Origin of the sequence: Pseudoduganella sp. R-31 (assembly GCF_049913235.1) — a bacterium.
Classification (GTDB): domain Bacteria; phylum Pseudomonadota; class Gammaproteobacteria; order Burkholderiales; family Burkholderiaceae_D; genus Rugamonas.
Genome location: NZ_CP183986.1, coordinates 6,282,300 through 6,512,985 on the forward strand (window position 1 = coordinate 6,282,300; position 230,686 = coordinate 6,512,985).

Annotated in this window: 194 protein-coding genes, 1 tRNA gene, 1 pseudogene and 1 riboswitch (2 of these 197 only partly in view); of the genes and pseudogenes, 70 read left to right on the plus strand and 126 right to left on the minus strand. The window is 63.7% G+C overall.

The window, feature by feature from the left end:
- Both ACN9MY_RS28715 and ACN9MY_RS28720 read right to left on the minus strand, forming a co-directional pair.
- On the minus strand, positions 1-484 hold the 5' portion of the coding sequence (locus ACN9MY_RS28715; RefSeq protein ID WP_426319406.1) for a hypothetical protein. 65 nt of this gene lie to the left of the window's left edge; the window shows 484 of its 549 coding nt (coding positions 1-484); its start codon is at positions 482-484; the stop codon falls past the left edge of the window.
- Complete coding sequence (locus tag ACN9MY_RS28720; RefSeq protein ID WP_426319407.1) at positions 484-1,986, minus strand: hypothetical protein; 1,503 nt, start codon at positions 1,984-1,986, stop codon at positions 484-486. The genes ACN9MY_RS28715 and ACN9MY_RS28720 overlap by 1 nt, the downstream gene beginning before the upstream one ends.
- Before the next feature lie 30 nt (positions 1,987-2,016).
- Between ACN9MY_RS28720 and ACN9MY_RS28725 the strand changes: the two genes are divergently transcribed.
- Positions 2,017-2,487, plus strand: a complete 471-nt coding sequence (locus ACN9MY_RS28725) for a group II truncated hemoglobin (protein ID WP_426319408.1) — start codon at positions 2,017-2,019, stop codon at positions 2,485-2,487.
- On the opposite strand, the gene ACN9MY_RS28730 is transcribed toward ACN9MY_RS28725, so the two are convergent.
- The 4 genes from ACN9MY_RS28730 to ACN9MY_RS28745 all read right to left on the minus strand — a co-directional run bounded on the left by ACN9MY_RS28730 (position 2,465) and on the right by ACN9MY_RS28745 (position 6,881).
- Complete coding sequence (locus ACN9MY_RS28730) at positions 2,465-3,592, minus strand: alpha/beta fold hydrolase (protein ID WP_426319409.1); 1,128 nt, start codon at positions 3,590-3,592, stop codon at positions 2,465-2,467. The genes ACN9MY_RS28725 and ACN9MY_RS28730 overlap by 23 nt on opposite strands.
- Positions 3,593-3,716: 124 nt before the next feature.
- Positions 3,717-4,397: an OmpW/AlkL family protein gene (locus tag ACN9MY_RS28735; protein ID WP_426319410.1), complete on the minus strand. Its 681-nt coding sequence runs from the start codon at positions 4,395-4,397 to the stop codon at positions 3,717-3,719.
- Positions 4,398-4,418: 21 nt separating this feature from the next.
- Complete coding sequence (locus ACN9MY_RS28740; protein WP_426319411.1) at positions 4,419-5,792, minus strand: SGNH/GDSL hydrolase family protein; 1,374 nt, start codon at positions 5,790-5,792, stop codon at positions 4,419-4,421.
- A 171-nt stretch (positions 5,793-5,963) separates the two neighbouring features.
- A complete protein-coding gene (locus tag ACN9MY_RS28745) occupies positions 5,964-6,881 on the minus strand; it encodes a LysR substrate-binding domain-containing protein (RefSeq protein ID WP_426319412.1) in 918 nt (305 codons plus the stop codon).
- A gap of 72 nt (positions 6,882-6,953) precedes the next feature.
- Here ACN9MY_RS28745 and ACN9MY_RS28750 point away from each other — a divergent pair, with 72 nt between their 5' ends.
- Positions 6,954-8,297, plus strand: a complete 1,344-nt coding sequence (locus ACN9MY_RS28750) for a S41 family peptidase (RefSeq protein ID WP_426319413.1) — start codon at positions 6,954-6,956, stop codon at positions 8,295-8,297.
- On the opposite strand, the gene ACN9MY_RS28755 is transcribed toward ACN9MY_RS28750, so the two are convergent.
- Positions 8,257-9,780 (minus strand): alpha/beta hydrolase family protein, encoded by a 1,524-nt coding sequence (locus ACN9MY_RS28755; protein WP_426319414.1) that lies wholly within the window; start codon positions 9,778-9,780, stop codon positions 8,257-8,259. The genes ACN9MY_RS28750 and ACN9MY_RS28755 overlap by 41 nt on opposite strands.
- A gap of 295 nt (positions 9,781-10,075) precedes the next feature.
- Between ACN9MY_RS28755 and ACN9MY_RS28760 the strand changes: the two genes are divergently transcribed.
- From ACN9MY_RS28760 to ACN9MY_RS28770, 3 genes are all read left to right on the plus strand, one after another.
- Complete coding sequence (locus ACN9MY_RS28760) at positions 10,076-10,918, plus strand: hypothetical protein (protein ID WP_426165344.1); 843 nt, start codon at positions 10,076-10,078, stop codon at positions 10,916-10,918.
- Complete coding sequence (locus ACN9MY_RS28765; RefSeq protein WP_426165346.1) at positions 10,891-11,766, plus strand: hypothetical protein; 876 nt, start codon at positions 10,891-10,893, stop codon at positions 11,764-11,766. The genes ACN9MY_RS28760 and ACN9MY_RS28765 overlap by 28 nt, the downstream gene beginning before the upstream one ends.
- Before the next feature lie 97 nt (positions 11,767-11,863).
- On the plus strand, positions 11,864-12,850 hold the full coding sequence (locus ACN9MY_RS28770; RefSeq protein ID WP_426319415.1) for a T6SS immunity protein Tli4 family protein: 987 nt from the start codon (positions 11,864-11,866) through the stop codon (positions 12,848-12,850).
- Between the two features lie 5 nt (positions 12,851-12,855).
- On the opposite strand, the gene ACN9MY_RS28775 is transcribed toward ACN9MY_RS28770, so the two are convergent.
- The 8 genes from ACN9MY_RS28775 to ACN9MY_RS28810 all read right to left on the minus strand — a co-directional run bounded on the left by ACN9MY_RS28775 (position 12,856) and on the right by ACN9MY_RS28810 (position 21,445).
- The gene (locus ACN9MY_RS28775) at positions 12,856-13,869 is read right to left on the minus strand and encodes an L-threonylcarbamoyladenylate synthase (RefSeq protein ID WP_426165350.1); all 1,014 of its coding nucleotides are present in this window, start codon (positions 13,867-13,869) and stop codon (positions 12,856-12,858) included.
- Positions 13,866-15,107 carry a 5-(carboxyamino)imidazole ribonucleotide synthase gene (locus ACN9MY_RS28780; protein WP_426165352.1) on the minus strand — a complete coding sequence of 414 codons (1,242 nt, stop codon included), beginning with the start codon at positions 15,105-15,107 and terminating at the stop codon, positions 13,866-13,868. The genes ACN9MY_RS28775 and ACN9MY_RS28780 overlap by 4 nt, the downstream gene beginning before the upstream one ends.
- 4 nt (positions 15,108-15,111) lie before the next feature.
- Complete coding sequence (gene purE, locus ACN9MY_RS28785) at positions 15,112-15,600, minus strand: 5-(carboxyamino)imidazole ribonucleotide mutase (RefSeq protein ID WP_426165354.1); 489 nt, start codon at positions 15,598-15,600, stop codon at positions 15,112-15,114.
- Between the two features lie 21 nt (positions 15,601-15,621).
- Positions 15,622-16,518 (minus strand): phosphoribosylaminoimidazolesuccinocarboxamide synthase, encoded by an 897-nt coding sequence (locus tag ACN9MY_RS28790; RefSeq protein WP_426165356.1) that lies wholly within the window; start codon positions 16,516-16,518, stop codon positions 15,622-15,624.
- 139 nt (positions 16,519-16,657) lie between these two features.
- Positions 16,658-17,722: a class II fructose-bisphosphate aldolase gene (gene fba / locus ACN9MY_RS28795; protein WP_426319416.1), complete on the minus strand. Its 1,065-nt coding sequence runs from the start codon at positions 17,720-17,722 to the stop codon at positions 16,658-16,660.
- Between the two features lie 52 nt (positions 17,723-17,774).
- Positions 17,775-19,244, minus strand: a complete 1,470-nt coding sequence (gene pyk / locus ACN9MY_RS28800; RefSeq protein WP_426165360.1) for a pyruvate kinase — start codon at positions 19,242-19,244, stop codon at positions 17,775-17,777.
- A 64-nt stretch (positions 19,245-19,308) separates the two neighbouring features.
- Positions 19,309-20,502: a phosphoglycerate kinase gene (locus ACN9MY_RS28805; RefSeq protein WP_426165362.1), complete on the minus strand. Its 1,194-nt coding sequence runs from the start codon at positions 20,500-20,502 to the stop codon at positions 19,309-19,311.
- A 130-nt stretch (positions 20,503-20,632) separates the two neighbouring features.
- A complete protein-coding gene (locus ACN9MY_RS28810; protein ID WP_426319417.1) occupies positions 20,633-21,445 on the minus strand; it encodes a helix-turn-helix domain-containing protein in 813 nt (270 codons plus the stop codon).
- A 217-nt stretch (positions 21,446-21,662) separates the two neighbouring features.
- Here ACN9MY_RS28810 and ACN9MY_RS28815 point away from each other — a divergent pair, with 217 nt between their 5' ends.
- Positions 21,663-22,607 carry an alpha/beta fold hydrolase gene (locus ACN9MY_RS28815; protein ID WP_426319418.1) on the plus strand — a complete coding sequence of 315 codons (945 nt, stop codon included), beginning with the start codon at positions 21,663-21,665 and terminating at the stop codon, positions 22,605-22,607.
- On the opposite strand, the gene ACN9MY_RS28820 is transcribed toward ACN9MY_RS28815, so the two are convergent.
- From ACN9MY_RS28820 to ACN9MY_RS28830, 3 genes are all read right to left on the minus strand, one after another.
- Complete coding sequence (locus ACN9MY_RS28820; protein ID WP_426319419.1) at positions 22,604-22,972, minus strand: VOC family protein; 369 nt, start codon at positions 22,970-22,972, stop codon at positions 22,604-22,606. The genes ACN9MY_RS28815 and ACN9MY_RS28820 overlap by 4 nt on opposite strands.
- 85 nt (positions 22,973-23,057) lie before the next feature.
- Entirely contained in the window at positions 23,058-23,387 is a 330-nt protein-coding gene (locus tag ACN9MY_RS28825; protein WP_426319420.1) for an AzlD domain-containing protein, read from the minus strand.
- Positions 23,380-24,117 carry an AzlC family ABC transporter permease gene (locus ACN9MY_RS28830; RefSeq protein WP_426336495.1) on the minus strand — a complete coding sequence of 246 codons (738 nt, stop codon included), beginning with the start codon at positions 24,115-24,117 and terminating at the stop codon, positions 23,380-23,382. Before ACN9MY_RS28830 ends, ACN9MY_RS28825 begins: the two co-directional genes overlap by 8 nt.
- A 98-nt stretch (positions 24,118-24,215) precedes the next feature.
- Here ACN9MY_RS28830 and ACN9MY_RS28835 point away from each other — a divergent pair, with 98 nt between their 5' ends.
- The 5 genes from ACN9MY_RS28835 to ACN9MY_RS28855 are packed head-to-tail and all read left to right on the plus strand — an operon-like array spanning position 24,216 to position 27,723.
- Positions 24,216-24,404: a zinc-finger domain-containing protein gene (locus ACN9MY_RS28835; protein ID WP_057263119.1), complete on the plus strand. Its 189-nt coding sequence runs from the start codon at positions 24,216-24,218 to the stop codon at positions 24,402-24,404.
- 23 nt (positions 24,405-24,427) lie between these two features.
- Complete coding sequence (locus tag ACN9MY_RS28840) at positions 24,428-24,850, plus strand: YybH family protein (RefSeq protein WP_426165375.1); 423 nt, start codon at positions 24,428-24,430, stop codon at positions 24,848-24,850.
- A 42-nt stretch (positions 24,851-24,892) separates the two neighbouring features.
- A complete protein-coding gene (locus ACN9MY_RS28845; RefSeq protein ID WP_426319422.1) occupies positions 24,893-25,855 on the plus strand; it encodes a YheT family hydrolase in 963 nt (320 codons plus the stop codon).
- A gap of 3 nt (positions 25,856-25,858) precedes the next feature.
- Positions 25,859-26,464, plus strand: a complete 606-nt coding sequence (locus ACN9MY_RS28850; RefSeq protein ID WP_426319423.1) for a DUF2946 family protein — start codon at positions 25,859-25,861, stop codon at positions 26,462-26,464.
- Positions 26,465-26,466: 2 nt separating this feature from the next.
- On the plus strand, positions 26,467-27,723 hold the full coding sequence (locus tag ACN9MY_RS28855; protein WP_426336496.1) for a hypothetical protein: 1,257 nt from the start codon (positions 26,467-26,469) through the stop codon (positions 27,721-27,723).
- Positions 27,724-27,727: 4 nt separating this feature from the next.
- Here ACN9MY_RS28855 and ACN9MY_RS28860 read toward each other — a convergent pair whose 3' ends face one another.
- A complete protein-coding gene (locus ACN9MY_RS28860; RefSeq protein ID WP_426336497.1) occupies positions 27,728-29,284 on the minus strand; it encodes a M48 family metalloprotease in 1,557 nt (518 codons plus the stop codon).
- A gap of 36 nt (positions 29,285-29,320) precedes the next feature.
- Between ACN9MY_RS28860 and moaC the strand changes: the two genes are divergently transcribed.
- The 3 genes from moaC to ACN9MY_RS28875 are packed head-to-tail and all read left to right on the plus strand — an operon-like array spanning position 29,321 to position 31,779.
- Positions 29,321-29,797 carry a cyclic pyranopterin monophosphate synthase MoaC gene (gene moaC, locus ACN9MY_RS28865; protein WP_090435596.1) on the plus strand — a complete coding sequence of 159 codons (477 nt, stop codon included), beginning with the start codon at positions 29,321-29,323 and terminating at the stop codon, positions 29,795-29,797.
- A complete protein-coding gene (locus ACN9MY_RS28870; protein ID WP_426336498.1) occupies positions 29,797-31,023 on the plus strand; it encodes an AGE family epimerase/isomerase in 1,227 nt (408 codons plus the stop codon). The genes moaC and ACN9MY_RS28870 overlap by 1 nt, the downstream gene beginning before the upstream one ends.
- Before the next feature lie 57 nt (positions 31,024-31,080).
- Positions 31,081-31,779 carry a flagellar brake protein gene (locus ACN9MY_RS28875; protein WP_426336499.1) on the plus strand — a complete coding sequence of 233 codons (699 nt, stop codon included), beginning with the start codon at positions 31,081-31,083 and terminating at the stop codon, positions 31,777-31,779.
- A gap of 31 nt (positions 31,780-31,810) precedes the next feature.
- Here the strand turns inward: ACN9MY_RS28875 and ACN9MY_RS28880 are convergent, their stop codons facing one another.
- The 6 genes from ACN9MY_RS28880 to recA all read right to left on the minus strand — a co-directional run bounded on the left by ACN9MY_RS28880 (position 31,811) and on the right by recA (position 36,999).
- The gene (locus ACN9MY_RS28880; protein ID WP_426165391.1) at positions 31,811-32,455 is read right to left on the minus strand and encodes an FHA domain-containing protein; all 645 of its coding nucleotides are present in this window, start codon (positions 32,453-32,455) and stop codon (positions 31,811-31,813) included.
- Positions 32,456-32,518: 63 nt separating this feature from the next.
- On the minus strand, positions 32,519-33,400 hold the full coding sequence (gene sucD, locus ACN9MY_RS28885) for a succinate--CoA ligase subunit alpha (RefSeq protein WP_155454657.1): 882 nt from the start codon (positions 33,398-33,400) through the stop codon (positions 32,519-32,521).
- 13 nt (positions 33,401-33,413) lie between these two features.
- Positions 33,414-34,580 carry an ADP-forming succinate--CoA ligase subunit beta gene (gene sucC / locus ACN9MY_RS28890; protein ID WP_426165393.1) on the minus strand — a complete coding sequence of 389 codons (1,167 nt, stop codon included), beginning with the start codon at positions 34,578-34,580 and terminating at the stop codon, positions 33,414-33,416.
- A 58-nt stretch (positions 34,581-34,638) separates the two neighbouring features.
- Positions 34,639-35,205: a DUF2889 domain-containing protein gene (locus ACN9MY_RS28895; RefSeq protein WP_426336500.1), complete on the minus strand. Its 567-nt coding sequence runs from the start codon at positions 35,203-35,205 to the stop codon at positions 34,639-34,641.
- Positions 35,206-35,336: 131 nt separating this feature from the next.
- Complete coding sequence (gene recX, locus ACN9MY_RS28900; RefSeq protein WP_426319427.1) at positions 35,337-35,795, minus strand: recombination regulator RecX; 459 nt, start codon at positions 35,793-35,795, stop codon at positions 35,337-35,339.
- Positions 35,796-35,925: 130 nt separating this feature from the next.
- Positions 35,926-36,999: a recombinase RecA gene (recA, locus tag ACN9MY_RS28905; RefSeq protein WP_426165399.1), complete on the minus strand. Its 1,074-nt coding sequence runs from the start codon at positions 36,997-36,999 to the stop codon at positions 35,926-35,928.
- A 133-nt stretch (positions 37,000-37,132) separates the two neighbouring features.
- Between recA and ACN9MY_RS28910 the strand changes: the two genes are divergently transcribed.
- From ACN9MY_RS28910 to ACN9MY_RS28940, 7 genes are all read left to right on the plus strand, one after another.
- Complete coding sequence (locus tag ACN9MY_RS28910) at positions 37,133-37,825, plus strand: response regulator (protein ID WP_426165401.1); 693 nt, start codon at positions 37,133-37,135, stop codon at positions 37,823-37,825.
- Positions 37,822-39,339, plus strand: a complete 1,518-nt coding sequence (locus ACN9MY_RS28915; protein ID WP_426165403.1) for a sensor histidine kinase N-terminal domain-containing protein — start codon at positions 37,822-37,824, stop codon at positions 39,337-39,339. Before ACN9MY_RS28910 ends, ACN9MY_RS28915 begins: the two co-directional genes overlap by 4 nt.
- A complete protein-coding gene (locus ACN9MY_RS28920; RefSeq protein WP_426165405.1) occupies positions 39,332-39,601 on the plus strand; it encodes a DUF4212 domain-containing protein in 270 nt (89 codons plus the stop codon). The genes ACN9MY_RS28915 and ACN9MY_RS28920 overlap by 8 nt, the downstream gene beginning before the upstream one ends.
- Positions 39,598-41,634 carry a sodium:solute symporter family protein gene (locus ACN9MY_RS28925; RefSeq protein WP_426336501.1) on the plus strand — a complete coding sequence of 679 codons (2,037 nt, stop codon included), beginning with the start codon at positions 39,598-39,600 and terminating at the stop codon, positions 41,632-41,634. Before ACN9MY_RS28920 ends, ACN9MY_RS28925 begins: the two co-directional genes overlap by 4 nt.
- A gap of 148 nt (positions 41,635-41,782) precedes the next feature.
- Positions 41,783-43,753, plus strand: a complete 1,971-nt coding sequence (locus tag ACN9MY_RS28930; protein WP_426336502.1) for a S9 family peptidase — start codon at positions 41,783-41,785, stop codon at positions 43,751-43,753.
- Positions 43,754-43,876: 123 nt separating this feature from the next.
- On the plus strand, positions 43,877-45,844 hold the full coding sequence (locus tag ACN9MY_RS28935) for an alpha/beta hydrolase family protein (protein ID WP_426165411.1): 1,968 nt from the start codon (positions 43,877-43,879) through the stop codon (positions 45,842-45,844).
- 42 nt (positions 45,845-45,886) lie between these two features.
- Entirely contained in the window at positions 45,887-47,101 is a 1,215-nt protein-coding gene (locus ACN9MY_RS28940) for a 6-phosphofructokinase (protein ID WP_426165413.1), read from the plus strand.
- Here the strand turns inward: ACN9MY_RS28940 and ACN9MY_RS28945 are convergent.
- The gene (locus ACN9MY_RS28945; protein ID WP_426319433.1) at positions 47,098-47,991 is read right to left on the minus strand and encodes a LysR family transcriptional regulator; all 894 of its coding nucleotides are present in this window, start codon (positions 47,989-47,991) and stop codon (positions 47,098-47,100) included. The genes ACN9MY_RS28940 and ACN9MY_RS28945 overlap by 4 nt on opposite strands.
- Positions 47,992-48,092: 101 nt before the next feature.
- On the opposite strand from ACN9MY_RS28945, the gene ACN9MY_RS28950 reads away from it, so the two are divergent.
- Positions 48,093-49,055 carry a cyclase family protein gene (locus tag ACN9MY_RS28950; RefSeq protein ID WP_426165417.1) on the plus strand — a complete coding sequence of 321 codons (963 nt, stop codon included), beginning with the start codon at positions 48,093-48,095 and terminating at the stop codon, positions 49,053-49,055.
- Here ACN9MY_RS28950 and ACN9MY_RS28955 read toward each other — a convergent pair whose 3' ends face one another.
- On the minus strand, positions 49,056-49,775 hold the full coding sequence (locus ACN9MY_RS28955) for a sterol desaturase family protein (RefSeq protein WP_426319435.1): 720 nt from the start codon (positions 49,773-49,775) through the stop codon (positions 49,056-49,058).
- 161 nt (positions 49,776-49,936) lie between these two features.
- Between ACN9MY_RS28955 and ACN9MY_RS28960 the strand changes: the two genes are divergently transcribed.
- Entirely contained in the window at positions 49,937-50,527 is a 591-nt protein-coding gene (locus ACN9MY_RS28960; RefSeq protein ID WP_426165421.1) for a hypothetical protein, read from the plus strand.
- Between the two features lies 1 nt (position 50,528).
- Here ACN9MY_RS28960 and ACN9MY_RS28965 read toward each other — a convergent pair whose 3' ends face one another.
- The 7 genes from ACN9MY_RS28965 to ACN9MY_RS28995 form a co-directional block, all read right to left on the minus strand.
- Positions 50,529-52,595 carry a TonB-dependent receptor gene (locus ACN9MY_RS28965; protein WP_426165423.1) on the minus strand — a complete coding sequence of 689 codons (2,067 nt, stop codon included), beginning with the start codon at positions 52,593-52,595 and terminating at the stop codon, positions 50,529-50,531.
- Between the two features lie 40 nt (positions 52,596-52,635).
- Positions 52,636-53,856, minus strand: coding sequence for a type III PLP-dependent enzyme (locus ACN9MY_RS28970; protein WP_426336503.1), 1,221 nt, complete (start codon positions 53,854-53,856; stop codon positions 52,636-52,638).
- Positions 53,853-55,682 carry an IucA/IucC family protein gene (locus tag ACN9MY_RS28975; protein ID WP_426165427.1) on the minus strand — a complete coding sequence of 610 codons (1,830 nt, stop codon included), beginning with the start codon at positions 55,680-55,682 and terminating at the stop codon, positions 53,853-53,855. The genes ACN9MY_RS28970 and ACN9MY_RS28975 overlap by 4 nt, the downstream gene beginning before the upstream one ends.
- 36 nt (positions 55,683-55,718) lie before the next feature.
- Positions 55,719-56,921: an MFS transporter gene (locus tag ACN9MY_RS28980; protein ID WP_426165429.1), complete on the minus strand. Its 1,203-nt coding sequence runs from the start codon at positions 56,919-56,921 to the stop codon at positions 55,719-55,721.
- Positions 56,918-58,735, minus strand: a complete 1,818-nt coding sequence (locus tag ACN9MY_RS28985) for an IucA/IucC family protein (protein WP_426336504.1) — start codon at positions 58,733-58,735, stop codon at positions 56,918-56,920. The genes ACN9MY_RS28980 and ACN9MY_RS28985 overlap by 4 nt, the downstream gene beginning before the upstream one ends.
- 282 nt (positions 58,736-59,017) lie before the next feature.
- Positions 59,018-60,061 carry a phosphoribosylformylglycinamidine cyclo-ligase gene (purM, locus tag ACN9MY_RS28990; RefSeq protein WP_426165433.1) on the minus strand — a complete coding sequence of 348 codons (1,044 nt, stop codon included), beginning with the start codon at positions 60,059-60,061 and terminating at the stop codon, positions 59,018-59,020.
- 107 nt (positions 60,062-60,168) lie between these two features.
- Positions 60,169-61,197: an ankyrin repeat domain-containing protein gene (locus ACN9MY_RS28995; protein WP_426165435.1), complete on the minus strand. Its 1,029-nt coding sequence runs from the start codon at positions 61,195-61,197 to the stop codon at positions 60,169-60,171.
- 120 nt (positions 61,198-61,317) lie between these two features.
- Between ACN9MY_RS28995 and ACN9MY_RS29000 the strand changes: the two genes are divergently transcribed.
- The 7 genes from ACN9MY_RS29000 (at position 61,318) to ACN9MY_RS29030 (ending at position 67,322) form a co-directional block, all read left to right on the plus strand.
- Entirely contained in the window at positions 61,318-62,403 is a 1,086-nt protein-coding gene (locus ACN9MY_RS29000; RefSeq protein WP_426336505.1) for an AI-2E family transporter, read from the plus strand.
- Between the two features lie 51 nt (positions 62,404-62,454).
- A complete protein-coding gene (gene hda, locus ACN9MY_RS29005) occupies positions 62,455-63,123 on the plus strand; it encodes a DnaA regulatory inactivator Hda (RefSeq protein WP_426165439.1) in 669 nt (222 codons plus the stop codon).
- Positions 63,123-63,794 carry an HAD family hydrolase gene (locus ACN9MY_RS29010; RefSeq protein WP_426172328.1) on the plus strand — a complete coding sequence of 224 codons (672 nt, stop codon included), beginning with the start codon at positions 63,123-63,125 and terminating at the stop codon, positions 63,792-63,794. Before hda ends, ACN9MY_RS29010 begins: the two co-directional genes overlap by 1 nt.
- On the plus strand, positions 63,787-65,283 hold the full coding sequence (gene pcnB / locus ACN9MY_RS29015) for a polynucleotide adenylyltransferase PcnB (protein WP_426319440.1): 1,497 nt from the start codon (positions 63,787-63,789) through the stop codon (positions 65,281-65,283). The genes ACN9MY_RS29010 and pcnB overlap by 8 nt, the downstream gene beginning before the upstream one ends.
- Positions 65,283-65,759: a 2-amino-4-hydroxy-6-hydroxymethyldihydropteridine diphosphokinase gene (gene folK, locus ACN9MY_RS29020; protein ID WP_426336506.1), complete on the plus strand. Its 477-nt coding sequence runs from the start codon at positions 65,283-65,285 to the stop codon at positions 65,757-65,759. Before pcnB ends, folK begins: the two co-directional genes overlap by 1 nt.
- A gap of 187 nt (positions 65,760-65,946) precedes the next feature.
- Positions 65,947-66,789, plus strand: coding sequence for a 3-methyl-2-oxobutanoate hydroxymethyltransferase (panB, locus tag ACN9MY_RS29025; RefSeq protein ID WP_426165445.1), 843 nt, complete (start codon positions 65,947-65,949; stop codon positions 66,787-66,789).
- A complete protein-coding gene (locus ACN9MY_RS29030; RefSeq protein WP_426165447.1) occupies positions 66,780-67,322 on the plus strand; it encodes a UPF0149 family protein in 543 nt (180 codons plus the stop codon). Before panB ends, ACN9MY_RS29030 begins: the two co-directional genes overlap by 10 nt.
- Here ACN9MY_RS29030 and ACN9MY_RS29035 read toward each other — a convergent pair.
- From ACN9MY_RS29035 to ACN9MY_RS29050, 4 genes are read right to left on the minus strand one after another with little or no spacing between them, the layout of a single operon-like run.
- Entirely contained in the window at positions 67,319-68,809 is a 1,491-nt protein-coding gene (locus ACN9MY_RS29035; protein ID WP_426336507.1) for an aldehyde dehydrogenase, read from the minus strand. The genes ACN9MY_RS29030 and ACN9MY_RS29035 overlap by 4 nt on opposite strands.
- A 2-nt stretch (positions 68,810-68,811) precedes the next feature.
- Positions 68,812-70,194 (minus strand): aspartate aminotransferase family protein, encoded by a 1,383-nt coding sequence (locus ACN9MY_RS29040; protein WP_426165451.1) that lies wholly within the window; start codon positions 70,192-70,194, stop codon positions 68,812-68,814.
- A 10-nt stretch (positions 70,195-70,204) separates the two neighbouring features.
- Entirely contained in the window at positions 70,205-71,575 is a 1,371-nt protein-coding gene (locus tag ACN9MY_RS29045) for a glutamine synthetase family protein (RefSeq protein WP_426165453.1), read from the minus strand.
- Positions 71,576-71,624: 49 nt separating this feature from the next.
- The gene (locus ACN9MY_RS29050; protein ID WP_426336508.1) at positions 71,625-72,380 is read right to left on the minus strand and encodes a gamma-glutamyl-gamma-aminobutyrate hydrolase family protein; all 756 of its coding nucleotides are present in this window, start codon (positions 72,378-72,380) and stop codon (positions 71,625-71,627) included.
- A gap of 115 nt (positions 72,381-72,495) precedes the next feature.
- Between ACN9MY_RS29050 and gabD the strand changes: the two genes are divergently transcribed.
- On the plus strand, positions 72,496-73,950 hold the full coding sequence (gene gabD / locus ACN9MY_RS29055; RefSeq protein ID WP_426336509.1) for an NADP-dependent succinate-semialdehyde dehydrogenase: 1,455 nt from the start codon (positions 72,496-72,498) through the stop codon (positions 73,948-73,950).
- Positions 73,951-73,955: 5 nt separating this feature from the next.
- On the opposite strand, the gene ACN9MY_RS29060 is transcribed toward gabD, so the two are convergent.
- The 12 genes from ACN9MY_RS29060 to ACN9MY_RS29115 form a co-directional block, all read right to left on the minus strand.
- Positions 73,956-74,729 carry a hypothetical protein gene (locus ACN9MY_RS29060; RefSeq protein WP_426165459.1) on the minus strand — a complete coding sequence of 258 codons (774 nt, stop codon included), beginning with the start codon at positions 74,727-74,729 and terminating at the stop codon, positions 73,956-73,958.
- A gap of 14 nt (positions 74,730-74,743) precedes the next feature.
- Entirely contained in the window at positions 74,744-75,520 is a 777-nt protein-coding gene (locus ACN9MY_RS29065) for a PEP-CTERM sorting domain-containing protein (protein WP_426165461.1), read from the minus strand.
- Between the two features lie 559 nt (positions 75,521-76,079).
- Positions 76,080-77,603, minus strand: coding sequence for an FAD-dependent monooxygenase (locus tag ACN9MY_RS29070; RefSeq protein WP_426336510.1), 1,524 nt, complete (start codon positions 77,601-77,603; stop codon positions 76,080-76,082).
- A 310-nt stretch (positions 77,604-77,913) separates the two neighbouring features.
- Positions 77,914-79,284 carry a glutamine synthetase family protein gene (locus ACN9MY_RS29075; protein ID WP_426336511.1) on the minus strand — a complete coding sequence of 457 codons (1,371 nt, stop codon included), beginning with the start codon at positions 79,282-79,284 and terminating at the stop codon, positions 77,914-77,916.
- 36 nt (positions 79,285-79,320) lie between these two features.
- Positions 79,321-82,005 (minus strand): molybdopterin-dependent oxidoreductase, encoded by a 2,685-nt coding sequence (locus ACN9MY_RS29080; RefSeq protein ID WP_426336512.1) that lies wholly within the window; start codon positions 82,003-82,005, stop codon positions 79,321-79,323.
- A gap of 4 nt (positions 82,006-82,009) precedes the next feature.
- The gene (locus tag ACN9MY_RS29085; protein WP_426336513.1) at positions 82,010-83,224 is read right to left on the minus strand and encodes an NAD(P)/FAD-dependent oxidoreductase; all 1,215 of its coding nucleotides are present in this window, start codon (positions 83,222-83,224) and stop codon (positions 82,010-82,012) included.
- Positions 83,221-83,571: a nitrite reductase small subunit NirD gene (gene nirD / locus ACN9MY_RS29090; RefSeq protein WP_426336514.1), complete on the minus strand. Its 351-nt coding sequence runs from the start codon at positions 83,569-83,571 to the stop codon at positions 83,221-83,223. Before nirD ends, ACN9MY_RS29085 begins: the two co-directional genes overlap by 4 nt.
- 11 nt (positions 83,572-83,582) lie before the next feature.
- Entirely contained in the window at positions 83,583-86,105 is a 2,523-nt protein-coding gene (nirB, locus tag ACN9MY_RS29095; RefSeq protein WP_426336515.1) for a nitrite reductase large subunit NirB, read from the minus strand.
- On the minus strand, positions 86,102-87,400 hold the full coding sequence (locus tag ACN9MY_RS29100) for an MFS transporter (RefSeq protein WP_426336516.1): 1,299 nt from the start codon (positions 87,398-87,400) through the stop codon (positions 86,102-86,104). The genes nirB and ACN9MY_RS29100 overlap by 4 nt, the downstream gene beginning before the upstream one ends.
- 255 nt (positions 87,401-87,655) lie before the next feature.
- Positions 87,656-88,285 (minus strand): methyl-accepting chemotaxis protein, encoded by a 630-nt coding sequence (locus ACN9MY_RS29105; RefSeq protein ID WP_426319447.1) that lies wholly within the window; start codon positions 88,283-88,285, stop codon positions 87,656-87,658.
- A gap of 13 nt (positions 88,286-88,298) precedes the next feature.
- Complete coding sequence (locus tag ACN9MY_RS29110; RefSeq protein ID WP_426319448.1) at positions 88,299-89,423, minus strand: CmpA/NrtA family ABC transporter substrate-binding protein; 1,125 nt, start codon at positions 89,421-89,423, stop codon at positions 88,299-88,301.
- A 36-nt stretch (positions 89,424-89,459) separates the two neighbouring features.
- A complete protein-coding gene (locus ACN9MY_RS29115; RefSeq protein ID WP_426336517.1) occupies positions 89,460-90,053 on the minus strand; it encodes an ANTAR domain-containing response regulator in 594 nt (197 codons plus the stop codon).
- 49 nt (positions 90,054-90,102) lie between these two features.
- Here ACN9MY_RS29115 and ACN9MY_RS29120 point away from each other — a divergent pair, with 49 nt between their 5' ends.
- Together ACN9MY_RS29120 and ACN9MY_RS29125 are read left to right on the plus strand one after the other, a co-directional pair.
- Positions 90,103-90,714: a DUF2238 domain-containing protein gene (locus ACN9MY_RS29120; RefSeq protein WP_426165483.1), complete on the plus strand. Its 612-nt coding sequence runs from the start codon at positions 90,103-90,105 to the stop codon at positions 90,712-90,714.
- Between the two features lies 1 nt (position 90,715).
- A complete protein-coding gene (locus ACN9MY_RS29125; protein ID WP_426165485.1) occupies positions 90,716-91,621 on the plus strand; it encodes an AEC family transporter in 906 nt (301 codons plus the stop codon).
- 1 nt (position 91,622) lies between these two features.
- Here the strand turns inward: ACN9MY_RS29125 and ACN9MY_RS29130 are convergent, their stop codons facing one another.
- The 4 genes from ACN9MY_RS29130 to ACN9MY_RS29145 form a co-directional block, all read right to left on the minus strand.
- Positions 91,623-92,213: a UdgX family uracil-DNA binding protein gene (locus ACN9MY_RS29130; protein WP_426165487.1), complete on the minus strand. Its 591-nt coding sequence runs from the start codon at positions 92,211-92,213 to the stop codon at positions 91,623-91,625.
- Positions 92,214-92,330: 117 nt separating this feature from the next.
- Positions 92,331-96,980: a glycoside hydrolase family 2 TIM barrel-domain containing protein gene (locus ACN9MY_RS29135; RefSeq protein ID WP_426336518.1), complete on the minus strand. Its 4,650-nt coding sequence runs from the start codon at positions 96,978-96,980 to the stop codon at positions 92,331-92,333.
- An 89-nt stretch (positions 96,981-97,069) separates the two neighbouring features.
- Positions 97,070-100,015, minus strand: coding sequence for a TonB-dependent receptor (locus ACN9MY_RS29140; RefSeq protein WP_426336519.1), 2,946 nt, complete (start codon positions 100,013-100,015; stop codon positions 97,070-97,072).
- 50 nt (positions 100,016-100,065) lie between these two features.
- Positions 100,066-101,523, minus strand: coding sequence for a hypothetical protein (locus ACN9MY_RS29145; RefSeq protein WP_426336520.1), 1,458 nt, complete (start codon positions 101,521-101,523; stop codon positions 100,066-100,068).
- A gap of 218 nt (positions 101,524-101,741) precedes the next feature.
- Between ACN9MY_RS29145 and kduI the strand changes: the two genes are divergently transcribed.
- From kduI to ACN9MY_RS29185, 8 genes are read left to right on the plus strand one after another with little or no spacing between them, the layout of a single operon-like run.
- Positions 101,742-102,590, plus strand: coding sequence for a 5-dehydro-4-deoxy-D-glucuronate isomerase (kduI, locus tag ACN9MY_RS29150; RefSeq protein ID WP_426336521.1), 849 nt, complete (start codon positions 101,742-101,744; stop codon positions 102,588-102,590).
- Between the two features lie 10 nt (positions 102,591-102,600).
- Entirely contained in the window at positions 102,601-103,359 is a 759-nt protein-coding gene (gene kduD, locus ACN9MY_RS29155) for a 2-dehydro-3-deoxy-D-gluconate 5-dehydrogenase KduD (RefSeq protein ID WP_426319455.1), read from the plus strand.
- Positions 103,344-104,363 (plus strand): sugar kinase, encoded by a 1,020-nt coding sequence (locus ACN9MY_RS29160; protein WP_426336522.1) that lies wholly within the window; start codon positions 103,344-103,346, stop codon positions 104,361-104,363. The genes kduD and ACN9MY_RS29160 overlap by 16 nt, the downstream gene beginning before the upstream one ends.
- The gene (locus ACN9MY_RS29165; RefSeq protein WP_426336523.1) at positions 104,350-105,420 is read left to right on the plus strand and encodes a hypothetical protein; all 1,071 of its coding nucleotides are present in this window, start codon (positions 104,350-104,352) and stop codon (positions 105,418-105,420) included. Before ACN9MY_RS29160 ends, ACN9MY_RS29165 begins: the two co-directional genes overlap by 14 nt.
- Positions 105,410-106,633: an AGE family epimerase/isomerase gene (locus tag ACN9MY_RS29170; RefSeq protein WP_426165504.1), complete on the plus strand. Its 1,224-nt coding sequence runs from the start codon at positions 105,410-105,412 to the stop codon at positions 106,631-106,633. Before ACN9MY_RS29165 ends, ACN9MY_RS29170 begins: the two co-directional genes overlap by 11 nt.
- On the plus strand, positions 106,630-107,595 hold the full coding sequence (locus tag ACN9MY_RS29175; RefSeq protein ID WP_426165506.1) for a carbohydrate kinase family protein: 966 nt from the start codon (positions 106,630-106,632) through the stop codon (positions 107,593-107,595). The genes ACN9MY_RS29170 and ACN9MY_RS29175 overlap by 4 nt, the downstream gene beginning before the upstream one ends.
- Before the next feature lie 4 nt (positions 107,596-107,599).
- Complete coding sequence (locus ACN9MY_RS29180; protein WP_426165508.1) at positions 107,600-108,844, plus strand: oligosaccharide MFS transporter; 1,245 nt, start codon at positions 107,600-107,602, stop codon at positions 108,842-108,844.
- Positions 108,841-110,043 (plus strand): glycoside hydrolase family 88 protein, encoded by a 1,203-nt coding sequence (locus ACN9MY_RS29185; RefSeq protein WP_426165510.1) that lies wholly within the window; start codon positions 108,841-108,843, stop codon positions 110,041-110,043. The genes ACN9MY_RS29180 and ACN9MY_RS29185 overlap by 4 nt, the downstream gene beginning before the upstream one ends.
- Here ACN9MY_RS29185 and ACN9MY_RS29190 read toward each other — a convergent pair.
- Entirely contained in the window at positions 110,034-111,101 is a 1,068-nt protein-coding gene (locus ACN9MY_RS29190; protein WP_426165512.1) for a LacI family DNA-binding transcriptional regulator, read from the minus strand. The genes ACN9MY_RS29185 and ACN9MY_RS29190 overlap by 10 nt on opposite strands.
- 20 nt (positions 111,102-111,121) lie before the next feature.
- Positions 111,122-112,579 (minus strand): flavin-containing monooxygenase, encoded by a 1,458-nt coding sequence (locus ACN9MY_RS29195; RefSeq protein ID WP_426336524.1) that lies wholly within the window; start codon positions 112,577-112,579, stop codon positions 111,122-111,124.
- Between the two features lie 68 nt (positions 112,580-112,647).
- On the opposite strand from ACN9MY_RS29195, the gene ACN9MY_RS29200 reads away from it, so the two are divergent.
- Positions 112,648-113,586 carry an alpha/beta fold hydrolase gene (locus tag ACN9MY_RS29200; protein WP_426165516.1) on the plus strand — a complete coding sequence of 313 codons (939 nt, stop codon included), beginning with the start codon at positions 112,648-112,650 and terminating at the stop codon, positions 113,584-113,586.
- Here the strand turns inward: ACN9MY_RS29200 and ACN9MY_RS29205 are convergent.
- From ACN9MY_RS29205 to ACN9MY_RS29250, 10 genes are all read right to left on the minus strand, one after another.
- Entirely contained in the window at positions 113,543-114,322 is a 780-nt protein-coding gene (locus tag ACN9MY_RS29205; protein WP_426336525.1) for a tetratricopeptide repeat protein, read from the minus strand. The genes ACN9MY_RS29200 and ACN9MY_RS29205 overlap by 44 nt on opposite strands.
- Before the next feature lie 31 nt (positions 114,323-114,353).
- Positions 114,354-115,010, minus strand: coding sequence for a carbonic anhydrase (locus ACN9MY_RS29210; RefSeq protein ID WP_426165520.1), 657 nt, complete (start codon positions 115,008-115,010; stop codon positions 114,354-114,356).
- A gap of 5 nt (positions 115,011-115,015) precedes the next feature.
- A complete protein-coding gene (dnaJ, locus tag ACN9MY_RS29215; RefSeq protein WP_426319458.1) occupies positions 115,016-116,137 on the minus strand; it encodes a molecular chaperone DnaJ in 1,122 nt (373 codons plus the stop codon).
- Positions 116,138-116,222: 85 nt separating this feature from the next.
- The gene (dnaK, locus tag ACN9MY_RS29220; protein ID WP_426336526.1) at positions 116,223-118,163 is read right to left on the minus strand and encodes a molecular chaperone DnaK; all 1,941 of its coding nucleotides are present in this window, start codon (positions 118,161-118,163) and stop codon (positions 116,223-116,225) included.
- A gap of 70 nt (positions 118,164-118,233) precedes the next feature.
- The gene (gene grpE / locus ACN9MY_RS29225; RefSeq protein ID WP_426165526.1) at positions 118,234-118,779 is read right to left on the minus strand and encodes a nucleotide exchange factor GrpE; all 546 of its coding nucleotides are present in this window, start codon (positions 118,777-118,779) and stop codon (positions 118,234-118,236) included.
- Positions 118,780-119,167: 388 nt separating this feature from the next.
- On the minus strand, positions 119,168-120,220 hold the full coding sequence (hemH, locus tag ACN9MY_RS29230) for a ferrochelatase (protein WP_426319460.1): 1,053 nt from the start codon (positions 120,218-120,220) through the stop codon (positions 119,168-119,170).
- 131 nt (positions 120,221-120,351) lie between these two features.
- Positions 120,352-120,750, minus strand: a complete 399-nt coding sequence (locus ACN9MY_RS29235) for a VOC family protein (protein WP_426319461.1) — start codon at positions 120,748-120,750, stop codon at positions 120,352-120,354.
- An 83-nt stretch (positions 120,751-120,833) separates the two neighbouring features.
- Positions 120,834-121,586 carry a hypothetical protein gene (locus ACN9MY_RS29240; RefSeq protein WP_426319462.1) on the minus strand — a complete coding sequence of 251 codons (753 nt, stop codon included), beginning with the start codon at positions 121,584-121,586 and terminating at the stop codon, positions 120,834-120,836.
- Between the two features lie 34 nt (positions 121,587-121,620).
- Positions 121,621-123,267: a DNA repair protein RecN gene (recN, locus tag ACN9MY_RS29245; protein ID WP_426319463.1), complete on the minus strand. Its 1,647-nt coding sequence runs from the start codon at positions 123,265-123,267 to the stop codon at positions 121,621-121,623.
- Positions 123,267-124,166: an NAD kinase gene (locus ACN9MY_RS29250; RefSeq protein ID WP_426319464.1), complete on the minus strand. Its 900-nt coding sequence runs from the start codon at positions 124,164-124,166 to the stop codon at positions 123,267-123,269. The genes recN and ACN9MY_RS29250 overlap by 1 nt, the downstream gene beginning before the upstream one ends.
- Before the next feature lie 139 nt (positions 124,167-124,305).
- On the opposite strand from ACN9MY_RS29250, the gene ACN9MY_RS29255 reads away from it, so the two are divergent.
- The 4 genes from ACN9MY_RS29255 (at position 124,306) to ACN9MY_RS29270 (ending at position 126,380) form a co-directional block, all read left to right on the plus strand.
- The gene (locus ACN9MY_RS29255; RefSeq protein WP_426165538.1) at positions 124,306-124,683 is read left to right on the plus strand and encodes a VOC family protein; all 378 of its coding nucleotides are present in this window, start codon (positions 124,306-124,308) and stop codon (positions 124,681-124,683) included.
- Positions 124,684-124,879: 196 nt separating this feature from the next.
- Entirely contained in the window at positions 124,880-125,284 is a 405-nt protein-coding gene (locus tag ACN9MY_RS29260) for a hypothetical protein (RefSeq protein WP_426165540.1), read from the plus strand.
- Positions 125,285-125,290: 6 nt separating this feature from the next.
- Complete coding sequence (locus ACN9MY_RS29265) at positions 125,291-125,701, plus strand: hypothetical protein (protein WP_426319465.1); 411 nt, start codon at positions 125,291-125,293, stop codon at positions 125,699-125,701.
- A 22-nt stretch (positions 125,702-125,723) separates the two neighbouring features.
- On the plus strand, positions 125,724-126,380 hold the full coding sequence (locus ACN9MY_RS29270; protein WP_426323875.1) for an alpha/beta fold hydrolase: 657 nt from the start codon (positions 125,724-125,726) through the stop codon (positions 126,378-126,380).
- On the opposite strand, the gene ACN9MY_RS29275 is transcribed toward ACN9MY_RS29270, so the two are convergent.
- Positions 126,364-127,245 carry a DUF3667 domain-containing protein gene (locus tag ACN9MY_RS29275; RefSeq protein WP_426336527.1) on the minus strand — a complete coding sequence of 294 codons (882 nt, stop codon included), beginning with the start codon at positions 127,243-127,245 and terminating at the stop codon, positions 126,364-126,366. The genes ACN9MY_RS29270 and ACN9MY_RS29275 overlap by 17 nt on opposite strands.
- A gap of 89 nt (positions 127,246-127,334) precedes the next feature.
- Here ACN9MY_RS29275 and ACN9MY_RS29280 point away from each other — a divergent pair, with 89 nt between their 5' ends.
- Genes ACN9MY_RS29280 through gloA form a run of 3 tightly spaced genes read left to right on the plus strand, consistent with a single transcriptional unit; the run spans position 127,335 to position 129,328 of the window.
- Positions 127,335-127,595, plus strand: a complete 261-nt coding sequence (locus ACN9MY_RS29280; protein WP_426319467.1) for a hypothetical protein — start codon at positions 127,335-127,337, stop codon at positions 127,593-127,595.
- Positions 127,596-127,603: 8 nt separating this feature from the next.
- Positions 127,604-128,905, plus strand: coding sequence for a PQQ-dependent sugar dehydrogenase (locus ACN9MY_RS29285; RefSeq protein WP_426319468.1), 1,302 nt, complete (start codon positions 127,604-127,606; stop codon positions 128,903-128,905).
- A gap of 12 nt (positions 128,906-128,917) precedes the next feature.
- Positions 128,918-129,328 carry a lactoylglutathione lyase gene (gloA, locus tag ACN9MY_RS29290; RefSeq protein WP_082565302.1) on the plus strand — a complete coding sequence of 137 codons (411 nt, stop codon included), beginning with the start codon at positions 128,918-128,920 and terminating at the stop codon, positions 129,326-129,328.
- 48 nt (positions 129,329-129,376) lie between these two features.
- On the opposite strand, the gene ACN9MY_RS29295 is transcribed toward gloA, so the two are convergent.
- The 6 genes from ACN9MY_RS29295 to ACN9MY_RS29320 form a co-directional block, all read right to left on the minus strand.
- Positions 129,377-130,684, minus strand: a complete 1,308-nt coding sequence (locus ACN9MY_RS29295; RefSeq protein WP_426319469.1) for a TolC family outer membrane protein — start codon at positions 130,682-130,684, stop codon at positions 129,377-129,379.
- Positions 130,685-130,727: 43 nt separating this feature from the next.
- Entirely contained in the window at positions 130,728-131,051 is a 324-nt protein-coding gene (locus tag ACN9MY_RS29300; RefSeq protein WP_426319470.1) for a rhodanese-like domain-containing protein, read from the minus strand.
- 9 nt (positions 131,052-131,060) lie between these two features.
- A complete protein-coding gene (locus tag ACN9MY_RS29305; protein WP_426319471.1) occupies positions 131,061-131,714 on the minus strand; it encodes a protein-L-isoaspartate O-methyltransferase family protein in 654 nt (217 codons plus the stop codon).
- 143 nt (positions 131,715-131,857) lie between these two features.
- Positions 131,858-132,508, minus strand: a complete 651-nt coding sequence (locus ACN9MY_RS29310; RefSeq protein WP_426319472.1) for a TetR/AcrR family transcriptional regulator — start codon at positions 132,506-132,508, stop codon at positions 131,858-131,860.
- Positions 132,509-132,723: 215 nt separating this feature from the next.
- Positions 132,724-133,647, minus strand: a complete 924-nt coding sequence (locus ACN9MY_RS29315) for an STM4504/CBY_0614 family protein (RefSeq protein ID WP_426319473.1) — start codon at positions 133,645-133,647, stop codon at positions 132,724-132,726.
- Positions 133,648-133,743: 96 nt separating this feature from the next.
- Positions 133,744-134,199, minus strand: coding sequence for a hypothetical protein (locus ACN9MY_RS29320; protein ID WP_426319474.1), 456 nt, complete (start codon positions 134,197-134,199; stop codon positions 133,744-133,746).
- On the opposite strand from ACN9MY_RS29320, the gene ACN9MY_RS29325 reads away from it, so the two are divergent.
- Positions 134,198-134,929: a substrate-binding periplasmic protein gene (locus ACN9MY_RS29325; RefSeq protein ID WP_426336528.1), complete on the plus strand. Its 732-nt coding sequence runs from the start codon at positions 134,198-134,200 to the stop codon at positions 134,927-134,929. The genes ACN9MY_RS29320 and ACN9MY_RS29325 overlap by 2 nt on opposite strands.
- Here ACN9MY_RS29325 and ACN9MY_RS29330 read toward each other — a convergent pair.
- The 3 genes from ACN9MY_RS29330 to lhpH all read right to left on the minus strand — a co-directional run bounded on the left by ACN9MY_RS29330 (position 134,926) and on the right by lhpH (position 137,857).
- Positions 134,926-135,834 (minus strand): M28 family peptidase, encoded by a 909-nt coding sequence (locus tag ACN9MY_RS29330; RefSeq protein WP_426319476.1) that lies wholly within the window; start codon positions 135,832-135,834, stop codon positions 134,926-134,928. The two genes, ACN9MY_RS29325 and ACN9MY_RS29330, sit on opposite strands and share 4 nt — an antisense overlap.
- A gap of 93 nt (positions 135,835-135,927) precedes the next feature.
- The gene (locus ACN9MY_RS29335; RefSeq protein WP_426319477.1) at positions 135,928-136,842 is read right to left on the minus strand and encodes a delta(1)-pyrroline-2-carboxylate reductase family protein; all 915 of its coding nucleotides are present in this window, start codon (positions 136,840-136,842) and stop codon (positions 135,928-135,930) included.
- A gap of 4 nt (positions 136,843-136,846) precedes the next feature.
- Positions 136,847-137,857 carry a trans-3-hydroxy-L-proline dehydratase gene (lhpH, locus tag ACN9MY_RS29340; RefSeq protein ID WP_426319478.1) on the minus strand — a complete coding sequence of 337 codons (1,011 nt, stop codon included), beginning with the start codon at positions 137,855-137,857 and terminating at the stop codon, positions 136,847-136,849.
- A gap of 66 nt (positions 137,858-137,923) precedes the next feature.
- Here lhpH and ACN9MY_RS29345 point away from each other — a divergent pair, with 66 nt between their 5' ends.
- Positions 137,924-138,640 (plus strand): FadR/GntR family transcriptional regulator, encoded by a 717-nt coding sequence (locus ACN9MY_RS29345; protein WP_426319479.1) that lies wholly within the window; start codon positions 137,924-137,926, stop codon positions 138,638-138,640.
- Here ACN9MY_RS29345 and ACN9MY_RS29350 read toward each other — a convergent pair.
- The 3 genes from ACN9MY_RS29350 to ACN9MY_RS29360 are packed head-to-tail and all read right to left on the minus strand — an operon-like array spanning position 138,637 to position 143,947.
- Positions 138,637-138,996, minus strand: a complete 360-nt coding sequence (locus tag ACN9MY_RS29350; RefSeq protein WP_426319480.1) for a hypothetical protein — start codon at positions 138,994-138,996, stop codon at positions 138,637-138,639. The two genes, ACN9MY_RS29345 and ACN9MY_RS29350, sit on opposite strands and share 4 nt — an antisense overlap.
- Positions 138,993-139,436 carry a MotA/TolQ/ExbB proton channel family protein gene (locus ACN9MY_RS29355; RefSeq protein WP_426319481.1) on the minus strand — a complete coding sequence of 148 codons (444 nt, stop codon included), beginning with the start codon at positions 139,434-139,436 and terminating at the stop codon, positions 138,993-138,995. Before ACN9MY_RS29355 ends, ACN9MY_RS29350 begins: the two co-directional genes overlap by 4 nt.
- On the minus strand, positions 139,433-143,947 hold the full coding sequence (locus ACN9MY_RS29360) for a cobaltochelatase subunit CobN (protein ID WP_426319482.1): 4,515 nt from the start codon (positions 143,945-143,947) through the stop codon (positions 139,433-139,435). Before ACN9MY_RS29360 ends, ACN9MY_RS29355 begins: the two co-directional genes overlap by 4 nt.
- A 40-nt stretch (positions 143,948-143,987) precedes the next feature.
- A riboswitch (cobalamin riboswitch) is annotated at positions 143,988-144,204 on the minus strand.
- 150 nt (positions 144,205-144,354) lie between these two features.
- On the opposite strand from ACN9MY_RS29360, the gene ACN9MY_RS29365 reads away from it, so the two are divergent.
- From ACN9MY_RS29365 to ACN9MY_RS29375, 3 genes are read left to right on the plus strand one after another with little or no spacing between them, the layout of a single operon-like run.
- Complete coding sequence (locus ACN9MY_RS29365) at positions 144,355-144,660, plus strand: hypothetical protein (protein ID WP_426165576.1); 306 nt, start codon at positions 144,355-144,357, stop codon at positions 144,658-144,660.
- A 39-nt stretch (positions 144,661-144,699) separates the two neighbouring features.
- Positions 144,700-144,942: a YkgJ family cysteine cluster protein gene (locus tag ACN9MY_RS29370; protein ID WP_426172329.1), complete on the plus strand. Its 243-nt coding sequence runs from the start codon at positions 144,700-144,702 to the stop codon at positions 144,940-144,942.
- Between the two features lie 14 nt (positions 144,943-144,956).
- Positions 144,957-145,217, plus strand: a complete 261-nt coding sequence (locus ACN9MY_RS29375) for a YkgJ family cysteine cluster protein (protein WP_426165578.1) — start codon at positions 144,957-144,959, stop codon at positions 145,215-145,217.
- A 4-nt stretch (positions 145,218-145,221) separates the two neighbouring features.
- Here ACN9MY_RS29375 and ACN9MY_RS29380 read toward each other — a convergent pair whose 3' ends face one another.
- Positions 145,222-146,175 (minus strand): hypothetical protein, encoded by a 954-nt coding sequence (locus ACN9MY_RS29380; protein WP_426319483.1) that lies wholly within the window; start codon positions 146,173-146,175, stop codon positions 145,222-145,224.
- 95 nt (positions 146,176-146,270) lie between these two features.
- On the opposite strand from ACN9MY_RS29380, the gene ACN9MY_RS29385 reads away from it, so the two are divergent.
- From ACN9MY_RS29385 to recQ, 3 genes are all read left to right on the plus strand, one after another.
- Positions 146,271-147,413 (plus strand): MFS transporter, encoded by a 1,143-nt coding sequence (locus ACN9MY_RS29385; RefSeq protein WP_426319484.1) that lies wholly within the window; start codon positions 146,271-146,273, stop codon positions 147,411-147,413.
- 135 nt (positions 147,414-147,548) lie between these two features.
- On the plus strand, positions 147,549-148,382 hold the full coding sequence (locus ACN9MY_RS29390; protein ID WP_426165584.1) for an undecaprenyl-diphosphate phosphatase: 834 nt from the start codon (positions 147,549-147,551) through the stop codon (positions 148,380-148,382).
- Positions 148,383-148,386: 4 nt separating this feature from the next.
- Positions 148,387-150,207: a DNA helicase RecQ gene (gene recQ / locus ACN9MY_RS29395; protein ID WP_426165586.1), complete on the plus strand. Its 1,821-nt coding sequence runs from the start codon at positions 148,387-148,389 to the stop codon at positions 150,205-150,207.
- Here the strand turns inward: recQ and ACN9MY_RS29400 are convergent.
- The 3 genes from ACN9MY_RS29400 to ACN9MY_RS29410 form a co-directional block, all read right to left on the minus strand.
- Complete coding sequence (locus ACN9MY_RS29400) at positions 150,182-152,215, minus strand: PEP-CTERM sorting domain-containing protein (protein WP_426336529.1); 2,034 nt, start codon at positions 152,213-152,215, stop codon at positions 150,182-150,184. The genes recQ and ACN9MY_RS29400 overlap by 26 nt on opposite strands.
- 66 nt (positions 152,216-152,281) lie before the next feature.
- The gene (locus ACN9MY_RS29405; protein WP_426336530.1) at positions 152,282-153,091 is read right to left on the minus strand and encodes a hypothetical protein; all 810 of its coding nucleotides are present in this window, start codon (positions 153,089-153,091) and stop codon (positions 152,282-152,284) included.
- Positions 153,092-153,219: 128 nt separating this feature from the next.
- Positions 153,220-154,095 carry a helix-turn-helix domain-containing protein gene (locus tag ACN9MY_RS29410; RefSeq protein ID WP_426337663.1) on the minus strand — a complete coding sequence of 292 codons (876 nt, stop codon included), beginning with the start codon at positions 154,093-154,095 and terminating at the stop codon, positions 153,220-153,222.
- Positions 154,096-154,428: 333 nt separating this feature from the next.
- Between ACN9MY_RS29410 and ACN9MY_RS29415 the strand changes: the two genes are divergently transcribed.
- From ACN9MY_RS29415 to ACN9MY_RS29425, 3 genes are all read left to right on the plus strand, one after another.
- Positions 154,429-154,998, plus strand: coding sequence for a PEP-CTERM sorting domain-containing protein (locus ACN9MY_RS29415; protein WP_426165592.1), 570 nt, complete (start codon positions 154,429-154,431; stop codon positions 154,996-154,998).
- 91 nt (positions 154,999-155,089) lie between these two features.
- Positions 155,090-155,278 (plus strand): DUF1737 domain-containing protein, encoded by a 189-nt coding sequence (locus ACN9MY_RS29420; protein ID WP_426165594.1) that lies wholly within the window; start codon positions 155,090-155,092, stop codon positions 155,276-155,278.
- Positions 155,279-155,340: 62 nt separating this feature from the next.
- Positions 155,341-156,237, plus strand: a complete 897-nt coding sequence (locus ACN9MY_RS29425; protein ID WP_426165596.1) for a DMT family transporter — start codon at positions 155,341-155,343, stop codon at positions 156,235-156,237.
- A 1-nt stretch (position 156,238) separates the two neighbouring features.
- Here the strand turns inward: ACN9MY_RS29425 and trmB are convergent, their stop codons facing one another.
- Positions 156,239-156,919 carry a tRNA (guanosine(46)-N7)-methyltransferase TrmB gene (gene trmB / locus ACN9MY_RS29430; RefSeq protein WP_426337664.1) on the minus strand — a complete coding sequence of 227 codons (681 nt, stop codon included), beginning with the start codon at positions 156,917-156,919 and terminating at the stop codon, positions 156,239-156,241.
- Between the two features lie 126 nt (positions 156,920-157,045).
- Between trmB and ACN9MY_RS29435 the strand changes: the two genes are divergently transcribed.
- The 3 genes from ACN9MY_RS29435 (at position 157,046) to ACN9MY_RS29445 (ending at position 158,673) form a co-directional block, all read left to right on the plus strand.
- Positions 157,046-157,549, plus strand: a complete 504-nt coding sequence (locus ACN9MY_RS29435; protein ID WP_426336531.1) for a hypothetical protein — start codon at positions 157,046-157,048, stop codon at positions 157,547-157,549.
- Positions 157,550-157,652: 103 nt separating this feature from the next.
- Positions 157,653-158,378 (plus strand): hypothetical protein, encoded by a 726-nt coding sequence (locus ACN9MY_RS29440; RefSeq protein WP_426336532.1) that lies wholly within the window; start codon positions 157,653-157,655, stop codon positions 158,376-158,378.
- A 61-nt stretch (positions 158,379-158,439) separates the two neighbouring features.
- Complete coding sequence (locus ACN9MY_RS29445; RefSeq protein ID WP_426165602.1) at positions 158,440-158,673, plus strand: hypothetical protein; 234 nt, start codon at positions 158,440-158,442, stop codon at positions 158,671-158,673.
- Here the strand turns inward: ACN9MY_RS29445 and ACN9MY_RS29450 are convergent.
- From ACN9MY_RS29450 to ACN9MY_RS29585, 28 genes are all read right to left on the minus strand, one after another.
- Positions 158,666-159,355, minus strand: a complete 690-nt coding sequence (locus ACN9MY_RS29450) for a DUF4197 domain-containing protein (RefSeq protein WP_426319487.1) — start codon at positions 159,353-159,355, stop codon at positions 158,666-158,668. The two genes, ACN9MY_RS29445 and ACN9MY_RS29450, sit on opposite strands and share 8 nt — an antisense overlap.
- Positions 159,356-159,372: 17 nt before the next feature.
- Positions 159,373-161,400, minus strand: a complete 2,028-nt coding sequence (gene flhA / locus ACN9MY_RS29455) for a flagellar biosynthesis protein FlhA (RefSeq protein WP_426319488.1) — start codon at positions 161,398-161,400, stop codon at positions 159,373-159,375.
- Positions 161,400-162,485, minus strand: a complete 1,086-nt coding sequence (locus tag ACN9MY_RS29460; protein ID WP_426165608.1) for an EscU/YscU/HrcU family type III secretion system export apparatus switch protein — start codon at positions 162,483-162,485, stop codon at positions 161,400-161,402. Before ACN9MY_RS29460 ends, flhA begins: the two co-directional genes overlap by 1 nt.
- Positions 162,485-163,246 carry a flagellar biosynthetic protein FliR gene (locus ACN9MY_RS29465; protein ID WP_426165610.1) on the minus strand — a complete coding sequence of 254 codons (762 nt, stop codon included), beginning with the start codon at positions 163,244-163,246 and terminating at the stop codon, positions 162,485-162,487. Before ACN9MY_RS29465 ends, ACN9MY_RS29460 begins: the two co-directional genes overlap by 1 nt.
- A gap of 8 nt (positions 163,247-163,254) precedes the next feature.
- Positions 163,255-163,521 carry a flagellar biosynthesis protein FliQ gene (fliQ, locus tag ACN9MY_RS29470; protein ID WP_426336533.1) on the minus strand — a complete coding sequence of 89 codons (267 nt, stop codon included), beginning with the start codon at positions 163,519-163,521 and terminating at the stop codon, positions 163,255-163,257.
- Positions 163,511-163,894, minus strand: a complete 384-nt coding sequence (locus tag ACN9MY_RS29475) for a hypothetical protein (RefSeq protein ID WP_426165614.1) — start codon at positions 163,892-163,894, stop codon at positions 163,511-163,513. Before ACN9MY_RS29475 ends, fliQ begins: the two co-directional genes overlap by 11 nt.
- Positions 163,895-163,906: 12 nt before the next feature.
- Positions 163,907-164,611, minus strand: coding sequence for a sigma-70 family RNA polymerase sigma factor (locus tag ACN9MY_RS29480; RefSeq protein ID WP_426336534.1), 705 nt, complete (start codon positions 164,609-164,611; stop codon positions 163,907-163,909).
- Positions 164,612-164,622: 11 nt separating this feature from the next.
- A complete protein-coding gene (fliP, locus tag ACN9MY_RS29485; protein ID WP_426165618.1) occupies positions 164,623-165,372 on the minus strand; it encodes a flagellar type III secretion system pore protein FliP in 750 nt (249 codons plus the stop codon).
- A complete protein-coding gene (locus tag ACN9MY_RS29490; RefSeq protein ID WP_426165620.1) occupies positions 165,369-165,725 on the minus strand; it encodes a flagellar biosynthetic protein FliO in 357 nt (118 codons plus the stop codon). Before ACN9MY_RS29490 ends, fliP begins: the two co-directional genes overlap by 4 nt.
- A complete protein-coding gene (locus ACN9MY_RS29495; RefSeq protein ID WP_426165622.1) occupies positions 165,718-166,062 on the minus strand; it encodes a FliM/FliN family flagellar motor switch protein in 345 nt (114 codons plus the stop codon). Before ACN9MY_RS29495 ends, ACN9MY_RS29490 begins: the two co-directional genes overlap by 8 nt.
- Positions 166,063-166,081: 19 nt before the next feature.
- On the minus strand, positions 166,082-166,831 hold the full coding sequence (locus ACN9MY_RS29500) for a FliM/FliN family flagellar motor switch protein (protein WP_426165624.1): 750 nt from the start codon (positions 166,829-166,831) through the stop codon (positions 166,082-166,084).
- Entirely contained in the window at positions 166,831-168,018 is a 1,188-nt protein-coding gene (locus ACN9MY_RS29505; RefSeq protein WP_426165626.1) for a flagellar hook protein FlgE, read from the minus strand. Before ACN9MY_RS29505 ends, ACN9MY_RS29500 begins: the two co-directional genes overlap by 1 nt.
- A gap of 9 nt (positions 168,019-168,027) precedes the next feature.
- Positions 168,028-168,435: a flagellar hook assembly protein FlgD gene (locus ACN9MY_RS29510; RefSeq protein ID WP_426165628.1), complete on the minus strand. Its 408-nt coding sequence runs from the start codon at positions 168,433-168,435 to the stop codon at positions 168,028-168,030.
- 3 nt (positions 168,436-168,438) lie between these two features.
- Positions 168,439-169,290 carry a hypothetical protein gene (locus ACN9MY_RS29515; RefSeq protein ID WP_426319495.1) on the minus strand — a complete coding sequence of 284 codons (852 nt, stop codon included), beginning with the start codon at positions 169,288-169,290 and terminating at the stop codon, positions 168,439-168,441.
- Entirely contained in the window at positions 169,280-169,750 is a 471-nt protein-coding gene (locus ACN9MY_RS29520; RefSeq protein WP_426165632.1) for a hypothetical protein, read from the minus strand. Before ACN9MY_RS29520 ends, ACN9MY_RS29515 begins: the two co-directional genes overlap by 11 nt.
- A complete protein-coding gene (locus ACN9MY_RS29525) occupies positions 169,747-171,054 on the minus strand; it encodes a FliI/YscN family ATPase (RefSeq protein ID WP_426336535.1) in 1,308 nt (435 codons plus the stop codon). The genes ACN9MY_RS29520 and ACN9MY_RS29525 overlap by 4 nt, the downstream gene beginning before the upstream one ends.
- Positions 171,054-171,968, minus strand: a complete 915-nt coding sequence (locus ACN9MY_RS29530) for a FliH/SctL family protein (RefSeq protein ID WP_426336536.1) — start codon at positions 171,966-171,968, stop codon at positions 171,054-171,056. The genes ACN9MY_RS29525 and ACN9MY_RS29530 overlap by 1 nt, the downstream gene beginning before the upstream one ends.
- The gene (locus ACN9MY_RS29535) at positions 171,956-172,429 is read right to left on the minus strand and encodes a hypothetical protein (RefSeq protein WP_426336537.1); all 474 of its coding nucleotides are present in this window, start codon (positions 172,427-172,429) and stop codon (positions 171,956-171,958) included. The genes ACN9MY_RS29530 and ACN9MY_RS29535 overlap by 13 nt, the downstream gene beginning before the upstream one ends.
- Entirely contained in the window at positions 172,426-173,844 is a 1,419-nt protein-coding gene (fliF, locus tag ACN9MY_RS29540; protein ID WP_426337665.1) for a flagellar basal-body MS-ring/collar protein FliF, read from the minus strand. Before fliF ends, ACN9MY_RS29535 begins: the two co-directional genes overlap by 4 nt.
- 18 nt (positions 173,845-173,862) lie before the next feature.
- Positions 173,863-174,168 carry a flagellar hook-basal body complex protein FliE gene (fliE, locus tag ACN9MY_RS29545; protein ID WP_426165640.1) on the minus strand — a complete coding sequence of 102 codons (306 nt, stop codon included), beginning with the start codon at positions 174,166-174,168 and terminating at the stop codon, positions 173,863-173,865.
- Positions 174,165-174,590, minus strand: a complete 426-nt coding sequence (gene flgC / locus ACN9MY_RS29550) for a flagellar basal body rod protein FlgC (protein ID WP_426165642.1) — start codon at positions 174,588-174,590, stop codon at positions 174,165-174,167. The genes fliE and flgC overlap by 4 nt, the downstream gene beginning before the upstream one ends.
- Positions 174,590-174,970 (minus strand): flagellar basal body rod protein FlgB, encoded by a 381-nt coding sequence (locus ACN9MY_RS29555; RefSeq protein WP_426165644.1) that lies wholly within the window; start codon positions 174,968-174,970, stop codon positions 174,590-174,592. The genes flgC and ACN9MY_RS29555 overlap by 1 nt, the downstream gene beginning before the upstream one ends.
- A 14-nt stretch (positions 174,971-174,984) precedes the next feature.
- Complete coding sequence (locus ACN9MY_RS29560) at positions 174,985-176,103, minus strand: flagellar basal body P-ring protein FlgI (RefSeq protein ID WP_426165646.1); 1,119 nt, start codon at positions 176,101-176,103, stop codon at positions 174,985-174,987.
- Position 176,104: 1 nt separating this feature from the next.
- The gene (locus tag ACN9MY_RS29565) at positions 176,105-176,683 is read right to left on the minus strand and encodes a flagellar basal body L-ring protein FlgH (protein ID WP_426165648.1); all 579 of its coding nucleotides are present in this window, start codon (positions 176,681-176,683) and stop codon (positions 176,105-176,107) included.
- A gap of 8 nt (positions 176,684-176,691) precedes the next feature.
- Positions 176,692-177,612, minus strand: a complete 921-nt coding sequence (gene flgA / locus ACN9MY_RS29570; RefSeq protein WP_426336538.1) for a flagellar basal body P-ring formation chaperone FlgA — start codon at positions 177,610-177,612, stop codon at positions 176,692-176,694.
- A 3-nt stretch (positions 177,613-177,615) separates the two neighbouring features.
- The gene (gene flgG, locus ACN9MY_RS29575; RefSeq protein WP_426165652.1) at positions 177,616-178,407 is read right to left on the minus strand and encodes a flagellar basal-body rod protein FlgG; all 792 of its coding nucleotides are present in this window, start codon (positions 178,405-178,407) and stop codon (positions 177,616-177,618) included.
- A 3-nt stretch (positions 178,408-178,410) separates the two neighbouring features.
- Positions 178,411-179,136, minus strand: a complete 726-nt coding sequence (locus ACN9MY_RS29580; protein WP_426165654.1) for a flagellar hook-basal body protein — start codon at positions 179,134-179,136, stop codon at positions 178,411-178,413.
- Between the two features lie 114 nt (positions 179,137-179,250).
- Entirely contained in the window at positions 179,251-180,432 is a 1,182-nt protein-coding gene (locus ACN9MY_RS29585; protein WP_426336539.1) for a glycosyltransferase, read from the minus strand.
- 81 nt (positions 180,433-180,513) lie between these two features.
- On the opposite strand from ACN9MY_RS29585, the gene ACN9MY_RS29590 reads away from it, so the two are divergent.
- On the plus strand, positions 180,514-181,665 hold the full coding sequence (locus ACN9MY_RS29590) for a tetratricopeptide repeat protein (protein WP_426165658.1): 1,152 nt from the start codon (positions 180,514-180,516) through the stop codon (positions 181,663-181,665).
- A 15-nt stretch (positions 181,666-181,680) separates the two neighbouring features.
- Positions 181,681-182,256 carry a tetratricopeptide repeat protein gene (locus ACN9MY_RS29595; protein ID WP_426165660.1) on the plus strand — a complete coding sequence of 192 codons (576 nt, stop codon included), beginning with the start codon at positions 181,681-181,683 and terminating at the stop codon, positions 182,254-182,256.
- On the opposite strand, the gene ACN9MY_RS29600 is transcribed toward ACN9MY_RS29595, so the two are convergent.
- Positions 182,257-182,877, minus strand: a complete 621-nt coding sequence (locus tag ACN9MY_RS29600; protein ID WP_426336540.1) for a PEP-CTERM sorting domain-containing protein — start codon at positions 182,875-182,877, stop codon at positions 182,257-182,259. It lies immediately after the preceding gene.
- 111 nt (positions 182,878-182,988) lie between these two features.
- Here ACN9MY_RS29600 and ACN9MY_RS29605 point away from each other — a divergent pair, with 111 nt between their 5' ends.
- On the plus strand, positions 182,989-183,474 hold the full coding sequence (locus ACN9MY_RS29605) for a tetratricopeptide repeat protein (RefSeq protein ID WP_426319504.1): 486 nt from the start codon (positions 182,989-182,991) through the stop codon (positions 183,472-183,474).
- The gene (locus tag ACN9MY_RS29610) at positions 183,471-184,211 is read left to right on the plus strand and encodes a radical SAM protein (RefSeq protein WP_426336541.1); all 741 of its coding nucleotides are present in this window, start codon (positions 183,471-183,473) and stop codon (positions 184,209-184,211) included. Before ACN9MY_RS29605 ends, ACN9MY_RS29610 begins: the two co-directional genes overlap by 4 nt.
- A gap of 3 nt (positions 184,212-184,214) precedes the next feature.
- Here ACN9MY_RS29610 and ACN9MY_RS29615 read toward each other — a convergent pair whose 3' ends face one another.
- The 5 genes from ACN9MY_RS29615 to ACN9MY_RS29635 all read right to left on the minus strand — a co-directional run bounded on the left by ACN9MY_RS29615 (position 184,215) and on the right by ACN9MY_RS29635 (position 189,176).
- Complete coding sequence (locus tag ACN9MY_RS29615; RefSeq protein ID WP_426319506.1) at positions 184,215-185,126, minus strand: hypothetical protein; 912 nt, start codon at positions 185,124-185,126, stop codon at positions 184,215-184,217.
- A 58-nt stretch (positions 185,127-185,184) separates the two neighbouring features.
- Positions 185,185-186,003, minus strand: coding sequence for a hypothetical protein (locus ACN9MY_RS29620; protein WP_426319507.1), 819 nt, complete (start codon positions 186,001-186,003; stop codon positions 185,185-185,187).
- Between the two features lie 607 nt (positions 186,004-186,610).
- A complete protein-coding gene (locus ACN9MY_RS29625; RefSeq protein ID WP_426319508.1) occupies positions 186,611-187,234 on the minus strand; it encodes a GAD-like domain-containing protein in 624 nt (207 codons plus the stop codon).
- A 9-nt stretch (positions 187,235-187,243) separates the two neighbouring features.
- Complete coding sequence (locus tag ACN9MY_RS29630; protein WP_426319509.1) at positions 187,244-188,335, minus strand: polymorphic toxin type 15 domain-containing protein; 1,092 nt, start codon at positions 188,333-188,335, stop codon at positions 187,244-187,246.
- Positions 188,328-189,176, minus strand: coding sequence for a hypothetical protein (locus ACN9MY_RS29635; RefSeq protein WP_426319510.1), 849 nt, complete (start codon positions 189,174-189,176; stop codon positions 188,328-188,330). The genes ACN9MY_RS29630 and ACN9MY_RS29635 overlap by 8 nt, the downstream gene beginning before the upstream one ends.
- A 40-nt stretch (positions 189,177-189,216) precedes the next feature.
- Between ACN9MY_RS29635 and ACN9MY_RS29640 the strand changes: the two genes are divergently transcribed.
- The gene (locus tag ACN9MY_RS29640; protein WP_426336542.1) at positions 189,217-190,131 is read left to right on the plus strand and encodes a DDE-type integrase/transposase/recombinase; all 915 of its coding nucleotides are present in this window, start codon (positions 189,217-189,219) and stop codon (positions 190,129-190,131) included.
- Positions 190,128-190,952 carry an ExeA family protein gene (locus ACN9MY_RS29645; RefSeq protein ID WP_426165678.1) on the plus strand — a complete coding sequence of 275 codons (825 nt, stop codon included), beginning with the start codon at positions 190,128-190,130 and terminating at the stop codon, positions 190,950-190,952. The genes ACN9MY_RS29640 and ACN9MY_RS29645 overlap by 4 nt, the downstream gene beginning before the upstream one ends.
- A 164-nt stretch (positions 190,953-191,116) precedes the next feature.
- On the opposite strand, the gene tnpB is transcribed toward ACN9MY_RS29645, so the two are convergent.
- The 7 genes and pseudogenes from tnpB to ACN9MY_RS29680 all read right to left on the minus strand — a co-directional run bounded on the left by tnpB (position 191,117) and on the right by ACN9MY_RS29680 (position 228,536).
- Positions 191,117-191,428 (minus strand): IS66 family insertion sequence element accessory protein TnpB, encoded by a 312-nt coding sequence (gene tnpB, locus ACN9MY_RS29650; RefSeq protein WP_426165680.1) that lies wholly within the window; start codon positions 191,426-191,428, stop codon positions 191,117-191,119.
- Between the two features lie 64 nt (positions 191,429-191,492).
- Positions 191,493-191,720: pseudogene (gene tnpA, locus ACN9MY_RS29655) on the minus strand (IS66 family insertion sequence element accessory protein TnpA); the annotation flags it as partial.
- A gap of 562 nt (positions 191,721-192,282) precedes the next feature.
- Positions 192,283-192,744 (minus strand): hypothetical protein, encoded by a 462-nt coding sequence (locus ACN9MY_RS29660; protein WP_426165682.1) that lies wholly within the window; start codon positions 192,742-192,744, stop codon positions 192,283-192,285.
- Positions 192,745-192,756: 12 nt separating this feature from the next.
- Positions 192,757-193,680 (minus strand): immunity protein Imm33 domain-containing protein, encoded by a 924-nt coding sequence (locus ACN9MY_RS29665; protein WP_426319513.1) that lies wholly within the window; start codon positions 193,678-193,680, stop codon positions 192,757-192,759.
- Positions 193,681-193,682: 2 nt separating this feature from the next.
- On the minus strand, positions 193,683-226,691 hold the full coding sequence (locus ACN9MY_RS29670; protein WP_426336543.1) for a LysM peptidoglycan-binding domain-containing protein: 33,009 nt from the start codon (positions 226,689-226,691) through the stop codon (positions 193,683-193,685).
- A 201-nt stretch (positions 226,692-226,892) separates the two neighbouring features.
- Positions 226,893-226,966: transfer RNA gene (locus tag ACN9MY_RS29675), tRNA-Gly, on the minus strand.
- 55 nt (positions 226,967-227,021) lie between these two features.
- Positions 227,022-228,536: a family 43 glycosylhydrolase gene (locus tag ACN9MY_RS29680; RefSeq protein ID WP_426336544.1), complete on the minus strand. Its 1,515-nt coding sequence runs from the start codon at positions 228,534-228,536 to the stop codon at positions 227,022-227,024.
- A 248-nt stretch (positions 228,537-228,784) separates the two neighbouring features.
- On the opposite strand from ACN9MY_RS29680, the gene ACN9MY_RS29685 reads away from it, so the two are divergent.
- Positions 228,785-230,032 (plus strand): M28 family metallopeptidase, encoded by a 1,248-nt coding sequence (locus tag ACN9MY_RS29685; protein WP_426319516.1) that lies wholly within the window; start codon positions 228,785-228,787, stop codon positions 230,030-230,032.
- On the opposite strand, the gene ACN9MY_RS29690 is transcribed toward ACN9MY_RS29685, so the two are convergent.
- Positions 230,029-230,686: the 3' portion of a LysR substrate-binding domain-containing protein gene (locus ACN9MY_RS29690; RefSeq protein ID WP_426319517.1), read on the minus strand. It continues 242 nt past the right edge of the window; the window shows 658 of its 900 coding nt (coding positions 243-900); the start codon falls outside the window, past its right edge — the gene reads right to left on this strand; the stop codon is at positions 230,029-230,031. The two genes, ACN9MY_RS29685 and ACN9MY_RS29690, sit on opposite strands and share 4 nt — an antisense overlap.

The window sequence follows — 230,686 nt, forward strand, 5'->3', positions numbered from 1 at the left end:
CAGCCTTGATGAAAGCCTGCAGTTCGCTGCGCCGGATATCCCAGCCGAGTTCCTCTCCCATTTCCGCCAGCCTTGCCTGGGCAGTGCCGGTGGCGCTGCGGCTGTTTGGAATTGGCGTCAACAGGGCCGCCACTTCTGCTTCGTTCCTGGCGTTGGTATCCGAGTATTCGGCCTGGATCAAGGCCAGTCCTTCAGTATTTGCAACCAGGTTGTCGATCAGCGTTGCCGACAGCTTGTCGCCCGCTGCAACACGCGCCTGCAAGTCGCGCTGCTTTTCGCGATCGATGAAGGCGATTGCCTTGCGCTGGGCGAGCAGGGACTCGGCGCGGGCATCCAGGGAATTTTTTTCCACACGCCGGAATTCGCTCAACGAGGATTCAAGTTGGGCAATCAGGCCGACGCCGTGGTTTGCCTGCTCCATCGCCGGCTTTGGCGTTGAACATCCGCACAGCGCCAGCGCTACAGTCATCAAGAGGAAACGCATTACTGAACTCCTTTCGCGATGAACAGCAATGCAATCGAGTTCACCAGGCTTGTAATGTCTTCCTTGCGCACACCCGCATCCCCATATTCCGCGAGCTGGTTGACGGTCGACGAGATCAGCACGTTCCACTGAGCGATATTCCCCTCCGCGTAAGCGATGGCGCGCTCATGGTCGAGCGCATTGCGCTGGATATCGGTCTTGTTCACTTCCGCCGCCAGGCGCCCGTTGGCATCGAGGTAGGAGGCCGCACTCTTCCAGACCTTGGTCTTGTCTTCAAAGGCCTTGCCGGAAGTGGCTTTCGCCGTTTCGACCGGCGCCAACGCAGCCCGAACCTGCATCTCGGCCATCTCTGCGCTCACAGCCTGCAAGGCTTGATGACCATAGCTCAGCGAGCGAAGCTGCTCGAGCTGCCAGTTCATTTTCGACTCGAGCAACTGCAATTCCATTGCCTGTAGTTGGGCGTCCTTGGCGGCGGCATCGGCTTTGGCCTGCTCGAGATTGCGCAGCAAAAGCACGGCAGCCAGGCGCGGCTTCTTCGCATCAGCAAGCGCCACGCGCGACTGGTCGAACCATTCAGCAAGGCTGGCCAAGGCAGCACCGGTCGCACCGCTCTCGCCCTTGCCGTCGACGTTTCCCGCCAACGAAGCCAGAGCCGTATCAAGCGCCTTCACCCTTTGCTCCGACACGAACTGGCGCGAGACCGGGTCCGGCAGCTTCTCGATCTTTGCCAGCGCTTCACCAAGCTCTCTGGCGATGGATTTCAGCTTGTCTTGCGCAAGCGATGGATCGGCGGAGAGCTTTTCCAGTTCCCCGCTGTATTCCTTCGACAGTTTCGTCACCTGGTTGCGGGCCGCGAGGCTGGCCGATTTTGCGCCACCGATTGCTGCGCGGGCATCAGCCGCCGCTTTCTGGGTAATCGCCAAGGCACCGGCCTTGAACGCGAAACTGGAGCCGGCAGTCAGGGCGTCGCCGGTGCATTCATCGGCGGCACTCATCCAGGCTGCGCGCAAGTATGCCGGCGCGCCAGCATGGGACTGCGCCCAGTCGTCAAACGACTGCTTCGTCAAAACACCGCAAGCAGGCATCTCGACACCTGCACGCGTGAATTCGATTTCAGCGTCATGCAGGTTGCTCTTCGCCCTCGCCTCCTTCTTCAGGGCGGCGGTCCAGGCGACAGCAACTTGCGGCGAACCGGCCAGCGCCACCAACTGCTTCTCGATCGGGTCCTTCAATTGCGCTGCCACAGTGCCTTCAAAAACCATGGAGCGAATCAGGGCATCACGCCTCGCTTTCTGCAGCGCCTCTTCTGTCCTGAGCTGTTCGGCCAACAGCGCTGCCTCCCCCTTGCGCGCGGCGCCAAGCTGGGCGCCGATGTCGACCGACTTCCAGGCTTCCTTGACGGCCTCGCCCTGCTTGTGCCGCGTTTCGCTATACACTGCACAACCGGTGAGGCTGAAAAATGCCGGCAGCAAGGCGGCAAAACATATCGTTCGAAATTGCAAGCTACTCTCCTCCTCTAAAGGACCGACACCATGCCCCAGGATCACGTTCCAACTTTGTACGAATGGGTTGGCGGCACCGAAGCGCTGAACCGCTTGACCACTCGTTTCTACCAGCACGTCAAGGCCGATGTACTACTCGGCCCAGTCTTTGCCCATATGGGCGACCATCATCCCGCACACGTCGCGGCCTTCCTCGGCGAAGTGATGGGCGGCCCCACAGCATATTCCGAAGCACATGGCGGCCACGCACACATGATCCGGCAGCACCTCAACCGCCACTTATCGCAGGAACAGCGCCGCCGCTGGGTGGCGCTGCTGCTGGAGACCGCCGATGAACTGTCGATGCCGGATGATCCTGAATTCCGCTCGGCCCTGGTGGGCTACCTGGAATGGGGATCGCGGCTGGCCGTCATCAACTCCCAGCCCGGTGCGACGGTCGATGCCGACCAGCCGATGCCGAAGTGGGGCTGGGGCGAAGTCAAGGGGCCGTATAACCCTTAGTACTGCGCTTGCCCTCCTTCAGCGCCAGCGGGCGCACGTAAGTGAGCAGGCTGGCCAGCGTCTTGCCCGGTTCTTCCCACGGCATCATGTGGGCTGAATGTTCGAACCAGACGCTTTGCTTGTACGGCGCCTTGAGCTGCGCCATCCATTTCACCACTGGCTCGGTCGGCGTGGTGTAGTCATGCCGGCCGAGGAACATCACCACCGGAATCGGGAACTTCCTGATGGTGGAAAAATCCACCTCCGTCCACTCTTTCAGCACGGTGCCGAGTGTCATCTGGCTGCCTTCGCCGATCGCCTCCCAATCGGCCTGGTCGTACTCGGGCGACAGCATCGGCGCACGGAAGTAATACACCGAATCGCTCTTGTATGCGCTCAGGCCACCGTAATACTGCGGCCACTTGCGGGCAATGATGATGCGCTCGCGCGTAATCGGCTCGTTTCCGGGATACGGCGCGATGGATTCCATTTCCTTCAGCGCTTCGGCGTTGTTGTGCTTTCTGGCCTGCTCGATGCCGAAGTCATAGCTGATCCGTTCGTTCTCGCGCATGTTGGCGATCTGGCCGATGCCGACGTAGGCATGGAACAGGTCCGGCCGCTTCAGCACGGCGCGTGTGGAAACCACGGTGCCCCAGCTATGGCCGACGATGATCAGCTTGTCCTTCTTGTACTTGGCGCGCAGGTGCTCCGCCACTTCGATCGCATCGTCGACGAAGCGGTCGATGCGCAAGGTGCCAGCCACCGCATCCTTGTCGTTGGCACGCAGGGTCTTGCCGACGGCACGCTGGTCGTAGTGCGCGACGGTGAAATACTCCTCGATGGGACGCTGCCATTGCCAGGTCGTCGGCATGGCCGGCGAGGCCGGCCCCCCGTGCACGAACAGGATCATCGGGTTGGCTTTGTCCTGGCCGCGCACATTGATCCACTGGTCGATGCCGCCGATTTGGGCCTTGTAGGTTTCCTGCACGCCTTCCGGTGCGACAATGCGGGTCAGGTCCTCCACGGCGGCGCGGGCGCGCATGCAGGGCGGCGATTCGGCGCAACTCTGCGCCACGGCGGCTGTACTGAGACACAGGGCAGCAAAGCCCAGCCAGACTGTTTTCATGCGGGTTCCTTTCGACAAATGGATTTGCGAAATGCGCGATGATAATAGTGCAATTTTTGCATCCCTGCTTGCCGCAGGGACGAAAAAAAAAGCCGCCTTGCGGCGGCTTTGGGAGATGCTGGGCTTAGAAGTGATAGCCGACCGACAGGCTGACTGCCAGCGGATCCAGCTTGATGTCCAGCGTCTGGCCGGTGGAGAAGTGGGCAGTGGTCTTGAGCTTGGTCTTGACCACGTTCACGTCGGCGTAATAACGCTCGCCCAGCTTGGCGGTGGCGCCGAGCACCAGGCTGCCGGCGTGTTTTGCATCCAGCGAGTAGGTGGCAGGCTCGCCACCGGTGTTCAGCACGGCGGTCAGCTGGGCGGAGCCAGTCTCCTTGCGGAAGTAGGCGTAGGTGTAGCCAAGGCCAACGTAAGGACGCACCGTCGCATTCGGCTCGAACATGCGGTACTGCAGGAAGATGGTCGGCGGCAGCGCTTCGGCGGTACCAAGCTTGCCGGTGCCTTCGATCGAGCCGGCGCCGTACAGGGTGTGCTTGTACGGCACGCCCAGCATCAGCTCAGTGCTCACGTTATCGGTGATCATGTAGCCGACGCTGAAGATCGGCTTGGTGTCGGAACCCACCTCGGCCTTGATGCCTGGCTTGGAAGGTGCGGTGACGTCGCCGGAAGTGACGTCCGGCGAAATGCGGTTGACGCCGACCTTTGCCAGCCATTCACCCTTGGATTGCGCCGATGCGCCCGATGCTGCGCCCAGCGCGGCCATCACGGCCAGCAGCTTTACAGCGGTGTTGATGCGTTGTGTCATTGTGTCTCCATTATCCTTTGATTACAGCCAGCCCCTGGCTACCATTTTTTCCGAAACATAGCGTGCCAGCAGCAGGTGCAGGAACGGGGTCGGGTGCACGGTGTCGGCGTAGGAATAGTGGCTGACGTCGCCGGCCTTCAGGTTGCTGGCGTTGCAGCCCAGCGAATTGCCCAGCGGGTTCTTGGCAGGCGTCAGGTCGCAGGCGGTGTCGGTGACGTTGGTCAGGCCATACGGCGCCGGATTGGTTGCCTGGTCGTGGCTGACGCTGAACGTATCCACCAGCAGGATCTTGGCGTCGCCCGACAGGCCGGCCGACAAGGTGTCGTTGAAGGCCTTGACCATGCTGTCGATCAGGGCACGGGTGCTGGCCGATTGCGCCAGGCCGGACGGGGTGTTGGCGATGTCCGGCATATTGTTCACCACCACGAAGTTGGCGCCGTTGGCCACGATCTGGGTCTTGACCAGTGCCACCAGTTCAGCGCCCGCCTTGGCGATGTTCTGCACCAGGATCGGCGCTTGCGCGGTGGCGTAGTCGGCACCGGCCTTGGCGCCTGCGGCAGTCGCATCAGCCTGTGCCTTGACGACCATTGGGCCGTAAACGCTTGCCGAGACGGCGGCAGTATTGCCAGCCGAGTAGGCGGCAGTTACAGCGGCCTGCACGATGCTGGCGCTGGTGCTGCCGGCGCGTGCGGCTTCGGTGGCGATGGCCAGCGAGATGGATTGCACTGCAGTGGCTGGATCGGTGGCGCCGGCTGCCAGCTGGGTGGCCAGGCTTGTCGCGAAGACGGTGCTGCCTGCTGCCGTGCCGGCGGCGGTAGCGCCAGCCGACAGTTGCTCAAGGCCGATCAGCACGTCGTTGTTGCCGCCCATGACGTAGACGATTTCATCGCCCTTGAATTTGCCGCCCACGGCAGCCAGGTGGTTCTTGACCTGGGTGACGATCGGCACGGTCAGCGCACCGAGCGGGCTGCCGGTCAGTTTGTTGCCGGGGCCGACAGGATTGGTCACACGAGCGCCGCCCTGCGCATAGCCATAGCAGCCTGCCTTGGCTTGCACTGGTACGCTGAAGCCCTTGGCCGCATCGCCATCGAGGCCGGTCACGGCCGGGCACGGTGCAGGCAGGCCGACTTGCGCGGCCATCAGCTCGGTCCAGTTCTTGCCGGTCAGCGCCGGATTGGATTTGGTATTGTCACCGTTGATGGTGAAAGTGCCGCCGCCGATGGCTTGCACGGTGCCGACCTTGTAGGTACCGACGTCCGACAGGCTGTCGCCGAAAGAAACCTGGGCAGAATATTTGAGTTTAGGGCTTTGGTCGCCTGGGCGTGGGTCGCTGCCGCCGCAACCGGCAATAACTGCCGCTGCCATGACCGTCATGGCAAGTTTGAAATGACGCATTGTGTCTCCAGAGGGGATGATTTTATTGTGTGCTTTGCGAACGTACGTGCTATTCGCTGCCGAACTAATATGCCAGCTTGGACTTGCTTGTTACAAGTAGAAATTTGTAAAAACAACAGCCTTGCACAACCAAGGGGCGCGACTGTAGCAGCCACGCATCAGCATTGCAAGTCACTGTTCTTCCAGCCAGGCAGGACGGGCGAATTGCTGCTTCAGGAAATCAACGAAAAGGCGCGTGCGCTGGGGGCGCTGGCGGACGCTGGCCGGCAGCAGGGCGACAATGTCGGCCTCCGGCAATGCATGGTCGGGCAATACGCGGCACAGGGCGCCGCTGCGCAGCTCACCCGCAACGTCCCATTCCGAGCGCAGCATGATGCCGTGGCCGTCGAGCGCCCATTGCTTGACGACGCGGCCGTCGTTGCAAGCCAGCGTGGGTTCGATGCGCAAGGTACGGAACTGGCTGGCGCCGGGCGGCATCAGCTTCCAGCGCGTGGCGTCTTCCTCATTCTCGCGCAAGGCCAGGCAGGCATGGCCGGCCAGTTGTTCCAGGCTGCGCGGGCTGCCGTGCCGGGCGAGGTAGGACGGCGCCGCGCACAGGTAGCGCCGGTTACGCGCCAGCACTTGCTGGCGCAGGCTGGAGTCGCGCATCGCGCCGATGTGGATCACCACGTCCCAGCCTTCGTGCAGGCGCAGGTTCGGCCGGTCGGACAATTCCAGTTCGAAGGCCAGCGCCGGATGCTGCGCCCGGAAGCGTGCCGCCAGCGGGGCGATGTGCGCACTGCCGAAGCCCATCGGCGCCAGCACGCGCAGGCGCCCCGCCAGCTCATTGCGCTGTTCGTGCAGCGCGCGCTGCAAGGAGTCCATCTCGGCCAGGATCGCTTGCGCCCGTTCGGCCAGCAGCTGCCCCTGCTCGGTCAGCGCAATCCCCCGCCCCTGCCGGTCGGCCAGCTTGAGGCGCAGTTTGTCTTCGATAGCTTGCAGGCGCTGGGTGACGGAAGACGGCGTCACATCCAGCAGGCGCGCCGTGGCCGACAGCGAAGGCTGGCTGGCCACGGCGCAGAAAAAACTCAGGTCGTCAGTGGAGAGCATTAAGGCTGGCCTTAATCATGTAATCAAGAAATCTTAAGCACAGACTTTATTCCATTCATTAGAATTTCGGCAATGAAAATTCCTGCCCTCCTCCTTGCCCTCGGCGCGCTGTGCTGCGCCCCACTGCACGCCGACCCGGCGCGCTTCACGCCTGCGCAGTTGCAGCAGGACCTGCAATTCGTGCGCGAAGCCATCGAGAGCACGCACCCCGAGCCCGCACTGCGCTCCGGGCAGCAAGCCTATGAGCAAGCCTTCGAGGTGGCGCGCAGCAGGCTGGGCCAGCCCCTGTCGCGCGACGAGGCGTGGCGCGTGCTGGCAGCCATGAACCCGGTCTTCAACGATGCACATCTCGGCGTGGTGTTCCCCGACTGGCGCTCGGAAACGCGGGCCCACCTGCAGGCAGGCGGCAGGCTGTTCCCGTTCGAGGTCATGATCGATGGCCAGCAGCGCTTGCGCATCGTCGCTGCACTGGGCGGCGGCAGCTCCGCGCTGGCAGGCCGCGAGATCGGCAATATCAACGGCATGCCGGCGGCGCGCATCCTGCGCGAGCTGGGGTCGCTGGTGCACGGCGATACGCCGGCCTTTCGCAATAAACTGCTGGAGCGGCGCTTCTGGCTGTACTACTGGAAGAACTATGGCGCAGCGGAGCGCTTTACCCTGCAGGCCGGCGGGCAGGTACTGGAAGTGCCTGCAGCCCCGGTACTGCCGGCTGCGGTGGCAGGCGAAAAATCGTTCGAGCAGACTTTCCAGTTCCGCATCCTGCCAAGCGGAGTCGGACTGCTGACCGTCAACCAGTTCGCCTGGCCGGACAAGCAGCGCTTCTACGATTTCACGGAACGCGCCTTTACCAGCTTGCGCGATGCCGGCGCGCAGACGCTGTTGATCGACGTGCGTGAAAACGGCGGCGGCGACGACGATATGTGGAAGACCGGCATCCTGCGCTATATCGCGAACAAGCCCTACCGCAACGGCTCCAGCTACGTGAAGAAAGTGCTGGAAGGCCGCGCCGGCCCCGGCGAAAAAGTGGGCGACATCGTCAGCGGCAACGTCGATAGCTGGGTGCAGCCGGAGCCTGCGCATCCGCTGCATTTCAGCGGCAAGGTATTCGTGCTGGTGGGCGACCTGACTTATTCGTCCGCCATCCTGTTCAGCAATACGGTGCAGGACCACGGCTTCGCCAGGCTGGTCGGCGCCGCAGGCTATGCCTATGTGCGCCAGACCGGCGGCACGCAGAAACAGCACGTGCTGCCCAACACCGGGCTGGAAGTCGTGGTGCCGCGCTTCGTGCTCGACCGCCCGTCAGGCAAGCGCGAACCGGCGCTGCTGCAGCCTGACATCGTGCTGGCCGACGATCCTTTCGATCGCAACGCGCTGGTCAAGGCGCTGCTGGCGCATCCTGCCGCATCAACGAATTGAAGTAGCTGCGGGCGGCCAGCAGGCAGGGCGCGCCAGCCAGACGGGCGTGATACGCGTCCATCAGCAGTTCGTTGGCGCTGCGACCGCTTTTCGGCGCGTCTTCCTGCGCCCTCTTCATGGCCTCCTCGCTAATCAGCACGAAGCTGCGGCGGGCATCCCTGAATTCGTCCTGTGCGCCCAGCTCTTCCAGATCGACCACGGTCGGCGGCGCGCCATGTTCGCTGAAATATTCCGCCGCAGCGGTGGCATTGAAAAATGGTACTGAAGGGTCCCTGCTGCCGCCGCACAGCAACAGCGGGCTTTGCGGCGTGTAGTTGCGCAAGTCGTTTTTCAGCATCCATTTGCGCAGGTTGTTGGCGGGCGTGCAGTCGCCATCGTCGCAGGGATGCTGGGCCAGGTCTTGCAGGTAGGCGTCGCGGTAGCTGGTGCGTACCAGGTGGGGATTGCTGAAGTAGACGGATGCCCCCCTGCCCTGCGGCAGCGAGTCGCGCGCGAAGAGGGCGGCCTTGGGCAGCTTGCCCTGCTTGAGCAGTTCCTTGCGCGTCATCGTGGTAGGGAACAGCGTTTCGATGCCGCTGGCGTATTGCAGCTCATACAGCTCCTCCGGCTTGCTGTAGATGGCCGCGCCGGCGCGCTGGGCGGAAGTGGCAATCAGCGGCAAATAGATGGTGATGCCGGCATTCGGCTGGCCGCTGAATACCGTGTCGGAAAAGCGCGCCATGGCATACGGTCCGGACAATCCTGCGGCGGCAGTGACCTTGAATTCACTGCCTTGCTGCATGGCGCGCTGCGTGGCGAGCGTGACGTGGCCGCCCTGCGAGTAACCGGCCAGGAACAGCTGCGGCGCTGCCTGGACCTTGAGCTGCGCCATCGCACTGCGGGCAGCGCGCATGGCGTCAATCATGTCGGCCGATTGCTGCTCGGCGTTCAGGTAGGGGTGGTAAGGCAGTGAAGACCCGTCATAGCCGGCGTAATTGGGCGCTACGACGATATAGCCTTGTGCGGTGAACAAGGCCGCCACCAGCTTGGCCTCGCCGCGCAGGCGCGCCATATTGTGGTCCTTGGCGGTCGAGGTGCCGTGGGCGTACAACAGCACCGGCCGCGGCCCCTGGCAGGCGGGATCTTCGCCGGACGGCAGGATCAGCGCGGTGCTGGCGTCCGTCGGCTCGCCGCTGCCGCCGATGGTGCTGTAACGCAGGCTGTAGGTGGTGATAGTGCAGCGCGGCGTACCGGCAAATTGGGCCACGGTACTGCCGGCCTTCTCCAGCACTTCGGCCAGCATGGCCGGCTCGATGCGCTTGGAAGTGCTGAACACGCCGGTTTCGATGCGGGACAGGGTGGGGCCGGAAATCAGGGTGCCGCGTTCAGGGACGGCCAGCAGGGTACGCGAGACGGTGGAGGATTCTGCTGCGGCGCAAAAAGGTGGAGGAAAGGCTGCAACCAGAGTGGAAAGGTATGTCGCAATTTTCCGAATAGGGCGCATATTGGCCTCCGTGCATGTGCAGGAGAATGCCGCCCAACCTGAAAGCGCGGCACGTATGTATGTATGATGTAAGCATACTCCTCCAGCTACCCGGACAGCGTGCCGATTGGATGTGCTCCCCTCTCAAGCATCCACCGACAAGCATCACGCCTATGCAGGCGAATATCCGCAAGTGGTATTTCTGTCGTTGGCTCACAACATAGCTGACCAAGCACGTTCGCCTTATTGCGCATCAAGATCCGTGCAAGCCAACGTGCCACCATGGCTTTTCTGATCGCTTGACAAGGACTCAAGCATGGCCACCCAGCTATCCGTTGACATGAGTTCAGGAGGCAGAAAAGCCCAGGGATTCTGCACACCGAAGGTGGACAAGACGCCGCAGGTTATGCACGTGCTGCCGAAGCGCGTTATTCCAATTCTCTTCTTACCCGGAATTATGGGTTCGAACTTGCGCATGAACGCGGAGCGTCAACAGCGCTTAAAGAAATCCAATAACATCGCTTGGCGCCCGGACAAGCTGAATGAGGTAACAGAGTTCCTCGAAGCATCGCCAGTTCGGCGCCAACTGCAATTGGATCCCCAAGCAACGGAAGTGGATAGCTACGATGGCGGAATGGCGCCAACCGGGAATGGCCATGAAAATGCAGGTCAACGCCAGGACCACAGCAAGGTCAGAGTTGCACTACGATTCGAAATTGATTCTCCGTTACTGTCAGACGATCCGCCTTGCATCACGCCACGCAGGACGAAAGAGGAAAAGGCAAGGGAACGAGGATGGGGAGAAATACTCTTCAACAGTTATCGACACATCCTTGAGCGATGCGAACAGCATTTGAATCGCCCTGACCTCGATAGCTATTGGAAAAAAATCATTGGCCAAAATCCTGCTGGGTGGGGCGCTGCAGTAAATCCTGCGATCCCGCCGTTGACCGAAGAAGAATTCAGGGTCGCCACAAAGGATTGCTTGTTCCCCGTCCACGCCATGGGATACAACTGGCTGCAATCCAACGAAGACTCAGCACGCATCGTTTCGAGAAGAATCAGAACCTCATACTCGACTATCGAAGAAGGGGCTTTGCTTGTGAGAAGGTCATCGTCATCAGCCACTCCATGGGCGGTTTACTCGCCCGCGCATTGATTCATCCTGAAATGGGCAATATCAATGACAAGATACTCGGTATTGTGCACGGCGTAATGCCTGCACTAGGTGCACCGGCAGCATACAGGCGCATGCGCTGTGGCTTTGAAGAAGGCAAGATGGGGATGAACCCAGCGCCAAAGTTTCTGGGAAATTTCGGCAATGAAGTCACTGCAGTTCTCGGTAATGCCCCCGGCGGCCTTCAACTGCTGCCCAACTGCGCCTATGGGAATGGCTGGCTCGAAATTCGGCGCAATGGCCTTCTTGTCGATCAATTTCCAAAAAACGGCGATCCCTATGAGGAGATCTATTGCCTGCGTGATCGATGGTTCGGCTTACTGCGAGAAGAATGGCTGAATCCAGCGGGAAGTCAAAGTGCCGGGATCGCGAGAACTATGAAATTACTCCGTGAAGCCAGGCAATTCCATCTCGACTTAGCTGACACCTTCCACGAGCAAAGCTATGCGCATTATGGTGCTGACGCAGCACGCCCCTCCTGGGACAGGATCGTCTGGAACCTGAATGATACGAACGTTGATGCTGCATGGACAGACTATCGCATCACCAACGACAGCAGGCAGGGAAAGTTGGTGTTGGCCGGGAAAACATCCAAGGGTGTACCAGTTGATGGCATCAGCGCAGAACTGGGGCCTTCACAAGGAGCCGGCGATCAAACAGTCCCGCTCCGTTCATCGGATCGTCAACTCTTAAGCAATCGGTTCAAGGCGATCTTCCGCCAGACCGGTTATGAGCATCAGGCCAGCTTTAGCAATGACGATGCCTTGCATTCGACGATGTTCAGCATCATAAAAATTGCCGCCACAATGAAGTGGGGAAGCCTTGCGTAGCTTCATCACGTCCATGGCAATGCTACTAGCAATAGTTCTGTTTCTCCTGCCAGTCCACTCCACGTGGGCCGAATATCCACATACGGGGAACAAAAAAATGAACTCAACCTCGAACAGACTTGTCGAGACTAACGCAGAGACAAACACCATCTGCGCCGGACGATTCCTGATAGATGTGCCCAAAGGTGCTGCAGTTGTTTACGGTCCGGCGCGCGTCCCGTTTCATTTATCGAGGCTTGAAGGTGAAGGGGCAGGCCTGGACAGCGAAGTCAAGCGGGCGCTTGCAAAAATTGAGGAGAACCGAGAGTTCGCGCGAGGCCCATTGAAGAAAAAAGAGTCAATGCTGGGCAAGGTACTGCCTGGCATAGGAGGGCAACACAAGATGGTTATTGGCATAGGGCGCGGCAGCTTCGCCGATTACAACGTCCAGTCATTCCTCCGGCTTGGAGATGACCTGTTCTTGCAGGAGTACGAAGTTGACGGTGAGGGTGATGCGTACCTTGAAGCGGTAGCTTTACTGATGGAGGTCGCACGCTCTTTGCGCTTTCGTCCTTCCGACGAAATTCCAAACGAACCAGGACTTTGCCTGGACAGAGCTTTCCTCCGCGAGCCTGCTCGCTATATGCTGGAAGAAGTCACGCTAGGCATTCGACTGAAGCAATTCGAAGACGTCCACATGTCAATCGAAATGACGAAGAAGGAAATCTTTATTGAGTCGGATGCGTTGGAACCCAGGATGAACCGTGCCAAACAAGCGGCCTTCGCGTCCGGCATGGGAAAGTGGTACTCACGAATCAAATTCCTTCGACGCGGTTACCGTCACATAGGGGGATGGGAAGGGTTCGAAGTGCTTGCCCATAAACCCGCGCAAGAATTTGAAGGCGAAAGCCATGAATTCGCCTTCCAAAGCCACGGTGAGCCCAAGAACCCTTTGCTGCCAGTGCTTCAGATTGAATTGCACACCGGCGTCAAGGGAAACACCACAGGAGGTACCAAACCCTCCATCAGTGACGAAGAAGCAGTCTTCCTGTGGGACTCGATCATTGGCTCGATCAGGCCGAGGCCAGTTAGTGGGCAGCGCTAAGCGTTTTACGACTTCAGGAAACGCTCAATAATGCCGGTCGAACCGAAAGCGGCGCGGCGCAGGCGATCGTTGACGCCCAGCCAGGCATCGCCTGTCGGCGGTGCTTCCACGAGGATCAGCTCAACCTGTTGCTGGTCCATCGCGCGCAACGCGGCATACACGCCATAAGCATACCCCTTTGGCTCGGCAGGGAGCGTCACATTTGGTTGAGACAACACAAACGGCGAGTAGTGGATCAGCGCGGCACACCGCCCTCGCAGCTTGAGTTCCGCAAGGGTTTTTTCGATGTCGCCAGTGGGCAACAGTGCCACCGGCGCTTTCGGCGCGTAATGCGACTCCAGGGTGCCGGAAGCACGCGGCGCGGCCTGGTCGGGCTGGCGCGGCATGGTGCCGATCACGTCGGCAATCTGCTGCGCGGTGATGTGGCCGGGTCGCAGCAGCACCGGGCCATGGCTGGCCAGGCGCGACATGTCGAGGATAGTGGACTCGATGCCAACCTGGCTCGATCCGCCATCAAGGATGGCCGCCAGGCGCGGGTCGTCGCCGAATTCGTCATGCACGTGCTGGGCGGTAGTCGGGCTGACATTGCCGAACTTGTTGGCCGATGGTGCGGCCACTCCGCCCTTGCCTTCCTTGAATGCTTGCAGCAGCTGCATCGCCACCGGGTGCGACGGGCAGCGGATGCCGACCGTATCCTGGCCGCCGGAAACGGCGTCGGGAATATGCGCGTTGCGCTTGAGGATCAGGGTCAGCGGGCCGGGCCAGAAGGCACGCACCAGGGCGCGTGCTTCGTCGGGTACTTCGGTGGTCCAGTAATCGATGTCGGCGCCGGGGGCGACGTGCACGATCACGGGATGGTCCTGCGGGCGGCCTTTGGCAGCATAGATCTTTGCGACGGCGGCCGGGTTTTCCGCATCCGCACCGAGGCCGTACACGGTCTCGGTAGGGAATGCGACCAGGTCGCCATTCGCCAGCGCAGCTGCTGCGCCGGCGATGTCGCGGGATGCGGCGTCGGTCATGCTTCGATCCCGAGGATGGCGCAGGCGGCGTTGAGGTGCTGCTGCGCTTCGGCCAGGGTCGGCGCGACGAAGGTCAGGTGGCCCATCTTGCGGGCACGGCGCGGTTCTTCCTTGCCGTACAGGTGCAGGTTGGCGCCTGGCAGCGCCAGCACCTTGTCCCACGCCGGCTCGCGCACCGTGCCAAGCGGGTTGAAGCGCGCTTCGGCGCCGGGCAATGGCAGTCCGGTATTCTCCACCGGATCGGCGACCACCTCGGCTTCGTACCAGATATCGCCCAGCAGGTTCAGCATGACCGCCGGCGAATGCTGGCGCACGTCGCCCAGCGGCAGGCCGGCCATGGCACGCACCTGTTGGGCGAACTGGCTGGTGACGCAGGCATCGATGGTGTAGTGGCCGCTGTTGTGCGGGCGCGGCGCCATTTCATTGACCACCAGTGATCCGTCGGCCAGCACGAAGAACTCGATGCACAGCACGCCCACGTAGCCCAGTTCGGCCACGATGGCTGTCGCCGCCGCCTGTGCCTTGGCGGCGCAGTCGGCGGTGATGTTCGGCCCCGGCACGGTCGTGGTGAACAGGATGCCGTCGCGGTGCACGTTCTCGGCGATCGGGTAGACCACGGAGGCGCCGTCGGCGCCGCGCGCCGTCAGCACGGAAACCTCATACGCCAGCGGCAGCATCTTCTCCAGCAGGCAGGTGACCTGGCCCATGCCTTCGAAGGCGGCGCGCACGTCGTCGCGCGACTTCACGCGCACCTGGCCCTTGCCGTCGTAGCCCATGCGAACGGTCTTCAAGATGCCCGGCAGCAGGTCATCGGGAATCGCATCGATGTCGGCATCGGTGGCGATGACCTTGTGCGGCGCCGGCATCACGCCCGACTTGGCCGCGCTGGCGACGAAGAAAGCCTTCTCCGCAATGCGGTCCTGCGCCACGGACACGCCGTGCGCATTCGGCGCCACGAAAACCGATTGCGCCAGGCGCGACAGGCTGTCGGCCGGCACGTTTTCGAACTCAGTGGTCACGGCAACGCATTGCGCAGCCAGTGCATCGAGGCCGGCGGCATCGCTGTAGCCGGCATTGATCAGGCGGTTCGCCGCCTGCCCCGCAGGGCAGTCGGCGGACGGTTCCAGCACGGCCACGTTGTAGCCCATGCTCTGCGCGGCGTGCGCGAACATGCGGCCAAGCTGGCCGCCGCCCATGACACCCAGCCACGCTGGAGGATTTTTTACATCGGTACTCATACGCTTACAACGGCAAAGTCATGGCCTTGGCGGCCTCGGTTTGCGATGCGCGGAACTCTTCCAGCCTGGCAGCCAGCGCGTCGTCGGTGGTGGCGATGATCGCCACTGCGGTCAGGCCCGCGTTGGCAGCGCCGGCCTCGCCGATCGCAAAGGTCGACACCGGCACGCCCTTCGGCATCTGCACGATGGACAACAGCGAGTCTTCGCCGCGCAGGTACTTGGACGGCACGGGCACGCCCAGCACCGGCACGATGGTCATGGCAGCGACCATGCCCGGCAGGTGGGCCGCACCGCCGGCGCCGGCGATGATGGCGCGCAGGCCGCGCGCACGGGCGCTCTTGGCGTAGGCGTACATCTCGTCCGGCATGCGGTGGGCGGAGATCACCTGCGCTTCATACGGCACGCCGAACTGCTTCAGCATGTCGACGGCATTCTTCATCACGTCCCAGTCCGAGGACGAGCCCATGATGATGCCGACCAGCGGTTTGCTCATTGGCTGATTCTCTGACATGGCTTATACCTTCAGCTTTTCGCCGGTCAGGCGTTCGATGGCTTCGAAGTACTTGGCCTGGGTCTTTTCGATCACTTCCGCCGGCAGGGCTGGCGCCGGCGGGGTCTTTTGCCAGTCCTTCAGGGTTTCCAGGTAGTCGCGCACGAACTGCTTGTCGTAGGACGGTGGGGAAATGCCTGGACGGTAGGAGTCGGCTGGCCAGAAGCGCGAGGAGTCGGCGGTCAGCACTTCATCCATCAGGTGCAGCACACCGTTGTCGTCCAGCCCGAACTCGAACTTGGTGTCGGCGATGATGATGCCCTTGGTTGCTGCGTAGTCGGCGGCGGTGGTGTACAGCTTGATCGCCACTTCGCGGATCTTGGCGGCCAGTTCGGCGCCGATTTTCTTTTCCATCTCTTCGAAGGAGATGTTTTCATCGTGTTCGCCCAGGTCTGCCTTGGCAGCCGGGGTGAAGATTGGTTCTGGCAGCTTGTCAGCTTGCTGCAGGCCTTCCGGCAGTTTGATGCCGCAGATGCTGCCGGTCGCCTGGTAGTCTTTCCAGCCCGAGCCGATGATGTAGCCGCGTACCACCGCTTCCACCAGGATAGGCTGCAGGCGCTTCGCTACGACTGCGCGGCCTTTGACCTGCTCTACTTCGTCCTGTGCCACGACCGATTCCGGGGTGACGCCGGTCAGGTGGTTGGGGACGATGTGGCCCAGTTTCTCGAACCAGAAATCGGACATCTGGTTCAGGACCATGCCTTTGCCGGGGATCGGTTCGTTCATCACGACGTCGAACGCGGACAGGCGGTCGGTGGTGACGATCAGGATCTTGTCGGTGCCGACGGCGTAGTTGTCGCGCACTTTACCGTGGCCCAGCAGGGGGAGGGATTTGATGGAGGATTTGTACAGGCTGTTCATGGCGGGGACTATCTGAGATTTTTAGAACCGGTAAACCAGTGTCCGACCCGCAGGGTCAGACACTGTCTGTGCCGCGGCCGGCGGCTCCGGCAGACCTGGTGTCTGACCCTGCGGGTCAGACACCGATTTGCCGGTTTTATTACTTGACGATCTGGGCCAGCTCGCCGGCCTTGTAACGCTCAGCCATCTTCTCCAGCGAAATCGGCTTGATCATCGACGCGCGGCCTTCGCAGCCGAATGCCAGGAAGCGTGCCTTCACCACTTCTTCAGCAGCAGCTCGGGCTGGCTTCAGGAAGTCGCGCGGGTCGAACTTCGATGGGTTCTCGAACATGTACTTGCGCACGGCAGCCGTCATGGCCAGGCGGATATCGGTGTCGATATTGATCTTGCGCACGCCGTGACGGATGCCTTCCTGGATTTCCTCGACAGGCACGCCGTAGGTTTCCTTCATGTCGCCGCCGAATTCGCGGATGATGGCCAGCAGTTCCTGCGGCACAGAAGACGAACCGTGCATCACCAGGTGGGTGTTAGGGATGCGGGCGTGGATTTCCTTGATGCGGTCGATCGCCAGGATGTCGCCGGTTGGCTTGCGGGTGAACTTGTAGGCGCCGTGCGAGGTGCCGATCGCGATGGCCAGCGCGTCACACTGGGTCTTCTGCACGAAGTCGGCAGCTTGCGCCACGTCGGTCAGCAGCTGTTCGCGGGTCATGGTGCCTTCCGCGCCGTGGCCGTCTTCCTTGTCGCCCTTCATGGTTTCCAGGGAGCCCAGCACACCCAGTTCCGCTTCCACGGTCACGCCGATGGAGTGGGAGAACTTCACCACTTCCTTCGACACTTCGACGTTGTATTCGTAGGAAGCCACGGACTTGCCGTCAGCCATCAGGGAACCGTCCATCATCACGGACGAGAAACCGGACTTGATTGCAGCCATGCAGACTGCCGGCGACTGGCCGTGGTCCTGGTGCATGACGACAGGGATGTGCGGGTAAGCTTCGATTGCCGCGTCGATCAGGTGACGCAGGAAGGCTTCGCCAGCGTATTTACGGGCGCCAGCCGAAGCTTGCATGATCACCGGCGCGTTGACGGCGTCGGCGGCAGCCATGATGGCCTGCACTTGTTCCAGGTTGTTGACGTTGAAAGCCGGGATGCCGTAGCCGTTTTCAGCAGCGTGGTCCAGCAGTTGACGCATGGATACGAGGGACATGGTAGTACTCCAATAACAATAAAGAAATCGTTAGCGTTCGTTATCGAGCCGATCAGCGGGCAGATTCGGCGCGGTGAGTAAACTCACCTACTTTCACGATACGCAGCGCGTTCGTGCCGCCCACCTTGCCCATCGGCGCACCCCAGGTAACCACAATCATATCGCCCTTCTGGGCAATACCCTGTTTTACCAGGAGGTCTTCCGCGGCGCGCAACACGACGTCGGTCGGCGCATCCTGCATCAGTTGGTGGGTGCAAACGTTACGGTACAAGGCCAGCTTGCGCTGGGTGGTGGTGCTCGGCGTGAGCGCAATAATCGGGGTGTCGATGTTGTGGCGGCTCATCCACAGCGCGGTGGAGCCGGATTCGGTCAGGGCCACAATCGCTTTCACGCGCAGGTGGTGCGCGGTGAACAGGGCGCCATAGGCGATCGACTGGTCGATGCGGGTGAAGCGCGCGTTCAGGAAGTCCGCATCGAGTTTGTTGTATTCGGATTGCTCGGCTTCGGTACAGATGGCCGCCATCATTTCCACAGTTTCCACCGGGTATTTACCGGAGGCAGTCTCAGCCGAAGTCATCACGGCATCGGTACCGTCCAGCACGGCGTTGGCCACGTCGGACACTTCGGCGCGGGTCGGCACGGCGTTGAAGATCATCGACTCCATCATCTGGGTCGCAGTGATGGCGATCTTGTTCGATTCGCGCGCCATGCGGATCATGCGCTTCTGTAGCGCAGGCACAGCCGCATTGCCTACCTCGACAGCCAGGTCGCCGCGGGCCACCATGATGCCGTCGGAGGCGTTCAGGATTTCCTGCAGCGCCGGGATAGCTTCAGCACGCTCGATCTTGGCGATCATCATCGGCTTGAAGCCGAACGGCTCGCCGGCGATATTGGCCAGCTGGCGCGCCATTTCCATATCGGTGGCGTTTTTCGGGAAGGAAATCGCCAGGTAATCGGCCTGGAACGACATTGCAGTCTTGATGTCTTCCATGTCCTTGGCGGTCAGCGCCGGCGCGGTCAGGCCGCCGCCCTGGCGGTTGATGCCCTTGTTGTTGGACAGCTCGCCGCCGATCTTCACGGTGGTGTAGATTTCGCTGCCGACAATCTTGTCCACGGTCAGCACGATCAGGCCATCGTTCAGCAGCAGCACGTCGGCCGGCTTCACATCGGTTGGCAGGCTCTTGTAGTCCAGGCCCACGCGCTCCTGGTTGCCCAGTTCACCGTTCTCGCCCCACTTGGCATCGAGGATGAACTTGTCGCCCTTGGCCAGCTCGATCTTGTTGTTCTCAAACTTGCCGATACGGATCTTCGGACCCTGCATGTCGGCCATGATCGCCACTTCCTTGCCGCATTCCGCTGCCGCCTGACGCACCAGGTTGGCGCGATCGATATGATCCTGCGCCTTGCCGTGGGAGAAATTCAGGCGGACCACGTCAACCCCTGCCTTGATCATCTGGATCAGGATGTTCAGGTCGGTCGAAGCTGGGCCGATAGTTGCGACGATCTTGGTACCACGTGCCATGAAGGTTTCCTTCGTGTGAGCTTGAAAAAGTTCAAAAGGCGCCTTGCGGGCGCCTTTTACCGTGTTACTGGGCGCGTTGCGCCAGGATTTCCACTGCCGGCAGGGTCTTCCCTTCCAGGAATTCCAGGAAGGCGCCGCCGCCGGTGGAGATATAGCCGATCTTGTCGGTGATCTGGTACTTGGCGATGGCCGCCAGGGTGTCGCCACCGCCGGCGATCGAGAAGCCCTTGGAGTTGGCGATCGCCATGGCCAGGGTCTTGGTGCCTTCGCCGAACTGGTCGAACTCGAACACGCCGACCGGGCCGTTCCAGACGATGGTGCCGGCTTCGGCGATCTGGGCAGCCAGCTTGGCGGCGGTCTTGGGACCGATGTCCAGGATCATGTCGTCGTCGGCCACATCAGCCACGGCCTTCACGGTCGCCGCTGCGGTTGGCGAGAATTCCTTCGCGCACACCACGTCTTCAGGGATAGGCACCTGGGCGCCGCGGGCAGCCATGATGTCGATGATGGCCTTGGCTTCAGCAACCAGGTCGGCTTCCGCCAGCGACTTGCCGATCTTCAGGCCGGCAGCCAGCATGAAGGTGTTGGCAATGCCGCCGCCAACGATCAGGTTGTCCACTTTGTCGGCCAGCGATTTCAGGATCGACAGTTTGGTCGACACTTTGGAACCGGCCACGATGGCCAGCAGCGGACGGGCCGGCGCGCCCAAGGCCTTGCCCAGCGCATCCAGCTCGGCAGCCAGCAGCGGGCCGGCGCAAGCGATCGGCGCGAACTTGGCGATGCCGTGGGTGGTCGCCTCAGCGCGGTGCGCAGTACCGAAAGCATCGTTCACGTACACATCGCACAGCTTGGCCATTTTCTGGGCCAGCTCATCGGAATTCTTCTTTTCGCCCTTGTTGACGCGGCAGTTTTCCAGCAGCACAACCTGGCCGGCAGCGACTTCCACGCCATCAACCCAGTCCTGCTTCAGCTCGACCGGCTGGCCCAGCAGTTCGGACATGCGCTTGGCGATTGGCGCCAGGCTGTCTTCCGGCTTGAATTCGCCTTCGGTTGGACGGCCCAGGTGGGAGGTAACCATGACCTTGGCGCCAGCGCCCAGGGCCGCCTTAATCGCCGGAATCGAAGCACGAATGCGTGTATCTTCGGTGATATTGCCCGCATCGTCCTGCGGCACGTTCAGATCTGCACGGATAAAGACGCGCTTGCCCTGCAGCGCGTTCTGCGCTACGAGGTCTTCCAGGCGGTTGAATTTCAGCATGGTTACTCAGGGGTCACAGTTGGAAAGAGCGCTATTTTACCTTAAGCCGGGGCCCCTTAGCCGCATGTTAAGCTCGGGCAAGGCCGATATTTAGTTACCAACAAGAAAACAAAATTCGGGGTCAGGTCTGTCATTTGGACACCAAAGCCACACTTTTGATCTTCCTCAATCCATCGGCGCGCAATTGTGCAGGTGTCAGGCCCAGGACCTGGCGAACGCTGCGGACCATATGGCTGGGGTGCGCGAAACCCGCTTCCAGTGCGATCTCGGTATTTGTCTTTTTGCCTTCCTGCAGGAGCTGGCGGGCGCGCTCGGCGCGGCGGACCAGGACGTAACGATGCACGGGCATGCCGGCTGCCTGGCGGAACAGTTCCTTGAAGTGAGAAACACTGAAGCCGGCCACGACAGCCAGCTCGGCCAGTCTCAGGTCGTGGTCAAGGTTGGCTTCGATATAGTCCTGGATGGCGCGCAACTGCCAGGCAGGCAAGGCTCGGGGCGGCGCTGCGGATGGGCGGCGGGAGGCCAGCGTCTGCAGCGCCAGCAGCCGTGCCGCCAGCGCACTGGCCAGGCTGTCAGCGAAGATACGGCCGCCGGGATGCCCCTCTTGCTCTTCCGTTTGCATCATCCAGCCAATGCGTTCGATTTGCGGGTCGCGGATGTGGATGGCTGGCGCCAGCCCGGCATCCAGGCGCATATGTTCCGCCGTGTCCTGCAGCAGGGATGGATTCAGGCGCAACAACAATGACGTGGCGGGTGCAGTCAGCGTCCAGCGTGTGCTGGCGCCGGCGGGCACCACGCAGAACTGGCCGTGCAGCCGAGTCCCCTGCCGCTCGTACCGGCCAGCGCGGTAGCTGACCGGCACCGGAGCGCCAAGGTGCAGGCACAACACATGATGGCCATCGACCGGCGAGTCGAAGCGGCCATGCGGAACTGGCGAAGTCAACACATCCAGTAGCGGTACCTCGTCCCGCACTGGGTAACACGAAGGCCTGGTCGTCATTGCTTCCTCTCACGCAGGAAATGGGAGAGTGCGCCATTTCCAGCGATGAAGCAATAAAAAATCAGCCGACTGTGCTCGCCAGCGGCTGATTATGCGCGCAGCCTCCCAGGCTTGCCGATAGCATCGATTCCACCACTCAGCTACTGCATGGAGACCGCAAGTGAAACGCCGTGACTTTTTATCCCTGACCGCCGCCGCCCTCGCCGCCAGCGCGGCGCCACAACTATCCATTGCTGCCGCCGCCACCGAGGTCGCCAAATTCCGTGCTGCGCGCCGTTTCGCAAAACTGCCCTTCGGCCACATCGCTTACGTAGAGCGTGGTTCCGGCCCGGCAGCAGCGCTGTTCCTGCACGGCGCCCCGCTGAACAGCTTCCAATGGCGCGGCGCGCTGGATCGACTGTCGGCATACCGCCGCTGCATTGCGCCCGATTTCATGGGCCTCGGCTATTCGGAAATACCCGCCAGCCAGTCGCTGGCAGCATCCGCCCAGGCCGAGATGCTGGCCGCCTTGCTCGACAAGCTCGGCGCCGGCATTGTGGATCTCGTCGCCAGCGACAGTGGCGGCGCCGTCGCGCAACTGTTCCTGCTGCGCTACCCGCAACGCGTGCGCAGCCTGATGCTGACCAATTGCGACATCGAGCCGCATAGTCCGCCCGCCGAGATCGCGCCCGTGCTGGAAATGGCCCGCCAGGGCACGCTGGCCGACGAAACCGCCAAGTGGCTGACCGACCAGCCCATGGCCCGCGCCACGTTTGGCGCCGCCGTCTTCCACAACCCCGCGCAGCTGACGGATGAAATCATCGAGTACTATGCAGCGCCACTGGTGAGTTCACCACTGCGGCGCGCGCAATACCACGAGTTCCACAACGCCCTGTCGCCCAACCCGCTCGCCGGCATCGAGGCCCAACTGCGGCGCAGCACTGTGCCGGTGCGCATGGTGTGGGGCGCCAGCGATACCATTTTCACGATGGTCGATGCGCACTACCTCGACCAGCTCTTCCCGCATTCGCAAGGCATCCGCGCCATTCCGGAAGGAAAGCTGTTCTTCCAGGAAGAATTCCCTGACATCATTGCGGAAGAAGCACGCAAGCTGTGGAAGGCCTAGCAGCGAATTTCCAGGTTGTGCCCGTCTGGATCCTCGAAATAGCAAGCCAGCGCCAGCCCGCGTGCGCCGTATTGTGGCTGGGGCTGGCTGCAGTTGCGGTCCATATGATTGCCGCCGAATGGGATGCGGCGTTCACGCAATTGCACCATCACACGTTCGAAATGTTCGGGATCGACGCGGAAGGCCAGGTGCAGATGCATGGTGGGCGGCTCCGCCAGCAGATCCAGCGTGAAGCCCTCATTGACGCGCACCACTTCGAACGGCCCTACCCTGCCTTCGTGTTTGAATCCAAGCACATCCGCATAAAAGCGGATTGACTGCATTGAATTGCTGACGCGCAAGATCATGTGGTCTATTTCTGCCATATGCCCTCCCATAAATGGACAGGTTATCTTTGAGATTGATCAATGGTGCGTAGCGGGTGTCCAAATGACAGACCTGACCCCGAATTTAAGGCAACAGCAGGCGCAATGCGGTAAAGCACGCCATGCCAAACACAATGGTCTCCAGCATGTTGCGGCGAGCGATGTAGTAGGCGATGGCGGCTGCGCCGGCCAGCAGCTTGTAGTTATGGATGCTGAACTCGACCGTGCCCTGCGAGCCGAGCAGCAGGTCGGGACCGATGATGGCGGCCAGCGCGCACGCCGGCGCATAGCGCAGCATCTCCTGCACGCGGGTGGGGATTGAGACGTGCTCGCCAATCACCCAGAACGAGGACCGGGTGATCGCGGTGGCGCAGGCCAGCGCGGCAATCGTCAGCCAGATATCTAGATCAGTCATCGGCGGCCTTTCTTCGTTCGATCATTCCTTCCACCACCATTGCAGTTACCATGCCGACCAGCACGGCTGCCAGCAAACCCAGCTTGTATGGGAAGCCATGCGCCAGCACCGCGGTCACGCCAGCGACCAGCGCGCCGCACAGTGCGGGCCGGGTCGCTACCATCGGCACGGTAATGCAGATAATCGCCAGCGTGCCAGCAAAGCCCAGACCCCATTCGGCCGGCACGGCGCTGCCAAGGAAAATGCCGGCGATGGAGCCGGCCTGCCATGCGACAAAGTTCGGGTATAGCAGGCCGCGCAGGTAGGACACTTTGCCCATAACGGGCTTTTCGGTCGGATAGCGCTGCAGGAACATGGCGGTGGTCATGTCGCCGGCGCCGTAGCCAAGCAGGAAGCGGCGCCACAGCGGCAGCCTGGCGAAGTGCGGCGCGAGCAAGGCGGCGAAGATCACGAAGCGCAGGTTGACCACCAGCGCGGTCAGGAAGATCACCCCGATCGGTGCGGCGGCTGCAATCAGGGGCAGCGAGGCGAGTTGCGCGGAACCGGCAAACACCACCAGGGTCATGCCCATCGCCTGCGCCACGGTCAGCCCGGACTTGACCATGGCCACGCCTACCACCAGGCCCCAGGCGGCGATGCCGAACAATGTCGGGGTCCCGTCTTTCAGTCCCGCGCGCCAGGAGGGCTCGTGGTGGGCCGCGACGTCGGGCAGGCTATCTGGAGAACTCATTGGCAAGCACAGGGGAAAGCCGACATTCTACCGACGAATGCTTTTCGCTGCCGGGATGCATTAAAATCGTGGTTTTTGATCTCGCGGAGTGTTATAAAATGAGCAACGCCACCCAGCCAGTAGAACTCGATGGCAAAGACTTGCCGGCCTACTGCCCGAATCCAGCCATGCCGCTGTGGTCTTCGCACCCGCGCGTGTTCCTGGACTTCAAACATGGCGAAGCAAAATGCCCGTACTGCGGCACCCAGTACAAGCTGAAACCAGGCGCCGACGCCGGCCACCATTAATCACCCTTTCCCCCGGAGCCCGGATGGCAGCGCGTAAACACCAGAATGGCAGTGCGGCAGAAGTCGAAGCGGCCTTTTACGATGCCTTGAACCGGGCCGACCTGGAAGCCTTGATGGCGCTGTGGGCGGACGATGAGGAAATCGTCTGCATCCATCCCGGCGGCCCGCGCCTGATCGGACACCGCGCCATCCGCGATTCCTGGAGTGCACTGTTGGAACACGGCGGGTTGCAAATTCGCCCATCCCAGCTGCATGAGACACACAACCTGATGAGTTCGGTGCATACTGTGGTTGAGGGCGTCACAGCGGCAAGCGGCGAGCCGGCGCACCTGATTGCGACCAATGTGTACGTTAAGACACCGAAGGGTTGGCGCATTGTGTTGCATCATGTGTCTGTAGCGCCGGGACCTGTTCCCGTCGATCCGCGCGCTCAAATACTGCACTAAAAAAAGGGGGACCGGGCCCGCTGGGCCGATCCCAGCCGCGCCATGAACTACATCGCCCCATTCTGGCTGCCGAGCGGCCACTTGCAGACCATTTATCCGGCTACCTGCATAGCCAAGCCCGACGTCCGTTTCCGCCGCGAACGGTGGCATACGCCGGATGCGGATTTCATCGATGTCGATTTCGTCGACGGCCAGCCGGGCAAGCCATTCGTGGTGCTGTTCCATGGGCTGGAAGGCTCTTCCGACAGCCATTACTCGCGCGCCCTGATGGCTGAGATCACGCGCCGCGGCTGGTCGGGCGCCGTGCCGCATTTTCGCGGCTGCTCCGGCGAGCCGAACCTGGCGCCGCGCTTCTACCATTCCGGCGACTCCGGTGAACTGGACTGGATCATCCGCCGCCTGCACCCGCATGCGAGCGGCAAGTTCTATGCTTGCGGCGTATCGCTGGGCGGCAATGTGCTGCTGCGCTGGCTGGGCGAGTCGCAGCACCAGGCCGAGTTTGTCGACGCGGCCTGTGCAGTGTCGGCGCCGCTCGACCTGGCGCAGGGCGGCAATGCCCTGTCGCGCGGCCTCAGCCGCCTGTACACGCGCATGTTCCTGCAAACGCTGAAACCGAAATGCGTGGCCAAGCTGCAGCAGTTCCCCGGACTGTTCGACCTTGATGCACTGATGGCGGCGCAGGACTTGCACGCCTTTGACAACGTAGTCACGGCGCCGCTGCATGGCTACCGCGATGCGGACGATTACTGGGACCGCGCCAGCGCCAAGCACGTGCTGACCGATATCACGGTGCCGACCCTGGTGCTGAATGCGAAGAATGATCCCTTCATGCCGGGCGAATACCTGCCGCGCAAGGCTTCGCACCAGGTGGTGCTGGATTATCCGGATGAAGGCGGCCATGTGGGCTTTGCCACCGGGCGCTTGCCGGGCAGCCTGGACTGGCTGCCGCTGCGCATGCTGAAATTCCTGACCGCCATCGAGGCCACTGAAATGGCCGAGGCTTGAACCATGGATGAAATAGTCAAACAGGCGATGGCCAAGTGGCCCAATGTGCCGCACTGCTACGGCTGGCTGGCGCTCGATGCGCGCGGCAACTGGCGCATGCGCGACGAGCGCGCGCAGCATTTCAACGAGGCAGGCGACAAGCTGACCAACCCGGCACTGGTCGGCTTCATCACACGCAATTACCAGTGCGATGAACTGGGTCGCTGGTACTTCCAGAACGGGCCGCAGCGCGTGTACCTGAACCTGGAAGCCACGCCTTTCATCGCGCGCACCGATCCGCTCCGCGGCTTCGTGCTGCATACCGGCGAGCCATTGGGTGAAATTGATGCTGCCTGGCTGACCGAGGCCGGCGAACTGCTGCTGCGCAGCGGCGAGGTGCTGGCCCAGCTCGACGATCGCGATTTCGCGCAAGTGTTGCCGCAACTGGAGTTGAATGGCCGTCCGGTGGGTGACAACGCCCTGCTGGCTTGGCTGGATGCCGCGGCCAGCGATCCTGCCAGCCTGTCGCCACTGACCTTGCGTGTCGGCGAGCGCGCAGTTCCGCTGGCGGCCATCGCGCGCGACAGTGTGCCGGCCGCCTTCCACTTCCAGCGCCTGCCGCAAGCTTGACGATGCCAGGGACGAAACGTTCAAGGGCTTGCGCGACAGCAATCACCCTGGCATTGGCAAGCGCCCAGGCTTTGGCCGAACCGGTCTCGAACTGGATCGGCGGGTCATATGTCAATGTGCGCGAGGCCGCCAACAGGAATGCGCCCGTACTCGACCATCTGGTGATCAACACGCCGGTGGCCTTGCTCGCGCAGCTGGACGAATTTTGCGAGATCTCCTGGGGCGCGCAGAAAAAGGGATACGTGGCCTGCAAGCTGCTGCGAGCGAAACCCACCTCGCTGGCGGAGGTCGTTGGCCAATCAGCTGCCCGTACATTCTGGATCGAGCCTACCTTTGAGCACCTGGTTGACGCGGCGGCGAATTTTGAGCTGGAAATGCTGCCTGAGAAGCGAAAAGAGCGGGAAGAGCACTTCCTCGCCAGCGGCAGTTGGGAAAATCCACCGGCGCTGTCGCGCTACGCGATACCGGAGCTGGAAGCGATGAAGTCCATGCTCGCACAGGGCGTCATCGCGCCACGCGGACTATGGAGGCCTGCGCCAGCCTGGGAGAATTATCCTGGCCTGGCTGGTCTGGATCCGCTGAACCAATGGCTTTACCGGCAGATCAAGCTGGTAGCGGTAAAGCCTTCCTACTTCAAGTCCCTGAACGATGTTGCCAGTCCAAAGGCGACACCGGAAACGCTTAGCGCCCAGTTCTCCATTCGCTGGAAACTGAAGGTGGACAGCGCGTCGGATTGGGTCGGCGACAGCAACAGTGGCCCAATGCGTAACGGCGTGTGGGATATCGGCAAGGTGACGCAGCGCCTGGAAAAGCCCGTGTACGCTTTGGTGATCAGCGACAAAGGCGACGCCGCCAGCCTGCCAAGCGACGCAGCATTCGAGGACATTGCGAACGGAGACCAGGCGGTTTGCGCAGGAACACACCACATTCTGCCGCTGGATTCCGGGCAGCTTCCCGTCTTGCGCACATTGCTGCCGCTGGACATCAGGAAAGCCCGCATCACCGCCAAGGCGCAACTGCTATCCCCGCCGAAAACCGGGAATGGGGAGCCGATTTACCGCCGGGCGACCGTTACCTACATCGACCTGGATCGCGACGGCGTCAATGACATCGCCGTCTGGGATGCAATCAATACGCAGTTTGGCGCGGGCGATGGCCCCGAGGGCAGCGAATACCACGCAAAATTCATCTTCATCAACGTGGGCGGGGCCTGGCACCTGCTGGAAATCGACCAGGACGACCCGCCGTGCGGGTGCTGAGCGCTCAGTCCTTGTCTTTCTTCTTATCGCCCAGCATTTCCTTGCGCTTGGCTTGCAGCTCGCGTTCGCGGGCATCGATCACCGACTGGTCGTAGTAGGTCGCGTCGGGCGCCTTGCGGGCCAGCGCCAGCTGGTCCAGCGCCGCCAGCACGCCGCCCAGCAGCACGTACGATTCCGCCAGCGAGATATGCTGCAGGGCGATCTTGCCCTGCTTGGCATAGGCCTGCGCCATGTAGTCGTGCAGTTCCGGCTCGCGGCGATACATCTGCAGCTGGTCGCGCAGGAAGCGCGTGGCCTCGTCGTATTTGCCGCCCTTGATCAGGGCATCCGCATACTGCCATACCAGGCCGCGCGACAGCGGGTAGCGGCCTTGCGCCTGCTTCGCCTCCTCGATGGCCGCTGCAATCACTTCCGGCTTGTTCTCCTGCGCCAGCTTGATCTCCAGCGACAAATAGGCCAGCGCCGAATCGGTGGTGCCGCGCGGGATCGGCGTGCTGAACGCGCCCGCAACCGGCGGCTTGTCGATGGTGGTGCGCGCCTTGTCGAGCCACTCCTGCGCGGCAGCGAATTCGGAGCGCTTGAGCGATACCATGGCCATGCCGTACTGGCCGGCGGCCACGTTCTGGCGGCCCGGCAGCTGGATCTGGTTCTTGAATACCGCCTCCGTGTCGGACAGGCCCTTGCTGCTTTCGTCCTGCAGAACCCGGGCGCGGGCGCGGATCAGGTGGAAGTCCATGCCGTCCACGCGCTGGCTGAATTTCTGCTCGCGGATGCGGGCCTGGATATCGGCGATCCGTTCGGTGGTCAGCGGGTGGGTCAGCAGCCAGGGCGGCATCAGGTCGCTATACATGCGCGTGCTGTTCTGCATGCGCTGGAAGAAGGACACCATGCCGCTAGCGTCATAGCCTGCCGCATTCATGATCTGGAAGCCGACGCGGTCCGCCTCGCGCTCCGCATCGCGGCCGAAGTTCAGCTGGCGCTGGATCGCCAGGCCCTGCCCGCCCATGAAGACGCCGATCGCCGCATCGGAACTGGACTTGGCGGCCAGCGCCGCCAGCAGCATTGCCGCCAGGGGAATCAGGGCGTCGTTCTTCTGCGCCCCAAGCTGGCGCGCGATATGGCGCTGCGCCACGTGGCCGATTTCGTGCGACAGCACCGAGGCCAGCTCGGATTCGTTTTGCGCCGCCAGCAACAGCGCCGAGTGCACGCCGATATAACCGCCCGGCATGGCGAAGGCGTTCAGGTTCTTGTCGCGGATCGCGAAGAAATAGTACTCGAGGTTGGCGTCGCCGCGCGCTCCCGGGCGTGCATCCACCAGCCTGGTGCCGAAATTATTCAGGTAGTCGATGATGGGCGGATCATCCAGGTAGTCGCGCTCGAAGCGCAGGCTTTGCATGATCTCCTCGCCCAGGCGCTTCTCCATCACCGGCGACATGTCCTCGCGCGACGCATCGCCCAGCGTAGGCAGTTCCGCCTGCTGCGCCTGCCCCGCCGGAGCGGCGATCAGCAGGCCGGAAACCAGTGCCGCCAGCAAGGGACGGCGAAAATGTAGTGCATTCACAGTGCTATCATACCCGTTCAACAAGAGAGCTACGCGATGACCGAACACCTTACTCATTTTGACGCTGCCGGCCAGGCCCATATGGTCGATGTCGGCGCCAAGGCCGAAACCCACCGCATTGCCGTCGCCACCGGCAGTATCCGCATGAAGCCGGAAACGCTGGCGCTCATTCTATCGGGAACCGCCAAGAAAGGGGACGTACTCGGTATTGCCCGCATTGCCGCCATCATGGCGTCCAAGCGCACGGCCGACCTGGTCCCCCTTTGCCATCCCCTGGCCCTGACCCGCGTTGCGGTGGACTTTACCACTGATGAACCCAGCAACACCGTCCATTGCCGCGCCCAGGTCGAAACCTACGGCAAGACCGGCGTCGAAATGGAAGCGCTGACTGCGGTGCAGGTCGGCCTGCTGACCGTGTACGACATGTGCAAGGCCGTCGACCGCGGCATGGTGATGACCGATATCCGCGTCACCGAGAAAGCGGGCGGCAAGTCCGGCGACTGGAAAGCCTGATGCTGCGCCGCGCGGCCGTCGCATCATTTCTTGCCCTGCTCGCAGCATGCGACAGCAATGAAGCCGGGCATGGCAGCCGCGCTGCGATGGCCGAGGTGGCGAACGCTGAGTGGCACCGCAAGGACCTCAACGCCCACCTGTCGCGCTGGCTGGCAGTGGCCCCCACGCCTTCCGGCCTGCTGCAGGGGCAGTTCGATCGCAACTGGCAGCCGCCGAACAAGATCAGCGGCGACCTGACCCTGCACAGCCGGCTGGTGTACACCATGCTGGTCGGCTATGAATCAACTGGCGATGCACGCTACCTGGAAGTGGCGCGACGCGGCACGGACTTCCTGCTGTCGTCTTTCCACGACCCGCTGCACGGGGGCTTTTTCCAGGTGCTCGATGCCGGGGGCAAGCCGGCCAGCATGAGCAAGAACACCTACGGCCACGCGTTTGCCCTGCTGGCGCTGGCACACGCAGCGAGGGTGACGGGCGAGCCGAAATACAAGGCGGCGGCGCTGGCCGCGTGGCAGGACATCCGCCGCAACCTGCGCGAACCAGGCGGTGGCTTGCGCGGTTCCGCACCGCGCGATTTTGCGCCGAAGCAGGAAGGCAGGCACTCGCAGAATCCCCTGATGCATATGTTCGAAGCCCTGCTGGCCTTGATCGATGCGACCGGCGACCAGCAGGTGGTAGCCGATGCGCGCGAGCTGGGCGACTTCGTGCTGAACCAGCTTATGGTCGGCCTGCCCGACGGCGGCGCCTATATCCCCGAGTGGTATGACGAACAGTGGAAACCGCTCACCGACGGCGACGGCTTTACCGACCTTGGCCACCAGTTCGAATGGAGCCACCTGCTGCGCAGTGCCGAGGCGCGCGGCCTGCCGCCTATCTATTCGGGCGTGGCAGACCGCTTGCTGAAGTTCGCCGTGGCGAAAGGCTATGACGAACAGGATGGCGGCATCTTCAACCGCATGTCGCCCAGCGGGCAGGTGGACCGCAGCAAATACTGGTGGCAGCAGGCGGAAGGCATGAAGGCTTTCCTGGCCGTGGCGCAGCGGCCGGACATGGCGCGGCGCTACCATGAAACGCTGGAACTGGTGGACAAGGAAATCCTCGACCGCGAAAACGGCGGCTGGCGCTTCGGCGCGAAGGAGACTTGCAGCGGCGGTTGCAACAAGATGCAGCCCGACCCGTATCACCTGGTCGGCCTGGACTGGACTGTCCTATCGACAAAGCAATAGTTGATGCGCGGCCCTATTGTACAATGGGCAATTGCTCATAAACAGACAATAACGAAGATGGCGGGCGAAAACAAATTGCAGGAATATGCGTTTGAACAGATGAACCTGCAGGTTGGCGGGCGCATCCAGTTGATCACCCATCGCACGCTGCGGCCCATGCAGCATTTCTCGACCGTCATTGGCTGGGTGCGTGACGAGTACATGATCGTCAAGATCCCGATGGAGAACAACGGGCCGATCGCCGTTACCGAGGGCGACAAGCTGACGGTGCGGGTGTTCTCGGGTGTGAATGTCTGCTCCTTCTCGACTGTCGTGCAGCGCGTCTTCCTGCGGCCGCTGATGTATGCGCACGTGGCCTTCCCCAGCGAAATCCAGGGCACCAGCCTGCGCGCGGCAATGCGGGTGAAGGTCGAAATCCCGGCCAAGATGTCGCGCGATGACGGCCATCATGCTTCTGTCTTCCTGGTGAACCTGAGCGTGTCCGGCGCGCTGATCGAATCGGCCCAGCCCTTGAGCCGCGAGGGCGAGACGGTGCAGCTGGACTTTACCCTGCTGGCGCCGCCGGACGACCGGCAAGTGCGCATCAATACCCCGGCGCTGGTGCGCAACGCCACGGTCGCGCAGTCGCAGAAGGGAGACGGGAAGGATGTGTTCAGCTATGGCGTGCAATTCACCGGACTCGATCCGGCACACTTCACCCTGCTGCAAAACCTGACTTACGAGGCCATGCTGGCCGACCGTCAAAAAATCGTCTGACCGGTCCAGGGGACCACTTCAACTTTGAACGTCAGCTGAGGCGGAATGCCATCAGGATGCCGCTGAGGTCGAGGATCTCGCCGCCCTTCAATGGGTGCGGCTGGCGCGGCATCGGGTCGCCGTTCAGCAGGGGCGATTTGTCGCCTTCCACGTGGGCGACGGAATAGCCTTCCAGGGCGCGAGTGATGACCACCACTTGCACGCCTGGCCGGCCCAGGCTGGTGACGGCCTTGGTCAGGCTCAGGGTCTTGCCGGCGTTGCTGCCGTTCAGGACTTCGATATGGGCGAGCGGCAGTTCGGCGAACTGGGTGTTCGGTGCGGCGGCCGGGGCCGATGGCGGAACCGGCATGGCGGGGATGGTCGCGGCGGCGGCCGCCAGGGGACGGATGCCGTCGCTGACGAATTCGAGGTGGTACTTGGCCATCTTGATCACGTCCTTGTTCTGCAGGAAGTGCTTGCCGATGCGGTGGCCGTTCACAAATGTACCATTTGTGCTTTGCAGGTCTTCCAGGAAGGAATCGTCCAGGATGGTGGTGACGAGGGCATGCTCACCACTGACTGCGGGGTGATTCAGGACAATGTCGTTATGCTTATGGCGGCCGACGGTCATGCGCTCCTTGGTGAGCTGCACTGTCTGCTCGATAACACCTTCTCGCATCACGAGTAGTTTTGCCAAATCGATATCCTCCGGGTAAACAAAAACGGGGAGCCGAAGCTCCCCGTTATCATACAGCTACTATTACAGCATTGCCTTCAACAGACGAGCCATTTCGGAAGGATTCTTGGTAACCTTGATGCCGCAGGCTTCCATGATTTCCAGTTTGGCTTGCGCAGTGTCGGCGCCGCCGGAGATCAGCGCGCCGGCGTGGCCCATGCGCTTGCCTGGAGGAGCGGTCACACCGGCGATGAAGCCAACCACTGGCTTCTTCATGTTGTCCTTGATCCAACGGGCTGCGTTGGCTTCGTCCGGACCGCCGATTTCGCCGATCATGATCACAGCGTCGGTGTCAGGATCGTCGTTGAACATGCGCATCACGTCGATGTGCTTCAGGCCGTTGATCGGGTCGCCGCCGATACCCACGGCGGAAGACTGGCCCAGGCCCAGTGCGGTCAGCTGGCCGACTGCTTCATAGGTCAGGGTGCCGGAGCGGGAAACCACGCCGATACGGCCCTTCTTGTGGATGTGGCCAGGCATGATGCCGATCTTGATTTCGTCCGGGGTGATCAGGCCTGGGCAGTTAGGGCCCAGCAGCAGGGTCTTGGAACCTGCTTTAGCCATGCGGTCTTTCACTTCCATCATGTCGCGGACTGGGATGCCTTCGGTAATGCAGATGGCCAGGTCCAGTTCAGCTTCGACGGCTTCCCAGATGGCGGCGGCTGCGCCTGCTGGTGGAACGTAGATCACGGAAACGGTTGCGCCGGTTTCCGAAGCTGCTTCCTTGACGGAGGCGTAGATTGGGATGCCTTCGAAATCTTCGCCGGCTTTCTTAGGGTTCACGCCAGCGACGAAAGCTTCGCGGCCGTTCGCGTAGTCGCGGCACATGCGGGTGTGGAACTGGCCGGTCTTGCCGGTGATGCCCTGGGTGATGACTTTGGTGTCTTTATTGATCAGGATAGACATAGTGATTCCTTAATTATTTACCGGCAGCGGCAGCAACAACGCTCTTGGCTGCATCTTCCATGGTGTCAGCGGAGATGATTGGCAGGCCGGAGTCGGCCAGCATCTTCTTGCCCAGGTCTTCGTTGGTGCCCTTCATGCGGACGACCAGCGGTACTTGCAGGGACACGGCTTTGGATGCGGTGATCACGCCTTCGGCGATCACGTCGCAGCGCATGATGCCGCCGAAGATGTTCACCAGGATCGCTTTCAGGCCTGGGTTCTTCAGCATGATCTTGAACGCTTCGGTGACTTTCTCGGCAGTTGCGCCGCCGCCCACGTCCAGGAAGTTGGCTGGCTCGCCGCCGAACAGCTTGATGGTGTCCATGGTTGCCATGGCCAGGCCGGCGCCGTTCACCAGGCAGCCGATGTTGCCGTCCAGGGAGATGTAGGCCAGGTCGAATTTCGAAGCTTCGACTTCGGCTGGATCTTCTTCGTCCAGGTCGCGGTAAGCAACGATTTCCGGGTGGCGGAACAGGGCGTTGGAGTCGAAGTTGAACTTGGCGTCCAGGGCGATGACCTTGCCGGAACCGGTCAGGATCAGCGGGTTGATTTCAGCCAGGGAAGCATCGGTTTCCCAGTAGGCTTTGTACAGGCCTTGCAGGTTGGTCACCGCGTCGGCGATCGAGCCTTCCGGCACGCCGATCTTGGCGGCGATGCCGGCGGCTTCAGCGTCGGTCAGGCCGACGGCTGGATCGATAGCGATCGAGTGGATTTTTTCCGGGTGCGATTCAGCGACTTCTTCGATGTCCATGCCGCCTTCGGAGGAAGCCATCAGGACTACGCGCTGGGTGACGCGGTCGGTCACCAGGGAAACGTACAGTTCCTTCTTGATGTCGGCACCTTCTTCGATCAGCAGGCGGCGGACTTTCTGGCCTTCAGGGCCGGTCTGGTGGGTCACCAGCTGCATGCCCATGATCTGGTCGGCGTACTCTTTCACCTGTTCCATGGTCTTGGCAACTTTCACGCCGCCGCCTTTACCACGGCCACCTGCATGGATCTGTGCCTTCACGACCCACACTGGGCCGCCCAGGGTTTCAGCAGCTTTCACTGCCTCTTCCACGGACATGCACGGAATGCCGCGCGGTACGGTCACTCCGAACTTTCGGAGGATTTCTTTGCCTTGATACTCATGGATTTTCATGCTGGCTTTCCCTTCTTTCGAATACCTGTTTGTTGGTTAGATGTATTTTGTACAGCACCTAGGCTGCTTCCGTCTTGTTGACGTACCAGCGTGGGTAGAACTCGGCAACTGCCCCGCCATCGGTCTTGAGGGCGTGGCACTTGTCAAGTTGGAACGGTTTTTCTGTCGCAGTGCTGGAGCGCTCGTTCACTGGCCAGACATCGTTGGCAAAGGCTTGCACGGCTGCCGTCGGCAGCACCAGGGCCAATTCTGTCAGGTGGGTACAGCCTTGTACGCCGGCCAGCCTTTCCTTGACTGCATGGCGAAAACCCTTCATCAGGTTCAGGCCGATCAAGGCTTTGTAGGCAGGGCCGATCGTGTTGCAATGGCCAGGATAGGGAGCAGCGTCCGAACTTGCTTCGGCATCGACGATGGTCAGCTGCTTATCGACGGTCACGCGCAGCCACAGGTCGTGCAGGGCTTCGTTGCCCTTGCGCGGGCCCGATGCCAGCATGGTGTCGAAGGATTTGATGTCCGTGATATGGGCGTCAAGATCCCACAGGCCATCCTCGCGTGAATACGCCTGGATGTCTATGGCGCGCGTATGCCGCAGCGCACGTCGGGAGACTGGATTTGACAAGGACATAAGACCGATGCCACTCAAAAGTGGCCAAAATTATAAGCAGCTAATCAGTACGCCGCAGCTTCTACGGACAACCACCGCACCCGCGGTGCTGCATAAAACTCTCGAAGTGTAGCACACCTTGTCAGGCCAATTTAAAAGTCCTCGTCGGGCATGGTGCCCTTCATGGCGGTGCGGATGGCCTTTTGTGAGAAGCCGCGCGACATGAGGAAGCGCAATTGCTTCTGGCGGCCTTCGGGATCTTCGGCCACTTCGCCGAATTTGCGGCGCCACACTTCGCAGCAGCGCTCGACTTCGTCTTCTTTCAGGCTTTCCTTGACTTCGGCCAGCATCTCGCCGCCGATGCCGTGGTGCTGCAGTTCGGCCACGATGCGGCTGTTGCCATAGCGGGCGGCGCGGCGGTGCACCAGGTTTTCGGAGAAGCGCTCTTCAGAGAGCCATTTGTTTTGCTCGAGGAAGTTGAGCAGGGCTTCGATGTCGTCGCCCTCTTCCGCGTGGCGTTGCAGCTTGCGGGCGAGTTCGAGGCGGCTGTGCTCGCGCTGGCTGAGCAGGCGCAGGGCACGGGCTTTTAGGGTGGGTTTGGGGAGGGGCATCTGTTAAACCGGTAAACCGATGTCTGACCCGCAGGGTCAGACACCTTCTGATCTACGGCCTGTGGCTCCGGCATACCAGTGTCTGACCCTGCGGGTCAGACGGGACGGCCATCCGGCTGCCTTACCGGTTTTAGTCGACCGCGCGCAGCTTCGGCGCTTCTTCGCCATCATCGGAAACGGCCGGCAGCTCACGCACGCCCAGCGCCGCACGTACCTTGTTCTCGATTTCACGCGCCAGTGCCGGACGCTCCTTGAGGAAGGAACGGGCATTGTCCTTGCCCTGGCCGATACGCTCGCCGCCGTAGCTGTACCAGGAACCCGACTTCTCGACGATCTTGGCTTCCACGCCCAGGTCGATGATTTCGCCTTCGCGCGAGGTGCCTTCGCCATACAGGATGTCGAAGTGGGCTTCCTTGAACGGCGGCGCAATCTTGTTCTTGACCACCTTGACCTTGGTCTCGTTGCCGATCACCTCGTCGCCCGACTTGATCGAGCCGGTACGGCGGATGTCGAGGCGCACGGAAGCGTAAAACTTCAGGGCATTGCCGCCGGTGGTGGTTTCCGGCGAGCCGAACATCACGCCGATCTTCATGCGGATCTGGTTAATGAAGATTACCAGGGTGTTGGTGCGGTTGATGGTGCCGGTCAGCTTGCGCAGCGCCTGGGACATCAGTCGCGCCTGCAGGCCCGGCAGGGAGTCGCCCATATCGCCTTCGATTTCGGCTTTCGGGGTCAGCGCGGCAACCGAGTCGACCACGATCAGGTCCACGGAACCGGAGCGCACCAGCGCGTCGCAGATTTCCAGGGCCTGTTCGCCGGTATCCGGCTGGGAGATCAGCAGCTCGTGCAGGTTGACGCCCAGTTTTTGGGCATACACCACGTCCAGCGCGTGTTCCGCGTCGATGAAGGCGCAGGTGCCGCCCATTTTCTGCATTTCAGCGATGGCTTGCAGGGTCAGGGTGGTTTTACCGGAAGATTCAGGACCGTAGATTTCCACCACACGGCCGCGTGGCAGGCCGCCTACGCCCAGCGCGATATCCAGGCCCAGGGAGCCGGTGGAGACAGTCTGCACTTCCTCGATCGGGGCGGATGCGTCCATGCGCATCACGGAGCCTTTGCCAAACTGCTTTTCAATCTGGGCCAGTGCGGCCGCCAGGGCCTTGGCTTTTTCCGATGCAGGTACTGCGCCTTTTTTGTCGTCCATGATGTTCTTTCGCGGGCTAAATGAATTGGGTCACTACGTTGTACAGGTGGTACTGTATAAAATTACAGTGCTTTTGACAAGCCCCTTTTTGCAAACTTTGCGAAAAGTCAAACGGCTGGAGTACAGTGTCCTTATGCGTATCCTATTAGCCGAAGATGACAGCGTCCTCGCGGACGGCCTGACGCGCTCCCTGCGCCAGTCCGGCTATGCGATCGACTGCGTAAAAAACGGGCAGGAGGCGGACACGGCCCTGTCCACCCAGGAATTCGACCTGCTGATCCTGGACCTGGGCCTGCCCAAGATGTCCGGGCTGGAAGTGCTGCGCCGCCTGCGCACGCGCGGCTCGCTGCTGCCGGTGCTGATCCTGACCGCCGCCGATTCGGTCGAGCAGCGGGTCAACGGCCTCGACCTGGGCGCCGACGATTACATGGCCAAGCCGTTCGCGCTGTCCGAGCTGGAAGCGCGGGTGCGCGCCCTGACCCGGCGCGGCCAGGGCGGCGGCTCCACCGTCGTCAAGCACGGCCCCCTCACCTACGACCAGGTCGGGCGCAGCGCCTATATCAACGAGCAGATGCTGGACCTGTCGGCGCGTGAACTGGGCCTGCTGGAAATCCTGCTGGCGCGCACCGGGCGCCTGGTGTCGAAAGAACAGCTGGTGGACCACCTGTGCGAATGGGGCGAAGAGGTCAGCAACAACGCCATCGAGGTGTACGTGCACCGCCTGCGCAAGAAGATTGAAGTGGGCGGCATCCGCATCGCCACCGTGCGCGGGCTCGGCTACTGCCTGGAGAAATTCAACCCGCCGCAACCGCCGGCTGCACCGTGAACGGCGAGCAGCAGGCCGCCGACTGGGACCATGCCCCGGCCGCCGAAGAGAACGAGATCCAGCACTCGCTGTTCGGCGAGATCCTCGACTGGATGCTCGCTCCCCTGCTGCTGCTGTGGCCAATGAGCATCGCCATCACCTACCTGGTGGCGAAGTCGATCGCCAACCAGCCCTTCGACCATGCGCTGGAAGACACCGTCACCGTGCTCACGCAGCAGGTGCGCGAAGTGGCCGGCGTGATTCCCCGCCTGCCCGGCCCGGCGCGCGACATCCTGCGTGCCGACGACGTGGACAATATCTATTACCAGGTCAGCAGCCCGACCGGCGCCCACGTCGACGGCGACCGCGACCTGCCGCCGCCGCCGAAGCAGGATCCCGAGCTGCAGGACATCCGCGCCGGCGCGGTCCTGTTCCGCAACTCCACCCTGCACGGCACGCCGATCCGCATCGCCTGGACCTGGGTCAACCTGGAAGAAGACAAGGCGCAGCCGCAGCGCCTGGCCCTGGTGCAAGTCGGCGAAACGCTGGAAAAGCGCGCCAAGCTGGCCAATGAAATCATCAAGGGCGTGATCCTGCCGCAGTTCATCATCCTGCCGATCGTGCTGGCCCTGGTGTGGTTTGCGCTGTCGCGCGGGCTGCTGCCGCTGCGTGAACTGCAGGAGCGCATCCGCGCCCGCCCGTCGGACGACCTGAGCCCGATCCCGCCGCGCCAGGTGCCGGAAGAAATCACGCCGCTGGTCAAGTCGCTCAATGAAATGCTGGAGCGCCTCAAACTGTCGATCGATTCGCAAAAGCGTTTCATCGCCGACGCTGCGCACCAGATGAAAACCCCGCTGGCCGGCATGCGCACCCAATCGGAACTGGCGCTGCGCCAGACCGACCAGGCCGAGGTGCACCGTTCGCTGGAACAGCTGGCCAAGTCGTCGCAGGCGGCCACCCGCCTGGTCAACCAGCTGCTGGCACTGGCACGCGCCGAGAACCAGCCGCAGGCCGGCACCGCGATGGAGCCGCTGGAGCTGGGCGAAGTGGCGCGCAGCACGGTGCACGACTGGGTGCAGGCGTCCTTCAACTACGGCATCGACCTTGGCTATGAACCGCCGACCGAGGACGTGCCGATTTCCGGCAACGCGATGATGCTGCGCGAGATGCTGTCCAACCTGATCGACAATGCCTTGCGCTACACGCCGCGCGGCAGCGCCGTCACGGTGCGCGTGCGCCGCACAGGCAGGCATGCCCTGCTCGAAGTAGAAGACAACGGCCCCGGCATCCCGGCGGCGGAACGCGGCCATGTGTTCGAGCGCTTCTACCGCATCCTGGGCAGCAATACCGAGGGCTCCGGCCTGGGCCTGCCGATCGTGCGCGAAGTGGCGCAGCAGCACGATGCGGAAGTCGACCTGTTCGCCAACCCGCGCACCACCGACCCGAAATATCCGGGCTGCCTGTTCCGCGTGACGTTCCCGCTGCGCGTGCCGGACACGCCGCCCGAAGAAGAAGAGGTACCGCATTTTGGATAAGCTCGAGCGCCACTGGCGCCGCGTACGCCGCATGACCGGCTGGCTGCTGGCCACCTGGCTGCTCACCACGTTCTGCATCATTTTCTTCGCGCGCGAATTGAGCGGGCTGTCGATCTTCGGCTGGCCGCTGTCGTTCTACCTGGCGGCGCAAGGCGCTTCGCTGATCTACCTTGCCATCATCGGCTTCTATGCCTGGCGCATGCGCGCGCTGGAGCGGCGCTATAGAAGCGAGCAGTTGCGCGAAAGCGGGGGCCAGGCATGAGGACGCCCTTCTTCCGCAAGCTGCAGCGCTACTACACGATCTTTACCGGCTGCTTCGCCATGTTCCTGCTCGCGCTGGCGATGCTGGAAAAGGAAGGCATGCCGCGCCTGTGGATCGGCTACCTGTTCATGTTCGCCACCATCATCCTGTACGCGGCGATCGGGGTGATCAGCCGCACTTCCAACGTGGCGGAGTATTACGTGGCGGGAAGGCGAGTGCCCTCGCTGTTCAACGGCATGGCCACGGCGGCCGACTGGATTTCGGCCGCGTCCTTCATTTCGCTGGCCGGTGGCCTGTACCTGCACGGCTTCGACGGCCTGGCCTACATCATGGGCTGGACCGGCGGCTACTGCCTGGTGGCGCTGCTGATCGGGCCCTACCTGCGCAAGTTCGGCCAGTACACGATCCCCGACTTTTTCGCGGCGCGCTACGGCGGCGGCTACAACGGCCGCGCCGTGCGGCTGATGGCTGTCGGCGCCACCATCATCGTTTCCTTCACCTACGTGGTGGCGCAGATCTACGCTGTGGGACTGATCGCTTCGCGCTTTACCGGCGTCGATTTCTCGGTCGGCATCTTCCTCGGCCTGGCGTCGATCCTGGTGTGCTCCTTCCTGGGCGGCATGCGGGCCATTACCTGGACGCAGGTGGCGCAGTACATCATCATCCTGGTGGCCTTCCTGATGCCGGCCATGTGGCTGGCGGTCAAGCACGGCGGCAATCCGGTACCGCAGGTCGCCTACGGCAAGCTGCTGCCCAAGCTCAGCGCACGCGAGACACAGCTGGCGCGCGACGAGAAAGAGGCCGAGGTGCGCGAAGTGTTCCTGCAGCGCGCCGACGATTTCGGCGTGCGGCTGCACGGCTTGCCCGCCTCTTGGGATTCGGGCCGGCTCGAGGCGCAGCACAACCTGGACATGGTCAAGCAGCGCAATGGCTCGCTGCTGGAAATCCGCGCTGCAGAACGGGCACTGGCCAACTATCCGAAAACCGTGGAAGACGCGGCCGTCGTGTGGACCGCGCAGCGTAACTACAACCTGGCGCGCGGACGCGAACTGGTGAAGCACGCCGAGCCTTTTCCCGGCGCCGACCGCGAGCAGTCGGACCAGAAGCGCAACAACTTCCTGGCGCTGGTGTTCTGCCTGATGGTGGGCACGGCGGCCCTGCCGCATATCCTGATGCGCTCCTACACCACGCCTTCGGTGCAGGCGACGCGGGTGTCGGTGTTCTGGACCCTGTTCTTCATCCTGCTGGTGTACCTGACCATCCCGGCGCTGGCGGTGCTGGTCAAGTACGACATCTACAGCTCGCTGGTGGGCAGCGACTTCGCCCACCTGCCGACCTGGGTCTCCTACTGGGCCAATGTGGACAAGACCAGCCCGCTGCTGTCGATCAGCGACATCAACCTGGACGGCATTGTGCAGCTGGCGGAAATCCAGATCGACAGCGACGTGCTGGTGCTGGCCACGCCCGAGATTGCCGGCTTGCCGTATGTGGTGTCGGGACTGGTGGCGGCAGGCGGGCTGGCGGCAGCGCTGTCGACCGCCGACGGCCTGCTGCTGGCGATCTCGAATGCGCTTTCGCATGACGTGTACTACAAGATCGTCGACCCGCAGGCATCGACCCAGAAGCGGGTGACGATTTCCAAGCTGCTGTTGCTGGCTGTGGCCTTCATTGCCGCCTATGCCGCCTCGACCAAGCCGGGCGACATCCTGTCCCTGGTGGGGGCCGCCTTCTCGCTGGCAGCATCGACGCTGTTCCCGGCCCTGGTGGCCGGCGTGTTCTGGCAGCGCGCCAACCATCAGGGCGCAATGGCCGCGATGGTGGCCGGCTTCTTCACCTGCCTGTACTACATGCTGCATGCCAACCCGGTACTGGGCGGCAGCCTCAGCGGGCAGTGGTTCGGCATTGCCGCCAATTCGGCCGGCGTGTTTGGCGTGCCGGCCGGCCTGGCAACGCTGGTGGCAGTCAGCCTGCTGACGCCGGCGCCGGATGCGCGCACCTTGTCGCTTGTGCGCCACATCCGCACGCCAGAATAAACGAATGTTACATTTGGCTAGTAGTTATGATTGCCAATAGAGTAACATTCGTTTCCTGTGAATATCCCATCGCACGCTCTGGAGATGCTGCTGCCGCAGCAGCATCCCCACTAGAAGCCTTCGCCGACAACCCCTGCATTCTTCTCCAATGATCAAGTATTTCCTGGCCGGACTGGCTACCGTGGCCGGACTGGCCCAGGCTGCGCCGCCAGCCCAGCATTTCTTCGAAGCGGCGCGCTACAAGGAAGCCCGGCTCTCGCCGAGCGGCCGCTACCTGGCGCTGCGCGTCGGCAGCAACGAGACCCGCGATTCGCTGGCTGTGATCGATACCGACACTTTGCAAGTGGTGAGCACCAAACGGCTGGCCGAATACGACGTTGGCCACATCCGTTGGGTCAACGATGAGCGCCTGGTCTATACCGTCACGGACAAAGACGCGGCGCCGGGGGACCGTCGCGTTGCCCCGGGACTCTATGCCATGAGCCGCGACGGCAAGGAAACGCGCCAGCTGGCTGAACACCACGGCGGCAATCAAAGCACAGGTTCGCATATCAAGTCGCGGCTGGAGCCATGGAATACTTACCTGATGGATGAGGATGGCGCCCAGGATTCCACCATCATCTACGTCGAGCGCCCGATCTGGACGGCGAAGGCTGGCTACGACATCGAGCGTACCGAACTGGTCAAGCTCGACACCGCGAGCGGCCAATCCAGCGTGCTGTCCCATCCAGGCATATCGCAGGGCTGGATGCTGGACCACAAGGGCGTGCCGACGATCATGGTGTCTTCGAAAGACGGCAATGAGACCATCAATTACCGCGACGCTGGCGGCGAATGGCGCGACGTCGCGACCCAGGCAACCTACGGCAGCAGCTCACAAGGCCTGTCGCCGATCGGTTTCTATGACGACAAGCGCCTGCTGGTCAGGACCCGCAAGAACGGCGACAAGGCCGCGCTGTACCTGATGGACCTCGGCACGGGCAAGATCGATGCCGAGCCATTGGTGGCGATGGCGGACTTCGACTTCAACGGCCGCATGGTGTATTCCCAGCAGCGCCTGGTCGGCATCCATTACCTGGCCGACGCCCGCTCCAGCGCCTGGTTCGACCCGGCGCTGCAAGCGGCGCAGAAAGAAGTGGACCGGCAATTGGCTGGCCTGGTGAACATCATCACTCCGCCGACGCACCCGGACAGCGCCTGGATGCTGGTAGCCAGCTACTCGGATCGCCAGCCGCGCTTCTATTCCCTGTACAACAGCAACACCCGTGAAGTCAAAGGCCTGGGTGGCACGCACCCGGACATCAAGGCCGCCGAAATGGGCGCCCAGGACATCGTCAAGTACCGCGCCCGCGACGGGCTGGAGATCCCGGCCTGGCTGACATTGCCGGCCAAGGGCGGCAAGAAGCTGCCGATGGTGGTGCTGGTCCATGGCGGGCCTTATGTGCGCGGCAGTGAATGGGGCTGGGATGCCGATGGGCAGTTCCTTGCCTCGCGCGGTTACGCCGTGCTCGAGCCGGAATTCCGCGGTTCCACCGGCTACGGCCTGAAGTTGTTCAATGCAGGCCGGAAGCAATGGGGCTTGAAAATGCAGGACGATATTGCCGACAGCGTCAAGTGGGCGGTGGACAAAGGCATCGCCGATCCTGGGCGCGTGTGCATCATGGGCGGCAGCTATGGCGGTTACGCCACGCTGATGGGCCTGGTCAACGATCCAGGCGTTTATCGCTGCGGCATCGCGTACGCGGCCGTCACCGACATCCCCCTGCTGTACGACAGCGGCATGGCCGTCCTGTCCGACCTGCCACCCGATTACAAGACCTACGGGGTGCCGGTGCTGGTGGGCGACCTGGAAAAAGACGCCGCGCAGTTCACTGCAACTTCGCCGCTGAAGCAGGCGGCACGCATCAAGCGCCCGCTGCTGCTGGCGCATGGCACGGATGATCGCCGCGTCCCCTTCCCGCACTACACCAAGCTGCGCAGCGCGCTGCAGGAGGCCAAGGCCGATGCCGAATTTGTTGAATACATCGGCGAAGGCCACGGCTGGAGCACGTTGAAGACCCGTCTCGACTTCTGGGGCCGGGTCGAGAAATTCCTCGACAAGCATATCGGCCAGAAATGATAGGGCAAGCCGTGGCGGACCCGGTTCGCCCGCCACGGATCAAGGGGAAAGTTACATTTGGCTAGTTTTTAAAGCTTGCCATTCCAGTAACATACATTTCCCACAACAGTATTGGCAGCAAGCATGATGATCAAGCATTTTCTTCTGTCCCTGGCCGCCGTCGGCGGCCTGGCGCACGCGGCCCCGCCGCTGCAGCAATTCTTCGAACCGGCCCAATTCAAGAACGCAGTCCTGTCGCCGAGCGGTCGCTACGTGGCACTGCGCGTCGGTAACAGCACCATGCGGGACGGCATGGTCATCATCGACAGTGAAAGCCAGGCCACAGTCGGCGGTGCTCGCCCGAGCGAATATGATATTGGCGATATCCGCTGGGTTAACGACAAGCGCTTGGTGTATAGCGTGTACAACATGAAACGCAAATCGGGCGAGGACTATTTTGCCCCCGGCCTGTACGCCGTTGACCGCGATGGCAAGAACACGCGCCAGCTGGTCTCTCACGACTGGACCTCAATCAACGACAAAATGGTCCGTGTCGAGCCGTGGAGTACCTATTTGATGAACGAAGAGGGCGCACAGGATTCGGATTTCATCTACATGCGTCGCCTCGAGTGGAAAGACCATTTCGTCGAACGCACCGACTTGGTCAAGTTGAACACTTCGACCGGGCAGGCCACCCTGGTCAATAGGCCTGCAGCTGCGAAAAGCTGGTTGCTGGACCAAAAGGGCGCCCCCAACGTCATGGTGTCCAGCAAAGAAGGCATGGAAACTGTCCACTATCACGACCCCGCCAGCGGCACATGGCGCGCCTTGGGCACCTTCCCGGCCTTCGACAGCGGTGAAGGCGGCGTTGCACCAATCGGCTTCGTCGACGAACAGCAAATGCTGGTCAAGGCCCGATTGAAAGATGACAAGGCTGCGCTGCACACCATGGACCTGAGCAACGGCAAGGTTGACCCGGCGCCGCTGGTCTCGCTGAGCGACTACGACTTCAGCGGCGAAGTGGTGTACTCGAACAAGCGCTTGCTTGGTATCCATTACCTGGCTGACGCGCGCAGCAGTCTCTGGTTCGACGCGGGCATGAAGGCGGCCCAGGCCGACGTGGACAAGAAGCTGGCAGGCACGGTGAATTTGATCACCCCGCCGGCAGCGCCGGAAGTGCCATGGCTGCTGGTTGAAAGTTATTCCGATCGCCAGCCGCGCACCTTCTCGCTATACAACAGCAAGACCGGCCAGTTGAAAGTGATTGGCGTGAGCCGGCCCGACATCAACCCAGCTGAAATGGGGCGCCAGGAACTGGTCAAGGTCAGTGCCCGCGACGGCATGCAGATCCCGGCCTGGCTGACAAAGCCGGCCAAAGGCGGCAACAAGCTGCCGATGGTAGTGCTCGTGCATTGGGGCCCGTACGTGCGCGGCAATGAATGGGGCTGGGACGCCGACGCCCAGTTCCTCGCCTCGCGCGGCTACGCCGTGCTGGAACCGGAATACCGCGGTTCGACCGGCTTCGGTTACAAGTTGTTTGCCGCGGGCCTCAAGCAATGGGGCCTGAAAATGCAAGACGATATCGCCGACAGCGTCAAGTGGGCTGTTGAAAAAGGCATTGCAGACCCTGCCCGTGTTTGCATCATGGGTAGCAGTTATGGGGGCTACGCTGCCCTAATGGGCCTGGTCAACGACCCTGGGTTGTACCGCTGCGGTATTGCCTACCAGGCTATCACCGACCTTCCGCTGATGTATGACGGCGGCATGTCCTTGCGTGGCGACCGGCAGGGCGATTACAAGACCAACGACGTGCCGATGCTGGTGGGTGACCTGAAAAAGGATGCCGCGCAGTTAGCGGCGACATCGCCCCTGAAACAGGCGGCCCGCATCAAGCGTCCGATTCTGCTGGCACATGGCACTGACGACCTCCGGGTCCCTTACGCGCACTTCAGTAAAATGCGCTGGGAACTGGACGATGCCAAGGCCAATGCCGAATACGTGAAATACGAGGGGGAAGACCACTGGTTCACCCTCAAGACCCGCCTCGACTTCTGGGGCCGGGTCGAGAAATTCCTCGACAAGCATATCGGCGCGGGGGCAAAAACGGAGTAAGCTGGCGGCTCGTCCGTCACTCACTTCGAAGGAGGCAGCGCGATGTCGTCTGGCAAAATCCTGGTCGCACAAGGGGGCGGTCCGACCGCCGTGATCAACCAGTCGCTGGTCGGCGTCGTGCTCGAAGCGCGCCGCTTCCGCAACGTGACGCGCATCTACGGTGCGCTGCACGGCGTGCGCGGCATCGTCAACGAGGACTTCGTCGACCTGACGCAGGAGACCAGCCATAACCTGGAACTGGTCGCCGCCACCCCTTCCTCCGCCCTCGGTTCCACACGCGACAAGCCGGACCTGAAGTACTGCGAAGAGATCTTCAAGGTGCTGAAGGCGCACGAGATCGAACACTTCTTCTACATCGGCGGCAACGATTCCTCGGATACCGTGCGCATCGTGGCCGAGCAGGCGCAGGCTGCCGGCTATCCGCTGCGCGCCATCCACATCCCCAAGACCATCGACAACGACCTGGTGGGCAATGACCACACGCCGGGTTTCCCCTCCGCTGCGCGCTTTGTGGCACAGGCCTTTGCCGGCGCCAACCTGGATAACGCTTCGCTGCCGGGCGTGTACGTGGGCGTGGTCATGGGCCGCCATGCCGGCTTCCTGACGGCAGCTTCCGCACTGGGCAAGAAATTCCCGGACGATGGGCCGCACCTGATCTACCTGCCGGAGCGCGTATTCTCGATCGAGCAGTTCCTGGCCGACGTCAAGGACACTTACGCGCGCTACGGGCGCTGCGTGGTGGCGGTGTCGGAGGGCATCCACGATGCATCCGGCGCGCCGATCGCCACCTTGCTGGCGAAGGAAGTGGAGCGCGATGCGCATGGCAACGTGCAGCTGTCCGGCACCGGCGCGCTGGCCGACCTGCTGTGCGACGAGATCAAGGACAAGCTGGGCATCAAGCGCGTGCGCGGCGATACTTTCGGCTACCTGCAGCGCTCCTTCATCGGTTGCGTGTCCGACGTGGACCAGCGCGAGGCGCGCGAAGTGGGCGAGAAGGCCGTGCAGTTCGCCATGTGGGGCGACCGCAACGGCTCGGTGGCGATCAAGCGCACCGGCTTCTATTCGGTCGACTATGAGCTGATGCCGCTGGAAGCGGTGGCAGGCAAGACGCGCACCATGGAAGACGAATTCATTGACGAGAAAGGCACCGGCGTGACCGATGCCTTCCGCATGTACCTGCGCCCCCTGCTCGGCTCCGGCATGCCGGACGCTTACCGCCTGCGCCCGGCGCCGGTGCCGAAGATCCTCAAGCGTTAGAGCATCGCCGGCAATTCCGCCGCCAGGAAGTCGGACAGGGCGCGCACCTTGGTCTGCAGGTGGCGGTTGCCGGGATAAACGATGTAGGCCACGCGCGGTTGCAAATGCCAGGCCGGCAGGACGCGTTCCAGCGCGCCGTGGGCCAGCATCGGCCGGGCAATGAAGGATGGCAGCGAACCGATGCCCTGCCCGGCCGCCAGCATCTGTCCCAGCATCAGGCTGTTGTCCAGCCACATGCGCACCGGCGGCTCGATTTCGACCGTCCCTCCCTCGCCATCCAGCCGCCACAGGCCGGGCGCTTCCGCCAGGCGGAAGGCCAGGGCGCGGTGGGCAAGCAGGTCGTGCGGCTCCTGCGGCGCGCCGTGTTCTCGCAGGTAGCTGGGGGAGGCGCATAGCCATTGCTCCACCTTGCCGGCCGAACGTACCACCAGCGAGGAATCGGGCAGCGTGGTGCGCACGCGCAGCGACAGGTCGAAGCCTTCCGCCACTACGTCGAGCAAGCGGTCCGCCATGGTCAGCTCGACGTCGATCTCGGGATACTGGTCCATGAAACGCGCCAGCAGCGGCGGCAGCACCACCAGGCTGAGCGACATCGGTGCGTTGATACGCACGCGCCCTTTCATGGCGGCCTGCTCGCCGCTGGTGCTGCGTTCAAGCTCCTCCAGTTCGTCGAGCAGGCGGCAGCATTCCTGGAAATAGGCGCGGCCGGTGTCGGTCAGGCTCATGGTGCGCGTGGTGCGCAATAGCAGTGCTGCGTGCAGGCCCTGCTCCAGCCAGCGCACCTGCTTGCCGATGCCGGCCGGCGACAGCCCCAGTTCCTCGGCCGCCTTGCTGAAGCTGCCGCGCTCGACCACGCGGCGAAAGGCGTGCATGGCCGCCAGCTTGTCCATTCGATCCTCCTGGTAAAAAGTCTTTATCAAAAACGGCTGATTATCTTAGCAGCAGAATCAAATATGCTGGCCTCACTGAACTTTCTTTCAAAGGAACCAAGATGAGACTCGCAACTACCCTCGCCGCCTTGCTGCTGTCCGCCAATGCCCTGGCCGCCGAACCAGGCACCAGCCCGTGGGGGCCGCAAGATGAGATCGGGCGCCTGAACCTGGTCACGCAAGCCTCCCGCGCGGCCATCCTGGCCCGCATCAGCGGAGGCCGCGCATACGACCTGTCGGTGGACTATTTCGTCGGCATGCCGAGCTGGCAGGCTGCCGGCGACCCGCCTTACCTGATGTGGATGACGCATACGCCGCACGGCAATGTGCTGTCGGACCCGATGGAGACCGGCAAAGCCATGAACCAGCACGTCAGCTACACGGGCAGCGCCATCTCGATGTATGCGCACATGGGCACCCATATCGATGCGCTCAACCACTTCGGCCTGAATGGCAAGATCTGGAATGGCTTCAAGGCTTCCGAACACCTGGGAGACCGGGGCTGGAAAGTGGCCGGTGCGGAGAAGCTGCCGCCCATCGTGGCGCGCGGCGTGCTGATCGACGTGGCGGCGGCCAAGGGCGTCTTCATGCTGCCGGATAACTACCGCGTCACTGGCAAGGACCTGGCCGAAGCGCTGGCGCGACAGAAGGTGGCGCTGCAGAAAGGCGATGTGGTGCTGATCCGCACCGGGCGCATGCAGCAGTTCGAGAAGGCCCAGGCCTTCATGCAGAACCCGCCCGGCATGGGCCTGGATGCGGCGCGCTTCCTGGTGGAGCAGAACGGCGCGATGGTGGTGGGGGCGGACAACCTGAGCTTCGAGGCCTTTCCTTCCGAGGCCAAGGACAACTACATCCCGGTCCACACCTACCTGCTGGCCGAGCATGGGGTGCCCATCATGGAGCTGGTCAACCTGGAAGAACTGGCGCGCGACAAGGTCTATGAGTTTGCCTTTATCGGCGCCTCGCTCAAGCTGCGCGGTGCGGATGCGGCGCCAATGCGGCCGATCGCGCTGCCGCTGCGTTGATCACTCCTGGTGGACGTCGCGGTAGGCCAGCATGTCCACCAGGCGTTCTTCCTTGTCGGGATCGAAGCCGCAGGTGGCTTCGAACTTCTCCGGGTTCTCGTAGGTTCCGAACAGCATGTCCCACCACACGATGTCTCCGTAGTTGTTCTTGTGGCGGCCGTACTGGTGGTGGATGCGGTGCATCTCGGGACGCTGGAAGAACCAGCCGACCCAGCGCGGCGTGGTAACGCTGGTGTGGTAGAAGAATTCGCCGAGCGCGGTGCACAGCGTATAGACCGCGCCGGATTCCGGAGACAGGCCAAGGAAGGCATAGACCAGCAGGCTGCCGATGATCGAGTTGACGATCATTTCGCCGGGATGCTTGTAGAACGAGGTGATGACTTCGATGCGCTGCGGGCTGTGGTGGATCTGGTGGAACAGGCGCCACAGCAAATCCGATTCGTGGCGCACGCGATGCCACCAGTAGAACACAAAGGTGGCGATGAAGTAGGCCAGCAGGCCGCCGACAACCGGGCCGACATGGTCCGACAAGTGCAGCAGCGAGGCTTGCGAAGTCCAGCGTTCCCAGCTCACGCCGGCCAGCAGCACGACGCCAAGCTGCACGGCATTGATGGCAAGAACGCGCACGGGCCAGGTGCGGATACGGGGAAGTTTCCAGCCGGGGCGCAGGCGCTCCAGTACAAAGCAGGCGGCGAAAACAATGAAGATTGTGGTGAGCATGGCGTGTCCTTTCGTTTGGCAAGGACGAAATGATCGCGCCAGCGCTTTGCACAAGCCCCGAAATTCCGCCGAGGTATCGGATTCAGATACTGCCGGCATATAGGGCAAGTTCTCGCCTGTTGGCGGCCTAGCATGGTGGCTCTTTCAAACAGGAGACAACCATGAAAAAACTGATTGGGGCACTGGCGCTGGCGGCAAGCGGCGCGGCTGGCGCGGTCGGCGGCACGGCGACGGCAAGTGCACCTGCTGCCGCCGAAATCGAACGGGCGCGGCATGCTTTCGACTTCCTGCACGGCGACTGGACGGTGCAGAACCGGCGCCAGTCCGATTACGCCAATCCGGACAGCCCGTGGGAAACCTTCAGCGCCAGCAACCTGGTGCACGCGCTGCCGGCCGGCATCGGCAACTACGACGAGTACCGGCCGCTGGGCGACTGGCGGCCCGGCTTCGTGGCGATGACCTTGCGCGTATTCGATCCAACGACCGGGCGCTGGAGCATCTACTGGCTGACCAACCGCGACGGCGGGCTCGATCCCGCCACCGGCACCTTGCTGCCGCCGGCGGTGGGCCGTTTCGATGCCGATGGCGTGGGACGCTTCGAAGGCGAAGAAGTCTACAAAGGCCGCACGGCCCGCGTGCGCTTCACCTGGACCCGCAGCAGCGAGCGCCAGGCGCGCTGGGAGCAAGCCTACTCCTGGGATGATGGCACCAGCTGGCAGACCAACTGGGTCATGGAGTTCACCCGTCGATAGCTCAGATCTTCACGCGCACGTAAGCCATGACGCTACGCGGCGCACCTGGCTGGATCTGGAAGTTGTTGTTGGCCGATTCGTAATACACCTTGTCGGCAAGGTTGTTCAGGTTCAGCCCGGCTTCCCAGTTCTTGCCTTTGTAGCCAAGCATCGCATCGAAGCGCACATAGGATGGCAAGCGCACCGCATTGTCCTCAACGGCGAAACGGTCTCCCACGTAGAAGGCGCCGGCGCCGATGGTAAAGCCGTGGCCCAGCTCATAGTTGGACCACAAGCCCGCCGCATGCTTGGGAATGTTGGCGGGGCGATTGCCCACCCTGTAGTTGTTGGACTGGGTAATGCGGGCGTGGTTGACGGTGGCATTGGCAAACACTTTCCAGCCCTGCGCCAGGCTGCCCGTCAAGTCGACTTCGAGCCCGCGGCTTTGCTGTTCGCCGGTCTGCACCTGGCGCACGCCTGCCGGATCTGAAGGGTCTTTGGTCGCCACATTGCGTTGCGTGATCTCGTACAGGGCGACGGTCGACTGCAGGCGTCCATCGAACCATTCGCTCTTGTCGCCAATCTCCTTCTGCAAGGATTCAACTGGCTTGATCTGTGCAAAATCCTTGCCGCCGTAGAAGAAGTCATTCCCTACCGGGAGGAAGGAGCGGCTCAGGTTTGCGTACAGCGCGTGCGCCTGGCCCGGCTGGTAAACCACGCCGATGCGCGGGCTCCACACCGAGTCGGTGCGGCTCTGGACCAAGCCGGTGCGCCGGTCCTCCTGTTCCTGCTTGAAGCGGTCGAAGCGCACGCCGGCAAGCATCTTCCACTGCTCGTTAAACGAGACCTGGTCCTGTGCATACCATGCGGCCGTATCGGCCTTGAAGTCGTTGTCGATCGTGACCGGCAACGCGGCCAGGTCCGGCATGGCCATGAGCTGCTGTGGCGCCTGCAAGCTGACCGGCGTGGTCGCGGCAGCACGCACCAGGCGGCCGGACTTCTGGTGTCCCAGCTCAACGCCGGTCATCAGCGAATGACGAACGCCGCCGGCATCGAGCTGATACGCCGCTTCGGTCTGGTTCAGGAAATTGCTCTGGTCCTGAGGGAAGTAGGTGATCTGGCGACGCACTTGCGTGTTGGCTGCAGCCAGGCCCAGGGTGCGGGTATTGATCGCATCCAGCTTCAGCTTCGAATACTGGAAGCTATTGCGCAGAACCAGCTTGTCGTTGACCGCATGTTCGACATTGAAGCGGGCATTTTGCGCATCCGTCCTGGCGTAGTCATAGCGCTCGCCGTAGAAGTTGCCGACCGGGACATCGGCCGGCACGCCGTTCAGCGAAGGGATGCCACGATCGGGGGTACGGTTTTGGTGAAGGAATTCGGTTTGCAGCAGGAAGCTGGTGTCGCGCCCCGCCGTCCAGGCGATGGATGGCGCCAGCACTGCACGCTCGGAATGGACCACGTCGCGGTAGTTGTCGCCCGCTTCGTAGGCGCTGGTCAGGCGGAACGCTGCCTGTTCGCCAGCAGCACCGCCCAGGTCCAGGTCGATGCGGCGGAAGTTCTCCGAGCCGCCGCTCAACGTCACTTCGCGCACCGGCGTTTTCACCGGCTTCTTGGTGACGCGGTTGATCACGCCGCCCGCCGAGCCACGGCCGTACAGCACCGCGGCCGGGCCCTTCAGCACCTCGATCCGTTCCACATTGCCCAGGTCGCGGAAATACAGGCTGTCGTCGCGCATGCCGTCAAGCAGGGTGTCGCGGGTGGCGTCGAAGCCCCGGATGTAGAACTGGTCGCGCCGCCCTTCCCCCTGGGACGGGGCAACACCGCTGACGTTGCGCAGCACATCTTTCATATCCACCGCCCCTTGCGCCCGGATCAGCTCTTTGTCGACGAACTGCACCGACTGCGGCACGTCACGCAGCGGCACATCGAGCTTGGTGGCGCTGCTGGTGCCGTGCAGCGGATCGGACGCCGCTGCCGTCTGCACGGTGACCATCGGCAGTTCGGTGTCCGCCGCATAGGCAAATTGCGAGCACAGTGCGGCGGCGGCCAGCGCCAGGACATGGGGTTGAATACGACGATGTTGCATGACTTTCCTTCGGATGTGACGTTAAAAAAATCGTTAAGGCCTACGCATCTTCCTGCAGGTAGATATGCTGTGGATGCGGATGGCGCAGGAAATCGTGGTGCGAGATGTGCCAGGCGTAAGCGCCCGCATACTGGAACAGCAGCAGGTCGCCGACCCGCAGGCGATCGAGCATGGCGTCGCTGGCCAGCACGTCTTTCGGCGTGCATAACTGGCCGGCGACCGTCACCGACCGCTGCACGGATTCGGGACGCGAATAGGGATGGTTCCAATCCTCCACCGGCACTACCCGGAACGGATGGCTGTGGCCCTGTGCATAAGGGGTACGGAAGTGATGCGTGCCGCCGCGCACGATGGCGAATACGCGCTCTCCCGCCTCCTTGATGTCCAGCACCTCGGTGGCGTAGTAGCCGCAAAACGCGCTGACGAAACGCCCGAGTTCAAAGCGCAGGCGCGGCACGTCATCGCCATGCTGGCGTGCTTCTTCGGCCAGCAAGCTTGCCAGGCCGGCGCTGAAGCGCGGCCAGTCGAACTGGCGCTGCGGTTCGCGGTAATTGACCCCGATACCGCCACCGACGTTGATATGCTCGATGCGCAAGCCGTATTGTTCGCACCATTCGCGCGCCTGGCGCAGGTAGGCTGACAGCAATTGCAGGTGTTTGTCCGCATCGAGCTGGTGCGACAGCAGGTGGAAGTGGAAGCCGCGCAACTCCAGGAGTGGCTCTTGCCGCAGCCGTTCCAGGCAAGCCGGCAAGTGCTCGATGGCGATGCCGAACTGGGTCGGCTTGCCGCCCATTACCAGCGTGGTGGTCGCCAGCTCGGCCAGCGGCGGATTGACGCGCAGCAGGATCGAGGCCGGCTTGCCGCCGGCGTGGGCCAGCACCGCCAGGCGTTCCAGTTCATGCAGGCTTTCCACGTGCACCGTGGCGCCATGCTGCAAGGCCAGCGCCAGCTCGCTATCCAATTTTCCCGGTCCGCTGAAGATCACCGGCACCTGCGGAAAATGCTGGCGCAGCCAGGCGATTTCACCGCCGGACGAGGCTTCAAAACCATCGACGGTTGGCGCCAGCGTTTGCAGCAGGGGAACGTCCGAATTGGCTTTGATCGCGTAGAAGAAGTCGCATTGGCCGGGCAATCCTTCGCGCAAATGCACCGCGTGGCGCTTCAGCGCCGGCAAGTCGTAGATGAAGGCGCACAGCGGTTCATCCAAGGCGGCGTGCGCCTGCTTCGCCGCCGCGATCGCGCGGTCCCAGTCGAGCCTCATGCGAGTTGCTCCTTGATGGCGGCCAGCGGATTGACAAAGGGCGCGTAGTCGGCCGCGCGGTCGGCCTGCTTGAGGAAGCGGTTGCACAGGTTGCCCTTGGCCGGCAACGGTTCGCCATCGAGTACCGAAGCGATGCGCGCGGCGGATTCCGTCGTGCCGTGCAGGTGCTGGTATTGCTGCAGGTGATGGCGTACCTGCGTCCACAGCCTTTGCTGCAGGGCCGGATTGCCGGCTGCCAGCTGGTGGATCGCTTCGCAAAAATTGTTGACGAACAGGCAGTAGGCGATGCGCTTCCAGCCGCGCTCGCGGTCGTACTGCAGCGCTGCCTGCGCACGCTGGCTGACGCCGGACAGGCGGCTGGCGCCCCACTCTTCCTGCACCAGCTTGACGCCTTCGAAATCGCGCAGGAAGGCTTGCGCCGGCCAATCCCCGACCAAGCCGATCACCACGTTCTGCAGGTGCGGCTCGAACACGACGCCGTGCGCGAAGTAGCAATGCAGCACCGGATACATCATCTGTTGCACATAGCGCGAGAACCACTCGACAGCCACCGCCTCGGGCGCCATGCGCTCACGCTCGGCGATCTGGCGCAGCAGTGCCGACAGGCGCGCCTCGCCCAGTACGTGGTTGCCGAACAAGGCACCGGCCAGCAGGGGCACGGCGCCCGGCAGCAGGTTGTGCTGGTCGAAATTGCCGCGCAAGATCAGGCCGAAGCCTTCCGTGATTTCGCGCTTGGCATCGGCGTCGCCGTCGCGCAGGTTGACCGAGAGGAAGGCCGGTTCCGGCATGATGGCGGCGCCGGGGAAGCGCTCCCTCAGTTCCGGAATCAGGCCGCTCATGATGCGGTTCACTTGCAACGCGCCTTCCAGCTCGTACACCGCGTTCTTGCGCACGCAATTGGTCAGGCGCACATGCAGCGAGAATTTGTAGAAATATGGGTTGCCGGGCTGGTACAGGGTGCGTACCGAGGAGGTCGGGTAATACAGCTCGCCTTGCGCTCCCAGGTGGCGGATACGGCCGTCGCGCATGGCGGCGGCGATCAGCGGCTTTTCCAGCAGCCAGCGCGCCTGCCAAGGGTGGGCGGGAACCAGCAGGTAGTCGTCGCCGGCCACCACCCCTTGCGGCGCCTGGGCGGCCAGGATGTCACCGCAGGATTGCGCCAGGGTCGACTGCTGCAGCACGGCGTCGCGCTGCACGGCAAAATAGTGCAGAGGGAAGCCGCCGCGCAGTTCCGGCGAATAGCGGCGCAGGTCTTCTGCGCTGAAGCCTTGCCTGCTCTTGGGCGCGGGATGGAAGGGATGGCCGTAGGTCAGCGACTGTTCGGAATCCAGGTAGGCCGCCAGCGGATCGGACGGCATCGCGTTTGGCCATGGTGCTTCCAGGATGGCCGTGGTGACCTGCACGCTGTCTTCGATCTGCGCCAGCAATTCGTGGTTGTAGGGCTGGCCGGTCTTTGCCGCGAGGTCGCGGATGATCAGGTCGGCCAGCATGCGCCAATCCAGCAAGGCCCATGGCTGGCCGGCGCTCTTGCAATACAGCGCGGACAGGTAGCGATAGTTGGCGGTTGGCGAGTCATCCTGCACGGCGACCACGACGCGGCTATCGAGACGCGGCAGCACGATGTGCAGGGCCTGGCCGGTGGCCAGTGCGCAACGCAGGGCGAGCGGCCAGTCGTTCTGGCCGAACAGCGGGCCGACGCTGGCGTGTCCTTCCGGGATGGCCACTTCGCGGCAATAGCAGTTCAACAGGGTTTCCAGGCTGCGCTGGCTGGCGGCGCAGTACGCCGCCGACATATTCGGACTACGGTGCAAAGCTGATGTCGACATGAAATTTCTCCAAGCATGTGATGGCTGGCTACACGATCAGTCGGTGCTGTGCGCTGGCTGTTTGAAATCGCCCCGGTATAGGCGGAACATGAGTACAACGAGATAGATGCAACTGGCCGCGAGCGCCGCCGCGCCAAGCAGGAAATGGGATTGCAATCCCCAGCGCTCGGCGGCGATGCCGGCAGCCAGGCCGGCTGCCACCGCGCCCCATTTGGTGCTGCCCTCAAGGGAGCCGAAACGGCGGCCGGCGTTGCCGGCGTCGGTGATCGCGGCCACCATCCCGTGCAAGGCGATATAGCTGGCCGTCATCGCCACGCCCATCACGAGGCGCCATGCGGCCAGCGCTGCCAGAGAATGGCTGCCCGCCTGTCCCAGCAAGGCCGCGATGAGCACTGCCTGGGCGGCAGCCAGCGTCGCAAGCAGGCGCCGGCGGCCGCAAAAGCGCGACAACGGCAGCGCGCACAGCAAGTACACCAGGTGCGGCAGTCCGAACAGCAGCCCCGGCGCCGCCCCAGGCAAGTTCGCCAGCGTTTGCTCGGCATACGGCACGAAGTAGGGAAAGGTGATCACCGTCGCGAAAATGAAAGCGAATTGCAGGCCATACAGTTGGCCGGGCGGGATCGCTTCGCCGGCGAGTGCCTTGCCATCGCCGTCCGTGGCCAGCGCCTCGCTCGCAGCCGGCGGGGCCGCGACGGCCGGCAGGCGCCAGACCAGCAGGGCAGACAGGAGCGGCAGCAGCGCCAGGTAGCGATACATCAGCAAAGGTTCGGCCCCATGGGAGAGCATTCCCATCAAGGCAGGCCCGGCAAACAAGGCGGCGCGGGCCGAGCCTTGCATCAGTGTCAGCAAGCGGGTCAGGCGATGGCCGCTCACCACCGTGGCCAGGTAGGCGTTCGATGCGGCGAAGGTGCCGCCCAACAGGCCTTGCAGGATCAGCGCCGCGGCAAACTGCCAGACATTGCCGGCCAGGCTGGTCAGCCAGAAGCTCACCGCCAGCCCGAGATGGGCGCGCAACAGCAAGCGCTTCTTGCCATAGCGGTCGGCCAGGCGCCCCCACCATGGATTGGACAGCGCCGCCACCAGCGTCGGAATGACGAACAGCCAGCCGGCCAGCCATGCGGCATTGCTGCCCAAGGCCTCGTGCAGGATGCGGTCATAGAACGGCGGCATGCCCAGCGCGGCAAAGGCGGCGGCGAAATGGCCCGCCAGCGTGGCGGCGACAATCCGGCGCGTGCTCATGCGCTCGCCTTCGGTCGCCATCGATGCAATGGATTGGGCACGGTTTGCAGGCGCGCTTCGATTTCCGCGAACAGGCGGCGCTTGGCCAGTTGCTCGATGCGGATGGCGGGAGCAAACAGGTCGAATGCCGCAAAGCGTTCGACAAGTTCCGGATGGCGCGCCTGGTAGCGGCCGATGCAGGCCGCGATGCGGCGCCAGAAATCGGCTTCCGCCAGGCCGTAGTGCTGCTGCAGGAACATCGCCAGTTCGCCGAAGTTGATGAAGAATACGGCGTCGTGGAAGTAGTCGTGCACCTCCTCCGGCGACATGCTTTCCATTCCCGCGGTGGCGTTGACCTGCTTGCGGAACGATGGCGTCGGCAGCAACTGCGGGCAGATGCCGGGATCGGCCAGGTATTGGCGCACGAAGCGCAAGCCGCCCGGCAAATCCTTGAGCGCAATGCGGTTGGGCAGGCCGGCGCGATGGATCAGCACGATGTTCTGCGCATGGGCCTCCATGCCGATGCCTTGCGCATAGAGCAGGTGGATCAGCGGCGGCAGCGAGGCTTCCATCAGCGCATCCAGCCACGGCAGCAGGCCATGCTGCTCGACCCACGGAGCGATGAAGGGGCGGCCATCCGCTTCACACTGCGAGAGGCCGGAAAACGGTGCGGCGGCTTCGCCAGCCTGCAAGGCACGGTCGGCACTTTCGCGCCAGACTGCGCCCAGCATGCCGTATTGCGCTGCCTGCAGCGCCAGCGGCAGCCCGGCATCGCGATAAGTGATGCCGGCCACTTCGCGCAGGAACACCAGTCCGGTGGCGCGCAGCGCTGCGTCGCGCTGCAGGATGTCGTTCAGCCAGTCCGATACCGGCGGCGCATTTTCCACGTTATGACAGGACAGGATGCGGTCAGCCGAGGTGTTGACGATACCGATCGGCAGTTTGACATGGGCGGCCAGCGGACGCGTGGCATTGGCCAGCGAACGGATCGATTGCAACGGCCGGTACACGTCGCTGCCTTCGCCAAGCCAGACCAGGTCGCGGCTGTGCAGCAAGGGGAACAATTGGCTGGCGATCTTCTCGCGCCAATGCCACGGGTGCGCCGGCAACAGCCAATAATCATCCGGCTCCAGTCCCATGGCGGCCAGCCTGGCGCTGAAACGCGCGTACTGCTCCTCGCCAGCTTCGCTGCGCAGGAAAGATGGCAAGTCGATGTCGCGGCAGGCGGCGACGTTGGCCTTGGCGCGCCGCAGCGCCAGCCAGGACAAGCGTACCGCCGGGGCAAACTCCGGCCCGTAGGCGGCATTGTCGAGCGGATCGAAGCCGACGCGCGACTTGTAGCAGGGGTGGTAGGGGTGCGCGTCCTGCAACTGGCCTTCCAAAGCGGTCAGGTCGCGCCCTTCGCCATCTTGCCGGCGCGTGTAGCGTGCCAGCGTGTCTTTTTGCAGCGTCTGTTGCAGCTCATGCAGGAAGCGGTGCAGCAGGTTCTCGTCGGTATCGATCAAGGCGCCTGCTTCGAGCACGAATTCCTGGAGCGATGCGACGGGCCGCGCGCCATCGGGCGCGCTGCGCATGAGCGAGGCGCCATCCACCCGGATGCGGCCGAAGCTCTCGCTGACGCGGCCCTTGCAGCGATAGGCTACCGGCTGGCCGGCCGCCGTCCGGCCGGGAATGTGGAAGCACACGCCGTCATCCTCTTGCGTGATTTCCGCAGCCAGCACCTGCTCGAACAGCAGTGCCTCGATCAGTTGGCGCAGCACACGCTGTTGCGCGGCCAGATAGTGTTGCGAAGCCAGGGCGTCCGCAAACAAGTCCCAGGTGATGGGCGAAGTCATACCGCCGCTCCAGCGGCAGCGAAGTTGGTCCACATAGGGGATTCCTTGGAAAGCGTGCCATGCCAAGGGAATGCCGGATCGCGCTCCCTGGCAAAACCTCAATGACTGGCAGCTCTCCGCAACTTAAGGAAGCCCGCTGGCTGTGTGGTGTGCAGTGAATAAAAATGCAATTCGGCGATCATAATACAAATGAGAATCATTTTCAATAAGATGGCTGAATCGGAACGGCGGGGGCAAAAAAAACGGAGCCGCGAAGGGCTCCGTTCTTGGGGCGGCAGGCGCTTAGACGACGATGGTCTGGTGTTCGCCTTCCGCGCGGGCGCGGATCTTGCCGATGCGGGATACAGTCTCGCCGGCTGCGGTCAGCTGGGCGACGGCTGCGTCGGCGTTTTCAGCGGACACGATGACGGTCATGCCGATGCCGCAGTTGAACACGCGGTGCATTTCGGCGTCGGCCACGCCGCCGTGCTGCTGCAACCACTTGAACAGTGGTGGCATGGTCCACGAAGAACCATCCAGTTCGGCAGTCAGGTTGTCGGCCAGCACGCGCGGGATGTTTTCCACCAGGCCGCCGCCGGTAATGTGCACCAGGCCTTTGACTTCCATCGATTCCATCAGCGCCAGCAGCGGCTTGACGTAGATGCGGGTCGGCTCCATCAGCACGTCGGCCAGCTTGCGGCCGTGGAAGTCGGCTTCCAGGTCCGGCTTGGCCACTTCGATGATCTTGCGCACCAGGGAGTAACCGTTGGAGTGGGCGCCCGAGGAGGCCAGGCCCAGCACCACGTCGCCCGGCTGAATCTTGCTGCCGTCGATCAGTTTGGATTTTTCCACCGCGCCGACGGCGAAGCCGGCCAGGTCGTATTCGCCGTCCGGGTACATGGACGGCATTTCAGCGGTTTCGCCGCCGATCAGGGCACAGCCGGAGATCTCGCAGCCCTTGGCAATGCCCTTGATCACGTCGGTGGCGGTGGCCACGTTCAGCTTGCCGCAGGCGAAGTAGTCGAGGAAGAACAGCGGCTCGGCGCCCTGCACCAGGATGTCGTTCACGCTCATGGCCACCAGGTCGATGCCCACGGTGTCGTGGCGGTTCAGCTCGAACGCCAGTTTCAGCTTGGTGCCGACGCCGTCGGTGCCGGAAACCAGCACCGGCTCCTTGTATTTCTTGCTGATCTCGAACAGCGCGCCGAAGCCGCCGATGCCGCCCATCACGCCTTCGCGCATGGTGCGCTTGGCGAATGGCTTGATCGCTTCAACTAGGGCGTCGCCGGCGTCGATATCGACACCTGCGTCACGGTAGGACAGGGAAACATTCGAAGGTTGGCTCATGGTGTTGTCGCAACTGAGGCGGAAGAATGGAAAAGCGGTGGCCGAATACGGCAAGTCCGCTATTTTAGCATTTTTGCCCCCGCATTTTCTCTTGTTATCGGCCGTTTTCAGCCACCGGACCGGCAAACTTCCCCAAATCCAGGGCGCGCACCCAGCTTCAGCAGGCGTGCAGCCAATTCCTCGTTCTGCTTTTCCAGGGCGACGTCGTAGGGCGTCAGGCATTCGTTGTCCGGGCTGGCCTTGCCATTCGGGTCGGCGCCTTGTTCGATGGCGAAGCTGACGCGGGCGGTTACCGCCGCCACGCATTTCTGCCACTCCGCTTCGAAGCGCTCGGGAGCAACCAGCTTGCGCGTCATGTCCTTGTCGCATTCGCTGACCAGGCGCACCAGCATGCTGCGCTTGCCCCAGGTGCTGCCGTTGGGATCGGCGCCCAGGGCGACCAAGCGCTTGGCGGCGTCAAACTGGTCCTTGCGGATGAAGCGGTTGAGCAGGGCCGAATAAGTCGTGGACTGGACGTTCGGGTTGGCGCCGGCCTGGATCAGCAGCGCCAGGAATTCATTATCAGTCTCGCAATGGTCGCAGGTGGACAGGTTGATGCCCTTGGCGCTGGCGCCGTGCTCGATCAGCAGTTGGGCCAGCGCCAGGCGGCGCGGCCAGCTTTCCTGCGGGGCATTGCGGGCGAAATAGGCCTGGCTCACGGTCTCCTGCAGCAGCACGGTACCCAGTTCGCCGGAGATGTCGGCCTTCCCGGCCAGGTATTCGAGGACGGCGAAGCGCTTGGCGTCCCTGGCCGGGTCGGGCTTGGTCAGGTAGGTATTGACGGCCACGCCCAGCATGTTTTCCGGCGCAAAGCTGGGGTCTTTCCTGGGGTCGAAGCGCTTGATGCGGTCCAGGTCACCCTCGTCCGTTGCGTCGATGACCTTGGTGGACGGCTTCTTGAAGTTCACCGCCTCGGCGACGTTGGCAGCGGCGTTGGCGGCGGCGTTTGCCACGCTGGCTGCAGCGGCCATGGGCAGGCACAGCAGGCGGTTGAAGCCTTCGCATTTTTCGCCATCATCCGCTGCCATGGCAGGGGAATGCGCGGCGAACGCCAGGGACAGGGCCGCTATGGCGGCTTGGGTACGAACAGACAGCATGACTTCCACTTCAAAGTTTATTTATGGAAATATTAAACTACTGGTAGGCCCCGCGCATGGTGTTTTTAACAGCAGAGGCGTTAGAATAGCCCTTCCTTCGTCCCGACCACGCCCCAGCAGATGCCTCTTCCCCTCTCGGCAGAACAAAAACAAACGCTATTCTGGGTATCGGTCTGGGCCGCCTTCTTTTTCCTGCTCTGGGTCCTGGGGCCGGTACTGACGCCCTTCCTGGCCGCCGCCATTTTCGCCTATGCGCTGAATCCTGCCGTCGACAAACTGTGCCGCCTGCGCCTGTTCAAGCGCTGGAAAATGCCGCGCGCGCTGGCAGTATCCATCGTTATCACGCTGTTTGGCGCCGCCGTGCTGGCGCTGCTGCTAATCGTGGTGCCGGTGCTGCAAAAGGAAATCCCGCTGCTGCAGGCGGCCATTCCCGCTTCGCTGGCAAAACTGAATGACACGCTGGGGCCGCGCCTGCAGCAACTGGGCGTGGAATTCACGCTCGATGGCGCCAGCATCAAGGCCCTGGTGGCAGAAAAGATGGCGGAAAGCGGCAACCAGATCTGGACCGCCGTGCTGAATTCCGTGCGCACCGGCGGCAGCGCCGTGCTGGGCTGGCTGGCGACGCTGGTGCTGATCCCGGTCGTGCTGTTCTACCTGTTGCTCGATTGGCACCAGCTGCTGGCGCGCATTGCCGCTGCCGTGCCGCGTCGCTATATCGGCGCCACCATGGAAATGGCGCGCGAGTCGGATGCCTTGCTGGCGCAATACCTGCGCGGCCAGTTGCTGGTGATGCTGGTGTTGTCAGTTTATTACTCCACTGCGCTGGCGGTGGCGGGCTTTGACGTGGCGCTGCCGGTCGGCATCCTGTCCGGCGTGCTGGTCTTTATCCCCTATCTCGGCTTCGGCCTGGGCCTGCTGCTGGCGCTGATGGCGGCGGTGCTGCAATTTACCGACTGGAGCGGGCTGGTGGCCGTGGCCATCATCTACGGCCTGGGCCAGGTCATCGAAGGTTTTTTCCTGACGCCGCGCCTGGTGGGCGAACGCATCGGCCTCGATCCGCTGGCCGTGATCTTCGCTTTGTTGGCCTTCGGCCAGCTGTTCGGCTTCGTCGGCGTACTGCTCGCTTTGCCTGCTTCCGCCCTCTTGATGGTGGGTTTCAGGCACTTGCGCCGCCACTACCTGCGCAGCAGCTTTTATAATGCGTAGTGTGAAGATCGATTACGTTAGCAAAAAATCCACAAAGCCGGGACAAGTCCAATGAAACAGCTGGTGCTTGACCTGGGTGCGGAGCCGGTGTGCACCCTCGAATCCTTCGAGGTGGGCCGCAATGCGGAGGTGGCGGCGCTGATGCGCCAGTTCGCCGACCGCAGCTCCCGCGAGCATTTCGCCTACCTGTGGGGGGAAATTGGCGCAGGCAAGTCGCACCTGCTGAAGGCGCTCGCCTCGAGCGACCGTGCGCGCTATATTTCGCCGTTTTCGATTGAAACCGAGTTCCTGTATTCGCCGGACGTGGACCTGTACCTGCTGGACGACTGCGAAAAGCTGTCGCCGGTGGCCCAGATCGATGCCTTTGCCCTGTTCAACGAGATCCGCGCCAACAACGCCTTCATGGTGAGCGCGGGCTCGGTCGCCCCGGCCGTGCTGCCGGTGCGCGAGGACCTGCGCACACGCATGGGCTGGGGCCTGGTGTACCAGATCCATGGCCTGACCGACGAGGAAAAACTGGCAACGCTGACGCAGATGGCGGAAGCGCGCGGTTTGACCCTGTCGCCCGGTGTGCTACCTTACCTGCTGTCGCACTTCCAGCGCGACATGGTATCGCTGTCCTCGATGCTCGACTCGCTCGACCAGTATTCCCTGGAAACCAAACGCCCGATCACCCTGCCCCTGCTGCGCGAATGGCTGCAGGAGGAAGCGAACGAATGATGAAACTCGCCCTGTTCGACCTTGACCATACCCTGCTGCCGATCGATTCAGATTTCGAGTGGGGCCAATTCCTGTGCCGCGTAGGCGCCGTCGACGCCGTAGAATTCAAGCGCCGCAACGAAGAGTTCTTCGCACAGTACCAGGCGGGCACCCTGGACCCGGTGGAATACCTGGAATTTTCGCTTGGAACCCTGGCTTCCTTCGAGCCTGAGCAACTGGCCGAACTGCAGCAGCAGTACATGACCGAAGTGGTGATGCCGAACATCCTGCCTGCCGCCCGCGCGCTGCTGCAAAAGCACCTCGACGCCGGCGACCTGGTGGCGATCGTGACGGCGACCAACCACTTCGTGGTGGCGCCGATCGCCAAGGCCTTCGGCGTGGAGCACCTGATTGCCGCGATGCCGGAGCGCGATGCCGCCGGCCGCATCACCGGCAAGCTGCTCGGCACGCCAACCCAGGGCGAAGGCAAGATCGTGCACACCAAGGCATGGCTGGAGAAATTGGGACACTCGCTGGACAGCTTCGACAGCGTCCACTTCTACAGCGATTCCCATAACGACCTGCCGCTGCTGTCGATCGTCAGCCATCCGATTGCGACCAACCCGAACGCCAAGCTGTCCGAACACGCGACCGCGCAAGGCTGGCCACTAATTCACCTGTTCAATGATTAAGAAATTCATCCGCAAGATCCTGGGCGTCAAGAACGCGAGACCCCGCAACGAACCGCTCGTGCTGGGCCCGAAGGACCATGGCATCGACCCGCGCATGGTGTCGAACAACGCGATCCGCGTCACCAGCACGCTGCAGGAAGCCGGCTTTGAAGCCTTCGTGGTCGGCGGCGCAGTGCGCGACCTGCTGCTGGGCGTCAAGCCGAAAGACTTCGACGTTGCGACTAATGCCACCCCCGAACAGGTGAAGCGCCTGTTCCGCCGCGCCTTCATCATCGGCCGCCGCTTCCAGATCGTGCACGTGATGTTCGGCCAGGACCTGCTGGAAGTGACCACCTTCCGCGGCACCACCACCGACAATGCGCCGAAGGACGAACATGGCCGCGTGCTGCGCGACAACACCTTCGGCTCGCAGGCGGAGGACGCGGAGCGCCGCGACTTCACCATCAACGCCATGTACTACAATCCTGCCACGCAGGAAGTGCTGGACTACCACGGCGGCATCGAGGATATCCGCAGCAAGACGCTGCGCATCATCGGCCAGCCGGAAGCGCGCTACCGCGAAGACCCGGTGCGCATGCTGCGCGTGGTGCGCTTTGCAGCCAAGCTGAAATTCTCCATCGAGCGTTCGACCGCCGAGCCGATCGGGGTGATGGCGCCGCTGATCGACAATGTGCCTGCGGCACGCGTGTTCGACGAGATGCTCAAGCTGCTCACGTCCGGCCAGGCCCTGGCCTGCCTGCAGCAGCTGCGCAAGGAAGGCCTGCACCACGGCCTGCTGCCGATGCTGGATGTGGTGCTGGAACAGCCGATGGGCACCAAGTTCGTGACGCTGGCGCTGGACTCCACCGACAAGCGCGTCATGGCCGGCAAGACCGTGTCGCCGGGCTTCCTGTTTGCTTCGCTGCTGTGGCACCAGGTGCTGGAGAAATGGGAGGCCTACCAGGCGGCGGGCGAATTCCCGATTCCTGCGCTGCACCTGGCGGCCGACGAAGTGCTGGAGTCGCAGACCGAGAAGCTGGCGATCCAGCGCAAGATCGGTTCCGACATGCGCGACATCTGGGCCATGCAGCCGCGCTTCGAGCGCCGCAATGGCAAGAATCCTTACAAGCTGCTGGAACACCTGCGCTTCCGCGCCGGCTACGACTTCCTGCTGCTGCGTTGCGCTTCGGGCGAGATTGACCGCGAACTGGGCGACTGGTGGACGGCTTTCTATGAAGGCGACGAAACCATGCGCGCCGAACTGGTGTCGACCGCATCGTCCGGCGGTGGCAAGAAGAAGAAACCCGCGGCACGCCGCAGTCGCGCCGCAGCGCTTGACGACGCGCCGGTGGATGCCAATCCGGATGGCGAAGAAGGCGACGAGTCGGATGACGATGACTTCCTGAATCCGCGCCCTGAGGGCGAAGCGCCGGCACGCAAGCGCCGCCGTCGTCCGCGCCGCGGCCGCCGCAGCGGCGGTGGCGGCAACGCCCCGGCCGGCGAAGCTTGATGCCTGTTACCGCGTATATCGGCATTGGCGCCAATCTCGGCGATGCGCGCGCGAATGTGCTGGATGCTTTCGAACGCCTGCGCAAAGTGCCGGGTTCCACGCTCGAGGCGGTGTCTTCGCTGTACCGTACGGCGCCCATCGATTCTTCGGGCGACGATTACATCAACGCGGTCGCCCGCCTGGAGACCTCCCTGCCTGCGCAGGCGCTGCTGGAAGCCCTGTTCGAGATCGAGCAGGCGCACGGCCGGGAGCGGCCTTACTTTAACGCTCCGCGCACGCTGGACCTGGACTTGCTGCTGTACGGGGATGAACAGATTGCGACGCCGACGCTTACCGTGCCACATCCGCGCATGCATCAGCGGGCCTTTGTTCTGATGCCGCTGCTGGAGCTGGCGCCCGAGGTGGTGCTGCCGGGACTGGGGCGCGCGGGCGACTTCGCGCCTTCGGTTTCCGACCAAGGTATTATCCGGCTTTAAACCGGTAAACCTGGGTCCGACCCGCAGGGTCAGACCCAGTCTGCTCGACTGCCGCGGGTTTCGGTTGTGCGCCGGAACCAAACCCGTGGCTTCAAGACCGTCGAGGGTCAGACCCTTCGGGTCTGACCCTGGTTTACCGGTTTTGCCCGCTGTGTACAATAGCGCTTTTCGAATTTAAGGACATCCCATGTCTGGCAACCTGCAAAACCCTTACCCGGCGCCTGCGCGTGCCGTCCCTACCAAGGCGGTCACGATCCCTTCGATTAACGCCCTGAAGGCAGCCGGCGAAAAGATCACCATGCTGACCTGCTACGACGCCAGCTTCGCCTCCCTGATGGACGGCTGCGGCGTGGAAGTGCTGCTGATCGGCGATTCGCTGGGCATGGTATGCAACGGCCACCAGTCCACCCTGCCGGTGACCGTGCAGGAAATCGCCTACCACACCGCCGCCGTAGCCCGTGGTGCGAAAAACGCGCTGATCCTGGCCGACATGCCTTTCGGCTCCTACGCCACACCTGAGCAGGCGTTCAACAACGCCGTGCAACTGATCCAGGCCGGCGCACACATGGTGAAGATCGAAGGCGGCGCCTGGGTTGCCGAAACCGTGCGCTTCCTGGTGGAGCGTTCGATCCCGGTTTGCGCCCACCTGGGCCTGACCCCGCAGTCCGTGCACACGCTGGGCGGCTACAAGGTGCAGGGCAAGACCATCGAGAGCGCAGAACTGCTGAAGCAGGATGCGCTCAAGCTGCAGGCCGCCGGCGCTGCCATGGTGGTGCTGGAGGCAATTCCTACCGCGCTGGGCAAGGAAGTGACCGACATGCTGTCGATGCCGACCATCGGTATCGGCGCAGGTCCGGATTGCTCGGGCCAGGTGCTGGTGATGCACGACATGCTGGGCGTGTTCCCAGGCCGCAAAGCGCGCTTCGTGAGGAACTTCATGGAAGGCCAGGTCTCGATCCAGGCTGCGGTATCGGCCTATATTGACGCCGTCAAGGGCGGCACCTTCCCGGCACTGGAGCATTGCTTCTGAACCCGCTGAACGACGACGAGTACGACCGGCTCGATGAGCTGCTGGCCGAGATCGGCCCGCAGAGCATGGACGTCGCCAAGCTGGAAGGCTTCCTGACCGCGCTGGTGGCCGGCCCGGCCGAGGTGGCGCAGGAGGCGTGGTTGCCAGCAGTCTGGGGCGGCGCAGCCGGCAATGACGAAGCTGCCGCGCTGGCTGTGCGCCATCACGACTATATGCGCGTGTGGATGCAGAAGGACCCGGGCAGCTTCGAGCCGATCTACGAATGCGGCGGCAACTGGACTGCGGAAGCGTGGTGCGAAGGCTTCATGGCGGGCGTGGGCGCTGCGCCTGAAGCGTGGGCACCCCTGCGCGCCCAGCAGCCTGCCTTGCTGCTGCCGTTCCAGGCGCCGCTGAACGCCGCCAAGGTGCCGCAGTCCGTCATCAGGATCAACGAATTCTTCCACGCGCCGCAGACTAAAGTAGCCAAGGCTGGCCGCAACGATCCTTGCCCTTGCGGCAGCGGCAAGAAATTCAAGAAGTGCTGCGGCGCTTAAACCTGGATCCAGGTCGTCTTCAACTCGGTGTACTTGTCGAAGGCATGCAGCGACTTGTCGCGTCCATTGCCTGACTGCTTGTAGCCGCCAAACGGCACCGTGATGTCGTCGCCATCGTACTGGTTGACGTGCACGGTGCCTGCCTTCAGCGCCCGCGAGGTGCGGATCGCTTTCGAAATATCCGATGTCCATACCGCGGCGTGCAGCCCATACGGCGTATCGTTGGCCTGCTTCACAGCTTCGTCGAGATCCTTGAACGACAGCACCGATAGCACAGGGCCGAAAATCTCTTCCCGCGCGATCTTCATCGTGTTCTGCACGCCGTCAAACAGCGTCGGCTCGACATAGAAGCCGCCGGTTTCCTTGCGCACCGCATTGCCGCCAGCCAGAAGCTTCGCCCCTTCGTCGCGGCCGGCTTCGATATAGCCCATCACGGTCTTCATCTGGACCGCATCGACAATCGCGCCCATCACGGTCTTTTCGTCGAGCGGGTCGCCCGGCGCGTAAGACGGCACCATGGCCAAGGCCTTCTCCAGGAACTTGTCCTTGATCGACTCTTCCACGAACAGGCGCGAAGGCGCGTTGCAGCTCTCCCCCTGGTTGAAGTAGATCGAACCAACAGCTGCAGCGACGGCGGCGTCGAGGTCGGGACAATCGGCGCACACGATATTGGCCGACTTGCCGCCCAACTCCGTCCACGCCCGCTTCAGGTTTGACTGCCCCGCCATCTGGATGATCTGCTTGCCCGTGCGCGTGGAACCTGTGAAGCCGATGCAGTCCACGTCCATGTGCATGGCCAGCGCGGCGCCAGCCTCGTTACCGTAGCCAGGCAGCACGTTGAACACGCCTGGAGGAATTCCCGCCTCCACCGCAAGCTCCGCCAGCCGCAAGGCCGACAACGGCGATTTCTCGGACGGCTTGAGCACCACGCTGTTGCCGGCCGCCAGCGCCGGCGCGATCTTCCACGCTGCCATCAGGAGCGGGTAATTCCAGGGCACGATAGCCGCCACCACCCCGACCGGTTCGCGCGTGATCAAGGCCAGCGCATTGCCCGGCGTCGGCGCAATCTCGCCGTACACCTTGTCGATCGCTTCTCCGTACCAGCGGATGCAATTGGCCGCGAGCGAAACATCGACCACCTGGCTGTACTTGATGGGCTTGCCCATATCGAGTGTTTCGAGCAGCGCCAGTTCGTCCTTGTTCTGCATCATGAGGTCTGCGAACTTGATGAGAACACGCTTGCGCTGCGCCGGCGCCTGCCCGGCCCAGCGGCCGCTATCGAAGGCGCGGCGCGCCACGGCAACCGCCTGGTCGACGTCGGCCGCATCGCAGCGCGCCGTCTGCGACAGGTAGCGGCCGTCGATTGGAGAAAGGTTGTCGAACTTGCGCTCGCCGCGCGCCCAGGTGCGTTCGCCGTTGATGAAGGCGCGACCGTCGAGGGCCAGCATCTTGGCCCGGTCGTGCCAGTTGATCGCTTCTTTTGCCATGGCTACATCCATCCTCTCTGCTGCAGGTCCGCATAGGTATCGTCAAGGCAGCGCCGGATCAGCGCCACCATCTCGTCGATCTGCTCGCGCGTCATGACCAGCGGCGGCGCGATGATCATGCGGTCGCCCACGGCGCGCATGATCATGCCGTTGTTGAACATATAGCCGCGGCACACCATGCCCACTTCCAGTTTCGGATCGAAATACTCGTGGCCGTGGATTGTGGGTCCCTTGCGCCGTACGAGATTCAGGCCTGCGACGAAGCCGCAGCTATTGGCATAGCCAACCAGCGGATGGTCGCCGAGCGTGGCGAAACGCTGCGCAAGATATGGACCGGTATCTTCGGCCACGCGCTGCACCACCTTTTCTTCTTCGATGATGCGAATCGTCTCAAGCGCCGCAGCACACGCGACAGGGTGGCCAGAGTAAGTAAAGCCGTGCGCGAACTCGCCGCCCTGGCCAATCAGCACTTCCGCCACGCGCTCGCCTACCAGCACGCCACCGAGCGGGATATAGCCCGAAGTGACGCCCTTGGCGAAGGTAATCAGGTCCGGCTTGAAGTCAAAGTACTCGCAAGCGAACATGCGGCCGGTGCGGCCAAAGCCGGTGATCACTTCATCTGCGATCAGGAGAATGCCGTATTTGTCGCAGATGCGCTGGATCTCCGGCCAGTAGGTGCGCGGCGGAATCACCACACCGCCCGCTCCCTGGATCGGCTCGCCAATGAAGGCCGCCACCTTTTCCGGGCCGACGTCGAGGATCTTCTGCTCCAGCCACGATGCGGCCTCGATCCCGAATTCATCCTCCGACATGCCACGCCCCGACTCAAGGTAGTTCGGCTGCCGGATGTGCACGATGCCGGGGATCGGCAAGCCGCCCTGCGCATGCATGCCTTCCATGCCGCCCAGAGAGGCGCCCGCCATGGTGCTGCCATGGTAGGCGTTGAAGCGGCTGATGATGGTGTGGCGGTGTGGCTGACCCTTCAAGTCCCAATAGCGGCGCACCATGCGCACATTGGTGTCGTTTGCCTCCGATCCCGAGCCCGTGAAGAACACATGCTTGAAACCGGGTGGCGCAATCTCCGCCAGCTTGGCGGCCAGCGTCACGGCCGGCACATTGGTCGTGTTGAAGAAGCTGTTATAGAACGGCAGCGTTTCCATCTGGTCGAACACCGCCTTCGATATGCTGTGCCGGCCGTAGCCGACATTCACGCACCACAGCCCGGACATGCCGTCCAAAATCTTCTTGCCTTCAGAATCCCAGAGGTAGATGCCTTCGCCGCGTACCATCACGCGCACGCCGCGCTCGCCGAGCGCCTTGTGGTCAGTGAAGGGATGCATGTAGTGCGCGTGATCACGCGCCTGGAGTGTTTTGGTATCGTCCATGATCGCCTCCTCATACATGCAGCAGCAGGTGCTCGCGCTCCCACGGGCTGATCACGGTCATGAACTCCTGGTGCTCAAGGTCCTTGATGGCTGCATACACGTCGATGAAGCGCTCGCCGAGCACAAAGCGCAGCTTGTCCTCGCCACGCAGTATCTTCAGCGCTTCCGGCAAGCCTTGCGGCAGCTCGTATTTCATTTCGTAGGCGCTGCCGGTGGTCGGCGCGGTAGGTTCGAGCGATTCGGTCATGCCGAGGTAGCCGCAGGCCAGCGTCACTGCCAGCGCCAGGTAAGGATTTGCATCGGCGCCGATGATACGGTTCTCCACGCGCCGGTCTTGCACGCCCGATTCCGGAACCCGGAATCCGACGGTGCGATTATCCATGCCCCACTGGATATTGATCGGCGCCGCCGTGTGGCGCACCAGCCGGCGGTAGGAATTCACATACGGCGCGACGATGGCTAATGCGCTCGGCATATAGCGCTGCAGGCCGCCGATGTAGGCCTTGAACAGCTGCGATGGTGAACCATCCTGGTTGCTGAAGATGTTCCATCCGCTGCGCGCATCGACCACGCTCTGGTGGATGTGCATTGCCGATCCCGGCTCGCCTGCCATCGGCTTGGCCATGAAGGTGGCGTACATATGATGCTTCAATGCCGCCTCGCGCAAGGTACGCTTGAAGAAGAACACCTTGTCAGCCAGGCCAAGCGGCTCGCCGTGCAGGAAGTTGATCTCCATCTGGCCGGCGCCGATTTCGTGAATCAGGGTGTCCACGTCAAGGCCCATCAGATCGCAGTAATCGTAGATGTCCTCGAACAGCGGATCGAACTCGTTCACCGCGTCGATGCTGTACACCTGGCGGCTGGTTTCGGCGCGGCCGCTGCGGCCGATCGGCGCCTTCAGCGGCAGGTCGGGGTCGGAGTTCTTGTCGGTCAGGTAGAACTCCAGTTCCGGTGCAACGACAGGCTTCCAGCCCCGGTCTTCGAACAGTTTCAGCACGCGGCGTAGCACAGAGCGCGGGGCGAAGTCGACCAGGCGGCCATCGCTGAAATAGCAGTCGTGGATCACTTGCGCCGTCGGGTCGACCGCCCACGGCACCATGGTGATGGTGGTAGGGTCGGCCTTCAGGATCATGTCGCGGTCGGTACTGGAGATGGCACGGTCATAGGCATCATCCTCGGTCGGATAATTGCCGGTGACGGTCATGCCAAGCACCGCCTCAGGAATGCGCATGCCGCGCTCCTGGGTGAATTTGCCGCGCGGGAGAATCTTCCCGCGTGCGACGCCGGTCAGGTCAGGGACCAGGCATTCGATCTCGGTGACTCGCTTTTCATTGAGCCACTCGTCCATGTCGGTGTAACTGAAATTTTCGCGGATTGCCATAGCTTCCTCTCAGGTAGTTTAGAAAACAGCACTACTGAAGGAAAGCCACCTAAGGAATGCGATCCCTGTGCACGCGGCACGCGAGGCCGAATGCGCTGAACATGCGCATGGAGTCGTGGTTCTCTTCGATGCGCCATTCCGGGTGCCATTGCACCGCCAGCGCGAACGAAGGAGAAGCCGCGATGGAATAAGCTTCGATCAAGCCATCATCCGAACGTGCTTCGACTTGCAGTCCAGCCGCCAGGCGATCAATGCCCTGCCCGTGCAGCGAGTTCACTTGTATTTCGCTAGCACCATCGAGGATATGCGCCAGCAAGCCACCCTTTTCGAGCCTGACGCGGTGGGCTGCCGCATATTGCTGCTCCAGCGATTGCGACTTGTCTTCGCGATGGTCAAAGTAGCCTGGCACCGTGTGCACGGCTTGATGCAGCGTTCCGCCCAGCGCCACATTCACTTCCTGGAAGCCGCGGCAAACCGCCAATATCGGAATGCCATGCATCAGCGCAGCGCGGATCAGGGGCAAGGTGGTCTCATCGCGCGCGTGATCTTCCGGCAGCGAGGGGTCAAGGGTTTCCTGCCCATACAGGCTTGCCTGCAAATTGGAGGCAGCGCCGGTCAGCATGATGCCGTTGGCAATGCCAAGCAGGCTTTCAATATCGGTGTTGTCGCCCAAGGGAGGGACCAACAACGGCTGGCAGCGCGCTCCCACAGCCACCGCATCAACGTATTTGTTTTGAGCGGCGTAGCTGGGATGGGAGCCTTTATTCTGGCTGCAGGCGGGGACCAGTACGATGGGGCGGCGCATGTTTAGTTTTTTCGGTAACTATCAGTGTGCAGCTTGATCTTATTCCCAATTTTGGAATGTGGCAACCGTGCAGCGTGATACCCGGTATACTGGTTTTTTACTTTGGAGGTGAATCATGCTGACCCTGAAAGATCCCAGCCTTCTGCGCCAACAGTGCTTTATCGCTGGCCAATGGTGCGATGCCGACGGGGGCGCAACCATCAGCGTCACCAATCCCGCTACCGGCGAAGCCCTTGGCAGCGTGCCGAAAATGGGCGCTGCCGAAACGCGCCGCGCTATCGAAGCCGCGAATGCCGCATGGCCTGAATGGCGCAAGAAGCCAGCCAAGGCGCGCGCCGCCATCCTGCGCAAATGGAATGACCTGATCCTCGCCAACGCCGACGACCTGGCAGCCCTGATGACGGCGGAACAAGGCAAGCCGCTGGCTGAATCCAAAGGCGAAATCGCCTACGCGGCATCCTTCATCGAATGGTTTGGCGAAGAGGCCAAGCGCATTGCCGGCGAAACCCTGGCGTCGCCATGGCCCGACAAGCGCGTAGTGGTTACACGTGAGCCAATTGGCGTCAGTGCGGCGATCACGCCGTGGAACTTCCCGGCCGCGATGATCACGCGCAAAGCCGGACCGGCACTTGCCGCGGGTTGCCCAATGGTGGTGAAGCCGGCGGAACTCACGCCCTTCTCCGCATTGGCATTGGCCGTGCTGGCGGAACGCGCCGGCGTACCGGCTGGCGTGTTCAGCGTGATCACCGGCGCATCGCGCGAGATCGGTGGCGAGATGACCTCCAACCCCATCGTGCGCAAATTGAGTTTCACCGGTTCGACGGCAGTCGGCCGCCTGCTGATGGAACAGTGCGCACCGACGATCAAGAAGCTGTCGCTGGAACTTGGCGGCAACGCACCATTCATCGTGTTCGATGATGCCGACCTGGACGCCGCGGTGGAAGGTGCAATCGCATCCAAATACCGCAACGCCGGCCAAACCTGCGTATGCGCGAACCGCATCTACGTGCAGGATGGCGTGTACGACTCCTTCGCATCGAAACTGGTGGAAGCGGTACGCAAACTCAAAGTCGGCAACGGCGCCGATGACGGCGTGACGCAAGGCCCGCTGATCGAGGAGAAAGCCGTCGTCAAGGTGGAAGAGCATATCGCCGATGCCGTTGGCAAAGGCGCACGCTTGCTGTTAGGCGGCAAACGGCATGACCTGGGCCACAGCTTCTTCCAGCCAACCGTGCTGGCTGACGTGAATGCCGACATGCTGGTCGCGCGCGAAGAAACCTTCGGCCCGCTGGCGCCGCTGTTCCGCTTCAAAACCGACGAGGAAGCCGTGGCGCTGGCCAACGACACCGAGTTCGGGCTTGCAGCATACTTCTACTCGCGCGATATCGGCCGTATCTGGCGCGTGGCCGAAGGCTTGGAGAGTGGCATGGTGGGCGTGAATACTGGCCTGATCTCGACCGAAATCGCACCATTCGGCGGCGTCAAGCAATCGGGCCTTGGCCGCGAAGGCTCGACGCACGGCATCGACGACTACCTCGTCATCAAATACATCTGCATGGGCGGCATCTAGCGTGCCTACCCTGCCCGGCGAACGCTGCGTTGTTTCACCACGCCCAACAGGGCCAGGCCTGCAGCCAGCATGGCATAGGTGAACGGCTCGGGAATCGGGATGGTGCCAACCGCGGTCTGTGCCGCGAACTCGAATGACAGGTCTACATAGATTTCGTCGTCCGTGGTATTGGCAAAGCCCAGCCAGAAATTCTCCACATTGGTGCTGCCTGCGCCTGTCGCCAGCTCGACGGTCCGCGTCAGGTACGTCCACAGCTCCGGCTGTCCAGCGGAGCGCATTTCGATCAGCGTGCCGGCCTTGCCCCAGGAGACTGAAAAGTCGGGGTCCTGGCGGATGACCGAGTATTCGGCCGTGCCAGCGACGGTCAAGGCCGCGTTAGGTGCAAGGAAGAACCCAAAGCGCTGATCCAGCCATGCGTTCGCCTTGCCGCCCGGGCCAAGATCGCTGTGGGCATCCGAAACGGCTCCGATGGATCCAGTCATGCCATACATGGCTTGCGCGGACGAATGCGCTGTCGCCAGACCAAGAATATCGTTCGCAGTCCCGGTGACATGACGGCTGTCGGTTTGGGTGTTCAGCGCGACCGTGAGATCCCCGGAAAGGCCGTCCGGACGGAAACTTGCGGCGACACCGTCGTCCGGCTGAAGATCGAGGACGCCGAACTGCAGGTTCGTAACGCGCGCGGTAGCGGTGACACCCGCGTCGGCGGCGGCGCTGGCCGCGACAAGAGCCAGCATTGCACCGGCCAGGAATCTACTGAAAGATGGAATGAGGTTCATTGCAGCCCCCTTTGTCAGCACGATTGTCGGCGCAGTGCGCCCAACAGCATCAAGCCCACGGCAAACATCGCATAAGCCGAAGGCTCAGGAATCGATGAAACGATCATGCCCGCGGCGGCCACGTAGGTATCGACCAGCACCTTCATGTCGCCGTCCGAGGGGTTCGCATACATCAGGAAAAAATTCTCGGACCAACTGTCCCCGCCGCTGTCAGGGGCGGTATCCACGAAGTGGCGGAACACGGTGAAAGTTCCCTCCCACGTCTTGATCAGGGCGGCGGCAGAGACGTAACCGAGGGAATCGTAGGTCCCCACGTCCGTTCTGGCGATGGAGGTGGAGGCTTCACCGCGTACTGTGAGCACGCTGTGCGGCGCGATAGTAACGGTATAGTTACGGAAAACGGACGCACCGGTATCTCCCCCGACGGCCAGGTTGTCATACGCGGCGATGCCAGCTTTCATGCTGCCCACCTGATCATAAGAGAATCCCGCGAACGACGGGCCAGAGGTGTAAAAGACCGTTTCGCTCATCCCCTTGGAGATTGAGCGGATGTCATGGCGTTCCAGCCCACCGGGACTGCGGTCGACAAGGTAGCGGCTGACCATGCCTTCCTCTCCATTGATGGTAATGCCGGCCGCTTGGCCATCGCTCGGCGTCAAGTCGATCACGCCAAACTGCAGATTGCTGATTTGAGACTCCGCGACGACACTAGGATCGGCCGCCGCCATGCCGCAGGCAGCGGCAAGCGCGGTACCGAGCAATTCCTTCCGCACGATATGCAAGACGTTCATTGGTGGACCTCGACAGGTATGGGTTGGGGGCTGTCAGCGCGCCCCAGCGCAATAACCGCAAAGTTGTCCTCGCTTGCATCAAATCAGTAACACTTTCGCAATTATTTCGCAGTCTACCTGTCGGATTTCACCGATGTGCTTTCGTTACCCGTGGACATTACGTGGTTGAAGGTGCAGGCCAGCGTCAATGTGCCGCCATCGGGATCGATCGGTTTTTTGCTTCAGCCCAGCTATATTGCAGCAAGCTATCCAATTCAACGTGCTGGCTTGCCAGTACCAGACTCGCCATTGAGGCTACGAAGCCGTCAGGGCAATCGCCATTCAAAAGTTGCGACAGACAGGCCGTTACTCGATGCTGAATTTCATTCACCCTTCGAAGCTCAGAAGGATGAGTAAGCTCATTTGTACCTACCTCATAACTATTTCGTCCAGCTACTGTGAGGTTAAAGCTTAGCCTGGCCAGGAATCGAAGCTGGCATTCAAGGGGAAGTTCATTAATCCAGGTAGCTTCGTCGGAAATTGTTTGCGCAGGTCTTGTAAGAAAATTGGTGAATCGTATTCATGGTTTGCCAAACCATCTGGCTGCAATGGCAGCAGCGTTGCTTCTTTTGCTGGAGGAGTCGCTGGCCCAGGCAACGATGCCGTCAGGACGTATCAACAGCGCGCTTAAATCCAGTCGCTCCTTTGCGGAACTCGCGACGTAGCGAATGCTATCGCCCCAGCGAGCGGCAATCTCCTTGAGCGAGTCGTCCCCGTCGAAGTCGAGCAAAACCCCCTGCCCTTTTCGAAGGTGCAAGTTCAGCCTCGTTCCGTCGGCAAGCTCGAAATCTGGCACGCTACGGCCAGCCAGCGGGTGAGCGTCTCCGAGATCGTAGCGGGTTTCGACGCCCCAAACACGTCCGGCGAAATAGGTCGTGCCATCATTCGTCTGAATCAGGTCGCGGATGATCGCTTCCAGCGCACGCGAACTCGGGCCAGGACGCATCAATCCTACCTGCGCACGGGACCAGTCGAGGATTCGTGCGCCTTCCGGATGCCGTTCGCGTTCGTAACTGTCAAGCAGATCGGCTGGAGCGGTTCCATGCAATGTCGCTGCAAGCTTCCAGCCCAGGTTCATTGCGTCGCCAAGCCCGAGGTTCAGCCCCTGCCCGCCAAGCGGCGAATGTATGTGCGCAGCGTCGCCGGCCAATAGCACGCGGCCCTTCCTGTATTCCGTTGCCTGGTAAGCGCGGTCGGTCCAGGTCGTGGCAAGTTCGAGCTCCGTTACCCTGACGTCGGCGCCGGAAACCTTGCGTAGCACAGTCTCGACATGCTCTCGCGTGATTGGAACGGTGCGATGGAAAGCGCCTCCGTCAAAGTCGACCATGCCGAGCGTGCCGGGTGCTGCGTAGACATACATTCCTGTCGCCGTGTAATGGCGGCCGGGTTTGAGAATGCCCGGTTCAGCAAGCGTGACCTTGGCCGAGTAGCCTGTGAACTCAGGATCAGTGCCGCTAAACCCGATTCGCGCCAACTTGCGCACCGCGCTGCGGCCCCCGTCGCAGCCGACAAGCCACTGCCCTCGAAACTCGCGGCCTCCTGCGAAGACAGTTACGCCAGCTTCGGACTGCTTGAAATCTTCTACGCCGTAACCTCGCAATATCTCGACGCCCAGCTTGTTCGCGCGCGCAGCGAGAACCGCTTCGATACTTGCCATGTCTGTAGCGACAGTGCTGACCTGCCCCGGCAGACGGTACTGCCACTGCATGCTGTCAACCTGGTCGTGGAAAAATTGGATGCCGGCGAAGTGACCTGCGGGACGGCGCGGCTGCTGCAACCAGTGCGCGGCGGCCGGCGCGTCGCGGCTGACTGCACGCTCCTCGATTGGACGCAGCAGGTCGCGGCGGTCCAGGCTTTCGATGGTCGGTACGGTAAGGCCACGCAGCCCGAATGGGAGTTCCTTCAGCGGGCTGTATGGCTCTTGCGCCTGCTCCAGGATGAGCACTGAGCTGCCGGCCATGCGCAACTCGCAGGCGAGAAACAGGCCAACAGGACCAGCGCCTGCAATCAGGACGTCGTGGGAATTGAGTTTGGGGGTATGCAAGTCGAGGCTCCTTTGTCGATGTTCGACCGGAGCGTTTCCTAGCTTGGACTCCGCACGGACGAACAATTGGACGCCAGGTGGCGTCAAATATTCGTCGCGGGGATCTCATGCAAGGGCCAAAGACCAGAGCTTTCGTTACCGAAAGGACTTGGGCTTACCAAACCAAGTCTGCCTTTTCCGACAATGCGGAATATAGCATTAGCTTTAGAAGGCGGTCAATGCTTTGAAAACCGGTAAACCAGGGTCCGACCCATAGGGTCAGACCCGCCAGGGCTACTGTCTGCGATTCTTTTGGCTTTGCGATTTGCTGCTAGACGTGCAGGAGGAGGTGCTCGCGCTCCCAGGGGCTGATCACGCGCATGAATTCCTGGTGCTCGAGGTCTTTCACAGCGGCGTAGACGTCGATGAAACGCTCGCCCAACACCTGGTGCAGCTTTTCTTCCGCCCGTAGCGCGCGCAGTGCTTCGGGCAAGCCTTGCGGCAGTTCGTACTTCATATCATAAGCGCTGCCGGACGTTGGCGCGGTGGGTTCGATCCGTTCGGTCATGCCGAGGTAGCCACAGGCCAGCGTGACCGCCAGCGCGAGGTAGGGATTGGCGTCGGCGCCGATGATGCGGTTTTCAATGCGCCGGTCCTGCACGCCCGATTCCGGCACGCGGAAGCCTACCGTGCGGTTGTCGGTGCCCCATTGGATATTGATCGGTGCGGCCGTGTGCCGCACAAGCCGGCGGTAGGAATTCACATACGGCGCGGCGATCGCCAGCGCGGCGGGCATGTAGCGCTGCAGGCCGCCGATGTAGAACTTGAACAGTTGCGACGGTGCGCCGTCGGCGTCGCTGAAGATGTTCTTGCGCGTGCGTGCATCGAGTACGCTCTGGTGTACGTGCATCGCTGATCCGGGCTCGCCAGCCATGGGCTTGGCCATGAAGGTGGCGTACATGTGGTGCTTGATGGCGGCTTCGCGCAGCGTGCGCTTGAAATAAAACACATTGTCGGCAAGGCCCAGCGGTTCGCCGTGCAGGAAGTTGATTTCCATCTGGCCGGCGCCGATTTCATGGATCAGCGTGTCGACGTCGAGTCCCATCATGTCACAGTAGTCGTAGATGTCTTCGAACAGCGGGTCGAATTCATTCACCGCGTCGATGCTGTAGACCTGACGGCTGGTTTCGGCGCGGCCGCTGCGGCCGATGGGCGCCTTTAGCGGCAGGTCGGGGTCGGAGTTCTTGTCGGTCAGGTAGAACTCCAGCTCGGGCGCTACGATGGGGCACCAGCCCTTGACTTCGTACAGCTTGAGCACGCGCCGCAGCACGGAGCGTGGCGCGAAGTCGACCAGGCGGCCATCGGCGAAGTAGCAATCGTGGATGACTTGTGCTGTGGGGTCGGCAGCCCAGGGCACCATGGTGATGGTGCTGGGGTCGGCCTTCAGCACCATGTCGCGGTCGGTGGGCGAGATGGCGCGGTCGTAGGCGGCATCGTCTTGCGGCGAATTGCCGGTGACGGTCATGCCGAGCACGGCCTCCGGGATGCGCATGCCCCGTACTTCGGTGAATTTAGCCCTCGGCAGTATCTTGCCGCGTGCGACGCCGGTCAGGTCCGGCACCAGACATTCAATTTCGGTGACCCGTTTATCGTTGAGCCACTCATCCATGTCCGTGTAGGTAAAGTTGTCACGGATTGCCATGATGCGCTCCCATAACAACTCTACCACGGGCGGGTTTTACGCGGTTTCCTCCACGCGTACTTCGCTCAGCAGTTTCTTCAGCTCCGGCACGCAGGAACCGCAATTCCCGCCGGCTTTCACACAGGCGGTGATCTGTGCCGGCGTAGTCAGGTTCTGCTCGCGGATCGCTTTGCAGATCGTATTGCGGCCGACGCCGAAGCAGGAGCATACCGTTGGCCCAGTGTCGGCGCCTGCCGCAATCGGGCGGCCAGCCAGCAGCGCTGCGCGGTCGGCCAGTTCCAGTTGCGCCTTGTCGAACAGGCTGGCCAGCCATTGGCGGGCCGGCAGGTCCGGGCGGGCCGAGATGAAGATGCACTGCGCAATGCGGTCGTCGACCAGGTGCACGGCGCGGAATACACCGGAGGTGCGGTCGGCGTATTCCAGCCAGTCGGCATCGTCGTCCTGGATGCCGAGCAGCTGGCGCGCCCAGGTGCCGAAATCTTCGATCGCATTGCGGCCGGCCAGTTCGTAGCGCTGGAAGTCCTTGCCCTGCACCTTGGTCCAGTAGGCCAGTGCATCAAGCTCCAGCCCTTCGCGGCTCAGGATAAAGCCGTGCCATTTGACCGGGAAGCGGTCGACCATCACGGGCGTGTGCTTGAACTCCGGCTCGCCGGAGACTGGGTCGACCACAGGATTCACCACGGCTCCGACGCGGGCGTCGGAAGCGGTCTGGTTGTTCCAGTGAATCGGCACGAAGACGCTGCCGCGAGCAATGCCGCCGCCGTGCTGGACGCGGGCGATCATGCTACCCCATTGGCTGGTGACGCGCGCCAGCTCGCCTTCCTTCACACCGCACAGCAGTGCATCCTGCGGGTGCATGTCGATGAAGGATTCCGGGATATGGTCGGCCAGCTTCGGTGCGCGGCCGGTGCGGGTCATTGTGTGCCATTGGTCGCGCACGCGGCCGGTGTTGAGGGTGATCGGGAATTCGCCGTCCGGCAGGTTGGCCGGTGCGCGCGGCACTGTGGCGACGAAACGCGCGCGGCCGTCGGCGTGCGCGAAGCGGCCATCCGCGAATGGGCGGCTGGCTGGCGGCGCATCGGTGGATGCGGTCGCCGGCCATTGCGTCGGCTGCAGTGCGTCGTAGGCGGATTCACCCAGCGTGGCAAGACCGCCGATGTTGAAGGCGCGCGGCAGTTCGCTGTCGCTATTGCGCCAGGCGCTCAGGCGAGCATGTTCGGTGAAGATCTCGGCGGCGCTGGAGTAGCCAAAGCCATCGTAGCCCATGCGCAGCGCGAACTGCGACAGGATCAGCCAGTCCGCCCTCGCCTCGCCCGGCGCAAGCAGGAAGGCGCGCTGGCGCGAGATGCGGCGCTCGGAGTTGGTGACCGTGCCGTCCTTTTCGCCCCAGGCCAACGCGGGCAGCAGGACGTCGGCGTAGGCATTGGTGTCGGTATCTCGCACCACGTCGGACACCACAACCAGTTCGCAGCGCTCCAGCGCGCGGCGCACCTGGTCGGCGTTTGGCAGGCTGACCACCGGGTTGGTGGCGATCACCCACACCGCCTTCACGCGTCCGGCTTCAATGGCTTCGAACAGGTCGACGGCCTTCAGGCCGGGCTTCGATGCAATGCGCGGCGATTCCCAGAATGTCTGCACGGCGTCGCGGTGCGCGGCGTTGTCCAGGTCCATGTGCGCTGCCAGCATATTGGCCAGGCCGCCCACTTCGCGGCCGCCCATGGCGTTGGGCTGGCCGGTGATGGAGAACGGGCCCATGCCCTGCTTGCCGATGCGGCCGCCGATCAGGTGGCAGTTGATGATGCTGTTCACCTTGTCGGTGCCGGCGCTGGACTGGTTGACGCCCATCGAGAAGCCGGTGATCACTTTCGCCGTCGCGGCGAAGGATTCGTAGAACTCCATCAGGTCCTGCAGGTTGAGGCGGCATGCGCGCGCGACCTCTTCCGGCGTCAGCGTGGCCACTGCCAAAGCGTCTTCCAGGCCGCTGGTATGGGCGGCCACGAACTCCGGATCGACGGCGCCGATACGCGACAGGTAGCCCAGCAAACCGTTGAACAGCCAGACGTCGGTGCCCGGCTTGATTGGCAGGTGCAGGTCGGCCAGTTCGCAGGTGGCGGTGCGGCGCGGGTCGACCACCACGATCTTCAGATTCGGGCGCGCTTCCTTGGCGCGCGTCAGGCGCTGGAACAGGATCGGGTGGCACCAGGCCAGGTTGGAACCGACCAGCACCACCATGTCGGCATGGTCGATATCCTCGTAGTTGACCGGCACCACATCTTCGCCAAAGGCGCGCTTGTGGCCCGCCACGGCGGACGACATGCACAGGCGGGAATTGGTATCGATGTTGGCGCTGCCGATATAGCCTTTTACCAGCTTGTTGGCAACGTAGTAGTCCTCGGTCAGCAACTGGCCGGAGACGTAGAAAGCCACGGCATCCGGGCCGTGTTCATCAATGATGGCGCGCCATTTGTCGGCCACGTGGTCGAGCGCCTCGCCCCACGCCACACGCTGTAGCGAGCCGTCGCCGCCCCGCTCGCGCATCATCGGATAGAGCAGCCGCCCTTCGAGCCCGATCGTTTCGCCCAGCGCAGAACCTTTCACGCACAAACGCCCCTGGTTGGCGGGATGCGCGGCATCGCCGGCAATATCAAACCCGCCTTCCGCACGCGGCGTCGCCGTGACACCGCAACCAACACCACAATAGGCGCACGTCGTCTTAATCATGAATTCACGCAGCCTGCGCGCAAAGCGCCTGCCCAAACAAGAGATGGTTGCGCATCGACGAAATGTCGGTGCGGTTCTGGATCAGGTCGAAGTACCAGGGGCCGTCCTGTACGTCGCCATACAGCACGGCGCCGGTAATGCGGCCGCCGTCGAGCACCAGGCGCTTGTAGACGCCGCGACGCGGATCGCGCAGCACCAGGTCTTCGCGGCCTTCGCCGCCGATGAAGTCACCGACCGAGTACAGGTCAACGCCGGTCACCTTCAGGCGGGTCGGCGTTACCTGCTGCACGTAGCGGCGGTGGCCATTGCCTGCCAGGTGGGCGGCGCAAACGCGCGCCTGCTCCCAGATCGGCGCTACCAGGCCGAAGGTGGCGCGGCGGTGCTGCACGCATTCACCCACGGCGTAGATGCGCGGGTCGAAGCTTTGCAGCGTATCGTCCACCACAATGGCGCGTTCGCAATGCAGGCCGCTACGCTTGGCCAGTTCGATATTCGGGCGTACGCCGGCAGTCATCACCACCAGGTCGGACGGGATTTCGCTGCCGTCGGCGAAGCGCACGGCGGTCACGCGGTCGGGGCCGACGATCTCGCTGGTCTGCGCTTCCATGCGGAAGGACAGGCCCTTCGCTTCCAGCGCCTTCTGCAGCAATTGCGCCGCCGGCTTGTCCAGTTGCTGATTCATCAGCGAATCGGTCACGTGCACCACGGTGACCTGCATGCCCTGGCGCTGCAGGCCGTTGGCGGCTTCCAGGCCGAGAAGGCCGCCGCCGATGACGACCGCGTGACGGTGGTTGCGCGCTGCCTCCAGCATCTGTTCGACGTCGTTGATGTCGCGGAAGGCCAGCACGCCAGGCAGCTCATGGCCCGGCACCGGGATGATGAACGGGCGCGAACCGGTTGCGATCAGCAGGCGGTCATAGCGGACCTCGAGGCCGGAACGGGCTCGCACCAGGCGGCGCTTGCGGTCGATGAATTCGACCGCGTCGCCTGCGTGCAGGGTGATGCGGTTCTGCTCATACCACTCGCGGGTGTTCAGCATGATGTCGTCGACCGTCTTTTCGCCCGCCAGCACCGGCGACAACAGGATGCGGTTGTAGTTGCCGTGCGGTTCGGCGCCAAAGACGGTGATGTCGTACATGTCCGGCGCGAGCTTGAGCAGCTCCTCGACCGTGCGCATGCCGGCCATGCCGTTGCCGATGACGACCAGCGCGGGTTTCATGCCCCGACCCAGACCTTTCCGCCTTCGATGCGTGCGGGCCAGGTCGGCACCGAGTGTTCCGGCGCTTCCAGGCATTCACCGGTCTGCAGGTCGAAATGGTGCTTGTAGATCGGCGAAGCAACCACCAGGCGCTCGCCCAGGTTGCCGACCAGGCCGCGCGACAGCACGGAGGCGTCCGAGTTCGGATCGTAGTTGCCGATGGCGAAGACGCGCGGCTCGCTGCCGTCGTTCAGGTGGAACACGGCGACCTGCTGGCCCTGCAGCAAGGCGCAGACACCGGTGTTCGGGACGATCTGGTCAACGTCGCAGATGGCGGTCCAGGCGGAGGCGGATTGCTCACGATGCATGGCTAGTCTCCTTATGCGATGGCTTTGATTGGGATGCGCTTGCGTTCTTCCACAGTGGCGGGGCGGATCTGGCCGCGCTCTTCCATGAAGACCACGTTGCTGTCTGCTTCCGGGCTGTTGACGAAGTGGCGGAAGCGGGCGCGCGTTTCAGGATTGTTGACGGCTTCCTTCCACTCGCAGGCGTAGGTATCGACCACGCGCTGCATGTCTTCTTCCATTTCGGCGTTGATGCCCAGCTTGTCGTTGATGATCACGTCCTTCAGGTAATCCAGGCCGCCTTCCAGGTTCTCGCGCCAGGTGCTGGTGCGCTGCAGGCGGTCGGCGGTACGGCTGTACAACATCAGGAAGCGGTCGACGTAGGCCACCAGGGTTGCCTTGTCCAGGTCGGAAGCGAGCAGCTCGGCATGGCGCGGCTTCATGCCGCCGTTGCCGCACACGTACAGGTTCCAGCCCTTCTCGGTGGCGATGATGCCGACGTCCTTGCCCTGCGCTTCGGCGCACTCGCGGGTGCAGCCGGACACGCCGAACTTGATCTTGTGCGGGGTGCGCAGGCCTTTGTAGCGGTTCTCCAGCTCAATCGCCAGGCCGACCGAATCACCGACGCCATAGCGGCACCAGGTGGAGCCGACGCAGGACTTCACGGTACGCAGCGACTTGCCGTAGGCGTGGCCCGTTTCGAAGCCGGCTTCGATCAGTTCTTCCCAGATCGCGGGCAACTGGTCGACGCGGGCGCCGAACAGGTCAACACGCTGGCCGCCAGTAATCTTGGTGTACAGGCCGTACTTCTTGGCCACCTGGCCAACGGCGATCAGGCCTTCCGGCGTCACTTCGCCGCCCGGCATGCGCGGCACCACCGAATAGGTGCCATCTTTCTGGATATTGCCCAGGAAGTAGTCGTTCGAATCCTGCAGGCTGGCGTGCTCTTTCTTCAGCACGAAATCGTTCCAGCAGGTGGCGAAGATGCTCGCCGCCAGCGGCTTGCAGACATCACAGCCCATGCCCTTGCCGTGGCGTGCCAGCAGGTCTTCGAAGGACTTGATCTGGCCGACGCGGATCAGGTGGAACAGTTCCTGGCGCGAATGCGGGAAGTGTTCGCAGACGTGGTTGTTCACGTCCATGCCCAGCTTCTTCATCTCGGCCTTCATGATCTGCGTCACCAGGGGCACGCAGCCGCCGCAGGAGGTGCCGGCGTTGCAGCACTGCTTGATGGCGCCGATGCTGGTGGCGCCGCCTGCAACAGCCTCGCAGATCGCGCCTTTCGACACGTCGTTGCAGGAGCAGATCTGGGCGCCGGCCGGCAGGGCATCCACGCCCAAGCCCGGCTTGGCGGCGCCGTCGGATTGCGGCAGGATCAGGAATTCCGGCGCTTCCGGCAATTCGATCTTGTTCAGCATCATTTGCAGCAGGGTGCCGTATTCGCCGGCATCGCCCACCATCACGCCGCCCAGCAGGTACTTGCCGCAGTCCGATACGACGATCTTCTTGTAGACCTGCTTGCGTTCATCGGTGAACTGGTAGCTGCGCGCGCCTTCCGCCTTGGCGTGCGGGTCGCCGATGCTGGCCACGTCCACGCCCATCAGCTTCAGCTTGGTGCTCATGTCGGCGCCGGTGAATTCGGCAGCGTTGTCGCCGCTGATGTGGCGCGCGGTGACGCGGGCCATGTCGTAGCCCGGTGCGACCAGGCCGTACACCATGCCGTTCCACAGTGCGCATTCGCCGATCGCGTACACGTCCGGGTCGCTGGTCTGGCAGTGGTTGTTGATGGCGATGCCGCCGCGCGGACCGACTTCCAGGCCGCATTCGCGTGCCAGGTAGTCGCGCGGGCGAATACCGGCGGAGAACACGATCATGTCGGCGTCCAGCGAAGTGCCGTCGGCGAACTGCATGCGGTGGGTGCCGGCCTCGCCGTCCACGATGGCGGTGGTGTTCTTGCCGGTGTGGACAGTCACGCCCAGGTCTTCGATCTTCTTGCGCAGCACGCGGCCGCCGCCGTCGTCGACCTGCACCGCCATCAGGCGCGGCGCAAATTCAACGACGTGGGTTTCCAGGCCCATGTCCTTCAGCGCCTTGGCGCATTCCAGGCCGAGCAGGCCGCCGCCGATCACCACGCCGGTTTTCGAGCGCGCGCCGCATTCCTGCATGGCTTCCAGGTCTTCGATGGTGCGGTAGACGAAGCAGTCCTTGCGATCCTTGCCTTCCAGTGGAGGTACGAAGGGGAAGGAGCCGGTGGCGATCACCAGCTTGTCGTACGGTAGGACCTCACCGCTATTGCTGGTGACGGTGCGCGCGGCGCGGTCGATCGCGACGGCGCGGCCGTTCAGCTTCAGCACCATGTCGTCGCGGTCGAAGAAGCCCGGCTCCACCAGGGACAGTTCGTCAGCGCTCTTGCCGCTGAAGAATTCCGACAGGTGCACGCGGTCGTAGGCCGGACGCGGTTCTTCGCACAGGATGGTGACTTGTGCACTGCCTGCCGGCAGGGATTTCAGGAACTGGTGGCCAACCATGCCGTGGCCGATGACGACGATCTTCTTCATGCTGCTGCTCCTGCAATGGCGTTTTCTTTTACGGTGGATTCGCTGAAACGTGCAGCCAGTGCGCACAGGGCGGAAACGGCGACGAACACGCCCAGGATCCACAAGGTTTGCTGGGTATTGCCGATGCCTTTCAGCAGGAAGCCTGCTGCCACTGCGCCTACGTTGCCGCCGGCGCCGATGATGCCGGCCACGCCGCCCAGGGCGCGCTTGTCGACGAAAGGCACCAGCGCATACGTCGCGCCGCAGGCCATGTGGGTGAACAGGCCGAATACCAGCATGGCGATCACGGCGAGGGTCACGCTGTCCGCCTTGGCGAAGAACATCAGGCCGATGCCTTCGCCGATCATCATGGCGAACAGCAGGGTGACGCGGCTATTCAGGCTGCCGCGGGCGGCTGCCTTGTCGGAGACATAGCCGCCCAGGGCGCGGGCGAACAGCGCCAGCAGGCCGAAGCTGCCAGCCGCCAGGCCGGCTTGCGGCAGCGTGAGCTTGAAGGTGTCGACGTAATAAGTAGCGGCGATGTTGTGGATGAAGATCTCCACGCCAAAGCAAGCGCCGTAGGTGACGAACAGCAGCCACACGCGGTAGTTGATTGCGGCCAGCTTGAAGCTCGACCAGCCGCCCTTCTTGCCGCCTTCCAGCTCGACGCCGGCAGCGCGCAGCTCGGCGTAGTTGCCTTCCGGGCAGTCCTGGGTGAAGCGGTAGTAGACAAAAGCCATGACCAGCATCAGCACGCCCGGCACCACCAGGGCAGCGCGCCAGCCCATGGTTTCGTTCACGCCCAGCATGACCATGGCGGCCATGATCATCGGCATGGTGGACTGCACCACGCCGCCGCCGGCGTTGCCCCAGCCAGCTGCGGCCGCGTTGGCGGTGCCGACCACGTTCGGCGCAAACATGACCGAGGTGTGATATTGGGTGATGACGAAGCTGGCGCCGACCGCGCCGATCAGGAGGCGGAAGAACAGGAAGCTCTCATAGGTCTGCGCAGCGGCCACGCCCAGCACAGGGATGGCACCCAGCAGCAGCAGGCCGGTGTAGGCCTTGCGCGGGCCGTAGCGGTCGCATAGCGGGCCGATGATCAGGCGCACGACGATGGTGATCGCCACTGCCGCGATATTGATATTGGCGATCTGCGCCGGGGTCAGGCCGAACTCGCCTTTAATCACCGGCATCAGCGGCGCGCAGGCGAACCACGCGAAGAAGCAGACGAAGAAGGCCATCCACGTGAGGTGGAAGGCACGCATCTGCGGCGTTGAGAACGAAAACAGTTTGATGCTGGTCGCTTTGGCCATGTCGTTATCCCTGAAAACAAAAAGGCGTCCGCACAGCCGCTGCCGATCGAATCGTGTCGAAGGTAGCGCTGCGCGGACGCCGTTGTCCGGTTTTGCCGATCCTCCGTTAGACCGACCCTTTACCTATTGCTTTGCAAGACCTGTGCCAGCTCCTTGCAGGGGGAAAAGCGCGTCAATGGGCCCTGCCGAGGGCCGATTTCGCCATCTCGCGGTGCACCGCGCCCAACTATGGTGCACCGCAATAGCGCACGCGGCTCAGGCACTGGCCGCTTGCAGGGCGGCCTTCACCATGTCGTCGATTTCCGTCGTGATATTCGAGAGCACGCCGGCCACCACGGCAAATTCGCGCCCGGCGTGGCCTGCCCGTGCCGCCACCACGCGTGCATTGAAGGTGACCATTTTTGCCTGCCGGGCAATTGTTTCGATATCGGTAATCACGCCGCGCAGTTGTTTCTTCATCAGCACCGCATGCTGCTTGGACTGCTCTTCATAGATAGCGGTAATCTGGTTCAGGACCGCCAGCACGGGCGTGGCCGTTTCCACCAGTTGCTCCAGCGCTGGACCGGCGCGTCCCCGGTCGAGCGCGCGCTGGGCCAGGTCGATGAACTCCTTGATCTGGCGTGCGCCATCGGGCTTGCCGTAGTAGGCTTCCTGCAGCTCGGGGCAGAAAATGCCGGGCAGCGTGTCGCTGCCGTTCAGGAGAACGTGGTGCGCTTCGCGGAACAGGTTCAGCGCATCCTGCGCCGTTGCGGCGGCGCCGGGCTGGCCCTGGGCCGCCAGCACCGCATACAGCACCAGCCTTTGAGAGGTAAAGCGGCGGCGGCCGGACAGGTTGATCAAAGCGCCGAATACTTCGCCCGACAGGGGCTTGGCCGGTTCCTGCATGGATTCTCCTTCGCTACATGTGGATGTCGAAGGAGCCGGCGTAGCGCTCGGGGTCCTTGCCATCCCAGGTGGTCCCGTCGATGAACACCGAGCTGCGCAAGGTGCTGGCGGGGATCGGAGTCTCCGTTATTTCCGCCGCCTCTTTATACAAGGCGGTCTGGTGGACCTTAAGGGCCACGCCGAGGTAGTCGGGCGAGGCCTTGAGCAAGCCCCAGCGCTTTTGCTGGGTCATGAACCACATGCCGTCCGACAGGTAAGGGAAATTGGCCGCACCCTCCTGGTGGAAGCGCATGCTGTGCGCATCTTCCCAGCTGCGTCCCATGCCGTCTTCATAATGGCCGAGGATGCGCTGCCAGATCACGTCCTTGCCGGTATTGACGTACTGGATGGCGGAAATGATCTCGGCCATCGCCATGCGGTTGGCGGAACTGGCGTCGATCCAGCGGCTGGCCTCCAGCACGGCGGCAACCAGGGCGCGCGCGGTATTGGGGTGGCGGCGCACAAAATCGGCGGTGGTGGCCAGTACTTTTTCCGGATGGTCGGGCCAGATCTGCTGGCTGGTGGCGATGGTGACGCCCACGCCGTCCATCACGGCGCGGTGGTTCCACGGTTCGCCGGCGCAGAAGCCGTCCATATGCCCTGCCGCCAGGTTGGTCGCCATCTGCGATGGCGGCACCGTGATCACGCGCGCTTCCCGCAAAGGATGCACGCCATGCGCCGCCAGCCAGTAGTACAGCCACATGGCGTGCGTGCCGGTCGGGAAGGTCTGGGCCCAGCGCAGCTCACGCTCGTGCGACAGGGCGGCAACGGCGGCGCCGTCGCGCACGCCCTCCTCCGCCAGGCGGCGCGACAGGGTAATGGCCTGGCCGTTGCGATTCAAATTCATCAAGATTGCCATGTCGCGCCGCACCGAGCCCACGCCGAGGTGAGTTGCATAGACAAGCCCGTACAGCGCATGGGCGGCATCGAGTTCGCCGCTCAGCAGCTTGTCGCGCACGCCGGCCCACGACGTTTCCTTGCTCAATACGATGCGGATGCCGTGCTTGCGGTCCAGCCCAAGCACGGACGCCATCACCAGCGACGCGCAATCGGTCAGCGGGTTGAAGCCAATCCTGACGATGTCTTTTTCAATCTGCATACTTCACTCCTGCCGGGAATGCACCATCACGGTGCATCAGCCAAGCAAATCCTCCGCGTCCAGGATGCGCTGCGCCAGTTCGGCGAGCTTCAGGTTCTTGTTCATGGCCATGCTGCGCAGCTTCTGGAAAGCCTGGTCTTCGGTCAGGCCCTGGCGCGCCATCAGGATGCCCTTGGCGCGGTCGAGAAGCTTGCGCTCGGCCAGCTTGAGACGGGTGCCTTCCAGCTCGTCCAGCAGCTTCTGTTCGCGCTTGAAGCGCACCAGCGCCACGTCCAGCACGGGCTTGATGCGCTCGGGCTGCAAACCCGCCACCACATAGGCGGAAACCCCCGCCGCCATTGCCGCTTCCATGGAATCGGTCTTGTCGTCTTCGGTGAACATGACGATGGGGCGGCGCTCGTCGCGGGTGGCGATGACGATGTGCTCAAGCACGTCGCGCGCATCCGATTCGGCGTCGACGATGATCATGTCGGGCTGCAGGCGGGCGATGTGTTCGGGCAGGTGGAAATCGGCCGGCAGCGAGGCGATAAGGTCGTACCCCGCCTCCGCCAGCCCGGCCTGCAGGGCGTGCGCGCGTGCCTCACTTTCGTGCGGCGGGTGAATCAAAACGATGCGTAACGGGCGGCTCATGCTACTAATCGAGCAAGAACCGGGCCAGCTTTCGAGTTACTATTCGCATATGAACAAAACAATCTCCCCCTTGCACCTGGCGCTGGGCGCCATTGTTCTTTTGGTATTGGCCTGGTCGGGCATCGGTCCTTATGACCGTGCGACCTGGTGGATGGAAGTGGCGCCGGCGCTGGTGGCCTTGCCGCTGATGGCAGCGACTTACCGCAGCTACCGCCTGACGGACCTGCTGTATGTGCTGATTGCGGTGCATTGCGTGATCCTGATGGTGGGCGGCGCCTACACCTATGCGCGGGTGCCGTTCGGCTTCGACCTGCAGCACTGGTTCGGGCTGTCGCGCAACCCTTACGACAAGATCGGGCATTTTGCGCAGGGCTTCGTACCGGTCATGGTGGCGCGCGAAATCCTGCTGCGCGGCCGCCACCTCCCGGCCGGGAAGATGCTGGCCTTTATCGTGCTCTCCATCGTGCTGGCGATCAGCGCGACCTATGAGCTGATCGAATGGGGCGCTGCCGTGGCGCTGGGCCAGGGCGCGGACGAATTCCTCGGCACCCAGGGCGACCCGTGGGATACGCAGTCGGACATGTTCATGGCCCTGATCGGGGGCATCGCCGCCCTGCTGACGCTGACCCGCCTGCACGACCGCCAACTGGCTGGCCGCTAAGATGCTTGGCTCGATCATCCCGGTCTTCCTGCTGATCATGCTGGGAGTGGCGATCCGCCAGTCCCGCTGGATGCCGGACGATTTCTTTCCCTCGGTCGAGAAGTTCTCGTATTTCATCGCCTTCCCTGCCCTGCTGTTCACCGGTATAGCGCGGCTCGACTTCCACGGCCGCATGGTGGAGGAACTGGCGCTGGCGACGCTGCTGCCGACCTTTATCGTGGTCGGCATCGCCCTGCTGGTGCTGCTGTTCTGGCGCGGGTTGCCCGACCCAAGCCGCTCCTCCGTAGTGCAGGGCGCGATGCGGCCGAACAGCTACTTCGGGATTGCGGTCTCCGCCCTGTTCTTCCAGCCGCAGACAGCTGCGCTGGTGATGCTGGCGCTGGCCTTATGCCTGCCGGTGGTGAACGTGGTCTCGATCCTGGCCCTGTCATGGTGGAGCGGCAGCAAGGCGGACCTGGGCAAAGTGGCGAAGACGCTGGCGACCAATCCCATCATCCTGGCGACACTGGCGGGGATGGTTTTCAGCCTTGGCGGGCTGGCCCTGCCGGCGCCGTTGATGAACACACTGGATATCCTCGGCAAGTCGGCGCTCGCGCTTGGCCTGATCAGCGTCGGGAGCGGCCTGGTGTTTTCCATGGAAGGCCTGCGGCCCGCGGCGCTGGCCTTTACTTCCGTTCTCAAGCTGCTGGTGCTGCCCTTTGTGGCATCGCGCGTGTGCCTGGCGTTCGGCGTGTCCGAACCCGTATCGCTGGCGGCCTGCTTCTACTGCGCGCTGCCGACCGCCCCTAACGCGTACATCATGGCGCGGCAACTTGGCGGCGATGCGCGGCTGATGGCGTCCCTGATTACGCTGCAAACGCTGCTGGCGGCAGCCACGATTCCGCTGAGCCGGATGCTCTCAGCTTAGGTTATAGCAGACGCTTTGCTTCGAGCAGTGCATCGATGATGGCCTGGCGCGCTGCGGCACGGGCTTCGCTGCCGGGGACGCGCAGCGCGTAGGCGGGATGGTAGGTGGCGATGATCCAGCGGCCGCCCCGCTCTACCGGCTGGCCCATATAGTCTTTCAACGCCACGCTGCCGCTTTGCAGGACAGACTTCAGCGCAGTAGCGCCAAGGGCGACGATGATGTCTGGCGCCACGCTTTCCAGTTCGGCTTCGAGCCAGTAGTGGCAAGCAGCGACTTCCTTCTGCGCCGGCGTCTTGTGCATTCGGCGCTTGCCGCGTGGTTCCCATTTGAAGTGTTTGACCGCGTTGGTGATGTAAACCTGGCGGCGGTCGATGCCGGCTGCCTCCAGCGCCTCATCCAGCAGGTCGCCTGCCGGGCCGACGAAGGGTTTGCCGGCCAGGTCTTCCTGGTCACCCGGCTGCTCACCGACCAGCATCAGCTTTGCATGGCGCGCGCCCTGCCCGCCGACAGGCTGCGTGGCATTGCGCCATAAATCGCAGCGGCGGCACTCATCCAGCGTGGAGGGACGTTGCTCATCCGGCTTGGCTTTCATCCGGCCATTGTACGGCGCACCCGGCAAAGCGGCGCACGATGCAGGGAAGAAAAAAAATGGCACGGGCGGCTGGCGCCCGTGCCACGAATACTAGCCTGGCTGGGAGTGCCTGGCCGGTCAGAGAGACACAGTAAAGTCGTCGATGTCGACGTAGCCACCCTGGGCGCTGGATGCTGCGCTGAACAGGCCCATGCGGGCGCCGACCCAGCGGCCCACGGTGGCGGTGAATGGCATGCCGATTTCCTGGAAGCGCTTTTGGTCCAGGCTGTAGCTGAAAACGGTGCGGCCGCCTTCCGTCACCTGCAGGCGCAGGTAGACGCGGCGCGCAGGAAGTTCGATGCCCGCCTGCTCTTCGTCGCGGCAGCCGGCCATCGCCTTCAAGCAGGTTTTCAATACAAGGCGGTTGGCGCCGCCGCTGCGCTGCACGCCGATCCAAGCGTAATCGAGGCCGTACATCAGCAAACCGCTGCTGTCGCCGTCGGCCATGCCGGACAGGTCAAGGCTGGCAGTGGCGGTGAAGCGCTCGGCCGGAAGCTTCTGCATCAACAGGGAGGCGCGGTTCCACAGGCTTCCCTGTTGCTGGGCCTGGGCGTCGAACTGGGAGAACAGGCGCAAGTGGCCGGGGCGGGCCTGGAGCGAATACCACTCGCTGCGCCAGTTGGCATTCCATTGCCATTGCAGGCCGAGTTGCGGGCCGTCGAAATTGTCGCTGGTGGCCGGGGCCACGGCATTGAATGCGCCGGCGACCGGCTGGCGATAGTTGCTGACTGGTTGGCCGATGCCTTTGCCATCCTGCTGTTCGCCCATCACCGGCCAACCATCCTGCCAACGCATCGGCTGCAGGTGGACGATGCGGCCATAGGCGCCCTTGTCCTGGAAGTGATAGAACCAGTCGCTGCCATCCGCCGCCTGCACCCATGCCCCCTGGTGCGGGCCGTTGACGGCCGTGCGCCCTTGGGCCAGCACGATCTTCGCTTCATACGGTCCTTCGATGCTGCGCGAGCGGAACACCGATTGCCAGCCCTGCCCAACGCCGCCAGCCGGGGCGAAGACATAGTAGTAGCCCTGGTGCTTGTACAGCTTGGGCCCTTCCAGCGTGTGGTAGCCGGTGAACTTGCTGCCGTCGATGGCGACGCTGCCTTTGTCGTCCAGCAGGCGGCTGGCGTCGGGCGCCATGCGGCGCAGCGTCAGCAGGTTGTTGATGCCGGCGCGGCTGCGCGCCCAGGCGTGCATCAGCCATGCGCTGCCGTCGTCGTCCCAGAATGGCGCTGGATCAATGATGCCTTTGCCGGGTAACAGCAGCGTAGGCGCACTCCATGGGCCGCGGAAATCGGGTGCCGTCATCACGTACACGCCCTGGTCCGGGTCGGGATAGAAAATCCAGAACTTGCCATCGTGATGCCGCAACGCCGGTGCCCACACGCCCTTGCCGTGCGCGGGACGCTCGAACTGTGCGGCCGGCACCAGTTGCGGCAGTGCGTGGCCGACCAGCTGCCAATGCACCATGTCGCGCGACTCCAGCAGCGGCAAACCGGGGGCGTTGTTGAAACTGGACGCGGTCATGTAGTAAGTGTCGCCGACACGGATCACGTCCGGGTCGGAATAGTCGGCGTGCAGGATCGGGTTGCTGTAGTCCGGCGCCAGGGCCTTCGCCACCGGCTTGGCCGCAGTGGGGGAAATGGTGAAACTGTAGCGCGCCGGCTGCAGTTTGATGCGATAGCGCGCCAGCGGCCAGCCATCCGGACTCCAGCCGGTATCGCCGCCCACGCCTGCCTGCGCAAGGTCCACCAGCAAGCTGCCATCGCCATGCGGCGCGATGTCGGTGTTATGGCGCTCGCCGCGCGGGCGCAGGTAAAGGTCTTCGTAGGGGAAGGCCAACGCGTTCATCGACAGCGGTACGGGGCCCGCTACGCGGATGCCTACACCGTCGGCATCGGTCAGCGAGAGCCAGCGCACGCCGGTCTTGTTGCCGCTTTCCTGCGGACGCATATAGCCTGCATAGTATTGATCGGCGACCTTGCCGCTGTAACGGCCAAGAGCGGCGCCGGTCAGGCGGTCGGCGTAGGATTCGCGCGGGCCGCGGCCATACCAGGTTACAGTGTCCAGCGCGGCGCTATGGTTGAAACGCATGCCGATGCGCATTGGTTCCGGCAGGTCGTCGCGCAGCGGGGTAAAGGCAGCTTCCACCTGCAGCTTGCCGTCCGGCGCCATGCGGTAGGCGCTTTCCCATTCCGCTGCGCCGGCGCCGAACGCGTGTTGCACCTTGACGAAGTCATGGCCCGCTTCGATCGCGCGAACTTGGCGCTGCTCGGTGAAATGCTGCCATATCTTCTGGCGCTGTTCGGCACCCGTGCCTTCGTCATTGTCGGTCGCGCCGCGCCAGAAGTTCGGCATGCCGCCATTCAGTAGCAGCTGTCCGTTGGCACTGTAGTTTACCAGGCCGGTACTGGTGTCGATCTCCAGCTTTGCATTGGCGGCAGCCAGGGTAATCGAACCGGCGCTGCGCTGCGGAGCGATAAACTTGCCGGATGGCGCCTTGGCGGCCGGCGCGGAGGCAACGATGAACTGGCTCCAGCCGAGGATTGTTCCTGCCTCGACACCCGGGACCGCACCTTCCCTCACCTTTGCGCGCAGGGTCAGGACCAGCTCTCCTCCTTGCGGCGCGGCCGATGGCAGCTTGAAGGCGAAGCTGCGGGTAGCGCCGGCGGGCGCATTCACACCTTCCAGCTTGCCTGTGGCGATCTGCTCGCCGTCGCGCGCCAACATCCAGTCGAAGTCGAAGCCGGACAGGTCGCGAAAGTCGTAGCGGTTCACTACCGACAGCTTGCCGCTGCGCGGGTCGCCTTCGAAGACGACGGGCGAATACACTTTCTGCAGTTCGTAGTATTCGGGCTGCGGCGCGCGGTCGGCCGTGACCACGCCGTCGCCTACCACGCTGTTGTCGCCGCGTTCAGGATTGAGGTCGAAGCCGGAGGCCCAGTATTCGCGGCCTTGCGCATCCTTGGCGCGCACGCCCTGGTCGACCCAGTCCCACACGAAGCCGCCCTGCAGCTTGCGGTACGAGCGGATCACCTTCCAGTAGTCTTCCAGGTTGCCGAGCGAGTTGCCCATGGCGTGGGCATATTCGCATTGGATCATCGGCTGCAGGTAGCGTGGATCGCGCGCATAGCCGGCTATCTTGTCGATATCGTCGTACATCGGCGCGTAGATGTCGACGTAGGCGTTCGGCAGGTGCTCCTCGCCAAGGGTGCCGTGGCCCAGGTAGCTTATCAGGCGGCTCGGATCGCGCTGGCGGATCCATGCGGCGGCCTGCTCGAAGTTCATGCCGGTGCCGGCCTCGTTGCCGAGCGACCAGAAGATGATCGATGGATGGTTCTTGTCACGCTCGACCATGCGCGAGACGCGGTCCAGGTGGGCGTCCTTCCAGCTTTCCAGGTAGCCCAGCTGGGTTGCGGCGCGCGTCGCGGGATCGGTTGCGGCGTCACCCTTCTGCATGTATTCATGCGACTCGATATTGGCTTCGTCCATCACGTACATGCCGTATTCGTCGGCCAGTTCGTACCAGCGCGGGTCGTTCGGGTAATGCGAGGTGCGCACGGCGTTGATGTTGGCGCGCTTCATCAGCTCCATGTCGCGCCTCATCGATTCCAGCGACATTACGCGGTAAGTATCCGGGTCGTGCTCGTGGCGGTTCATGCCCTTGATCATCACGCGCTTGCCGTTCACGCGGACCTCGCTCTGCGCCACTTCGACCGTGCGGAAGCCGATCTTGCGCGAAGTGGCGGACAACAGCTTGCCGCCTGCATCGCGGTATTCCAGCTGCAGGCGGTACAGGTTTGGCGTTTCGGCCGACCAGGCTTTCACGTTGGGCAGCGTGGCGCGCAGCGCAGGAACCTGACCGGCAGTGATCGCGGCGGCCGCGCTCCAGACGCTCCTGGCGCCATCATAAATGGTGGCGACGATGCTGCCGCCGGCAGGCAGGCCCGCCATGGCGGCTTCCAGCGCAAAGATGCCGTCGCGGTAGTGGGCCTTGTCCAGTGCGGCAGTGACCGTGAAATCGCGCAGGCGCGCCTTCGGCTCGGCATAGATGTAGACGCTGCGTTCGATGCCGGACACCCGCCAGAAATCCTGGTCCTCCAGGTAGGAGCCGTCTGCCCAGCGATACAGTTCGATCGCGATGGTGTTGCGGCCGGCGCGCACGAATTTGCCGATGTTGAATTCGGACGGCAGCTTGGAGTCTTCCGAGTAGCCGACTTTTTCGCCGTTGATCCAGATGTAATAAGCCGCACCCGCGGCGCCGATGTGCAGGAATACGTCGCGTTCCTGCCAGCCTGCCGGCACCTCGAAATCGCGCCGGTAGGATCCTACTTCGTTCAGGTCATGCGGAATGAAGGGCTGGTTGGCCGGGAAAGGGTATTTGATATTGGTGAAAATGGGCTTGCCGTAGCCTTGCGCCTGCATCATGCCCGGAACCTGGATGGTCTTCCAGCTGCTGATGTCGTAACCGGGCTTGTAAAAGTCCACCGGGCGCTTGTCGGTTCCCTGCGTGTAGGCGAACGACCAGGTGCCGTCCAGCGAACGGTAATACTGCGATGCCGCCATATCGCCCGCCACTGCCTTTTCCACGCTCTCGAAATTGAAGAACGTCGCCTTCATCGGCTCGCGATTGAGCGCAACTACTCCTGGCTGTTCCCATTCCGGGGTGGCCGCTGCGCAGCCGAATGCGGCTGCCATGGCAAGGGCGGCGAAGATATAACGAATACTCACTGCATGCTTCCTTTAAAAAACGCCGGACCACGCCATTCAGGGCGAAGTCCGGCATCAAGGTGCTGGGATGGCACCGGAGAAAACAAAGCTTAGCCGCCGAACTTGTAGCTCAGGCCAAGGCTGAAGGTGCGGCCGTTGTAGAAGTGCTGGTACTCGATCGGCACCTGGGTCGAACCTGGCTCGCCAAGGGCGCGGTTAGCCGCCTTGTTGAGGATGTTCGAGGCGTTGAAGCGCAACGTCAGGCTTGGCGCAACCTGGTAGCTGATCGAACCATCCAGCAATCCGTAGGACTTGATGTAGCGGGCCCAGATCGGGAACGGGTCGACGTTGAACAGCACCGACGGCGAGCGCCAGGTATAGACCAGGCGGGCCGACAACTTGTCGTCCTCATACATGCCGGACACGCTGACATTGTTCTTGGAGACGAACGGCTGCATGGTTTCGACGATCTTTGGCGCGGCGGCGCTGCCGAAGTTGACCGGGTTGGAGGTCTTGACGTAGCTGTAGGAACCGGACACGCCGAAGTTGTTCAGGAAGCCGTAGCTGGAATCGAAGAAGTACTGGCCCGCCACTTCCAAGCCGCGTGCATAGCCTTTTTCGGAGTTGACCTTCTTGGTCACCAGGTACTGCCCGTCCGAGCAGCCATTCGCGATGGCGCCGGAATAAGCCGGGGCGTTGCTCAGGGTTTCGCAGGAATTGATCCCGTTCGGGAAGTCCTTGATCTCCTTGTCGAACAGGGCAAGCGAGGCGTAGTTGGTCTTGTTGAAGTAATGTTCGAGCGAGATGTCGAAGCTGTCGGCCACCAGTGGCTTCAGTTGCGTATTGCCGATGCTGCCGGTACCGGTGGTGGTGTTGACGCTGATCACAGGATTCAGGTCGCCCAGCCCCGGACGGGTCATGCCGCGGCCTGCGCCGAGGCGCAGCAGGGTGTCCTGCGCCAGGTCGTAGGTCATGTTAAAGGTCGGCAGCACATTGTTGTAGGTGGAATTCTTCACGACGTCCACCAGTTGGCCGGTGCGGGTATCGGTGGCGCGGGCCGTTGCCGTGGTGTTGGTGCGCACCAGACGCACACCGACGTTACCCTTGATGCGGTCGTTGAACGCGGTGAAGTCGCCAACCAGGTAGGCCGCCGAGTCGTGCTCGCCGAAGATGCTGCGCGCACCCTGGTTTTCAACATAGGAATCCTGCGGCAGGATGCCGGCGTTCGGGAATGCCGTGCGCACCTGGTCGCCCAGCAGGGCGTCCGGGGTGTAGACCAGGTAACCGCCGCTGTAGCCGGCTTGGCCGTTCATGAAGTTGGTCGGCGCCTGCTCCAGGTTGCCGGCCAGGGTGCTGGCCGACAGCGCATTGGAACGAGTGGCGTTGACGTCCTTGCCGTCAGTGGTCAGGAACTTGCTGAAGCCGTAGTTCTGGAAGAAGTCGTGCTGGTAGGCGTGGCGCGCACCGAAGCGCAGCTTGTTGAACATGCCGTCCATGGCATAGGAACCGGACAGCGCGACCGCGAAGCCGTTATCCTTGTTGTGGTAGTTCTGGCCGTTGCCGTAATCCTTGAACACGAAGTTCTGCGGATCGCTCAAGCTTGGGCCGGTGAACGTCAACGGATGCGGCGCGCCGTCGGCGACGCGGTTGGTGGTCCATTGCAGGCCGGCCGCAGAGTCCAGTCGAATCGAGCGGTTGTCGCTCTTCTTGTCGGACCTGATGTAGTTGGCGTCGGCCTTCAGCGACAGGCGCGAGGTCGGACTCCACTCGACGCCGATGGCGCCGATCATGGTTTCCCACGGCGTGTGCTCGTCGCCGCCGATGGTGGTCATGGTCGAATTGAGGAAACTGCCGCTCAGCAGGCGCTTGTTGACGATGGTGTCGTTGCTGCCGCCGTTGCTGTTGCGGTTAGCCAGGTTCTCGTCGTAGTTGAACGGGGTGGTCTGCAGGTTCTGCACGTTCGCGCCGTCGTTCGAGTTCAGGCCGCGGTAGTTCTGGTGGTACAGGAAGGAGTAATAATTCGCCTCGGTGTAGAAACGCAGGGTGTTGCTGACGCGGTAGTCCGCCGCCAGGTTCAGGCCTTTGCGCTCGCGCATGATGGTTTCCTGGAACACGTTGGTGTTCACCCACGGAGCGATCATCACACTGTCTTGCTGGGCGGCGGTCAGGCCCGCCAGGTTCGGCGTCTGGGCGCTGGTGGTCGGTACATTGGCCAGGTAGCTGATGTCGTTGCGGCCGACGTAGGCCGACATCGGCTGGTTGGTCGCATTCGCGGTATTGGCAGCCGCCATGGTGGCGTATTCGGCGCTGTCGGCGCGGATGGCGCGCTTCAGGTTCGGGCCGCGGCCGCCGGCCGGGTTGTTGTCATTGCGCGTGGTGCTTTTCTGGTAGGTCGCTGCTGCCAGCACGCCGATGCGGCTGCCGCCGCCCAGGTCGAAGCGGTTGGCGATCAGGCCGAAGAGTTCCGGATCGGCTTTCTTGACCAGCGAGTTTTCGCGGTAATTCACGCCCAGCGATACGGTCAGGTTCTTGAAGTCGCTCGGGTTGCGGGTACGCACGTTCACCAGGCCGCCAATGCCGCCTTCGATGTGCTCCGCCGAAGGGTTCTTGTATACGTCGATGCCGGCCACCATCGCAGGGACCGCAGCTTCGACGTTGTATTCGCGGCTGCCGGCGCTGAAGTACGAGCGGCCGTTGGTCTGGAACGCGGTGTAGCCCAGGCCGCGGATGGTCACGCCGGAGCCGAAGCCGCCGAATGGGGCCGAAGCTTCGCCGCCAAAGCGGTAAGCCTGCACGCCGGGAATGCGGGTCAGCGTTTCGCCCACGTTCGGGTCGGGCAGCTTGCCGATATCGTCGGCAGTGATCGAGTCGACCACTTCCATCGTATCGCGCTTGATTGCCACGGAACTGCGGGCGCTGGCACGGATGCCGGTCACCACCACGGTGTTCTCATCGGACGCCTTTTCCTGCGCCATGGCTTGCGGCGCGAAGGCTTGCATCACTGCCAGCGCAACGCCGGACAGCTTGAGGGACATCTTGATCTGCTGCTGATTCATTCTCCATCTCCTCCAGGTATATATTTTTGTAATACTGATTTCGAAGACTGTCAGCGGAAGGTCACTCCGCTGGCGTGTGGGCCAATATCCAGCAAGTTGGGAGCGGCGCCGGTAAGACGCTTGCCGGCTACCGTCACGTTGTCGATGACGATGTTGCGCACCTGGCGGCCGGGATCGTAGCCGTAGATGACGGACGCGCTGGGCGAGCCCTTGCCGGTGTAACTGATATTGCGAAGCGTGACGTTTTCGATGCCACGCCCGGGACTGGTGTTGTACTTGGGTGTATAGGCAATGTGCAGGTTGAACAGCTTGCCTTCTTCGATGCGGTCGACGCGGATGTCCTCGAACACCACGTCGCGCACCAGGTTGTCGTCGCCGGCCATGATGCCGATGGCGCCTTCGTACTCGGGTTCATCCTCGTCGTGCTCGAGGATATCGATATTGCTGAAGCGGATGCGCTCCAGGACTTCGGGTTCGGGATGGGCAGGCGTCGGCGTATTGCCGTGGATGCCGATCATCACGGCGTGGGCCACGTCGGCCCACAGGGTGGAATCGGTCACCGTCACGTCGCGTGTATTGCCCCAGATGTCCCAGCGGTGGTTATACAGCGTGATGCAGTCGTCCGAAGTGCGGATGAAGCTGTCGGAGATGCGCACCCGTTCGCAGGCGAAGTGTCCCAGGCCATCGGACCATTGGCCGGCGCCGATGCTGCGGATGCTTTTTTCCTCGATGTCCTGCGAGGTGATGCAGCGCATGGTGCCGTGCGGCTGGTTGATGAAGATCGGGCCGTCGATGCTGACGTTTTTCGAGTTACGGATGGCGACCATGTCGACGCCGTCGAATACGCCATCGCTGATCACTTTTACGTTTTCCACGCCATCGATGAGCAGGGGGCTTTTCAGGAAGGCGGAGCCGTCGATATAGACCGTGCTGTTGGAACGCAGGCGAAACTCGCCGCTGTGGATACCTGGTCCGAAAACTACCACCGGCTGGGTGAAGTCGGGCGTCTTACCCTGGGTGATGCTGTAGCTGTCCAGGGCCGCCTGCTGCGCCGGCATGTCCTTGCGGATGGCATGGGTGAAGACGTGCAGGTTGTGCAGGCGGTCGTCGTCGAATTCCACGCTGAGGTTTTCCGGCCGCTGCATGGTGAAGTAGGCAATGCCGTCGCGTACCACAGGCTTGATGCCGCGCCCTGCGGGCCGCACGGCCACTTTGGCAAAGTTGCCGTTGTTCTTCTGCACCGCCACTTCCACCGCGCCGTCGAAATTGAAGTAGACCATGGAGGCGTCCTGCTGCTTGTCCAGGTCCACTTTGGCGCGGTATTCATACAGGTCCTGCCACACGCCGCCCGGGGTGCGCACGCGCACCGTGAAATCGTCGTTATGGTGCGAGTAGCGCAGCGGCTGCGGGAAAGGGAACACCTGCAGGCGATCGGCAGCCAGGGCGGCGGCCGGCAACAACAGGGCAAGGCTGGCGCAGGCAAGGCGCCGGGTCAGGTACGTCAACACTTGGTCTCCTCCGATGACTTAGTCATTCTAAGTTTAGTGTTATCGATAACGCGCTTTGACGAATGCAATGGCTGGGTTTTTGGCGCGTTTTTTACATGCTACTGAAAGAAGTAGACCCGGAACAATAAAAAAATGCATCAGAGCTATATGAATCTGGCATAAATCCGCCGCGCCGGAGCGCATATACTTGTTATCGATAACAGAAATGGAGGCGGTTAATGTTCGAAAAGTGCTACCACGCGACCCACCCTGACATGATGGCCGGCGCCAGCAACGAGCAGTTGCGCGAGCGCTACCTGGTCGACGGCTTGTTCCAGCCAGGCCAGCTCCGGCTCAATTACTGCCATCACGAGCGCTTCGTGATCGGCGGGGCGGCGCCGGTGCACAGCGAACTGGCGCTGCCGCGCCAGACCGAACCTGCCGCCGCCGCAGGCCAGCCTTTCCTGGCGCGGCGCGAACTGGGCATCATCAACGTGGCGGACGGCGCCGGCCGCGTCACGGTCGACGGCCAGGTCATTTCGCTGGCGCCGCGCGACGGCCTGTATGTGCCGATGGGCGCAGGCGACGTCAGCTTCGCTTCCGACGATCCGGCCAACCCGGCCCGCTTCTACCTGGTGTCGACGCCGGCCCACCAGCGCTTCGAACTCACCAAGATCACCCACGCCCAGGCGGTGCCGCTGGAACGCGGCAGCCCGGAAACTTCGAATGCGCGCACCATTTACCAGTATGTGGTGCCCGGCGTCTGCCAGTCGGCCCAACTACTGCTTGGCCTGACGGTGCTGCAGACCGGCAGCGTGTGGAACACCATGCCGCCCCACCTGCATGAGCGCCGCTCCGAGGTGTACTTCTATTTCGGCCTGCCGCCATCCGAACGCGTGTTTCACTTCATGGGCGAACCGGACAGCGCGCGCCACATCGTGGTGGCCAACGAGGAAGCCGTAGTGTCGCCGCCATGGTCGATCCATATGGGTTCCGGCACCTCGAACTATGCCTTCATCTGGGCCATGGGCGGCGAGAACCTCGACTACACCGACATGCAGGCAGTCGATATCTGCCAATTGAAATAAAGGACGCGCCATGCCTTACCTGTTCAACCTGAGCGGCCAGGTGGCGCTGGTAACCGGCGCCAACACGGGCCTGGGCCAGGCAATTGCCGTGGCGCTGGCGGCCGCCGGCGCCGACATCGTGGCTGCCGGCCGCAGCGCCGCCGACGATACCGCGGCGCGCGTGGCGGCAACCGGCCGCCGCTTCCTGTTCCTGCAGGCAGATTTTGCCGCCGATGGCGCCGCCATGCGGCAGGTGGCCGATGCGGCCTATGCCTGGCAGGGCAGGCTCGACATCCTGGTCAACAATGCCGGCACCATCCAGCGTGCCGACAGCCTGGATGTGAGCGAAGAGGACTGGGACCGCGTGGTCGACACCAACCTCAAGGCGCCCTTCTTCCTGGCGCAGGCGGCGGCGCGCCATATGGCCGGCCAGGGTTCCGGCAAGATCATCAACATCGCCTCCATGCTGTCCTTCCAGGGCGGCTTGCGGGTGCCGGCCTACGCCGCCAGCAAGAGCGCCATCGCCGGCCTGACACGCGCCCTGGCCAACGAATGGGCGGCGTGCGGCATCAACGTCAATGCGCTGGCGCCGGGCTACTTTGAAACCAATAACACCGCGCCGCTGCGCGACGACCCGCAGCGCGCGCCGGCGATCCTGGCGCGCATCCCGGCCGGCCGCTGGGGCCAGCCGGGCGACCTGGCCGGCGCCGCCGTATTCCTGGCCAGCCGCGCCAGCGACTACGTGCACGGCATCGTATTGCCGGTCGATGGCGGATGGCTGGCGCGATGAAGGGCCGCATCGTCTGCTTTGGCGAAATGCTGCTGCGCCTGTCCTCGCCGGCCGGACAACTGCTGCTGCAAACGCCGCAACTCGACACCTGCATAGGCGGGGCGGAAGCCAATGTCGCCGTCTCGCTGGCGCGCTTCGGCCAGCCGGCTGCCATGGCCAGCACCCTGCCGGACAACGCACTTGGCTGGGGCGCGCGCGACCAGTTGCGCATGCACGGCGTGGCGGTGGACGGGCTGCGTTTCGAGCCGGGCCGCATGGGCCTGTATTTCCTCACGCCGGGCGCCGTCATGCGCCCATCCGAAATCGTGTACGACCGCGCCGGCTCCGCTTTTGCGCTGGCCGATCCAGCGGCTTACGACTGGGCGGAGCTGCTTGATGGCGCGGCCTGGCTGCACGTGTCGGGCGTTTCGCCAGCCGTCGGCGAACAGGCGGCGCAAGCCGTGCTGGACGCGATGACGGCGGCGCGCGCATGCGGCGTGCAGGTGTCCTACGACGGCAATTACCGCGCCTCGTTGTGGGCCGCGCGCGGCAGCGACGGCGCCGGCGTGCTGCGCACCCTGCTGGCGCAAGCCGACCTGGCGTTTGCCGGGCCGCGCGACATCGCCCTGCTGCTCGGCGAACCTGGGCTGGCGCAGCAAGGATGCGCCGAGGAAGCCATTGCCGCCTGCTTCGCCGCCTTCCCGCAATTGCAGCGGCTGGCGGCCACGCAAAGGGCGCAGGACAGCGTCGACCAGCATACCCTGTCGGCCACGCTGCACACGCGCCAGGGCGCGCTGCAGGCCGGCAGCTACGCCATGCACGGCATTGTCGACCGCATCGGCGGCGGCGACGCATTTGCCGCAGGCATGCTGCATGGTTTGCACAGCGGCTGGAGCGACAGCGAAGCGCTGGAATTCGCGCTGGCAGCGGCCGTCGCCAAGCACAGCATCGCGGGCGACTTCAACCTGGCCAGCGTGGCGCAGGTGGAGGCCGTGCGCGGCGGGAGGCTGGATGTCCAGCGCTGACCACTTCGTGCGCACCACGCGCGGCCCGTGGCGCCTGTGCTGGGTCCACGGCAGCGCCGAAATCCAGGCCCTGGGCGGCATGCTAGGGCCGCTGCAGTTCCGCCTCGACGATGAACGCGAGCTGGACGTCATGCACGTGGCGCCCTGGTCCGGGCTGACGCGCGCCAGCGCCCTGCCCGGCGTGCTGCGCCGCCTGCGCGGCGAATGGCCCTGCATTCCTTTCGGCCGCGCCGACCAGCCGCCCGCGCTGCCGCCCGGCTGGCGGGTGCAGCCGGCCGACGACAGCTGGCATCATGGCTATGCCGCCAACCACCGCTGGCAATGCCTGCATGCCGATGCCGGCCGGGTACGGCTGGCGCTCGACTTTCCGCCCGGCGCCGCAGTGGCGCGCGTGGAGCGCGAAATCTGCGCCGACCCGCACGCGGCGGCCATCGATATCGGGCTGACGGTATGGGCGCGGCGCCCGGCCCGGCTGCCGCTCGGACTGCACCCCACATTCAGACTGCCGCCGGCGGCGCAGCGCGTACGCGTCATGCTGGGCCGCCACGACGGCATCCACAGCTACCCCGCCCTAGCCAGCGATTCGGTGACGCGGCTGCAGCCCGACACCTGTTCGGCGGACCTGTCGGCGCTGGCCGGCATCGACGGCCCGCTCGACCTGGCGCGATTGCCGGCACACGGCGTGTTTGAAGAATTGCTGCAGGCGCGTGCCGTGCAAAGCGCCAAGGAAGGCGCGCCGCCGTTCGCCCTGCATTACCTCGATTACGATGCCTGCGTCGGCCTGTGGTGGGACACCGCGCAATTGCCCGACCTGATGCTGTGGGTCAGCAACGGCGGGCGCCAGCGTTTTCCCTGGCAGGGCCGCCATCTGGCGCTCGGCGCGGAACCGGTCAACAGCCTGTTCGACCTGGGCCGCGTAGCCAAGGCGCCGCCCGGCCATCCGCTGGCCGACCGCACCGGCATTGCGCTCGATCCCGCCACGCCATGGCACACCCGTTACCGTATCGCCGCCTGGCAGCAGGCGGCCCATCCAGACGCCGACCACCATGCCTTATAAACCCGTGCCGTTCCGTTCGCGCCCAATGCTGCTGGCCCATATCCGCCACACCATGGGCTTCTACCATCCGCGCTGCATCGATCCGAGCGGCGGCTTCTATCATTTCTTCCTCGACGACGGCACGGTGTACGACCGCAGCACGCGCCACCTGGTCAGCAGCACCCGCTTCATCTTCAACTACGCCATGGCCTACCGACACTTCGGCGACCCCGCATACCTGCAGGCGCTGCGCCATGGCCTGGCTTTCCTGCGCGACGTGCAGCGCGATCCGCAGACCGGCGGCTATGCCTGGCAGCTGGAATGGCAGGATGGCCGCAAGCGCATCATCGACAGCGACAACCATTGCTACGGCCTGGCCTTCGTGCTGCTGGCCTATGCCCATGCCAGCATGGCCGGCGTGGCGGAAGCGCGGCCCCATATCGAAGAGACTTTCGCGCTGATGGAGCGCCGCTTCTGGCAGCCGCAGCACGGCCTGTACGCCGACCAGGCCAGCGCCGACTGGTCGGTGCTCGATCCGTATCGCGGCCAGAACGCCAATATGCACGCGTGCGAGGCGCTGCTGGCGGCTTATTCGGCCACCGGCGAACTGCGCTACCTGCACCGCGCCGAAACCGTGGCGCGCAATATCACGCAGCGCCAGGCCGGCCTGGCCGGCGGCTTTATCTGGGAGCACTACCGCGAAGACTGGTCGGTGGACTGGGACTACAACCGCCACGACAAGAGCAATATCTTCCGCCCCTGGGGCTACCAGCCGGGTCACTTTACCGAGTGGGCCAAGCTGTTGTTGCTGCTGGAGCGCGAAGCGCCGCAACTGGCCGGCCCAGGCGACTGGCTGCTGCCGCGCGCCAGGCAATTGTTCCAGGTCGCGCTGGAGCGGGCCTGGGACACGCAGCATGGCGGCATCGTCTACGGTTTCGGCCCGGATGGCGAAATCTGCGACGGCGACAAGTACTTTTGGGTGCAGGCGGAAAGCCTGGCCGCAGCAGCAGTGCTGGGCGCCCGGACCGACGACACCAGCTACTGGGACTGGTACGACAGGATCTGGGACTACAGCTGGCGCCACATGGTCGACCACGAGCACGGCGCGTGGTACCGCTTGCTCAGCCGCGACAACGTCAAGCAAAGCACGGAAAAGAGCCCGGCCGGCAAGACCGATTACCACACCATGGGCGCCTGCTATGAAGTGCTGGGCGCACTGGAGGCGGCGCCATGAGCGCACTGCCCCACTTCGTCGCCGCCGGCGAAGCGCTGACCGACCTGCTGCGCAGCGGCCCTCACGGTTGGACCAGCCAGGTGGGCGGTTCGACCTGGAACGTGGCGCGCGTGGTGGCCCGCCTCGGCATGCCCAGCGCCTTTGCCGGTGCCGTCAGTCGCGACGTATTCGGCGCGGCGCTGGCCACAGCCAGTGAGGCGGCCGGCCTGGATCGCCGCTTCCTGCAGCAGCTGGACCGCTCGCCGCTGCTGGCCGTAGTGCACGAACTGGACCCGCCGCGCTATTTCTTCGTAGGCGACGACAGCGCCGACCTGCATTTCGACGCGGCGCAACTGCCGGCCGGATGGCAGGCCGCTGCACGCTGGGTGCATTTCGGCGGCATCAGCCTGGCGCGCGAACCGCTGGCCGGCAAGCTGGTGGCGCTGGCGGCCGAACTGAAGGCGCAGGGTGTGTCGATCAGCTACGACCCTAATTTCCGCAGCCTGATGGACCAGCGCTACGACGCCACGCTGCGCCGCATGACCACCCTGGCCGACGTGATCAAGGTATCCGACGAAGACCTGCACGGACTGTTCCGCCATAACGACAGCGCGGCCTCGCTGGCTGCCATGCGCACGCTCAATCCCGGCGCCACCATCCTGTACACCCAGGGTGCGCAAGGCGCCACCCTGCTCAAGAAAGACAGTAGCTGGCATGCCAAGCCGCCCGCCGTGACTGTGGCCGACACCGTCGGCGCCGGCGACGCAAGCATCGGGGCCCTGGTCTACAGCCTGCTGCGCCATCCCGAGCGCGATGGCGGCGAACACCTGCGTTTCGCCGTCGCTGCCGGCGCCGCAGCCTGCACCGCGCCAGGCGCCACGCCGCCCGCGCTGGAGCAGGTGGCGGGCCTGCTGGCGGCGACAGCGGTGCAGGAAACCGGCGCCCCGAACCGGCCAACCCAATCTTTTACCCCGGCAGGATGACACCATGAACAGCCAGCAGTCGCATTTCCGCTTCCTGTGCAGCTTTGTCTTCATCTTCTTCTTTGCGCAGGCGATGGCTATCTCGCTTCTGGCCCTGTGGCTGCGCAGCAGCCTGCAATTGAGCGGCACCGAAGCGGGCATCGTCTTTTCCGCCAACTTCATCGCGGCCATGTGCTCGCAGCCGGTGTACGGCTTCGTCTCCGACCGGGTCGGCATGCGCAAGCACGTTCTGTGGCTGGTGGCCGGCCTGGTCACCCTTTGCGGCCTGTTCTTCAGCTTCGTGTACGCCCCGCTGCTGAAGGCAAATATCGTGGCCGGCGCGGTGCTGGGCGGTGCCTACCTGGGCGTAACCTTCATCGCAGGCAGCTATGCGCTGGAATCGTATGTGGACCGCATCGGCCGCCGCCACGGCTTCGAATACAGCCGCGTAAGGCTGTTCGGATCGCTGGGCTTTGCCAGCGCCGCCCTGGTGAGCGGCCGCCTGTTCAATGTCGACCCGGCCATCAACTTCTTCCTGGCCTCGGCCGCCGGCCTGCTGCTGCTTGGCCTGCTCCTGTTCTGGCGCACAGATGCCGCCGCCGGCGCAACGGACGCGCAGGCGCCGGCGCACAAGGTGCATCTGGCGGAAGCGCTGGCCCTGTTGCGCAACGGCCAGTTCTGGCGCTTCATGGTGTTCATCCTCGGTGTCACCAACCTGTACCTGGTATTCGACCAGCAGTTTCCCAGCTATTTCACCAGCCTGTTCGCCGACAAGGAAACCGGCGCCGCCATGTTCGGCTACCTCAATTCGCTGCAGATCTTCATCGAAGCCGGCGGCCTGTTCCTGTCGCCACTGCTGGTCAAGCGCATCGGCGCCAAGCGCGGCCTGCTGCTGGCCGGCGGCATCATGCTGGTGCGCATTGCCGGCTCCGGCCTTGCGGTCGGCCCGCTCAGCATCTCGGCGATGAAGCTGCTGCATTCAGTGGAGCTGCCGATCCTGGTGGTGTCGGTGTTCCGCTATATCGCCTGCCACTTCGACAACCGCCTGGCCTCCACCATCTACATGGTCGGCGTCAGCTTCGGCCATTCGCTCGGCCTGGCGATCCTGTCGCCGATCGCCGGCAAAGGCTACGACCTGCTCGGCTTCCCTGCCACCTACCTGTTGATGGCAGCTTTGGGCCTGGTGTTCCTGCTGCTGTCGGCATGGCTGCTGTCGCCCACTGCGCCGGAAATCGCCACACGCAACAAGCCCCAAGGAGTTACCGCATGACCCAAGCCCTGAACAGCGCGCGCCTGGAAGCGCTGGACGTCGAACGCCTGCCGCCGCACTGGGACGGCAGCATCGACAGCGTGCTGCTGCAGCGCGCCACCGCCCAGGCCCTGCTGTCCATCGACCGCAACCTGCGCCACTTCGGCGACAACTTTCCCGCACCATCGAGCAGCGGCCTGCAATACCCGGCAATCGGCAATATCGAATGGACCAACGGCTTCTGGACAGGCATGCTGTGGCTGGCCTATGAGCTGACCGGCGCACCGCATTACCGCGCCGGCGCCGAACGCCAGGTGCGCAGTTTTCATGCGCGCCAAGCCGGGCGCCAGCACACCAGCCACCACGACCTGGGCTTCCTGTACAGCCTTTCCTGCGTGGCCTCGCATCGCGTGACCGGCGACCCACTGGCAGCGGAAGCGGCGCTGGGTGCGGCACGCCTGCTGCTGGAACGCTACCTGCCGCACGCCGGCATCATCCAGGCCTGGGGCGAGCTGTGCGACCCGGCGCAGCAGGGCCGCATGATCATCGACTGCAACCTGAACCTGCCCTTGCTGTACTGGGCCAGCGAGCATAGCGGCGAGGCGGCGTTCCGCATCGCAGCCGACAGCCATATCGAGGCAGCGGCGCGCCATATCGTGCGGCCGGATGGTTCCACCTTCCACACCTTCTTCTTCGATCCCGCCAGCGGCCGTCCGCTGCAGGGCAATACCCATCAGGGCTTCGCCGACGATTCGTGCTGGGCGCGCGGGCAGGCCTGGGGCATCTCGGGCTTCCCGCTGGTGTACCGCTACAACGGCAATGCGCGCCTGCTGGACCTGGCCAAGGTGCTGGCCAACTACTTCCTGAACCGGTTGCCCGCAGACGGCATCTGCTACTGGGACCTGGTGTTCACTTCCGGCAGCGAAGAGCGCGACAGTTCTGCTGCGGCCATCGCTGCCTGCGGCCTGCTGGAGCTGGAGGCGAGCCTGGCGGCCGACGACCCGCTGCGCCCGGCCTACCGGCGCGCCGCCATCGGCATCGTGCAGGAACTGTCGGCCAGCTACCTGGTCCGGGATACGGCGCCGGGCAGCGGCCTGCTGCAGCATGCGGTGTACCACAAGCCGCAAGGCATCGGCGTGGACGAATGCTGCATCTGGGGCGATTACTTCTACCTGGAGGCGCTCACCAGGCTGCAGCGCAACTGGCGGCCTTACTGGTAAGGAGCCGGGCTGCCGGCCGAGGATTCGCGCGTAACGAGGGTGTACGGCAGCAGGCGATGCGGCACGTGGCGCGACTCGCCCGCGCGGCGGCTGCGCACCTGGTCGACCAGCAGGTCGACCGCCAGGCGCGCCATGTCGCCGATCGGCTGGTGGATGGTGGTCAGTTCCGGCCAGACGGTGGTGGCCACCGGCGTATCGTCGAAACCGCACACCGTCAGGTCTTCCGGCACCTGCAGGTGCATGCCGTGGGCCACGGCGATCACGGCGGCCGCCATGTCGTCGTTGCTGGCGAAGATGGCTGTCGGCCGCGGCTCCTGCGCCAGCAGGCTGCGTGCCGCAGTCAAGCCGGAGCGGTAGGTGAACAGGCCCTGCGCCACGCGCTGCGGCGGCACCGCCAGGCCGGCTTCCTCCATTGTGTCCATGAAGGCCTGGTAGCGCAGTTGGGCCGGGGTGTGCTCAGGGTCGCCCTTGATGAAGGCGATGTTCTTGTGGCCCAGCGACAGCAGGTAGCGCGTCATGGTGCGAGCGCCTTCGTAGTCGTCGATGCGCACCGCTGCCACGCCGGTCAGCGGGCGCGCAGTGGCTACTGCCACCGTCGGGATGCCGATTTCATCGAGCTGGCGCAGCGCCTCTTCGGCGTCGCACAGGGGCGGCGGCACCAGGATGCCGTCGGCGCCTTCGGCGATCAGCCTTTCGATAGCCTTGCGCTGGCTGGACAGGCCGTCGCAGCGTTCCAGCAGCAACTGGGCGCCATTCTGGCCGCACTGGTCCATCGCGCCGACCAGCAGGGCGCTCAGGAAGGCGGCGCTGGGATTGCTGTACAGCAGGCCAACGCGCAGCGTACCGATGCGGGCCGCGCGTGCCGCATGGTTCACCTGGTATTTGAGCGAGGCGATGGCGGCCAGCACCTTGTCGCGCGTGGCCTCGCTGACATGGGAATTGCCGTTGATGACGCGCGAAACCGTCATGGCCGACACCCCGGCCGCGCGTGCCACGTCATATACGGTGGCGCCGCCAGTGGCGCGCGCCTGTTTGCTTACATCGTCCATTTTGTCCATGCCTGCTTCAACCCGACTGATTATCGCATCGAACGGCGCACGATGTAGCTGCCGATATCGAAGCGCCTGGTGATATGGCGGTAATGGAAGGTGAAGCCAGGCCAGATCACCAGATTGCGACCGCGCGAATCGAGGTACCAGCTCTTGCAGCCCGTATGCCATACGGTGCCCTTGAGCTTTTGCTGCAGCCGGCGGTTGTAGGCGCCCTGCACCTCCGGCTTCACCTCGACCGAGTGCAGGCTATCGCGCAGCACGCGCCGCACGCCATCCACGGCGTAGCGCACGCCGGATTCGATCATGTAGAGCATTGAATTGTGGCCCAGCAGGGTATTCGGCCCGGTGATCATGAAGAAGTTCGGAAACCCTGCCACAGTGGCGCCTTTGTAAGCGCCTGCGCCATCCTCCAGCGCCTGGCCGAAACTGCGGCCGCCGCGCCCGCGCAGTTCGATCGGGCCGTAGGCATGTTCGACGTCGAAACCGGTGGCGTAGATGATCACATCGACCGGGCGCTCCTCACCGCTGCCGGTGACGATGCTGTGCTCACGCACTTCGCGGATGCCGTCTTTCAGCACGGCGACGTTGGGCTGCGCCAGCGCGGGATAGTAATCGTTGGTCAGCAGCACGCGCTTGCAGCCCAGCGCGTACTCCGGCGCCAGCTTGGCGCGCAGCTGCGGATCGGCAACCTGCTGCTTCAGGTGGCGCATGGCCTGCCATTGCATGAGCTTGGCCAGCGCGGGCAGGAAAATGAATAGCACGACACGCGATTCGAACTGCACATAGTGCTTGGCGCGGAACAGCAGCTGCAGCGGGCGCACGCGATCGAGCAGCCATCGCTCGACGCGGGTGACGGCACGGTCGGGGCGCGGCAGCACCCAGTGTGCCGTACGCTGGAAGTGGTCCAGCTGCCGCACCAGCGGCTGTATCTCCGGCACGAACTGCACCGCGCTGGCGCCGCTGCCGATCACGGCCACGCGCTTGCCGCGCAAGTCGATGCTGTGGTCCCATTGCGCGGAATGGAAGGCCTGGCCGCGGAAACGCTCGATGCCTGGAAAGTGCGGCACGCTTGGGCGTCCCAGCAGGCCGATGGCGAAGATCACCGTGCGGGCGGTCATGTCGCCTTTGCTGGTGGCGATGCGCCAAGTGCCCGTGGCCTCATCGAACTGCGCCGAACGCAGCGCAGTGCCGAGGCGCAGGTGCCGCTCCAGGTCGAATTCGCGCACGACGCGCAAGGTGTATTCGAGCAGTTCGTCCTGGCGCGGGAACAGGCGGCTCCAGTGCGCGTTCTGCGCAAAGGAAAACGAGTACAGGTGGCTGGGAATATCGCAGGCTGCGCCGGGATAGGTGTTGACGCGCCAGGTGCCGCCGAACACTTCATCCTTTTCCAGCATGACGAAGTTGTCGATGCCTGCTTCCTTCAGCTTGATTGCGCTGCATATGCCGCCAAAGCCGCTGCCCACGATCACAACGTCATAGTCCATTGCCGCCCCCCTGGATGGTTTGGCAGACTATAATTTTGCATTAATAACAAGTCAATACGGAGGCGGGGATGTTCTTCTTTTACGCGTTAGGCGGCGCGGTGCTGGCGCTGGCGGCGGCGGACCGGCTGCTGCCAGGACCCGTGGCGCGGGCCTCGCTGGCACTGGAGCGCAAGCGTTCCGGTCTCACGCTGCGGCGTGCTTCCCTGCCCTACCTCGACAGCCGCGCCGGCACGGAAGTACTGCTGCTGGTGCACGGCTTTGCCGGCGACAAGGACAACTTCACCCGCATCGCGCGCTTCCTCGCTCCCCACTACCGCGTCATCATTCCCGACCTGCCGGGCTTCGGCGATGCGCGCCGCGATCCCGGCGCGAGGCACGACATGGCAACGCAAGTCGAGAATCTTCGCGCCTTCATGGCCGAACTGGGCGTGCAGCGCTTCCACATGGGCGGTAATTCGATGGGCGGCTTTATCGCCGCCGAATACGCGGCGCGCTACCCTGAGCAGGTGGCGAGCCTCTGGCTGCTGGCGCCCGCCGGTACGGAAGCTGCGTACGACAACCCCACTTTCCGAACTTATCTGGCCAGTGGCGCAATGCCGCTGCTGGTGTCCGGCCCGCGCGACTTCGACACGCTGATGGCGAGCTGCATGGCCAAACCGCCGTTCTTCCCCTACTCGCTGAAGCACATGCTGGCGCGACGTGCTGTGGCGGATTACGGGCTGCACTGCGCCATCATGCGCGAACTGGTCGACTCGCCGACGTTGCGCGGCACAATTGAAACGCCTGCTCTGATCGTGTGGGGCACCGAAGACCGCATCCTCAGCCCCGAAGGCGCCGCCGCAACAAAGGCACTAATGCCGAACGCCCGGCTGACCATGATGGAGGGCGTCGGTCACCTGCCGATGCTGGAAGCGACGCGCCGTGCGGCGTACGATTTCCTTGAATTCCAGCGTGAATTGGCAACTAGGCGGGACGACCAGTCAGCGCAAAAGCGCGGGTGCGCCTGAGGAACTCGTTGAACTGGGAGGCGTGCTCGGGGAAGAGTTCCTGGCCTTCGGTGAAGATGGCCTCGGCCTCGTCAAGGTGACCCAGTTTGAGCAAGCATTCCCCCTTGGCGAAGAAGGCTGCCATGCCTTCTGGATTGAGGTAGATCGATTCGTCCAGGTCGCGCAAGGCTTGCTGGTGCAGGCCCAATTCCATGAAGGCGAAGGCCCGCTTGCCCAGCGCGTCGGTGTAGGCGGGATACAGTTCGATTGCCTTGCCATATTCGTTGATGGCGTCGATGCGGCGGCCTTCGGCGGCGTGCATTCCGGCGCGTTCGAAATGCTCGGTGGCAGTGCGCATGATCGTGTCGACATCCTGCCCGGTCAGGCGGACATAGAGTTCGAAGTCCATATACTTCAGGCCTTGCAATTCGCGCGCTGTGGCGGGCTGGTTGCCGGCCAGCTCCCATCCTTCCGCCAGTGAAGCCGCGGCGCGCGGCGCATGCGCCATGCGCACGGCGGCTTGTGCCAGCGATGCCAGCGCAGGCTTGCCGATACTCGTTTCGTAAGTCAGGCAGTGGGCGGTGGCGCCGTCGACAGCGAACACCTTGAGCGAGCTCCAGCCCTGGCCATCCGGCAGCGGCTGGACGAGCACATCTCCCGCCTTCACGGCGAGCTGGGAGTGGGGATGGAAATTTCCCGCCGCCCTGGCGCGCGAGGCGCCAAGGGAAGCGAGGAAGGCAGTGATGGTTTTAAGCATGCACAGGAGTGTACATGCTTTTTTAACAGGTTTACTGCTTGGCGTAGGATGCCAGGCGGGCGTCGATGGAAGGCTGCAGGTCTGCCGGAGAGCTGATGTTCATGCCCAGGTCGTTCAGCAGGCCGTCCTTCAGGCCATACACAAAGCCGTGCACGGTCAGTTCCTGGCCGCGGTCCCAGGCGTCCTGCACGATGGTTGTGGAGCAGACGTTCGCCACCTGTTCCACCACGTTCAGTTCGCACAGGCGCTCGCTCTGCTTGTTGACATCGTTCAGCGCGGTGCCCAGGTAGCGTTCGTGCTTAGTGGCGACGTCTTGCACATGGCGCAGCCAGTTGTCGACCAGGCCCACGCGGCCGCCGGTCAGGGCGGTGTGCACGCCCTTGCAGCCGTAGTGGCCCACGATGATCACGTGCTTGACCTTCAGCACTTCGATCGAGAACTGCAGCACCGACAGGGAATTCAGGTCCGAGTGCACCACCACGTTGGCGATATTACGGTGTACGAACACTTTGCCTGGGGGCAGGCCAAGCAGTTCGTTTGCCGGTACGCGCGAATCGGAGCAACCGATCCACAGGTATTCCGGTCCCACCATCGACAGGTCGCGGAAGTAGTCCGGGTCCTTGGCCAATTTGGCCTCGGCCCATTTGCGGTTGTTTTCCAGCAGGTGCTTCAGTACGTCGTCGCTCATGTCTCTCACTCGAAGAAGTCTTTGACCTTGTCCATGAAGGACTTGGTCTGTGGGCTATGCTTCGCACCACCCTCGGTGGTGGAACGCTCGAATTCGCGCAGCAGTTCCTTCTGCTTGTCGGTCAGCTTGACCGGGGTCTCAACGGCGACATGGCAGAACAGGTCGCCCGGATAACCGGAGCGCACGCCCTTGATGCCCTTGCCCTTGAGGCGGAAGGTCTTGCCGGACTGGGTGCCGTCCGGAATGGTGAACGATACTTTACCATCGAGCGTCGGCACTTCGATTTCGCCGCCCAGCGCCGCCTTGGCGAAGCTGATCGGCATTTCGCAATGCAGGTCGTCGCCTTCGCGCTGGAACACCGGGTGCGGCTTGATGTGGATTTCCACATACAGGTCGCCCGGCGGCCCGCCGTTGGTGCCCGGCTCGCCGTTGCCGGTGGAGCGGATGCGCATGCCGTTGTCGATACCGACCGGGATCTTCACTTCCAGCGTCTTGTTGCGCTTGATGCGGCCCGCGCCGGAGCACGATGGGCATGGTTCAGGAATGATCTTGCCGGTGCCGTGGCACTTCGGGCAGGTCTGCTGGATGCTGAAGAAGCCCTGCTGCATGCGCACCTGGCCGTGGCCGCCGCAAGTGGAGCAGGTGACCGGCTGGGTGCCCGGCTTGGCGCCGGAACCGTGGCAGGTGTCGCACTTGTCCCAGCTCGGCACGCGGATGGTGGTGTCGAAACCGTGGGCGGCCTGCTCCAGGGTGATTTCCAGGTTGTAGCGCAGGTCGGCGCCGCGGTAAACCTGCGGGCCGGACTGGCGGCTGCGGCCACCGCCGAAAATATCGCCAAAGATGTCGCCGAAGGCGTCGCCAAAGCCGCCGAAGCCGCCGCCGCCGCCCGCACCCATGTTCGGGTCAACGCCGGCGTGACCGTAACGGTCATACGCTTCGCGCTTTTCAGGGTTGGTCAGCATCTCGTAGGCCTCTTTGACCTCCTTGAACTTCTCTTCGGCCTCTTTGTTATCCGGATTGCGGTCCGGATGGTATTTCATCGCGAGTTTGCGATAGGCCTTCTTGATTTCGTCTTCGGACGAGTTCTTAGCGACCCCGAGGATCTCGTAAAAATCACGCTTTGCCATGGTGTACCAATTTATGCGAAAAAGCCGAGCGAGCCCCTGTTGGATGCTCGGCTCGGCAGGTCATAGAGTTGACCGGATTTGAAGCTTACTTGCTGTCTTTGACTTCCTTGAAGTCAGCGTCGACCACGTCGTCCTGGGCTGGCTTGGATTCAGCCTGTGCACCGGCACCAGCGCCTTCGGCACCGGCTGCGCCTTGCTGCGCCTGCATGTCAGCGTACATTTTCTCGCCCAGCTTCTGCGAAGCTTCGGACAGCGCTGCCACCTTGGCGTCGATCGCTGCCTTGTCGCCATCCTTGATGGTGGCTTCCAGGGCGGTGATCGCAGCTTCGATCTTCTCTTTCTCGCCGGCTTCCAGCTTGTCGCCGTACTCGGTCAGGGACTTCTTGGTCGAGTGCACCAGCGCGTCGGCCTGGTTGCGGGACTCGGCCAGTTCCTTCAGCTTCTTGTCTTCTTCCGCGTTCAGTTCCGCGTCCTTCACCATCTTCTGGATTTCCTCTTCGGACAGGCCGGAGTTCGCCTTGATGGTGATCTTGTTTTCCTTGCCGGTGGCCTTGTCTTTCGCGCCCACGTGCAGGATGCCGTTGGCGTCGATGTCGAAGGTCACTTCGATCTGCGGGGTGCCGCGTGCTGCCGGCGGGATGCCTTCCAGGTTGAATTCGCCCAGGCCCTTGTTGCCCGCTGCGATTTCACGTTCGCCCTGGTACACCTTGATGGTCACGGCCGGCTGGTTGTCGTCGGCGGTGGAGAACACTTGCGAGAACTTGGTAGGAATCGTGGTGTTCTTGTGGATCATCTTGGTCATCACGCCGCCCAGGGTTTCGATACCCAGGGACAGCGGGGTCACGTCCAGCAGCAGCAGGTCCTTGCGGTCGCCCGACAGGACTGCACCCTGGATCGCGGCGCCAACAGCCACGGCTTCGTCAGGGTTCACGTCCTTGCGTGGATCCTTGCCGAAGAACTCTTTCACTTTTTCCTGCACCTTAGGCATACGGGTCATGCCGCCGACCAGGATGATGTCGTCGATGTCGGACACTTTCACGCCGGCGTCCTTGATCGCGGTGCGGCAAGGCTCGATGGTGGCGGTGATCAGCTCCTCAACCAGGGACTCCAGCTTGGCGCGGGTCATCTTCAGGTTCAGGTGGACTGGGGCACCGTTCGCCATGGCGATGTAAGGCTCGTTGATTTCGGTCTGCTGCGAGGACGACAGTTCGATCTTCGCGCGCTCGGCCGATGCCTTGATACGCTGCAGGGCGATTGGATCCTTCTTCAGGTCCAGGCCGTTGATCTTCTTGAACTCTTCGATGATGTAGTCGATCACGCGCTGGTCGAAGTCTTCGCCGCCCAGGAAGGTGTCGCCGTTGGTCGACAGCACTTCGAACTGCTTCTCGCCGTCCACGTCGGCGATTTCGATGATCGAGATGTCGAAGGTACCGCCACCCAGGTCATACACGGCGATCTTGCGGTCGCCCTTGTCGGTCTTGTCCAGGCCGAAAGCCAGTGCGGCTGCGGTAGGTTCGTTGATGATACGCTTGACGTCCAGGCCGGCGATACGGCCGGCGTCCTTGGTTGCCTGGCGCTGCGAGTCGTTGAAGTAGGCAGGCACGGTGATGACCGCTTCGGTCACTTCTTCGCCCAGGTAGTCTTCAGCGGTCTTCTTCATCTTGCGCAGCACTTCTGCGGAAATCTGAGGAGGAGCCAGTTTCTTGTCGCGCACGCCGATCCAGGCGTCGCCGTTGTCGGCCTTGGTGATTTCGTAAGGCATCAGGGAGATGTCCTTCTGGACTTCCTTCTCCTGGAACTTACGGCCGATCAGGCGCTTCACCGCGAACAGGGTGTTTTTTGGGTTGGTGACGGCCTGGCGCTTGGCAGGTGCGCCAACCAGGATTTCGCCGTCGTCTTGGTAGGCGATGATCGAAGGGGTGGTACGCGCGCCTTCTGCATTCTCGATGACCTTCGGCGAGCCATTTTCCATGATGGCGACGCAGGAATTGGTGGTGCCCAGGTCAATACCGATGATTTTGCCCATGATTTGTTCTTCCTTGTGTACTAAGTTTGATTACTTCTTATATGTGGAATTTGTGTTTCTTTTCAAGTGCTTACTTTGGCTGGGCAGCCGTCACGATGGCGGGGCGCAGCAAACGGTCCGCAATCATGTAACCCTTTTGCAGCACGGCGACAACGGTGTTCGCTTCCTGCTCGGCAGGCACCATGGCGACGGCCTGGTGCTTGTTCGGGTCCAGCTTGTCGCCAGCTGCAGGCATCACTTCGATCAGGCGGTTGCGCTCAAAGGCGGAATTCAGCTGCTTCAGGGTCATTTCGACGCCTTCTTTCAGCGATTCCAGGGTCGGATTTTCGACCTTGAGCGCCATTTCCAGGCTGTCTTTCACCGGCACCATGGCTTCGGCGAAGCTTTCAACAGCAAATTTGTGGGCCTTGGCAACGTCTTCCTGGGCGCGGCGGCGAATGTTTTCGCCTTCGGCCTTGGCACGCATGAAGGCATCATGCATTTCGGCCAGTTTCGCCTCGGTCGCGGACAGCTGCGCTTCCAGGTCGGACATCGCAGGGGCTTCAACTGGAGTCGTTTGCTCTTCTGCCTGTTCCACTTCCGGGTTCTGGCTTGGCTGGTTTTCCTGGTCTTGCATCTAAAAGACTCCTACAAAATCGTGTTTATCTGACATCTAATGCTTGTTGCACGTGCAAAAAATGGGGCTTGCCCCTATCTTTTCAAGGGGTATTCTGCGCCCCAGTGCAAAGGCCCGGCGCACGCCGGTGGGACTGTTGTTGTAACAGTAGAGTTACAAATTTTACAAAGCTCGCAGATACGTAAACCGAGGGTTTTGACTAAGATGAATCCATGCGGTGCCTGGACACCGCGTCCCCTCGGAGCGCATCATGAAGTTGCCATTCATTACAGCGTCGATCATCGCGTGGAGCTTCCTTGCTACAGCGGTGATCGTCTTCAGCGAACTCTTCCCCTAACCAGTTATTTTAGCAGGTTAGCACTCACCACCCGCAAGTGCTAACAACTGGCTAGCGGCGCAGCTTGCGCATGGACGACATGGTCGGCCAGCCGATCATGTGTTGCTCGGCAACCTCAGTCAGGGCAGCGATCCATGCGGGGTGGCTGTTCAGGCAAGGGATATAGTTGAACTCCTTGCCGCCATTGGACAGGAAGTCGTGGCGCACTTCCATTGCAATTTCTTCCAGGGTTTCCAGGCAGTCGCTGGTAAAGCCTGGACAAATTACATCCAGCTTGCGCACCCCGTCTTTTGCCAATTGCGCCACAGTCGGCGCGGTGTAAGGCTGCAGCCATTCGGCCTTGCCGAAGCGGGACTGAAAGGTGACCAGGTACTGGTTTTCGTTCAGGCGCAGCTTGTCGGCCAGCAGGCGGGCGGTTTCCATGCATTCGCGCTGGTAGGTGTCGCCCAGGTCGATGGTGCGTTTTGGCACGCCGTGGAAGCTCATGATGAGCTTTTCGCCGCGGCCATTGGTTTCCCAATGCGCCAGCACGGTCTTTTTCAGCGCATCGATATAGCCGTCGTGGTCGTGGTAGTCGCGCACGAACCGTAGCTCGGGAATATTGCGCACCTTCTTATAGTGGTCGAACACGGCGTCGCTGACCGAGGCAGTGGTGGTGCCGGAGTATTGCGGGTAGGCCGGCAGGATCAGGATGCGGTCGTGGCCGTCGGCTTTCAGCTTGCCCAGCACCTCAGGCAGGGATGGCGAGCCGTAGCGCATGGCCATCGCCACTGTCACGTCATTGTGGCCGCGCTCGCCGAGCAGGCCGCGCAGCAGCTTGGCTTGTGCTTGCGTGTGGTATTTCAGCGGCGAGCCGTCGCTGGTCCAGATCGAGGCATATTTTTCGGCTGACTGCCTGGAGCGGAAAGGCAGGATGATGCCGTTCAGGATGAACCACCAGACCGCCTTCGGGATTTCAACGACACGCGGGTCGGAAAGGAATTCCTTCAGATAGCGGCGCACCGCGCCAGGTGTCGGTTCGTCGGGAGTACCGAGGTTGACCAGTACCACGGCGGTCCTGGACACGGTGCCTTGTGCGAGTTGGGGTTCTTTGGCGAACGGCATCTTGGGTACTTTTTGTTATTCGTGGGCGCGCCATTATAAACCCGGTAACTCTGGGCCCATGAATAAGCAAGCTGTCTACAGCAGTCTGAAACTTTCCCCCAAGCGTCTAAAGGAGTCTACAAGTCAATGACTTATTCCTGAGGCGCCATCCAGACCAGGTTCCACAAATGGCCATCGAGATCCTCGAAGCCCTGGTCGTACATGAAGCCATGGTCCTCGGGCGGATGTGGTATGCGAGCACCTGCGGCAAGGGCTTTGGCAATCAGGCTGTCGACTTCTTCCCGGTTCTCGCAATTTAGGCAAATCACCACCTCGTTGGCTTCTTTGGCATGCACAACGGGCTTGTTGATGAGCGACTTGAAGAACGCTTCTGTCGTCAGCATGACATCAATCGCGCCCTCGACGATGGTAATAAAGGCCGCGTTCTCGTTGCTGAATTGTGGCTTGAGACTGAAACCGAGGGCGAAAAAGAAGGCCCTGGATTTGTCCAGGTCCTTGACTGGCAAGTTAAAGATGACCGATTTGTTCATAGCGCCTCCAAGAAAATTTGGATGAGGTAAAAGGTGATACCTCTCTACGACGAATGACGGCAAGTGAATTCGACAAGGGTGATTCAGAGTCCCGCATGGATTGTCAGCAGTCCGAGCCCGGATGTCGCCGCACGCTTGACGCGATCTACGAATAAGGGGTACAGGTCATACTCAACCGTGCTACAGCCTTCCCAATGCATCATTTCCGTCCACAGGCACTCCACCTCAATCGGTGAAAGGTAGCCAGCAAATGAAAGGTCGTCGTACCCTGGCCAAATCGGCGATTCGGACGGAAACCAAGTCCCAGGAATGACTCGCTGAAAAAGGAACAGCGACTCAAAAAGTTCCTGGAGTTGCGCGGACGTGCCTTTACTGCGGCGCGAGTATTCGTAGTGCTTCGTCTCCGCATTCCAGTTAACTTCGAAGGCTGCTTCGAGGAAACTGTACTGGTTCTTCGTTCCCGCGACCTGAATTTTCACGGAGCCGCCGTCTGTGCTCGCGAAATAACTTCCTGTATACGGATCGTCACCAATTAAATTGACTGACGCAGACTGTTTGATCGCAACTTCAAGCAGATATGAGATGGAATCCGGAGCTTGGCAATACTCCCGACAATCGGCAGTCTCGTGGAGCTTGGCGCGACAGTACGGCGGATGCAGGGGTGTGTCGAACAGACGTAAGTACTTGGCGGGCGCAAAGTAATGATCTTCGAGCAAATCCCCATACATATCGCCGGCAGGCACGTAACGCGCGTAAAACTCAGCCGGCGTCGCTGTATTGGATAGAAGGGACAACCAGCTGGGAATTACCTCCTCCCACAGCAGTTTCCAATTCACGGGTACTACGCAGCTGTAGGAGGACATGTCGTATTTAAGAAGCCAGCAGCTCGCGGGCGTGCTTGCGCGTGGTAGCGGTGATTTCGAGGCCGCCCAGCATGCGCGCCACTTCCTCGATGCGCGCCTTCTGGTCGAGCACTTCGATGCGCGAGGCTGTGCGGCCATTGTCCGACGTTCCCTTGGCGACCTGGAAGTGCTGATTGCCCTGGCTCGCGACTTGCGGCAAGTGCGTCACGCACAACACTTGGCGTTCCTGGCCGAGGCGCTTGAGCAAGCGGCCCACGACTTCGGCCACGCCGCCGCCGATGCCGCTATCGACCTCATCGAAGATCAGGGTCGGCACCGTCGTCGCGTGCGAGGTGATGACCGAGATCGCCAGCGAGATACGCGCCAACTCGCCACCCGATGCCACCTTGGCCAGCGGACGCGGCGCCACGCCGGCATGACCGGCGACCAGGAACTCCACCTGTTCAACACCGTACGCCGTCGGCTCGCATGGGCGCAGTGCAATCTCGAAGCGGCCACCGGACATGCTCAGTTCCTGCATGCCTTGCGTAACGGCTGCGCCCAGCGCCTGCGCGGCTGCCGCGCGCGTTGCCGACAACTCTGCGGCTAACGCGAGATAGGACGCTTTCAGCTTTTCTTCCTGCTTGCGCAAGCCTTCCAGGTCGGCCGCATCGGCCAGTTGCGCCAGCTTTTCCGACAAGCGTTCGTGTTCGTCCGGCAAGTCATCGGCCTGCACGCGGAACTTGCGCGAGGCCGAATGCAGCGCTTCCATGCGCGCGTCGACCTGGCGCAGACGCTCCGGGTCGAGTTCCACGCGGTCCATGTAGTTGCTCAAGGCGTAGACCGACTCTTGCAACTGGATGCGCGCGGACTCCAGCATTTCCACCACGGGCTGCAACTCCGCATCAACCGATACCAGCTTGCCGAGACGTGTGCCGATGGCCGTGACTTGCGACAGCACCGGGTTCTCGTCCGATTCGGACAGCACGCCAAGCGCTTCCTGCGCGCCTTCCAGCAAACTGGCCGCGTGCGACAGGCGCGAATGCTCATTGCCGATTTCCGTCCACTCGCCCTTCTTCGGTGCCAGCTTGTCCAGCTCCGTCACCTGCCATTCCAGGCGTTCACGCTCGAACTGCAGGTTGGCCGCATTGGCCTCGTATTCTTCCAGCTGTTTCGACAAAGCGCGCCAGGCACGGTAAGCCGCCGTGACGTCGCGCACATTGGCGCCGCACTGGTTATCCAGCAGCTCGCGCTGCGAATCGGTTTTCAACAGCGACTGGTGGGCGTGCTGGCCGTGGATGTCCACCAGCATGTCGCCCAATTCGCGCAGCTGGCCCGCCGTCGCGGCCACGCCGTTGATGAAGGCTTTCGAGCGGCCGGCATTGTCGATCACGCGGCGCAGCAACGCCCCGCCCTCTTCCACCGCAAACTCGTTCGCTGCCAGCCAGGCCTGCGCCTGCTCGGTCAGCGCAAAATCGGCGGTGATGTCGGCCTTGGCCGCGCCTTCGCGCACCATGCTGCCATCGCCCCGGCCACCCAGCGCCAGCGTCAGTGCATCAATCAGGATGGATTTACCGGCACCGGTTTCGCCGGTGAAGACTGTGAAGCCAGGGGAAAATTCCAGTTCAATCGAATCGACAATAACGAAATCGCGGATGGACAGGGTTCGAAGCATCAGATTTTGCCGTCAGTAGATGGGTATTCGTTCCAGTGCAGCTTTTCGCGCAGGGTGTTGTAGTAGCTCCAGCCTTCCGGATGCAGGAAGGTGATGGTGTGCGGCGACAGGCGGATGTGGATCTGGTCGCCGTTGGCCAGGCTGGCGAAGGTCTGCATGTCGAAGTTCACGGTGATGTCCTTGCCGCGCTTGATCTCGATCACGATCTCACTGGAATCGGGCAGCACGATCGGGCGGTTGGACAGCGCGTGCGGTGCGATCGGCACCATCACGATGCCGCCCAGTGTCGGATGCAGCAGGGGGCCGCCCGCCGACAGCGCATAGGCGGTGGAGCCGGTCGGCGTGGAGATGATCAGGCCGTCCGAGCGCTGGTTGTACATGAACTGGTTGTCGACGTCGACGCTCAGCTCCACCATGCCCGCGCCGGCACCGCGCGACACCACCACGTCGTTGACGGCGGTGCCGAAGAAGATCGCCTTCCCTTCGCGCATGACACGGCCTTCGAGCAAGGTGCGGCGCTCGGCCTTGTGGGTCCCGCCGAGGATGCGGCCCAGCACCGGCAGCATGTCTTCCTGGCGGATGTCGGTCATGAAGCCGAGGCGGCCCTGGTTGATGCCGATCAGCGGGGTGTCGTAGGAGGCGAGCTGGCGTGCGATGCCCAGCATGGTGCCGTCGCCGCCCATCACCACCACGGCATCGGCGCGCTCGCCAATGCCCTGCACGCTCATCGAGGGGATGTCCGAAATGGCGAGGTGCTCTGCCGTGTCCGACTCCAGCACCACGCTGTAACCGCCCTGCTTCAGGAAGTCCAGCACATCCCGCACCGGCTCTTCGATGCCGGTGGTATTGGGGCGGACAACCAGGGCAATCGTGTTGTACATCGGATGCGTAACGGACATATCAATCTCGGTCAAAATATGGGGGTGGCAACACGCAGCAGAGTAACCCATAATGCTTGCTCATGCCATGCATTGCGACGCTGGCCGATACGCTAATAAATACTGTATGTTTGCACAGTATATAACAAGGGAGACTGGAATGGCAAAAGCATTGGGCATCGGCGGGATTTTCTTCAAATCCAAAGACCCGCAAGCGCTGATGGCCTGGTACCAGGCCTGCCTTGGCTTGCCGGATGAGGCCAAGGAGTATGCCTCCTTCGCGCCGGCCACCATGCCAGCAAATGGCGCTACCGTATTCAGCCCTTTCAAGAGCACCACTTCCTACTTCGCCCCGTCCAAGCGCGAGTTCATGATCAATTTCATCGTGGATGACCTGGATGGCGCGCTGAAACAGGTGGCCGATGGCGGCGGCACGCTGGTGGGCGATGTCCAGTCTTTCGACTACGGCCGCTTTGGCTGGTTCATCGATCCGGACGGGAATAAGGTCGAATTGTGGCAGCCGACTGCTGCGGAGTGAGGAACTGACCGCGCCAGGCGCAAACTTTCGTGACTTCGATGCTGGCCGCAGCCCGCGTGCTGATCCACCTCAAATGCAGGCCAGCAGCGCCTTTCCAGGCGGCAAGGTTGAGGTAAAATTCAAGCTATTGCGAGATTTGCTCCTTTTTTGCCGCGCCATGGATTCCGTATCAGAAGCTCAATTTGAACTTGACCAAATGCGCCTCCAGGCCAAGCGGCAGTTGCTTGGGACGGTGGTATTGGGTGTCATGGCGGGCCTGCTGGCGTTTGTCGGCCAGAGTGCGCTGGGTCAGGCCCGGCCGCTGCTGGAAGGTTCTTTCGGATCTTGGCAATCGTTCTACACTTTCGTGCTATGGGCACTGGCGATTGCCTGGGTGGTGGCGCTGGCCCAGCAAGCCATCCACTTCCAGAACATCAGCGAACGCTTCGAATCGCAGCGCCGCCTCGACACGGTCTACGCCGAGCGCGCCGCCAAGGCGCAGGCCGCCGAAGAAGACCGCCAGCGCCAGCGTGCCGAGACGGAAGCCCGCCAGGCCGCCGAACGCACGCGCCGCCAGAACAAAAACGCCCGCAGCACCAAATTCGATTTCTGGCAGGAATAACGAGACGTGACCGACAACCTATACGCGTCGCCCCGTTCGGACTTGAGCGCTGGAGATCAGCACAAGCGTCCTATCCCTGTGTACCTGATCGCGGCCTTGTGCACGTTCCAGGTTGCTGCCTTGATTTACCTGGTATCCAGCGGCTGGCGACAAATCGATTTGGCCATTTCAGCCGGGGCCTTGTCCCCGGTTGCGTTCCTGGCGAAATTCCTCTTCCCATTGTTCCATTTCATCTCTGGCATGCTGCTCTTCTTCATGAGGAAAGCCGGCGCCTATGCGTTCGGGGCTTACCTCGCATGGAGTGCCATCAGGCTGTTCACCGATGCGCACACCCCAACGACGCTGGCGGATTTCACGCTAACCGTCGTGATTACTGTCTATAGCGCCTGGCTGTATCGCCGTGGGTCGCTCAAATAAAGAAACAAAGCCCGCCATTGTCATGTTGCCCGGCATGGACGGAACGGGCGAGCTTTTCGCGCCATTCATCGCAGCACTCGGCGGGGAATTCGAAATGCGCGTGGTGCGGTATCCGGGCGACCATTGCGGCGGGTACGAAGAGCTGGAGGCATTCGCCCGGGCGGCGATTCCACTAGACCGACCGTATGTTCTTCTGGGCGAGTCGTTTTCGGGGCCGATTGCAATCTCCATTGCGGCATCGGCGCCGGGCCGGTTGCAAGGATTGGCGTTGTGCTGCACTTTTGCGCGCAACCCGAGGCCACGGTTGGGAGTGTTGAAGGCGCTACTCAACGTTATCCCGCTGAAAGCGCTGCCGGCAAGGTGGCTGGCAGGTGCGCAGATGCGGGCGCCGCTCAAAGCGGCATTGGAACTTGTGAGCTCCGCTGCGCTTCGGGCGCGCATGCGCGCGGTGCTGGCGGTCGATGTCAGCGACCGGCTGGCGGCCTGTGATGCACCTATCCTTTATTTGCGCGCGACGCGCGACCGGCTGGTGCCGCGAACTGCGGCGGAACTGGTCGCAAAAATAAAGCCGTCAACCAAGGTGGTCGAACTCGACGCGCCGCACTTTCTGCTGCAAACGGAGCCCGCGCAGGCCGCGCGCGAAATCGCGGCCTTCGTCCGGCTTAATGTGCAGAGATAATCCCCAGCGCCATCACGCCCAGAACGGCAATCGCCAGCGATATGCCGTGCAAGACGCCAAGCAGTGCCCAGCGCCAGAACGTGCCCCACTTGCCCTTTTGATAGACGCGCTGCATGGCCCACGGCAGGTAGCCAGCTACCCAGCAGAACGCTACAAACTTCAGGAAGCCATCGGGTAGGAAGATGAACACGCCGAGCGTCACGAAGGCAAACGCATTGGTGTGCAGCGCGAACAGCATGTGCTCACCGTACTTCTTGCCGGTGCCGAGATAGAGCACCTTCATCCATAGCGCAAAAATTGGCATCAGCAGGAAGATCGCATACGGCGCGTATTTGTAGAACCCAGCCTGCATCACCGCGCTCTTCTGGTGGTCGTCCATCTTCTCGAAGCGGTCGACGGCGTGATAGATGGCAGGGTACTTTTGCTGCAGCGCCAGTTCCAGCTTGTCGTTCACGATCGGCGGATGATCTTCCTGGTTCGCCTTTACTTCGGCAATCGCGCGTTCGGCCTGCTGCTTGACGGCCGGCGGCGTCGGACGCGGATCGACTGTCGCCACATCGGCATCGCTGAACTTCAGCACAGCGAAAAAGATGATGCTGAGCGAGAGGTAGAGCCGCAGCGGCTCGACATAACGCTTGCGGCGGCCCGCCAGGTACTCGGCGGTCAGCAGCCCCGGGCGAAACAGCAGGCGCGAGATCGTGCCCCACAGGCGCCCCTCCAGCGCAACGTAATGGCCGATGAACTCGTGCATGAATTCACTGAAGCTTGGTGGATGCAGGTGGGTCTCCTGCCCGCACATATGGCAGAAATTCCCGGAAGTGGTGGCGCCGCAGTTGCGGCAAGTATTGTCGGTGGCGATATCCATATTGCAATGCTACCGGCGGAATTGCTTCTGTTCAAGCTGGCGACCACCGCCGCTGGCCTTCGCTACCATGAAGCGAGGAGGACGACACCATGGAACCGAACAGCAAGGACCGCAAGGTCAATACGCAGGCGCCCGTGGACAGCAGCGGCGGCAAGCGCCTGCCGCACGAGCGCGACGAATCGCCTCAGGGCGAAACGCAGCAGAAGACCCGCAGCGTGATCCGCCAGGCGGCCGAGGATATCGAGCAGGGCCTGGTCGACACGGACCTGCACGGCAAGCCGGGCCTGCAAAAGCCGCAGGCAGGCAACGAATCGAAAGCCCATCCCCTGCCCGGCACCAAGCGCGATTGAGGCCCACCATGCGAACCGCCATCCTTTCCCTCGCCGCCTGCATCGCCGCCAGCGCCGCCCTGGCGCAAACTTACCCCGCCGGCTGGGGGCCCAACCCAAGCCTGCCGGAGCCAAACAAGAAGCTGATCCCAACCATCAATGTCGCGCCAGTCGAGCGCTGGAAGGATGACGACAAGCCGGTGGCCGCCTCGGGCTTCAGCGTCAGCGCCTATGCACGAGAGCTCGAACATCCGCGCTGGCTGTACGTGCTGCCCAACGGCGACGTGCTGGTCGCCGAGACGGCCGCCCCGCCCAAGCCGGAAGACAGCAAGGGCATCAAGGGTGCGATCATGAAGCACGAGATGAAGAAGGCCGGCTCGGTCACGCCATCGGCCAACCGCATTACCCTGCTGCGCGATATCGACGAACGCGGCATGGCCAAGACGCGCGCCACCTTCATCAAGGACCTCAACTCGCCCTTCGGCATGGTACTGGTCGATAAGGACCTGTACGTCGCCAACACCGATGCAGTGGTGCGCTTCCCCTACGCCGAGGGTGCGACCTCGATCAGCGCCGCCGGCATCAAGGTGCTCGACCTGCCGGCCGGCCCGCTCAACCACCACTGGACCAAGAACATCACTGCCAGCCCCGACGGCCGCTTCCTGTACGTCACCGTCGGGTCGAACAGCAACGTCGCCGAGAACGGCATGGACAAGGAAGAAGGCCGCGCCGCCATCTGGGAATATGAGCGCGCCACGGGCAAATCGCGCCTGTTCGCAACCGGGCTGCGCAACGCCAACGGCATGGCATGGGAGCCCAGGACCAAGGCGCTGTGGACCGTGGTAAACGAGCGCGATGAACTGGGCGAGGACCTGGTGCCGGACTACCTGACGTCGGTGAAGGACGGCGCGTTCTACGGCTGGCCCTACAGCTATTACGGCCAGCGCGTCGACACGCGCGTCAAGGAGCCGCGCCCGGACCTGGTGGCGAAAGCAATCATGCCGGACTACGCGCTTGGCGGGCACACGGCCTCCCTCGGCCTCGCTTTCTACGATGCGAAACTGTTCCCCGCCAGCTGGCAGGGCGGCGCCTTCATCGGCCAGCACGGCTCCTGGAACCGCAGGCAATTCAGCGGCTACAAGGTGGCTTTCGTGCCGTTCGCGGAGGGGCGTCCTTCCGGGCCGCCGGTGGACTTCCTGTCCGGCTTCCTGACGCGCGACGGCAAGGCCAAGGGCCGCCCGGTGGGCGTGGCGGTGGACAAGGCGGGCGCCTTGCTGGTGGCGGACGACGTGGGCAACGTGGTGTGGCGTGTGACGCCGGCGGCGCGCTGATACAATAAACCCATGCGTATCCTACACACGATGCTGCGGGTTGGTGACCTGCAGCGATCCATCGACTTCTACACCAAGGTGCTGGGCATGAAACTCTTGCGCACCAGCGACAATCCCGAATACAAGTACACGCTGGCCTTCCTCGGCTACGGGCATAACCCGGAGCATGCGGAACTGGAGCTCACGTACAACTACGGCGTCGAAAAATACGATATGGGCAATGCCTATGGCCATATCGCGATCTCCGCAACCGACATCGTGTCGGCCTGCGAGGCCGTGCGCGCCAACGGCGGCAACGTCACGCGCGAGCCGGGCCCGGTCAAGGGCGGCACGACCGTGATCGCCTTCGTCACCGACCCGGATGGCTACAAGATTGAACTGATCGAGCGCAGCTTCGACGGCCAGGGCGCCGGCCTGCGCTGAAGGGAACGGGCCGCGGCGCCTTGACTGGCGCCGCAACCGTTCAAAGGCTTAGTGCTGCAGCAGGGCGTTGATCGGCTCCAGGTCTTCTTCCTTGAGCGAGCCGGCCGCCGACTTCAGGCGCAGGCCATTCATGATGGTGTCGTAGCGCGCCTTCGACAGGTCCTTCTGCGTGGTGTACAGCTGGCGCTGCGCATTCAGCACGTCGATATTGATGCGCACGCCCACCTGGTAACCCAGCTTGTTCGATTCCAGCGCGGACTTGGACGACACTTCCGCCGCCTCCAGCGCCTTGACCTGGGCCAGGCCGCTGTTCACGCCGAGGAAGGCCTGGCGCGCGGTCTGCGCAGCCTGGCGGCGCGATGCCTCCAGGTCGTTGCGGGCCTTGTCTTCCAGGGCGATCGATTCACGCACCTTGCTGGTCACGGCGAAGCCGTTGAAGATCGGGATGTTCCAGGTCACGCCGATGGCGTTGTTGTTGGCCAGCGATGCGCCGGTGACCGAATTGCGGGACTTCTGCGCCACGAGGTCCAGGGTCGGCATATGGCCCGCCCGCTGCTTGCTGATCTCACGCTTGGCGATTTCCACATTCAGCTTGGCGCCGGTCACGCCGTAGTTCTGCTCTTCGGCAGCCCCCACCCAAGGCTCCAGCGTTGCCGGCTGCGGGCTGGCGATCGTGACGCCGGTGCGCAGCGGCGCCAGAGCACCTGGCGCCTGGCCGATGATCTGCTGCAGCGCGGTGCGTTTCACCTCCAGGTCGTTCTGGGCGGCGAACTCCTGCGCCACCACCAGGTCGTACGCGGCCTGCGCCTCGTGCGTGTCGGTGATGGTCTGGGTGCCCACCTCGAAGTTGCGCTTGGCCGATGCCAGCTGTTCGGTGGTGGCGGCCTTCTGCGCCTGGGTCGCGGTCAGGTTGTCCTGCGCGGTCAGCACGTCGAAGTAGGCCTGCGACACGCGCAGGATCACGTCCTGCTGCGCTTGTGCAAACACCGCTTCCGCGGCGGCGGCCGACAGCTTGCTCTGCTGGTAGTTTTCCCAGTTGGCCCAGCGGAACAGGGGCTGGGTCAGTTGCAGCTGCATCGTGTGGCTGTAGTTTTCCGTGTCGCCCGAGAGGCCTTTGATACGGTCAGTCTGGTCACCGTCGTTTTTCATGGCGGTGCCGCTAAGGCCTATGGTTGGAAGCAATTGCGAACGTCCCTGCACCGTGCGTTCCTGGCCAGCCGCCAGTGCGGCGCGGGCGCTGGCGTAAGTGGCGTCATTCGACAGCGCCTGTTTGTACACCTGGACCAGGTCGGCCGCCTGTGCATTCAGCGAGAACAGGGCGCTGGATACCAGCACGGCGAGGAGGGGTTTCTGCATTTGCATCTCCGTTGGAGTCGTCAAAAAGGATTAGTTTTCGTGCCTAGTACTGCGGCATTGAGCTGTCTACCTGCACAGCCCAGGCGTGGATCCCGCCTGTCAGATTGCTTACCTTGCTGAAACCGTGATGCTCGAGGAAGGCTGCCACCTTGAGGCTGCGCGCCCCGTGGTGGCAGATGCAGACAATCTCTGCATCCTCGTCGAGATCGTCGATGCGGGCCGGGATGGTCTGCATCGGCATCAGGGTCGAGCCTGCGATATGGCAGGTCTCGAACTCCCAGTTCTCGCGCACGTCCAGCAGGAAAGGCTGGGCGCGGCTCTCGTCATTGAGCCAGCCTGCCAGTTCCGGTGCGGTCAAGTGCTGCATTGGCGTTCCTTAGAAAGTGAACGCCGAAGGTTTCACCGCCAGGTCCAGCGGCTTGACATCGGTCTCAAACAGTTTGACGGTGTCGTAGCCGTGGTCGCCGGTGCGGGTGATGCGGTGCGCGGACATCACGGGCGAATCGCCGATGATGGCCACGATGCGGCCGCCCACCTTCACTTGCTGCAGCACTGCTTCCGGCAGTACCGGCAGCGAGCCGGAGAACACGATCACGTCGAACGGCGCGCCGTTGGCCCAGCCCTGGGCGCCATTGCCCAGTTCCACGGTCACGTTGGCGATGCCGTTCGCCGCCAGGTTCTTTTCCGCCAGCGCCTTCAGTTCGGGCGCGATTTCGACGGCGGTCACGTGGCGGGCACGGTGCGCCAGCAGCGCGGCCAGGTAGCCGGTGCCCGCGCCAACCAGCAGCACGTTTTCATGTTTCTTGATTTGCGCGTCTTGCACGATGCGCGCTTCCAGCTTCGGGGTCAGCATCTGCTCGCCACCCGGCAGCGGAATGAAAGTGTCGACAAAAGCCAGGTTCTTGTAGGCTTCTGGCACGAAATTCTCGCGTTTTACGACCAGCAAGAGATCGAGGATGTCCGTATCCAGCACGTCCCAAGGACGGATTTGCTGTTCGATCATATTGAAACGGGCTTGTTCGATATTCATCTTTGTTGACTCGGTGAGGGATAAATAATCCGTCATTTTATCGTTTGTCTGGTCAGGTGGGCATATTAACGATTAAGACAACGGACCGCGGGAAATTGCGACAGTCTGCAGATTTGGGGGGGTGAACGACCAAATTCGGCAATTTAAGCTGGTTTTTGCGGGGCCAGGCCCTGCTGCACGAGGCCGAGGAAGGTGTCCATGAAAGCGTCGGCATCGATGCCCTCGTGGGTTTCGCAGGGGAAGAAGCTGTGCTTCCACATCATCAGCGTCAGCACCGGGGCGACCAGGACGTTGGTCATCATGACCGGGTCGAGCGGCCGGAATTCGCCGCGTGCCACGCCGCGTTCCAGGATGCGGGTCAGCAGCGCGCTGCCGCGCTCGATGACTTCTTCGTTATAGAACAGGGCCAGTTCGGGGAAATTGCCCGATTCGGCCATCATCAGCTTGGCCAGCCCGGCGGCCTTGGTGGCGCCGACCTTGGTCCACCAGGTGCGCAGCATCTGGCGCAGCAGCTCGTCGCTGGGCATGTCGCGGGCGGCGGCGGCATCGGTTTCGGCCTGGCCGATAGTCTGCACGATGGTCTCGCGCACCACGGCCTTGAACAGTTCCTGCTTGTTCTCGAAATATAGATAGAGCGTGCCCTTGGAGACGCCGGCGGCGCGCGCCACGTCTTCCAGGCGGGTGGCGGCAAAGCCGCGATCGACGAACAGCTCCAGCGCGGCGGCCAGCAATTCCTGCGGACGCGCGTCCTTGCGCCGTTCCCAGCGGGGCTTGGTATCAGTCGGGTCTTGCATACTTAAAGTTGCGTTTCAGTAACTTACTCATGAGTCAGTTATCTTAGTTCCCGCGCCCGCCGGCGTCAAGTTTCAGCGTTGGACGACGCATCCGCTTGCGCTGGCGTCACATCTACTTGCGTTGGCAATAAGTTGCTGCCCCGCGAGATCACACTTGAGTTTAGGCCCAACGAAAGGGATCGACCGAGTACGCTCCATTCTCGGTCATGAAGATGTTACTTTGTAGTCTGATGCGCCTCGACCATAAAAAGGATGGTTGTTGCCGTGAGGTTTAATGCATATCGAGCCAAGTATTCAGGAACGGCTATAGGTGCAGCACCTTGGCCGTGGCCGCCGTTTTTATTTCGTACGGTTGGGACGCCGCTTTCCAGAAGACCACGGATTGAAGTGAACTGTGAATCGAAGTAGGCTGGAAACAAACCATTGCTGAGACAGGTTGCGATCAAGTTCTTCGCGGTATCCGTTGGCTGAGTTGGCCACTTGCGCAAAATGCAAATTGTTTTCATAGTGCTTTCGAACGCTTTCAGCGCGTCCACAAGGCACTCTTTATAGCGTGCGTGTCGATAGTGTTCATGAGCTTTCAAGAACTCTTCGTTAGCCCCTTTAAAATTCTTATCCCTGAGAATCACCAGCGTTGGCTTAACAGCCTCAGCATGTAGGAATTGAGAGTCAACACGAATAATCTCGCCGGACTCGAATTGATACCCAACTCCGTGTTCCTTGAAACGAGCATTCAATTCTGAAATTGCATCACCCGGCGCGACCTTGCGCATCGTGTGATAATTATATGTTTGGTCTTCAGCTATGTGAAAGTGGATAAATTTGAAGCATAATTCCACCACATCAAGAGAGCGTTCAATCGATTCTTCCTGCAAAAAGAAATTGAAAACCGAATCTTGATCTGATCTTGGATTTTTTACGAGCTCGAACTGCCCGTACTCACGGCATAGTGTCTGTTTAACGAATTTATAGGCTTCCTCCACATGGTTCGAACCATAGCTATCGACTCCAAACGCGTCCCTCACGATGTGCACGATCTGAACACGCAACGGTTGTGGTAAGTCATCGTAGACATACACATCGGGAATTTCCCCCCTTGCACGCTTTTGTCGCTTTGAAAATAAATCGAAGACTCCCATTTTTTCCTCTCTCTTGAATCTTATTAGGACCCGACGAATTTCTTCGCGTGGGCAACGATTACTGAAACGATATTTGATAGTATCGGATTGAACCTTTTAAAGTCGATCTTTTCCGCCGGGGCCTTCACAACCTTTTGCGCAAAAAACTACTTTCCAGTAGTGCTTCTCAGTCTCCTCATCAAGCTTAAGATCAAACGTCTTTCCACGGACGACAATCGAATTGGTCGAACAGTAAAAAATTCCGATCAGTGACTCCGCCGCGCCCGCGATAACCAGCGTCGCGGGCAAATAAAGATGGGCCGCGATATGAACGGAGGGCTCATGCCCTGTCACCTTGCTCTTAGTTATCTGTTTGGGGATGCTGTAGATTGTCGCAACGCCGCTGTCATTGTCCACCAAGAGGATGACCGGATGCCGGCAACCGCGGGCCGTGAACTTCGCACTCTCGTTTCGGTAGTCAAGAATGAAGCTTCCGAGATCACTGCTTGACTTGGATTTACAGCGGCGTAATAGTGAATGCAAACCCCACTCCGCCTTGCCGGGAACAACCATGGGACGCCTTTTTTACGCGACATGCTTTGTGTTCGCCGCCTGGTGTGCGGACGCGCACGCCGACACACTCAGGGTCGGCTTCTACAATTACCCGCCGATGATGATCGAAAGCGAGCAGGCGGGCATTTATCAGGAAATCCTGGACGAGCTGAGCAAAATTACCGGCCATCGCTTCCAGATCCGGTACTTTCCCTACGCGCGGCTTGCCCAAGAGTTCGACCTGGGGCAGATCGACCTCGAACCTGGTGTCTTCCCCGGCTGGGTAAAGAAGCAACGGGTTCCTGGCCAGTTTTCAGTGCCGTTCGGGAAGGTGGTTGACGTGCTCGTGTTCGCCCCGGGCAAGCACTTTCGAATCAGCACGCCAAGAGACCTGAGTGGCAGGACGATCGGATTGGTCAGGGGCTACACCTACCCGGACTTGCGCGAACTGTTTGACAGTGGCCTCGTGCATCGCTCGGACGCCGTGAGCGAAGCGCAGCTCATGGCCATGCTCTCTGCCGGGCGGATGGACCAGATCTTGATCAACAAGGCGGTCGCGCAATACAACATGCTCCTGGTGCCCAAGTACCGGGAGTTCGTCCTCGGCGACGTTCTGGGCTCGTTTGATGTATCGATGCGCATCCACCCCAACAAGAAAGCCTTGTTGCCGGAACTGGATGAATCCATCCTGGCAATGAAGCGCTCGGGCGCCATCGCCAGAATCTACGCCAAGTACGGCGTAACTCTTTAGTCCCGGCCAAACACCGCGTAGACCGACTGCACGACCATCGCCATGCGCTTGTAATCGAGCTTGTCGAACGTATCGCCGGCGCGGTGGTAGTTCCGATTGCGCATGAATGCCGTGTCGGTCACCATCAGCGCCGGGAAGCCTTGCGCCCAATAACTGCGATGGTCGGAAAAATCGACGCCCTGCACAAAGGCTGGCGCGTTAAGCGAATAGACCGGCAAGTCCGACGCTCCCGACATTGCCGCCTTCACTGAGCGGCTAAGGCCAAAGTCGCCGAATTGTCCCACCAGGGCGATGAAATGGCCGCGATCCGGATAGGCAAGCTTCATCGCGGACAGCGGGTACGCCTGGCTTCCCGGACTGTCGCTAAAGTAACCGATCATCTCCAGCGAGAGCATCAACTCCACATCACGCCCCTCTGCTTTCAGCGCGCGGGCATGCCACACGCTACCCATGTGGGGCGAGCGGAAGTGTGGCGGCTCTTCCAGGGTATATGCCACCAGTTCGACCGGGCGGCCTGGTGCGGATTTCCCCAGCAAGTGCGCCAGTTCCAGCAAGCCAGCGATGCCACTGGCATTGTCGTCGGCGCCCGGTGTGCCGCCGTGGCTGTCGTAGTGCGCGCCAATCACCAGCAGGCGCCCGCGCTCGGGACCAAAGCGGGCGACGACGTTCTTGTACCGTGCTTTGTCGACGATCACGTCCTGGATAGATACCTGCGCACCAGCTTCCTTGAATTGCTCTTCGATGTAGGACGCGGTACGTTCCAGGTTTGCGGCGTGATCGAAAGAGCGCGGGTAAAAATCGACGCTCAGTTTTTTCACGTGTGCCTCGAGCCGGGCAGGATCGACAGAGGGAGGCGTGGATGGCACCGAGGCCACCATGGGCTGGCAGAGCAATACGGTCAACATCAATATCCCCGCGCAGATGACTGCTGACGTAACAATGAGGCGGCGGGAGCTACTTGTGAAGGACTGCAAAAAACCCATTCCTGTGCCTTGTTATCAAATCGCACATACTACCCGTGCTGCCGCCAGATCCCAAGCGGCCTGGCCGACCGTTTTAAAGACCGGAGCCAGCGGCCCGTGCGGCGCGGCGCCGGCGAGGATATCGGCAATCGGCAGCACCCGATCCCAGGCGATGGCCGCTTGCAGCAGGTCGCCGGCTTCGTGCCGCGCACCGGCCAGGTCGTCCACCACAACCTGGCGGGCATGCAGCAATTCAGGCGGCAGTTCAGCCATGCCAGGGCGAAATGCGCCTACGCCGATAGCAAGTGTATGGGGCGGTAACGCAGCGGGAACGACCGGTTGCCGCGAGGTGGTCAGTGCAATGACCACGTCGGCCGCTGCGGCATGCTGCGCCAACTCGCCCTCGCCGACCGGCACGATGTTCACGCCGGGATGGCGGGCGCGCAGCACGGCGGCAAACTGCATCGCTTTCGCCATGCTGCTGCCGGCGACATGCAGTTCTGCCACGCCGAAGTAGTCGGCCAGTGCCTCGGCGTGTGCCGCTGCCTGCGCGCCGGTGCCGATCAGCAGCACCGTTACGGGCTTGCGCGGCGCCAGCGTGCGGATGCCAAGCAGGGACATGGCCGCAGTGCGGCGCTGCGTGACCGTTGGGCCGTCGAGGAGCGCCAGGCGCTTTCCAGTCGCGGAATCGAACACCACCACTTCGCCCTGGATCGCCGGCAATCCGTGCCGCGCATTATCGGTATGGACGGTAACCAGCTTGGTGACGCCAAGATCGGGGGCAACGGCAGGCATGCAGAGCAGCGTGCTGTCCGCATCGATCCCGACCGCCAATCGTTCCGGTGCCTTGATGATGCCTGCGGCCAGTTCCCTGGCGGCCTGGGCCAGTGCGTCGACCAGGCGGTCGTAGGGCAAAGCCTGGGCGGTTTGCGCGGGATCGAAAATCTGCATGGCGTCAGCGGAAGAAGAAACCGGTCGGGAACGGGTCGGCGTCTTCCAGCACCCATTGGTTGAAGCCACTGATATGGGCGCTGCCTGTGACTTCGGTAATAGCGCCGTCGAACTCGCCCACTTTCACTTTTTCGGTTACGCGCACGGTGAAGGCGCTGCCGACGATGCTGCCGTTCACATAGGGCTGTCCCAGCGGCAGTTGGCCGCGCAGGAACAACTGAGCCGCGCGGCCGGAGGTGCCGGTGCCAGTGGGCGAGCGGTCCACCTCGCGGTCGGCAAAGATGCAGACGTTCGACTGGTCCACGCCGGGACGGTTCGGCGCGCCGTCGATGATGGTGCCGTACAGCTGGTCCAGGCCCGGCTCGAGGGGATGGCGAATGCGCGCCCTGGCGATGACGGCCGCCTTGGTTTCCGCGCCGAGCTGGATCAGCGCGCGCACCTGTTCCGGCCGCACTTCCAGGCCCGCTTGCGCGCCGTTGATGTAGTAGTAGAAAGCGCCGCCGAACACGATGTCGCCGGCGATGCGGCCGAAGCCCGGCGTTTCCACTTCGAGGTCGCGCGCCAGGATGAAGGCCGGCACATTCCTGAAGGTCACCTCCCCTGCCCGCTGGCCGTCCCATGCCACGCGCGCTTCGATGAAGCCGGCCGGCGTGTCGAAACCAATGCGGGTGACCGGGCTTTGGCGCTCGACGTGCCCCATTTCCACCAGCACCTTGCCAAGGGCGATGATGCCGTGGCCGCACATATCGCTATAGCCTTCGTTGTGGATGAAGATGACGCCGAAATCCGCGTCTGCCGTGACAGGCGGCAGCAGGTAGGCGCCGTACATGTCGGCATGGCCGCGCGGTTCATTCATCAGGAAGCGCCGCAGATCGTCGCGGTGCTCCTTCAACCACGCCCTTTTCTCGAGGATGGTCGCGCCGGGAATGGCGGGCAAGCCATTCATCAGGATGCGCAGCGGTTCGCCGCCGGTGTGGGCGTCGATAGTGTGGATCGTACGGGAAAAGGTCAGCATGGTTGGCAGCAGGCTTGGTAAAATTGGTTCAGATTATAACCACATTGGATTATTAAAAAGACCAAAATGAACAAACTCGCTTCCGCCCTGCAGGCGCCGCAACTGTACGAGATCGTCGCCGACCGCCTCCAGGGCATGGTGCTGGCCGGGGAATATGCAACGGGTACGCGCCTGCCGGCGGAACGCAGCCTTTCGCTAGCGCTGGGCGTTGGCCGCGCCACGGTGCGCGAGGCGATTGCGGCGCTGGTCAACCGCGGCATCCTCGAAACCCGGCCCAATTCCGGCACCTATGTGCAGCCGGGTGCGCTGGACGCGATCCGCGCGGCAGGCGCGCCGCTGGCGGCCGATACCAGCCCAAGCGCAACCTTGGCCGCGCGCCTGGCCATCGAACCGCTGATCGCCGAATTCGCGGCGGCAGTGGGCAAGCGCGATCGGGAAATGGAAGCTTTGCTGGACCAGATGGAGGCCATCAGCGACTGGGCCGATGCCGGGGCGCGCCAGCAATGGAATGAACTCGACCGGCAGTTCCACCAGCGCATTGCCGCGATGAGCGGCAACCCGGTCATGATCGCCATCGCCGGCGTCGTCGCGGGCGCGGTCGATGAGCCGCTATGGCGCCAACTGCGCGATACCGGCATCCACGATCCGGCCCGCGCCCGCCTGTACGTCTACGAACACCGCCTAATCTACGAAGCCATCGCCAGCGGCAACCAGGAGGCGGCGCGCTTTTATGTGCGCCAGCACCTGGAACGCGTGCAGAAGGACATCCTCACCTACGCTTAAGGGCGTGGAGCCGCTTCGGTCTTTGCGGGCTCGATCAGCACCAGTTGGCCGGTCTTTGGGTCGCGGAATACTTCGCCGACGCGGTCGTAGCCGCTGCCGGCTTGCGTCACGCCGTCGGCGGGGCGCTCGATCTGACGGCCCTTCTCCACCGGCTTGTGCTGGAGCGCGCCCTGGCTGCCGGCGATGGCTGCGATCAGGCCGCAGGCGAACACCAGCATCACGTCGACCAGGTTGACCAGGCTCGCGCGCGGGTCTTCGTCGCTGTCGTCGAAGCGGGAGTCCAGGTGGCGGTACAGGCGCAGGCGCTTGCGGGCCGGGACGGCGGCATTGCCGGGAGCTTGGGGCTGGTCCCTCATGCCGCGTGCTCCATGGCGTCGAGCGTTTCTTCGTACCAGCGGCGGCGCAGCTTGCCGATCACCAGGCCGGCAATGCCGGCAACCAGTCCGAGAACCGTGGCGTCGAATGCGACGGTGACGGCGCTGGCTAGTTGTGCGGGGTTGCCCTGTCCAAGGGCTGCCAGGCCTGGGCCAAGGGGGATGATGGTGGCCATCAGGCCCAGCATCGGGGGGATGCGGGCCAGCAGGTCGGCGCGCTCAAGGCGATGGCGGGCAAGGGCCTGGATGTGGGCGGCGTTGCCGGCTGCGCGGAGCTTTTTCAATCCGCTGAAACGTTCGCCGGCGGCGATGCCTGCTTCCACTACCGCAATGGCGCACGCGACGAGGAGGGCCAGCAGCGCCGGCGCGAGGAGGTAGCTGACGCCGTCGTGCAGCCAGGCGTAGGTTTGGTTGTCGATCATTGATGTGCTCCTTTGAGGATGGGTGTCTGGATGCCGCGATGTACGCCCAGCGCAAACAGGGCCAGGCCGGCGGCCAGGGCGGCCAACAGGGCAAGCAGGTGCATGGCGCGCTCGGCGGGGGATTGCGTGGGTTCGGCAAGATCGCGCAACTCGTAGGCACGCGGCTGCGCCGACTGGGCGTTTGCGCGCGCAACGGCGCCCATTTCGGCGGCGTCGTGCGTGGTGCGCCGTTGCTGCGCCGGGCGGGCTGCGTCGGGCGCAGCGCTGTTGCGCGCAGCTGCCTCGGACGCGGCTTCCGCTTGCGAGGCAGCGGCGATGGCTGGCGCAGAGCCGGGTTGCGCGCCGGCGGCAGCGTTGGCGCCGGCCGGAACGGCAGTGGCGTACGCCTCGGCAGCCAGCGCATCGCCGCGCGCCTTGGCGAGGGTGCTGGCCAAAGCTTGCGCGTCGGCCGGATCGAGCTGCGGCGACAGCCATTGCCACATCGGGTGGTCAGGTGCAGTGTGGCCGCTGCCCGGCAAGCCGTTGCTGGCAACCAGGCGGGCCAGTTCGCCGCCCATTTTCTTGACGGTGGCATCGTCGGTTTTCCAGTAACCCTTCTCGGCCGCCACCATGAAGATTGCCAGCATATGCGCCTTGGCGTGCGCGTTGTGGCGCTGGCCGAGGAATTGCGGCAGGCCGAGCTTATGCGCATCGTCGAAGTAGACCGACTTCACTTCATCCCAGGCCCAGTTCTTCACCAGGTCCGGCCGCGTGACCTGCCAGCCCCACAGGTTCTCCAGGAACTCCTGCCCCATGGTGCGGGCGCCGGCATAACCATGCCCCATCAGGGGCTTGATCCACGCCGGGTTGAGGAAGCGGCCGCGCAGTTCGCCCAGCATGGCGGAAGCCAGCGGCTCAACGTCGGCGCGCCCCGGCTGTGCGTGCTGCAGGATCAGCGCTTCCGGCACGCGGCCGGTGCGGCTCTCGACGGCCAGCGACAGGCCGCCCAGGTAATCGAAGGCGTCATTGTTATCGAGCAGGCCGTACAGGTTGCTGGCGCGGCCGTGGTAGGTGCGCGTGATGCCGTCCAACGCCACGTCAAAGGCGGCATGGTTTGCCTCGCCGCTCGCATCGAGGCCGTAGGCATGCCCCATGCGGTTGCGGTAAGCCTTGCCGATCTCGTCGCGCTCGCGCCAGGCGCCGGAACGCTCGGTTAGGCGGTTGACGCCGGCGCCGTAAGCGCCAGGAGCGTCACCGAAGATGCGCTGGGCGGCGGCGCGGCCGGCATCGGCCAGCGGCATGCCGCCCGCTTGCAGCGCGCGCACGCGCACCAGCCATTCACGCGCCACGCGGTTGTTCGCTGTCGGCTCGCGGCCCCATGCAGCGCTGGCACTGGCGCCGGTGCTGCCGCTGCCGGCGCCTGCGCTGCTGCCCAGCGGCGCCAGCGCAGCTTCCAGTGCCTCGCGCAATGCAGGCTCCTGCTCGGCGATGCCCGCAGCGGAGGCGGCCAATGACATTCGACCGGCGCGGTCGATCAGGCGAATCAGGTTCGGGTACAGGTCGCGAAACAGGCCGGACGTGGTCACCAGCGCATCGCGCCGCACTGCGCCCGGCACCAGCCGCACATCGTTGACGATGCCGCGCGCATTCCATACCGGCTCGGCGCCCATCATCGCCAGCGCGAACGCCACCATCACGCCTTCATCGCGCACCGCATCGGATGCCCACAGCAGGATGCCTTCGCTGCCCGCATCGGAATGCTCACGCGCCGCAGCCTTGGCCGCCAGGCTGGAGCCCATCTGGTAGCCGATTCTGGTCGGCAGGATATCGCCATCGACCGCATGGAAATTGCGGCCGGTCGGCAGCGCTTCCGGCGAGCGCAGGGGATCGTTGCCCTTGCCCGGTTCGATGAAGCGGCCATCCAGGCCCGCCAGCAGCGCGCGCATTTCATTGAGCGGCGACGCAGCCAGCTTGCGCGCAACCTCAGGATCGTCGATGCCGCCCTTCTTCATCGATTCCAGCATCAGGTCGATGGAGTCCCGCTTCCACGGACGCCCGAAGATGTGCAGGCCGTGCGGCATGAACTTTTCCTGCAGCTTTGTCAGGTAGTGGCCCACTTCGTGCGCCAGCAGGTCGTCGTCGGCCGCGTCGAAGCCGATGCCGCGCACGGCCAGCACGTCGGCCATCGACGCTTCCAGTTCCGCCTTCAGGTTCAGGGCCACAACGCGCTCGCGCATCAGCTGCGCCGCCTTGGCCTTCAGCGTGTCGGAGCTGGCTGCCTCGTAGCTCTCCACAATCTGGCGCAGCGACAGCAGTTCGTCGTACAGCGGCGTGGACGCCAGCGGCGGCGTCAGGTGGTCAACCATCACCGCCAGGCCGCGCCGCTTGGCCTGCGTGCCTTCGCCGACGCCGTCCACGATATAGGGATAGATGCCGGGCAGGTCGCCCGCGATCAGGCTGGGAAAGTCGTCGGCCGAAAGTCCGACCGCCTTCCCCGGCAAGAACTCATAGGTCGAGTGGCGGCCGATATGCACCAGCGCATCGGCCTTGAAGCGGTCGCGCAGCCAGTGGTAGAAGGCCAGGTACTGGTGCGGGGGCGGCACGCTGGTATTCGCATGCAGCAGCTCTTCGTCCACTTCCCAGCCGCGCGGCGGCTGTGGTCCGATGAACACGTTGCCGAACTGGATGCCCGGCACCAGCAGCTTGCCGCTGTCGACCATGATCTTGCCCGGTGCAGGCCCCCAGCCCTTCAAGCCCTCGATGCCGTAGGACGCGACCCGGCGTCGCAGCGGCTCCAGCGCAGCGCAGCGGCGCGGCGCCTTCGCCTGCAGGCAGCCCGCATAGCCATCGGACAGCGCAGCCAGGTCGCGGATCGCCGCCTCGCGCTGCGGATGATCGGCGCCCTCCACCAGGTGCTGCAGTTCCTTGATCACGACTTCCGCCTGCTTGCGGCCGAGTGCCCATTCGCCGGCAGCTTCCGCTTCCAGCACGTCGGCGTGCAAGCGGCCCAGCAGGCCGCTGGTCATTTCTCCCTGCACGCGCGGCGACAGCGTCGCGAACCACTTCGCATAATCGGCGGCGCTGACGCTGTTCACGGAGCCCGCCAGTTCACGCAAGGCGCCGCGGTCCTCAGGCAGGTTGACGCCGTGCGCCATGATGCGGTCAAGCAGCGCTTCCGGCGTGGCCGGCAATTCGCCGACCGTGTAGCCGGCGTCCTTCAGGGCGTGCAGCATGTCGAACAGCGAAGCCGGCACATCAAGGTTGTCGGCGCCGATGTTCTGGCGGCCCGGCGGGTGATTGTAGTACACCAGCGCCACGCGCTTGTCGCGGTTGGATTTGGCGCGCAAGGCCAGCCAGCGCTCGACGCGCGCAGCCAGGCGCTCCGCTTCCGCCGCCAGTACTACCGGCGGGCGATTCTCGATGCCGGTCAGCTTGTCGCGCTGCGGCTCGCCCAGTGCCGCCACCACGATGGGCTGGCCGATGCCCTGCAGCTCGGGTAGCGCCACGCGGTACTGCACCGAATCAGGCGGCAAGCCGTCCGGCGACAAGCGCCATTGCATGGCGGTGCGGTCGGACAGCCGGATCGCCTTGAACAGCGGGATATCGAGCTTCTTGAATGCCTCGCTGACGGCTTCGCGCCCTTCGGCGGCGCCCACCACAAAGTCCTGCAGCACCACCATGGCGGCCGGCACGGCAGGCGCAATCAGTTCCGGCAAGCGCTCAAGCGCCTCGCGCGAGGCGCCGCCCCAGCGCGGCAGCACCTGCACGCATTGCTGGCCAATGCGTTCGACTTGCTTGCAGACGGCATCGGGCACCGTGCCATCCATGTTCGACAGGTCCAGCACTACCACGGTAGGACGCGCCTGCAGGCCTAGCTGCGCCGCCCTGCCCCATGCCGCCGCGTCGTGCAGTTCGCGCTGGCCGGCGCGCAGGCGCAGCGTCGGTTCCGGCTGCGGCTCGGCCAGGGCGCGCGAGGGGTCGAGCAGGTGCGCAAGCAGCGCTGCCGTGTTGTCGCGGCCACCGGCCTGCCAGACCTGGCGCGCAGCCAGCCACTGGCCTGCCGCCGGTCGCGCCCTGGCTGCCTGCAGTGCCGCTTCCGGCGGCTGCTCGGTCGAGAGCTGGCGCAGCGTTTCAGGCGAAAAGCCCTGCAAGCTGCCCTGCCGTCCGCGCGACAGCAGGCTAAGCGTGGCCTCGCCATTCATGGCCAGCACGCTGGCCTGCGGGCGGGCATGGCGCGGCAAGAATTCCTTCAGGCGCCGGGCCGGGTCGCCGAACAGCGATACGGCCAGGATGCTGTCCGCCTGCGCCAGCCACTGGGCGGCTTGCTTGTCGTCGGCCGCCATCCATTGCGCGGGCGTGCGCAACACGATACGGTCCTGGGGATGGCCGGCCAGGTGGCGATGGGCCGCCTCGATGGCGACAGGCGCAGCGCGTTCGGTCACGATGGCAAACAGCACGGCGGCGTTGGCACGCGCGCAAGCGAACGCACATAGCAGGACCACAATGGTCCGGGCAAAGGTAGTGGTAGGCACAGCAGGATTCCGAGCACGCAAAACCACACCCCGGGCTTCGCACAATCAAAAGTGACCGGCCGGTCTTCTGGCTCGCCTTCTTCCTCCGCTGGCCTGGCCTTCCCGTGCGATGCACAGTGGCGTTGGTCAGCTTCGTCCGGCTTACAGCAGCGGGGGCTGCGCCGGACTGGCGCAAGATGGCTATCCCGCGCGGCACCGGCTTCCCGTTTCACCTCCCGGCAGGCTTGCAGGAAGGCACCAATCACATAACGTGCGTCATTCTAACAGACTGCACTTGGCCAACAATCTAGCCAGAAGAGCAACGACTGTTGTTATAAAGATCCACTTCTTAGAAATGATTGGTAATTCGTGAGAATTAGGTATTTACTGCTAAGTACGCGTCAAAGAACGTGTCTGGGAGAGTAAAAATGCATAACAAGACAACATTACAAGTCCTGGCAGCCGCCTCCGGACTTGCGGATGAGCGCATCCAGGAACTCTGGGAAGGGGCCGATATGTATGCCCGTGCCCAGGCTGGGAATCCGGATTCGCCGCGCTACCAGCAAGTGCTGCATGAGCGCATGGCGGCCATGGTCGAACGTGAAGTGGCCAAGCGCCATGCCGCGGACGGCGAGCCCTGGGTGCTGGCTGACGCCCACCTGGGACAGATTGAAGTGTCGCTGTCCGACGCCCTCAAGGCCTTCGGCGGCCGCACGCACCACGTTATCCATTAGCAAGGCAAAGCCGCCCGCACGGCTGTGAACCGCACCCCGATCCCGTGCCGTCCACAATGCGGCGCCTGCTGTACGGCGCCCGCGATCTCCAGCCCGATTCCCGGCATGCCTGAAGGCAAACCGGCAGGCGTGCCCTGCATCCAGCTCGATTCGCACATGCGCTGCAAGCTGTATGGCTTGCCCGAACGCCCCCTCGTGTGCGTGGAATTCAGGGCCGACGAAGCAGTGTGCGGTGAGTCGCGCGAGCAGGCCATGCGCTGGCTGGGTTGGCCGAAGCTGTAAAATACTGGCCCACCATGAGTTTCCAATGCCGCCCAGCCTGTGGCGCCTGCTGCACGGCGCCCTCGATTACGTCCCCGATTCCCGGAATGCCGAACGGCAAACCGGCCGGGGTGCGCTGCGTCCAATTGGGCGACGATAACCGTTGCAAGATCTTCGGCAAGCCGGAACGCCCGGCCTTCTGCGGCGGCCTGCAGCCTTCGGCCGAAATGTGCGGCGAGAGTCGGGAACAGGCGATGACGTGGCTCGCGGTGCTGGAACGCGAAACCTGTCCGTGAGCCGCTAGCGAACGTAGAGCGTTGCGAATGTCGAAGGAATTTCAGCCAGTTCCGCTTCCAGATATGGAACAGTCGCAATGCAAGTGACCCATTCCAGGAATCGATCTTCGCTGAAGTACGATCGAACCACGTCCAGCGTTGCCGTTCGGGCAGCCTCAGGGACAAGCGCCGCTACCGGCGGCGCGCCGCTGTCGTCTACAACCGTCAGCCGGGCCTCGAGACAATGACTCCATTCCCAACCGATGTATGGTCGGGCTTCCAGCGAAAATTCAGATGGCCACCGCATTGTGTCGTTCAGGATCCCATGCGCACCAACCAGCCAGACGACGACCTGCGCGCGCCAGTGCGGTGAGGGGATATCGAACACGGAACGCAGCCAAGGCTCGACTAAAGACTCAGGCAGATATTTCAGGCAGAAGAACATCGAAGCGGAGAAATCTCCACTGGCATCCCACCAGAGCCAGACACGGTTCGGGTTGTCGTTTGATTGACGCAGAATATTCCCGATAGCGATGTCGGTGCCGTTCCAGCACATGCCATCCATCATGCACCGTCCCAGGGTTAGCAGCACATCTTCCCGAAAGCCTTCGTATGGCTCCCGAGAGACGCCGTTCGGGTAAATGGCCATAAACCCAGTCATCAACGATTCCAGCAGGTAGGAAAAACATGCCTCATGGCTGCGCGGCAGGAGCGCCGCAAGCAGGTAGTGGTACCAGGTTTTCCATTCCTCCATCGGACCGAATGACCGGGTACCGCTGGCGATTTCAGCAAAACATTCCTGCAGTTCGCGCACTGCAATCTCGTCCAGGTTTCCCAGCAAGTCACTGAACATTCGCCTTTCGGCCCCCATGAACCAGGCCTCGCCCATCGGAGCGGCCGGCTTTGGAAAATGCGCCCGCAAGCGGCCTAAGGCCAGCGTGTCAATCCCGTTCCCAGGCGTCCACAGAAACCGATCCATACCTCGTTCCTTGCGATAAGAGCAGTGCACATCATAATCGACTGCCAACGCTCAAGGACCATAATGGAAACGGTTCCATGCTAGAATCTTCAGCCATGAACCAAACCATCGACCACCGCCACCGCCTGTCCACCCGCCTGGCTTTCCTGACTGCGGGCCTTGCCATGTCTGCCTGGGCGCCGCTGGTGCCGTACGCGAAGGAGCGCCTGCAACTGGCGGAAGGCCCGCTTGGGTTGCTGCTGCTTTGCCTCGGCCTGGGCTCGCTGCTGGCGATGCCGCTGACCGGCGCGCTGGCGGCGCGCTTTGGCTGCCGCAAGGTGGTGCTGTGGTCGGCGCTGGTGGTCTGCCTGTCGCTGCCGGCCCTGGCGCTGGCGCCAACCCCGCTGCTGCTTGGCCTGGCGCTGTTTGTGTTCGGCGCCTCGCTCGGCACCATGGACGTGGCGATGAACGTGCAGGCGGTGATTGTCGAAAAGGCCAGCGGCGGCGCGCTGATGTCCGGTTTCCACGGCATGTTCAGCCTTGGCGGCTTCGCCGGCGCCGGCGGCATGGCCCTGTTGCTGTGGCTTGGCAGCGGCCCGCTGGGCGCGTGCCTGGCTATCGTCGCCGTGAGCGCCATCCTGCTGTGGCGCGCCAGTCCCGACTTGCTGCACGAGCCGGAAGCGCGCGACGGCAGTACGCCAACCTTCGTCATGCCGCACGGCGCCGTGATCTTTATCGGCGTCCTGTGCTTCATCGTCTTCCTGGCCGAAGGCGCGATGCTGGACTGGAGCGCCGTGTTCCTGACCGCCGAACGCGGCCTGCAGGAAGGCCGCGCCGGCCTCGGTTATGCCGCCTTTGCCGTCGCCATGACCGTCGGCCGCCTGACGGGCGACCGCGTGGTGCGCCGTTTCGGCGGGCGCCGCGTGCTGCTGGCGGGCGGCCTGTGCGCCGCCGCCGGCTTCTTCACGGCAGTCGCCTCGCCTTCGCCGGCCGCGGCCCTGGCCGGCTTCGTGCTGGTCGGCCTGGGCGCTTCGAATATCGTGCCCATCCTGTTCACTGCCGCCGGCAACCAGCGCACCATGCCCGCCAGCCTGGCGATCGCCGCCATCACCACCATCGGCTACGCCGGCGTCCTGGCCGGCCCAGCCCTGATCGGCTTCATGGCCCACCTGACCAGCCTGGAGCTGGCGTTTGCCGTCCTCGGCGGCGCCTTGTTGCTGGTCGCCGCCAGCAGCCGCCTGGTACGCGTTCACTCCTGACGCAGCGCAAACCGGCGCCTTGGCAAGGGCGCTACCCTTGACTCAAGTGCATCGGTGGGCCGCGCTCATGGTAAGCTTCGTGCCCGCGCAGCATCCCGCCCGCGTTCGCCTACCGACACACTTACCAAAATCACAATGGATATCGTTCTCGCGCTGAAGGCTCTGATCATGGGTCTGGTCGAAGGATTTACCGAATTCCTGCCGATTTCTTCCACCGGCCACCTCGTGCTGGCGGGCAGCCTGCTGAATTTCACCGGCGAGAAGGCCAAAGTGTTCGAGATTGCCATCCAGGGCGGCGCCATGGTTGCCGTTATCTGGGAGTTCCACAAAAAGATAGGCGAAGTGTTGTTCGGCATGTTCCGCGAAGCGCGCGCGCGCCGCTTTGCGCTCAATGTGGCAGTCGGCTTCCTTCCGGCCGCGGGGCTGGGCTTCCTGTTCGAACACAAGATCAAGGCGGTGCTGTTCGCGCCACTGCCGGTGGCGCTGGCCTTCATCATCGGCGGCCTGGTCATCCTGTGGGTCGAGCGCCGCGCCAGGGACAACCCGGTCGCCGTGCGCGTGCAGTCGGTGGACGACATGACGACACTGGATGCGCTGAAGGTCGGCTTCGCCCAGGTCTTCGCCCTGATTCCCGGCACCAGCCGCTCCGGCGCCACCATCATTGGCGGCATGATGTTCGGCCTGTCGCGCAAGGTGGCCACCGAGTTCTCCTTCTACCTCGCGATCCCCACCCTGCTGGCCGCGACATTTTACTCGCTGTGGAAAGCGCGCGACCAACTGACTGCCGGCGACCTGCCGCTATTCAGCATCGGCGCCGTGGTGGCTTTCGTGTCGGCGTTTGCCTGCATCCGCTGGCTGCTGCGCTACATTAGCAGCCATACCTTCACCCCTTTCGCCTGGTACCGCATCGTGTTCGGCATCGTGGTGATTGTTTCCGCCTATACCGGCGTCATCACCTGGGCCGAATAAGAGCATGACCGACCAGGACACCAGCCAGCGCGCCCTGCACCTGCTCCAGACCGTCTTCGGCTACCCAGCCTTCCGCGGCCAGCAGGGGCAGATTGTCGAGCATGTCGGCAATGGCGGCGATGCCCTGGTGCTGATGCCGACCGGCGGCGGCAAGTCGCTGTGCTACCAGATCCCGGCCATGCTGCGCGAAGGCGTGGGCGTGGTGGTGTCGCCGCTGATCGCGCTGATGCAGGACCAGGTCGACGCGCTGGCCGAGGTGGGCGTGCGCGCGGCCTTCCTGAACTCCACCCAGACGTATGAGGAAGCGGCGCGCATCGAACGCCTGGTGCGCACCAGCCAGATCGACCTGCTGTACGTGGCGCCGGAACGGCTGCTGACCCAGCGCTGCTTCGACCTGCTGCAGGATTCGCAGATCGCCCTGTTCGCCATTGACGAGGCGCACTGCGTTTCGCAATGGGGCCACGACTTCCGTCCTGAATACATCAAGCTGTCGGTGCTGCACGAGCAGTTCCCGAACGTGCCGCGCATTGCGCTGACTGCGACCGCCGACCAGCAGACGCGCGCCGAAATCATCCACCGCCTGGCGCTGACCGAAGCGGCGCAATTCGTGTCGTCTTTCGACCGCCCGAACATCCGCTACCAGATCGTTGAAAAGACCAACGGCCGCAAGCAGCTGCTGGACTTCATCACCGCCGAACATGCCGGCGATTGCGGCATCGTCTACTGCCTGTCGCGCAAGAAGGTGGAGGAGACGGCGGAGTTCCTCAACGAACACGGCGTGCGCGCCCTGGCCTACCACGCCGGCATGGAGCACACGGTGCGCGCCGGGAACCAGGCGCGCTTCCTGCGCGAAGAGAACATCGTGATGGTGGCCACCATCGCCTTCGGCATGGGCATCGACAAGCCGGACGTGCGTTTCGTCTGCCACCTCGACCTGCCGAAATCGATCGAAGGCTATTACCAGGAAACCGGCCGCGCCGGCCGCGACGGCATGCCAGCCAGCGCCTGGATGTCCTACGGCCTGCAGGACGTGGTGCTGCAGCGGCGCATGATCGACGAGTCGGAAGCCGACGAGAATTTCAAGCGCGTCCTGTCGACCAAGCTTGATTCCATGCTGGGCCTGTGCGAGACACTGAGCTGCCGCCGCGTGCGCCTGCTGGAATACTTCGGCGAGCCGGCCACGCCTTGCGGCAATTGTGACACCTGCCTGATTCCGCCGGTATCCTTCGATGGCACGGTGCCGGTGCAGAAGCTGCTGTCAGCGATCTACCGCTGCGACCAGCGCTTCGCCGCCGGCCACGTGATCGACGTGCTGCGCGGCGCCGAGTCGGAACGCATCCAGACCTGGCACCACGACAAGCTGTCCGTATTCGGCATCGGCGCCGACCGCAGCGAACAGGAGTGGCGCGCCATCCTGCGCCAGGTGATCGCTTTGGGCCTGGTGACCGTCGACCACGAGCAATTCAGCTCGCTCAAGCTGACCGATGCCGCGCGCCCGGTGCTGAAAGGCGGCCAGAAAGTGCAGCTGCGCCAGTACCAGAAGCCGGTCAAGCAGAAACGCAGCTCGGCCCCCAAGGGCTACGAGGAAACCAGCCTCGATGGCGACGAGCAGCGCCTCTTCGACCGCCTGCGTTCGTGGCGCATGGGCGCGGCACGCGAACATGGCGTGCCGGCTTATGTGATCTTCAACGACGCCACCCTGCGCGAGATCGCCAAGGTCCGTCCTGCCACGCTGGGCGAGATGCGCGGCATCTCCGGCGTGGGCGAGAAGAAGCTGGTTTCCTACGGCGACGAGATCGTCAGGCTGCTCGCCGACCTGGCTTGAGGCGCAGGCTTCCCAGCAGCGCCAGCCCTGCCAGCAGCAACGCCCCTTGCGTCGGTTCCGGCACCGGCGACAGCAGGAACGTCCCTCGCGTATCCCACTCATTGACGCCCCTGGCAAGGATCTGGCCGCTGGCATTGATGTCCCAGGCGCCTTGCAGGAACCATCCCGCGTACTCTGTCTCGTTCCAAAGATGGTCCAGCACGTAGGGCCGGTCCCGGTACCAAAGCATGGCGCGCCTGTAATCGGTTTCGCCTACCACGCTGCCCGCGTCGTTGATGTCGTACGCATAATCGGACCACAGTTCCTGATAATCCCATTTGCTGCCATGTTCGAGCATGGTGAATGCGCTGGCGTTTTCCTGGTAGCCGGCGACCCGTCCTTTGCTGTTGACGGCAAGGAGGTAAAAGTCATAAGCCAGGTGATGATCGCCGAAGTTGCCGTTGTACCAGCTCCTGGCGCCAAACTCGCCGGTGTGGCCTCCAATAACGTAGCCGAGATCGTTGATCAAATAGGGGGCGTAGTCGTCAAACACTTGCGGTGCGCTGCCATCGCCCCATTGGATAAAGCCGATCGGTCCGGAAGTTCCCGGCAGGCGGTAGCCGACAACATCGCCGCGGTTGTTGATGCCGGCAGCATAACCGCCCATTCCCGCGAATTGCAGCAGTTCCATTTCGCCGCCATTGCGCCACCTGACCGGCTGCGACTGCGTGAAGCCCGGGATTGTAATGTTCCCGATAACCGTTCCCTGGTTATTGAAGCCGGTGAGTGTCAGTTCTCCGGCGACACTAGGCAAATGCACCAGCGAACCGTCGCGGTTCCAGATCAGCGGTTTGCCGTCCGGGCCGAGGCCCGCGACCTGCCCGGCATCGTTCAGGAACTTCGGCGCAAACTGGCCGTCAAACCTGAATGCCCGATAGGCCGGCGCTTCCTGCGCATACGCGCTGCATGCAAGCAGCGCCAGCAAGGAAGAAGACGCCAGGCGCGCCGCCAGCTTTCTTTGCGCCAGCCAGCGCAGTGCCAGCAGCGCGAGCCCGGCCAGCAGCAGCGTAGCGATTTGCGGCTCCGGCACCGGCGACAGCAGGAATGTGGCGGTGCCACCCTGGGGGCCGAGGGCACTGGCAAGTATCGCCCCGTCGTTGTTGATGTCCCACGCGTTGAGCAAGGTCCAGCCCGAATACGCGGCTTCGTTCCACAAATGATCCAGGTTATACGCCCGGTCTTCAAACCACAGCATGGCATGCAAGCTGAGCTCGGTTTCGCCGACGACGCTGCCGGTATCGTTGAGGGCATGGGCAAAACCGGACCACAGGTCACGGATGTCGCGCTGTCCCTCCCTGTCGATCAGCGAGAAGGCGTGGTAATTGTCGTGCATGCCCGCCAGGCCCCCTTCGTTGTTGAGCGCACGGACAAACAGGCCGCTATAGGGCTCTTGCGCGAACACCCCATCCTGCCAGCCCCGGAGCCCCCAATCGCCGCCAAGCTGGCCAATAACCAGGCCGTGGTCGTTGATCATCTGCGGCAGGTAGTTGTCGAACAGTTGAGGCGTACTGCCGTCGCCCCACTGGACGAAGCCGACCTGCCCCGAGCCCGTACCGGATGCGCCGGCCATGTAGCCGATAATGTCGCCGCGATTATTGACGCCCGCCGTGAAACCGCCCAAACCCTTGAATGGCAGGCGCTCCACTGCCCCGCCGTCGCGCCATGCGACCGGTTGCGGCAGGCTGTAGCCCGGAATGACCGCATTGCCGACAACCGTGCCCTGGTTATTGAAGCCGGTGATGGTGAGCTGGCTGACACTGCCAGCCAGTTGCTGCACCGAGCCATCGGGATTCCAGATGACCGGCCTGCCGTCCTGGCCGACGCCGGCGACCTGGCCCAAGTCGTTCAGTATCTGCGGCGTGAACTGGCCATCGAACCTGAAGGCACGATAGGCGGGTGCACCCTGCACGTGTGCGGACCATGCCAGCAACGCCAGCACGGACAAGAACAAACGAAGGAATCTTGGCATGGCAATCTCCTGTGGGTAAACAGGAGCCAATGCTGCGCCAACGCGGCAGGCTGCGCGCGCGCCGGCTCAAATCGTGCGCGACGGCGCGATAGCGTTGCGCGCCATAGCGCGATGCAAGCTGCCAAGCAGCAGCAGGCCGGCCAGCAGCATCAGGACCGGCGCCAACTCCGGCACCGGCGACAGCAGCGCCGCTTGCTGCGCGAAGGTTGCCGCATTGCTGGCAATCGCCACGATCTCGCCCGCATCGTTGATATCTTCCGTATAACGAAGGCTCCAGCCGTCCCAGCCGCTTCTGTCCCACAGGGTGTTCAGGTCGTATGTCTGCCCGCCGGAAAACAGCATGCCGTGCTGCGTGCCTTCCCAATAACCGAAGGCCACGCCTGCGTTGTTGATGGCGGTGGCGTAGCCGGGGCCGTAGGTCTCCAGCACTTCGCCTTTCCAGATCGCGCCATGGGCCTCGGTAATATCGCTGCCGCTGCCGCCGGCCACCCAGCCCTTGTCGTTGATGTCGCGCGCCCACGAATAGCCCGCATCGGGCAGATCGTGATAAGCGCCGTCCTGCCAGACTCCGGCATGATCCCCTGCGCGCGAGAGGCCGACAACCTGCTCCTGGTCACCATTTTCACCATCCACTGCACGTGCCATCGCGACAATCGTGCCCTTGTTATTGATGGAAACCGCCGTTCCGCCATGAACGCCCGCGTCGAATGTGATGGGCTGCCGTCCCGATTGCCAGATCATCGGTTGGGCGCCGGATGATCCCACCAGCTGGCCAGCGTCATTCATATCGGTGAGGATCGCTTCTTCGCTGCTGTCCGTCAGGCATTCCAGTCCGCTGCCGCGGCGCCTGGGCAGCAGCGAGTAATGGCTAGGCAAGGACAAGACCGCACAATCGGGCAACCGGTTTCATGGCATCCTCCAGCCAAGGCACAGGAGCCAATGGTGGACTTGCCCCGTCAGCGGCGCGCGCTGAGCTTCTAATCGTGCGCGGCACAGCGATAGGGTCAGGACTTGAGTCCGCTCACAAGCTGGCGGTAGCGGCCGGGCGGCGCCCCGACGGCTTCGCTGAAACGGTGGCTGAAATGGCTAAGGTCGGCGTAGCCGCACGCTTCGGCGACTTGCTGCAGCGGCAGGCGCCCTGCGCGCAACAGGCCGCGCGCACGCTCGATGCGGCGTGCTGCAATCCAGGCCGACGGCGGCATGCCGAAGCTGATGCGGAACATGCGGGCCAGGTGGAATTCCGACATGCACGCCAGTTGCGCCAGCATGCCGAGGGTGATGTTCTGGTCGAGGTGGGTTTCGATGTATTCGTGCAGGCGGCGGCGCACCAGCGGCGCCAGTCCTCCGCGCAAGCGCAGGCCGGGCCTGGTCATCGATTGCGATTGCAGCAGCTCGCTCAAGGCCTCGTGCGTGATTTCATTGGCGCGCAGCAGCTGGTCGGCGTCGTCCCACGGCTGCTGCAGCAAGTCGCCGCATAGCTGCACCAGGCGCCGGTTCTCGAAATAGGTCTTGTCCTGCAAGGTGAGTTCGCGCGGCTCGCGATCCAGCTCCGCCACGGCGCGCTGCGTGAAATGCTCGGGCATGAAGTACACGTGCAGCATGCGCAACTGGCCGCGCACCACCCATTCCGATTCGTGCCAGTCCGGCAGGGAGCACAGGCGCTGTGGCGCGCCGTACTGCCCCGGCAAGCCTTCGCGTTCGACTTCGTAGCCGCCGCCCAGGTAGCACGACAAGGTATGGTGGCCGGGCTGGCGATACTCGGTGAAAGCCTCCGGCGTGCTGCGATGCCAGACCGCAGCCGCCAGCCCGTCGCCCAGCCAGGCAAAACGCTCCAGCGTGGCATCGGTGCCGGACATGGTGCGGAACACGGCGTGCGACATCGCATCGCCCGGCTTGCCCGCCAGCGCCGCGCGCGCCGCCGCCCCCACGCGCTTGCGCGGAGCGGCATCCTCAAGTTGTCCAGTCAGTGGCTTCACGCCGAAAAGTCTAGCACGGCCATTCCGGTCCAGCCGGCCGCCCCTCCGATTTGCGCAAGATCAGACAAGGGGACCCTGGGCTCGCCGCCGCTAGTGTCGGGAAAATTTACAGCGTCGACCAGCCGTGAAACCACTTATCGATAAGAATCAGTTACTTGCTGGCGCAGGGTATAAAAATTGCTTATTGCATTTGAAGCAATGCTGTCAACTTTCCTACTGTTTTGAAAGGAATTATCGATGAAGAAGTTCGCTTGCCTGGCAGCCCTGTCACTCGCTATCTCCGCAGCACAAGCAGCGCCGATCCAGCTTGACCTGACCAGCGGCGCCTTCGCCAACAACAATGGCTCGGCTGTTGTCGACACTTATACGGAAGACGGCTTTCGCCTCCGCACGGTGCGTGCCGGCGACCATTTCGATCCCTTGTTTATCGGCGATATCGGCATCCACAACGGCTTCCAGAACGCCGACGACGTGAGTTGGGTCATCGACTTCTTCGGGGCCAGCTTCAACCTGGTCAACATCAATATCGCCGCCTATGCCGATGGCGCGTCGTCGATCACGGTGAGCGGTTCCAACGGCGCGACGCAAACCTTGTCCGGCACCGGTACCCTGGCCATCGCCGGCATGGGCAACGTGACCTCGGTCGTTTTCAATATCGACCAGGACGGCGGGACGCAAGGCTTTGGCTTTTCCGAGATCAACGTCGACACCACGCCCGTGCAACAAGTGCCCGTGCCGGGCACGCTGATGCTGCTTGGCCTCGGCTTGTCCGCACTGGGCGTTTCGCGCCGCCGCACTTCGAAGTAGGCAGGAAGAACCAGCCAGCGTGCGGCATTCCGCGCGCTGGTTCATAATACTTGGCACCAGAACTGTTACCGCCTAGTGAAGTGCCTGCCCCATGAATACACCTCCAGACGACCTGCCAATTTACCGAGTCCTGACTGGCCCCGACGATTCGAAGTTTTGCCGGCGAGTCAGCGAAGCGCTCGCACTGGGCTATCAACTTTACGGTTCGCCTTCCTTGACCTTTAACGGCGAGACGGTCATCGTGGCCCAGGCCGTCCTTTGGCCCACGGCCAAGTCTTAGCCGGAACAAACAGCAAGTTCAGACAACTGCCGGTGCGCGGCAAGCGGCACACTGGCAGGACGATGAATACTGCCCTCTACCTCACCACGGTGCTCATCTGGGGCACCACCTGGATCGCGATCAAATTCCAGCTCGGCGTCGTCGCAGCGCCGGTGTCGATCGCCTATCGTTTCTGGATCGCGGCGCTGGTGCTGATGCTGATCCTGCTCGCGCGCAGGCAGCAAGTCCTGCCGCCGCGTTCCGCCTGGCGCTACCTGCTCGCGCAGGGGCTTGCGCTGTTCTGCTGTAACTTCCTGTGCTTTTACTACGCCACGATGTGGGTGCCGAGCGGCCTGGTGGCGGTGGTGTTTTCGACCGCGCCGATCTGGAATGCGATCAATGGCCGTCTCTTCATGAAGCGGCCGATCCGGCCGCAAGTCATGGGCGGCGCGGTGCTGGGACTGGCAGGCATCGTGCTGCTGTTCCTGCCTTCCATGCAGGGGCACTGGAACGATGCCGGCATGCTGGCCGGCCTGGGACTGGCCCTGCTTGGCACGCTGTGCTTCTCGACCGGCAACCTGCTCTCGAGCCGCATGCAGGCGCTGGGCATGCAGCCCTGGCTGACCAACACCTGGGCCATGCTGTGCGGCGCCGCCATCCTGACGCTTGGCGCGCTGGCGCTCGGCATGCCGTTCAACTTCGACCCAAGCCCGCGCTATGTCGGCGCATTGCTCTACCTGGCCGTGCCGGGATCGGTGATTGCCTTCACGGCTTACCTGCTGCTGGTGGGGAGAATCGGTCCGGACCGCGCGGCTTACTGCACGGTGCTGTTCCCCGTGGTGGCGCTGACGGTGTCCACCGTCTTCGAGGGATACCAGTGGAGCAGCATGGCCCTGGCCGGGCTGCTGCTGGTCATCGGGGGGAATTTGCTGGCCTTTATGCCGGCGCGTGCCAAAGCACAGGCGCCGGCGGCAGCCTAGATCATTTCTTGGTGAATACCAGGTCCCAGACGCCGTGGCCCAGTTTCAGGCCGCGGTTTTCGAACTTGGTCAGCGGGCGGTAGGCCGGCTGCGGCGCGTAGCCTTCAGCGGTGTTCTGCAGCGCCGGCTCGGCGCTCAGCACTTCCAGCATCTGCACCGCGTAATCTTCCCAGTCGGTCGCCAGGTGGATATAGCCGCCCGGCGCCAGGTGCTCGCACAGGGTTTTCACGAATGGGGCCTGGATCAGGCGGCGCTTGTTGTGGCGCGCCTTGTGCCATGGGTCAGGGAAGTAGATATGCACGCCCGCCAGCGAACCGGCCGGGATCATGTCGCGCAATACTTCCACCGCATCGTGCTGGATCACGCGCAGGTTGGTCAGGCCTTCCTCGCCGATCAGCTTGAGCAGGCTGCCCACGCCCGGGGTGTGCACTTCCACGCCGATGAAATCCTTCTCCGGCATCAGCTTGGCGATGTGGGCGGTGGTGCCGCCCATGCCGAAGCCGATCTCCAGGATCAGCGGCGCCTTGCGGCCGAAAGTCTTCTCGAAGTCCAGCGCTTCTTTCTTGTGCTCGACCATGAATTGCGGACCGAGATCGCTCAGCGCACGCTCTTGTGCCGAAGACAGGCGTCCCGCGCGCGTGACGAAGCTGCGGATGCGGTGTTCGGTCGGGTCGTAGAGCATTTTGCCCTTTGGCGTGGATTCGGAAGACATGGCTAAACGTGCAAGGAAAAGGGGCGATTATACCATTCCGGTTTTGCCGCCCGGCCTGCGATAATAGCGGGTCTTGTCCCTAAGGAAGCCCAAGTAATGGCCCTCGCACTGAACATCCTGATCATCGTCCTGGCACTGGTAACGCTGTACTTCCTGCTGAAAGGCGGCCCGAAAGCCGCCCCTGCGCCAACGGGCAAGCCGGTGGGCGGCTCCTACACGCCGCTGCCGCAGGGCGAGCCGGTGCACCACTGGAGCGACGAAGGCCGCTACCAGCTCGAAGTGCTGGGCGAGTCGCGCTATTCCGACACCATCCGCGCCCTGGCCGGCGAGCATGGCGAGGCCGCGGCCGACGCCCGCCACAAGGCGCTGCTGCTGGCGGACGACAACAACCCCTACGAAGACAAGGCGGTCGCCGTCTTCCTCAACAGCGAGATGGTCGGCTACCTGGCGCCGAAAGACGCCGTGGCCTTCCGCGCCATGCTGGCGCGCCAGGAAATCAGCGGCCAGCTCACCTCGACCGACGCCGTGATCCGCGGCGGCCAGATGTACGAAGGCAAGCGCCTGGCCTATACCGTGCTGCTCGACGTGAATGTTGCGTAAATATCACTTAGTAACTTACTAAACCCCGCGCACGATTGAATGCAGCGCGGGTTTGTGACATCATCGGCGGCTTGCTGTTTTGATAATCAATAAGGGAGCCGTCATGAAGACAAAATACGCCTTGCTGTTACCCGCCCTGCTGCTCGCAGCCTGCGCCAAGAAGGCGCCTGCGCCGGCACCGACCTCTGAAGCGACCCCAGCGCCCGCCGCTGCACCAGCCGCGCCGGCTCCAGCCCCTGCGGCGCCTGCCGCCCCTGCCGCCAGCACCGCGGCCACCGGCAATGCCCCCCTGGCAACTCCGCAGATGGACATGGAGAACATGAGCACCGAGCAGAAGGAAATGGCCAAGCGCCAGGCCAAGCTCGATTACTCCAATATGGAAGACGGCTACATCAACGACACCAACGCGCAGTGGGCCAGCACCGCCAGCGCGACGTCCGAATACGGCGGCAGCAGCTACGAGCCGGCCAACGCAACCGGCAAGGTCGACGGCAAGAATTTTGCAACCAAGGGCAGCGATGTTGGTTTCGATTCGCTCGAAGTCGGCTTCCAGAATCCGGTCAATGCCACCCAACTGCGCGTAGCGATCAGCGATGGCTACGGCCTGGAAGGCATCACCAAGGTTGAGCTGCAGGACACCGACGGCAAATGGAATACTGTATGGAGCGGCATCAACACCGTGAAGGTCGACCGGCGCGGCACCCGCACCTGGTTTGTGCAGCCGATCGAAAAGACGACCTACAAGGCCAAGGCGGCGCGCATCACCAAATCCAATAACCTGAGTACCGACCGCCTGTATGTGGATGCGGTACAACTGGTAGGTTCCTGACCGGGCGCCCCGCCTTGCCCGACAGGCGTATCATGGCTGCAGCAGCTTGCAGGAGGCAGCCATGGAACGCGAACGGGCAAAGGCGGGAGATGCGGTGCGGCCGATCGGCTGGCACCATAAGATGCTGGTGATTCGCACCACGCCGGGCCGCACGGGCCGGAACGATGACGAGGATGTGCTGTGCCGCTGGCACGATGCCGACGGCGAGCACCAGCAAACCTTCAAGTCAGGACAGCTTGAAATCCTGAACTCAGCCGCGCAAGCGCGCAACCCGCGCGGCCGGACGCTTATTTGAGCAGGCCGAAGACTTTGGAAATCGCCTTGCTGCCGTAGGAGATCGGGTTCTCGCGGATCTTCTTCTCTTCTTCCCCGATCATCAGGAACAGGCCATCGAGCGCGCGCTGGGTGACGTAGCTTTCCACCGTCGCCTGCTCTTCAGTGGCCAGGCCGAACTTGGTCGCCTGCGCCATCGCGCTGTTGAACTGGCCGGACAGCTTGGACCGGTCAGTCACGCCCTTCACGATCGGCTTGAATTTCACCGCCAGCGGCGCTGCGGTTTTCTCCTTGAAGAAATCGGTGACCGAGGTGTCGCCGCCGGTCAGGATCGCCTTGGCGTCGCTCAGCGTCATCGACTTGACCGCATTCACCAGCAGCGGCTTGGCCAGCGGCACGGCTTGCTCGGCAGCGCGGTTCATCGCGGTTTCCAGCTCATCGAGCTGTTCGCCGCGGCCGGTCATTTCCAGGATAGGACGGGCTTTTTCCAGCACGCGCGGCAGCTTGATGCGCACCGCATCGTTGTTCATGAACCCGCCCTCGACGCCAAGCTTGCCCACGGCGGCCACCGAACCGGCTTCCAGCGCGGCTTTCAGGCCGCCGCCAGCCTCCTTCTCGGTCAAGGCGTCCAAGGGATTGGCCAGTGCGCCGGCGGCCAGCACCAGGCCGGCCAGCGTGGCGGCGATACGATTCATCGTTGTCATGGTTATTTCTCCAGAAGTTACAGACTGACCGTAGTGTACGCCTTCAGGTTGACACTGTTGGGTACTTCCGCCATCGACAGCACCCGCAGGTGCGGCAGCACGCGCTCGCTCAGGGCGCGCACATGGCGCCGCAAGTCCGGCGCGCACAGCAGCACCGGCAGCATATTCGCCTTCATCATGCGGTCGGCCTGGCTGGCCAGGCGGGCCAGCAGCTGGTCGGCGAACTTGGGCTCGACCACGATGCCGCCGCCGTCGGCCTGGCGCACGCTTTGCATCAGCACCTGTTCGATGGCCGGGTCCAGGGTCAGCACGTGCAGGGCGCTGTGATCGCCCAGCAGGTCCTGGCAGATGGCCGTGCCCAGCTTCTGGCGCACCACTTCGGTCAGGTAGCCCAGGTCCTTGCTGTTGCGGCCGGCGTCGGCCAGGGTTTCCAGGATCGCTTCCAGGTGGCGCACCGAGACTTTCTCGCGCAGCAGGTTCTGCAGGATCTTCTGGATGTCGCTGACCGAGACCACGGTCGGCACCAGCTCTTCCACCAGCCCGGGCTGGCTGTCGCGGATGCGCTGCAGCAGCTTGTCGGTCTCGCCGCGCGTCAGCAGCATGGCCGACTGCTGCTTCAGCACTTCCGACAGGTGGGTGATGAACACCGTGCCCGGGTCGACCAGGGTGTAGCGCGCCGAGCGCGCCAGTTCCTTTTCGCTGTCGGCGATCCAGATTGCCGGCAAGCCGTAGGTCGGCTCGCGCGTCTCGATCCCTTTCAGCGCCCGCTGCTCGCCGCCGCTGTGGATGGCCAGCGTGTGGTCGAGCATGATGTCGCCCTTGCCGGCCAGCGCGCCGAACACGCGCAGCTCGTAGGCGGTGGCGGCCAGTTGCGGCGCGTCGCGGAAGCGCACGCGCGGCAGCACCATGCCGGATTCCAGCGCGAACTGCTTGCGCAGCGCGGCAATCCGTTCGGTCAGCAGGCTTTGCTCGCCGTTCACCAGCGGCAGCAGGGTCGCCCCCATCAGCACTTCGATCGGTTCCACTTTCAGCAGGTCGTAGGTGTCTTCCTCGCCATCCTTGGCGTCGGCGTCCTGGTCGTCTTCCGGCTTGCCGCCGACCTTGCGGCGCAGCAGCAGACCGACGCCGAACAGCGTGCCGCCCACCACCAGTACCGGCAGCGGCGGAATGCCCGGCAGGAAGAACAGCGCCGCCATGGCGCCGGCCACGATGAACAGGGTCTTGGGGAAGGAGGTCAGCTGGCGCAGCACCTGGCTGCTCAGGTTGCCGTCCGAGGCGGAGCGCGTCACGATGATGCCGGTGCCCACCGAAATCACCAGCGCCGGCACCTGGGTCACGATGCCGTCGCCCACGGTCAGCAGGGTAAAGGTGTGCAGCGCCTGGTCCCAGCGCATGCCCATCTGCATGATGCCGATCACCAGGCCGCCGACGATGTTGATCAGCATGATCAGGATGCCGGCAATGGCATCGCCCTTGACGAATTTGCTGGCGCCGTCCATCGCGCCGTAGAAACCCGATTCCTTTTCCAGCAGCTTGCGGCGGCGCTTGGCTTCTTCCTGGTCGATGAAGCCCATGTTCAGGTCGGCGTCAATGCTCATCTGCTGGCCCGGCATGCTGTCCAGCGTGAAGCGGGCCGCCACTTCGGACACGCGCTGCGCGCCGCTGGTCACCACCACGTACTGCACCACCACCAGGATCAGGAACACGATCATGCCGATCACGTAGTTGCCGCCCACCACATAGGAGCCGATGGCGCCGATCACGCGTCCGGCGTCGGCATCGCTGAGGATCAGGCGGGTGGCCGCCACGTTGAGCGACAGCCGGAACAGGGTGGCGATCAGCAGCAGCGAGGGAAAAGTGGAAAACTCCACCGGCCGCGGGATATAGAAGGTCAGCAGCAGGATGGTCAGGGCGAAGCTGATATTGCACAGGATCAGGAAATCCAGCATGGCCGACGGGATCGGCACGAACAGCACGCACAGGATGCCGACCACCAGCAGCACCATGACCAGGTCGGCGTTCTCGCCAAAATAACGACGTAACATCAATTCTTCCTTCCAGACTGACGGCGGGCCTCGCGCATGGCGTAGACCCAGACCATGATTTTTGCAAGCTGCGGATACAGCTTTTCCGGCACGTAGCCGTCGTAATCGACTTCGCGGAACAAGGTGCGCGCCAGCGGCTTGTTCTGCACGATCGGGATATTCTTGCGCCCGGCCAGTGCGCGCATGCGCGCCGCCAGGTCGCCGGCGCCCTTGGCCACCACCTTGGGCGCGGCCGCGCTGCCATGCTCGTAGCGCAGCGCCACGGCCAGGCGGGTCGGGTTGGTGACCAGCACGTCGGCGCTGGCCATGCGCCGCATCGACTGGCTGCGCTTGAGCATGTCCTTGCGCAGTTCGCGGATGCGGGCGCGGATGCGCGGATCGCCTTCGCGGTTCTTGTGCTCGTCCTTGATGTCGCGCTTGCTCATGCGCATGCGCTTGGCGTAATCCCAGCGCACAAAGCCCATGTCGGCCAGCGCAATCAACAGCAGCGCCAACGCCAGCTTGCCCAGCAGGCCGCCCACCAGCTCGAGCAGGATGCGCGGATAGGCGGCCGGCGCCGCCGTCGGCAAGGCCATCAGGCCCGGCAGCGCCGCGCTCACGGCGGCCCACGCCACCCCGGCCAGCACCACCAGCTTGACGATGCTCTTGCCGGCCTCGAACAGGGTGCGCATCGAAAAGATGCGCTTGAAACCATCGACCGGGTTGAGGCGCTTGAAGTCCGGCTTGACCGGGTGCACGCTGAATATCGGGCCGGTCTGCGCCAGGTTGGTCAGCAGCGCGGCAATCACCAGCGCCATCAGCAGGGGCGCCAGCAACAGCAGCACCGCCAACAGCAGCTGGCCGCACCAGGCCGCCAGGTTGGCCACGCTCCACTCCAGCCCCGGCGCCCGCGCCAGGGTGCGCTGCGCCATGCTGAGCAGCTTGCCCAGGCCGTCCCAGCCGCTAGCCTGCACCACCACCGTCAGCACGGCAATGGCCGCGCACGACAGGAAGTCCACGCTCTTCGCCACCTGGCCCTTTTTGCGCGCGTCCTCCAGCCGGTGCGGCGTGGCCTGTTCCGAACGGTCGCTATCCTGTTCCGCCATCAGCGCAGCACGCTTTCCCAGTAGGTGAAGATGGAGCGGTAGACGCGCTGCATGGCCGGCCCCAGCGTCGGTGCGCTGACGGCAAAGATGGTCAGCGCCGCCACCAGCTTGAGCGGGATGCTGACCACGAACACGTTCATCTGCGGCAGCGTGCGCGAGGCCACGGCCAGCGCCAGCTCCAGCAGCAGCAGGCACAGGATGACCGGAATCACCAGCGCGATGCCGTAGGAGAACACCAGCCCGAACTGCGCCACGGCCGCATCGGCCGACAGTTCCAGCCCGGCGCCCGGCGCCGCCCGCTGCAGCGAGAAGGCCAGGCCGCGCAGCAGCGCATGGTGGCCGTCAAGGGCGAAGAACAGCGCCACCCCGGTCATGTTGAGGATGGTGGCAAACATCGGCGCGCCCGAGCGCGTCACCGGGTCATACACTACGCCCAGGCCGAAACCGCTCTGCACGTCGAGGATCTTGCCGGCCATGGCAAACGCGCCGAAGGCGGCAAACACGCCGAAGGCCAGCGTGATGCCGACCACCACTTCGCCGATCGCTCCCAACAGCACCTGGCCCGGGCCGAAGCTGGCCAGCGCCGGCCGCACGCCGCCGCCGGACACCAGCAGCGCCGCCAGCGCCAGCGTAAACAGCACGCGCACCACCACCGGCGTGCCCTGCACCATGGGTACCGGCGCCAGCAGGAACACGCAGCCCAGGCGCAGCCACACGTAAAACACTGCCAGGGCCCATGCCGCATCGACGTTGATCTGCATCGCTCGCCTTAGAATTGCTGCGGTATCGACGCGATCAGGCCGGCGCCGAAGGCCACCAGGCGCTTCAGCATCCACGGCCCGCACACCACCAGCACCACCACGGCCGCCACCAGCTTGGGCACGAAACTGAGCGAGGCTTCCTGGATCTGCGTCACCACCTGCAGCACGCTGACCAGCAAGCCCACCAGCAAGGTCACGGCCAGCAGCGGCGCCGCGATCAGCAAGCCGGTCCACAGCAGCTCGGACAGCATGCGCAGGGCCATGTCATTGCCCATCCTGACCTCCCGTCGCCAGCAGCTGCGCCATCGCCTGTTCCAGCAGGGGTTGGCAGGAATCATCCTGCTCCAGCGCTTCCTGCACCTCGTCGACCATGCGGAAAAAACGCGGATCGGCCAGCAGGTGCTGGCCCAGCTCGTCCAGCAGCACCGCTTCCAGGAACACGCGCAAGGCCTTGCGCCCGCGCTGCGGGTCGTCGCGGCCGATGGCGCGCACCCGCTGTTCCACCAGGCGCGCCAGCGTGCCGTCCGGCGTTGCCGCCGCGCGCCCGTCCGCACTGGGGGCGCGCCGGCCGGCGGCCGCGCCATGCGGCGCCAGCTGGCTGCGGATCATCCGCACCAGGGCCGTCACGCCGCTTACCGATGTCACCATTCCATGCTCTCCCTACAGGCTGACGTCCAGCCCGCGTCCGCGCAATTGACGGCGCAGCGCCGTCATTGCCTCTTTGTGTAATTGGGTCACGCGCCCGGCCGACAGCTCGCAGTCCTGCGCAATCTCGCCGAACGGCTGCTGCTGCAGGTAGTGCGCATGCACGATGCGGCGCTGCAGCGGCGGCAGCTGCTCCAGCGCCGCCATCAGGGTATTGCGCAGCTGGCGCAGCTCGACGCCATGATAACTGTTGTCGGCATACTCCCTTTCGCCGGCGGCATACAGGCCGGTTTCCTCCAGCAGGAAGCCGACCGCCAGCCCGATGGCCAGTTCGGCCAGCTGGCCGAAGACATCGGCGTCCTGCCCGTCCGCCAGCGCGCCCACCCGCTGCGACACGATGCGCTTGCGCGCGGCCACCTGCTCGCGCAGGTCGCTGGCCGAATCGATGCCGTTCAGGATGGCACCGCTGACCCGCGACGAGGCAAACGTCTCGAACTTGGCGCCGCGGCTGTCCTGGTAGCGGTCGATCGCTTCCAGCAGGCCGACCCGGGCGTACTGCAGGTAGTCGTCGAACTCCAGGTCGTCCTGCACGCGGCGCGCGTACATGCGCGCCGCGTGCATGCGTGCATACGCATCGTAGGCTTGCGCCAGCGCGGCGCGCGCCTCGGCCTCGCCCCCGTGAAAGCGCTGCCATACCGTTTCAAGGACGTCCTCCGACACCGGCATTGCCCTCAGACGAAAGTACCCAGCAGGGCGCGCACCACCAGGTTCCAGCCGTCCATCAGCACGAACAGCAGGATCTTCACCGGCAGCGAGATCGAGGCCGGCGGCACCATCATCATGCCCAGCGCCATCAGCGCCGACGACACCACCAGGTCCACCAGCAGGAAAGGCAGGAAGATCACGAAGCCGATCTGGAAGGCAGCGCGCAGCTCGGACAGCATGAAGGCAGGAATCAGCTGCAGCATGCTGATGTCTTCCATGCTGGCCGGGCGTTCGGCGTGCGCCAATTCCACCATCAGCGCCAGGTCCGCTTCGCGCGTCTGGCGCACCATGAACTCGCGCAGCGGCGCCAGCGCCTTGGGGATGGCCTTTTCAGCAGTGAGCTTGCCCGCCACATAGGGCTGCAGGGCCTGGGTATTGGCCTGCTGCAGCGCCGGCGCCATGGTGAACATGGTCAGGAACAGCGACAGGCTGATGATGACGGCATTGGGCGGCGTCTCCTGCATGCCCAGCGCATGGCGCAGCATCGACAGCACGATCACGATGCGGATGAAGGAAGTCATCGACATCAGGATGGCCGGCGCCAGCGACAGCACGGTCAGGCCGAGCAGGATGCGTACCGCCGCCGAAGTGTCGGCGCGGCTGGCCCCGCCCAGGTTAAGCTGGATGGCCGGTGCGCTGTCCGGCGCGGCCCAGGCCACGCCCACCCACAGCAGCAGCGCCAGTACGGCGCCGGCCTGGCACAGGCGGCGCATCATGGCGCCACCGGCGCTACGGCTGCCGGCGCGGCAGCCGCTGCCACCTGCGCCACGCCGTGTTCGGTATGCGCCAGCAGCAGGCGCTGGCCCTCGAATTCCACCACCACCAGCTGGGCGCGCGGGCCCAGCGGCTGGCGTTCCAGCACGCGCAGCAGGCGGCCGCCGCTGCCGCCGCCCGCCTGCGGCAGGCGGCGCCGCAGGAACAGCACGGCAACGATCACCAGCAGCGACAGCAGCAGCACCGCCACGGCGCCGCCGCCGACCGGCGCGGCGCCCAGCGGCGTGTCCTGCTTGAAGGGGATGGCCGGCGCGCTGACGACGGCGCTGGCCGTTGCGGCAACTGCTTCAGCCATGGCTGCGCGGCGCCACTTCCGTTACCCGCACGCCGAACTGGTCGCCCACCACCACCAGTTCGCCGCGCCCCACCACCTGGCCGTTGACCACCAGGTCGAGCGGCGCATCGACCGCGCGGTCCAGCGTGAACACGGCGCCGGCCTGCAGCTCCATCAGCTGCGCCAGGCTGGCCTGGGCCTGCCCGACCTGCACTGTCAGGCCGACCTGCACCCCTTGCAGCAAAGCGCCCTGGCCCAGGGCCAGCGGGGCGCCGCCGCCATGGCCGCGCAGTTCGGCCAGCTCGACGCGCTCGGCCAGTTCAACGGATGCGGCCTGGCCGCTTGCATGACTGCTCATTACGATCTTCCTTACAAAATTAAACAGGGGCCGGCGCGGCTTGCACCGCGAGGGCCTGGCCCACCTTGCCGAGGTGGGCGTGGAACAGGGTGCTGGCGCCATCCGGGGCCAGCACGGGCAGCGGCTGCTCGGCGCTGCGGCCAAGGCGGATCACGTCGCCCACGCGCACCGCCATCAGGTCGGCCAGGTCGAGCTCAATGCTGCCCAGCTGCACCGGCAGCGCCAGCGTGGCAGCGCCGACTGCCGCCTGCAGCTCGCAGGGCGCCAGCGGCGCCAGGGCTGCCGGAGCGGCCGGGGCCAGGGCAGCCACGGCGGCATGGTCGAGCAGGATGGCCAGCGCCTGGCGGCCGAAGTGCAGCTGCACCAGGGCCGCGCCGGAGCCGGCCGCATACAGTTCGCGCGCGGGCGCCAGCGCGCCGACGCGCTGGCCTGCCGGCAGCGCCGTCCCCAGCGCCTGCAGCAGCGCTTCCTGTGCGCGCCCGGCCAGCGCCTGCGCCAGGCCGGTGCCCGGCGCCGCGCCGCACAGCGCGCGCTCCAGCGCGCCGCCCAGTTCATCCGGCCAGGCCAGCCAGGCCCTGGCGCCGCCAGCGCCTTCGAAGGCGGCGCGCGGCGTCCACAGCGCGGCAGCGCCGGCCCGCAGCGCCACGCACTCGATGCGCTCGGGCGCCAGGCCCCAGGCCTGCTGCCATGGACGCAGCGCCGCTTCCAGCGCTGCGCGCAACGCCGCCAGGCGGCTGTCGCTCAATAAGATGTAAGGCCTGGTGTGCATCAGCGCTTCATTTCAAACAGTTGCTGGATCATTTCGTTGGCCGTGCTGACCACGTGCGAGGCGGCCTGGTAGCCGCGCTGCATCAGGATCAGGTTGGAAAATTCCTCGGCCAGGTCGACGTTGGAACCTTCGCGGTGGCCGGCCTGCAGCTTGCCGAAGGTGGCGCTGCCGGCATAGCCATAGCTGGCCACCACGTCGGCGTTGCGGCGGAAGGCGCTGCCGCCCGCTTCGCTCAGGTCGCGCACGCTGTCGAAGTCGGCCAGCGCCAGGCGCGGCCCGGTGCTGGTCTGGCCATTGCTGTACTTGATGGTCACCAGCCCGTCGCTGCCGATGGTCTGGTCCGACTTGGAACCGGCCGCGTAGCCGTCCTGGCTGGCGAAGGCGATGGTGGAAGCGCCGGGCTGCGCCATCACGTCGCTGGCGAAGTCGAACTTCAGGCTGGTGGCCGTCAGGCCGGCCGGGGTCCAGTCCACCGTCACCGCATTAAAGCCCGGCACCGGGTAGGCGCCGGCAAACTTCAGCGTGCCGGTGCCCACCGTGGTGGCGCCTTCGCTGATGGTCAGCGCATACTCGCTGTTGCCGTTGTGGTGGATTTTCATGCTCAGGCTATGGCTGGTGCCGTTGGCGTCCACCGCGGTGATGCTGGGCACGGTGACATCGGCCAGCGCCGCCGTGCTGCCGGCTGCCGGCGACGGGATCGCGCCGGCGAACTTGAGGGTGGTGGTGGCCTTGGCCGGGCTGCGCAGCTGCTTGTCCAGCACCAGGTCGGACAGCGTCCCGCCCTCGCCCATGGCCTGCACCGCGTCGCCGGCCGAGTTGACCAGCGCGCCTTTGTCGTTGAACGAGAAGTCGCCGGCGCGGGTGTACAGGTATTCGTTGTCGCGCTTGATGACGAAGAAGCCGTTGCCGTTGATGCGCAGGTCGGTCGGGTTGCCGGTCGACTGGTCCTGGCCGGCCTGGAAGTTGACCACCGTGCCGCCGACCGCCATGCCGCTGCCGCCGCTGCCGGCGTTGCTGCCGGCAGCGCCCTGGCCGCCGCCGGCCTGCTGGTCGAACAGGGCCGTGAAGCCCAGCTGCGAGGACTTGAAGCCGGCCGTGTTGACGTTGGCCAGGTTGTTGCCGACCGTGCGCAAGCCTTTTTCGTGGCCCAGCAAGGCGGAAGTGCCGATAGTGATCGATTCGAACATGCTGCCCCCTTAGCGGATATTGATGATCTGCGACAGGTTGATATTGGACTGCGAGCGGGCGCCGGCAGTGACGGTCATCAGCGGCTGGCCGCTGGCCAGCGACAGCGCCGACACGGTGCCGGTAAATGGCGCGCCGTTGACGTTGATGTCGACCGTCTTGCCCAGCAGGCCCAGGGCCTGGGTCGAAGCCTGGTTGGACAGCATGCCGTCCAGCTTTTCGTTGAGCTGGCGGGTCTGTTCCAGGTTGGCGAACTGGGCGATCTGCGCCACGAATTCCTGGTTGTCGACCGGCTTCAGCGGGTCCTGGTTGTTCAGCTGGGCGGTCAGGATCTTCAGGAAGTCCTCGATGCTGACGTTGGCCGAATTGGAGGTGCCGCGCGCGCTGCTGCTGACGGCCGATGCGCTACTGATGGTCATGTCCTATCCTTTCCCGTTGTGGACCGGCGGCAGCTGCGCCGCGGCGGTATATGCGTTGAATGCGTTGCGGCGCGCGTGGTCGCTGGCGGCGCGCAGGGCGCCGTCCGGCAGGCGCTTGCCGTTGATGCTGAGGGCGGCCAGGGGCTGGCCCTGGGCTGCCAGTTCGCCGGCCAGGGCTGCCGCCACGGCCGCTACCTGGCCCGGCTGCAGGCTGGCATCGCGCAGCCAGGCTTGCATGCCCTGGCCCTGCGCCGCCAGGCGCAGCAGGCGCGGCGCGTAATCTTCCTGCGGCGCGGCGGCCGGCTGTCCCGGCTCCGGCTGCGCTTCGGCCGCGCCCTGCGGCTGTTCCGCTGCGCCGTTGCCGTCCTGCGCCAGCGCGCCGGCTGCGAAGCCGAACCCGGCGCGCGCGGCGGCCAGGCCCGGCAGCGCTGCGGCAGCCACGCCAGCCGCCGGGGCCGCAGCGCCCGCGCTGCCTGGCCTGGCGCCCACTGCCGCCATGCCGGCAACGGCTGCATGCCCGACGGGCGCGGCGCCGGCTGGCCCGCCGTCCATCGGCACGCCAGCCGCCGGCGCCGCGCTGCCGCCCGCCTGGCGCATAGCGGCCTGCCCTGCCTTGCGGCCGGATGCCGGATTTTCAGCTTGCTCTGCCGGTTCGCCGCGCTGTGCCTGGTGCTGGCCCTGCGTGCTCTCTTGCGGCGCATTGCCGCCATGCTGGCCCGGCGCATGCGCGCCGCCGCCTGCAAACAGCGCATCCTGCAATTGCGCCAGCCAGCGTTCCTGGCGCGCCTGCGCGTTTTGCCGGTTCATGCGCTGCGGCACGCCTCCAGCCGCCGCCGTTTCCAGCTCAATTGCCATCGCCGTCCCTCCCCGCCTGCAATACGCCCCACAAATCGTCGGTCTCGCGCGCCTGCGCCTGCAGCCGTGCGCGCACGAATTCGCGCCGCAGTTCGCTGCGGTGCTTTTCCAGGCCGTCCAGCGCGCGCCGCGCGCCCGCCAGCTGCGCCACCTGTTCGGCATGCGCATCCTGCCGCTCGGCCAGCGCACGGCTGGCCGCTTGCGCCGACTGCGCCAGCGACGCCAGGTAGCGCCCGTGTTGCAGGCATTGCTGCGCCGCCAGCAACTGGCCCGAGCCGCTGATGGCCGCCCATTGCGCACAGCCGTCGGCCAGGCGCGCCTGGGCGCCGCCGGCCACCGCCTCGGCTTCGGCCAGCAGCGCATTCTGTTCCGCCAGCGCCTGGCGCGCCTCGTCCAGCGCCCATTCGCGCAGCAGGCGCGCCGGCTCCAGCGGATAACGGAAGCGTCCGCGCCCGCTCATGGCGCCGCTCCGATGGCGCGCCGCAGCCGCGCCAGCGCATCGGCGCGCGGGCTCGATTCGTGCACGCTCTGGCACAGCACCGTACGCAGCGCCGGGTAGGCGTGCAGCGCGCGGTCGATGGCGGCATTGCTGCCGGCGCGGTAGGCGCCCATGTCCACCATCTGGCGGTTGCGCTGGTAGGTGGCCAACTGTTCGACCACGCTGCCCATCAGGGCCAGCTCCTCGCGCGTGGCCAGGTCGCCGGCCAGGCGGCTGGTGCTTTGCAGCACGTCGATGGCCGGGAAATGGCCTTCGTGCGCCAGCTCGCGCGACAGCATCACGTGGCCGTCCAGCGTGGCGCGCACGATGTCGGAGATCGGCTCGTTGAAATCGTCGCCCTCCACCAGCACGGTGTACAGCGCGGTGATCGAACCGCCGCTGGCAGCGGTGCCGCAGCGCTCGCACAGCGCCGGGATGTCGGCAAACACCGACGGCGTGTAGCCGCGCGCGGTGGGCGGCTCGCCCGCCGCCAGGCCGATCTCGCGCCGCGCCATGGCAAAGCGCGTGATCGAATCCATCATCAGGAGCACCTGCTTGCCCTGGTCGCGGAAGTACTCGGCCACCACCGTTGCGGCCTGGGCGGCGCGGGTGCGCGCCAGCGCCGGCTGGTCGGAGGTGGCCACCAGCACCACGCTCTTTTTCAGGCCTTCGGGGCCCAGGTGCTTTTCCACGAATTCACGCACTTCGCGCCCGCGTTCGCCGATCAGGGCGATCACGTTGATGTCGGCCTGCACGTCGCGCGCCAGCATGCCCAGCAAGGTGCTCTTGCCGACGCCGCTGCCGGCAAAGATGCCGATGCGCTGGCCGCGTCCCAGCGGCAGCAGGCCGTCGATGGCGCGCACCCCGGTTTCCAGCACCTTGTCGATGCGCGGCCGGCTCAAGGGATTCATGGGCGGGGCCTGCAGCGGACGCTGCTCCGTGGCCTGCGGCACGGCGCCGCCGTCCAGCGGCTGGCCGAAGGCATCGATCACGCGCCCCAAGAGCGCCGGGCCGACCGGCATGCCAGCCTGCACGCCGGTGGCGCGCACGGTGTCGCCGATACCCACGCCGCGCAGCGCGCCGTAGGGCATCAGCACCACGCGGCCGCGCTGCAGGCCGACCGCTTCGGCCGCCAGCGGCGGCGCATCCTGCGGCGTGATCTCGCACACTTCGCCGATGGTGACGTCGGGGCCGAGCGCTTCCAGGCTGTAGCCGGCAATGGCAGCCACCGTGCCGAGACGTGACGTCAGCGGCACATTGCGGGCGGCGTCCAGGTACTCGCGCATCAGGCTTCTCCTGCGCGGGCCGCTGCCAGCGCCTGGCGCAACTGGCCAAGCTGGTATTCGAGGCGCGCGTCGAGGGTGCCGGCCGGGCTGTCGATCAGGCAGCCGCCCAGCTCGATGCCGGCGTCCGGCACGTAGCGCAGCGCGGCGCCGCCGTCCACTTCAGCGGCCGCCATCAGGGCGCAGTCGGCCGGATGCAGGCGCACCGTCAGGTCGCGCCGTTCGCGCAGCGCGGCCAGCTGCACCTGCAGCATGGCGTGGATGCCGGCGCGCGTGGCAGCCTGCTCGCCCAGCACGCGGCAAACGATGGTGAAGGCCAGTTCCACGGCGTCTTCCTGCAGCGAAGGCGCCAGCGTGCCCTGGGCTTGCAGCAGTGCGCCGGCGGCGGCCTGCAGGCGCGCCACCTGCGCTTGCACCAGGTCTTCGGCCACGCGCTGCGCCTGGGCGGCGCCGTCTTCCAGGCCGCGCCGTTCGGCTTCGCCATAGGCGGCGCGCAATTCCTGTTCGGCCTGTTCGCGCCAGGCGCTGCGCTGGGCTTCGGCCTGCGCCAGCCAGTCGCGCTGGGCCTGTTCGGCGGCGGCGATCCAGGCTTGCTGCTCGGCCTGCAATGCGGCGCGCAGGCGTGCGCTTTCCGCGGCGATGGCTTGCGCCAGCACGGCGTCCGGCTGCACGGCAGCAGCCGGGCTGGCCGCTGGTGCCGGCGAGCTGGCGGGACGCTGTTCTTGCGGCGCGGCGGCTGCCGGCGATGCGGCCGGGCTGCGCTCTTGCGCGACGGGCGCAGCGTGGCCGCCGGTTGCGGCGCCGTGCGGCTCGGCGCCATGCGGGTCGGCGGCTGGCGCCACCAGGTGCGGCGCGCCGGGCGCGCGCAGGCGGCGCGGGCGGGCGGCAACGGCGGCGGCGCGGATTATCGGGTCCATCGGAATACCTTTGCCAGGGCCGCGCGCCAGCCCGGCGCCGCTGCGGCGGCCGGCAGGCGGCCGGCTACCAGCTCCACCAGGGTACGGGCAACGGCAGGCGCCACCGGCCCCTGCGCCGCCTGCGCGGCAGCGATGCGCTCGCGCTGCGGCCCCGGGAACAGCGCCAGCAGGGCTGCGCCGGCGGGCCAGGCTTCCAGCGCCAGGAATTGCGCCACCAGGCCGGCCGGCTCCTGCGCCAGCACGGCAAACAGCGCTTCGGCGCTGGCGTTGCGCAGCACGCTGGCGGCCGGCCGCGCGGCAGCGGCAACAGCCGGGGCGCGCGCGAAACCGAGCGCGCTCAATTCGGCCAGGTAGCCGCGCAGGATGTCCTGGTCGGCTGGCGGCAGTTCAGCCAGCACCTTGTCCTGGTCGGCCGTGCTCAGGCCATGCAGCGCGGCGGCGGCCTGCTTGTGACCGTTCATGGCTGCTCCGTCGGCAAGCGCTCGCCGGCGGCAGGCGCCGCGATCCAGCTGCGGATATCCAGCACCAGGCGCTCGCGCGCGGCATCATCCAGCGGCGCGGCATCGGCATCGCGGCGGCGGGCCAGCAGCAGGACGGAGGCCGGCACGGCCGCGCCCAGCAGCAGGGCTGCCAGCATCCACACCAGGTTGCGGCCGGCCGGCGCCGCTGCCTTGCCGGCGGCTGCTGCCGGCGTAGCGTCGGCCGGGCTGGCATCGGCATGGCCGGCGATCGGGGTCGGCAAGCTGTCCGGCAGGCTGCCGAACTGCTGCATCGAATACAGCACCAGGGCATCGCCCCGTTCCTGGTTCAGGCCGACGGCCGATGCCACCACTTCCTTGAGTTTTTCGATCTGGTCTTCGTTCAGCGACTGGCGCACCAGTACCGCCACCGTCATGCGCTTGACCGCGCCGCTGGCCACGTTCAGCTGCTCGGTGCGGCGGCCCACCTGGTAGTCGGCTTCGGTGGTGCTGCTGCCCGGATTGCGCGCCACGGCGTCGTTCTGGCCGCCGCTGGCGTCGCTGACCACCTTGCGCTCGCGCACCACGGCCTGCGCCGGCAGCACCTGCTCCAGCGTGACGCGGCTCTGGTCCATGTTCAGCGAGAGGTCGATGCTCGCGACAGCCGTGCCGGCGCCAAAGGTCTGGTCCAGCACGCGGTTGACCTTCTTCAGCAGGTAGTCTTCGCCGCCGCGCTTGGCGTCCAGCTGGCCGCTGGCCGCCGCTTCCGCCGCGTCGCTGCCGCCGGCGCGCGTCAGCGCCACGCCATGCTGGTCCAGCACCGTCACGTCGGCCGCGGTCAGTTCCGGCACCGAGGCCGCCACCAGGCGCTGGATGCCCAGCACCTGCTCGGCGCCCAGGGTATGGCCCTGCTTCATGGTGACCGTGACCGAAGCCTTGGCCTTGGCCGCCTGGCGCTTGAACAGGCCCTGCTCCGGCACCGCCAGGTGCACGCGCGCCGTCTGCACCTCGTCGATGGCCAGGATGGTGCGCTGCAGCTCGCCCTGGATGGCGCGCTGGTAGTTCACCTTCTGCACGAAGTCGGTCATGCCGAAATCGGCATTGTTGAACACTTCGAAGCCGACCGCGCCGTGCAGCGGCACTTCCTTGCCCATCAGCTTGAGGCGGGTCTTGTACACCATGTCCTGCGGCACCAGGATGGTGCGGCCCTCCCCGCCCAGCTGGTACGGGGTTTTCGACTTGTCCAGTTCCGCAGTCATTGCCGCCGCATCGGCCGGCGACAGGTCGGCAAACAGCACCTGGTAGTCGGCGCGGTAGATCCACCACGCCAGGCCGCCCATGACCGCCACGATCAGCAGCAGGCCCGCCGCGATGCCGTTACGCGCGCCGCGGCCCAGGCCGCGCCAGCTTTCCATCATTCCATTCACTTACGACTCCTAGACTTGCATCCGCATCACTTCCTGGTATGCATCCAGCAAGCGGTTACGTACTTGTGCCAGCAACTGGAAGGACAGCTTGGCTTCTTCCATGTGGATCATCACTTCGTGCAGGTTCTGCACCTGGCCGGTGGCCAGCCTGCGCAGGTCGTTTTCCGACGTCGCCAGCGTGGCGTCGACCTGGCCCACTTCACGCGCGATCCAGTCGGCGAAACCGGGCGCCGCCACCGGCGCGGCAGGCACGCCCAGGGCCGCAGGTTCGACCGCATCCACGGCGCCGATCGCGCCGATCGCTTCGATGCTCATTGGTTGCCCCCGATTTCCAGCGTGCGCGCGGCCATGGTGCGGGCGGCGGTGAAGGCCGCCAGGTTGGCTTCGTAGCTGCGCAGCGCCAGGTTGACGTTCAACATTTCCGCCGTATGGTCGACGCCCGGATAGGCCACCATGCCCTTGGCATCGGCATAGGGATGGCCCGGTTCGTACACCAGGCGCGGCGCCACGGCCTGCGGCACCACGGCCTTGACTTCGGCGCCGCCGCCGGCCAGGGCGAACTGCTGGGCAAAGGCCAGCGGGCGCGCCTGGCTCACCAGGCGCAGCGGCTGGTAGGCTGCCGCCGCCGACGGCGCGGCCTGGTTCATGTTGGCCAGGTTGGCCGCGGTCAGGTCCAGCCGCAGCTTTTCCACTGCCATGCCGGTGGCGCTGATTTGAAATGCCGCCTGGTAGCTCATTAGCGTTTCCCTTCGTTGATGGCCGTGCCCAGCACGGACAGGTGTTTGTTCAAGGCCTTCAGCAAGGCCTGGTGCTGCAGCGTGGTCTGCGACAGCTGCGCCAGTTCCATGTCCAGCGCCACTTCCTGGTTGGCATTGCTGGGCGCCAGCGTTTCCAGGCGCGGACGGTAGGCGGCCAGCTCGGACAGCGACGGCGCACGCACCTGGCCGGCAGCGTCCATCAGGCCGGCCACGCGGCTTTCGAAGCTGACGCCGATGCGCTGGTAGCCCGGCGTGTTGGCGTTGGCGATGTTCTGCGCGATCGCCTGCTGGCGCATCACGGCCGCGTCCAGGGCCATGCCGAGCAGGCGGGTAGTGCTTTCTTCAATCATCGGTACCATGGGCTTCCTCGGGTTTATTGCACGACCAGGTCGGCGTGCAGCGCGCCGGCGGCCTTCACCGCGCGCAGGATGGAAATGATGTCGCGGGTATTGGTGTGCATGCGCGCCAGCGCGTCCACCAGCTCGGCCACCGTGGTGGCGCGCGGCGCCAGGTAGCCGGTGCCGCCCTGCTCCTTCACGTCGACGCGGCTGTTGCTGACGGCCACCGTCTGCACGTCCGGCCCGGTGCGGCTCACCAGCAGCGGCTGCGACACCGTGTTGTCGGTCACGATCGACACCTTCAGCTCGCCCTGCGAGACGGCCACCTTGTCGATGCGCACGTCGCCGCCGGCCACCAGGGTGCCGGTGCGTTCGTTGATCACCACGCGCGCGCGGCGGTCCGGTTCCACCGTCACGTTTTCCAGCGCCGCCAGGAAATCGGCCAGGCGCGTACGGCGGCTGGGCGGCACGTTGACTTCGACGCCGGCGGCATCCTGGGCCTGCGCCAGGCCGGCGCCCAGGCGCGCATTGATGGCGTCGGCCACGCGGGTGGCGGTGGTGTAGTCCGATTCGGCCAGCACGAAGGTCACCGTATTGCGCTCGCTCAGCATGGTGCTGCGCACGCCGGCCTCGATGGTGGCGCCGCCGGGAATGGAAGCGACCGTCGGATGGTTCTTCTGGATCACATTGCCGTTCATGTCGTACTTGTAGCCGCCCACCGACAGCGCGCCCTGCGCCAGCGCATACAGCTGGCCGTCGGCGCCTTTCAGCGGCGCCAGCATCAGGGTGCCGCCCACCAGGCTGCGCGCATCGCCCAGCGAGGTGACGGTGACGTCCAGCGCGTCGCCGGGACGGCCGAACGGCGACAGCGAGGCTGTCACCATCACGGCCGCCACGTTGCGGCTCTGCACGTCGTCGGCCGCCACTTGCAGGTCGAAGCGCGCCAGCATATTGGCGATCGACTGGCGGGTGGCCTTGTTGCGCGGCGAGTCGCCGGTGCCGGCCAGGCCGGTCACCAGGCCGTAGCCGGACAGCGGGTTCTCGCGCCAGCCTTCCATCTTGCCCAGGTCCTTGATACGCACCTGTTGCGCGCCGGCCGGCAGGCTCAGCGCCAGTGCTGCCAGCGGCAGCAGGATCCAGCTCCACTTCTTCACGTCACACTCCGAACAGGGTCAACAGGCGCTGCCACCAGGCCGGGCGCTGGCGCTCGGAGATATCGCCCTGGCCGGCGTAGCTGATGCGCGCTTCCGCCACGCGGGTCGACAGCACCACATTGGTGTCGGACACGTCCTGCTGGCGCACCCGGCCCTCCAGCGTGATGGTCTGGCGCTCGTTATTGATGTCGACCTGCTGCGTGCCCTGCACCAGCAAGTCGCCGTTGGCGGCGATCTCGCGGATGCCGACCGTGATCTGGGCCAGCACGCGCCCGGCGCGCTGGGTGGTGCCATGGCCGTCGCTGTCGTTCTGGCTGCGGATGGCGGCGCCGTGCGTCAGGCCGTTCGGCGTGCGCACGTCCAGCCCGACCTGGGCGCTGCGGCCGGCATTGGTGCCGGCGCTGCTGGTGGCGCTGGAATTTTCATAGACCATGACCGTGATCAGGTCGCCCACCTTGCGCGGACGCAGGTCCGAGGTCAAGGGCTGGTAGTTTTGCGGGCGATACAGGCTGTCGGCCATGGCCGGCAGGCTGGCGGCCATGGCCAGCCAGATCAACCCTTTTAAGACTGCACGCAACATGTTCTCCTTCACTGCAGGTCCGCCTGGACCGTTCCATCCTGTTGCAGGCGGCCGGCCAACACGGCCCCGCCCGACATCCTCAATTGCACCGGCTCGCCCGGCGCCGCATCGCCCAGGGCGATGCCTTCGCGCTCCAGCTGCAGCGCGCCGCTCTGCCAGCGCAGCACGGCCCGTTCGCCGCGGCGCAGGAAACCGGCCGGCGCCAGCTGGCTCGCCGCCAGCGCCTGCCCCGCGCGCAGCGGCTGGCGCAGACGGGCGCCGTTGGGCAAGCTGTCCGCCGCCAGGCCGCCCGCCAGTGCCGCGTTGCCGGGGCGGGCTTCAAAATCGGCGGCCACTAGCACCTCGCCGGCAGCCAGGTCGCGGCGCGCGACATACAGCTGGCGCGGCAGCTCCAGGGCCAGTTCCACCCGCAGCGAGCGGTACACCGCGTCCTGCCACAGCACGTCCAGCCACACTTCAAAGCGCGGCGCCAGCGGGCGTCCCGCCAGCGGCCGCACGGCCAGGCGCGCGTCCTGCGGTGCTTCCACTTCAGCCGGCACGCGCAGCGGCGTCGCCTGCAAGCTGGCGTCGGCGCCGAACGCGGCCTGCACCGCCTGCGTCGCCAGCGCCAGCTGTTCGGCCGAAGCCACCAGCCGCGACGCCATGCGCACCTGCACCTGCTGCGCTCCTGTCACTTCCACGCTGCGCCCGGTCCGGCGCAGCACCAGTTCCTGCAATTGCGCGCGCGTCCAGCGCGCCACATAGCCGATGCGCGGTGCGCTGCCCAGGTCCAGGCTAGCCAGCGCCGCGGCGCCTTCGCCGCTGACTTCGGCCACATCGGCCAGGTGCAGGCGCGGCTGCATGGCCATCACCGTTTCCCGCAGCGCCAATTCGGCGCCTTGCGCCGCCGGCAGCCACGCGAGGGCGGCCGCACACAGCAGCGCACGCATGGCTTATTTGCGCAGGTTGTTGCTCATGGCCAGCATCTCGTCCGACGCCTGGATCACCTTGACGCTGCTTTCATAGGCGCGCTGCGCCACCATCAGGCTGACCATTTCATCCACCAGGTTGACGTTGGAGCCTTCCAGCCAGCCCTGCGCCACCGTGCCCATGCCGCCTTCCCCGGCCGCGCCGTAGATGGCGTCGCCGGAAGCCGCGCTGGGCCGGTACATATTGCCGCCCATGGCCTGCAGGCCGCTGGTGTCGGCAAAGCGCGCCAGTTCAATGCGGCCCAGTTCGCTGGGCGAACTCTGGCCGGCCAGCTTGGCCGTCACGACGCCGGCGGCCGACACCGACAGCTCGCTGGCGTCGTTGCCGACCTGGATGGCCGGGCGCAGCTGGTAACCGTCGCTGGTGGCCAGGTAGCCTTCCTTGTCGACCACCAGGCTGCCGCCGCGGGTAAAGGCCGGCGTGCCGTCGGCTGCCGTCACTTCGAAGAAGCCGTCGCCGCGCACGGCGAAATCGAGGGCCTGGCCGGTCTGTTTCAGCTCGCCGCCGGCAAAGGCCTTGACGATGCCGGCCATGCCGACCCCGCTGCCCTGCCACAGCGAAGGCGCAGCGCCCTGGGTGGCCTGGCTGGCGGCGGCGCGGGCACCGCCCATGTCGCGGTAGACCAGGTCCTGGAAGCTCACGCGCGAGCGCTTGAAGCCGGGCGTGCCGACGTTGGCCAGGTTGTTGGCAATGGTGTCCACGCTGGCCTGCTGCATCTGCATGCCGGTGGCGGCGATGTACATCGAATCGTTCATGGCTTAAAAATCTCCCAGCTTGCGGATGGTCTTTTCCAGGTTGTCGTCATAGCCCTGCACTACGCGCGCCAGGGCTTCGAAATGGCGCACCGTCATGCTCATGCGCACCATCTCGGTGGTGGTGTCGACGTTGGACGCTTCCTGGAAGCCCAGCTTGACCGGCGCGCTGCTGTTCGGGTCGGCCACCGTGGCGCCGCCCAGCGCATACATGCCGCCGCCCAGCGGCTGCAGGCGGCCAGCCTGCTCGAAGCGCACCCGCTTCAGGCGGCCGACCACGCGGCCGTCCTGTTGCACGTCGCCGTTGCCGTCGATGGTGAAGGGGGCGTTGCTGAGGGTGAGCGGACCGGCGCTGCTGACCACCGGGTGGCCCTGGTCGCCGACCAGGCGGCCGTCGACGTCCACCCGCAGCTTGCCCTGGCGGGTGTAGGCCGAGCCGTCCGGCGTGGCCAGCTCCAGGAAATCGGTGCCGTCGACCGCGACGTCATGGGCGTCGCCGGTGGCGCGCAGGCGCCCGGCGCCTGCATCGATCACGCTGCTTTGCAGGGACGGCAGGGTCAGCGGCAATGGCTGCGCCAGTGCTGCCTGGCTCAGTTGAGCCTGGAAGGTGGTGCCCAGCGCCAGCTGCTTCTTGTAACCGGGCGTCACGGCATTGGCCAGGTTCTGGCTGATGCTCTCCATTTGCCGGACATCGTTCTGCAGGCCCAGGCCGGCAATTGCATTTACATCCACTGTTACCTCGGCAACTAACAATATAACAATTGAAAGTCGGCAATACTATCATGATGTAAATGCTAATTGCAGAAAATGGTAGAGTTTTTATTTATGGAAACTTATAAAGTGTCACTAATTTGAGGGGTTTTGTAGCAGTGCCGAGAGACGATCGGCCAGTGCCGGCGCCGCCATCGGTGTGTGGCTGCCACGCCACGCTTTGGCCGCCGCGCGCATGCCGGCATCGGCCAGGGCGTCCTCTACCTGGGCCAGCGGCGCCGCATCGTCCTGGTAGACGCGGGCCACGCCCAGTTCAGCCACGCGGCGCGCCAGCATGGCTTGCTCCGGCTGCTGCGGCAGCAGCAGCATCGGCACCCCGGCCGCCAGGCAGGCGCAGATCGTGGCATGGCTGGCATACAGGATGGCCAGGTCGCACTGCCCGGCCAGGCTGCGCAGCTGCGTCAGCTCTTGCGTGAAGCGTATATTGCTGTTGGCAAAGCGCGCCGCCTGCTGCGCTGTCAGCCCCGGCGCGTAGATCAGCGCGTCGCAAGGCGCCATGCGCAACTGGCTGAGCAGGCGGTCCACGCCGCGCTGCCCCGGGCGCAGGTAGGCGAACACGCGCGGCCGCCCGGGGTCGGGCCAGCTGGCCGGCACCCCGGCCTCATCGAGATAGAAGCCGCCGCAGTATTCCTCTTCCGGCCGGGCGCCGAAATGGTCCAGCTCGGGATAAGTATCGAGCAAGCGCAAGTCGGCGTCGAACAGTTCAGGAAGCGTCGCCAGCGGCGCCATGCCGATGCGCTCCTGTGCCGCCTGGATCGCCGCCAGTGCCGCCGTGTCGCACGCCAGCAAATTTTCCTGCGCCACCGCCTGCGGCAAGATGGACGGGAACGGCGTCTGCCGCGGCGGTAGGAAAAAGCCGGGCGACAGCAGCACGCGCCGCATGGCGCGCCCGCGGCTGGCCAGCAGCGCCGTCGGGCTGTGGTCGAACACCGTCAGCGCCGGCTGCACCAGCTCGAAGATCTGCTGCCAGGCGCGCAGCATGCCCGCCAGGCGCACCGGGCTGGCGTAGCCGCAGCGCAGCAGGATGTCGGCATAGTTCAGGGCCGGCCCGGCGGCGGGGCCCTGGCCGATTGCCACCGGCGCCTGCAGCCAAGGCATGCCGTGCGGCCCCAGCACCACTTCAGCCGAATGGGTGTCGCGCACCGCAAACACGGGACGGTAACCGCGTTCGCGCAAGGCCAGCGCCAGCGGCAGGAATTTCGAGACATGGCCCAGGTGTTCGCCCAATTCCCACGCGAACAGGATGTTTGCATTCATCTTTGAAAGAAATATTGCGTTGTTTACACGTTCATCATATTGTAGGATGATCTTGCATTGCTAAATTTGCCAAGCTTTACCATGTCGACCGCAACAGACCTCACCGCCAAGATCCAGCGCTTCACCACGTTCCTGCAAGCCGATCCGGACAACACCAGCCTGCTGCTCGACCTGGGCGACCTGCAGCACCAGGCAGGCCAGTTCGATGCCGCCCTGGCCAGCTATGGCCGTGCCGCCGCCCTGCTGCCGGATGCCTCGGCCGCCACCGCGCGCATCGCCGCCGTCTACCTGTCGCAGCACCGCTTCAGCGATGCGGCCGCGCTGTTCCAGGGCTTGCTGGCGCAAGGCGAACCGGTACCGGCGCTGCAGCACAACCTGGGTATCGCCCTGTTCTACCAGGATCGCTTCGAGGAAGCGGCGCAGCAGTTCAGCGCCGCCGCAGCGGGCGGCCTGGATGTGCCGGCCAATGCGCGCTACCTGGCCAACTGCCTGCACCACACCGGGCAGATGGATGAAGCGCTGCAAGCGGCCCGGCAATGGCATGCCCAGACCGAATCGCCCGACAGCCAGGCCTATCTTTCCCTGCTCTATTTCGACCAGGGCGACCGCGAACAGGCGCGCGCCGCCGCCGAGGCGGCCCTGGCCGTCCAGCCCGACAGCGTGGAAGCCAACGCCGTGCGCGGTTCGCTGGCACTGGAAGACCAGGACATCGCCACCGCGCGCGCCAGCTTCGACACGGTGCTGGCGCAGCGCCCGGACAACGGGCGCGCCTGGCTGGGCAAGGGCCTGAGCCAGCTCTACACCGAAGAACAGGACGACGCGCTGGCCTCGCTGGCCAAAGCCGAAGCCTGCATGCCCGAGCATTCCGGCACCATCGTCGCGCTGGGCTGGGCCCAGCTGACCACCGGCCGCCACGCCGAAGCGGAACAGAGTTTCCGCCGCGCCGTGGAAGCCGACCGCGGCTTCGCCGAAGCCCACGGCGGCCTGGCTGCCGCGCTGGTGCACCTGAACCGCCTGGATGAGGCGCGCCAGGCCGTGACCGTGGCCAACCGCCTCGACCCGGCCAACTTCGGCGCCGTCTACGCCAAGGCCGCCCTGCTCAAGCTGGACGGCCACGGCCAGCTGGCCGACCGCCTGATCTCGCGCGCATTGCAACAGCGCCCGACGGCGGATGCCCCAAGCCTGCAGGAATACCTGACCACTTTTGTGGCGCAACGCGCGCCGAAACACTGAGAACGGATTACGAAAATGAGCAACCCCACCCTCGCCATGCTTGACCAGGCCGAGCTGCTCCAGCTGTCGCTGGAAGCCGACCGTAACGGCGATTCCGCCACCTCGCTGGCCTACCTGAAAGAAGCGGGCAGCCGCCCCGATGCCAGCGCCGAAGCGTTGCTGATGCTGGGCGCCAGCTACGCCTCGCTGCGCATGTATGACCGCGCCGCAACCGCGATGGAAGCGGCCATTGCCGCCAATCCGGAACTGGCCATCGCGCGCTTCCAGCTGGGCCTGCTGTACCTGTCTTCAGGCGACGGCCCGCGCGCCAACGACGTGCTGGTGGCGCTGGACGACCTGGACGAAGGCAAATGCCTGTTCCACTTCGGCCGCGGCCTGCGCCACCTGCTGGCGGATGAATTTGCCGATGCGCTGCGCTACCTGCAGCGCGGCATTGAGCTGAACCTGGACAACCCGGCCCTGAATGCCGACATGCAGCGCATCATCGACGATGTGAACAAGCTGCCGGAAGAACAGCGCCAGCAAAGCGCCGGCACCGACAGCAGCCAGCACGTGATGCTGTCGGCCTATACCGGCCGCAGCACGCACTGATCAGGAACGCCGGCGGCGTGCCAGGGCCAGCAGGCCCAGACCGCCGGCCATCAGCGGCAACGTCGCCGGTTCCGGCACGTCGCCAGGCGGGTCGACCTGGTCGACGCTCCACTGGATCTGGTCAAGCACCAGTTGCGGCCCGGCGCCGTCCTGCGAGCCGGCATCGATACCGCCGGTGCCCAGGAAGCTCACCGCGTCCACGCCCTTGAAGCCGAAATCGAAGTAGTAAGGGCCGTTGAAGGAGGTCTGCAGGGTCTTGGTGTACAGCAGCTGGCCATTGCGCCAGCCTTGCACCAGGACATCCTCATCCATGCTCCAGGCGGCCGTGATGGCAGCGCGGTCGAAATTGAACTTGGTCGCACGCGAGAACGAAATAATGCCGTCCCAGCCGATCAAGCCAACATTGCCCACCGTGCCCAATTGGTAGCCGCGGGACTGGATGTAGTCCTTGAAAACAACGGCTGGGTCATTGCCCCATTCAAAGCCGCCATAGCCCGCCTCCAGCGGCGCCACCCAGTCGCCAGGATCCTGGTCTTCGAACGTCAACAAGCCCGCTTGCGCAGACGCCGACATCGATAAAGCCACGGCCAGCAAGCCGCAGCGCTTCCAGCTGCTGAACATACTTTTTCCTTTTTAGAAATAGATGCTGCAATACATTAAACATTGTATGGTAGCATGTTGACATTCAAATTACTTAACTTTTCTTTCGCCACTATGACGTCCAGCAACAATTTGTCCGTATTTGCGCCCGATGAACTGGTCGCCCTGGCCCGCCATCACATCGACAGCAACCGGCTCGACCTCGCACTGGAAAAGTTGAAGCTGGTCCTGGCCGGCAACGCCCCCGAACCGGAAGCGATTGCCATGACGGCCCGCCTATACGCCCAGCTGGGCCTGCCGCGCCGCGCCCAGGAGCTGTTCCAGCACTACCTGGCACTGCACCCGGACGCGCCGACCGAGCAGTTCCAGCTGGCGATGGCCTACTTCAACGACGGCCAGGCCGAACAGGCGCAAGTGCTGTGGGATGCCATCCTGGAACGCGACCCGGTGCACCCGCCGGCCCTGTACTTCAGCGCCTTGCACCAGGCGCGCCAGGGCAAGGCGCAAGACGCGCGCCGCCACCTGGACGTGTTGCTGCAGTCGGCCGCCTCCAGCAACCTGTACGCCGAGCGCGGCAGGGAATTGCTGCAATCGCTGGACGCCACGGCCCAGCAATGATGGATGTGCAAGTCGAAGTCAGCACACGCTGCAACTTCGACTGCTTTTACTGCGCAGGACGCGACATGGCGCAAGGCGACATGCCGCTGGAACGTTTCCGCGCCATCGTCGACAGGCACGTCGCGCGCTACGGCGTGCCACGCCGCCTGTCGCTGCAGGGCGAAGGCGAACCAACGCTGAACCGCGACTTCTTCGCCATGGCCGCCTACGCGCGCACCATCGGCGCCGAGCCGTTCACCATCACCAACGGCACGTACAAATATCCCGAACACTTCCTGGCCGACTTCCGCCAGATCGGCGTCAGCATAGACACGCTGGATGCCTGCGAAGCGGCCAGCATCGGCCGCCACAACCTGGAACGCGTCATCGAGTTTGTCGAGAACCTGCGCGGCAAACTCGACATCACGATCTTCTCCGTCGCCGTTTCCGCCTCGGTTCAGCCAGTGCGCGAATGGTGCCGCAAGCGCGGCTTGCGCCACATGATTCAGCCGCTGCAGGGCAAGGACGACTACAGCCGCCGTTACCCACAGCGCATCCAGCTGCACCGCCAACCGACCGAGTACCGTTGCCACCTTCTGGAGAATGACGGCATGCGCTACTACGACCTGAGCGGCGGCGAGATGCCATGCTGCTTCATCAAGGACGCCAGCCGCTTCGAGTCAATCGCCGCGCTGCGCAGCATCCTCGAAGAGCGCAAGGTGCCGCTCCCCTGCGCTGGCTGTGCTCACTTGCGCTAACGCCTATGCGGTGGCCTTCACGCCATACTGCTCCACCAGGATCCTCAGGTAGCTCAGGGCACTCTTTTGCGCATAATCGGGCGCATCATTGCCGCTCAGGTTCAATTTCTTGAGGTCTTCCACCAAAGCGAAATAGCGCGCCGTCAAATACTGCGGCAAATCCGCCCGGTTCAACCGAATATTGCTTAAGCCGTCTTCCTCGTTCACCACTTGCATGTAGTAGCACTGGATGGCGCAGAAAACGCCCAGCGCATCACTTGCGGCGACGCGCAAGGCCAAGTCAAGTTCGCGCTCTGCAAACTTGACGTTGTACTTCTCGGCGATCGGATAAATCGCCTTGACCAGCAACTCGTTGTGATCGGTCGGCAGCAAGTCGGCATTAATGTAGGACGGCGTGCGAAACACGCCTTCCTCGCCACGGATTACCTTGAACAGATGATGAGATTTGATCTGCTGGTAAATTTCGTCGACTGTTGGAGTCATTTCTGGATTCACAATTCGTCCGATGTCAGGCTTGCATAATTCGTTCAAGCCTTCGGACATAATCTGCAGCACCGTTTCACGGTCGCCGCCCAGAAGAGGTGTTTGACCATAAAAGAAGCGGAACCTGAAGCGCCCGTTCCACAGGACTGTCAAGCGTACGCCCGTCCATTTCTCGCCATGCTGGACAGCCTCTTGATATAGGGCCTTGACCGTATCGTATGTCTGAATCGTGTTGCCGAGGTCGTAGCTATCCAGGTGGATATCGAAATTTTCGCCGCCCAACGCCCTCGCAGTGCACTTATTTCTCAGCCCGAGTTGCTCATCCTCTAAGAACTCAAAATAGAAAGTAATCACTCTCCAATCCGGCGGCGCGCTATCGGCGAGCGCCTGCACCGTCTGGTTCAACAGTTCCGGGTCAGCCTGAAATGCCACAATTTTCCTCCTGTACTCTCAATCGTCACGAGCTTCCAAGTACCATTTTTGTCCACTACTAATAGCCAACGCCATATTGTTCGTGCGGCAAGGACAGCCATGCCTCGACCATTGCGTGAAAATTGTCGACTTCCGAGTGGTGCGCCAATTTCGTCAATGCGGCCCGAGCAGCGGCAAAGTTCCAGCCGCTTGAATTTAACGTGAACCACGCCGATGTCAGGTCTCCCGCACTCAAATAGGTCTGGAATAAGTGCTGTTTGTCCGTAGTCTTCAACCATGGGGGACAATCAGGACTGGCCAGAAACGCACGCGCGGTGGTTTCATTTAACTCAAAAGAGGACGCCTGTTTATTAGCAGAACCATTGGCGTTGCTAACGGTTGGAAAACCACCGTCATAACCTTTCGACCCAGAACAGCTTTCCAGTGGCGTGCGTACTGCAAATTCTGGCAGCAAATATAACTGTGTTGGGTCGTCGCCATGAGTTTCGGCAAATTGTTCAATCTGGCCTAAATCAACCCCTAGTTTGGCTGCAAAGTCGGCAACTTCCGGGGTGGATTCATCCGCGAATACAAGCTCATTCAAGACTTCGTATGCTTTGAACTGTTCGCAGGTCCGCGCTATTTCAGATACCACGTAGCCCAACTTGACGTACATCTTGACAAAGCTGGCGTCACGATCAGCGAACCAGTGACTCCAGTAGCCCGTGTAAATCATCGCATCTGGCGCACTCCAAAACGGAATGAGTGCCGGCGGAAAGCCGTAGCACCGTGCAGGCTGTTCGTTTATTCCATTAGGCAGTTGGAGCCTGCCCGTTGCTAGCGCAATCAATTCCTCCGGCATGCCAAGCCCGCCCAATACCTTTTCATACTGTTTCATCTTCCATTCCTTCATCTGCTCGCTGCTAGAATTTTCGGAAGTTCAATGGTCGCAGTCAGGCGCAGGGGATAAAAGCTCGGCATGTGCACACGTTCTGAACCAAGCGGATTTTGCTCAAGCTATCCTCCTGCATGTAATAGCACTTGATGGCACAGAAACATCGTGCGCATCGCTGGCCGCAAGGCGAAGGGCCGCTCGCCCTCGGCAAACCTGGAGTTGTACGACTGGGCAGTGGGATAGATACCGTTGACCAGCAGATGATTATGAGGTCGACAGCAGGCCCGCGCTGATAGGCAGAGGTGCGGAAGACGGCTGACTCGCCGCCATCACATTGAACAGATTGAGCCTCAATATCCGCAAATGGTGCAGCAAGCACGACTTGCGCCGCATGAGCAACCGCTATTGTGAAGTCGCCGTTGAAAGTTGAGCTTGCTGCGCCGATTGCTCCCTGGCGCAGACGCAGGTACTTGTCTGCGATCGTGGACAGCAGACAGCACAACTCAGCGTCCGCAGACCCGGTGTTCGGAACAAAGGACTTCGCGCTTTACACTTCTTCCAACTGTCAAATCCGTTTGCATCCTATTCGAGATTCTCAACTCTCCTTAGCTTAGTCCGTCATCAATTGTACGCCTGCAAACTGTTTGATAATGTCAATATGAACTCCAAGCTTCAACTTCTGCAAGTTCGCAACATTTGCTTCGCCGCCCAGAGGAAGTACCGGCACAAAGCCGTATACCTCGTCTGGTCCCAGTACTCCAAGCGCGCCCCGAGCAGCTTCAAACATTGGATTATCGTCGTCGTCATCGAAATCAAAGTCTTCCAGACGCATCCCACCGAAAAACATGTCAATTGCATCCTCCATGTTGCCTGAGGCAAGTGCCGAGCTACGGGCCATCACGGCGGCAATTGGGCAACATATCGTGATTACTCGCGGACCATTCTCCCGCGCGCAAAAGAACTCGCCGAAAGCCGAACGCGCAATTATGAAATAGCGGTCCTCAGGCAGCTCGTTCAGCGGCTTTATCCAGCCATCGACTAACCACCCATATTCTTCTGGATTGACAGTCCAGAACATACCTCCGCCATACGAGCACCAGCCTTGGCTTTGCCAAATTTCAAGCAACGAATCTGGCAATATCCCACGGTACTTCTCCAATATCTGGTCAGGAACAGTCGCATATTGCGCTCCGCGGCCGGAGGCCGCCAAGAAAGCGGAATATTCTCTTTTCATTTGCATCCTTTAAATTCGGCCATTATTAATCAGCCCTGTTTCTAGGAACAGGCGTACGTTCATTTGGTGACCGCCATAGCCGGCCTCTTTTGCCTTGGCAGCCCAAGAATCCAAAGCTTCAACGCGGCTGTTCCAAGAAGGACCGATCGACGAGTTGACATTAGCATTTCCCATACGAGTTGGGTCGGCCGAAGTATAACCTCCTGCGACGTTATCCGGCTCATGTAATGCTGCGAGGCCTTTACGAGCTGCCGTTGCCTGTTGCGCCGCCATTTTGTCTATCGCATCATCGCTGAGTTGCGGATTTTCGCGCCTCATACGCTCAGCAATACTTTGCTTAACCTCCCGCTCAAAATCTTTCGTGAACTGTTTCTGCGCCCGTTTCGCATTCGGATTGCGTCCCAGCTTATCGAAGGAATCTCGTGCTTTCATGAATTGATCAACTGTCAAGCTATTCAAAGCATCTTCCTGACCTCGGATCTGCCGTGCGTACTCTGTCAAGAACTCTCGACGTTCCGCGGCAGTCTGCAATGCGCGGAATTTGTCGCCGCCCATTGGATCGAAGACTACTCGCGCTGCATCCCCAGGCACAACCGGACGTGTCGGACCTTCCGCGGCTACACGGCGTCGTGTGTTCTGCACAATTTCCACTTCACCGCAGTCGGCATTGTGAACGAAGATGCGCAACTCACCAACGAAGTAGGTGTGGAACTCGTCAACTTCAATGTTGTGGACGGTTTCCAGCCCTTCTTCTTCCACCAGCGACACCACCACGCGATGTTCGCCGGACGGCGTCAGCAATGGATCGCCTTCACGCAGATCGGCTGCACGTACCCAGCCATGGCCTGCGATCCAGAACGGGTGTTCATCGGTGGTGCGGATCGTTTCGCGGTTGCCTGCCTCGTCCGCTACGACCAGACGATAAATCTGCTTGTCCTCGATGACGATCGTACGGACCACGGTACGATAGGCAATCTCACCCGTCTCCTCGTGACGCGACAGAACTTGGTCGCCAATGGCCAGGCGGTCGATCGCGCGCAACCCGTCGCGGGTTTCCACAGGCGTACCGGCCACGAAGCAGGCACGGCGCAGGTTACGCACGTCCACGCCATTGACCATCACCGGCCGGCCGGTTTTCGAGACTCCCAAGTTCGGCGGCGGAAGCTTCACCGTTCATGACAGCTCGGCGTTCTGCCCGATTCAGGCCGGCATCCTGCAGTGCGCGGTTGTGCTCCTTCATGGACAGCTCGAACTTCTGCGGCGCATTGCCTGCCGTCGGAGTTGAACGTGGAGCCTGCGGCGCTTGTGGCGCATGCACCTCAGCACCGCGCGGTGCCGGCGTGCTTGGCGCAGATGCCGGCGTCGGCTCCTGCACTGGCGGACGATACGGCTCTGGTGCGCGTGGAGCGGGGCCTTGCTCGGCGCGCGGCACCTCACGCTCTACCTTTGCCGCATTGGAGCCTGCACGAACTTCACCCAGGGCATTGCGCACTACAGCAGGCGCATCCGCCGCCACGCCACTGCCATTGGCTACCTTTGGCATCTCCGACGCGGCGCGTCCCGGTACAGCCTCGGCGACCTTCCCTCCTGTCACCTCAGTCTGCTCCCACGGATTGCGTGGTGCTGCGCGGTCCGCAATGTTTGCGCGGCTTGCGGCGCTGGCATCGCCAGTGATCGCGGTTGCCGGATTCGGCTCGCCGTTGAGGCGCCCACGGGTTGTGGCGGCCTCACCTACGGCGCCCGACCTGGCTTCCGATGCAGCTGTGCGTACAGCCCCGGTCTCACCTGCGACTTCGCCCGCAGCGGCGCGCGCACCGTTGGCATTGCCAACCGCGCCACGTCCTGCAACAACAGCATCAGCCGCGCCAGCCTCCCCAACCGCCGAGCGCAGGGCGTTTGCCGCTGCGGCGGCTTCCGCACCTTCGCCGGCAATCAAGCCCATCCGGCCGGCCAACGATACCGCCGTTTTTCTGCCCAAGAGCGTGCTATACCGCGTGCTCCTGCAGCGCAACCTGTTCACGCGCTCGCAGCTGGCGCCCACCACCTTTTACCGCATGCTGCGCAAAAACCAGCTGCTCGATGAACCAACCATGCACAAGCAGCGCCTCTCCTTCGCCATGCAGTTCGCCAATGAGTTGTGGCAAGCCGACACGCTGCACGGCCCCAGCATCAAACAGGCCGACGGCCAGTGGAAAAAAACCTTCCTGATCGCCTTCCTCGACGACGCCTCGCGCGTCATTACGCACGCCGAGTTCTTTTACCGCGACAATACGGAGAATATGGTGCAGGCCTTCCGTTCTGCCTTGTACAAGCGCGGCAAGCCGCAGCGCCTCTACTTCGATTACGGCAGCAACTACAGCGCCCGCGAAATCGCCCAAGCCTGCCTGCGGCTCGACATCCACCTGTCGCACGCGCCCATCCGCGACGGCGCCGCCAAGGGCAAGATCGAACGTTTCTTCCGGGGTTTTCGCGACCGCTTCCTGACTTTGCATACCCACTTCGCTTCGCTGGAAGAACTTAACCGCCTGACTCACCAGTGGGTGGAGCAGGAATACAACGCGCAATTCCACAGCGGCATCCAGATGGCGCCCGTCGACCGTTTCAACCTGGACCGCAACCGCATCACCTTCCTGGCCGACGACGCCTTTTCGGCCGAGGTGTTTTATGTCGAAGAGGAACGCAAGGTCAGCAAGACCAATGTCTTCTCGATCAATTCGCAACGCTACGAATGCCCGGTCGACCTGCGTGGCAAGGCGGTGCAAGTGCGTTATGACCGCCAGCGGCGCGACAGCTTCATCGTCTACTTCGCCGGCCAGCGCATGGGCCAAGCCAATGCGCTCGACCTGCACGCCAATGCACGCCTTCGCATGCCGGCGGCAACGGGAGAGCGCACATGATCAAGTCCACATTCGGCCTGACGCAGGAACCCTTCTACCGCAAGGATCCGCCCCTGCTGCCGCAACAAAGCGAAGCGCTGGAGATGGTGCAGATCCATGCCCAGCATGGCGGCTTCTGCGTCGTAGTCGGCGATCCCGGCGTCGGCAAATCCGTTATCCGCCAGCACCTGGAACAACTAGGCAAGGCACGTGATTGCGTGGTGGCCAGCTTCACCCAAACCATGCATACCTATCTTCCGATCCTCAAGCAGTTGGGTGAATCGCTGCAGATCAAAGCCGCGCCCAAGGACATTGAAAAGGAGCTGGTGCAGGCGGCCTGGCGCCATGTACAATCGCAGAAGAACCTGTACCTCGTGATCGACGATGCGCACTTGCTCGATGTGCTTATTTTGCGCAAGCTGCGCCTGTTGTTCGAGCGATTCCCGAGCAAGCATAACCTGGTGTTGCTTGGCCAGCCGGAGCTGCTGCATCGTCTCTCGCTGATGTGCAACGAAGACATCAAGAGCCGCATCAGTTATTCAAAGCAGCTGCTGCCGCTCAATGACGAACAGCTGGCCGCGTTCATCGTGGCCGAACTGGCGGCGGTCGGACTGGGCGCCAACACCTTCGACGAGGCGGCGCTGAACGTCGTATTGCGCGCAGTACAAGGCAACCTGAGGTTGGCACGCAATCTGTGCTACGCCAGCCTGGTGGCCGCTTGCATGGATCGACAGCGTATTTGCACAGTCACCCACGTCAACGCAGCGCTGCAGCAACCGCACTGGCGCTCGCACGAAGCGTTACTCAAGCAGCAGCAAGCGCGCAGCGGGGAGAAAGCGTAGCGCATCCTGCCGGCGCCATCACGCAGCGGGAATCCATTGAAGATGATGGGGGCCAGCCGCGCATATCGTAGCGCGGGGAACTTCGGGTCCCCTTTTTTTTCAGCGCAGCTACGACACCAAAACGGCAGACGATACGATCTAAGCGTGGCCAGGCAGGGAAAATTCTACGACGTCAAAGTGGAAAAACGCCGCCAATCTCGCCGAAATCGCTCGACGATAATTTGGCTCGCGATACGATGAAAGCGCGGCGCGCAACACTGGCCGCGATGCAGGCGGCGCACGCACATCCACACGCCATTGCCGTCCCAGCACACGACCTTCAGGCGAGTGTGGCGCCGGTTGCTGAACACGTAGGCTGTGCCATCGCATGGTGGGCGGCCCAGCGCTTGCTGCACATGCAGTGACAGGCGATCGCCCCCAGCGCGAATGTCTACTGGCTGGGTTGCAAGCCAAACTGTCGTTGCCTGCAGCTGCATTACAGACCGCGCAGCAGATCGGCCACCCAAGCTGCCGAGGCGCCTGCTGGAACTCGACGGACCAGCTATGCGGTCCGCGCAAGATCAATGCCGGTGCGCTAACTTCCGCCTTAATCACAACAGGCACCAAGGCCGCTACCGCTGGCTCGCTACGACTCAAACGCCGAACCCAGTAGCCGACTTGGCGGATAGGGTAGCCATGCTTCTGCGCAAAGGCCCGCTGCGACATGCCGCTCTCACGCCATAACGCGATACGCTCCAACCACCGCTGCTCTCGTTCTTGATTTGCCATCCGGTTCTCCAAAGTGAAAACCGAAGTTTGACCAGGCCTTGCCAACTTTCATATGTGGTCGCGTTGAGCGCTTACAGGCAATCTGCGATTGGCGCGCAACCTGTGTTATGCCAGTCTGGTGGAGGCTTGCCGGAATAGTCAGCGTATCTGCACCGTCACCCATGTCAACATGGCGCTGCAGCAACCGCATTGGCGTTCGCACGAAGCACTGCTCAAGCAGCAGCAAGCGCGCGGCGGGGGCAAGGCGTAGGGCATCTTCCCGACTTCATCACGCAGCGGGAACACATCGAAGATGAGGGCGGCCAGCCGCGTACGTCGTAGCGCCAGAGGGACTTCGCGTCCCCATACTTTTTCACTGACGCTACGACGCCAAAGCGGCAGGCGATACGATCCAAGCGTGGCCGGCCAGGGAAAATGCTACGACGTCAACGTGGTAAAACGCCGCCAATCTTGCCAAAATCGCTCGACGATAATTTGGTTCACGATACGATGAAAGCGCGGCGCGCAACAACTGGTCAATTCATATCAGCGCCTTTCGATTACACATATCGCTGACCAAGCATCAACGTAGTTCTCGCACCACTTTGACCGCTCCGCTATTTATCTCTAGCTCAAGCAGGAACTGCTGATCAGCCGTCTCAAACACAACTCCGAATCGATGTTCCGGATCCGTATCAGAGGGTTCAAACCAAAGGAAGCTGCCGTACCTCATAACGCCAGCGATTTCCTGAGCGCTTCCCAAAACATAACATTCCCGTCCTTGCGCATCCATGACAGTCAGTTTTGGAGAACCAGCGGCACCACCAATCTGTGGAATTACCGCGACATGCCCCCTGCCTGGCAAAACTTTGGCCAATACGCCATCTGGGTAATCCAGCGCTAACTGCCTTTGGCCAGCCAGCCAAGACACCCTAACAATTTTGCTCGGTGCCCAGCCGAGTTGGCTGAGCGTCTGGAAGGTCATTCCTGGAACGATCTCTTTGCCGTCCTGGCGGAGTTCGATAAATGCGTCAATCAGATCCACGCTCACACTACCTCACTTGGAAACGCCGGCTGCAATGGGAGCCGGCAAAATCTCAATCGCTTGATTGTGTTCATTGGCGACATCCATGATCTGGTTGCCTTCAATAAAAACCATGAAGCCAGCAGGAAGTGCCAGCACCTCCAACAAAGCCGGACGAAGTTGAATTAGCTGGAACGCGTAAATCGCCTCCAATTCAAATTCAGCATTGCTATTACGAATGCCTATAAACCATCCAGAATCATGCTTTTCCGGATTCGGAGCACTTCTTTCCAAATAAATGGATGGCGCCTGAAGCGCTCCGCGAGCCAGCACGATCTTGTCCTGGAACGAAATCTCTGCCGAAGCACAATTGGCGCGCCGTATAAATCCGGTTTGCTGAGACAACAATGCCAAAGTCACGTCCACACCTTCACGCAAATCCACGAAAGGGTTGCGCTCAAAATCAGGTTCCCATAACGTTAGCGTGCCGTCCGGAGACTGGCCAACCGTAAGCATGGAGAATCCCAACTGAATGCGTTGACCCGCCACTATCGGTCGACCTTGCGCGTGCATGTCTTGAAACAACGAGATTAACCAGGCGACCTGCCCCTTTAACGAAGGCGCCGCCTTCACAGCAAAGGGCTGCTGGCCGATGTAAGCCTGCGTGATTTCTGCTGCTGTTCGCGATTCAAATTGCTGGCGTGCGCCGGCATCAGTAGTTTCAATTGATTCAACACCACCCAGCCTTACGATTCGCACGCCCAGGCCCTTCAGTCGTGTCAACACCGCTGCGGCGAGTTGCGCATCATTAATCTGCAGATCGAAATCACGTCCGTTTGCGTCTCGATAACAAAGCATTTCAGACACGGGGGTCTGTTCAATGTAATAGTCCGCGAGCGTAAGTCCACGTCCGAAAAGATAATCATCGACGTTAGGTAACGGCGTCTGATGTTCCATAGTTAGCCTCCTTTGCCAGAATGCGGATCTTTGCCGTAACCTGGGTAGAAAATCGTGTTGTCCGTATCGCCCGGTCCCCAGAAAATGCGCGACGGTGTTGGTCGCGCAGTAGGTTCGACCTCAACTTCCCTGAAATAACGAGCATTAACAGTATTCATGTCTTGCGTTGACGGCCATTGCTGGGTCGGTGTTTCATTCGGGTGGACATGGCCAATTAAACGCGAATCACGCGGCACGGCGCTAGTCCAAGCATCACCGCTATACAGTTTCTTAACTAGCTTTCCGTCTACGCGCTCCGTCGTCAGGGAGAATTCTACCTTGCGGCCACCTAACGTGCCCAGTTCATAAATATCGCCAAAGCGAACCGTGCGATCGGTAACAATTACGCCTTCTGTTCCCGGCAGGGCACCAGAGGCGCGCAGATCTGCGATCGAAGCATGGCTCCCGAGGCCTTCCGTGCGTTCAAAGTGCGTACCAGGCCGGCCTCCAGCTTGTGCTGTCAGATCGGGGCCGACAGTTCCCCGGTATGCCGCAAGGCGAGACGAGATAGCGTCGTCAATTGCTGTGCTAGCCGCGGCTTCCCGCGCCAACATCGCACTTCGGACGTCGTCAGGAACCGGCCCCAGCCTCGAATGCCCTGGCCACTCACCCCAAGTCTTATCCTGCTTCGACGTATTGGTCGACGCTCCAAGTCCCATCAAGTTCTCTTTAAGGTTAATAACCTCAAGAACCTGTGCAGGCGGCAGTTCTGACAATCCCGGCCTACGAATAATACTGTCGAATGCAATGATATGGTCGGCCTGGAAGCGAGTTACTGGGTAACCATAAACCGGATCAACTTTCGGCCCGGTTCCTGTATTTACATAATCGCGTCCCGCATCGTTGGGTGACTTTTTGCGGTAATACGCTATCTCGTCCTCCGTAAATGCAGTCTTGCGAGGACCAACGAAAGTATCGTCGCCATGTCCTTGCGCCAATAGATCCATTTCCCTGTTGCCAGCACCGGACCGCGGAGGTTCCACTGGCGAGTGCACTGGCAACTCACGCGAACTAAGTACTTTGAAATTCTTCTCTCCCAAGAACTGAACCTGTCCAGCACCACCAGGCGCTCTTTCGAGTGGCCCCACTACACCGTCGCGGACGTGATGGGGCTGTGTCGACTCGTAGGTCATTTCAATAGACACATCGTCCTTGAACTGTTTAAGAATAGCCAAGTCGTTACGCGCAAATTCTTGACTTGGAATTGGATCGCGGGTGGCCCACTTGCCCGCAGCCGGCACGCCACGTTGCAATGCATCGGCTTGACCCTGGCTTACAACCTGGCGGTACTGGGTACCGGCCGGATCGATTCGCTCGACTACTTCTGTGCCCTTCATCCACGCCGGCTGCATGCCCGCCGCTTCCATCTCGGCATTCACCGTTTCGGCGGTCGTGCGGCGTACAATTTCTGCTTCGTGCTTAGCCATGTTGTTCACTGAAGCACCATGCTCCGCTACACGTGGCAACGACTCACTGCTCGAACCAGACAATTTCACCGACTCCTGAACAGCGACTGCCTCACGACGTCCTGCGATACCGGCCTGACGTTCGATCAATTGACGCTGAGGCAACGCCGACAACAAATCGTCGGACGAAACGCGGGATGGCATCGTCGGCTCTATACGTGGCGCAGAGCCGACAGGAATATCTGCCTCCGCCGATTGCGAACGTCCTACATAGACATCCGGCGCAGCATCCGCATGCGCGGTCCGTGGTGCAGGACCTTCCGGTACATGCAGCCCGCGGCGACCAGCCAAGATGGTTCCCAGGGCATTGAAGCCCGCACTGGCCGCCACGTCGTTTGCCGTCAGTTCATCCTTCGCTCCCATAGCGGCTACATCCACCCCCAGTCCTGCCAGGGCCTGGACTTTATCCCCGGAGAGAGCATTCAGCGAGCTGGCAAGTCGGCCTTCGCCCTCCATCAGGCGGCCAATGGCCTGTTCTGCGCGGCCAATGGCGCCGCCGAGCGGAGCACCTTGCCGCGCCACCCTGCCGGCAGCCGTGGCGTTCAAGCCACCACCAATAGCGATGGCAGCCAGATCGATACCGACGCTAGCCAGGGCGCTTTCAGTCGACGCGCCATGCTCGATCTTGGTGCTGGCGGAATTGACTGACTGCAGGGCACCAAAGCCGATGCCTCCAATACCTGTCGGAATCGTCGCCACGGTGACCGCAATACTGCCGGCCATATGAACTCCTTTTGCGTAACTATCCTGGCGGATCGGCTGGAACCGCTCGTCATTGCGCAAATCGGTGGCTGCGCCGAAGATGTTGTCGGCCATCTCCGTATTGCCGGTTGCGGCAACGACGCCGCCGGCCAGGACCATCGCGCCGCTGGCTGCATTGTTCACCGCAGTACGCACGCCCTGAACAAACAGGTGCGTCGTGGACTGCACCGCTTCCAGCTTCTCGAACTGCTCCACTTTCTCATGGCGGTAATCGCCATCGACGGCCAGGCGTGCACTGCCGATCGTGGCGTCGCTTGCCACGTCAGTCACCTTGGCTAACGTGTAGATCGCAGTACCCAGCAAAGGCGACTTGTCGCCCGCCTGATCAGCCCATGTGTACAACTGTTTGACGCCTGCATCCCTCGCATCGCTGAGGTTTTGCATCAGGTCGGCCACTGGGCTCTTCGATTTTTCCGCATAATCAGCCACCTGCTTCATGCTGCTCGAGAGGTCGCTGCCGGTCACCGCATCGATCGCCCGCGTGACATCCAGAGCGGCGCGGGTGCTGCTCTTGATCGAGTAGTCCAGGCCTTCCTGCACCTTGGTCAAGCCGGCCTCAAGTATTTGCGGTGCGGCATTCGTCAACAGGACGCTACGATCGTTGCCAGATTTCACCAGCAACGTATCGACAAACTGGTCCAGCATGGCGCTGCCGCGACGTTCGGCTTTCTCGCCGTTCCATGCTGCGACTGCGGTTTCACCTGCATGTACCACTTTGGAAGCGACGTCGACATAGTTGGCGGCGGCCAGCGTGGCCGTATCGCCGACATATCGTTTCGCCACCTCCACTTTCTGCGCGCCGTCGGCATACGCCGTCTGCGCGGTGCCTTTGACGGTGTAGGCCGCATCGACTACCTTCGCTTTCAGGCCGTAATACAGGTAGGAGCCGAAGTTAGTGGCATTGTCCTGCTCGCGCAGCGCGCCGTTCACGGCCGCGTTATGCTCGACAGCCGTGGCATCGGCAGCGCTGTAGTCTGCCCGGATTTCGGCGCGCGGCTGTGCGACCGGAGCCTGAGACTGCGCTTGCTGAGCAGGGGCTGCCTGCTGCACTTGCTGGGTTTTCGTTGCGTTCAGGTCACGCTGTCGCTTCTCCTCGGCCAGGATCTGGGCTTGAATGCGAATTGCACTTTCGCCGGCGATCATCTGGCCGGCATAGCGGCTAAATTGCTTGCGAGTGTCTTCATCGCTAAACAGCGATTCCGCAACATCACGCGCCATCATCAGCGTGTCCTTGCCTTCCTTCAGCTCCCAGGCCTGCTTGCCGCGGGCACCGTTCAGCACGGTATCGAGGGCGTAACCGGCACGGGTATTTTCCTTGCCATAAGCTTCGCCAGCCAAGCCGAGCGCCGTGTCGCCGCGCTCAACCTTGTGCACCGTGAACAGGTCGTCTTCTCGTTTGAGGACCTCCCTGCCCCATGCATTTGCTGCTTCGGCAACTTGTGCAGGTGTCCAGTTCGGATGCTCTTTTCGAAGCGAGAGCGCTTTTTTCAAAGCATCATCGCCCATCTTGCTCTTGTCGACTTCTTGCGCTGCCGCTTGTGGCGTGCCTTCCGCGTCTGGGCCCTGTGGCGCCTGCTGATCCACGCCAGGTGTTACCACGTCCGCAGCCGGGACGCCATTGAGACCGGCGCCGGGCTTCATATAGCCAGGCAGCCCAGCCAAGCCCAACTGACCGAGCTCCAACTCTTCCTGGGTAGGACCGTACAGGGCCGCCTGATTGTTATAGACCGTCGGTTTGGCAGGTTTCGCCGCTTGCGTCGCCGCATCTTTCTTCGCTTTGTCAGCCGCGACTAGCTTATCAAACGCAGCTGCAGTCCCCTCCTTGATGTCCGTCTGGTAGGCGCGCGATGCCGCACCGCCGCCTGCAGAGGCTGCTGCGCGGGTATCGCGACCCGCCCACTGCGCGAACGCGCTGCCCAGGCCGGAACCGACTGCGGTAACAATGTTCTCCAGGATGTTGCTGCTGCTGAAGCCCTGGCCGGTGAAAATGCTGTTGTGGAGGTTGTTGCTGTCCAGGCGTTGGCCGTCTGGGCCGGCGACCTCCCAAGGCAACTTGATGTCGGTGCCTGCGATCTTGCCGTCTGCATTGACCACGCCGCGCGAGCTGGCGAATTGTCCCTCGGCCGTAACCTCTTCGGCGTTGATGCCCACCGCAGCAAATGCGCTGCGCGACATCTGGCCGACGATGCTGCCCACCGCGCCGCCGATGGCGCCAGCCAGCGGATCCTGATGGCGCAGCCTTGCCAGGCCGGCGCCCACTACGGACTCGGCCAGCACATTCGACAGGCCGGTACTCCATTTCTCGTTGACCTTCGAATTGATGTAGTTGCCCACCTCGGTGATCGCCACCGACCGCCAGTCAACCTTGCCGGTTTCGACCAGTTGGGTGGTCACGCTGGAGGTCACAGACTTGGCAGTCTTACGCAGGAATTCGTTGGCCGCATCGCTGCCGGCGATATCAACGTTCTTCAGCAGGTCGCCGACCGCCGAACTGGCCGCCGCTGCAACGCCGGACGCCGCCACCGAACGCCAGTTGAAGTTCTTCTGCTGGCCGAAGGCGATGCTGATGCCCTGCGTTGCCACGTTCGATGCCATTGCCGTCAGGCCGGTATTGATCGCGGTGGACGGGGTCAGGTTGAACACGCCTGTGCCGCCGATGCCGGCTGCCACGCCGGAGCCGATAGCGCTCATGGCCACGCTCTTCCAGCTGAAGTGTTCCTGAATGCCGACCGCCATGCCAACGCCCTGGCTGACGATGGAGCCGATGGCGCCACCGATCATGGCCGCGCCCAGGCCGGCCATGCCGCCAGCACCGCCCAGCACGGCCAGGCCGGCGCTGAAGGTGGTTGCGCTGGCGGTCGCCGACAGCGACGCGCCCATCAGGCCAGCTGCCGCACCCGCGGTGTAGATCGTCACCACGATGGCGACGATGATCACCAGGATCTGCAGGAAGCCGCCGCACTTCTTGCCTTTCGGCGGTGGCGACTTCAGGTTCGGCAGCTTGCTGCCGACGATCTCGTTCTCGTTGTAGGTCTTGTGGGTCTGCGAGGTGATCGGCTCGGACTTGCCGTTGGACGGCACCACCAGCACTTGGCCAGCCTTCAGCTCCTCGGTGCCGGACAGACCGTTGGCCTCGGCCAGCACGTACCACTGGCTCGGATTGCCCCACAGGGTGTTGGCAATGCCCTGCAGCGTTTCGCCGCCCTTGACGGTGTAGCTGGAGGTCGTGCCGCCCGGGAAGTCCTTGCCGTAGTTCTCGAACAGTGCGTAGTTCTTGGTATCGATCGCGGTGTACGCGCCGCCCTGGATCGCGGTGCCGGTTTCGGCCACCGGATTGCCCTGGGCGTAGACGTAGTCGATACGGTCGCGCGCGCCGTCCTTGCCGTTGTCGTGCCACTTGGCGACGATGTGGTCGTCGTTGTCGTAGGCGTAACGGGAGATCTCGTCACGGTCCTGGCCATCGCCGCGGCCCTGGTTCATCATCACCAGCTTGTCGTTGGCGTTGTAGGTGAAGGTCGCGTTGCCGCTGGCATCGCCGAAGGCGCGGATCGACCGCTCGCGGCCATCGCCGTAGTAGTCGTAGGTGTACTGGTAAGTCTTGGTCGACTTCGGCGTCACCGTGCGCATGGTGGTCTTGCTGACCTTGCCCGCCGCGTTGTACTGCTGCGAGAGTTCCTGGCTTTCGCTCTCGGTCTTGACCCATCCGGCCGGGCTGTAGCCCTTGTGGATGGCTTCCGCTGCGCTCATGCGGCGCAGGTCGAACAGGTGGCCGGTGATCGGCAGCGCGTTCGGATCGAAGTCGAGCTTCTTGAGCGTGTTGGTGTTGCTGGTCAGGTTGCCGTTCGACTGGTCGTAGGTCTTGGTTGCAGTGGACCAGGTCACGCCATCGCGCTTCTCGATGAACAGCGTGTTGTTGCCCGCAACGTCGTATTGCCAGATCAGCTCTTCGTCGCGCGACAGCGCCAGGGTGCGGCCGCTCAGGGTCGCAAAGGCATCGGCTTCGAAATCGACAATGCCGTTGTCCTGCGCGATCTTGGCCCAGCGGTTCGCATCGCGGTACTGGATGATGGCGATCGCCTGCAGCGCCTCGCGTACGGTCACGCTGGTGTAGACCGGATTGCCCATGTCGTCTTCGTGATCGGTGAAGCGCAGGTCGCTTTCGCTCACGGCGTAGGAATCGGGCTGCTTGACGCTGAGCGCCGTGGCCGGACGGTTATGGTCGTCGTAGGTGTAGGTGGTCACCACACCGCCTGCCGTGTAGGTGCTGCGGCGGCCTGCGGCGTCGTAGGTGTAATGGCCAACCACCGCGTTGCTGTTGCGCAGCGCGATGACGCGGCCTGCACCGTCGAAGTCGGTGCCATGGTCGACGCTGGTGCCGCCGCCATTGCCCTGCACCCGCACCTGGTTGCCCACTTCGTCGTAGCTGATGGTTTCTTCCAGGCCGGTGACGCTGTCCTTCCAGTACGTCATGCGGCCCAGTTCATCGAAGCGGTAGGCCAGCATGCGGTTGTGGGTGGCGCCTTCGAAGTCGACCACGCCGGTGGTCTCCTCTTTCACGCGCTGGCCCATGATGTCGTAGCCGTAAGTGGTGCGCACGCCGGTGGCCAGGTCGAGGATCTCGACCAGGTGGCCGGCCTCGTCGTAGGCGCGGCGGATGTTCTTGCCGCTGACGCTGGTCTGCGAAGTTTCGCGGCCAAAGTCGTCGTAGGTGTAGCTGGTGACGCGGCCGTCTTCGTCGATCGCGCGGCGCAGCTGGGCAAAGCCGCCGAACTGGCTTTGCTTGGTCTTGCCGTTGCCGTCGGTTTCCGCGATCAGGTTGCCGAACACGTCGTAGCTGCGGTAGCTGGTGGTGGCGACGTCCACCGAGCTGCCGTTGACACGGCGCCATTGGGTCACGGACTGCACGCGGCCCAGGCCGTCGTAACGCATCTCGATGCGGTGGCCGGACGGGTTGTTCAAGTCGTACGAGGCGGTGCGGTTGCCGCGGCCGTCGTAGCCGAACTGGTTGAAGCCCTGGCGCACCACGCGGCCCTGCGCGTCGTAGACGATAGGCGTGGTCTGGCCCACGCCGTCGGTCAGGGACGTGATGCGGCCCAGTGCATCGTAGCCGTACCTGGTCACCACGCCGCCGCCGTCGGTCTGCTCGACACGGTTGCCATGGCTGTCATAGCGCGACGTGCTGGTGAAGCCGCGTTCATCGGTGACCGCAATTTCGCGGCCCAGGTTGTCGTAGCTGAAGGACTTGCTGTGGCCCAGCGCGTCGGTCTGGCGCAGCAGGGTGCCCTGCACGTCGTATTCGCGGGTGCTGGTATTGCCTGCAGCATCGGTGCGCGACACCAGGTTGTTCAGGAAGTCGTAGCTGGAACGGGTGACCGGACGGCGTGCGCTGCCCTCGCCGGATACCACGAAGGCGACATCCCACTTGGTCAGCTCGTTGCCGCGCAGGTCGTACTGCGAGTACGACACGGTCCCGTTGACGTTGCCCTTCTTGCCCAGGGTATGGGTGGCGACGGCGTGGCCGGCGGCATCCACGTCGTACTCGCGCCAGACGCCATCGTTCTCGGTCGAGGCGATCTTGGCATTGAGCGCGTTGTAGCGCGTTTCGCTGAAGTAGCCGCTGTCGCTGGCCACTGCATCGAGCGCGCCGCCGGCCAGGCCGGTTTCCTCGCTGGCCAGCTGCATGCCCTGCAGGAAGTCGGCATTGCTCAATGGGCCGACGTAGGTGCCGGCGCTCATGGTGGCGCCGCTGATGCTGCCGCCGTCTTCGCCCGCCAGGACGATGTAGGACTCGCCGCTATGCAGGGTGTTGGCGTCGTCCGCCGCACGGTTCCAGTCGACGATCACTTCGCGGCCTTGCGCGTCCAGGTACCAGACCTTGTAGTCCAGCGACTTGGCCGGCAGCGGAATCTTCGCCACGGTGTGGTTGTACTGGCCGTTGCCCAGGTCCTGCATCAACTCGTCGTTGTCGAAGGCCACGCCGTTGCCGCTGCCGGTGCTGCGCCACGACAGGTGCAGGCCGCCCGTCACCAGCGCTGCTTCGCTCGGATGCAGCGTGGTGTTGAAGGCCAGGTTGTAGCCGCGTTGTTCCCAATGGCTGGTGTCCTTGCCTTGCGCGTCGGCCGAGACCATCCATTCCTTCCATTCGCTGGAAGTGGTGGAGGTGGTGTGGCTGGCCAGTACGCGGTTGGCGTAGTAGACCGCGGTGGCGCCGCTTGGGCTGCCGCTGGTGTGCACCAGCATGCGGCCTGCGTAGCGCTCCGCCACGACCGGCTGGCCCTGCACGATGACCAGCTGGTCGGTACCGGCCGCCGGCGCCTCCCAGGTGGAGGCGTTGTACTGGCTCGACTTGCCCGCTTCGCCGGTCGGGGTGTAGACCATGTGCTCGAGCACGACCTCGCGGCCGTCGGCGGTAATGCCGGTGATCTCGATCTCGTAGGCCTGGCCCACGGCCAGCGGCGCATCGGCGCCAATGGCCATCGCGCCGTTGGTGGAACCGTTCTGCGAGAACGGACGGTCGCTGCCCTGCACGCGCCACTTGGCCACGTACAGGTTGAACGCCATGCCGCCGCCGTTGACGGACAGGCCCAGGTTCAGCATCACGCCGCCCGGCTGCACGGATTCGTTCAGCGAAGTGCTGGTGCCCACGCGCTGGCCCGGCGCCTGGAAGGATTTCTCGCCGGTGCTGAACTGCACGCCGGCGGCATCCTGCCACTGCAGGCGGAAGCCCAGCTGGCCAGGGTCGCCGTTGACCGGCAGGGTGGTTTCGTAATAGCCGTCGCCAGCCAGCGCCATCGGGCTGGCCGTGTTGGCGCCGCCATGCGGGCCGTAGAACAGGGTCGGCGACTGGCTGCCGGCGCCGAACTTGACGCGCACGCGCATGGTATTGGCATCAGGACGGCTGACCTGCACGTCGTCCACGGCAGGCGGCATCACCACCTTGCTCTCGCCGGTGTACACGCGGTTGCCCGCCACGTCCTGCGTGACGACGCGGTAGTACAGCGTGGTGCCCGCTGCCGGGCGTGGCAGCGCGGCGTGGCCGGAGCCCGCTTGCAGGTTGGTGCTGGTCTCGGTGCGGTTGGCGTAGCTGGCCGCATCGGCGTGCGAGACGGTGTCCCACACCACGTAGGACGCCATGCCGCTGGCGCCGGTGTTGTAGTCCAGCGCCAGGTCGTTGCCATCGACGCTGAGCTTGATGTCGCTGGCCGGAATCGCCTGGTTCTTCATTTCGCCGGTGTAGCGGAACACCACATTGCCGGCGGCATCGTAGAACTGGCGGCTGCCGCTGCCGTCCGGCTGCTGCACCTGCACGGTGCGGCCCATGCCGTCGAAGGCGCTCTTGACGACGAAGCCGTCCTGGTCCTGCACCCAGCTGCGGTTGCCCACTGCATCGTACTGGTAGCTGCGGCGGGTATAGCCGTTGTAGCCCACGTTCAGCGTGTCGCCGGTGGCGCTGACCGAGACGCCGCCCAGGGCGTCGTCCTGGGTCGCCAGGCGGCCGCGCGCATCGTAGGAATACAGCGAAGCCTGGTCGGCCGGATCGCTGGAGACCACGCCCAGCAGGGCGCCGTAGCTGTTGGCCAGGGCGCCGGCGTTGACGCCGTCCGCCACAGGGCGCGCGAAATGCACGCTGCGCGTCATGCGGCCCTGGGCGTCGTAGTTGAACAGCGACAGGCCGCGATGGCTGTCGATGCTGCCGATCATGCGGTTGCGGCTGTCGTAGTAGTAGTACTCGACCGCCTGCTGCGCCGTGCCGGCTGCCATGGTCTTGGCCAGCACATTGCCGGCCTTGTCATAGGTGTAGCTTGTCACGCGCGCCTGCAGCGACACGGTGTTGGTGGCCGGGTCGGTCACTTCCACGGCCGGATCGCGCTGTTCGAGCAGGCGGTTGGCCAGGTCGTACTTGTAGCTGGTCACGGCCACCTTGCCGGCCGGCGCCGCCGGGACGCTGGCGGCGCTCAGGCCCGCCGTCGCCAGCGGCGTGGCGTAGACGCGCTTCTGCAGCACGTTGCCGCTCTTGTCGTAGTCGAACTGGGTCAGGTAGCCCATGGAATCGACTTGCGCCGTCAGGCGGCCCAGCGCGTCGCGGTAGCTGAAGGTGTGGCCGCCGTCGATGCCGTCGTTCTGCACCAGGTTGCCCCAGGCGTCGTAGGCGTTATGTTCTTCCGGCGTCACCATGGCCGAATTCACGGTCGGGTCGTTGCCGGCCGTGTTGGACAGGCTGCCCAGGCTGACCTGCGGGTAGACGGTGCGCAGTACGCGGCCGTTGATGTCGTGCTCGTACTTGTAGAGGCGCACTTCGCCCGCCGGCGCGGCCGGACGCTGCGCCGGGTTGTGGGCGGTGGCGGCCAGGCGCGTCATGTACAGGCGCTCGGCAACCTGGTTGCCGAAGCCGTCGTACTCGAATTCATGCAGCACGTTGTCGCCGTCGATCTGGGCCACCATGCGGCCCTTGGCGTCGTAATAGCTGGTGGTCGGCAGGCCGTTGGCATCCGTCACCTGCACCACGTTGCCCAGCGAGTCGTAGCGCACGGTGGACTGTGCGGTGCCGAAGCTGCTGCCGTTGGCGATGGAGAACTGCTGGGTCGCCGCCACGGTTGCAGTGATGCGGCGGTTGTTGCGGTCATAGGTGTAGGTCTTGAGGCCTTCCTTGCCCGATTCGGTGGCCACGTTGCCGGCCGCGTCGTAGGTATAGGACTGCACGACCCCGCCCATGCCGTCGCGCACGAAGGCCAGGCGGCCATTGCCGTTGTACTCGTAGCTGCTGCGGCGGCCTTCGCCGTCGGTGGTTTCGATCACGTTGCCCAGGTCGTCGTACTTGCTGGACTGGGCCACGCGCAGGCCGTTCGGGTCGAACACGGTGCTGGTGCGGCGGTTGTCCAGGTCGTAGCCGTAATTGGTCACGCGCACCGGCTCGCCGGCATAGGCCAGCGACTGCTGCACCTGGTTGCCCACGATGTCGTAGGCATAGGTGGTCACGCCGCCGTCGAAGCCGGCCTGACGCAGCAGGCGGTTGCCCTTGTCGTAGGCGTAGTCGGTGGTGCGCGCCGAAGCAGTGCCGGCATGCTCCACCTGCTGCAGGCGGTTGCCCGCGGCATCCAGCACGTAGCTGGTGCGGAAGCCGTCCGGCGTGGCCAGCAGGGTCTGGCGGTTCGCCAGGTCGTACTCCGCCAGCTGCACGCGGTCCATGGCGCTGGCCGCCACGGCCGGCGGCTGGGCCGGATCGAGGGCGCCGTGCCAGGCGTTGGCGAACTGGGTCACCGCCAGGCGGTTGCCCGCGAGGTCGTAGGTGATCTTGCTCAGGTAGCCCATGGCGTCGACCGTGGCCACCAGGCGGTTGGCCTGGTCGTACCAGTTGGTGGTGACGTTGCCCAGGCCATCCTTGGCGCTGATGCGGTTGCCTACCTTGTCATAGGTGTACTCGGTGCGGTTGCCTTCGCCGTCGATGAGGGCCGTTTCGCGGCCGTCCAGGTCGAACTCATGGCGTACGCCGGCGCCGCCGGCGCTGGTGGCGGCCTCGTTGCCCGCTGCATCGTAGGTATGGCTGGTGGTGACGCCGCCTTCCGTTTCGCTGATGACGCGGCCGTTGCCGTCGTAGGCATACAGCTTGGTGGTCGCGGCGCCGAAGCGGTTTTCGTGGGTTTCCTGGGTTGGCTTGTCCAGCTGGGCGCTGCCGTACTCGTAGGTCACCACGGCGCCTTCCGGCGATTCGGTGCGGCGCAGGCGGCCTTCGGAATCGTAGCTGTAAAGCGTGGTGCGCGCGGCAGCAGTGCCGGCGCCCGCCGTGACAGCGCGGCGGTTGCCGAAATGGTCGTAGGCCGTGGTGGTCACCATGCCCATGGCGTCGGTCGCCGCCACCACGCGGTTCAGCGCGTCGTAGGCCAGCTTGACTTCGGCCGGACGGGCATGTGCCGCCAGCGCTGCGTCGTAGCCGGCATCGCCAGGCTGCAGCAGGTATTGGCCGCTGACGGCGGCAATGCGGTTGCCGAACAGGTCGTAGCTGGCCGTGGCGGTATAGCCCAACTGGTCGGTGCTGGACACCAGGCGGCCCATGATGTCGTACTGGCTGCGGGTGCTGCGCGCGTCGCTGCCATCGGCACGCGACAGCGTGCTGGAGGTCAGCTTGCCGTCGATGTTCCAGGCCTGGGTGGTCAGCGCACCGGCCGCGTCGAGCGCGGTCAGCAGGCGATCCTTGATGTCGAAGGTCTGCACGGTGCTGCGGCCTTCGGCGTCGGTGATGCGCACGCGGTTGCCATAGCCGTCCAGCTGGTAGCTGGTGGTGAAGCCCATCGGGTCGGTGACGCTGGTCAGGCGGCCGTCCAGGTCGTAGGCGTAGCGGGTATGGCGTTCGCTGCCGGCGACACCGGCCGCTTCCACCGTCTCCACCAGGTTGCCGGCGCCGTCGTAGCGGAACTGCGTGACGTTGCCGCTGCCGTCGGTGCTGCTGTCGACGCGCTTGTCCGCATCGTAGTGGTACTGCGTGCTGTGCGACTGGCCGGCGTTGCTGGTGGTGATCCTGGTACGGTTGCCGAAGGCATCGTACTCCATCGTCGTCGACTCATCGCGGAAGCCGTCGTTGGAGGTCCTGATCAACTGGCGGTTGCCGTCGTACTGGAAGTGCCTGGTCCGCGCCTGCGTCAGGTCGTCCGACACGGTGCTTTCCACCACCAGGTTGCCGACCGCATCGTAGCCGCGCTGCGTGCGCTGGCCCAATGGATTGACTTCCAGCGCCAGGCGGTGCATGAAGTCGTACTCGTAGCGCGTGACGCGCACCTCCGGCGTGCCGGCGCCTTCGCTGGCGCTCAGCAGGTTGCCCATGCTGTCGTAGGTGAACTCGGTGCGCTTGCCAATCGCGTCGGTCTCGGAGGTCTTGCGGCCCAGCAGGTCGTAGCTGTAGCTGGTGGCGCGCTCGTTCGCCGTTCCGGCGAATTCCGCCACCTGGACGCGGTGGCCCAGCAGGTCATAGGCGAAACTGGTCACGCTGCCGTCGACGCCAGTGCTGGACAGCATGCGGCCCATGATGTCGAACGAAGCGGACGTGGTGCGGCCGGCGTCGCCCGCCGCCGCTTGCGGCAGCGCGCCGTTGGCCGGCAGCGCTACTGCCTGGCCGTAGCGCGTCGAGGACACCACGTTGCCGGCCGCGTCGTAACGCTGCGTGCTCAGTTGGCCGGCAGCGCTGCGCTCGGCCACTTGCCGGTTCAGCGCATCGTAGTAATAGCTGGTCTTGGCCGTGGTGCCGGCCAGGTCGATCTGCTGGTGCTGCTCCAGCACGTTGCCGACCGCGTCGTTGACGAAATCGGTGCGCCAGCCGTTGCCGTCCACCGTCGACACCACGCGGTTGGCCGCGTCGTAGGCGCTGGTGGTGGTGAAGCCGCCGCGCGCCACGCTGATCTGGTTGCCGACCGCGTCGTAGCCGTAGCTGGTGGCAAAGCCGTTGGCGTCGGTGTGTTCCACCAGGCGGCCGTCGGCATCGTAGCGGTACTGGTTGTGCTTGCCGAGTTCATCCGACTTGTCGGTCAGGTTGCCCGCGGCGTCATAAGTGTAATTGACGGACTGGGTCCAGATCACGTACTCGCGCTTCAGGCGGTTGGCGTAATCGTATTCGTAGTTGCGTTCCAGGCCGAGCGCATCGGTCTTCTTGCTGACATTGCCGACCTCGTCGAACTCATAGCGCGTGGTGCCGCCGAGCGCGTCGGTCTCGCTGGTACGGCGGTTGTTTTCGTCGTAGGTCCAGCTGGTCTTCACAGCCAGCGCGGTGCCGGCGCCGAGCACGCGCTCGGTCTCGTTGCCCACCGCATCGTAGGCATGGGTGGTGCGCACGCCGTCGGCGTCCTTCTGCAGCACCAGGCGGCGGTTGCCGTCGTATTCGAAGACGGTGGTGGCGCCGGCGGTGCTGGTGGCGGTCAGGCGGTTGCCCACTGCATCGTAGCTGAAGCTGGTCTTTTGGCCCAGCGCGTCGGTCTGCTGCAGCAGGTCGCCGCGCGCATTGTAGGCGTAGCCGGTACGGCGGCCCAGCGCGTCGACCGTGGCGGTGCGGCGGCCCAGCACGTCGTACTCGTAGCTGGTGGCCTGGCCCAGGGCGTTGGTGCTGGACAGCTGGCGGCGCAGGCCGTCAAAGGTGGCGGTGCTGGTATGGCCGTTGGCGTCGGTGACCGAAGTCTGGTTGCCGACTGCGTCGTAGCCGTAGCTGGTGACGTTGGACAGCGGATCGGTGCTGGTGGCCAGGCGGTTCAGCGCGTCGTAGCTGTAGTTCCAGGTACCGATGCCGTCCGCGTGCGTCAGCGTGTTGCCGACCTTGTCGTAGGTCCAGCGCTGGGAGTAGCCGCTGCTGTCCTGCTGGGTGAGACGGCCGAGGCCGTCGTAGTAGTAATAGGTGGTGAAGCCGCGCGCATTCCTCATGGAAGCACGGTTGCCCAGCTTGTCGTACGTGAACCAGGTGGTGTGGCCCAGGGCATCGGTGACGCTGGCCACGCGGTTGTCGGCGTCGTAGGCGTAGCTGGTGGTGTGGCCGTTGGCATCGGTCACGCCGACGCGGTTGCCCACGCCGTCGTAGCTGAAGCGGGTTACATTGCCCAAGGCGTCGGTGCTGCTGTCCTGGCGGTTCAGCGCATCGTAGCTGGCCAGCGTTGCGAAGCCGGCCGCGTCGACCGTGCGCAGGCGGTTGCCGTTCTGGTCGTACTCGTAGCGGGTCACGCCGCCCATCACGTCGGTCGTGCTCAGCAGGCGGTTGTCGGCGTCATAGGTATGGCTGGTGGCGTTGCCGGCAGCATCGGTTTCCTTGACCAGGTTGCCCAGCGCATCGTATGCGTAGCTGCGCTTGCCGCCCAGTGCATCGGTCTCGCCCACGACACGGCCCAGGCCGTCGTAGCTGTAGCGCGTGACGTTGCCGTTGGCGTCGGTCTGGCTGGTCACGTGGCCCAGGGCATCGTACGCGAAGCGGGTCACGCCGCCCAGCGCGTCGGTGACGCTGGTCTGGCGGCGCAGCGCGTCGTAGCTGTAGCTGGTCGTGTTGCCGTTGGCGTCGGTGCGGCTGAGGCGGTTGCCCACCGCGTCCACCGTATAGCTTTCCTCGTTGCCGAGAACGTCCTTGGTGCGCACCAGCGCGCCGGCCTGGTTGTAGTAGTAGCTCGTGTACTTCTGGTTGGCATCGCGGACCTGGCTCAGGTTGCCCACACCGTCGTAACTCGTTTCGGTGTAGTTGCCCAGCGCGTCGATGACACTGACGCGGCGGTTCAACTTGTCGTAGCCATACTTCGTCGTGTTGCCGCGGGCATCCTGGACGCTGGTGCAACTGCCGTTGGCGTCGTAGCCGTACCTGGTCACATTGCCCAGGGCGTCGGTCTTGGTGCTGACGCGGTTGTCGGCATCGTAGGCCAGCGTCGTCACGTTGCCGCGGGCATCGGTGATGGCGACACGGTTGCCGGCCACATCGTACGCGTACGACACAGCAGCGCCCATGGCGTCGGTCTGCTTGACCAGGCGGTTGTCGCCGTCGTAGGCGAACAAGGTGCGGCCGCCGGCGGCATCCTGCGCCGCCAGGCGGTTGCCGACCGCATCGTACTCGTAGCTGGTCTCGCCGCCCAGGGCATTGGTTTCCTTCAGCAGGCGGCCCAGCAGGTCGTAGCTCCAGCGCGTGCTGAAGCCCAGCGCGTCGGTGCTGCTGGTTTCGTGGCCGGCGGCATCGTAGACGTGGGTGGTCACGCCGCCCATGGCGTCGGTCTCCTTCAGCAGGCGGCCGGCGGCATCGTAGCTGTACTCGGTGCGCGCGCCGTTGGCGTCGACCATGGCGGTGCGGTTGCCCAGGATGTCGTACTCGTAAGTGGTGACATTGCCCAGCGCGTCGGTCTTGCTGATGACGCGATTGCCTTTGTCGTAGGCATAGGTGCAAGGGTTGCCATTGCCGTCGCGGACGACGATCCGGTTGCCGAAGGCATCGAGCTCATAGGACTGCTGGCGCTCGTTGCCTTCGCGGAAGTCGGTCTCGACCAGGCGGCGGTCGGCGTCGACGCTCTGGCCGAAGTAGGAGCCGGTGCCGTCATAGGTATAGCGGCGGTCGCCATTCTTGTCGTAGGCGTGCTGGATCTTGTTGCCCAGCGCGTCGGTGACCATCAGCAGGCGGTGTTCGCCGTCGTACTGGTAGGTCGTGGTATTGCCCAGGGCATCGGTGACCTTGACCAGGTTGCCGACCGCGTCGTATTCGCTGCGCTGGACGTTGCCTTCCGCGCTGCGGCTGAGCACCTGGCGGTTGTTGGCATCATACTCATAGCTGGTGGTATGGCCGTTGGCGTCGGTAACGCTCAGGCGGTTGCCCACTGCGTCGTAGGTGTTGCCGCTGATGCCGCCCAGGGCATCGGTGGTGGACGTCACACGACCCAGGGCGTCGTAGGCGCTCCTGGTGACGCCGCCCAGCACGTCGGTCACGGCAACGCGCTGACCCAGCACGTCATAGCTGTAGCTGCTGGTCTGGCCCAGCACGTCGGTTGAGGACAGCAGCAGGTGGCCTTCGTCGTAGGTGTAGCTGACGGCATTGCCCTGTGCATTGACTTCGCGCACCAGGTTGCCGACCGCGTCGTACTCGCGGGTCGAAATGCCGCCCAGGCTGTCGACGCTGCGCACCAGGCGGTTCAGCGCGTCGTATTCGTAGGCCGTGACCTGGTCGTGCGCATCGTCGGCCAGCGGCAGGTCGATGCGGAAGCTGTCGCGGTCGCCCCACCATGGGTCCGGCAGCTGGCCGTCGACCTTGTTGGCATAGCGGGTCTGGCGCACCATGTTGCCGTTTTCGTCGTATTCGTAGTGGGTCAGGTAGCCCAGCGCCGACACGCTGTCCGTCAGGCGGTTGTTGTCGTCGTAGAAGTAGCGCGTGGCGTTCTGCAGCGCGTCCGTGCGCATCAGCACGTTGCCGTTGCTGTCGCGCGTGAGATTGTCGCTCAGGCCATCGGTGCTGTCGTGCCCGCTCACCCGGCCGACCTGGTCATACCAGGTGCTCTTCCAGTTGTCGAGGGCATCCGTGACGCGCGACACCTGGTGGTGTTCGCGCACGTCGAACCTGGTGACATTGCCCAGCGCGTCGGTATGGCTGATGCGGTCATCGGCCGCATCGTAAGCATTGGTCGAGGTATGGCCGTTGGCGTCGGTCGTGCTGGTCAGGTTGCCGACCTTGTCGTAACCGTAGGTGGTGGCGCCGCCTAGGGCATCGGTGGTCTTGACCAGGCGGTCCAGTACATCGTAGGCATAGGCAGTGCTGTTGCCGGCGCCGTCGGTGGTGCTGGTACGGTTGCCGTTGACGTCGTAGGCGTAGCGGGTCACCGTGCCGCGTGCATCGGTTTGCTCCACCAGGCGGTTGTCGGCGTCGTACACGCTGGCCGTGGTGCGGCCCAGCGCATCGGTGGTGCCGATGCGGTTGCCCTTGGCGTCATAGCGGTACTGCGTCACGCCGCCCAGGGCGTCGGTGCTGCTGACCAGGCGGTTCAACAGGTCGTAGGTGTAGCGCGTGGTATTGCCGCGCGCGTCGGTCGAGGCGACCATGTTGCCGTTCGCGTCGTATTCGCTGCTGGTGGCAAAGCCCATCGGGTCGGTGCTGCCGATGCGGCGGTTCTCCTTGTCGTAGCTGTACGACGTCATGCGGCCGCGCGCATCCGTGACCATGGTGCGGTTGCCGGCGTCGTCGTAACGGTATTCGACCCGCCTCCAGTCTTCGTTGCGGTAGCCGACCAGGCGGCCTGCCGCGTCATGGGCGTAGCCGCCGTCCTTGTTCTCGGCTTCGTCGTAGTTGCGATAGAGATTGGCCTGGTGGATTGCGTTATAGGTATAACGCTCGCGTTCCTCCCAGTAGTCCCAGTTGCCGTTGTCGCGCAGCAGCGTCGAGCGGGTCATGCGGTGCAGCGGATCGTATTCGTACTCGCGGACATGGCCGTTCGCATCTTCGACCCGGGTGCGGTTGCCGCCGGCGTCGTACTCGTAGCGCGTCTCGCCGCCCAGGGCATCGGTGGCCAGCAGCAGCTGGTTGATCGCATCGTAGGCATAGGTGGTCACCGCGCCGTTCGGGCGCGTGCGGCTCAGCTGGTTGCCGACGGCGTCATAGGTGAAGGTGGTGGCGGCACCCAGCGCGTCGGTGCTCGCTACCATGCGATACAGCTTGTCGTAGGCGTACTGGGTGATGCCGCCGGCTGCGTCGGTCTGGCTCAGCACATTGCCAACCGCGTCATAGGTGGACGAGGTGACACCGCCCAGGGCGTCGGTAGTGCCGACCAGGCGGTTCAGTGCGTCCCAGCGCTGCAGCGTGGTCGCGCCGCGCGGATCGGTGGTGCTGACCAGGTTGGCATTGGCGTCGTAGGCATAGGTCGTGACATTGCCCAGCGCCGAGGTCTGGCTGATGCGGCGGTTCGCGGCATCATAGGCGAAGCTGGTCTCATTGCCGTTCGGATCGATGGAAGCGGTCATGTTGCCGTTCGCATCGTATTCGTATTCGGTCGGCGCCAGGCCGCCATGCGATTCGCTCGCCACGCGGTCGCACTCGTCGAACGTGCGGTTGATGGTGAAGTGCAGCTCCATGTCGTCGACGCCGCCACCCTCTTCGCCGCCCCAGATCTGCTCGTAGTAGCGGTCTTCGAAGATGATGTTGCCCACGCCGTCGTAGCCGTAGTCGGTCACATGGCGCGGCCCGTAGTGCGGCTCTTCCCAATCACCGCCGTAGGACAGTGCGCCAGGAACCAGCATCGCCTCGCCGCCGGCCCTGGTCAGCGTCAGGGATTCGCCCCAGCCGGGGGTATGCATCATGTGCTCTTCGCGTACCAGGCGGTCGTTGGCGTCGTAGTGATAGAACGTCTCGTAGCCGAGCGGATCGTCCTTCTCGATGCGGTTGCCGACTGCGTCGTAATAGTAGTAAGTCGTATTACGGTTGGCGTCGTATTCCCGGATCATCCGGTGCAGCGCATCGTAATGGAACTCCGATACGTTGCCGTTCTTGTCCTCCACGCTGATGCGGTTGCCCACTTCGTCGTAGGCGTAGCTCTCCTTGTTGCCCAGCGCGTCGACCAGCGTTGCGACGCGGTTCAGCGCATCGAAGTGGTATTCGGTGGCGTTGCCGTTCTTGTCGGTGATGCTGGTGCGGTTGCCGTTGGCGTCGTAGGTGAAGCTCTCGGTATGGCCCAGGGCGTCGGTGGTCGACAGCAGCTGGCTCAGCGCGTCGTAGCTGAACCTGGTCACATTGCCGTTGCGGTCCACCGTTTGCAGCATGTTGCCGGCAGCATCGTAGCTGCTGGACACCGTATGGCCCAGCGGGTCGGTGGACAGCAGCAGGCGGTCGCTGGCATCGTATTCGAAGGTGGTGACGCCCCCGTTGCGGTCGGTGTAGCGCGTGCGGTTGCCGGCGGCGTCATACTCCACCTTGTCCGCATAGCCTTTCGGATCGGTGGTTTTCACCACGCGGTTGACGGCGTCGTACTCGTAGGTCGTGGTGTGGCCGTTGCCGTCGGTGCGCGCAATGCGGTTGCCTTCGGCGTCGAACTCGAGTTTGGTGGAGTAGCCCATCGGGTCTACCTTCTCCACCTGGCGGTTGACGGCGTCGTACAGGAACTGGGTGCGGTGGCCGTTGGCGTCGATGCGCGCGGTCAGGTTGTAGACCGCGTCGTATTCCTGGCGGGTGTGACCGTCCAGCGCGTCGATCGTGTCGACCAGGTTGTACACCGCATCGTAGACGTACCTGGTGGTGAACCCCAGCGCATCGGTGGTGCTGACGCGGTTGCCCACGGTGTCGTAGGCGTGGGTGGTCGCGTTGCCCAGCGCATCGACCTGCTTGACCATGCGGTTCAGCACATCGTAGTCGAAGCTGGTCTTGTTGCCGTTGCGGTCCGTGGTGCTGGTGCGGTTGCCCAGCACGTCGTAGGTGTAGCTCTCCTTGTTGCCCAGCGCATCGGTCTGCTCAACCAGGCGGTTGTTCAGGTCATAGGCGAAGCGGGTCACGCTGCCAAGCTGGTTGGTGGCCGACGTCTTGTTGCCGACGGCATCCCAGGTGAAGGACTGGGTGGCGCCCATCGGGTCGGTCTGGCGCAGCAGCTGGCCCAGTGCATCGTATTCGTACTTGGTCACATGGCCGTTGCGGTCCGTGTTGCTCAGGCGGTTGCCGACCGCGTCATAGCTGCTGCTCGACACATTGCCCAGCGCATCGATGGTGCGCAGCTGGCGATTGGCATCGTCGAACTCGTAGCGCGTGGTGTGGCCGTTGCGGTCAGTGTAGGCGATGCGGTTGCCGGCGGCGTCGTAGGTCGTGCTGTCGGCATTGCCATTGCCGTCCACGGTGCCAACCAGCTGGTTGATGGCGTCGTAGCTGAAGCGGGTTTCGTTGCCGTTGCCGTCGACCAGCGAGGTGCGGTTGCCCACTGCGTCATACTGGTAGCTGGTGCTGTTGCCCAGCGCATCGGTGACCGTGGTCAGTCGGTACACCTTGTCGTACTCGTAGTTGGTGCTGTTCTGTTCCGCATCGACCATGGTGATGCGGTTGCCGACGCCGTCATACACGTAGCGGGTCGATACCACGCGCTGGTATGTCTGCTCGTAGCCCTGGTTCCAGTAGTGCTCGTCGAAACGGTCGAAGATGGTCTTGACCAGGCGGTTCAGCTGGTCGAATTCGTATTCGGTGGCATGGCCCTTGGCATTGGTGCTGCGCACCAGGTTGCCGTTGGCGTCGTACGCGTTGGCGGTGACGTTGCCCAGCGCGTCGGTGACGGTCACGACGCGGTTTTCCTCGTCGTAGGCGTAGGCGGTAACGCCGCCATTGCGGTCGGTCACGGACAGGCGGTTGCCCACAGCGTCGTAGGCATAGCTTTCGGTCTTGCCCAGTGCATTGGTGACGGCGACCAGCTGGTCGTTGGCGTCGTAGGCGTAGGTGGTGGCCTTGCCGTTGCGGTCGACCAGGGCAATGCGGTTGCCGACGGCGTCGTACTGGTATTGCTCCATGTCGCCCAGCGCATTGGTGACGGACAGCAGGCGGCCGTCCGCATCATAGGCGAAGCTGCTGGTGTGGCCGTTGCGGTCGGTCACGGCGATGCGATTGCCGGCGTCGTCGTAATCGTACTGCTCGGTCTTGCCCAGCGCGTCGGTCGCCGCAATCATGCGGCCAGCCGCGTCGTAGCTGTAGCTGGTCTGGTTGCCGTTGGCATCGGTGACCGAAGTGCGGTTCACGCCGTCGTAGGCGTTGACGGTCTCCCCGCCCAGCGCGTCCTTGGTGACGGTGAGGCGGTTGATCTGGTCGTAGCTGTATTCCGTGCGGTTTTCGTTGCGGTCGATCATGGCGACGCGGTTGCCCACGCCGTCATATTCGAAGCGGGTCACCAGTTCCACCGTGTAAGGGTCCTGGTAGCCGGTGAAATGGCCGCTGCCGTAACCATAGCCATAGCCGTAGCCATAGCCGGAATCGTCGCCGCTGGAGACAGCGAGGCTGTTCATGCGGAGCATTGGAGGCCAGCCGCCAGGAGGCGGCTCTTCCGGTTCGCCCGGTTCTTCCGGGAACTCCGGCTCTTCCGGTTCGGTCGGCGGTTCGATATCGGGATCGACCACCCACTTGATGTCGCCGGCGGCGCTGGTCACGCTGTTGCGGATCGCGATCAGGCGGTCGTCGGCGTCGTATTCGAAGTAAGTGCTGTTGCCGCGGCGGTCGGTCAGCTGGATGCGGTTGCCCACGCCGTCGTAGGAATACACTTCGAGATGGCCCAGTGCATCGCGGCTGCCGATCAGGCGGTTGCCGGCGTCATAGCTGAACTGGCGGGTGTGGCCGTTGCGGTCGGTGGCCGAGAGGCGGTTGCCGACTGCGTCGTAGGCGTAGCTTTCCTGCTTGCCCAGCGCGTCGGTGCGGCTGGCCACACGGTTCAGCTTGTCGTAGGCCTGCTGCGTGGTGTGACCGTTGCGGTCGACCGTGCTCAGCAAGTTGCCCATCGCATCGTAGGCATAGCTTTCCTGCTTGCCCAGCGCATCGGCCATCGTGACCTTGCGGTTGGCGGCGTCGTAGCCGAAGGTGGTGCGGGCGCCGTTCTTGTCGCTCCGGGCCAGCATATTGCCAACCGCGTCGTACTCGAACTGCTCGCGATGGCCCAGCGCATCTTTCGCTTCCAGCAGGCGGTCGGCAGCGTCATAGCTGAAGGTGCTGCGGGCGCCGTTCTTGTCGGTAAAGGCCAGGCGGTTGCCGGCGCCATCGTACTCGAACAGTTCGGTGTAGCCGAGGGCATCCTTGCTTTGCACCATGCGGTCGGCGGCGTCGTAGCTGTAGCTGGTGGCGTTGCCGTTCTTGTCGGTGAAGCCGGTGCGGTTGCCGACGCCGTCGTAGACGTAGGCTTCGGTGTAGCCCAGCGGATCGGTCAGCCCGGTCAGGCGGTTGTCCTTGTCGTAGACGTAGCTGGTGGTGTGCCCGTTGGCATCGGTGGAGGAAACGCGGTTGTCCACCTTGTCGTATTGCCAGCTGTTGCTGAAGCCCAGCGCATTCAGGCTGGACGTCATGCGGTTCTTGGCGTCGAAGCTGTAACGGGTCGTGTTGCCGTTGGCATCCGTGAGCGCGACACGGTTGCCGACATTGTCGTATTCGTATGCGGTTACGCCGTCCAGGGCGTCGGTCACTTGCAGCAGGCGGTTGTTGGCGTCGTAGGCGCGGCGCGTGACGTTGCCGTTGGCGTCGGTCTGCGCCAGCAGGTTGCCCACTGCGTCATAGGCGTAATCAAAGCCGTTGTCCAGCGCATCCTGCTGGCGCACCAGGCGATGTTCGGCATCGTACTTGCTGCGCTTGGTGTGGCCATTGGCGTCGGTCACGGCAACCTGGTTGCCGACCGCGTCGTAGCTCATGGTGGTGGTGTTGCCCAGCGCGTCGGTGCTGCTCACCATGCGGCCAGCCAGGTCATAGGCGTAGCGGCGGGTATGGTCGTTGCCGTCGGTCTGTTCCAGCAGGCGGCCCACGGCGTCGTAAGCGTAGCGGCTGGCATTGCCCATGGCGTCGGTCTTGACGACCAGGCGGTTGCCGGCGTCGTACTGCGACAGGGTGGCATGGCCATTGGCGTCGGTCAGGTTCACCACGTTGCCCACGGCGTCGTAGAAGCGGCGGGTTTCGTAGCCCAGCGGGTCGGTCACCAGGGAGACGCGGTTCAGCGCATCGTACGCGAAGGCGGTTACGCCGCCGTTGGCGTCAACCACCGAGGTGCGGTTGCCGACCTGGTCGTAGCCGTAGGCGGTGACGCCGTCCAGCGGATCGGTCACCGAGACCAGCTGGTTCAGCGCGTTGAACGCGCGCCTGGTGGCGTTGCCGTTGCGGTCGCGCTCGAGCAACTGGTTGCCGACATTGTCGTACTCGAAGATGTTGGCGTTGCCCAAGGCGTCGGCATGCGCCACCAGGCGATTCAGCTCGTCGTATTCGAAGGTGTTGTCGTTACCGTTGCGGTCCACGACCGACAGGCGGTTGCCGACGGCATCGTAGGTGTAGCTCTCGATCGCGCCCAGCGCGTCGGTGTGCTCCTGCAGGCGGTTGTTGGCGTCATAGGCGAACTTGTTCTCGGCGCCGATGGCGTCGATGACCGAGACGCGGTTGCCCACGGCATCGTAGGCGAAGCGCGTTTCCGCGCCCAGCGCGTCGACCTGCGCTACCAGGCGGTTGGCGGCGTCGTACTGCGCCGAGGTGCTGGCGCCGTTGGCGTCGATGCTGCCGACCAGGTTGCCGGCTCCGTCGTAGCTATGGCGGGTCACGCCGCCCAGCGCGTCGGTTACGCGCACCACGCGGTTGGCTGCGTCATATTCGCTGGCGGTGACGTTGCCGCGCGCATCGGTCACGCTCAGGCGATTGCCGGCGCGGTCGTAGGCATGGCGGGTCTTGCCGCCCAGGGCGTCGGTCACCTGCACCAGGCGGCCGTCGGCGTCATACTCGAAGGCGGTGGTGTTGCCGCGTGCGTCTGTGACGCCGGTGCGGTTGCCCACATGGTCGTAGGCGAACCCGGTCTGGTTGCCCAGCGCATCGGTGGTGACGGCCAGGCGGTTCAGCGCATCGTAGGCGAAGCTGGTGGTGTTGCCGTTGGCGTCGGTTGCGCTCAGGCGGTTGCCGACGGCGTCGTAGCTGACACTGCTGTCGTGGCCCAGGGCATCGGTCTGCTTGACCATGCGGCTCAATGCGTCGTAATGGAAGCTCGTGACGCGGCCCAGCGCGTCGACCACCGAGGTGCGGTTGCCCAGCACGTCGTAGGCGAAGGATGTGGCATTGCCCAGCGCGTCGGTCTGTTTCAACAGGCGGCGATTGGCGTCGTAGCTGAAGGCATTGGCATTGCCGTTGGCGTCGACCACGCGCACCTGGTTGCCGACGGCATCGTATTCGTGCTGCGTCGCGTTGCCAAGCGCGTCGGCCTGGCGCACCAGGCGATTGTTGGCGTCGTAAGCGGCGGTGCTGGTGTGGCCGTTGCCGTCCGTGACGGCGACGCGGTTGCCGACCTTGTCGTAGCCGTAGCTGTTCATCTCGCCCAGCGCATTCTTCACCTGGACCACGCGGTTGGCGGCGTCGAAGGTGGACGCGACCATGTGGCCGTTGCCATCGGTGACGCTCACCTGGTTGCCGGCTGCATCGTAGGCATAGGCGGTATCCACGCCCAGCGCGTCCTGCAGCGACACCAGGCGGTTGGCCTGGTCGTAGGTAAAGCGGGTGGTATTGCCGTTGGCGTCGGTGTGCGCGATGCGGTTGCCGGCAGCGTCGAAGGCGACCGACGTCACGCCGCCCAGCGCATCGGTGATGCCGACCTGGCGCTGCAGCTTGTCATAAGCGAAGCGGGTCACGCGGCCCAGGGCGTCGGTGGTGCTGGTGCGGTTGCCGACCGCGTCGTACGTGGCGCGCGTCATGCCGCCCAGGGCGTCGATGGCCGCTACCTGGCGGTGCAGGGCGTCGTATTCGAAGCGGGTCGGGTTGCCGGCGGCATCGACGGTCTCCAGCAGGTTGCCGACCGCGTCGTAGCGCAGCTTGTCGATCCCGCCCAGGGCGTCGATCGTTTCGACCACGCGGTGCAGCGCGTCGTATGCTGCGCGCACAGTGAAGCCGTTGGCGTCGGTGGTGGCGACGCGGTTGCCCACGGCGTCGTAGGCATAGCCGGTGCGGTTGCCCAGCGGGTCTGTCTGGCCCACCATGCGATCGGCCGCGTCGAATTCGTAGCGGGTGGCGTGGCCGTTGGCATCGATGCTGGCGATGCGGTTGCCCACCTTGTCGTACTCGAAGCTGCTGGTATTGTTCAGCGCGTCGGTCACGCTTGCCACGCGGTTCAGCGCATCGTAACCGAAGCGGGTGTCGTGGCCATTGCCGTCGATCATGACGATGCGGTTGCCGGCGCCATCGTACATGAAGCGCACGGTATGTCCCAAGGCGTCACGCTGCTCATTGAGGCGGTTGGCGGCATCATAGGCAAAGCTGGTGCTGTTGCCATTCTCGTCGACGGCCTGGATGCGGTTGCCGGCTGCGTCGTAGGCGAACGCTTTCTTGCCGCCCATGGCATCGGTCTGTACTACCAGGCGGCCTGCTGCATCGTAGCTGAAGGCCGTGGTGCTGCCGGCGGCATCGGTGGTCGATACACGCTGGCCGGCGGCATCATAGCTGTGGCGGGTGACGCCGCCCAGGGCGTCGGTGATGCTTTGCAGGCGGTCGGCCGCGTCGTAATCGAAGGCCGTGGCATTGCCCAGCGCGTCGGTGCTGTGGATACGGTTGCCGACTGCATCGTAGCTGTGCGTGGTGACCGCACCCAGCGCGTCGGTCTCGCTGACCAGGCGGTAAGCGGCGTCATACGCGGCGCGGCTGGTGGCGCCGTTGGCATCGGTGGTGGCCAGGCGGTTGCCGACCTTGTCGTACTCGTAGCTGGTGGCGTTCCCCAGCGCGTCGATCTGTTTCACCAGGCGGTTTGCGAGGTCGTACACGTAGCTGGTGGCATGGTCGTTGGCGTCGATGCTGGCGATGCGGTTGCCCACCGCATCGTAGGCGAAGCGAGTCATGCCACCCAGCGCATCGGTACGTACGGACAGGCGGCCGTTGGCGTCGTAGCTGAAGCGGGTGGCATTGCCGTTGCCGTCCGTGCTTTCCACCATGGAGCCGACGGCATCATAGGCGAAGCTGGTCGAGCGTCCGGTGCCGTCCGTCTGGCGCACCAGGCGGTTGTTGGCGTCGAACTCGAAGCCGGTCGCATGGCCGTTGGCATCGATTGCCCCCACGCGGTTGCCGGCGTTGTCGTAATGGTACTCGGCCCGGTTGCCCAGCGCATCGGTCTCGGAAACCAGGCGATCGGCCGCGTCGTAGCCATAGCTGGTGACATGGCCGTTGGCGTTGACGGTGGCAACACGATTGCCGGCCTGGTCGTAACGGTGCTCCACACGGTTGCCCAAGGCGTCCGCGGTGGCGGCCAGGCGGCCGACGGCGTCGTAGCTGAAGGAGACAGTATGGCCGTTGGCATCGGTGGTGGACAGGCGCTGGCCGACGGCGTCGTAGGCGTGCGTGGTCCGGTGGCCCAGGGCATCGGTGCTGGACACCAGGCGGTTGACGGCGTCGTATGCAAACACTGTCTGGTTGCCGTTGGCGTCGGTCGTTGCCGTGCGGTTGCCAGCCGCATCGTAGCTGAAGACGGTCACCTCGTTGCCGGGGGCGGTGACGGAAAGCAGGCGGCTGTTGGCGTCATAGGCGAACAGGGTGCCGCGGCCCAGCGCGTCGGTGGTGGCCACCCGGTTGCCCAGGCGGTCGTAATCGTGGCGGGTGATGTTGCCGAGCGCGTCAGTCTGGTTGACCAGTCGGCCGTTGGCGTCGTAGGCAAAGCGCGTTGCGTTGCCCAGCGCGTCGGTGACGACGGTGCGGTTGCCCACGGCGTCGTAATCGAAGCGGGTAATGGCGCCCAGCGCATCGCCTGCTGCAGTCAGGCGGTTCAGTGCATCGTAATGGTTGAAGCGCTGGTGGCCGTTGCCATCGCGGGTCATGATCAGGTTGCCCACGGCGTCATAGACATGCTGGACCGAGTCGCCCGCGGCGTTGGTCTCTTCGACCTTGCGGTTCAACGCGTCATAGCGGTAGCTGGTGGCATGGCCATTGGCATCGACGCTGGCCAAGCGGTTGCCCACCGCGTCGTAGCTGTAGCGCGTGCTCTGGCCCATCGCGTTGGTGTGCACCACCAGGCGATTGCTGCTGTCGTACTCAAAGCGGGTAGCGTTGCCCAGCGCATCGAAAGCTGCCGTGCGATTGCCCACAGCGTCGTATTCGTAGGAGGTACGGGCGCCCAAGGCGTCGATGGTCGCGGTCAGGCGGCCGTTTGCGTCGTATTCGAACTTGCTGTCGTGGCCGGCCGGATCGATGCTGCGTACCCGGCGGTTCAGTTGGTCGTACTCGTGGCTGGTGACCAGGCCGAGCGCGTCCACGCTGCGGGTCAGGCGGTTGCCGGCGTCGTATTCGAAGCGGCTGGTGTTGCCAGCGGCATCGGTCAGCGCGGTGCGGTTGCCGACCGCGTCGTACTGGTAGGCGGTGACAAAGCCCATGGCATCGGTGCGGCTTACCACGCGGTCCAATGCGTCGAGCACGTAGGTGGTGGCATTGCCGGCGGCGTCGGTGCTGCGCAGCAGGTTGCCCACTGCGTCGTATTCTTTGCGGGTGACTTGTCCCAGAGCGTCGGTGGTCTGCACCAGGCGGTTGGCCGCGTCGTAGCTGAAGCGCGTGGCGTGGCCGTTGGCGTCTACCACGGACGTGCGGTTGCCCGCCGCGTCGTAGGCGTAGACGGTGGTACCGCCTTGCGCGTCGGTCACGCGCACCAGGCGGTCCGCGCCGTCGTAGGCGAAGGTGGTGGTGTTGCCATTGGCATCGGTCAGGCCGGTGCGGTTGCCGCGCGCATCATAGCTGAAGCGCGTGGTGCCGGCCGCGTCGACCTGCTGGTCCATGCGGTTGGCGCCATCGTAGTGGAAGACTACGATGTGGCCGTTGGCATCCGTGGTGGCGATGCGGTTGCCGTTGGCATCGTACGCATAGCTGGTGCGGTTGCCCAGCGCATCGATGCTGGCGGCAAGGCGGCCAGCCGCGTCGTATTCGGCGCGGCTCACGCCGCCCTTGGCATCGGTCACGCTGAGGCGCTGGCCGTTCGCGTCGTAGGCGTAGGTGGTTTGCTGGCCCAGCGCGTCGATCTGGCTGGCCAGGCGGTTCAGCTTGTCGTATTCGAAGCGGCTGGTGCGGCCCAGTGCATCGGTGCTGGAAAGGCGGTTGCCGTTGGCGTCGTACGTGTAGGCAGTCACGCCGCCCATGGCGTCGGTCTGCGACAGCAGGCGGTTGCCGGCGTCGTAGACGAAGCTGGTGGCATGGCCGTTGGCGTCGACGGTGCGGGTACGGTTGCCGTCAGCGTCATACTCGAATTTCTGCACATGGCCCAGCGCATCCACCGATTCCAGCAGGCGGTCGTCGGCGTCGTAATGGAACTGGGTGACGTGGCCGTCCGGGTCGGTCATGCTGACACGGTTGCCTTCAGCGTCGTAGGCAAAGCGGGTGGTGACGGCCAGGCCGGCCGGGTCGACCACTTCGGCCACGCGGCGGCCCAGCTTGTCGTAGTCGTAGCGTACGCTGGCGCTGTCGACGCCGTTGGCGCCGCGGCTGACGGTCAGGGTGTGGCCCTGCGCGTCGTAGGTATAGCTGGTGTGCAGGTTCAGGCCGGCCGGATCGACCACCACGCGGGTAGCCTGGCCTTTCTGGTCGTAGCTGGTGACGGTCAGCACGCCGTTCGGGTCGCGCTGCGACACCACTTCGCCCTTGGCGTCGTAGGTCCAGGTGGTGGTCAGCGCCAGGCCGCCCGCATCGACCACCTGGCTCAGGCGGCGGTCGGCGGCATCGTAGGTGTAGCGCGTGGCGACGCCGTTGCGGTCGACGGTGGCGACCAGATGGCCGGCGGCGTCGTATTCATTATGCTCGGCCTTGCCGTTGGCATCGGTGGTGGCCAGCAGGCGGCCGTCGGCGTCGTAGCTGTAGCTGGTGGTGTTGCCATTGCCGTCGGCAAGGGCGATCACTTGCCCTTGCGCGTTGCGCGTGATGGTGGTCACGATGCCAAGCGGCGAAGTGACGGTGGTCTTGTGCAGCGCCGTGTCGTAGGCATAGCGGGTCACATTGCCGCGCGCATCGGTCTGGGTCAGCACGCGGTCGAAAGCGTCGTAGCTTGTGGAACGCACCTGGCCCATGGCGTCATAGCTGGCCACCACGCGGCCGTTGCGGTCAAACGTGCTGCGGGTGACCTGGCCGTTGGCGTCGGTCTGCGCCACGGCGCGGCCAAAGGCGTCGTATTCAGTGCTGCGCAGGGCGGCAATGCCGTCGGCGTCGCGCAGGATGGACGTCTGCAGGCCGCGCTTGTCGTAGGTATAGCGCACCAGTTCCTGCACAGCCGCGCTGATCGGGCGCATTTCCTTGCTCAACTGGCCGAAGGCGTCGTAGCTGCGCACGGTGGCATTGCCCAGCGCGTCGACCAGGCGGGTGGCCTGGCCGCGCACATCGTAATCGGTGTGCAGCAGGCTGTCGCGCAGCGGGTCGGCCGCCACCGCCAGCGCGGCCAGGACCGGGGCGTTGCTGCCGCCGGCCAGGCCGGCGGTATCGATGCGGTTGGCGTAGCTGATGGTGTCGGTGGCCTGGCCGAAGGCGTCGTAGCGGATGCCGCTTACCTCGCCCAGCGCGTTGACGCTATGGGTGCGGCGGCCGGCGCCGTCGTAGAAGTACAGCGTGGACGCACCAAGGGCGTCGGTGCTGCTGACCATGCGGCCGGCGGCGTCATAGCCGTAGCGCTTGGCGTAGCCGGCCCAGATGCCGGTGTCGTGCACGGCGTCGCCGTTGAGCAGGCTGGCGCCCTGGCCGGACAGTTCGGCCACCAGGCGGCCCTGCACGTCGTAGCGCACCAGGGCCGTGCGCTGGTCGGCACTGCCGGCCGCCTGCACGGTCGATACCAGCTTGCCCACCTTGTCGTAGGCGAAATCGCTGCGCACGCCGGCGGCGTCGGTGCTCGATACGAGCTGGTTCAGCTTGTTGTAGCTGAAAGTCGCCTGCTGGTCGGCCGCGCTGGCTTGCGGCAGCATCTGCGCCAAGCGCGCGCCCGGCATGTAGTTGACCGGGTTGGCGAAGCGCTTGACGGCGCTGCGGTTGCCGGCAGCGTCATAGCTGAAGGTGCTCAGGTAGCCTTCGCCGTCGATGGCGCCGGTCTGCTGGCCGCGCGCATTGAAGAACTGGTGCACGCTGATGTCGGCGGCGGAAGCCTGTGGACGCAATTGTTCCAGCGAGCCGTTGCTGCGCAGGGCGGCATCGGTCAGGGTGGCATAGCGCACGGTCTCCACCAGCTGGCCGATGGCGTCGTATTTCTGCTCGGTCAGGATGCCCTGGGCATCGAGCTGGCCCACCAGGCGGCTGTCGGCATCGAAGAAGTTGCGGCTGTGGCGGTCCTCGGTGGACGACACCACCTGGATATCGGCCAGCTGCGGATTGGCCGGCAGCGCGGCGCGGCTGATGGCGTTGTTGTAGCGCACCAGGTCGGTGACGCGGTTGGCGGCGTCGAAGAACTGCTGGGTGACGAAGCCCGCTTCATCCACCGTGTAGACCAGGCGGTTGTCCTTGTCGTAGACCTGGTCGACGCGGCGGTCGGCGGCGCTGGCCAGCGGACGCAGCGCCGCCAGGGTCGCGGCTTGCGGCGCGCCGGCGGCATCCACCAGCTTGCTGCTGTCCACCAGGTTGGCGTAGCGGATGGTGCGCACCAGGTTGCCGGCGCCGTCGTACACGCTTTCGGTCAAGGCGCCGAAGCCGTCGATCATGCCGTTGCGGCGGCCCATCTCGTCGTACAGGAACGTGGTGCGCACGCCGGTCGCGTCCTGGGTGCAGAACAGGCGGCCGTCGGCATCGTAGAAGTTGCGCACGGTGCCCAGCTCGGCGCCGTTGGCGCTGTCGCTCTGGATCACGCTCACCAGTTCACCGGCGGCGTCGTAGGTGGAGGTGGTGGCCAGGCCGTTGGCCAGGGTCGACACGGTGCGGTTGTGCGCGTCGTCGTACTGCACCAGCGATTGCTGGCCCAGCGCGTCGGTGCTGGCCAGCAGGCGGTTCAGGCCATCGTAGGCGTAGCTGGTGGTGGCGCCGGCATTGATGGTCTTGAGCAGCAGGCCGGAGGCATCGTATACATAGTTGATGGTGTTGGCGCCATCGGCCACGCCGTTGCCGGCGCCATCCACTTCGGCATAGGTGGTGCTGGCGCTCACCAGGCCGCGGAAGTCGTAGGCGAAATCGCTGCGCGCACTGAGGGTCTTGTCCTGCGCCGCAGCCCAGGCAGTCATCTGGGCTTCGCCTGGCGCCGCCCCTTCCGCCAGGGCGGAGGTGTTGTAGGTGCCGCCGTTGTAGGCGATCTGCGCCACGCGCTGGCCCTTGGCGTCGTAGCGGTATTCCACCACGTCGCCGGCCGGGTTGATGCGGAAGCGCAGGTGGTTCTTGCTGTCGTAGACGTAGCGGGTGACCAGGGCGCCGCCATTGCCCATGCGCACCGACTCGCTCACCACGTGGTTGGCGCTGTTGTAGCTGCGTGCCACCACGTTGCCCAGCGCATCCTGCTGGGTGAGCTGGTTGCCGTTGCCATCGTAGGTCATGGTCACGGCATTGCCGTTGCCGTCGGTGACGCTGGTGACGTTGCCGCTGGCGTCATAGGCGTAGCTGGTGCGCACGCGAATGCCGTTGACCGCAGGGCTGAGCACCTGGGTCAGCTGGTTCTTGGCGTCGTAGAAGAAGCTGGTGACAAAGCCCAGCGGATCGGTCATGTCGGTGCGGCCGTTGGCAACGTCGTAGCTCAGGCGGGTGACGCGGCCCAGGCCGTCGGTCATGCTGGCGACGCGGAAGTCCGTGCCCACCTGCACGTAGGTGAACGATTGCACCGTGCCGTCGCTCTGGGTCAGGGTGGCAATGCGGCGGCTGGTGCCGTCGTAGGTGTAACGGGTGGTGTAGGTGTTGCCGTCGGTCTTGCTGTTATCGTCCGGCGACAGGTCCACCTCCACGCTGGTCAGGCGCTTGCTGCTGTCATAGGTGTAACGGGTACGGCTGCGGGTGACGCCGCCGCTGACGGTGCGCAGGCCGACCAGGTTGTTGTCGCTGTAATCGAGGTAGAGCACATCGCCCGAAGCCATGGTCACGCTCTGCATCAGGCGGCCGGCATAGGTGAAGGTGGTGGTGTTGCCGTCCACGTCGGTGGCCGAGGTGATCAGCCCCGAGGTGTTGTAGGTCTCGCTGGCCTGGCTATCGCCGTCGCGCCAGGTCCAGCTCGACGGCACGCTGCCGTTGGCCGGGGTATAGGTCAGCGTGTCGTGGGCGCCGGCGCCGTCGGTGGTGACATAGCAGCCGCGCGCCGCGTCATAGGTATAGGTGGCGGTGCTGCCGTCTTCCTCGGTGCGGCTGGCGATACTGCCGGCCGTGTTCACCTTGCCGCTGACGAAGGCGACGCGCTTGTAGACGCCCAGGCGGAAGTTGTCGCCGTTATCGCCGTCGCCGAAGACGCCCAGGCGGTCGGTATAGATGCCCTGGCTGTTATATGTGCGCAGGAGCGCGGTGTCGATGCCATTGGCGGCCAGGAACTCGTCGCGCGACTGGATGACCAGGTTGCCGTTGGCGGCGTTCAGATAGGCCTGGTCGCCATTACGCCCCAAGGCCGCATTACCGACCGTTCCCCGGTCTCCACCCAACACGAAACGGGAACCGCTTTGCAGGCCCAGTGCACCACCGCTGACAATCGCTACCATGAATTTCTCGTCCGAATAAATTGTTTGTTGGTAAAAGCGGGCATGGAGTCCTCCTCAACATGCCCTTCAAACAATATATCCAGCGTTTCCGGCAAGAATTTAGCGTTTTCTGCAATATTTTTTTTCTAATACACATTTATGCAGATGAATGTTGCTATTACAGCAATAAAAATGGCGCCTCGAGGGCGCCATTGCGTATTCTGGAGCGGGTGAAGGGAATCGAACCCTCGTATGAAGCTTGGGAAGCTGCCGTTCTACCATTGAACTACACCCGCGTGCCCCGCATTCTATGTGGCTTTGGCTGCGGTTGGCAAGACTGTAACGGTGGCCCTACTGGATGAACGGCCAGCCGTCGGCGGTAAAGCCAAGCGTATTGATGCCCAGCGTCGCCCGCCCGCCATTGTTGCCGTCGTAGTAATGGTAAACGTAGGTGGGCTTGTTATTGTTGCCAGGATCGGTGAACACGCTGCCGCCGCCCGGGCCGATGATATTGCCGTGGGTGCTGAGCAGGATGGTGCCGCCGCCTGCGGTCAGCGCCACGCCGCCGCGGTCCACATAGGGCCCGGTCACGCTGGTGGAGCGGCCGACGATGGTGCGGTAGGTGCTGGTCGAGCCTTTGCAGCATTCGTTGATCGGCGCGAAGTAATAGTAATAGCCGTTGTAGTAGTAGATGAACGGGCCTTCTTCGCCGGCCGACGGGTTGCCGCGCCTGGCCACTGTGTACACCGGGGCGTTGGCCTTGATCAAGCCGTTGGCCGGGTCGAGCTGCACCAGGTGCGTGCCGTCGGTCCAGGAGCCCCAGGCCATCCACCAGTTGCCGCTGGCGTCGCGGAACGGCGCCGGATCGATCGCATTGTCGGTGGTCGCCCAGAAGCCTGGCGGCGGCGAGGTGGTAGTGCTGTTCCAGGACTTGGTGACGAAACCCTTGTCGGTCCATGGCCCCTGCGGCGACGAGCTGGTGGCGACGCCGATCACCGCTTCCGCGCCGGTACTTGGCAGGTAGGGGATCGAGTAGTACTGGTAATAGGTGCCGTTCGCCACCATCAGGCTAGGCGCCCAGACGTCGGTATTGGCGCCATTGTTCCATCCCTTCGGCGTCTGCAGGCCGCTCCAGGAACTGAAGTCCGGCCCGATGGCAGGGCAGTTCGGCGCATAGCCGCCCATCTGGGCCGTCGTGCAGCTGGTGTAATTGGTGAAGTTCACGCCGTCGGTCGATGTGGCCAGCGTCTGGTGCGAACCATACAGCCAGTACTTTCCGCTGCCGTCGCGCAGCATGTAGGGGTCGTGCACGAAGATGCCGTTGCCGGTGACGGCGCGCGGCGCAGGGTACGGGCTGGCCCCGGTGTTCACCAGCTGCCATTCCTGGCAGGTGCAGCCGGTCAGGCCCCACTGGTCGATGGTGGCGGTGTTGGCGGTACTCGCCATATACACCTCCAGGTACTTGCCGCTGTTGACGTTCTGGATCAGGAAGTTGCCGCTGGCCGCTTGCGTGACCACCCACAAGTGGTCCGAAGTGCCGTTGTCGGCCCACTGGACGACCTGCGCGCCGTCGGCGGTCGAAGCGTTGGTGACGCCCAGCACCTGGTGCGTCAACATGTTCTCGATGTTGTAGCGCCCATTCCCCATCGGCATGAAGTGCCACAGGTGGTCGGCGGTGCCGTTGTCGGACCACTGGATCGCCTTGGAGCCGGCGGCCTGGCTGGCGCCGTCAATGCCCAATACCAGGCCGCTGTTGACGTTCTTGATCTTGTACTGCACGCTGGTATTGATCGTGATCGGCGTGGCTGCGTGCGCGGAAAGCACCATGCCGATCAGCATGGCGAAACATGACAGAATTCTCTTCATAGATGGTCTCCTTGGAGTTTTTTTAACTGCCAGACCATCGTAGTCATTGGTTCGCGCGACCACCAATCGTATCTTTTGCATCCGCAATACCCCTTTCGGTATCACGGTTATGGCTTCGCGCCATGAGACTCCTGCCCGGAAGAAGGGCTCTGTGTCCGAATGTAACGTTGTATATCCCATTGAAAATTCACGCAGCGGCCGGCGCGGACGGTGCAAAATGCCTGGACCACATCACCGGATAGCTCCCAATGAAAGCAACCGTCGCCCTCAGCATCGCACTGGCCTTCGCGGCAAATGCCGCCCATGCACAAACGGCCGCCGCAGCCGATCCGATCTCCACGCTGGTGAACCAGCTCGAACTCGAAAAGTACAAGGCCACCATCAAAAGCCTGACCAGGTTCGGCGACCGGCGCCAGGGCACGGAACGCAACCGACAGGCGCTGGACTGGATCGAGGTGCAGTTGAAAGCGTATGGCTGCTCCAACGTGGAGCGCCTGCAGTACCAGTTCACCGAACCGGCCGCGCGCGGCAAGCCGGCGGTGGCGGCGGGTGGCGGCGCGGGCGGACCTCCCGGCCAGGGCGGCAGCACGCTGTTCGGCAACCGCGCGCCCACCGGCGTGAACACCGATCCGATGAAGCAGCCCGATGAACGGCTGCGCGCACTCAACGCCGAACAGACGCCGCAAGGCACCTCGCTGCGCGAGAACGTCTACTGCACCAAGATCGGCAAGACCCGCCCCGACGAAATGATGATCGTCAGCGCGCACATGGACGGCATCGGCTTTGGCGAGGCTGCCAACGACGATGGTTCCGGCACAGCGCTGGTGATGGAGCTGGCGCGCATCTTCAATGCGCCGGGCGTGGAAACCGAGCGCTCGATCCGCTTCGCCCTGTGGAACAACGAGGAAACCGGCTTGAACGGCGCAGCCGCCTACGTCGAGCAGCGCAAGAACCTGCAAGGCATCGAGTCGCCGAAAGGCTCGGGCAAATACCCTGAACCGCGCTGGCTGGGCATGATCCAGCACGACATGATGCTGTTCGACCACGGCATGCCGGTCCCCAAGCTCGATGACGCCGGCAGGCCGGTGCTGGACGCGAAAGGCCATCCGATCTACGTGCTGCCGAAAGAGCAGCGCGCGGAGGCGGACGTGAATATCGAGTTCCAGTCCAACTCGAAACAGGCCGAAGCTTCGGCCAGGCTGGCATGGGACTTCCGCGCGGCGAACGACAAGTACGCGACCAACTATCCGGCTGCGGTCGGCTTCCACATGACCAACACCGACTCCACGCCCTTCATGGACCTGGTGCCCTCTATCTCGCTGCGCGAGAACGAGCGCGGGCAGCAGATCGGCGCCGGCTGGAACCCGCACTGGCACCAAGCGACCGACCTGTATTCGAACTATTCGGACAAGGACTTCCTGCTTGGCCTGAACGCTGCGCAGACCACGCTGGCCGGCGTCGCGAAGCTGGTTGGCGCCAGGGTCGCCAAGCCTTAGCGCCACAAAGGGTCGCTCGCCATCAAGGCGGTGGCCCAGTCGGTAAAGGCGCGCACGCGCGATGACAGCCTGCGTGCATACGGGTAGACAAGACTGATCGGCATGCTGCCCAGGTGCCAGTCCGCCAGCACTTCCATCAGCGCGCCGCTGCGCAAATGCAGCGCCGCTTCCGCACGCGGGATATTGAGGATGCCGAGACCCGCCACGCCCGCCGCGACGTATGCAGCGGCGCTATTGAAGCGCATGGCAGGCAGCTGCTCGATCACGTAGCGCTGGTCGCCGCGCTGCAGCGACTGGACGTGCTGGCGGCCTGTCGCTGCAAACACGAAGCCAAGGTAGCGGTGCGCTGGCAGGTCCTCCACTGCCGCCAGCCTCGGGGCCGACGCCAGGTAGGACGGCGCAGCGCACAGGCAGAAGCGCATATTCCCCACCGGCCTTGCCACCAGGTCCTGGTCCGCCACCGGCCCGCCGCGCAAGGCGCAATCGATTCCCTCCTGCACCAGGTCCACCACGCGCTCGCCGCAGCCGATATCGAGCCGCACATCCGGATAGCGCGCCGCGAAGTCCGGCAAGGCGGGAATGATCAGGCCAGTGCCGACCGGCGACGGCATCTCAACCCGCACCCGGCCGCGCGCATCGTTGCGCGAGGACTCC

Bases quoted from the DNA above. Each gene is read 5' to 3' on its own strand.
- ACN9MY_RS29080 (WP_426336512.1), bottom strand. From the start codon at position 82,005: ATGATTAAGACGACGTGCGCCTATTGTGGTGTTGGTTGCGGTGTCACG.
- ACN9MY_RS28770 (WP_426319415.1), top strand. From the start codon at position 11,864: ATGAACTCAACCTCGAACAGACTTGTCGAGACTAACGCAGAGACAAAC.
- pcnB (WP_426319440.1), top strand. From the start codon at position 63,787: ATGATTAAGAAATTCATCCGCAAGATCCTGGGCGTCAAGAACGCGAGA.
- ACN9MY_RS29420 (WP_426165594.1), top strand. From the start codon at position 155,090: ATGAATACACCTCCAGACGACCTGCCAATTTACCGAGTCCTGACTGGC.
- fliE (WP_426165640.1), bottom strand. From the start codon at position 174,168: ATGAGCATCGAAGCGATCGGCGCGATCGGCGCCGTGGATGCGGTCGAA.
- ACN9MY_RS29175 (WP_426165506.1), top strand. From the start codon at position 106,630: ATGAGCGCACTGCCCCACTTCGTCGCCGCCGGCGAAGCGCTGACCGAC.
- ACN9MY_RS29385 (WP_426319484.1), top strand. From the start codon at position 146,271: ATGAACCAAACCATCGACCACCGCCACCGCCTGTCCACCCGCCTGGCT.
- ACN9MY_RS29140 (WP_426336519.1), bottom strand. From the start codon at position 100,015: ATGAATCAGCAGCAGATCAAGATGTCCCTCAAGCTGTCCGGCGTTGCG.
- ACN9MY_RS28980 (WP_426165429.1), bottom strand. From the start codon at position 56,921: ATGAGCACGCGCCGGATTGTCGCCGCCACGCTGGCGGGCCATTTCGCC.
- ACN9MY_RS29525 (WP_426336535.1), bottom strand. From the start codon at position 171,054: ATGCGCGAGTACCTGGACGCCGCCCGCAATGTGCCGCTGACGTCACGT.
- flgG (WP_426165652.1), bottom strand. From the start codon at position 178,407: ATGAACGATTCGATGTACATCGCCGCCACCGGCATGCAGATGCAGCAG.
- ACN9MY_RS29600 (WP_426336540.1), bottom strand. From the start codon at position 182,877: ATGTTCAGCAGCTGGAAGCGCTGCGGCTTGCTGGCCGTGGCTTTATCG.
- ACN9MY_RS28825 (WP_426319420.1), bottom strand. From the start codon at position 23,387: ATGACTGATCTAGATATCTGGCTGACGATTGCCGCGCTGGCCTGCGCC.
- ACN9MY_RS29120 (WP_426165483.1), top strand. From the start codon at position 90,103: ATGAACAAAACAATCTCCCCCTTGCACCTGGCGCTGGGCGCCATTGTT.
- ACN9MY_RS28780 (WP_426165352.1), bottom strand. From the start codon at position 15,107: ATGAGTACCGATGTAAAAAATCCTCCAGCGTGGCTGGGTGTCATGGGC.
- ACN9MY_RS29555 (WP_426165644.1), bottom strand. From the start codon at position 174,970: ATGGTACCGATGATTGAAGAAAGCACTACCCGCCTGCTCGGCATGGCC.
- moaC (WP_090435596.1), top strand. From the start codon at position 29,321: ATGACCGAACACCTTACTCATTTTGACGCTGCCGGCCAGGCCCATATG.
- ACN9MY_RS29105 (WP_426319447.1), bottom strand. From the start codon at position 88,285: ATGCAGGAACCGGCCAAGCCCCTGTCGGGCGAAGTATTCGGCGCTTTG.
- ACN9MY_RS28745 (WP_426319412.1), bottom strand. From the start codon at position 6,881: ATGCTCTCCACTGACGACCTGAGTTTTTTCTGCGCCGTGGCCAGCCAG.
- ACN9MY_RS28755 (WP_426319414.1), bottom strand. From the start codon at position 9,780: ATGCGCCCTATTCGGAAAATTGCGACATACCTTTCCACTCTGGTTGCA.
- ACN9MY_RS29235 (WP_426319461.1), bottom strand. From the start codon at position 120,750: ATGAACAAATCGGTCATCTTTAACTTGCCAGTCAAGGACCTGGACAAA.
- ACN9MY_RS29515 (WP_426319495.1), bottom strand. From the start codon at position 169,290: ATGGCAATTGAGCTGGAAACGGCGGCGGCTGGAGGCGTGCCGCAGCGC.
- ACN9MY_RS28965 (WP_426165423.1), bottom strand. From the start codon at position 52,595: ATGCAACATCGTCGTATTCAACCCCATGTCCTGGCGCTGGCCGCCGCC.
- ACN9MY_RS28870 (WP_426336498.1), top strand. From the start codon at position 29,797: ATGCTGCGCCGCGCGGCCGTCGCATCATTTCTTGCCCTGCTCGCAGCA.
- ACN9MY_RS28970 (WP_426336503.1), bottom strand. From the start codon at position 53,856: ATGAGGCTCGACTGGGACCGCGCGATCGCGGCGGCGAAGCAGGCGCAC.
- ACN9MY_RS29115 (WP_426336517.1), bottom strand. From the start codon at position 90,053: ATGAGCCGCCCGTTACGCATCGTTTTGATTCACCCGCCGCACGAAAGT.
- ACN9MY_RS29035 (WP_426336507.1), bottom strand. From the start codon at position 68,809: ATGGCAAAAGAAGCGATCAACTGGCACGACCGGGCCAAGATGCTGGCC.
- flgC (WP_426165642.1), bottom strand. From the start codon at position 174,590: ATGAGCTACCAGGCGGCATTTCAAATCAGCGCCACCGGCATGGCAGTG.
- ACN9MY_RS28775 (WP_426165350.1), bottom strand. From the start codon at position 13,869: ATGACCGACGCCGCATCCCGCGACATCGCCGGCGCAGCAGCTGCGCTG.
- ACN9MY_RS28725 (WP_426319408.1), top strand. From the start codon at position 2,017: ATGCCCCAGGATCACGTTCCAACTTTGTACGAATGGGTTGGCGGCACC.
- ACN9MY_RS28910 (WP_426165401.1), top strand. From the start codon at position 37,133: ATGCGTATCCTATTAGCCGAAGATGACAGCGTCCTCGCGGACGGCCTG.
- ACN9MY_RS29390 (WP_426165584.1), top strand. From the start codon at position 147,549: ATGGATATCGTTCTCGCGCTGAAGGCTCTGATCATGGGTCTGGTCGAA.
- ACN9MY_RS29685 (WP_426319516.1), top strand. From the start codon at position 228,785: ATGAAAGCAACCGTCGCCCTCAGCATCGCACTGGCCTTCGCGGCAAAT.
- ACN9MY_RS29380 (WP_426319483.1), bottom strand. From the start codon at position 146,175: ATGGATCGGTTTCTGTGGACGCCTGGGAACGGGATTGACACGCTGGCC.
- ACN9MY_RS29195 (WP_426336524.1), bottom strand. From the start codon at position 112,579: ATGGACTATGACGTTGTGATCGTGGGCAGCGGCTTTGGCGGCATATGC.
- ACN9MY_RS29075 (WP_426336511.1), bottom strand. From the start codon at position 79,284: ATGGCAATCCGTGACAACTTTACCTACACGGACATGGATGAGTGGCTC.
- fliQ (WP_426336533.1), bottom strand. From the start codon at position 163,521: ATGGGCAATGACATGGCCCTGCGCATGCTGTCCGAGCTGCTGTGGACC.
- ACN9MY_RS29010 (WP_426172328.1), top strand. From the start codon at position 63,123: ATGAAACTCGCCCTGTTCGACCTTGACCATACCCTGCTGCCGATCGAT.
- ACN9MY_RS29255 (WP_426165538.1), top strand. From the start codon at position 124,306: ATGGCAAAAGCATTGGGCATCGGCGGGATTTTCTTCAAATCCAAAGAC.
- ACN9MY_RS29130 (WP_426165487.1), bottom strand. From the start codon at position 92,213: ATGAAAGCCAAGCCGGATGAGCAACGTCCCTCCACGCTGGATGAGTGC.
- ACN9MY_RS29475 (WP_426165614.1), bottom strand. From the start codon at position 163,894: ATGGTGACATCGGTAAGCGGCGTGACGGCCCTGGTGCGGATGATCCGC.
- ACN9MY_RS29280 (WP_426319467.1), top strand. From the start codon at position 127,335: ATGGAACCGAACAGCAAGGACCGCAAGGTCAATACGCAGGCGCCCGTG.
- ACN9MY_RS29520 (WP_426165632.1), bottom strand. From the start codon at position 169,750: ATGAGCGGGCGCGGACGCTTCCGTTATCCGCTGGAGCCGGCGCGCCTG.
- grpE (WP_426165526.1), bottom strand. From the start codon at position 118,779: ATGCAAGACCAGGAAAACCAGCCAAGCCAGAACCCGGAAGTGGAACAG.
- ACN9MY_RS29060 (WP_426165459.1), bottom strand. From the start codon at position 74,729: ATGAACCTCATTCCATCTTTCAGTAGATTCCTGGCCGGTGCAATGCTG.
- ACN9MY_RS29530 (WP_426336536.1), bottom strand. From the start codon at position 171,968: ATGGACCCGATAATCCGCGCCGCCGCCGTTGCCGCCCGCCCGCGCCGC.
- ACN9MY_RS29595 (WP_426165660.1), top strand. From the start codon at position 181,681: ATGAGCAACCCCACCCTCGCCATGCTTGACCAGGCCGAGCTGCTCCAG.
- sucD (WP_155454657.1), bottom strand. From the start codon at position 33,400: ATGTCTATCCTGATCAATAAAGACACCAAAGTCATCACCCAGGGCATC.
- ACN9MY_RS29325 (WP_426336528.1), top strand. From the start codon at position 134,198: ATGGGACGCCTTTTTTACGCGACATGCTTTGTGTTCGCCGCCTGGTGT.
- flgA (WP_426336538.1), bottom strand. From the start codon at position 177,612: ATGCGTGCGCTGCTGTGTGCGGCCGCCCTCGCGTGGCTGCCGGCGGCG.
- ACN9MY_RS29465 (WP_426165610.1), bottom strand. From the start codon at position 163,246: ATGCAGATCAACGTCGATGCGGCATGGGCCCTGGCAGTGTTTTACGTG.
- ACN9MY_RS29490 (WP_426165620.1), bottom strand. From the start codon at position 165,725: ATGGCTGAAGCAGTTGCCGCAACGGCCAGCGCCGTCGTCAGCGCGCCG.
- ACN9MY_RS29260 (WP_426165540.1), top strand. From the start codon at position 124,880: ATGCGCCTCCAGGCCAAGCGGCAGTTGCTTGGGACGGTGGTATTGGGT.
- ACN9MY_RS29160 (WP_426336522.1), top strand. From the start codon at position 103,344: ATGGCTGGCGCGATGAAGGGCCGCATCGTCTGCTTTGGCGAAATGCTG.
- ACN9MY_RS29200 (WP_426165516.1), top strand. From the start codon at position 112,648: ATGTTCTTCTTTTACGCGTTAGGCGGCGCGGTGCTGGCGCTGGCGGCG.
- ACN9MY_RS29625 (WP_426319508.1), bottom strand. From the start codon at position 187,234: ATGAAAAGAGAATATTCCGCTTTCTTGGCGGCCTCCGGCCGCGGAGCG.
- ACN9MY_RS29435 (WP_426336531.1), top strand. From the start codon at position 157,046: ATGGCCCTCGCACTGAACATCCTGATCATCGTCCTGGCACTGGTAACG.
- trmB (WP_426337664.1), bottom strand. From the start codon at position 156,919: ATGCTCTACGACCCGACCGAACACCGCATCCGCAGCTTCGTCACGCGC.
- ACN9MY_RS29100 (WP_426336516.1), bottom strand. From the start codon at position 87,400: ATGGCCAAAGCGACCAGCATCAAACTGTTTTCGTTCTCAACGCCGCAG.
- panB (WP_426165445.1), top strand. From the start codon at position 65,947: ATGTCTGGCAACCTGCAAAACCCTTACCCGGCGCCTGCGCGTGCCGTC.
- ACN9MY_RS29190 (WP_426165512.1), bottom strand. From the start codon at position 111,101: ATGGACAAAATGGACGATGTAAGCAAACAGGCGCGCGCCACTGGCGGC.
- ACN9MY_RS29495 (WP_426165622.1), bottom strand. From the start codon at position 166,062: ATGAGCAGTCATGCAAGCGGCCAGGCCGCATCCGTTGAACTGGCCGAG.
- ACN9MY_RS29310 (WP_426319472.1), bottom strand. From the start codon at position 132,508: ATGCAAGACCCGACTGATACCAAGCCCCGCTGGGAACGGCGCAAGGAC.
- ACN9MY_RS29365 (WP_426165576.1), top strand. From the start codon at position 144,355: ATGCATAACAAGACAACATTACAAGTCCTGGCAGCCGCCTCCGGACTT.
- ACN9MY_RS29400 (WP_426336529.1), bottom strand. From the start codon at position 152,215: ATGCCAAGATTCCTTCGTTTGTTCTTGTCCGTGCTGGCGTTGCTGGCA.
- ACN9MY_RS28735 (WP_426319410.1), bottom strand. From the start codon at position 4,397: ATGACACAACGCATCAACACCGCTGTAAAGCTGCTGGCCGTGATGGCC.
- ACN9MY_RS28855 (WP_426336496.1), top strand. From the start codon at position 26,467: ATGCCAGGGACGAAACGTTCAAGGGCTTGCGCGACAGCAATCACCCTG.
- ACN9MY_RS29410 (WP_426337663.1), bottom strand. From the start codon at position 154,095: ATGTCGCACGCCGTGTTCCGCACCATGTCCGGCACCGATGCCACGCTG.
- ACN9MY_RS29460 (WP_426165608.1), bottom strand. From the start codon at position 162,485: ATGGCGGAACAGGATAGCGACCGTTCGGAACAGGCCACGCCGCACCGG.
- ACN9MY_RS29170 (WP_426165504.1), top strand. From the start codon at position 105,410: ATGCCTTATAAACCCGTGCCGTTCCGTTCGCGCCCAATGCTGCTGGCC.
- ACN9MY_RS28940 (WP_426165413.1), top strand. From the start codon at position 45,887: ATGTCGTCTGGCAAAATCCTGGTCGCACAAGGGGGCGGTCCGACCGCC.
- recQ (WP_426165586.1), top strand. From the start codon at position 148,387: ATGACCGACCAGGACACCAGCCAGCGCGCCCTGCACCTGCTCCAGACC.
- ACN9MY_RS28925 (WP_426336501.1), top strand. From the start codon at position 39,598: ATGAGGACGCCCTTCTTCCGCAAGCTGCAGCGCTACTACACGATCTTT.
- ACN9MY_RS29295 (WP_426319469.1), bottom strand. From the start codon at position 130,684: ATGCAGAAACCCCTCCTCGCCGTGCTGGTATCCAGCGCCCTGTTCTCG.
- ACN9MY_RS28960 (WP_426165421.1), top strand. From the start codon at position 49,937: ATGAAAAAACTGATTGGGGCACTGGCGCTGGCGGCAAGCGGCGCGGCT.
- fliP (WP_426165618.1), bottom strand. From the start codon at position 165,372: ATGATGCGCCGCCTGTGCCAGGCCGGCGCCGTACTGGCGCTGCTGCTG.
- ACN9MY_RS29500 (WP_426165624.1), bottom strand. From the start codon at position 166,831: ATGCACACCAGGCCTTACATCTTATTGAGCGACAGCCGCCTGGCGGCG.
- ACN9MY_RS29565 (WP_426165648.1), bottom strand. From the start codon at position 176,683: ATGTTGCGTGCAGTCTTAAAAGGGTTGATCTGGCTGGCCATGGCCGCC.
- ACN9MY_RS29270 (WP_426323875.1), top strand. From the start codon at position 125,724: ATGTTGCCCGGCATGGACGGAACGGGCGAGCTTTTCGCGCCATTCATC.
- folK (WP_426336506.1), top strand. From the start codon at position 65,283: ATGCCTGTTACCGCGTATATCGGCATTGGCGCCAATCTCGGCGATGCG.
- purE (WP_426165354.1), bottom strand. From the start codon at position 15,600: ATGAGCAAACCGCTGGTCGGCATCATCATGGGCTCGTCCTCGGACTGG.
- gabD (WP_426336509.1), top strand. From the start codon at position 72,496: ATGCTGACCCTGAAAGATCCCAGCCTTCTGCGCCAACAGTGCTTTATC.
- ACN9MY_RS29125 (WP_426165485.1), top strand. From the start codon at position 90,716: ATGCTTGGCTCGATCATCCCGGTCTTCCTGCTGATCATGCTGGGAGTG.
- ACN9MY_RS29185 (WP_426165510.1), top strand. From the start codon at position 108,841: ATGACCCAAGCCCTGAACAGCGCGCGCCTGGAAGCGCTGGACGTCGAA.
- ACN9MY_RS29205 (WP_426336525.1), bottom strand. From the start codon at position 114,322: ATGCTTAAAACCATCACTGCCTTCCTCGCTTCCCTTGGCGCCTCGCGC.
- ACN9MY_RS28830 (WP_426336495.1), bottom strand. From the start codon at position 24,117: ATGAGTTCTCCAGATAGCCTGCCCGACGTCGCGGCCCACCACGAGCCC.
- ACN9MY_RS28820 (WP_426319419.1), bottom strand. From the start codon at position 22,972: ATGGCAGAAATAGACCACATGATCTTGCGCGTCAGCAATTCAATGCAG.
- ACN9MY_RS29315 (WP_426319473.1), bottom strand. From the start codon at position 133,647: ATGGGAGTCTTCGATTTATTTTCAAAGCGACAAAAGCGTGCAAGGGGG.
- flhA (WP_426319488.1), bottom strand. From the start codon at position 161,400: ATGTTACGTCGTTATTTTGGCGAGAACGCCGACCTGGTCATGGTGCTG.
- ACN9MY_RS29425 (WP_426165596.1), top strand. From the start codon at position 155,341: ATGAATACTGCCCTCTACCTCACCACGGTGCTCATCTGGGGCACCACC.
- ACN9MY_RS29285 (WP_426319468.1), top strand. From the start codon at position 127,604: ATGCGAACCGCCATCCTTTCCCTCGCCGCCTGCATCGCCGCCAGCGCC.
- recX (WP_426319427.1), bottom strand. From the start codon at position 35,795: ATGCCCCTCCCCAAACCCACCCTAAAAGCCCGTGCCCTGCGCCTGCTC.
- ACN9MY_RS28930 (WP_426336502.1), top strand. From the start codon at position 41,783: ATGATCAAGTATTTCCTGGCCGGACTGGCTACCGTGGCCGGACTGGCC.
- ACN9MY_RS28790 (WP_426165356.1), bottom strand. From the start codon at position 16,518: ATGAACAGCCTGTACAAATCCTCCATCAAATCCCTCCCCCTGCTGGGC.
- ACN9MY_RS28875 (WP_426336499.1), top strand. From the start codon at position 31,081: ATGGCGGGCGAAAACAAATTGCAGGAATATGCGTTTGAACAGATGAAC.
- ACN9MY_RS29665 (WP_426319513.1), bottom strand. From the start codon at position 193,680: ATGGAACATCAGACGCCGTTACCTAACGTCGATGATTATCTTTTCGGA.
- ACN9MY_RS28975 (WP_426165427.1), bottom strand. From the start codon at position 55,682: ATGTCGACATCAGCTTTGCACCGTAGTCCGAATATGTCGGCGGCGTAC.
- gloA (WP_082565302.1), top strand. From the start codon at position 128,918: ATGCGTATCCTACACACGATGCTGCGGGTTGGTGACCTGCAGCGATCC.
- fba (WP_426319416.1), bottom strand. From the start codon at position 17,722: ATGTCCCTCGTATCCATGCGTCAACTGCTGGACCACGCTGCTGAAAAC.
- pyk (WP_426165360.1), bottom strand. From the start codon at position 19,244: ATGGCACGTGGTACCAAGATCGTCGCAACTATCGGCCCAGCTTCGACC.
- ACN9MY_RS29620 (WP_426319507.1), bottom strand. From the start codon at position 186,003: ATGAAACAGTATGAAAAGGTATTGGGCGGGCTTGGCATGCCGGAGGAA.
- ACN9MY_RS28805 (WP_426165362.1), bottom strand. From the start codon at position 20,502: ATGCTGAAATTCAACCGCCTGGAAGACCTCGTAGCGCAGAACGCGCTG.
- kduD (WP_426319455.1), top strand. From the start codon at position 102,601: ATGCCTTACCTGTTCAACCTGAGCGGCCAGGTGGCGCTGGTAACCGGC.
- ACN9MY_RS29510 (WP_426165628.1), bottom strand. From the start codon at position 168,435: ATGACCATCAGTAGCGCATCGGCCGTCAGCAGCAGCGCGCGCGGCACC.
- ACN9MY_RS29330 (WP_426319476.1), bottom strand. From the start codon at position 135,834: ATGTTGACCGTATTGCTCTGCCAGCCCATGGTGGCCTCGGTGCCATCC.
- ACN9MY_RS29050 (WP_426336508.1), bottom strand. From the start codon at position 72,380: ATGCGCCGCCCCATCGTACTGGTCCCCGCCTGCAGCCAGAATAAAGGC.
- dnaK (WP_426336526.1), bottom strand. From the start codon at position 118,163: ATGGGCAAAATCATCGGTATTGACCTGGGCACCACCAATTCCTGCGTC.
- ACN9MY_RS28995 (WP_426165435.1), bottom strand. From the start codon at position 61,197: ATGCTGTCTGTTCGTACCCAAGCCGCCATAGCGGCCCTGTCCCTGGCG.
- ACN9MY_RS28765 (WP_426165346.1), top strand. From the start codon at position 10,891: ATGGGCGGTTTACTCGCCCGCGCATTGATTCATCCTGAAATGGGCAAT.
- ACN9MY_RS29535 (WP_426336537.1), bottom strand. From the start codon at position 172,429: ATGAACGGTCACAAGCAGGCCGCCGCCGCGCTGCATGGCCTGAGCACG.
- ACN9MY_RS29645 (WP_426165678.1), top strand. From the start codon at position 190,128: ATGATCAAGTCCACATTCGGCCTGACGCAGGAACCCTTCTACCGCAAG.
- ACN9MY_RS29300 (WP_426319470.1), bottom strand. From the start codon at position 131,051: ATGCAGCACTTGACCGCACCGGAACTGGCAGGCTGGCTCAATGACGAG.
- ACN9MY_RS29450 (WP_426319487.1), bottom strand. From the start codon at position 159,355: ATGACAACGATGAATCGTATCGCCGCCACGCTGGCCGGCCTGGTGCTG.
- ACN9MY_RS29610 (WP_426336541.1), top strand. From the start codon at position 183,471: ATGATGGATGTGCAAGTCGAAGTCAGCACACGCTGCAACTTCGACTGC.
- ACN9MY_RS28835 (WP_057263119.1), top strand. From the start codon at position 24,216: ATGAGCAACGCCACCCAGCCAGTAGAACTCGATGGCAAAGACTTGCCG.
- ACN9MY_RS28950 (WP_426165417.1), top strand. From the start codon at position 48,093: ATGAGACTCGCAACTACCCTCGCCGCCTTGCTGCTGTCCGCCAATGCC.
- purM (WP_426165433.1), bottom strand. From the start codon at position 60,061: ATGAGCCAACCTTCGAATGTTTCCCTGTCCTACCGTGACGCAGGTGTC.
- ACN9MY_RS29065 (WP_426165461.1), bottom strand. From the start codon at position 75,520: ATGAACGTCTTGCATATCGTGCGGAAGGAATTGCTCGGTACCGCGCTT.
- nirB (WP_426336515.1), bottom strand. From the start codon at position 86,105: ATGAAGAAGATCGTCGTCATCGGCCACGGCATGGTTGGCCACCAGTTC.
- tnpB (WP_426165680.1), bottom strand. From the start codon at position 191,428: ATGCAGCTGCAGGCAACGACAGTTTGGCTTGCAACCCAGCCAGTAGAC.
- hemH (WP_426319460.1), bottom strand. From the start codon at position 120,220: ATGCCGTTCGCCAAAGAACCCCAACTCGCACAAGGCACCGTGTCCAGG.
- ACN9MY_RS28895 (WP_426336500.1), bottom strand. From the start codon at position 35,205: ATGTCCTTGTCAAATCCAGTCTCCCGACGTGCGCTGCGGCATACGCGC.
- ACN9MY_RS29250 (WP_426319464.1), bottom strand. From the start codon at position 124,166: ATGTCCGTTACGCATCCGATGTACAACACGATTGCCCTGGTTGTCCGC.
- recN (WP_426319463.1), bottom strand. From the start codon at position 123,267: ATGCTTCGAACCCTGTCCATCCGCGATTTCGTTATTGTCGATTCGATT.
- ACN9MY_RS28935 (WP_426165411.1), top strand. From the start codon at position 43,877: ATGATGATCAAGCATTTTCTTCTGTCCCTGGCCGCCGTCGGCGGCCTG.
- ACN9MY_RS29110 (WP_426319448.1), bottom strand. From the start codon at position 89,423: ATGCAGATTGAAAAAGACATCGTCAGGATTGGCTTCAACCCGCTGACC.
- ACN9MY_RS29045 (WP_426165453.1), bottom strand. From the start codon at position 71,575: ATGGCAATCCGCGAAAATTTCAGTTACACCGACATGGACGAGTGGCTC.
- lhpH (WP_426319478.1), bottom strand. From the start codon at position 137,857: ATGCTGACCTTTTCCCGTACGATCCACACTATCGACGCCCACACCGGC.
- ACN9MY_RS29670 (WP_426336543.1), bottom strand. From the start codon at position 226,691: ATGGTAGCGATTGTCAGCGGTGGTGCACTGGGCCTGCAAAGCGGTTCC.
- ACN9MY_RS29305 (WP_426319471.1), bottom strand. From the start codon at position 131,714: ATGAATATCGAACAAGCCCGTTTCAATATGATCGAACAGCAAATCCGT.
- dnaJ (WP_426319458.1), bottom strand. From the start codon at position 116,137: ATGGCAAAGCGTGATTTTTACGAGATCCTCGGGGTCGCTAAGAACTCG.
- ACN9MY_RS29085 (WP_426336513.1), bottom strand. From the start codon at position 83,224: ATGAAACCCGCGCTGGTCGTCATCGGCAACGGCATGGCCGGCATGCGC.
- ACN9MY_RS28750 (WP_426319413.1), top strand. From the start codon at position 6,954: ATGAAAATTCCTGCCCTCCTCCTTGCCCTCGGCGCGCTGTGCTGCGCC.
- ACN9MY_RS28730 (WP_426319409.1), bottom strand. From the start codon at position 3,592: ATGAAAACAGTCTGGCTGGGCTTTGCTGCCCTGTGTCTCAGTACAGCC.
- ACN9MY_RS29275 (WP_426336527.1), bottom strand. From the start codon at position 127,245: ATGGATATCGCCACCGACAATACTTGCCGCAACTGCGGCGCCACCACT.
- ACN9MY_RS28850 (WP_426319423.1), top strand. From the start codon at position 25,859: ATGGATGAAATAGTCAAACAGGCGATGGCCAAGTGGCCCAATGTGCCG.
- ACN9MY_RS29415 (WP_426165592.1), top strand. From the start codon at position 154,429: ATGAAGAAGTTCGCTTGCCTGGCAGCCCTGTCACTCGCTATCTCCGCA.
- ACN9MY_RS29000 (WP_426336505.1), top strand. From the start codon at position 61,318: ATGCCTCTTCCCCTCTCGGCAGAACAAAAACAAACGCTATTCTGGGTA.
- fliF (WP_426337665.1), bottom strand. From the start codon at position 173,844: ATGATGGAAAGCTGGCGCGGCCTGGGCCGCGGCGCGCGTAACGGCATC.
- ACN9MY_RS28845 (WP_426319422.1), top strand. From the start codon at position 24,893: ATGAACTACATCGCCCCATTCTGGCTGCCGAGCGGCCACTTGCAGACC.
- ACN9MY_RS29345 (WP_426319479.1), top strand. From the start codon at position 137,924: ATGAACAAACTCGCTTCCGCCCTGCAGGCGCCGCAACTGTACGAGATC.
- ACN9MY_RS29375 (WP_426165578.1), top strand. From the start codon at position 144,957: ATGAGTTTCCAATGCCGCCCAGCCTGTGGCGCCTGCTGCACGGCGCCC.
- kduI (WP_426336521.1), top strand. From the start codon at position 101,742: ATGTTCGAAAAGTGCTACCACGCGACCCACCCTGACATGATGGCCGGC.
- hda (WP_426165439.1), top strand. From the start codon at position 62,455: ATGAAACAGCTGGTGCTTGACCTGGGTGCGGAGCCGGTGTGCACCCTC.
- ACN9MY_RS29440 (WP_426336532.1), top strand. From the start codon at position 157,653: ATGAAGACAAAATACGCCTTGCTGTTACCCGCCCTGCTGCTCGCAGCC.
- ACN9MY_RS28955 (WP_426319435.1), bottom strand. From the start codon at position 49,775: ATGCTCACCACAATCTTCATTGTTTTCGCCGCCTGCTTTGTACTGGAG.
- ACN9MY_RS29505 (WP_426165626.1), bottom strand. From the start codon at position 168,018: ATGTTCGAATCGATCACTATCGGCACTTCCGCCTTGCTGGGCCACGAA.
- ACN9MY_RS28945 (WP_426319433.1), bottom strand. From the start codon at position 47,991: ATGGACAAGCTGGCGGCCATGCACGCCTTTCGCCGCGTGGTCGAGCGC.
- ACN9MY_RS29040 (WP_426165451.1), bottom strand. From the start codon at position 70,194: ATGGACGATACCAAAACACTCCAGGCGCGTGATCACGCGCACTACATG.
- ACN9MY_RS29165 (WP_426336523.1), top strand. From the start codon at position 104,350: ATGTCCAGCGCTGACCACTTCGTGCGCACCACGCGCGGCCCGTGGCGC.
- recA (WP_426165399.1), bottom strand. From the start codon at position 36,999: ATGGACGACAAAAAAGGCGCAGTACCTGCATCGGAAAAAGCCAAGGCC.
- ACN9MY_RS29680 (WP_426336544.1), bottom strand. From the start codon at position 228,536: ATGAAGAGAATTCTGTCATGTTTCGCCATGCTGATCGGCATGGTGCTT.
- ACN9MY_RS28840 (WP_426165375.1), top strand. From the start codon at position 24,428: ATGGCAGCGCGTAAACACCAGAATGGCAGTGCGGCAGAAGTCGAAGCG.
- ACN9MY_RS29350 (WP_426319480.1), bottom strand. From the start codon at position 138,996: ATGAGGGACCAGCCCCAAGCTCCCGGCAATGCCGCCGTCCCGGCCCGC.
- ACN9MY_RS29355 (WP_426319481.1), bottom strand. From the start codon at position 139,436: ATGATCGACAACCAAACCTACGCCTGGCTGCACGACGGCGTCAGCTAC.
- ACN9MY_RS29635 (WP_426319510.1), bottom strand. From the start codon at position 189,176: ATGGGCTTGATTGCCGGCGAAGGTGCGGAAGCCGCCGCAGCGGCAAAC.
- ACN9MY_RS28760 (WP_426165344.1), top strand. From the start codon at position 10,076: ATGGCCACCCAGCTATCCGTTGACATGAGTTCAGGAGGCAGAAAAGCC.
- ACN9MY_RS29335 (WP_426319477.1), bottom strand. From the start codon at position 136,842: ATGCAGATTTTCGATCCCGCGCAAACCGCCCAGGCTTTGCCCTACGAC.
- ACN9MY_RS29585 (WP_426336539.1), bottom strand. From the start codon at position 180,432: ATGAATGCAAACATCCTGTTCGCGTGGGAATTGGGCGAACACCTGGGC.
- ACN9MY_RS28740 (WP_426319411.1), bottom strand. From the start codon at position 5,792: ATGCGTCATTTCAAACTTGCCATGACGGTCATGGCAGCGGCAGTTATT.
- nirD (WP_426336514.1), bottom strand. From the start codon at position 83,571: ATGCATCGTGAGCAATCCGCCTCCGCCTGGACCGCCATCTGCGACGTT.
- ACN9MY_RS29210 (WP_426165520.1), bottom strand. From the start codon at position 115,010: ATGAGCGACGACGTACTGAAGCACCTGCTGGAAAACAACCGCAAATGG.
- ACN9MY_RS29180 (WP_426165508.1), top strand. From the start codon at position 107,600: ATGAACAGCCAGCAGTCGCATTTCCGCTTCCTGTGCAGCTTTGTCTTC.
- sucC (WP_426165393.1), bottom strand. From the start codon at position 34,580: ATGAAAATCCATGAGTATCAAGGCAAAGAAATCCTCCGAAAGTTCGGA.
- ACN9MY_RS28985 (WP_426336504.1), bottom strand. From the start codon at position 58,735: ATGACTTCGCCCATCACCTGGGACTTGTTTGCGGACGCCCTGGCTTCG.
- ACN9MY_RS29445 (WP_426165602.1), top strand. From the start codon at position 158,440: ATGGAACGCGAACGGGCAAAGGCGGGAGATGCGGTGCGGCCGATCGGC.
- ACN9MY_RS29320 (WP_426319474.1), bottom strand. From the start codon at position 134,199: ATGGTTGTTCCCGGCAAGGCGGAGTGGGGTTTGCATTCACTATTACGC.
- ACN9MY_RS29590 (WP_426165658.1), top strand. From the start codon at position 180,514: ATGTCGACCGCAACAGACCTCACCGCCAAGATCCAGCGCTTCACCACG.